Below are 226,261 nucleotides of genomic sequence, written 5' to 3' on the forward strand. Positions count from 1 at the left end.
ACCAGAGTAATGCTTCCGGGGGTCAAAAGCGAGAGCGGATCCGCATAGAAAATCAGCGCGCATCCGGGACCGGCCGGGTCCGGCAGTCCATAACGAGCATTCGGCGCATACCTGCCGCAAACCGCCGTTACGCAGCCGTGATACTCCCCGGTCGAGGCGACTCCGCACGCCTGTTCGGGTAAATTTGGACGGCTGGCCCACCCGTTCCACCCTCGCCCCGAGGAGTCCCGATCGCCCCATCAGACCGCCACCACCGGTTCCGCGTCGACCGCATCAGCGACCACGCCTACGGATTCCGGCTGGAGGCACCGCCGAACCCCGCGTCGCTCAACGCGTCGCTCCTCTCGCTCCAGATCGCCGCCCGCGCCTGCGCCATCCACGACGACGGCGCCGTCGTCACCCTGGTCGTCTCACACCCGCGGCAGCGCCCCGGCATCGCCTTCACCGGGGAGAGCGACTACGACGCGGAGGACTACGGCCGCGACGCCGCCCGCGATCCGGTCATGGTCGAGGCCGCCCGGCACTACCTCGAGCGCCTCGACGTCCCCTGGACCGACGGCCCGGGCCTCGCCGCGGCGCAGCCCCCGCGCCACGACGTCGACCCCGACGGCCAGGCCGCCGCGTACGTCCGCTCGCAGTGGGCCCGCATCGCCTTCCTCGCCCAGCAGCTGATCGACAACGACGGCGTCCTCGTCGACCCGCTCGTCATGCCCCCGTTCCCTTCTCAGGACGCCTGACCGAGGGGCCGGGGCCTCACATCCGCGCGGGCCGCTTCGTCGTAACGGTGAGGGATCGGGATTCCAAACCGAAGGGACGGGCAGCCATGTCCACGCAGCGCGAGAACGACGAGGCCGCGATCCGGGACCGGATCGACCGCATCGTCCAAGGCCTCCGGGCCAAGGACCTCGAGGGCCTGGGGCGCCTGTACGCGGCCGAGGTCGTGTCCTTCGACGTCGAGCCGCCGCTCCAGCACGTCGGGCGGGAGGCGAAGCTGCGGAACTGGGCGAACGTGTTCGCGGCCTTCCAGGACGTCGACTACGAGGTCCGCGACCTGCGGCTCGCAGTGGACGCGAACGTGGCGTTCGGCCACTGCTTCGGCCGGCTCGGCGGGACCCTGCGCGACGGCACGGCGACCGCCGGCATGTGGGTCCGGGCCACGTTCGGGTTCCGGAAGATCGACGGCGACTGGTCGATCGTGCACGACCAGGTCTCGGTGCCGTTCGACATCCGCAGCGGCAAAGGCGTCGCCGACCTCGAGCCCTGACCTGCGCCATGGCGGCCGTCCGGGCGAGGCGGCGTTTCGCGGAGTTCGGCTCGTGCGGGCGCGAATGCGGCGATGATCGAGGGCATGGAGCGGCTGCCGGAGATGCTCGGGCTGCGCGGGACCGCGGGTCTGGCGTGGCTCCGGGTGATCCCGCTGCTGCTGGTGGTCGTGCTGGCGCCGCTGGAGATCCTGGCCACCTCGGTGCACCTGTGGGCGGTCATCGCCGCGATGCCGCCCATGGCGGCGCTGGTCAACGGCCCGAGGACGACCGCGCTCGTCGCGGTCGCGGCGGTCGCCGCGTGCCTGCTGCTGAGCTACACGCGCGCGGGCGACGCGGACCCCACGGCCCACGGGGAGCTGGTCACGGTGATCCTCATCGGCGGCACGAGCGTCCTCATCGCCGTGCTGCGGGACCGGATGCTGGCGCGGCTGCTCAGCGTCAACTCGGTCGCCGAGGCCGCGCAGCGGGCGCTGCTGCCGGACCTGCCCGGACGCATCGCCCAGCTCGAGTGCGCGACGGCCCACCGCCCCTCGACCGCCGACAGCCGCCTGGGCGGCGACTTCTTCGACATGCTCAACACGCCGTGGGGCGTGCGCGCCGTGCTCGGGGACGTCTCGGGCCACGGCCTCGGGGCGGTCGCGACCATGGCCTCGCTGCTGGGGTCCTTCCGGGAGGGCGCACTCGACGACGTGGACCTCAACGCCCTCAGCGTCCGGCTGGAGCGGCGGATGGGGATGTGCAACGAGCGGCGCGGGGGCTGGACCGAGGAGTTCGCGACGGCGCTGCTCATGGTGTTCGACCCGGGCGGGACGGCCGTCGAGGTCCGCAGCTTCGGGCACCATCCGCCGCTGCTGATCCGCGGCCGGGAGGTGGCGGCGATCTGCGTCGCGCCCTCGCCCCCGCTCGGCCTGGTCGGCGAGTTCCAGGTCAAGGCGACGTCGGTGGGACTGGCGCTGCGCCCGGCGGACCTCGTCCTGGCCTATACCGACGGTCTCACCGAGGCGCGCGACCTGGCCGGCGGGATGTACCCCCTCGAGCAGCGGCTGCGCGAACGGCTCTCCGGCGGGGCGCTGTTCGCGCACCCCGCCGAAGTCGTCGATTTCCTCTTCGCCGACCTCAAGTCGCACGGCTTCCGCCTCACCGACGACGCCGCGGTCCTCGCGGTCGGCGTCCTGCCCGAGTGAGACGGGTCAGGACGGCGCGTTGAGCTCGCCCAGCACCACGGCGAGCGACCAGATCACGAAGATGTCGAGCGCGATGATGAGCAGCGCCCACCACGGGTAGTAGGGCAGGAAGAAGAACTGGTTGAGCGCCGAGACGATCGCCAGGCCGATGCCCGCGCCGTACGCCCACGACCGGCCCATGAGGACGAACACGCCTACCAGGGCGACCAGGGCGCCGAGCACCAGGTGGATCCAGCCCCAGCCGGTGGTGTCGATCGCGAACGTGTAGTCGGTGACGGAGACGAACAGGTCGTCCTTGGCGATCGCGGCGATGCCCTCGAAAACCTGGAACAGCCCCACGGTGATCAGGAGGCTGCCCGCGAGCACCGCCCCGGCGGTCGCCCAGGCGAGCCTTCCGTTGTCGGACATGCCAGACCCCTTTCTGCGCGTCGGCCGCCTTCCGGTCACACCGACTCGGGCGGCAGATGCCGTCCTATCGCTTAGGTGTAGACCTTCCGGCGGCGCGCAGGGGTCGAAACTCCGAAACCGCGTCCGGGCGGACGCGGCGGCGGGCTAGCCGGCGACCGTGCGGGCGGCCTGCTGGGCCCGGAGCGCCGCGAACATGGGCTTGCGCGACGGGGACTCCGCCAGGCCGCTGTGGAGGACGGCGGTGATCGCCTGCGACGCCGCGGCGTCGTTGGCGGCGGCCACGCCGGCCGCGACCATGTCGAGGATCTCGTCGGCCGCGGCCCTGACGAGTTCGGGATCGGCGGTCTTGGCCGCGCGCGAGAAGCCGAAGGCGAGGTCGTTGTCGCCGGTGACGCTCCAGGCGGCGCAGGTGTGCAGGCGGCGTCCGTAACCGGTGCCGTCGATCCAGGCGTCGACCACGTACACCATCGTCCGAGCCGACTCGTCCCACAGCAGGTCGCCGTCGAGCAGATCCGACAGGGCGTTGAGTCGCTGCGCCTGCGGGTAGGTGGACTGAACGACGGCGTCGGCGTCGTTCCCCGGGAGATAGCGGTAGTTCATCCTTGAACGGTAGCCCGCCCGGAGGCCGAACCTGCAACGCCCAGCCCCTGGGACCCTCGACACCTGGTCGTCCACGGGTGGGGCGCGGCGCGGCGAGGAACCGTTTACCAGGCCATACGGTCCGATCCGTCGCTCCTTCAGCCTTCCTGACTGAAATGTCGGCGTGCTCACCGTGGCGGCGGGGGCGTCAGTCCGTCGAGGGCTCCCAGGGCACCGGGGCGCTGAAGCTCGCGCCGAGGAGGCGCACGAGGTTCCAGATGTCGTCGTCGGCGCTCTCGCCGTCGTCCAGGAGCAGCCGCGCGGGCGGGAAGGGCCGGCCGGGGCGCAGCTGGGCGAGCTCGATGAGGTGGACGCGGCCGGCCTCGGGGTCGCCCTCGCCGTCCAGGCTCTCGAGTGCGGCGCGGAGCGCGGGCTGGAAGGTGCCCGGCTCCCACAGCCCTTCGATCTCGTCGAGTTCGACGGTCAGGTACGCGCCTGGGGAAGCGGCGACGGCCCGGCGCAGCATCGCGGCGTGCTCCTCCAGCGGGCCTTCGGCGGCGAAGAGCCGGCCGAGGACGGGGACGGCGGCGTCGAGCTGGGCGAGGGCGCGGTCCCTGGGGGCCAGGAGCGCGGTCGCCTCCACGTTCTGGTCCTCGGCTTCTTCAGGGGGCGTTTCGATCTCGACGAAGTCGCCGTCGGGGCCGAACGTGTAGTAGGTGGCGTCGGGGTCGGCTTCGACCGTGATGGTCTGGGTGAGGAGGTCGGCCGGGCGGAACATCGCGAGCCACAGCAGCGGCACGCAGCGCACGTCGAACGCGACGACGCCCTTCGACGGGTCGAAGCCCTTGTCGGTGGTCGAGGGGTACAGGGACCGCAGATCGGTGGCGCAGAGGTATGAGGAGTTCGGCATGGCCGCAACTTAACCACCGCGGTCCGACAAGGTCGGCGCGAGGCGACACTTGAGGCATGACGATCCGGATCTCGGCCGGCTCCGCTCCCGGCGGCGCGGGCCCCAACGAAGACCTGTTCCTCGCCGGCGACGCCTGGGCCCTGGTCCTCGACGGCATCACCCGCTACCCGGACGACGGCTGCGTCCACGACGTGCCCTGGTACGTCGAACGGCTCGGCGCGGCGATCGGCGCCCGCATCGAGGACCGGGCGCTCGACCTGCGATCCGTCCTCAAGGGTGCGATCAGAGCGGTCTCGGACGAGCACCGCGGCGGCTGCGACCTGGCGAACCCGGTCTCCCCGGGGGCGACCGCGGCCCTGGTCCGGTTCGTGAAGGCGCGCATGGAATGGCTGGTGCTCGGCGACAGCGCCGTCGCCTGGCGCGACGCGGACGGCGCGGTCGAGGCGGTGTCGGACGAGCGGCTGGCCCGGCTCACCGGGACGCCCGCGGTCGAGGACGTGGCGGGGATCCGCCGCTATCCGATCGGCTACATCGCGGCGGTCCGCAACCGGGCCGGCGGGTTCTGGGTGGCCTCGACCGACCCGGACGCGGCCGACGAGGCGCTCGCCGGCGCCGTCGACGCGGCGGCGCTGCGCGAGGTCATGCTGTGCACCGACGGGCTGACGCGGCTGACCGAGCGCTACGGGTTCGCGTGGGGCCGGCTCATGGACGTCGCGGCCGACGAGGGCGTGCGGGCGCTCGTCGACATGGTCCGCGAACACGAGCGGCGCGATCCGGTCGCCATGGCCGCGAGCAAGCCGCACGACGACGCCACCGGCGTGCTGGTCCGATGTGACATACACTAGTAATCCTATCGTTTTAGTTGACTTGCATGAGGGCCGGCGTTACCGTCTGGAGCGTGCATACTGGCACTTCCCCCGGAAAATTCGCGAAAGGGACTGCGATGCCCCAGACCCCTGAATTCAGACGCAGCGCCGCCACGACCTCCTTCGCCGCCATCGCGGCCGCCCTCACCCTGGCGGTCGGCGCGTGCGGCGGCGGCGAACCCGCCGACACCACCGTCGGCTTCGAGGACTGCGAGACCGACCCGACCACCTGCAACTCGGGTCCGCGCGCCGACGGCGGCGACCTCGTCTGGGCCGTGGACGGCAAGTGGGAGGCCTGGGGCCAGGCCGACATCTACGGCTCCAGCCTCGCCACCTCGGTCATCAACCAGCCCCTGCGGCCCTCGGTCTTCTCCTTCGACCAGAACGGCGAGATCCACTACAACGACGGGATCTACGCCGAGGCCCCGGAACTGCTCGCCGAAGCCCCGCTCACCGTCGCCTACCACCTCAAGGAGGAGGCGACCTGGGGCGAGGGCACCCCGATCGGCATCGACGACTTCATCTGGCACTGGCGCGCGACCTCCGGCGACGAGGCCCAGTGCGCCGGCTGCACCCCCGCGAGCAGCTACGGCTCGAACGTCGCGAGCATCGAGGAGGCCGAGGACGGCGCGATCGTCGTGACCTACGACGAGGGCTACCTGGACGCCGAGTGGTACGCCGCCGGCGTGATCACCCACCCCGCGCACCTCGCCGAGGCCCGCGGCCACCCCGACTGGCGCACCGACCCGGCCCAGATGGCCGCCTCCATCGCCGACTTCTCCGAGAACCCGCCGCTCGACTACAGCGCCGGCCCGTTCCGGATGGTCGAGGGCGAACTCGGCGTGTACGCCAAGTACGTGCCGAACGAGGAGTGGACCGGATCCCAGCAGTCCACGCTCGACTCCTTGACGCTCAAGTACATCGAGAGCGCCGACGCCATGGCGACCGAGCTGCGTCAGGGCACGATCGACGGCGCCGCGCCCTCCAGCTTCGACCCGGAGGTGCTCGACCAGATCGCGGGCGACGAGAACCTGAAGTACTCCGTCGCACCGCAGTCGGGCTGGTCCCACATCGACGCGAACCTGAACAACCCGTTCCTCGCCGAGGAGCCGCTGCGCCAGGCCCTCTTCACGGCCATCGACGCCGACGAGGTCAACGACCGCGCCTACGGCTCGGCCTACGAGGACATCGAGACGATGCAGAACGTGCTGTTCCGCCCCGACTCGGAGTACTGGACCGACCAGGTCGAGGACGGCGGCATCGGATCGGGCGACCTCGAGGCGGCCCGCGGCATCCTCGAAGCGGCCGGGTACACCTGGGAGGGCGAGCAGCTCCTCACCCCCGGGGGCGAGGCGGTGAGCCTGCGCTACCGCACCGGCCTGGAGGGCAACGCCTTCACGCCGATCATCCAGGACCTCGTCATCACCTACCTCGACGAGCTGGGCATCGAGGTCGAGGCCGACCCGATCCCCGCGGGCGAGCTGAACTCGGTGCTGGAGGCGAAGGACTGGGACCTCATCCAGTTCAGCTGGATCGAGACGCCGCTGTTCGCCGCCTCCGCGGCCGACTACTGGGGCGAGGGCAACCACACCGGGTTCCAGGACGACGAGGTCGACGCCATCGTGGACGAACTCGCGACCACCCTGGACCGCGACCGGGCCGCCGAGCTGAACAACCAGGCCGCGCAGATCTCCCTCGACCGGGCCGTGCAGCTGCCGCTCGCGTGGACGCCGGCGCTGGTCATGGTGAACAAGGACGTCGTGAACGTCCGCGACAACTGGGCGACCACGATGCGGGTGTTCTCGAACGTCGGCGAGTGGGGCTTCGTGGACGAGGGCGCCGAATGAGCCGGGAGGGCCGGGCCCGTCGGTGACCGGGCCCGGCCCTCCCCCTTCGACGTCGCGGCCGCCCGGGAGCGGGCGGCGGCGGCGCTTCGACCGGACCGCGCCCGCGGCAGGCCTTAAGCTCGGGGCGTGAGCGAAACGGCCGAAGCGCAGCAGGAGGAGACCGCGAATGCGGAGAGCGTCCTGACCGTGCTCATCGCGGGGCTGATGAACCTCGGCATCGCCGTCGCCAAACTCGTCGCGGGCGTCCTGTCCGGCTCGGCCGCGATGGTCTCCGAGGCCGCGCACTCCGCGGCCGACACCGTCACCGAGTTCATGCTGTACATCGCGCTGCGCAACAGCGTGAAGCCCGCCGACACGGCCCACCCGTTCGGCTACGGCTCCACGGCCTACATGTGGGCCGCGCTCGCCGCGGCCTTCACGTTCGTGGCCGGCGGCCTGTTCTCGATCACCCACGGCGTGCACTCGATGAGCGGCGAGGCCGAGTCGAACTTCCTCATCGCCTACATCGTCCTGGCGATCTCGTTCGTGCTGGAGAGCGTCTCGTTCGCGCGCACCATCGTGCAGCTGCGCGACGAGTCGCGGCGCTGGAAGGTGCGCCCGAGGCTGTTCCTGCGCCACACCCCGGACACGAGCCTCAAGGCGGTGTTCCTGGAGGACCTGGCCGCGCTCATCGGCCTGGTACTGGCCGCGACGGGCCTCCTGCTCACCGAGATCACGGGGAGCCCGTTCTACGACGGCGGCGCGTCGATCCTCATCGGCGTGCTGCTGCTCGTCGTCGCGGTGTTGCTCGGCCACGCGAACCTCTCGCTCCTGATCGGGCGGGGCCTGCCGCCGCGCTTTCGCCTGGCGGTGCTCACGGAGATCGAGGCGGGCGAGGACATCGCGGCCGTCCAGGAGCTGCTGACGCTCCAACTCGGACCGACGTCGGTGCTCGTGGCCGCGAAGATCGACTTCCGCGACAGCGCCAGCGGCGAGGCGATCGAGCACACGAGCCGGGCCGTCGAAGCGCGGCTGCGCGAGCGGTTCCCGATGATCCGGTACGTGTTCCTGAGCCCGTGGGGCGATCCCGCGTCCGGCGCGGACGCGGACCTCAGCCCCCGATGAGCTCCTGGGCCTTCGCGAGGTAGCCCCGCATCTCCTCCTGCCACGCGTACGTGTCGTCCTCGATGTCGAGGTAGTAGCGCAGCCGCGCCTGCTCCCAGGCGCGGTCGGCCGCTTCGCGGAAGCCGGACTCCTCGCCGCACTCGGTGATGTCGACGGCGAGGTCGCGTTCGAACTCGATCCAGCCCTCGACGTCGGCGAGGTCGGGCACGTCGTCGGGCACTTCGGGCCAGGGTCCGGTGACGGCGGTGTCCTCGGGGTTCGGGCTGTTGTCCTCGCCTGCGGCCATGAGGTACTCGACGACCGCGAGGTTCTCGTCCCTGAACTCCCATCCGGCCCGGCCGCGGTCCGCCAGGCAGTCGAGGAGGTCGCCTTCGGCCTCCGCGGTGCGCTCGGCGTACCGCTCGTCGAGCGCCTCCCAGTCGCCGTTCGGCGGCGCGGGCCGGGAGATCCAGTCGTTCCAGCCCTCCTCCTCGTTCGGCTCCGACCGGAGTTCGCCGTAGACGGCCTCGATCATGTCGAGGAGGCAGCCTTCCGGAGGCGGATTGGTGCTGACGTCCTCACCGCTGGCGTCGGTCTTGCGGCCGGGACCGCCGAGTTCGGGGTACTGGTAGGTCGCCCAGGTGTCGCCGCCGTAGGCGACGTACCAGGCGTACTGGTCCTCCTCGGGCAGGTAGTAGAACTCGTCGAGCGTCGTGTCGTCCGACTGGAACGCCGCCGCCTCCTCCTCGCCCATCATCTCCGCCATCATCGCGAACTGCCACGCCTGGTACTCGGCGTACAGCTCCTGGTCTTCGATGTCCTCGGCGCCGTCGAGGCCGCCCCAGTGCCAGTACCCGCCCCGCTCGGCCTGCTCCATCGGGACCATGAACCACTCGTAGGGCGCCTCGCCGAGGAAGCTCTCCTGGGCGGTCATCGGGGTCTGCGGGAACCTCGCCGGGTCGTGCACGGTGAAGCCCTGGGCCTCCATGCAGTCCTCGAGGAGGCGCGTCTCGGCCTCGTCGAGCTCGAGGTTCAGCCGGACGGTCTCGTTGTACATGTCGGTGAGGCGGCCCTCGTAGGCGCCGAAGTCGAGGTCCTCCTCCTCGCCTTCGAACCACGAGCAGCCCGCGGTCAGCACGAGCACGGAAAGAGCGGCGATGCCGATGCGCAGCACAGGGATCCTTGTCGTAGAAGGCTTTGACGTCTGTACGCCGCGGGCCCGCGGAGCGGTTGCCCCGGCGCCCGGAATTCCCCGGTGTTCACGGCCGGGGCTCAGCCCCCGATGAGCTCCTGGGTCTTCGCGAGGTGGCCCCGCATCTCCTCCTGCCACGCGTACGTGTCGTCCTCGATGTCGAGGTAGAAGTGCAGCTGCGCCTGCTCCCAGGCGTGCTCGGCGGTCTCGCGGAAACCCGATTCGTCGCCGCATTCGGCGAAGTCGACGGCCAGGTCCCTCTCGAAGGCCATCCAGCCCTCGAAGTCGTCGGCGTCGGGGGCGTCGTCCGGGGCGTCGGGCCAGACGGTTCCGGAGTCCTCATAGGAGTACAGGGAGTGGGTGCCCTCGCCGGACTCGGCGAGGTACTCGTGGACGAGCAGGTTGCCGTTGTAGAACTCCCAGCCGCCACGGCCGCGGTCGTCGAGGCAGTCGAGGAGGTCGCCCTCGGCGTCGGCGGTGCGGTCGGCGTACCGCCCGGTCATGTCCTCCCAGTCGCCCATCGGCTGCTCGGGGCGGAAGGTCCAGTCGGTGAAGCCCTCCTCCTCGTTCTCGGTCCCCACGAGTTCGCCGTAGACGGCCTCGATCATCTCCCGCTTGCAGCCCTCCGGCGGCGGGTTGGTGTAGACCTCGTCGCCGCTCGCGTCGGTCTTGCGGCCGGGGCCGCCGAGGTCGGGGTGCATCTCGGCGGCCCACGTCTCGCCCGCGTAGGCGACGTACCAGGCGTACTGGTCCTCCGCGTCGAGAAGGTAGAACTCCGGCGTCCCTGCGCCCTCCTCGGTCCACTCCGGCGCCGCCCGGCCGGCGGCCTCCTGGTGCGCCTCGTATTCGGCGTACAGGTCGGCGTGCTCGGGGTCCTCGGCCGCGTCCATCGCCGTCCACTGCCAGAATCCGCGGCGGGCCGCCTCCTCGGCGGTCGGCATGAACCACGCGTACGGGGCCTCGTCCAGGAAGCTCTCGCGTTCGGCCCCGGCCCAGCTGGTGAACTCCTCGGGCGGGTGCGCGTCGAAGCCCTGCTCCTCCAGGCACGCCTGGACGATCCGGGCCTCGGCCGCGTCGAGCTCCTCGATGAGGCGCACGCCCTCGTTGTACATGTCGGTGAGGCGGCCCTCGTAGGCGCCGAAGTCGAGGTCCTCCTCCTCGCCTTCGAACCACGAGCAGCCCGCGGTCAGCACGAGCACGGAAAGAGCGGCGATGCCGATGCGCAGCACGGGGGTCCCCTGTCGTAGGAGGCTTTGCGGTCTGGACGCCGCGGGAGGGCCGGTCGGTTGCACCGAAGCGGAAAGGGCCGCCGGGAACCCCTCGGCGGCCCTTCTTCGCAGTCTCTAGGCCTGGAGTTCGGCCAGGGCCTTCTGCCAGGCGCCCTGGTCGCGGGCCTCGCCGGGCAGGTTCATCTCGGCGAAGCGGACGACGCCGGACTTGTCGATGACGAAGGTGCCGCGGTTCGCCATGCCCTTGTCCTCGTTGAACACGCCGTAGGCCTGGGCGACCTCGCCGTGCGGCCAGAAGTCGCTCAGCAGCGGGAACTCGAAGCCCTGCTGCTTGGCCCACACCTTGTGCGCGAACGGGGAGTCGACGGAGACGCTGAGGACCTGGACCTCGTCGGTCTGGTAGGCGTCGAGGTTGTCGCGGATGCCGCACAGCTCGCCCTCGCACGTGCCGGTGAACGCGAACGGGTAGAAGACCAGGAGGACGTGCTTCTCGCCGAGGAAGTCGGCGAGGGAGACCTCTTGGTTGTTCTGGTCCTTCAGGGTGAAGCCGGGGGCCTTGGTTCCGGTTTCGATCGGCATTCGCGCTCCTTGGGTGCGGCCCTCGCCCGAGGGCCTCGGTGGTCTGACGCGCTGAACGTTAGCGCCGCGCGACGACCATCCGCGAGGCGACCCAGTCGGGGGAGGCGTTGAGCGTCTTGGTCGATTTGAGGCCCGCCAGCGCCGCCGACTCCTCGACGTCGGCCGGCTCGATGTGGCCGCGCCTTCCGGCCTTGGGGGTCAGGAGCCAGACCACGCCGTTGTCGGCGAGCGGGTCGCGGGCGTCCAGCAGGAGGTCGACGAGGTCGCCGTCCTCCTCTCGGCACCACAGCAGGACGGCGCCGACGATCTCGTCGGAGTCCTCGTCCAGCAGTTCGCCGACCGCCTCGATGACGGCGGTGCGCAGGGTCGCGTCGACGTCCGTGTCGAATCCGATTTCCATGACCGATTCGATACCGTCGAGCCCGAGTCGCTGTACGACGCTCGACACGTCCACCGGGCTGCTCGGAGCGTTCAATTCGTCCCTCCATAGGTCGATTGCCAGAGCCTACCGCCCTGCTCTGCACAGCATATGAACTACAGCATAGGAGGTGCGGCATATGCGGCGCCCGCGCGCCCGCGCGCGGCCGGGGCGGAGGGGCCGTTCGCAAGGGCCCGAGAGGCGGAGGTGAGCGGGTGTTCACGTGGCCGTCATCTCTTCTGATAGCGCTTGACGCGCGGGGGCGCAGGTGAACGGCCTTCGAGGTCGCGGGGAGTGTGGGCGCGGTCGCATCATGCCGGGTGGGTCGACGATGCTCGCGGTAGATTCAAGGGAGGATGGTAGAAAACGATGACACTCTGCTGCCAACCGAGAAACCCTGCAAAGCCGCAGTCTTAGAACGAGGGATCGCCCGTGACCACGGAACAGAACCGGCCGCCCATCAGTGACGGATTGCCGACCCAAGTACCGGACACTGACCCCGGGGAGACCAGCGAATGGCTGGAATCCCTTGACGGCCTCCTCGACGGCGGCGGGCGCACCCGTGCCCGCTACGTCATGCAGCGGCTGCTCGAGCACGCCCGCAAGCGCCAGATCGGCGTCCCGGCGTCCACGAGCACCGACTATGTGAACACCATTCCCGTCGAGGCCGAGCCGCACTACCCCGGTGACGAGGCCGTCGAGCACCGCATCCGCAGCTTCGTGCGCTGGAACGCGGCGATGACCGTGCACCGCGCGCAGCGTCCCGGCATCGGCGTGGGCGGACACATCTCCACCTACGCCTCCGCGGCGAACCTGTACGAGGTGGGCTACAACCACTTCTTCCGCGGCCGCGACCACGTCGGCGGCGGCGACCAGATCTTCTTCCAGGGCCACGCCTCCCCCGGCATGTACGCCCGATCCTTTGTGGAAGGCCGGCTGACCGAGGACGACCTCGACGGCTTCCGCCAGGAGGTCTCGCGCCCGCAGGGCGGCCTGCCCTCCTACCCCCACCCCCGCCTGATGCCGGACTACTGGCAGTTCCCCACCGTGTCGATGGGCCTGGGCCCGATCAACGCGATCTACCAGGCGCTGTTCAACCGCTACATGGACGACCGGGGCCTGCGCGACACCAAGCAGCAGCAGGTGTGGGCGTTCCTGGGCGACGGCGAGATGGACGAGGTGGAGTCGCGCGGCGCGCTCCAGTTCGCCGCGGGCGCCGAGCTGGACAACCTGACGTTCGTGGTCAACTGCAACCTCCAGCGCCTCGACGGGCCGGTGCGCGGCAACGGCAAGATCGTGCAGGAGCTGGAGTCGTACTTCCGCGGCGCGGGCTGGAACGTCATCAAGGTCATGTGGGGCCGCGAGTGGGACCCGCTGCTGGCGGCGGACGCCGACGGCGCCCTGGTGAACCTCATGAACACCACCCCCGACGGCGACTTCCAGACCTTCAAGGCCGAGTCGGGCGCGTTCATCCGCGAGCACTTCTTCGGGCGCGACACGCGCACCAAGGCGCTCGCGCAGGGCATGAGCGACGACCAGATCTGGGACCTGCGGCGCGGCGGCCACGACGACCGCAAGGTCTACGCCGCCTACAAGGCCGCGATGGACCACGCGGGCCAGCCGACGGTGATCCTCGCGCACACGGTCAAGGGCTACAAGCTCGGCTCCACGTTCGAGGGCCGCAACGCGACCCACCAGATGAAGAAGCTCTCGCTCGACGACCTCAAGGGCTTCCGCGACGCGCTCGACATGCCCGTCACGGACGCGCAGCTCGAGGAGAGCCCGTACCTGCCGCCGTACCTCAAGCCCGAGGCGGACTCGCCCGAGCACGAGTACCTCCAGGAGCGCCGCAGGGCCCTGGGCGGGTCGATTCCCTCGCGGCGCAACACGGTCGTCCCGCTGAACCTGCCCGGCGAGGACGCGTACAAGTCCGCCCGCCGCGGTTCGGGCAAGCAGAAGGCCGCCACCACCATGGCGCTGGTGCGCCTGCTCAAGGACCTCATGCGGGACAAGGAGACCGGCAAGCGCTGGGTCCCGATCATCCCCGACGAGGCGCGCACGTTCGGCATGGACGCGATGTTCCCGACGGCGAAGATCTGGTCGACGCACGGCCAGCAGTACCTGTCGGTCGACCGGGACCTGTTCCTCTCCTACAAGGAGTCCGAGCAGGGCCAGCTCATGCACGTGGGCATCAACGAGGCCGGCTCGGTGGCCGCGTTCACCGCCGCCGGCACCTCCGGGGACACCCTCGGCGAGCCGATGATCCCGTTCTACATCTTCTACTCGATGTTCGGGTTCCAGCGGACCGCCGACGCGATCTGGGCCGCCACGGACCAGCTCGCGAACGGCTTCCTCATCGGCGCGACCGCCGGGCGGACCACGCTCAACGGCGAGGGCCTCCAGCACGAGGACGGCCACTCGATCCTGCTGGCCCACACGAACCCCGCGGTCGTCTCCTACGACCCGGCGTTCGGCTACGAGATCGGGCACCTGGTCCAGGACGGCCTCAAGCGCATGTACGCGGACGGCGAGCACGTCTTCTACTACCTGACGGTCTACAACGAGCCGATGGTGCAGCCGGCCGAGCCGGAGGGCGTGGACGTCGAGGGCATCCTCAAGGGCATCCACAAGGTCTCGACCGCGCAGACGCAGGGCCCGCGAGTACAGCTGCTCGCCTCGGGCACGGGCATGCCGTGGGCGCAGAAGGCCGTGCAGCTGCTGGCCGACGACTGGGGCGTGGCCGCCGACGTGTGGTCGGTGACCTCCTGGTCCGAGCTCAACCGCGACGCCATCGCGGCCGAGAAGGAGAACCTGCACCACCCCGAGGCCGAGAAGCGCGTCCCGTACGTGACCGAGAAGCTCTCGGGCGCCGAGGGCCCGTTCATCGCCGTCAGCGACTACATGCGGTCCGTGCCGGACCTCATCAGCCGCTGGGTGCCGGGCGACTACACCTCGCTGGGCACGGACGGCTTCGGCCACTCCGACACGCGCGGGGCGCTGCGCCGCCACTTCAACGTCGACGCCGAGTCGATCGCGGTGGCCGCGCTCCTGCAGCTCGCCGCGCGCGGCGAGGTCAAGCCGGAGCTGGCGGCGCAGGCCGCTGCGAAATACCAGATCACCGACCCGACGGCCGCCGAGGCCGGCGAAGCGGGCGGCGACTCGTAAAGCGACGCAAAAGGAAAGGGGCCGCGAGCATCAGCTCGCGGCCCCTTTTCCCGGCTCCGGGCAGGGCGAAGGGCGGGTGCGCCGTGCGCCCCGCCCTTCGAAGTACCGTGCCCTGATCGGGCCTAGTGCTGGTGGTCGTGGTCGTGATCGTGGTCATGATCGTGGTCGTGACCGTCGGCCTCTTCGGCCTCGATCTGCTTGCGGACCTCGTCCATGTCGAGTTCCTTGACCTTGCCGATGATCTCCTCCAGCGCGGCCGGCGGGAGCGCACCGGGCTGGCTGTAGAGGAGGATGCCGTCCCGGAACGCCATGAGCGTCGGAATCGACTGGATGCCCGCTTCCGCCGAGAGCTCCTGCTGCGCCTCGGTGTCGATCTTGCCGAAGACGACATCGGCGTGCTGCTCGCTCGAGGCCTCGAAGGTCGGCGCGAACATCTTGCACGGGCCGCACCAGTCGGCCCACCAGTCGACCAGCACGATGTCGTTGCCGGTCACGGTCTCCTCGAAGTTGTCCTTGGTCAGTTCAACCGTGGCCATATGGCCGCCTCTCTGTCGTGGCTTCTCGGTGCTCTTCCGCGCAACAGTAGTGGCGCCGCCGCTATTCCGTCAGACGTCGATGCGCGGCGCGCGCCACGTCTGGCAGGCTATAGGGCATGGACCTGGCCACCACCATTCAGAACATCGAACGCTCCTCGTCGGCGCTGACGACCCAGTCGCTCACCCGGATGGACGAGCGCCTCACGTGGTTTCGCGACCTGCCCGCCGAGCAGCGCTCGATGGTCACGCTGGTGGCGCAGGCGGGCGTCCGCCAGTTCCTCGAATGGCTGCGCCACGGCGGCGAGGACCTCGGCTCCTCCGACATGGTGTTCGAGGCCGCCCCCGTCGAGCTGGCACGCGCCATCAGCCTCCAGCACACCGTGGCCCTCATCCAGGTCGTCATCGACGTCGTCGAGGAGCAGGTCCCCCAGCTCGCCGCCGACGGCGAGGAGGACCAGCTGCGCGAATCGGTGCTGCGCTTCAGCCGCGAGATCGCCTTCGCCTCCGCCCGCGTCTACGCCCGCGCCGCCGAGACCCGCGGCGCGTGGGACGCGCGCCTCCAGGCCATGCTCGTCGACTCGCTCCTGCGCGGGGACAACCCCGACGAGCTCATCAGCCGCGCCGCGGCCCTGGGCTGGTCCGAGACGCAGACGATCACCATCGTCTGCGGCGCGACCCCCGGCGGCGAGGCCACACTCGTCCTCCACTCCGTCCAGCGCGCCGCCAGGCGCCTGGGCCTGGACATCCTCGCGGGCGTCCACGGCGCCCGCCTCGTGCTCCTGCTCGGCGGCGTCAAGGAGCCGGTCGAGATCGTCGAGAAGCTCACCGGGCAGTTCGGCGACGGACCGATCGTCGTGGGCCCCACCGTGACCGGGCTCGCCGAGGCCTCCTCGTCGGCGCTGGCGGCCGTCGCGGGCCACCGGGCGGCCCCGGCCTGGACCGACGCGCCCCGGCCCGTGACCGCGACCCAGCTGCTGCCCGAGCGGGCCATCGCCGGGGACGAGGCGGCCCGCCAGGGCCTGCGCGAGGGCGTGTTCATGACGCTGCGCCGCGCGGGCGGCGAGCTGCTGGAGACCATGGACGCGTTCATCGCCTCCGGCGGCGTCCTCGAAGGCACGGCCCGCGAACTGTACGTGCACCCCAACACGGTCCGGTACCGCCTCCGCCGCATCCAAGAGGTGACCGGTTTCTCCCCGACCGACCCGCATGAGGCCTTCGTCCTTCGTGTGGGGTTGACCATAGGTCGCCTGGAGAACTCACCGAGTACCCGGCGTTCCCGCAGTTGACAACGAGTGTTGTAGATTCCCTACAAGAACCGAACGGGGTTTCAGTCCTCGGACCGTGCCCGTATTCCCAGCCGTCGATGCGAAAGTTCTAGTGTGCTTGCCATTCTCGCTCCCGGGCAGGGCTCGCAGAAGCCCGGGTTCCTCTCGCCGTGGATCCAATCAGACCCCGCCATGGAACGCCGACTCCGCGCGTGGTCGGAGTCGATCGACCTCGACCTCGTCCACCTCGGCACCGAGGCGGGCCAGGACGAGATCACCGACACCGCCAACACCCAGCCGCTGCTCGTGGCCGCCGGGCTGCTGGCCGCCGAACACCTCCCCGTCGACGCCGCCTCCGCGGTCGCCGGCCACTCGGTCGGCGAGCTCACCGCGCTCGCCCTCGCCGGAGTCCTGACCCCCGAGGCCGCCGTCGGCCTGGCCGCCGTGCGCGGCCGCGCGATGGCCGACGCGTGCCGCCTCGAGCCGACCACCATGGCCGCCGTCCTCGGCGGCGTCGAGGACGAGGTCCTCGCCGCGATCGAGGCCGCCGGGGCCTGGCCCGCCAACCGCAACGGCGCCGGCCAGATCGTCGCCGCCGGACCGGTCGCCGCCATCGAGAAGCTCGCCGCGAACCCGCCGGTCAAGGCGCGGATCATCCCGCTCAAGGTCGCCGGCGCCTTCCACACCCCGCACATGGCGCCCGCGCTGGAGACCCTGGAGGCCGCCGCCGCGTCGATCGAGGTCGCCGACCCGGTCCGCACCCTCCTGTCGAACAGGGACGGGAAGCCGGTGGCCAGCGGCGCCGTCGCCTTGCAGCAGGTTGTGGCTCAGGTCACCTCACCGGTTCGATGGGACGCCTGCATGAGTACGCTTGGAGAACTGGGCGTCACCGCGGTCATGGAACTGCCTCCTGCGGGGACCCTCACCGGGCTGGCCAAGCGGGCGCTCAAGGACGTGCAACGACTCAACGTGAACACGCCCGACGACCTCGCCTCCGCCGCCGAGCTCGGCACGCAGGCCGGAAAGAACGAAGGAGTCGAGTGAGCGTCAACGGATCGCGCGTCGTCAGCGTCGGCCACTACCAGCCCGAGAAGGTCCTCACCAACGACGACCTCGCCAAGATCGTCGACACCAACGACGAGTGGATCGTCTCGCGCGTCGGCATCAAGGAGCGCCGCATCGCCGCCGACGACGAGAAGGTCGCCGACATGGCGATCCACGCCGCCAGGCAGGCCCTCGCGAACTCCGGCTACGGCCCCGGCGACATCGACATGGTCATCGTCGCCACCGTCTCGGCCAAGGACGTGTGCCCCAACACCGCCTGCCGCGTCGCCGAGGCGCTCGAGATCGACACCCCGGCCGCCATGGACGTCAACACCGCCTGCTCCGGCTTCGAGTACGCGGTCGCCCAGGCCGACATGGCCATCCGCACCGGCAGCGCCAAGCGCGCCATCGTGATCGGCGCCGAGAAGCTCACCGCCGTGACCGACTGGGAGGACCGCACCTCCTGCGTCCTGTTCGGCGACGGCGCGGGCGCGGTCGTCATCGAGGGCACCGACGACGCGGCGCTGGCCATCAGCCCGGTCGTGTGGGGCTCGGAGCCCTCCATGGCCGACGTCATCCGCATCGAGGAGGACGTCCCCTACATCAAGCAGGCCGGACAGACCGTCTTCCGCTGGGCGACCACCCAGCTGGCCCCGCTCATCGAGAAGGTCGCCGACAAGGCCGACGTCAAGATCTCGGAACTGGCGGCATTCGTGCCGCACCAGGCGAACCTGCGGATCATCCAGGGCATCGCCAAGCGCCTCGATTTCAGCGACGAGTGCATCGTCGCCGAGGACATCGTGTACTCCGGCAACACCTCGGCGGCATCGGTGCCGCTGGCGCTGTCGAAGTTGGTACAAAGTGGCAAGGTGGCCTCCGGCGCCCCGATCCTCCTGTTCGGATTCGGCGGCGGGCTCACCTACGCCGGGCAGGTCATCCGCTGCCCGTAACTATCGAGAGGAAATATCTCATGGCTCTGTCTCGTGACGAGATCCGCGAAGGCCTGTCCGACATTCTCGAAGAGGTCGCGGGCGTCAACCCCGACGACGTCGCCGACGGCAAGTCCTTCACCGACGACCTTGACGTCGACTCGCTCGCCATGGTCGAGGTCGTCGTCGCAGCCGAAGAGAAGTTCGGCGTGAAGATCCCCGATGACGAGGTCGCCAACCTGAAGACCGTCGGCGACGCCGTCTCCTACATCGAAAAGGGCTAAATGTGACTGAGGTAGTCGTGACCGGGCTCGGCGCGACCACACCCCTCGGCGGGGACGTGGCGTCGACCTGGGAAGCACTCGTGGCCGGACGGTCGGGGGTTCACCTGCTCGAGCAAGAGTGGGCGCGGGAACTCCCCTGCCGTATCGCCGCCGAGCTGGCGGTGGAGCCCTCCGAGGTGTTGCCTCGGGTCCGGCTGCGCCGCCTCGACCGCTCCGAGCAGATCGCGCTGGTCGCGGCTCAGCAGGCGTGGGACGACGCGGGGCTGAACGACGACCTCGAGAAGGAGCGCCTCGGCGTGGTCTTCGGCTCCGGGATCGGCGGGGCGCTGACACTCCTCGCCCAGGACGACATCCTGGAGGAGAGCGGCCCGCGCAAGGTCTCCCCGTTCACCGTGCCCATGCTCATGCCCAACGGACCCGCGGCCGTGGTCGGCCTGGAGTTCCACGCCAAGGCAGGCGTGCACGCCCCCACCAGCGCGTGCGCCACCTCCGCGGAGGCGATCTCCTGGGCGGCCGACATGATCCGCGTCGGCCGCGCCGACGTGGTCATCGCCGGCGGTGCCGAAGCGGTCATCGGCGGCCTGCCGATGGCCGGTTTCTCCTCGATGAAGGCCATGTCCACCCGCAATGACGATCCGGCGCACGCCTCCCGGCCCTGGGACCGCGACCGCGACGGCTTCGTCATGGGCGAGGGCGCCGGCGCGCTGGTCCTGGAGCGCCGCGACCACGCCGAAGCGCGCGGGGCGAAGATCTACGCGGTCGTGGCGGGATCCGGCCTGACCTCCGACGGCTACGACATCGTCCAGCCCGACCCGGAGTGCAACGGCGGCGGCAGGGCGATGGCGGCGGCGATCAAGCAGGCCGGCATCGACCCGAAGGAGATCGGGCACGTCAACGCCCACGCGACCTCCACGCCGGTCGGCGACATGGCCGAGGTCAAGGGCATCAAGCGCGAGGTCGGCGACCACGTGGTGCTCACCGCGACCAAGTCCATGACCGGGCACCTGCTCGGCGGGGCGGGTGCGGTCGAGTCGATCGCGGCGATCCTGGCGATCGTCGAAGGGGTCATCCCTCCGACGATCAACCTGGAGAACCCCGACCCGGCCCTGGACCTGGACGTGGCGGCGAACGAGGCCCGCAAGGTCGAGCTGAACGCCGCGCTCAACACGGCCTTCGGCTTCGGCGGCCACAACGCGGCGCTCTTGTTCACGAAGGCGTAGCCTGAGCGGCCAGGAAGCGCAGCACGAAGGCGTAGCCGGTCGAACAAAACGGCATTGAAGACGTTCGAAGGGCCCCACCGCGATGCGGTGGGGCCCTTCGACGTTCTCATCGCGGACGTTGCTACCAAGGTATGACGTCGCCCGAACGGGGTCCTTCCCCGGGATGAGCCGGGACGGTACCGCAGACGGGAGCTTCCGACGGGGGCCAGCACTACCGTGTGAAGTGCGCATTTTCCTTAGACTGAGATCGGAAACCAGCGAACACCCGCCACGGCCACAAAGGAGCCCGTCGTGACCACCACCCCGCTCGCCACCACCGGACCACCGGGACCGCCCGCCTCGATCACCAAGACCGAACGCTCCCTCGCACCCGACATCGCGCGGGGCGGCATGCTGCTCTTCATCGCCCTCGCCAACGTCCCCATCCACCTGTGGGGCATGAGCCTCGACAAGTACAACCACAACACCGGCCAGTCGGGTGCCGACCACATCGCGTACTTCGTCGAACAGCTCCTCATCGCCGACCGGTCCCGCCCGATGTTCGCGATCCTCTACGGCTTCGGCATCGCCGTCATGGCCTCGCGCATGTTCGCGCGCGGCATGGAGGCCAAGGGCGTCCGCAAGATCCTGCGCCGCCGCTCCTGGTGGCTCATCGCCTTCGGCTTCCTGCACGCGACGCTGCTGTTCTTCGGCGACATCCTCGCCCCCTACGGCGCCATGGGCCTCATCGCCCTGTTCTTCGTCAACCTCTCGGACTCCGCGCTCAAGAAGTGGCTGTGGGGCTCGGTCGCCTATGTGGTGGTGATCGGCACCCCGATGATGGCGTACTTCTACACCGCCTCCGCCGAACCGCCGACCTCCGAGGACATCTCGCCGTACCTCGGCCAGCTGATCATGGGCGCCATCGCCTCACCCGTCGCCATGCTCGCCCTCGTGTTCACCGGAACGTTCTTCCCGCTCATCATCGCGGGCATGATGCTCCAGCGCTCAGGCCTGCTCAACCACCCCGAGCAGCACCTGCCGCGGCTGAAGACCCTCTTCCTGTCCGGCATGGCCGTGAACGTCCTCAGCTCACTGCCCGTGGCGCTCATCGCGCTCGGCGCCTGGGAACCCTCGCGCGGTCTCTGGGTCGGCGCGGTCTACCTGACGCTCCTCGGCGGCATGTACGCCGGCCTCGGCTACATCTGCGGGTTCGCGCTCCTGGCCCACAAGCTCCGGAACTTCGGCCGCCGCGGCATCCCCGGCGCCCTGGCCGCGGTCGGCGAACGCTCGCTGACTTCCTACCTGCTCCAGTCGATCATCATGGCCCCGCTGCTCACCATGTGGGGCTTCGGCCTCGGCGAGGACCTGGGCTACCTGGGCGCGTTCGGCTACGCGTTCGCGACCTGGCTGGCCACCGTCGCCATCGCGGTCATGCTCGACAAGGCCGGGAAGCGCGGGCCGTTCGAGGTCCTGCTGCGCCGGCTCACCTACGGCCGCCGCAAGGCGTGAGGAACCGGACGCCCCCGTGTCGGATGCCCGACGCGGGGGCGCTCCCGTGTTCGGCCGCGTGGCAGAATACGCGCGTGCAAGTGAGTCAGACTCCGTTCAGACTGCTGCGGGCCGCCGTGTTCGCCGCCGTCTCGGTGTCCGCCTCACTCCTGCTCCACCTCTGGAGCGGCGGCCACGCCCCCGGCCCGCTCCAGCTCTCGGGCGCGTTCGCGCTCGTCCTCGCCGCCGCCTATGCGATCGGCGGCCGCCAGCGCGGCTTCCTGCTGCTCGCACCGCTGTGCCTGGCGGCGCAGTGGGGGCTGCACGAGTGCTTCGAGCTGGGTGCGGTCGCGGCACCGTCGCACGCGCACGGCGCCGGGCTGTCGATGTGGCTGGTCCACCTCGCGGCGGCGCTCGCGCAGGCGTCGTGGCTGGCGCGCGGCGAGTCGGCGCTCGCGGCGATGCTGGAGCTGCTGACGCTGTTCTTCGCGCGCGCGGTGCGCGTGCTGGGCCTGGGTGCACCGGTCGCGGTGCGGCCGCTGCGCGTCGCGTTCCGGTCCGCGGTGCCGCGACTTCGCCCGGCGGAGCGCTCCGCCGTCTCGCGCCGCGGCCCACCGCGGTTCGCTTTCTGATTCATCTTGTCCCCCAGCGCCTTCGGCGCTACCCCCTGCCCTGAGCGCGGAGCCTGCGGCGCGCAAGCGCCCGCACGGCCGTCCTCCGGGCTGCTCAGAAAGCGAAGCATGTCTGCACAACCGAAGATTCCCGCTGCCCTGCGGCAGCTCCTGCTCCGGCTGCATTTCTACGCCGGGATACTCATCGCGCCGTTCCTGCTGGTCTCGGCGGTGACCGGGCTGGCGTACGCGCTGTCCTACCCGGTCGAGGACGTCATCTACGAGGATCTGACGACGGTCGCCGTCGGCGACGAGCGGTTGGGCCTGGCCGCGCAGGTCGGCGCGGTGACCGAGGCGCATCCGGACTGGCCGGTGACCGCGGTGCGGCCGGCGGCGGACGCCGACGACGCGACGGCGGTCCTGGTGGATGACGGCGTCGTCCGCGAATCGGGCGCGGTCGCGGTGGTCTACGTCGACCCCTACACCGGGGAGGTGCTCGGGGAGTCGACCTCGTACGGGTCCTCGCAGGCCGGTCCGGTGCGCGAGTGGTTCTCGACGCTGCACCGGAACCTGCACTTGGGCGAGCCGGGCCGCCTGTACTCCGAACTCGCGGCCAGCTGGCTGTGGGTGGTGGCGGCCGGCGGCCTGGTCCTGTGGATGAGCAGGCGGCGCAGTGCCGGCGGCCTGGCGTGGCCGCGGCCCCGCGGCGCTTCGGGCCGGGCCCGGACGCTGGCGTGGCACGGCCCCGTGGGGCTGTGGCTGGCCGCCGTCCTGCTGTTCCTGTCGGTGACGGGCGTGACGTGGTCGCGGTACGCGGGCGAGCACGTCGCGGACCTTCGGTCGGCGCTGTCGTGGACGACGCCGGCGCTGGAGGCCGACGCGGGTGCGGCGGCGGGCGACCATGCGGCGCACCACGGTTCGGGTTCGGAAGGAGCGTCGGTGTTCGCGGTGACGCTGCTCGACAGCGTCCATCAGGCGGCGCTGGACGCGGACATGAAGGGCCCGCTGCAGATCACGCTGCCGACCGGTGAAGGCACGCGGTACCTGGTGGCCGAGACGCAGCGGTCGCTGCCGTTGGAGCAGGACCAGTTGGTCGTGGACACAGCCTCGGGGGCGCCGCAGGTGGTCGAGGAGCTGCGGTTCGCGGACTGGCCGTTCATGGCGCAGGCGACGAACGTGCTCATCGCCGGTCACATGGGCCTGCTGTTCGGCCTGGCGAACCAGCTGATCCTGGCGGCGGCGATGCTGGCGCTGGTCGCGATGATCGTGTGGGGCTACCGGATGTGGTGGCAGCGCCGGCCGCAGCGCGCGGCACGGGGACGGCGCGCCGTGGTGGGCCGCCCGTATCCGCGCGGGTCGCTGCGGCGGCTGCCGTGGCCGCTCATCGCGGTGGTCGTCGCGGTCGCCGCGGGCGTCGGGTGGTTCTTCCCGCTGCTGGGCATCTCGTTGGCGGCGTTCGTGGTCGCGGATGCGCTGGTCGGGTTGCGGCAGCGGCGGCGCAGGCCGCCGGGCGGGGAGTCCGGCGAGCGAGTCGAGGGTGCGGTGTCGCGGCGGACGGCGCTGGCGACGGCGACGGTCTCGGCGGCCGTGGGCGCGGGCGTCGGCGTGGCGATCGCGTCCCGGGCGCGCGAGGAGGGCGGTGCGGCCGGGGACGAGGGTTCCGGGGTCGAGCCGTTCCACGGCGAGCGGCAGTCCGGGATCGAGACGCCCGCGCAGGGCCATGCGCTGTTCGCGGCGTTCGACCTGGCGGCCCAGGACTTCGCGAGCGGGCAGCCGCTGGACGCCGCGGGTGCGGCGGCGAATCTGGAAGCGCTGCTTGCGGACTGGTCGGCCGTGAGCGCGGCGCTGGCGGCCGGTGAAGTGCCGCCGAAGGCCGCGGTCGACGGCGCGGACCAGTTCGACGCCGAGGCGGTCGCGTCCGGTTTGCATCCGGCGCGGCTCACGGTGACGTTCGGGATCGGCCCGGCGGTGTTCGCCAAGACCGGGCTGGAGGCGGTGCGGCCGTCGAAGCTCGCGGAGCTGCCGGAGTTCGACGGGGACCGGTTGAACCCGGCCTGGTCGGGCGGCGACCTGCTGCTCCAGATCTGCGGCGACGACCAGCAGGTGGTCAGCGGCGCGTTCCTGGAGCTGCGCAAGCGGGCGGTCGGCCTGGGGGTGCTGCTGTGGATGCAGCAGGGCTTCTCGTCGGCCCCCGAGGGCGGGACGCCGCGGAACCTCATGGGCTTCAAGGACGGCAGTGCGAATCCGGAGGCCGGGTCCGAGGAGTTCGACGCGCGCGTGTGGGCCGTGGACGCGGAGCCGTCCTGGTTCGAGGGCGGCACGTACCTGGTGTTCCGCAAGATCCGGATGCGCCTGCCCGACTGGTCGATGCTCACCGCGCAGGACCAGAACCTCACGTTCGGGCGGGAGCGGGACTCCGGTGTGCCGTTGAGCGGCGGCGGCGAGTTCGACCACCCCGACTTCGAGGCGGTGGACGACTCGGGCCTGCCCGCGGTCCCGGCGGACTCGCACATCGCGGTCGTGCACGACGCGGCGATGGTCCGGCGCGGCTACAACTACGACTACGGGTTCCTGACGCAGGCCGAGGTCAGTTCGGACGCGGCGGCCGACGGGCACGTGGACGGCCACATGCACGCCGAGCACCCGTACGACGCGGGGCTGCTGTTCGTGTCGTTCCAGGCCGACCCGCAGGTGTTCATCGACGCGCAGGAGAAGATGGCGGCCTCGGACCGGCTCTCGGAGTTCATCACGGCCGAGGGCAGCGCGGTGTTCGCGCTGCCGCCGGGCGCGGCCGAGGGCGGCTTCGTGGGCGAGGGCCTGTTCGAGTCCTGACTCGGCGGGGGCGGGGGCCGGTCGGCTCCCGCCCCTTCGCGTTCGCAGGCGCGGCGGAGCGGAGTCCGGGCCGCTGCTCAGGCGGCGGCGAGGTCGTGCTCGCCGGACGACGCCTCGACCGGGACGGGCGCGGTCCGAGGCGGGCGCACCCGGCCGGCGCCGGGCGGCGGGCCCTCGAGCTGGGCGTACCAGAGACAGAAGACCATGACCGCCCAGACCTTGCGGGAGTTGTCGGCCTCCCCGGCCCGGTGGGCGCGCAGGAGCGTGCGCGCGTACTGGAGGTCGAGCAGGTGCCCGCAGCCGGCGGCGGCCATGACATGGTCGGCCCACTCGAACATGGGCCCGGCCAGCCACTGCCGGTGCGGGGTGGGGAAGCCGAGCTTGGGTCGCTCGACGACCGACGGCGGCACGATGCCCGCGACGGCCCGGCGCAGCGCCGTCTTCGTCTGCGCGCCCCGCAGCCGGTGCCCGACCGGGACGCGGGAGGCGACCTCCCACACCGCCCGGTCCAGGAACGGCACCCGCAGTTCCAGGCTGTGCGCCATGGACATGCGGTCGGCCTTGACGAGGATGTCGCCCTTCATCCAGGTGCTCAGGTCCAGGTACTGCATGCGCGAGGTCGGGTCCAGGTGCGCCGACTCGTCCCAGAACGGGTCGGTGACCTCCCGGAACGACGCGACCTCGCGGTGGAGCAGGCGCCGCTTGTCCTCGCCGGTGAAGATCTTCGCGTTGCCGACGAACCGCTCCTGGAGCTCGGCCGTCCCCCGCTCGAGGAAGCTCTTGCCCTTGACGCCGTCCGGCAGGGCCGCGGACGCCTTGCGCAGCAGGCCCTTCGCCGAGCCGGGGAGGGCCTCGATGCGGCGCAGCGAATGCGGTTCGCGGTAGATCCGGTAGCCGCCGAACAGCTCGTCGGCGCCCTCGCCCCCGAGGGCGACCGTGACGTGCTCGGCCGCCCGCTTCGCGGTGAAGTACAGCGGCACGAGCGCCGGGTCGGCCACCGGGTCGTCGAGGTGCCACACGATCCGGGGCAGCTCGGCCATGACGTCCTCGACCGAGACCGGCGCGGCGATGTTGCGCACGCCCAGCGCCGCCGCCGAGGCCGCGGCCCCCTCCAGCTCGTCGTACAGGCCCGGATCGGTGAACTGCGCGGTGAACGTCAGCAGGCGGGGGTTGACCTCGCGGGCCAGCGCGACGATCGCCGTGGAGTCGACGCCGCTGGACAGGAGCGCCCCGACCGGCACGTCCGACCGCATGTGGACGCGCACCGAGTCGCGCAGGGCCGCGAGGATCTCCGCGGCGAGGCGGTCGGCGTCCTCGACGGGGCGGGGGCGGAACATCGGCTGGAAGTAGCGCTGCTGGCGGGGCTTGTCGCCGGGCCTGAAGAGCGCGAAGTGGCCCGCTTCGAGGCGGTGGACGTGCCGGTGGAGGGTCGCCGGTTCGGGCACGTACTGGAAGGTCGCGTAGTGGGCGGCCTGGTCGGGGTCGATCAGGTCGGGGTGGGCCAGGCCCGGGAGGGCCTTCTTCTCGCTGGCGAGCCAGGTGCCGCCGTCCCACTGCGTCCAGTAGAGGGGCTTGATCCCGAAAGGGTCGCGGGCGGCGAAGAGCAGGTCGGCGACGCGGTCGTGGACGACGAACGCGAACATGCCGCGCAGGCGGTGGACGACGTCGGGGCCCCAGTGCCGGAAGGCGGCGAGCAGGACCTCGGTGTCGCCCTCGGTCGCGAAGACCTCGCCGTGGACGCGGACGAGCTCCTCGCGCAGCTCCAGGTAGTTGTAGATCTCGCCGTTGAAGACGATCGCGTAGCGCTCGGGGTCGGTGTCGTCGCCGCGGCGCATCGGCTGGTGGGAGCCGTCGGGGTCGAGGACGGCGAGTCGCTTGAAGCCCATGAGGACCCGCTCGCCCGAGGCGTGGACGGCGGTCTCGTCGGGGCCGCGGTGGGCCAGGAGCTCCAGGGCCGCGGCGAACCGCTCGGGGTCGGACTCGGCGCTCACTCCGGCGCGAACGGTGAAGCCGCACATGGTGCCTCCAGCGGGGCGGAATTCGGGTGGGACTCCAGATTCGTCCGGTCGGGCGGTCGAAACCTCCGGCGAAGTGCGGGAACCGGCCCGGTGAAGGTCCCTCTCCCATGGGGACCGTCGGACTCCCCCGGCTGCAACCGAAGGTCCCGAGTCGAGCGTCCTAGGACGGGGGCGCTCCCCCGCCGGACGGATGCCCGGGCACCGGACCTTCGTCAGGTGGCGGTGCCGATGCATGATGAGCGCTCATATAACGAATAGGCCACAGGGAGGTCCACGTGATCCGAGTGCTGATCGTCGACGACGAGGCCCTGATCCGCTCGGGATTCACCCACATCCTGAGCGCCGCCGAGGACATCGAGGTCGTGGACGCCGTCTCGGGGGCCGACGCGATGGACCGCGTCATGAACCTGCGGCCCGACGTCGTGCTCCTGGACATCCGGATGCCCGACGTCGACGGCCTGACCGTCCTCAAGCGGCTCCAGAACCTCTCGCACCCGCCGGTCACGGCGGCGCTGACCACGTTCGACACCGACGAGTACGTCCACGCCGCGCTCCGGTTGGGCGCGGCGGGCTTCCTGCTCAAGGACACCGAGCCCGAGCACCTGGTCTACCAGGTGCGGGCCCTGGTCACCGAGGGCGCGGTGCTGTCGGCGAAGGTCACGCAGGCCGTGGTCGCCGGGTACCTGGAGCGGGCCGCCGAGACCGCGCCGAACCCGCGGATCGAGCGGCTCACCGACCGGGAGCGGGAGATCCTGCTGCTCCTGGCGGAGGGGAAGTCGAACGGGGAGATCTCGGCCGAGCTGTTCCTGGGCCTGGGTACGGTCAAGGACCATGTCAGCTCGATCCTCACCAAGCTGCAGGTGTCGAACCGGGTGCAGGCTGCGCTGGCGGCGCATGACGCGGGGCTGCTCAGGAAGGACGGCGCATGAGGCGCCCCGCCCTGCCCGAGAAGATCCCGCAGTGGGCCTGGGACGCGGGGACGCTGCTCGTCGCGGTCGTCCACCTGGCGTTCGTGATCGACCTGGGCAACCAGCCGGTCGCGTCGTTCGCGATCGTGGGCGTGGCGGCGCTGGTGTTTCGCAGGCGGTGGCCGTTCCTGGTGTTCCTGGTGACGCTGCCGGCGGCGTTCATGGTGTTCGAGAAGGTCGCGTCGATGATCGCGCTGTACACGATCACGCGCCAGTCGCGGCGCCTGTGGATCCCGCTGGCGGCGACGGCGATGCTGGCGGTCTGCTTCGTCCTGCAGGGGACGTTCGTCTACCACTTGTTCCTGGGGCCGTGGCGGTCCCCGTTCGCCGAGGCCCTGGAGGTGCTGCCGCTGCAGATGTACCCGTACGACTCCTTCCTGCGGACGGTGCTCTACTTCACGGCGATGGCGACGGTCCCGGCGATCCTCGGCTACAGCCAGCGGGCCCGGCAGGGGATGGCCGACCGGCTCGCGGAGATCGTGGAGGCCCGCGAGCACGAGCAGCTGCTGCTCACCCAGCAGGCCCTGTCGGCCGAGCGCGCGCAGCTGGCGCGGGAGATGCACGACGTGGTCTCGCATCAGGTCAGCCTCATCGCGGTGCAGGCCGGGGCGCTCCAGGTCAAGTCGAAGGACGCCGAGGGCCGGACGATCGCCTCGACCATCAGGCGACTCTCGGTGAACACGTTGGACGAGTTGCGGCACATGGTGCAGGTGCTCCAGGCCTCGGGCATCCGCCCGACCGAGCTGACCCCGCAGCCGACGCTGGAGCAGTTGGACGCGCTCGTGTCGTGCAGCGGCATCGAGGCGCGGCTGCACGTGGAGCGGATCGTCGGGCTCGACCCGGCGGGCCAGAGGGCCGTCTACCGGACGGTGCAGGAGGCGCTCACCAACGCGCGCAAGCACGCCCCGGGCGCTTCGGTCACCGTCACGGTGGCGAATCGGGGCGAGGGGACGGAGGTCGGGGTCGCGAACACGCCCGGTTCGCGGCCGGTGCTGGAGCTGCCGGGCTCGCGGCACGGGCTGCTGGGCCTGCGCCAGCGGGCGGAGCTGCTCGGCGGATGGTTCGAGGCCGGTCCGTCGCCGGACGGCGGCTGGCTGGTGCGGATGTGGGTGCCGCGGATCTCCGCGGGGCGGTGAGCTAGGCCCAGGTGCGTCCGGTGAGCAGTTCGTAGGCCTCGATGTAGCGGGCGCGGGTGGCGGCGACGACCGGCTCGGGGATCTGGGGGGCCTCGCGGTCGTCGGGGCGCCAGCCGGTGGACTTGGCCCAGTCGCGCACGTACTGCTTGTCGAAGGACGGCTGGGTCTGGCCGGGCTTCCAGCCCTCGGCGTCCCAGAAGCGCGAGGAGTCCGAGGTGAGGACTTCGTCGGCGAGGCGGAGCACGCCGTCCGCGTCGATGCCGAACTCGAGCTTGGTGTCGGCGATGATGATGCCGCGTTCGAGCGCGATCTCGGCGCCGCGGCGGTAGACGGCCATGGTGAGGTCGCGGACCTGCTCGGCGAGGTCGCGGCCGATGGTTTCTGTCACTTGACCGAAGTCGATGGGCTCGTCGTGGTCGCCGACGGCGGCCTTCGTGGTCGGGGTGAAGATCGGCTCGGGCAGGCGCGAGCCGTCGACCAGGCCCTCGGGGAGGCCGATGCCGCACACGGCGCCGGTCTTCCGGTAGTCGGCGAGGCCGGAGCCGGTGAGGTAGCCGCGGACGACGGCCTCGACCGGGACCATCTCGAGGCGGCGGACGCGCACGGCGCGGCCGGCGAACTCAACCGGGACGTCCTCGGCGGAGACGACGTGGTTGGGGACGAGGTCGGCCAGCTTGTCGAACCACCACAGGCTGAGCGCGGTGAGCAGGGCGCCCTTGCCGGGGATCTCGGTGGGCAGCACGACGTCGAAGACGCTGACGCGGTTGGAGGCGACGAGCACCAGGTCGTCCCCGTCGGCGTAGACGTCGCGGACCTTGCCCTGGTGAATGAGTTCCACTGCTGCTCCCCTGCTCGTGCGCTGCGCCCATTAGAGCAGCGGGAGCGTCATCCTACGTTTGATCGGCGGCGCGGCTGTGCCGAGCGACACCTGCCGCCGGGCACGCTCGCGGCGTAGGCTGGGCCGGTGACTTCCGTACAGCCTGAAGGACGCCGGATGCTGCGCCTCGAAGTGCGCAACGCCCAGACCCCGATCGAGAAGAAACCCTCCTGGATCAAGGTCAAAGCCAAGACCGGCCCCGAGTACACCGAACTGCGGAGCCTGGTCAAGAGCGAGGGCCTGCACACGGTCTGCCAAGAAGCCGGGTGTCCCAACATCTACGAATGCTGGGAGGACCGCGAGGCGACGTTCCTCATCGGCGGCTCCCAGTGCACGCGACGGTGCGACTTCTGCCAGATCGACACCGGCAAGCCGTCCCCGCTCGACCGGGACGAGCCGCGCCGCGTGGCCGAGTCGGTCCAGACGATGGGCCTGAAGTACGCCACGATCACCGGCGTCGCCCGCGACGACCTCGACGACGGCGGGGCCTGGCTCTACGCCGAGACCGTCCGCCAGATCCACGAGACCGTCCCCGGCTGCGGCGTCGAGCTGCTCATCCCGGACTTCAACGCCGAGCCCGAGGCCCTCAAAGAGGTGTTCTCCTCCCGCCCCGAGGTGCTCGCGCACAACGTCGAGACGGTGCCGCGCATCTTCAAGCGCATCCGGCCCGCGTTCACGTACGAGCGCTCGCTGTCGGTCATCACCTCCGCCCGCGAGGACGGCCTGGTCACCAAGTCGAACCTGATCCTCGGCATGGGCGAGACCCGCGAGGAGATCTCCCAGGCCCTGAAGGACCTGCACGCGGCCGGGTGCGAGCTCATCACCATCACCCAGTACCTGCGCCCGACCAAGCGCCACCACCCGGTGGACCGGTGGGTCAAGCCCGAGGAGTTCGTGGAGCTGTCGGCCGAGGCCGAGGAGATCGGCTTCGCCGGGGTCATGAGCGGACCGCTCGTGCGCTCCTCGTACCGCGCCGGGCGCCTGTACCGCCAGGCGGTCGAAGCGCGGGCCGCGGCCGGCCTCGGGGAGTTCGCGAGCCGTCGTTAGCCCCGTCCTCGGCGGCGCGGAACGCACACTAGAATTGAGCTCATGGCAAAGCAGCAGGAGAAAGAGACGTTCGGGTCACGCTTGAAGACCATCGGCATGGCCATCAAGTTCACGAACCAGCGGGACAAGCTGTTCCTGCCTCTCGAGGCCGCCGCCATCCTGCTGCCGTTCGTGATCGTGACCGCGTTGGTGATCTTCGCCCGGTTCTCGCTGCTGTGGTACGTGAGCGCCGTGTTCGTGGCCCTGCTGGCCGGGTTGATCGTGCTCAACATGCGGACCAGCAAGGTGGTGAACCAGGAGGCCGTCGGCAAGCCGGGTGCGGCGTACGCGCTCATCGACGGCATCCGCGGCTGGCAGGTCACGCCGGGCGTGGCGGCCGTGTCGGAGACGCAGATGGTCCACCGCGCGGTCGGCAAGGCCGGCGTGGTGCTCCTGGGCGAGGGCGGCGGGCCCAAGGTCCGCAAGCTCCTCGGGCAGGAGAAGAAGCGGATCTCGCGGGTGGTCGGCTCGACCCCCGTGTACACGTTCCTGGTCGGCGAGGCCGAGAGCGACGACTTCTCGGTGACCGAGGTGCGCAAGCGCCTCATGAAGCTGCCGAAGAACATCGACTCGAAGGCCGCCAACCACATCGCCAAGCGCCTGGACGCGCTCGGGATCGGCATGGCCGTCCCGAAGGGCCCGATGCCGACGAGCGCGAACGCCGGCAAGGCCGCGCGCCGCGCCGCGCTCCGCGGCCGCTAGAACCAGACGACGACGAACGGCCCGGCGGGGGAAACCCCGCCGGGCCGTTCTCACGTCGATTCGGAGGATGTCGGTCAGAAGATGTCGCCGTTGTCGCGGCGGCGGCGCCAGCGCTCCTCCATGCGAGAGGTGAATCCGCCGGGCTTGGGGTGCTTCGACGAGCTCCCGGTGGTTCGCGTCGCCTTCCCGTCGACCGCCTTCAGCTTCACATTCGTGCTGCGGCGCTGCGCCCAGAGGCCCAGGATCAGACCGCCGAACATCAGCACGGCGCCGATCGGGGCGCCCCACTTCGCGGCATCGCCCCCGGCGATGACGGTGCCGATGACGGCGCCGATCCCGATGACCGTGACGATGCCGGCCAGGATCAGCCTGCGCCGGGTCACATGCGCCGGGTCATGGGCGCGCACAGCAGAGGCGAACTGCGGGTCTTCGGACAAGGACTGCTCGATCTGCTCGAACAGGCGTTGCTCGTGGTCGGAGAGCGGCACGACACTCCTCCTGCGTTAGGTCTACGAGGCCCCTGCCAGACGGCGGCCTCAGTACTTGCGTCCAAGTCTACGAGGCTTTCGCTCGAGGCGGAAGGCAGTTCGTCCTTGAATCAGTCCGTTCTGGCCCTGTCGACTCCACTGGCGGAAACTCCCGAGCGCCGACGCGCTCAATGATCGGAGTTACCCGATTCGCGGGTGTCTACACGCGAGTCCGGGCGCGCGAGTCGACCGGCCGAGCGCACCGCGCCCTTGCCGAACTTGGCGCTCGCCTGATCGATGGCGGTCTCGATGTCGCGCCACCCGTGCTCGGGCTCGCCGAGCGCGACCTGCCGGCCGACGGCCGCGGCCTCCACGAGGTGGTCGAGTCGCACGCCGATGAGCCGCACCGGGGCCGTCGCCGCCGTGTCCGCCAGATCCCTTGCTGCGGCGTAGATCTCATGTCCGACATCGGTCGGCGCGGTGAGCATCCTCGAACGCGTGATCGTGCGGAAGTCCCCGAACCTGATCTTGACGGTGACCCCGCGCCCGGCCCATCCCGCCGACCGGGCCCTCGAGGCGACCTTGCGCGACAGCTCCAGCAGCACCGGCCCCCACACCGCCCCGTCGGGTGCGTCGCGGTCGAAAGTGGTCTCGTTGCTGATCGACTTCTCGACCCGCTCGGGACGCACCGGCCGGGGGTCGATGTTGCGAGAAAGCGCGTACAGGTGCTCGGCGCTCGCGGTGCCCACCGAGGACGCGAGGCTGTCGACGTCGAGGCGGGCCAGATCCCCGACCGTGCGCATCCCCAGGCGGGTCAGTTTCTCGGCGGTCTTCTCGCCGATCCCCCACACCGCGCGGATCGGGAGGCGGTGGAGGAACTCCAGCTCGGTCGCGACGGGGACGACGCCGAGCCCGTCGGGCTTGGAGGCCTCGCTCGCGAGCTTAGCGAGGAACTTGGTCGAGGCGATGCCGACGGTGCAGGTGATGCCGTGCTCGGCGCGGACGCGAGCGCGGATCGCCGCCGCGATCTCGGTGGGCGAGCCGATGAGGCGGCGCGCGCCCGCGACGTCGAGGAACGCCTCGTCGACCGAGATCGGCTGGACGTGCGGGGTGAACTCCCGGAAGATCGCCATGACCGCCCGCGAGACCTCGCCGTAGGAGGTCGTGGGCGTCATGAAGACGCCGTGCGGGCAGCGGCGGCGCGCGACGGCGGTGGGCAGTGCCGAGTGGACGCCGTACTTGCGGGCCTCGTACGAGGCCGCCGCGACCACCCCGCGCGGGCCGAGCCCGGCCACGATCACCGCCTTGCCGCGCAGCGAGGGGTCCCGGGCGATCTCGACGGACGCGAAGAACGCGTCCATGTCGATGTGCATGATGTCGGTCCCCGAATCGGACAATTCCGGACCGATATACCGATCGAGCTCCCTGGCCACACCCGAAGCCTAGCGAGCGGGTCCGACAATCGGGCCCGCCGGCGGTAGGGCGAGCGCCGCCGGACTGGGATTCGGTCCCGGCTCCGGCTCCGGCTCCGGCTCCGGCTCCGGCTCCGGCTCCGGCTCCGGCCTGGATTGTCGGACCCGCCGGGCACCATGGAAATCGGGGGCCTTTCCCCGGCGGTCCCCGGGACCGTCGTGGTGCGCTCGAATCCCCGCCCTACCGGCGGTAGGACCAGAGCGGAATCGCCATCTCGGCGGCCGTCAGGCCACCGTGCTGGCCGATGAGCCGGGCCACGTGCGGCGGCTCGCCCTCGACCCCGACCACCGCGAACGTGTCCCTGCACACGACCAGCAGGTCCCCGATGCGCTCGCGGCTCGACTCGGTGACCTTCGGGCCGAACCAGCCCCGGTCGATCGCCTCGTCGCGGCCGATGAGCTCGGCCCGGCCGCCGACCGCCCCGGTCCACGCCTGCCGCACGTCCTCGATCGCGCCCGGCGCCGCGTACAGGTACCGCATCCGCCCGTCACCCGCGATCGCCTCGACCCCGTGCAGGAGATCGGGCCGCTGGTCCACGTGCAGGCGCTCGGTCACGTTCACCATGCCGTGGTCGGCGGTCAACAGCAGCGCCGCGTCCTTCGGCAGGCCCGACAGGATCCCGTCGATCGCCTCGGCGACCTCCGCGACCGCCTCCAGCCACTCCGGCGAGCCGATCCCGTGGAAGTGCCCGGCGGTGTCGACGTCGGGCAGGTACGCGTACACGAGGCTCCGGTCCCCGCGCGCCAGCGCCGCGACCGCGCCCTCGGCGACCTCTCGCGGGCTGATCGCCGGGAGCCAGTCGGCGCCCCGGTAGATCGCGCGGGTCAGTCCGGTGGCGCGGAAGACGCCGTTGGAGACGACCGTGCAGGCGACGCCGTCCGCAGAGGCCTGCTCGAACGCGGTGGGCTCGGGCTGCCAGGTCTCGGGGTCGGGGGCGCCGTCCCAGCGGATGTGGGTGACCAGGTCGCCGGTGTCGGGGACGCGGACGGTGAAGCCGATGATGCCGTGGACGCCCGGCGGCGTGCCGCACGCCAGGGAGGCCAGGCTGATCGGCGTCGAGGAGGGCACGGTGGCGGTGATGGGGGTGAGGGTGCCGATCTCGCCGTGGTGGATGGCGCCGACGGTGGCGCTGGCCTGCGCGGCCTGGCCCAGGAGGTGGTAGCCGAAGCCGTCGAGGAGGAGGACGGCGACGCGCCGGACGCCGTCGAGTTCGGCCCGGTGCAGCACGGCGCCGCCGTTGCGGGTCGGAACGCCTAGGGCTGCAAGGGCAGTGGGCATGACATCGGCGAGCGTGCCGGTGCCGTAGGCGGGCTGGAGCGCTGCCAGGTGCGGGCTCGAGGGCATGGCCCCGAGGCTAGCCGGTCCGGTGTCGTTTCGCCCACATCCGGTCAGACCTCAGGGATGTCCAGGCCCGAGCGGTAGGCGATGGCGACGAGGCCGGCGCGGTCGCGGGCGGCGAGCTTCGACAGGAGCTTGCCGACGTGGGTGCGCACCGTCGCGGGGCTGATGAACAGGCGCTCGCCGATGTCGTCGTTGGGCAGGCCCGTGGCGACCCAGCGGAGGATCTCCAGTTCGCGGTCGGTCAGGTCGGCGAGGTTCGGGTGCGGCCTGGCGCCGCCGGTGCCGCGTTCGGCGTACGCGCTGATGACCTTGCGCGTCACGTCGGGGCTCAGGAGCGAGTCGCCCGCAGCGGCGAGCCGCACGGCCCGCAGCAGGTCCTCGGGGGCGGCGTCCTTCATGACGAATCCCGCCGCACCGCTGGAGAGGGCGTCGAAGATGTACTCGTCGATCTCGAAGGTCGTGATCATGACGACGCGGGTGGCGGCGAGGTTCGCGTCGCGGCTGATGCGCCGCAGCACTTCGAGGCCGTCGATGCCGGGCATGCGGATGTCGAGCATGGCGACGTCGGGTTTGAGCCGCTGGACGAACTCCCAGGCCGCGGCGCCGTCCTCGGCCTCGGCGACCAGGCGGATGTCGTCCTCGTTCTTGAAGAGGTTGCGCAGGGCCATCCTGATGAGGCTCTGGTCGTCGGCGATGACGAGGTCGATCATGCGCGTTCCTTCTTGTAGCCGTAGGGAAGGTCGGCTTCGACGGCGAATCCGCCGCCGATCTTGGGGGCGGCGCTGAAGACCCCGCCCGCGGTGCGGACGCGTTCCATCATCCCGGTGATGCCCTGGCCGAGCCGGTCGGGGTCGACGGCCCCGCCGCGCCCGTCGTCCTCCACCGAGACGGTGAGACGCTCGGGGCCGCAGTCGATCCGGACGCGGGCGCCGGTCGCCTCGGCGTGGCGGATGACGTTCGTCAGGGACTCCTGGACGAGGCGGTAGGCCGTGGCGGCGATGTTGGCGGGGACCGCGTCGGGGTCGCCCGAGACGGTGCAGTCGACGGCGAGCCCGCCCTTGCGGACGCCATCTACAAGGGACGGTATGTCGGCGATGGCGCCGGTGGGGCGCAGTTCGAGCTGCTGCCCCTGGCGCAGCGGCGCGAGGGTGGCGCGCAGGTCCTGGAGGGCGCGGCCCGCGGCGTCGCGGATCGCCTGGAGGTTCTCGACGGCCTCGTCGGGAGTGCCGGGGTGCTTGCCGAGGACGTGCAGGGCGACGCCGGCGTTGAGGCTGACCACGGCGAGGCTGTGGCCGACCACGTCGTGGATCTCGCGGGCCATCTGGACGCGCTCGTCGGCGCGGTAGCGCTCGCGCTCGGCCTCGCGCTGGCGCATGCGGGAGTGGCGGGCCTCGCGGACGATGCGGCCGCCGGTGGCGGGGATGCCGAGCCAGAAGACGGTGACGCTCGCGTTGACCAGCAGGTCGGTGGGCCCGAACAGGGTCTGGACGGCGATGTGGAGGACGAACAGGGCCGCCAGGACGACCAGGACGGTCTTGAGGGGCCTGGCGAAGGCGTAGAAGAAGACCGCGACGGCCGGGAGCAGGAAGATCGGGCCCGCGGGCAGGTCGAGGCCGAGGTAGAGGTAGAGCGCGGCGGTCGTGCCGGCGAGGGCGACCTCGGGCCGGCGGCGGCGCACGGCCAGGAACGCGGCGGTGAGCCCGATGAGGGCGAACGCGAGCAGGCCGGGGTGGTGGTCGGGGTCGGCGCCGATGGTCGCGACGCAGGTGAGCACGCCGAGCAGGAGCGCGAGGCCGAGGTCGAAGGCGAGGGCCGGGAGCTTGGTGCGGGCGGCGGTTGGCGTGGTCACGGGTCCAGGCTACGGTCCGGCGCCGCAGGTCGGCGTCGACGCGGGGGCGTAATCGCGTCTACGCGTCTGGACGTAGGCGGGCCGGCGCGGCCGGTCAGCGCATGGGTTTGCGCGCGAGCAGGTGGATGCGGGTGGCCATGTCCCGGAAGGGGACGCGTGCGGCGGTGGCGAGTTCGAATTCGCGCAGGGCCTCGCCGGCGCCGGTGTCGGACTGGGCGGCGGAGGCGGGGATGAGGTCGCCGACCACGCCGACGCCGTGGACCTGCTCGGTGACCAGGCCCGAGCCGCCGACGAGGGCGGTCAGGGTGGCGGTCTCGAAGCGGCGCTTCATGGTGTCGCGGCCCTCGACGACCCCGTCGACGTGGACGAGGAGGTCCAGTGCGGTCCCGAACTGGCCCGAGAGGGCCTTGCCGAAGACGGCGGCGATGCGGTTGGCGACGAGGATGCTGACGGCGCCGCCGGGGGCGCAGACCTTCGCGAGGATGTCGAGGGCGGTGTCGGGGTAGTCGACCATTTCGAGCACGGAGTGGCACAGGACCAGGTCGGCGGTGCCGGGGTCGACGACGTCGAGGAGTTCGTCGAGGTCTGCCTGGTGGGCGACGACCCGGTCGGTGACGTCCGCGTCGGCCGCCCGCTGGCGCAGCGAGGCGAGGGCGTTGGCGCTGGGTTCGACCACGGTGACGTCGTGGCCGAGTTCGGCGAGGGGGACGGCGAACCCGCCGGAGCCGCCGCCGACGTCGAGGATGCGCAGGGTGGCGCCGGTGCCCGCGCCGAAGCGCTCGATCTCGGCCGACAGGACGGACCACACGACGGCGATTCGGGGGTGGCGAGTCGTTTCGGCGCTCTCTTTGGCGGCGCTCGCTCTGGGAAGGTCGACCATGCGCCACAGCCTAGCGCCGTTCGACGAAGCCGGTATGCAGGGCGAGGGGAACGGCGACGGGCGGGGGCGCGCCTAGTGGGCGGTGGTCGTTCCGGGGCGCCCGTTCACAGGCCCGTGCCGGCGCCTCGCAGTGCGGCGGCGGCTTCGGCGTCGCCGCCGAGCTGGACTCGGGCGCCGTCGCGTCGTCCGCTGAGGTACAGCAGCAGTTCGGTCGGTTCGCCTTGCAGCACAGCGCCTCCGGCCGGGCCGAAGTGTCGGGGTCCGCCTTCGGGCGGGCGCAGTTCGAGGCCGTGGGGGCGGATCCGCCGGGCGGCGCGCCGGCCGAGGAAGCCCGTCGCCCGCCAGGCGAGCGCTTCGAGGTCGGGGCGGTCCGTGCGCCGGTCCAGGCCGTTGGCGCGCCGGACGTCCTCGTGGTGGATGAAGTACTCGACGCCGTTCATGGCCGTTCGCAGTCCCGGCAGGCGCCACGGGACGAGCGGCGCGCCGCCGCGCAGGCGGTCGACGAGTGCCGGCAGGCCCTTGGACTTCTCGGCCGCCATCCGCTCATCGGTGCCCCGCGCGAAGTGCTCGCGCAGGACCAGGTGCGCGGCGAGGTCGATCGTGTTCCAGCCCTCGCACAGGGTCGGCGCGTCCGGGCCGAGTTCGGCCAGGAGGTCGCACAGGTCCTCGCGTTCGCGCATGTCGATCGGTGTGCCGCTCATCGCATCGCTCCCTCGGCCGGGCTCACGGGCGGGGCCGCGGCTGACACCGATGCTATGCCGCCGCCCCGTCGGGGGCGGCGCAGCGGCGTCTAGTCGCGCAGGAACGGGGGGCGTTTACGGATCTCGCGGAGGTAGGCCGGGTTGTTCACGAAGTAGCGGCGCCACAGGCGCCTGGGCTCCTTCGTGAGCCGGTAGAACCATTCGAGGCCGTTGCGCTGCATCCACGGCGGCGCCTGCGGCACGAGTCCGGCGTGGAAGTCGAACGCGGCGCCGACCCCGAACATCGCCGGGGCGTTCAGCTTCTCGCGGTGCGCGGCCATCCACCGCTCCTGCTTCGGCGTCGACAGGCCCACCCACACCAGCTGCGCGCCGGAGTCGTTGATGCGCTTAACGATCGCCTCATCCTCTTCCTCGGTGAGGGGCCGGAACGGCGGCGAGTAGGTTCCGGCGATCTTCAGGCCCGGGATGCGCTCGGCGAGCTTCTCGGCGAGCATTTCGGGCACGCCGTCCTTGCCGCCGTAGAGGAACGAGGACCAGCCGCGTTCGGCGGCGCGGCCGAGGACGTTGAGCATGAGGTCGGGCCCGTAGACCCGGTCCATCCACTCGGCCCCGGCCTTCTGCCCGGCCCACACCATCGGCATGCCGTCGGGCGTGGTCAGCCCCGAGGCGTTGTGGATGGCGAGGAGTTCGGGGTCGCGCTGCGACTCCATGACGCCGTGCACGCCGGTGACGCACACGTAGTGGCGCTCGCCCGCGTCGACCCAGCGGGTGACCTCGGCGAGCGCCATCGCCTGGTTGATCGTGGAGACGCCGACGCCGAGGACGTCGACGCGGCGGAGTCTGGGGTCGGCCATCAGAAGGTGCCCGCGCCCGTTACAGCGTGGCCTTGACCTGGTCGTAGACCCACGCGTAGGTCCGCGCCATGCCCTCGCGGAGGCTGATCGACGGCTCCCAGCCGTAGTACTTCTGGATGAGCGTGTTGTCCGAGTTGCGGCCGCGCACGCCCAGGGGCCCGTCGATGTGCTTGAGCTCGATGTCGATCCCGGCGATGTCGGCGACCAGGTAGTACAGGTTGTTGATGGTCGTCAGCTCGGAGGAGCCGAGGTTGAGCGGCTCGGTGACGTCGCCGCGCGTGAACATCTTCGTGCCGTGGACGCAGTCGTCGATGTAGGTGAACGAGCGGGTCTGCTCGCCGTCGCCCCAGATCTCGACTTCCTTCTGCCCGGTGAGGGCCGCGATCGCGATCTTGCGGCAGGTGGCGGCGGGGGCCTTCTCGCGGCCGCCGTCCCAGGTGCCCTCGGGCCCGTAGATGTTGTGGTAGCGGGCGATGCGGGTCTGGAGCCCGAAGTCCTCGCGGAAGTGACGGCACATGCGCTCGGAGAAGAGCTTCTCCCAGCCGTAGCCGTCCTCGGCGTCGGCGGGGTAGGCGTCCTCTTCCTTCAGCGGGGCGATGTCGGCCTCGGTCTGCTTGTAGCCGGCGTAGACGCACGCGGAGGAGGAGTAGAAGAAGCGCCCGACCTCGGCGTCCTTGGCGGCCATGAGCATGTGCGTCGAGGGCAGGACCGAGAGCATGCACAGGGCCTTGTTGTTCTCGATGAAGCCCATGCCGCCCATGTTGCAGGCGAGGTTGTAGACCTCGCCGGCGCCGTCGCCGACGGCCTCGCGGCACGCGGCCAGGTCGGCCAGGTCCTTCTGGTGGTTCTCGGTCCCGTCGTGGACCTGGTACCACTCGTCGAGGGGCTTCACGTCGACGGCGCGCACGGTCTTGCCCTCGGCGAGGAGGCTCGCCACCAGGTGCCCGCCGATGAAGCCACCGGCTCCCGCCACCACCGCGTCCACGCTTGCCGCCATCGTCTCTCCTCAGGATTTCGGGTACGGGAAAACAGGCCCTCAGCCTACCCGGCGGTTCCGGCCGCCCACCAGCCGGGAAATGGGGTGTAAGTCACCCTCGGGTGTGGATTCCGGCGCATTCCGCGCCTTGTCCGACAGCGTGTCAGGGGACGGTTCCGCAGCGGCGTCGGCCGCCGCCGCGGCGCCTTGCGGGGCCGGGTCGGGCGCCTCGCCGCGGCCGCGGCGCAGCAGCTGCGCGGGGGTGATGACGAACAGGCCGGGGTCGGGGTCCTCGGCAATGGCGGCGTCCACGCGGGAGGCCACGCAGTACAGGCGCGCGGGCGGGTCCCCCAGGAGCCGCTTGACGTAGCGCAGGCGCTTGAGCTGGCGTTCGACCATCTGGAAGCGCCAGCGGACGGTGCCGAGGGCGAGCAGTCCGCCCTTCTCGTCCCAGACGGCGAGCTCGAGGGAGCGCATCTGCCGGAAGCGCGGGTCGGGGACGGTGATGCGGGTCGTCTCGGCCGCCGCCGGGTCGTTCAGGGCCCATTCGCGGGCGAGGCGGTTGAACTCGGGGCGGCACACGTACCGGTCGAAGCGGGCCTTGGTGAGCCGCCACAGCTTCTCGGTGATGTAGCCGCGCCGCCAGCGCGGCAGGTGCTGGTGGAGCATCGCGTAGTGGAACCGCGCGAACCGGTCGTCCATCGTCCAGAAGGGATCGTCGGGTTCGAGGGGGTTGGGGTCGGGGCGCAGGAGCCCGGCGTCGGCGAGGACCGGGAGGATCGCGTCCAGGTCCGCTTCCGACAGGCCCGTCTGGGCGCGCAGGTCGTAGCGGGTGCGGGGGCGGACGGTGGCCGCGGCGAGGATCTTGTCGACGCTCTCGTCGGGTTCCTCGCCGAGTGCGGCGGCGACGCCGCCGGCGAACAGCTCGAGGAAGGGGCTGTCGGGGCGGAGGAAGCCGGCCTTGACCCAGTCGGGGACCTCGGCGCGCGTGCGCGGCAGGGTGCCGGCCCGGGCCAGCAGGGCCGGGTCGGAGCCGAGGAGGGCGTGGACGGAGACGGCCGCCTCGGGGTCGGCGGTGCCGACCGCGAGAATGGACTCGCGCAGTTCGTTCATAGCGATCCCGATGCTACACAGGTGGAGTGAAACTCACAGTTCACGGAACATGAGGTGCATGTCGACCAGGCCCTCGACGGGGTGGTCGAAGCCGCCGGGGATGAGCGCGAGCGTCCTCATGCCGAGGGAGTGCCAGAGCTTGACGGCGTGGGTGTTGGTGGCGACGACGGCGTTGAACTGCATGGCGCCGAAGCCGTCGGCGGCGGCGCGGGCGAGGGCGGCCTCGCCGAGGGCCCGGCCGACGCCGCGGCGCCCGAACGCCGGATCGACCATGAAGCCGGCGTTGGCGACGTGCGATCCCTGGCCGGGCAGGTTGGGGTGGATCTCGACGGTCCCGGCGACCGCGCCGTCGAGTTCGGCGACCAGTCGCGAGGCGGGCGCGGGGCGCTCCATCCAGTAGGCGCGGGTCCACGACTCGGTGGTGCCGGGCGGCCACGGGTAGGTCTCGGCGGCCTCGATGATGGGGCGCATGAAGGCCCACATGGCGGGCCAGTCGGCTTCGCGGGCGTCGCGGATCAGCATGGTCCGAAGGATATTCCGGCCGTCCCGGGGCCCGGGAACGGGCCTGTCGGCGGGCACCGCGGCAGTCCGCGGCGGCCTCGGGGTCGGGCCCCCGGTTCGCAATGGTGCCCGAGGGGTCCGACACCGCCGCCCGGGCGTGTTCGAAGGACCCTAGTTCGGGGGCTGCCAGTCGGCGAGGGACGCGGCCTGGTTCTGGACCCACGAGTCGGGGACGGCCCGCAGGAGGCTCTTGGTGACCCCTCGCCCGCCGGAGGCGATGGTGTGGACGCGCCGCGAGATGCGCGCGACGCGCTTGATGCGGGGAGCGCGGGCCCGGTCGTAGGAGGCGAGCGCGTCGGGGATCGACTCGGGCGAGCGCCGCAGCGCCCAGCCGAGGGTCACGGCGTCCTCGAGGGCGAGGCTCGCGCCCTGCGCGAGGATCGGCGCGACGCCGTGGGCGGCGTCGCCCATGAGCACCGTGCCGCCGTTGCCGACCGACTGGTGCAGGCGCGTCGGCAGCGGCCACACGTACCGGACGGGCTGCTGCGTCAGCTCGGAGGGCCGGGTGGCGGCGATGAACCTGCCGACGGGCGCGGGCCAGTCGGCGAACCACCGGTTGATGAGCTCGTGCTGGATCTGCGGGGACTCCGGTCGCATCCCGCCGGGGACGGTGGCCCACCAGCAGGCGCCGGCGTTGCCGAGGTCGCCGTAGCCGAAGCGGCGGCGGTCGGGGCCGTAGATCTCGACGGCGTCGGCGACGCGCTCGGGGGCCCGGTGGGCGGGGATGATGCCGCGGAAGACCACGACCCCGGCGTCCACGGTGGGCGCGCCGGGGGCGATGAGCGGCCGGGTCGGCGAGTCGATGCCGTCGGCGGCGATGACGAGGTCGGCGTCCCACCGGCGGGAGGCGTCCCCCGCGGCGAGGTCGACCAGGTCGATCCGGTCGACCTGGGTCGCGGGGTAGACCTCGACGCTGTCGCTCAGGCGCGACACGAGCGCCTCGTAGAGCATCGCGTTGTGGATCATCACGGACGGGGTGCTGTCGTCGGCGCCGAGGTGGGCGCCGGAGAACGAGCTCGACAGCCGCTCCTCGTTGCGGATCTCGAAGTGGTCCACGGGGGTCCCGGCGACGTCGAGGGTGGCGTCGATGCCGAGGGCGCGCAGCGCCCGCACGCCCGAGGCCCACAGGATCATGCCGAGGTCCTCGCCTTTGAGGCGCTCGCGCCGCTCCAGGAGCGCCACCCGCCAGCCGAGCTTCGACAGCACGATCGCGCTGGCGAGCCCGGCGACGCCGGCGCCCACGACTACGGCTCTACGGTTATGCATCTGCACCTGCCCGGGGGGAAGCGGTGGCGGTCAGCTGTCGCCGCGGGAGGTGCCCGCGTCGGCCTGGGGGTCGCCGGACGGCTCGTCGGCGACGGCGTCCTCCTCAGGTCGAGTGTCCTCGGTTTCGTCGGGTTCGGGGGTCGTGAGGTTGCCTTCGGCGTCGGTTCCCGGCAGGCCGGTGCCCTTGGGGAGGGCGCCGTCGACGTAGCCGGCCTCGCGGGCGGCCTCGGAGTCCCAGGCGACGGCGACGCGCGCGCCGCCTTCGACGACGAAGACCCGGCGGGTGCCGCGGACCAGGAGCAGGTAGGCGACGGCGAGGACGACGACGATGATGCTCGTCCACTGGTTGAGGCGCAGCCCCGCGAAGCCCTCGGCGGGGTCGATGCGCAGGCCTTCGATCCAGAACCGGCCGATGCCGTAGAGGGCGACGTAGAGGGCGACGGCGCGCCCGGCGCCGAACTTCCAGCGCCGGTCGGCGAGGAGGACGACGGCCGCGACGCCGAGGTTCCACAGGGCCTCGTAGAGGAACGTCGGGTGGAAGGTCGCGAAATCCTCGTAGCCGGTGAGGCGGTGCGAGGCGTCGATGGAGACGGCCCACCAGGCGTCGAGGGGCTTGCCGTACAGCTCCTGGTTGAACCAGTTGCCGAGGCGCCCGATCGCCTGGGCGACGGGGATGCCGGGGACGATCGCGTCGGCGACCATCCCGAACGGCAGCTTCAGCTGGCGGCAGCCGAGCCACACGCCGACGGCGCCGAGGGCGATCGCGCCGGGGATGCCGAGGCCGCCGTTCCAGATCTCCAGGATCTTCCAGGGGTCGCCGTCGGCGCCGAAGTAGGCGTCGGGGCTGGTGAAGATGTGGTAGAGGCGGGCGCCGACGATGCCGAAGGGCACCGCCCACACGGCGAGGTCGAGCACGGCCCACTTGGGGGCGCCCCGGGAGCGCATGCGCGCCTCGGCGATCCAGCAGGCGACGACGATGCCGGCGAGGATGCTGAGCGCGTACGCGCGGATCGGTACGGGGCCGAGATACCAGACGCTCTCGGAAGGGCTCGGGATATAAGCGAGGTCCACGACGCATAAACCTATCGGGTTCGAAAGCGGGACGGGGCAGTGGCCCGAGCGGGACTCGGAGTCCACCGCTCCGGCGGGGACGGCGCGGCCCCGCGGGTCGCGCCCGCGGGGCCGTGCCGGATGCGGTCAGCGCCGCACGCCCGCGGCGAGGTCGGCGGTGAGTTCGGCGAGCTTCTGGTGCCCTGAGGGGATGTCCTCGGCGTCGAGGTAGCAGTTGACGATCGCGGAGCCGACGATGACCGCGTCGCCGTAGGCGCCGATCTCGGCGGCCTGGTCGCCCGAGCGCACGCCGAGGCCGACCCCGATCGGCAGGTCGGTGTGGGCCCTGGTGCGGCGCACCAGTTCCGGGGCGACCGCGGAGGTCGCGGCGCGGGCGCCGGTGACGCCCATGACCGACTGCGCGTACACGAAGCCGCGGCAGGCCGCGACCGTGGAGGCGATCCGCTCCTCGGTGGAGGAGGGCGCGACCAGGAAGACCCGGTCGAGGTCGTGCGCGTCGGAGGCGGCAATCCAGTCGCCGGCCTCGTCGGGGATGAGGTCGGGCGTGATGAGCCCGGCCCCGCCGGCGGCGGCGAAGTCGCCCGCGAAGCGGTCGACCCCGTAGCGCTCCACCAGGTTCCAGTACGTCATGACGAGGATCGGGACGCGACCGGCGACCGCCTCGGTGACCTCGAAGACCTGCCGGGTGCGAAACCCGGCGGCGAGCGCCCGGTCGGCGGCCTTCTGGATGGCGGGGCCGTCCATGACCGGGTCGGAGTAGGGCAGGCCCAGCTCGATGATGTCGGCGCCGTGGTCGATCATGATGTCGACCGCCTTAATGGAGTCGGCGAGGGTCGGGAACCCGGCCGGGAGGTAGCCGACGAGGGCCGCGCGGCCCTCCGCCCTGGTCTTGGCGAACGCCTCTGCGCTGCGCATTTACTGGTCTCCACTCTCGTCGGGAGCGTCGGCGAAGCCGTAGTACTCCACGACGTTGCCCATGTCCTTGTCGCCGCGCCCGGACAGGTTCACCAGGACGCGCGAGCCGGGCTGGAGGGACTTGGCCAGGCGCAGCGCCCCGGCGAGGCCGTGCGCGGACTCGATGGCGCAGATGATGCCCTCGGTGCGGGCGAGCTTCTCCAAGGCCGCCATGGCCTCGGCGTCGTCGACCGGCTCGTACGCGGCGCGGCCGGTGGCCGCCAGGTGCGCGTGCTCGGGGCCGACGCCCGGGTAGTCCAGGCCGGCGGAGATCGAGTGCGACTCGATGGTCTGGCCGTCCTCGTCCTGGAGGACGAACGTGCGGGCGCCGTGCAGGACGCCGATCTGCCCGGCGGTGATGGTCGCGGCGTGGCGGCCGGTGTCGTACCCGTCGCCGCCGGCCTCGAAGCCGAAGAGCCGCACGTCCTCGTCGTCGAGGAACGCGGTGAAGATCCCCATCGCGTTCGAGCCGCCGCCGACGCACGCGGCCACGACGTCGGGGAGGACCCCGGTGCGGTCGAGGAACTGCGCGCGGGCCTCGTCGCCGATGCCGCGGCAGTAGTCGCGCACCAGCTGCGGGAACGGGTGCGGTCCGCCGACCGAGCCGATCAGGTAGTGCGTGGTGTCCACGGAGGCGACCCACTCGCGCAGGGCCTCGTTCATGGCGTCCTTGAGCGTGCGCGAACCGGTGGTCACCGGCACGACCTCGGCGCCGAGCAGGCGCATCCGGGCGACGTTGAGCGCCTGGCGGCGGGTGTCCTCCTCGCCCATGTAGACGGTGCACTCCATGCCGAAGTACGCCGCGGCCGTGGCGGCGGCGACCCCGTGCTGGCCCGCGCCGGTCTCGGCGATGATCCGGTTCTTGCCCATGCGCCGGGTCAGGAGCGCCTGGCCCAGGACGTTGCGGATCTTGTGCGCGCCGGTGTGGTTGAGGTCCTCGCGCTTGAGCCAGACCTCGACACCGGCCTCGGCGGAGAGCCGCTCGGCGAAGTACAGCGGCGAGGGCAGGTTCCCGTACTCGCGGCCCAGCTGGTCGAGCTCGGCGGTGAAGGCCGGGTCGGCCAGCGCCTCGGTGTGGGCCTTCTCGAGCTCGTCGAGCGCGGCGATCAGGGCCTCGGGGACGAACCGGCCCCCGAATTCGCCCCAGTGTCCGCTGGCATCTGGATTAGGCACGGTTGTCGCTCCCCTTCTCGACTCGTCCGGTCCGCTGACCGGTCCGCTACGGCCCGGCGGTCGGGTTTCGGTCGAGCGATCGAAACCTGTCTGCCGTCCGACAGAAAACCTGGTGCCGTGCCGATCCTTACATCGGGCGCGGCGTGGCCGGGTGGGACCCGGCGGTGACCAGCTCGGCGACGGCGTCGCGCGGGCTCTTCTGCTTGACGACGCCCTCGCCGACGAGTACGGCGTCGGCTCCGGCGCTGGCGTAGCGGATGAGGTCGCGGGTGCCCCGCACGCCGGATTCGGCGACTTTGACGACGTCGCGGGGCAGGCCCGGGGCGATGCGTTCGAACACCGAGCGGTCCACTTGGAGGGTAGCCAGGTCGCGGGCGTTGACGCCAATGACTTTCGCCCCGGCCCTCAGTGCGCGGTCGGCCTCGTACTCGGTGTGGACTTCGACGAGGGCGGTCATGCCCAGGCCCTCGATGCGCTCGTGGAGCGAGACGAGGGTGTCCTGGTCGAGGGCGGCGACGATGAGCAGGACGAGGTCGGCGCCGTGGGCGCGGGCCTCCAGGACCTGGTAGGGGGAGACGACGAAGTCCTTGCGCAGCACCGGGACCTGGACTTTGGCGCGGACGGCGTCGAGGTCGTCGAGGCTGCCTTTGAAGTAGTTGGCCTCGGTGAGGACGGAGATGACGCTGGCGCCGCCGGCGGCGTACTCGGCGGCGAGGACGGCCGGGTCGGGGATGTCGGCGAGCGCGCCCTTGGAGGGCGAGGCGCGCTTGACCTCGGCGATGACGCTGACGCCGCCGCCGGAGAGGGCCGCGTACCCGTCGAGTGCGGCCTTGGCGGCCTCGGCGCGTTCGCGGATCTTCTCGATGGGGGTCTCGGTCTGGCGCCGTTCGAGATCGGCGCGGACTTCGGTGATGATCTGTTCCAGCACGTTCACCTAAGATCGTCCCTTCTCCTGCGCCGATGCCGTGATAGTAGGCGACGAGGGGTCCTGCCCCGAGTCGAGGGCGTTCCAGAGGGACACGGGGTCCTCTGCTATGGGTGAGCCGTCCGCCGGGGCGGCGTCGTAGCGGGACGCGGAGGCGGGCCAGCGCCTGGCTCGGGCGCAGGTCGCGGCCCCGGCGGCGGCCAGGACGAGGCCCGCGGCGGCGAGCGTCCACGGCCATGCGCCGGCGCCGAGGTGGAGTGCTCCGGCGAGGGCCGCGGCGAGCCCGGCGAGGGCGGCGACGGCGCCGAGGAAGCGGCGGACGCGGTGGCCGGTGGCGAGCATCGCGAGGAATGCGGCGCCGCCGGCGAGCGCGCACGGCAGGCCCCAGGAGGCCAGGTCGGTGCCGGTCTGGGCGGTGGTGGCGGTGAGGCCGGCGTGGCCGGTCTCGGTGGCGGTGATCCACTCGCGGGAGGCGGCGAGGGCGGCGAGGGCGGCGGCGAGGACGCCGGCGAGGAGGACGCGAGTGCGTTCGGCGGCGTGCGCGTCGCCCGCCGGGGCGGCGGCGCCTGGTGCGTCGGCTGGTGCGGCTGTCATGCGATCTGCCTTCCGGTGAAGCAGGTGCGGGTGCCGGTGTGGCACGCGGGGCCGGTCTGCTCGACTTGGAGCAGGACGGTGTCGCCGTCGCAGTCGACCGCGACCGACACGACCGCCTGGTGGTGGCCGGAGGTCTCGCCTTTGACCCAGTATTCGCCGCGGCTGCGCGACCAGTAGGTGGCCTTGCGGGTGGCGAGGGTGCGGCGCAGCGCCTCGGCGTTCATCCACGCGAGCATGAGGACTTCGCCCGTGTCGTGCTGCTGGGCGATCACGGGGACGAGTCCGTCGGCGTTGAACACGAGGTTCGCGATGGCGTCGTCGCTGGTCTGTCGGCGTTCCACGTTTACTGATTGTGATCGCCCCCCGAACGGGGCCGCCACCCGGGCCCGATCCGGTGTGAATCGTGGGATTCTCGGGGGCATGGAGCGCCCTTATGTGATCGTTTCGGCCGCGATGAGTCTCGACGGCTTCCTCGACGATGTCTCACCGGAGCGGCTCGTCTTGTCGAACGAGGCCGACTTCGACCGGGTGGACGCGGTGCGCGCGGGCGTGGACGCCATCGCGGTGGGGGCGGGGACGGTGCGCGCCGACGACCCGCGGCTGCTGGTGCGGTCGCCGCGGCGGCGGGCCGAGCGGGCGGCCTCGGGCCTGAGGGAGTCGCCGCTGCGGGTGGTGTTCTCCCCTTCGGGCGAGCTGGACCCGCTCGCGCGCCTGTTCACGGGCGGGGACCGGGTGGTGGTGTACACGAGCGCGGTCGGGGTGCGGGCGTGCGTGCTGGGCCGGGACGCGGCCGAGCTGGTCGCGACCGGGGAGGCCGAGGTCGACCTGGCGGCGGCCCTCGCCGACCTGGCCGGGCGCGGGGTGGGGCGGCTGCTGGTGGAGGGCGGCGGGACGGTGCACACGGCGTTCCTGTCGGCCGATGCGGTGGACGAGGTGCATCTGGCGGTGGCGCCGTTCCTGCTCGGGGACCGGGGCGGGGCGCGGTTCGTGTACGAGGCGGTGTTCCCGCAGGGTCCGGAGCGTCCGCTGCGGCTGGTCGAGTCGCGGTCGATCGGGGAGATCGCGCTGCTGGTGTATCGGCGGGCCTGACCCGATTCGGCCGGGAGCGACCGTTTCGTCACTTATGGTGGGGGCGAGTGCCGCCGCCGAGGAACGGAGTCCACCCCATGGCAACGAACGATTCGCCCGCAGCGTCCGAGCCGGAGGAGGCCGAGGCCGAAGCGCCGGTGCCTCCGATCGAGGAGGAGGAGCGGCAGGCGACGCTGCCGGTGGACAAGCCGGTGTTCTGGATCAGCGCGGTCGTGACGCTCGCGGTGATCGTGTTCGGCGCGGTCTTCCCCGAGCAGTTCGAGGACGGCTCGACCGCGGCCCTGGACTGGGTCATCTCGAACTTCGGGTGGCTGTTCATCATCGCGGGCAACATCTTCTTGGTGCTGGCGATCTACATCGCGGCGAGCCGGTACGGCAACATCAAGCTGGCCGCGAACGCCGACGAGGAGCCCGAGTTCGGGACGCTGCCGTGGATCTCGATGATGTTCGCCGCGGGGATGGGCATCGGCCTGATGTTCTACGGCGTGGCAGAGCCGCTGTCGCACTACTTCGACGCGCCCCCGCCGCTGCAGCTCAACCCGCAGTCCCCGTTCTACGGCGACCAGCTCCAGGAGGGCTCGCTGGTCTACTCGTACTTCCACTGGGGACTGCACCCGTGGGCGATCTACGCCGTGGCCGGGCTGGCGCTGGGGTACTCGACGTTCCGCAAGCAGCGGGGCAACAACATGAGCGACGCGTTCGAGCCGCTGACGGCGGGGAAGCGCTGGGGTCCGGCGGTGGGCCGCACGATCGACCTGCTCGCGGTGTTCGCCACGGTCTTCGGGACGGCCGCGAGCCTGGGCCTGGGGGCGCTCCAGGTCGCGGTGGGGCTGAACATCGTCGTGGGCGTGCCGGACTCGAAGCTGCTGGAGGTCATCGTCATCGCGGCGCTGACGGCCGCGTTCGTGGCCTCGGCGTTCTCGGGCGTGCACCGGGGCGTGAAGTGGCTGTCGACGCTGAACGTGGTGCTCGCGGTGTTCCTGATCCTGTTCGTGTTCCTGGCGGGGCCGACGCTGTTCATCCTGGACGCCTGGCCGAACGCGGTCGGCGGGTACCTGTCGAGCCTGGTGAACCTCTCCAGCGTCACGGGCGCGTTCGGCGGCGAGGACTGGATGGCGGCCTGGACGATCTTCTACTGGGCGTGGTGGCTGTCGTGGGCGCCGTTCGTGGGGACGTTCATCGCCCGCATCTCGCGGGGCCGCACGATCCGCCAGTTCATCGTCGGGGTGCTGCTGATCCCTTCGGCCGCTTCGACGGTGTGGTTCGCGATCCTGGGCGGGACGGCGCTGTGGAAGCAGTCGAACGGGTCGGCGGACTACAGCGGCGCGCTGGGCCGGGGCGAGGAGTACGCGCTGTTCGCGCTGCTGGACTCGCTGCCGCTGTACGGCCTGCTGTCGGGGCTCTCGATGATCCTGGTGGCGATCTACTTCGTGACGGGCGCGGACTCGGCCTCGCTGGTGCTGGGGTCGCTGTCGAGCCACGGCTCGCTGGCGCCCAAGAAGCCCCTGGTGGTGTTCTGGGGGGCGACGATCGGGGCGGTCGCGGCGGTGCTGCTGCTCTCGGGCGGCCTCGAGGGGCTCAAGAACGCGACGATCATCGTGGCGCTGCCGTTCGTCGTGGTCATGCTCGCGCTGTGCGTGGCGCTGATGAAGGAGCTCACGGTCGACCCGGCCGCGAACCCGCTGCGGCACCACATGCGGCAGAAGGGCTTCCGGGACGCGATCCGCAAGCTGGTGGGCGACGAGTTCGACTCGCGCAGCACGCCTTCGAACCCGTGGGGGCGCGGGCGCCTGCGCTTCGGCGTCAAGAAGGGATCCCGGACCGGGACGGACGAGTAGCGGGCGGGGCCGCTAGATTGAGTGGACCTGCGGCGGAAGGAACTCTCATGAAGGCGATCGTGGTCGAGCAGACCGGCGGGCCGGGCGTGATGCGGCTGCTGGAGGGCGAGGACCCGGGCCCGAGGCCCGGTCAGATCGCGGTCAGGGTCGCCGCGGCGGGCGTCAACTTCATCGACGTCTACCACCGCACCGGCGCCTACGGGCTGCCGCTGCCGTTCACGCCGGGCCTCGAGGGCGGCGGCTATGTCGCGGCCGTCGGCGCGGGCGTCACCGAGTTCGCCGTCGGCGACGAGGTGGCCTGGAAGAGCGTGCCGGGCTCCTATGCGGACCTCGTGGTCGGCGACGCCGACCAGTTCGTGGCCGTCCCCGAGAAGGTCGCGGTCGAGACGGCCGCGGCCGTGATGCTCCAGGGCCTGACCGCGCACTACCTGTGCAACACCGTCTACGACGTGCAGGAGGGCGACACCGTCATCGTGCACGCCGCCGCCGGCGGCATGGGCCTGCTGCTCACCCAGATGGTGAAGGTGAAGGGCGGCAGGGTCATCGCCACGGTCTCGACGGACGCGAAGGCGGAGCTGGCGCGCCAGAACGGCGCCGACCACGTCATGCGCTACGAGGGGTTCGGGGCCAAGGCCCGCGAGCTCACCGGCGGCGAGGGCGTCGCCGCGGTCTACGACGGCGTCGGCAAGACCACCTTCGACGAGGGATTGTCGTCGCTGCGGCGCCGCGGGGTCATGGCCCTGTTCGGCCAGGCCAGCGGCCCCGTCCCTCCGGTCGACCCGCAGGTGCTCCACAAGGGTGGATCGCTGATCCTCACGCGCCCGACGCTCGCGGACTTCACCGCGACCCGCGAGGAGTACCTCCACCGCGCCGCCGAGGTCTTCCAGATGATCGAGGACGACAACCTCCTCGTCCGCGTCGGCGAGGCCTTCCGCCTCGAAGAGGCCCCCGAGGCGCACCAGGCCCTGGAGGACCGCAAGACCACCGGGAAGCTCCTGCTCATCCCGTAGGGCGCGGGGCTCGCGAACACACGTTTGCAATGTCCTTTTTGCAATGATCCTTGCCATATGATCCTGGGGTCCCGCAGTCATGCGCGAAACCAGGAGGACCACCGAACGTGAACGAAGCGACAGGCCGGCGCCTGCGGCTCATCGGCGCGGTCAGCGCCGTGCTGCTGGCGACCGCCTCCCCCGCACGGGCCCAGGACGACGAGGCCGGCTACGCGACCTGGACCTTCACGGGCGTCAGCCGCGCCTACACCGGGACGATGACCCTGCCGGGGAACTTTCCCGAGGCGACCTTCACCAGCGACGCCCGCGCCGACTCGGGCCTGCGCTCGGGCGCGAACACGTGGCTGGGCCCCGCCGCCGGCTTCGGCGCCGTCTTCGGCTCCAGCCAGGACCAGGGCTACCCGCTCATCAGACCCAGGACCGACACGCCCGGCAACGCCTCATCGACCACTTACACCTTCGAGGACCCGACGCCCTCCAGCGGCTGGGGCTTCGCCCTGGGCGACATCGACGCCGACACCGTCACGATCACGGCCACCGGCGCCGACGGGAGCGCACTGCCCGCGAGCGCCCTGGGATACCAGGGCTCGTTCAACTTCTGCGACACCTCGCCCAAGCCCAGCGCCTGTTCAGGGGTCACCAACTTCCACACGCCGACGTGGACCACCACCGAGCAGAACGGCGGCTCGGGCACGCTCTCGGGCGACGGCGTCGACGAGACCGGCGGCACCGGCTGGTTCCAGCCCACGGCCCCGATCAGCACGCTCACCTTCTCCTTCAGCGCCTTGAGCGGGTTCCCGGTCTACCAGACCTGGTTCGCGAAACTCGCGATCCCGGACCCGGACCCCAGCCCGAGCGACGACCCGTCCGACGGCCCTTCCGACGACCCGAGCGACGGGCCCGGCGGGGACCCGACCGCCGACCCGGCGATGCCGGTCGGCAACGAGGACCCGAGCGGCGACGGGCCTCTCGGCCTGCCGACGCTCCCGATCACGGGCGCGCCGCTGCTCACCGCAATCCTCGGCGGCCTCGCGGCCATCGGCGTCGGAGCGCTCATCATGGCCGCCATGCGAAGGCGCCGCGCAGAATCCTGACATGAGCCGGAGCGGTCGCCCGATCGCCGGGCCGCCACGGCGGCCGCGCCACCGCGCGAACCGCATGACCGGGACGACCCGCTTGACTGGACCGACCGGACGACCGACTTGAACGGCGAAGGGCCGCAACAGAACACCGTTGCGGCCCTTCCCCATGTCGTCAGATCGAGCGCACCCGCCCGGTTCGAGCGGCACGCCGGTCGAACGCTGCCGGTCAGCTCGAGCGGGTCTGCTCCACCCACGAGCCGTGCAGGCCCGCGTAGACCGAACCCTCCTCGGCCGCCAGGTCCCCGTGCGGGCCCTGCTGGACCAGGTTCCCCGCGTCGAACACCAGCACCTCGTCGGAGGTCTCGGCCGTCGAGAGGCGGTGCGCGATGATCACCGTCGTGCGCCCCCGCGTCACCGCGTCCAGCGCCGCCGAGAGCCGCAGCTCCGTCGCCGGGTCCACCGCGCTCGTCGCCTCGTCCAGGACCAGCAGGTCCGGGTCCGCGACGTACGCGCGCACCAGCGACACCAGCTGCCGCTCCCCCACCGACAGGTTCGCGCCGCCCTCGCCCAGCTCCGTCTCCAGGCCGTTCGACAGCGTCTCGACCCAGTCCTGCAGGCCCAGTTCCGCGAACGCCACGTAGATCTCCGCGTCCGTCAGCTCCGGGCGCGCGAAGCGCACGTTGTGGGCGAGGGTCCCGTTGAACAGGAAGCCCTCCTGCGGCACCATCGTCACCCGCCCGCGCAGCGACGCGAACACCACGTCCCGCAGCGGCGTGCCGCCCAGCAGCACGCGGCCCGAAGTCGGGTCCATCAATCGCGTCAGCAGCTTCGCGAACGTCGTCTTGCCCGAACCGGTCTCGCCGACCACGGCCACTTTGGAGTGCGGCCGGATCTCGACGTCGATGCCGTGCAGCACCTCCTCGCCGCCCGGATACGCGAACCGCACGCCCTCGAAGCGGACCCCCAAGGGCCCGTCGGGCAGGTCCACGCCGTCCACCGGGTCGGCCACGTCGGGGGGCGTGTCGATGATGTCGAGCACCCGGCGCCAGCCCGAGACCGCGTTCTGCGCCTCGTTCAGCGTCTCCGTGCCGATGACCACCGGCTGCGTGAACAGCACCACCAGGAACAGGAACGCCGTCAGGCCGCCCACCGTCATCGAGCCGCCGGCGACCAGGAACGCGCCCAGGACCACCACGACCGCGTTGACGCCCAGGTAGACCAGCTCCCCCGCGCCGAACGAGAACGCCGAGCGGCTGATCGCCCGCGTCTGGTCGCGCCGGTGCTCGTCGATCGAGGCGTCCAGGCGCTCGCTCGTGCGCGAGGCGACCCCGTACGCGCGCACCGTGCCCGCGCCGACCACCGACTCCGAGACCGCCGAGAGCATCTTCGAGACGCTCCGGCGCACGTCCGTGTAAGCCGCCGCCAGATGCTTCTGAAGCCACTTGATCAGCCACGTCACCGGGATGAACACGATCCACACCGCGATCGCCAGCTGCCACGAGTAGATCGCCATGACCACCGTCGCGACGATGATCTGCGCCGCCGAGGTCACCAGGACCATGCCGCCCTGCTGGAGGAACTGGCTCACCTGGTCGATATCGGTCGTCACGCGCGCCGTCAGCGCCCCGCGCCGCTCCGACTGCTGGTGCAGCATCGACAGGTCGTGGATGTGCCGGAACGTCTTGCGCCGCAGATTGGCGAGCGCGTGCTCGGAGACGACGAACAGGCGCCGGTTCATCACGTAGTTCGCCGCGGTCGTGACGATCAGGGCCGCGATGCCGAGCGCGGCCACGACCATGACGAAGCCGAGGTCGGGGCCCCCCTCGCCGAGCAGGCCGCGGTCGAGGATCTGCTGGGCGCCGATCGGCACGACCAGGCGGCCCAGGGCCGTCACGGCCGCGAGGAACACCGTGAAGGCCAGGCCGGTGCGCAGCTCCGGGGAGAGCTGGAGGCCGCGCTTGACGGTCTGCAGCGGGCCCGGCTGGGTGTCTTCTGACGCGCTCACGCCGCGTTCTCCTCATCGAATTCGCGCTCGGCCTCGGCCCGCTCGTAGGCGGTCACGAGCTGGGCGTAGGGCAGGTGGGTGCGCAGCAGCTCCGTGTGGGGACCGCGCGCGGTGATGCGGCCGCCCTCGAGGAAGACCACCTCGTCGGCGAGCGCGATGGTGGCCCGGCGGTAGGCGACGACCAGGACGCTCGCGGCCTCGGAGGAGTCCTTGAGGCCCGAGAGGATCTGGGACTCGACCTTCGGGTCGACCGCGCTGGTGGCGTCGTCGAGGACGAGGAGGCGCGGGCGCCCGGCGAGGGCGCGGGCGAGGGTGAGCCGCTGGCGCTGGCCGCCGGAGAGGGTGGTGCCCCGTTCGCCGACCTCGGTGTCGAGGCCGGCTTCGAGGGAGGCGGTGAACTTCTCGGCGCCGGCGGCGACGAGGGCGTCCCAGAGGCGGTCGTCGTCGACGCCGTCGCGGTCGAGGGCGAGGTTGGCGCGCACGGTGTCGTCGAAGACGAACGGGATCTGCTGGACGAGCGCGGTGGTGCGGGCGAGTTCGGCGTGGGTGAGGCCGCGCAGGTCCTCGCCGTCGAGGCGGACTTCGCCGCGGGTGGGGTCGACGAGGCGGGCGGCGAGGTGGGCGAGGGTGGACTTGCCGGAGCCGGTGGCGCCGACGAGGGCGACGGTGGTGCCGGGCTCGACGGTGAAGGAGACGTCGTGGAGCGACTCGTGGCCGTCGGGGTAGGCGTAGGCGACGGCGTCGAACTCGAGCCGGGCGGGGGCGCCGGTGTCGGGGAGCTCCTTGTCTCCGTAGGACATGTCGCCGGTGGCGGAGAGGACGTGGTCGACGCGGCGGCGTCCGACGACCGAGCCGGGGAGGTCGCCGAGGACCCAGCCGATGGCGCGGACGGGGAAGGCGAGCACCGAGAACATGAAGGAGACGGTGACGAGCTGCTCGAGGTTGATCGCGCCGGCTTCGAAGCGGGCGAGGCCGACGAGGAGGGCGAGGAGGACGCCGATCTCGGGGAGTCCGGCGATGGCCGGTTCGAACGCGGCGCGCAGGCGCCCGACGCCGATCATGGCGTCGCGCAGGTCGGTGGCGGTGGTGCTGAACCGCTCGGTCTCGGCGGCTTCGCGTCCCATGGCCTTGACGACCAGGGCGCCGTCGAAGGACTCGTGGCCGACGGCGGAGACCTCGGCGCGCAGTTCCTGGGCGCGCTTGGCGCGGGGGGCCATCTTGGTGGCGAAGAGGGCGTTGAGCGCGAACAGGGCCGGGAACATGCCGAGGGCGACGAGGGCGACGGCCCAGTCGATGGTGAAGAAGGCGACCATGGCGACGGCGACCATGAAGAGGGTGCCGCACGCGAAGGGGAGCGGGGCGAGGGGGCGGGTGGCGGCCTCGACGTCGGCGTTCGCGTTGGACAGGAGGGTCCCGGTGGGGTGCTTCTGGTGCCAGGAGACCGGAAGGGCGAGGTAGCGGCGGGTGATGCGGCGGCGCCAGTGGGCCTGGACGCCGAACTGCATGACGCCGGCGCCGATGCGGCGCGCGCACATGGAGGAGAAGCGGATGATCGAGGTGCCCAGGAGTGCGGCGACGCCGATGAGGACGGTGCCGAGGACGACCTCGCCGTCTTCGTAGGCGGGGACGGCGATGGAGGCGACGACCCAGCCGATGATGTAGGAGAGGAAGAGGGTCATCCCGGTGTTGACCATGGCTCCGGCGGCGCCGACGGCGAAGGGCTTGGGTGCGAGCCGGATCATGTCGCCGAGGTTGCGCAGCCCCGCGCGGAGGATGCGGTCGTCGGCGGGTTGGTCGTCGAGGGAGTCGCCGGTGGGCAGCGTCATTGGGTCTCCGGTGGGTGGGCGTGCTCGCCAGGCTCCTGGCGGCACTGGCTAGCCGGTCGGCAAGCGACCGCTAGCAATCATGCCTCGCACCCCCGACAGAAGCAAACGCGTAACAAGTCGTCTGCGCGACATCACCCGCGGGTCTGGTGTCGATGACTGCCGGTGTCGATGGCCGCGGGCCCGGGACGACCATCCCCAGCCCCCACCCACCCGGAGGGGAACAGTAGGTGCGATCCTCCCGCGCGGGTGCGACAAGTTCGGCCGCGCGCAGCGGCCCGGTCACCCGAACGAGTGGGATCGAGTGGGCTCGGCCTCAGCGGACCGGGTGGCCCGCGTGCCGCAGCTCCCGCTTGACCTCGCCGATCGCCACGTCGCCGAAGTGGAAGATCGAGGCCGCGAGCAGGGCGTCGGCGCCCGCGCCGACCGCCGGCGGGAAGTCGGCGGCCTTGCCCGCGCCGCCCGAGGCGATGAGCGGGATGGTCACCGCGGCGCGCACGGCCGCGATGAGCGGCAGGTCGAAGCCGGCCTTGGTGCCGTCCGCGTCGATCGAGTTGAGCAGGATCTCGCCCGCGCCGAGCTCGGCGGCCCTGGCGCACCACTCGACCGCGTCGATGCCGGTGCGGCGGCGCCCGCCATGGGTCGTGACCTCCCAGCCCGAATCGGTGGCGGCGCCGGAGGCCACGTCGGCGGAGAGCACGAGCACCTGGTTGCCGAACCGGTCGGCGATCTCGGCGATCACCTCGGGCCGACTGACGGCGGCGGTGTTCACGCCGACCTTGTCGGCCCCCGCGCGCAGCAGCCGGTCCACGTCCTCGGGGGTGCGGACCCCGCCGCCGACGGTGAGCGGGATGAAGACCTGCTCGGCGGTCCGCGCGACCACGTCCATCATGGTGCCGCGGTCGTCGGAGGAGGCCGTGACGTCGAGGAAGGTCAGCTCGTCGGCGCCGGCCGCGTCGTAGGCGGCCGCCAGTTCGACCGGGTCGCCCGCGTCGCGCAGGTTCTCGAAGTTGACGCCCTTGACGACCCGCCCGGCGTCCACGTCCAGGCAGGGGATCACACGCACCGCAACTGTCACGCGGCCAGCCTACCGTGCAGGCCCTTCCGTGGCGTCCGCCATATTTCGGCATCCGAACTTGAACGTGTTCAAGACGCGGAGTAGGTTGATCCCAAGAGTTGAACACGTTCAACTCACGAGTTCCCCCTGAGATCGGAGCACTGTCATGGACATGACGGTCGTCGCCTACATCGCCTACCTCCTCGTCGCCGTACCGCTCACCATCTGGGTCGCCCGCACCCTCGGCGCGAACGGCTACCACTTCATCAAGGACGTCTTCGCCGGGGACGAGCAGCTCGCCCAGGCCGTCAACAAGCTGCTCCAGGTCGGCTTCTACCTCCTCAACTTCGGGTTCGTGGCGCTGTGGCTGCGGACCGGCGACCCGATCGCCGACGCCCGCGGCGTCTTCGAGACCGTCGCCGTCAAGATCGGGGCGGTGCTCCTGGTCCTCGGGCTCCTGCACGTCGTCAACGTGGCCGTGCTCAACGGCTTCCGCAAGCGCGGCCACGTCGACGCCCGCGCGCTCGCCGCGCTGGAGCCGCCGCAGCCCAGGCCTCACGGGGCCTGACCCAAAGTAGGATCGCCTTCGTGAGCACCGAAGCCGAGTCTCCCGACGCGTCCGCCCGCCCTTCGACCAAGGGCGAGCGGACGCGCCAGCGCATCATCGACGTGGCGCTCGAGATGTTCGCCGAGCGCGGCTACGACAAGACCACGATGCGGGCGATCGCCGCCGAAGCCGGTGTGTCCGTGGGCAACGCGTACTACTACTTCAAGTCCAAGGAGCACCTGATCCAGGGCTTCTACGAGCAGGCGACCATGCGCCACGCCGAGCTGGCCCCGACCCTGTTCGAAGGCAAGGAGACCCTCGCCGAGCGCATCGAGGCGGCCCTGCTGGCCTGGCTCGACATCGCCGGGCCCTACCACGCGTTCGCGGGCCAGTTCTTCCGCAACGCGGCCGACCCCTCGAGCCCGCTGAGCCCCTTCTCCGAGGACTCCTCCGAGTCCCGCGACCGGGACATCGCGCTCTACCAGGAGGTCCTGGCGGGTTCGAAGACCAAGGTGCCCAAGGACATGGCCGACATCCTGCCCGAGATGCTGTGGCTGCACCAGATGGTCGTGGTCCTGTACTGGGTCTACGACAACTCCCCCGGCCAGGAGAAGTCCCGCGAGCTGGCCCGGCGCACCGCGCCCCTGGTCGCCCGGGTGGTCGCGCTCTCGCGCCTGAAGATCCTGCGGCCCCTGGTGGCGCAGGGCGAAGAGCTGGTCAGGGACTTCCTCATCACCCGCCGCCCGGCCTGAGACGCCGAAGGCCGGCGGGACGTCGTCCCGCCGGCCTCGCAGTCCGCCCGACGCACCGGGCTCAGCAGTCGCGCAGCTCCGGCGACTGGTTGAGCAGCTGCCCGCGCGGGGAGATGAACTTGCGGTAGGTGTCCGAGTCGACCTCCGCCGCCGGGAACGCCGCGATCCGGTGGCAGTTCTGGAAGGCGAGCTTCACGCCGTAGTGGCGCTCCAGCGCCCCGCGCATGGCGTCCGAGGCGAGGACCCGCAGCAGCTGGCCGCGCGCCTGCTCGTCCGGGGGCGGGGTGGTGTTGTCGGCGAACTGCGTCGAGCCGCTCGACGAGACGACCCCGTTCTTCAGGTCGTTCACGACCTTCGCGATGAGCTCCCACGCGAACGGCAGCGACTGCTTCACGCAGTCGATGAAGTCGGCGTCGCCGACCTCCCCTGCCTCGGCCTTGTGGAGCAGGTCTTCAGAGACGTCAAGGGACATGCGTTCTCCTCTCGGTTCGAATCGGTTCATTGTGCTCGGTCCGGTCACCGTCCGCTGTCGGGTAATCGACGCAGACGAGTCCCGTGGCCCGGGCCGTCCAGGCCGGCCGCACGGCGCTGTGCGGCCGGGCCGGTCGTTCAGACGGTCTACGCCCGGAGCAGGTGCTCCCCGAGGACGAAGCCGGGCACGATCTGGTCGGCCAGGTCGACGCCGGCGCGGTCGTTGCCCCAGGCGAGGGCGGCCTTGCGGTGGAAGTCGTGCGCCTGGCGGGTGAACTTGGCCCAGTCCTTGCCGCCGGCCACGGCCCGCTCGCGGGCGGCGTCGACCACGGCCAGGTTCTCGGGTTCGAGGGCGGCCACGGGCCCGACGCCGCCGCGCTCGGCGGCCTTGACGTACTTCGAGCGCGAGCACCAGCCGAGGAGGGCGTCGCCGACGTGCTCGCGCAGGAACGCGACGTCGTCCTCGTCGTCGGTCTTGTTGCCGATCACCGAGATCCGCACGTCGTAGTCCTCGGCGTAGCCGAGGTACTGCTTGTAGACGCCGACGCTGCGCAGGGTCGGCTCGCACACCAGGAACGTGTGGTCGAAGCGGGTGAACATGCCGGAGGCGAAGGCCTCGGCCCCGGCGACCATGTCCACGACGACGAACTCGTCGAGGCCGTCCACGAGGTGGTTGAGCAGGAGCTCGACCGCCCCGACCTTCGAGTGGTAGCAGGACACGCCGAGGTCGTCGTCCACGAAGCCGCCGGTGGCGGCGAAGCGGATGCCCTCGTGCTCGGTGAAGAGCGCGTCGAACACCGGGTTCGACTCCCCCACGGTCAGCAGGCGCGAGCCCGGACCGGGCGGGGTGGTCTTGAGCATCAGCTCGGGCGTCGGGATGAGCGGGTTGGTCCCGCGCAGGTGCTCCTTGATGTCGCCGAGGTGCTCGCCGAGGACCGGGCCCATCGCGGCGGCCTCGGCGTCGAGGCCGAGCGCGGCGGCCAGGTGCTGGTTGATGTCGGCGTCGATGGCCATGACCGGGTGGCCGAGCGCGGCCGCGCGGCGCGCGAACAGCGAGGCCATAGTGGTCTTGCCGGAGCCGCCCTTGCCGACGAAGGCGAGTTTCATCGCTTCGATCCCCTACCAATTGAAAATGGTTGTTGATTTCAACAAGAGGGTAGCAGGCCCCGAATACGACTGCGGCTCATATGGAAAGGGCCCCGTCGACCTGAGGTCGACGGGGCCCTTCGAGACGGACGGGGTCAGATGACGCCGACGCCGGCCTGACCGCCGGCGACCGTCGATTCGAGCTGCGCGGCGGCCTTGGGCGCCGCGGTCTTCTTTCTCATGCGGCGCTCGACCAGGACCACCAGCTTCGAGAGGGCGTACGCCATCACGAAGTAGATGAACGCGGCGATGAAGAGCGCCTGGAGGAACGAGTTGCCGTAGTCGCGGCCGATGATGTTGGCCGAGTGCAGCAGCTCGGGGTAGGTGATGACGTAGCCCAGCGAGGTGTCCTTGAGGAGGATCACCAGCTGCGCCAGGACCGCGGGAAGCATGTTCCGCAGCACCTGGGGCAGCACGACCAGCCGCTGGACCTGCCCGTGGCGCAGGCCGACCGCGTAGCCGGCCATGGCCTGGCCCGGCGGCAGGGCCGCCACGCCCGCGCGCAGGATCTCGGCGAGGACCGCGCCGTTGTAGACGCCCAGGCCCAGCACCAGGAACGTCAGGCGCCGCGCCTCGGTGCTCCACCCGAGCGTGTGCGTGGTGAAGCCGAAGTGCCCGTCGATGGTGAAGCTGATCCAGATCAGCAGGATCAGCGGCAGCGCCCGGAAGAACTGCACGTAGCCGGCGGACGCCCAGCGGGTCAGGCCGAATCGCGAGATGCGCCCGAACCCGAAGAGGACGCCGAGCACGAGCGCGAGGACCGAGCCGAGCGCGAAGGCCAGGAGGGTGTCGAGGATCGCCGGGACCCAGGTGTTCTGGACGACCAGCGCGTCGAGCGGGTTGACCCAGCGCGACGACTCGAAGAATCCCTCGCCGGCGAGCACGCTCGCGACGTACGCCAGGATGCCCAGGATGACCACCGCGGAGATGACGGAGGCGATGGCGGAACGCTGCCGGCCCTTGGGGCCGAGCGCGTCGAACAGGACCGTGCTCTCGTTCTGTCTGCTCATGAGTGGCCTGCTCTCATCGGACGAAGGCGGTGCGTTTTTCAACGAGCCGCACGAGATAGCTGAGGACGAGGGCGATCAGGAGGTAGCTGACCGTGACGCCGATGATGACGCCCCACAGGTCGAAGCGGCTCTCGTTGTCCTCGATGAGCCGCCGCGACTGGGCCGTCAGCTCGGTCACGCCGATCGCGAGCACGAGCGCCGAGTTCTTGACCAGTGCGATCAGGAGCGAGCCGAGCGGCGGGATCACGGCGCGGACGGCCTGCGGCAGGATGACGCCCTTGAGCGACTGGCCGAAGGTCAGCCCGATCGAGCGGGCGGCCTCGGCCTGGCCCAGCGGGATCGAGTTGATGCCCGAGCGCAGGGTCTCGCCGACGAACGCGCCGGTGTACATCCCGAGGCCGAGCAGCGCCCAGACCCAGTTGTCGGCCACGATCCCGACCTTGGGCAGGCCGAAGTACATGATGAACAGGACCGCCAGGAGCGGAATGTTGCGGAACAGCTGCGTGTAGGCGTTGGCGGCCCAGCGCGCCGGGACGGCTGGGCTCACGTGCATGACCACGAGGACCATGCCGATGGCGAGGGCGATCGTGTAGCTGGTGAGGGTGACCCACACCGTGGTCCACATGCCCGCACCGAGGGCGGCGACCATCAGATCGAAATTGTCGAACAAGCGGACTCCTCCATAAGGCGGACGGTGGCGCCCGAAGGCGCCACCGCCCTACCGAACGGTTGCGGGTCTAGTAGCGGTTCGGGGCCGGAAGTGCGGCGGGGACGGGCATGCCGGCGGCGCCGAAGGTCAGGTCGAACGCCTTCTGCCAGTCGCCGTTGGCCACGATCTCGTCGATCATGTCGTTGACGAACATGCGTGCCTCGGTCTCGCCCAGGGGCATCGCGATGCCGTAGGGCTCCTCGGTGAAGATGTTCGAGGAGTCGAGCACGCGGAAGACGTCCGGCTTGTCGACGGTGAAGCCGTACAGGATCGTCTCGTCGGTGCTGACGGCGTCGGTCTGGCCGTTCTCCAGGGCCTCGGCGCAGGCGGCGTAGTCGGCCAGCGGCGTGATGTTGGCCTCGGGGTTGGCGGTCTCGAGGTTCTGGATCGAGCCGGAGCCCTCGGCGATGCACACGTCCTTGCCGGCGAGGTCGGCCACCGAGTTGATGTCGGTGTTCGAGGCCTGGACCATGACGTTCTGGCCGGTCTCGAAGTACGGGCCGGCGAAGTCGAACGAGGTCAGGCGGTCGGGGTACATCGAGTAGGACGCGATGACCACGTCGACGGTGCCGTCGTTGACGTACGTCTCGCGGTTCTGGGAGGTCGTCTCGACGAACTTGAGGTTCGCGTCGTCGCCCTCCTCGTCGACGGACCCGAAGATGTACTGGGTGAGCAGTCGCGCCACTTCGGCGTCCATGCCCTCGACGGTGTTGGTGGCGGTGTTCATCTGGCCGATGAGCGGCTGGTCGAACTTGACGCCGACGTTGATGAAGCCCTTGTCCTGGATCGCCTGGATGTAGCCCGCGGGGATCTCCGCGGACTGCTCCAGGGCGTAGTCGCCCACGGACTCCTCGAGCTCGTCCTGCTCCTCCTGGTCCTGGCTCGCTTCGCCGGAACAGGCGGCCAGGGCCAGGGTCACGGAGGCGAGAGCCGCCACGGCGACCCTGCGGCTGGTCTTGAACGTACGCATAGGTGTTTCCTTCCTCAGGGGTCCAACGGTGTGGTGTCTCGGGTGGCTCTAGTGGGTCATGACCTTGGACAGGAAGTCCTGGGCGCGCTCGGTCTTCGGGTCGTCGAAGAACTCGTCGGGCGTCGCGGTCTCGACGATCTGGCCCTCGGCCATGAACACGACCCGGTTGGCCGCGCGGCGGGCGAAGCCCATCTCGTGGGTCACCACGACCATGGTCATGCCTTCGCGGGCGAGGTCTTGCATGACGTCCAGGACCTCGTTGATCATCTCGGGGTCGAGCGCGGAGGTCGGCTCGTCGAACATCATGAGCTTGGGGTCCATGGCCAGGCCGCGGGCGATGGCGACGCGCTGCTGCTGGCCGCCGGAGAGCTGCGAGGGGTAGACGTCGGCCTTCTCGCTGAGGCCGACCCGCTCCAGGAGCTGGCGGGCGCGCTCGTCGGCCTTCGCCTTGGGGGTGCGGCGGACCTTGACCGGGCCGAGCGTGATGTTCTGCTGGACCGTCAGGTGGGCGAAGAGGTTGAAGTGCTGGAAGACCATGCCGACGTCGGCCCGGAGGTTCGCGAGGGCGCGGCCCTCGGCGGGGAGGGGCTTGCCGTTGACGGTGACCGTGCCGGAGTCGACGGTCTCGAGGCGGTTGATGGTCCGGCAGAGGGTCGACTTGCCGGAACCGGAGGGTCCGATGAGGACCACCACCTCGCCGTCGTCCACGGTCAGGTCGATGTCCTTGAGCGCGTGGAGTTCCCCGAAGTGCTTGTTGACGCCGGAGATGGTGACCATCGGAGCCTTCGGCGTTGCTTCCATACGTATCCCTGTGGTCGTGTAACCCTCGACTGTCGCGGGGCGAGCGGATTGAGCCTTAAGTACCTTAGGAATAGTAGTGTGACAGCTCACGGGCGGTCACTGGGGCGGCGCAGGGCCGCAACTAGTCGGCAATTAAGTAACGGCCCCATAAAGAAGGACCGGGCGAAAACAGGAACGAAGCGCCCTCGGAACATAGGTGACGCTCGCGGCGTCCGGTGGCCGAAGGGGCCCCGGCGGGATTAGGGTCGATCCATGAGCGCACCCGTGGGAACCGCGAGCATCACCGTCGAGAAGCGTGGCCTGGTGGACTACCAGGAGGCCTGGGACTACCAGAAGGAGCTCCAGCAGCGCCGCATCGACGACGAGATCGGCGACACCGTCCTGCTCCTGGAGCATCCGAGCGTGTACACCGCCGGCCGTCGCACCGAGACGTGGGCGCTGCCGCAGGACGGCACGCCGGTGGTCACGGTCGACCGCGGCGGCCAGATCACCTGGCACGGGCCGGGCCAGATCGTGGGCTATCCGATCATGAAGATGCGCAAGAAGGTCGACGTGGTCGGCTACGTGCGCCGCGTCGAGGACATGATCACGGCCGTGTGCCACGAGTTCGGCGTGACCTCGGCGCGCGGGCGCATGCACGACCGCACGGGCGTGTGGCTGCCGGCCGACGACCGGGGCCCGGAGCGCAAGATCTGCGCGATCGGGGTGCGGGTGCGCTGGGCGACGACGATGCACGGCTTCGCGCTCAACTGCAATCCGGACATGAGCTACTGGGAGCGGATCGCGCCGTGCGCGATCACCGACGCGGACGTCACGAGCCTGTCGCAGGAGCTGGGCCGGGACGTCACCGTGGAGGAGGTCCTCCCTGTGGTGGAGAAGCACCTGGGCCTGCTGCTCGAGCGGGACTGAACGCCAACGCGGCGGGCGCGGCCTCGGCCGCGCCCGTTTTCGCGCGCTCAGCAGCCCTCGTAGGCTTCGGGCTGCTCGATGGCGAGGTCGGGCGCCTCGTTCAGCAGGACCTTGTAGATGTTGTTCCAGGCGTCGGACTCGGGGTAGAAGACCTCGGAGTGGGAGTGGACGCCCTCCACGGCCTTCCCGGAGAGTCCCTGGTCGGCGAGGTTCAGGCCGTAGTCGTCGACGGCGTCGGGCGAGTCGGAGAGTGAGCCGGTCTCGAGGTTCTGGACGCCGGGGAAGTCGTCGGGGTCGGCGCCGTGGCCGAGCAGCGGCACGTAGGGCATGCCCTGGACGTAGGAGATCGGGTCGCCCGGGGCGGTGATGGAGTAGCGGGGGCGGCACGGCTCGGTGTAGTCCTCGGGGCCGTAGACGTCGTTGCCCATGCCCGCGGAGGCGATGTGGAGGATCTGGTCGGCCTCGAGGTCGTAGGTCTCGGCGAAGCCGATGACCGCGCCGCCGTAGGAGTGGCCGGCGAGGGTGAGCGGGGTGTCCTCGCCGATCTGGTTGCGCAGGTCGAACGTGAAGGAGGCGAGGCTCTCGGCCGCGACCTGGGACCAGGAGGCCCAGGACTCCTCGACCCAGCCCGAGGGCCAGGAGGCGGCGGCCCAGACGACGACCGCGAGCTCGCCGTCGGCGGCGTCCACGAAGGACTTGGCTCGGTTGTAGTAGAGCTGGAAGTTCTCGCTGGAGAGCACGGCGGAGCCGCCGGGGACGAGGACGGCGACGTCGGTCGCGGTGTCGAGGTCGCCGACGACCTCGATCCAGGAGCCGTCGCCGTTGTTGTTGTAGGGGTCGAGGTACAGGAATTCGCGGCCGGTGCCGGCGAGGGCGGCGAGCTCTTCGCGGGCGGGGCGCTCGGCCTCGTCGGTCCAGGGGCGCTCGGGGCTGTCGTAGGCGGTGGAGGCCGCGGTGGTCGCTTCGAGGATGAGCTGGTTCGCGGTGATGCGGGCGTCGAAGGGGGCGCCGGGCATCTCGGCGACGACCGAGGGGTAGAGGACGGCGAGCCAGGCGGTCGCGTCCTCGCCGAGGCCGGTGAAGAACGCGTTGACCTCGACCGGGTCGAGGTCGCCGCCGGCGGCGTAGAGGGTGGCGAGGGCGTCGCCGAGTTCTCCCGAGTCGGCGGCGGGGAGGGTGTCGACGAGGGCTGCGGCGACGGCGGGGTCGGCCAGGGCCGCTTCGAGCGCTTCGGCGGGGTCGTCGCCGGGGACCGGGGCGGCGTCGCGGAGCGCGGCGAGCTCTTCGGCGGGGTCGGCGGCGAGCACGGGGACCGCTTGGAGCTGGTCGGCTTCGGCCTCGCCCAGGCGGGTCAGGCCGGCGAGGTAGACGAGCGCCAATGCGGCGACGGCCGTCAGGACCGTCGCACGCCACCACCGGAATCTCACCGAGCCAGCCTAACCGAGGCGAATGCCGCACGCCGAGCCCAGCGCGTGTGAGCGCAGCCTCGGGAGCGGGAGAACGCGGGCAGCGGCAGAGCCGCTGGAAGCCGTGTCGCGGGCCCCCGGTCGACAATCCTGCCGGAGGGGTGCGACATCGCGGCGCGGCGGCGTTCGAACGGCCGGGTTCGAGGCAGGGGTCGAGCCGAAGGGGCCCGTTCTCAGCGCCCCCGGTTCAAGAACCCTGACACGGGGGTACGACAGTCTCGCTCCGGTGGGGCGGAGCCGCCGGTCAGGCCGCTGTCGCGGTGAAGCGGTTGCCGTTGGCGGTGAGGGTCAGCGGGAGGCCGAAGGCCTTCGAGAGGGTGTCCGAGGTCAGCGCCTCGGCGATCGGGCCGGCCGCGATCACGCCGCCGCCCGAGAGAATCATCGCGTGGGTGAAGCCCGGCGGGATCTCCTCCACGTGGTGCGTGACCAGGACCATCGCCGGAGCGGTCTCGTCGCGGGCCAGCCCGGCCAGCGTCGCCACCAGCGCCTCGCGGGCGCCCAGGTCCAGCCCGGCCGCCGGCTCGTCGAGCAGCAGCAGCTCCGGGTCGGTCATCAGCGCGCGGGCGATGAGCACCCGCTTGCGCTCGCCCTCGGAGAGGGTCCCGAACAGCCGGTCCGCCAGCTGCGCGACGCCGAGCCAGCGCAGCAGCGACGCGGCGCGCTCGTCGTCCTGCGGGTCGTACTCCTCGCGCCAGCGGCCCATCATGCCCCAGGCGGCGGTACGGACGACGTCGAAGGCCTTCTCGTCGTTGGGGATCGCGTCGGCGACCTGCGTCGTGGTCAGTCCGATGCGCGGGCGCAGCTCGAAGACGTCGACCCGGCCGAGCCGCTCGCCGAGGATCTCCACCACGCCGGAAGTGGGGTGGTTGCGCGCGGCCGCTAGGTTGAGCAGCGTCGTCTTCCCCGCACCGTTGGGGCCGAGGACGACCCACCGCTGATCGGCGTCGACGCTCCAGTCGACTCCGTCGAGGAGCTGGTTGCCGCCGCGTCGGACGGTGACACCGGACAGGTCGAGGACGCGTTCAGACTGAGCCACGGGTCAATGAAACCACGCGGCCCCGACGAGCGCACGAGGGCGGCCCGCGCGGCGGTGCTGCGACACACGGACCGACCTGCCCGGCAGCGCCGTTGGACGGCGCGGGCGGGCGTGCAACGCCGGCGCCGCAAACGGCGTCTGTTCTTAGTACCGCCGCCCCGCCAGGGCGGGTTCCCCGGTCCATGACACTGCGAACTGGAAAGAGTCCATGCCCCCCATCATCGAGATTTCGGGGCTGCGGAAGACCTATTCGAGGGCCTTCCGGCAGCCGCACCACGCATTGGACGGCCTCGACCTCGAGGTCGCCGCGGGTCAGGTGCACGGTTTCCTGGGGCCCAACGGCTCCGGCAAGACCACGACGCTGCGGGCCCTGCTGGGCCTCATCCGCGTCGACGGCGGCACCATGAAGGTCTTCGGCGAGGAGGTGCCCCATCGCCTGCCGCAGGTCGTCTCCCGTATCGGCGCGGTGGTCGAGTCCCCGCAGTTCTTCAAGCACTTCTCCGGGCGCCTGACGCTCCAGCTGCTCGCCGAGAGCGCCGGGGTCTCCAAGTCCCGTGTCGAGGAGGTCCTGGAGCAGGTCGGCCTGATCGAGGCCGCGAAGGCCTCCGTGAAGGGCTACTCGCTGGGCATGCGCCAGCGCCTCGCGGTCGCGCAGGCGCTGCTGAAGCAGCCGCAGCTCCTGATCCTGGACGAGCCGGCGAACGGCCTGGACCCGGCCGGGATCCACCACATGCGGGAGCTGCTCCAGTGGCTCGCGCATTCGCAGGGTGTGACCGTGGTGGTCAGCTCGCACCTGCTCTCCGAGGTGCAGCAGCTGTGCGACTCGATGACGATCGTCTCGCGGGGCCGGCGGATCGTCGACGGCAAGGTCGCCGACATCATCGCGGGCCATTCGAGCGCGAGCCTGAGCGTCCGGTTCCCGGACGCGGCGTCGCTGCCGGAGGCCGTCGAGGCCCTCACGGGCGCCGAGTCGGGCCTGACGGCCGTGGTCGACCGCGGCCGGCTGGTGGTCGCGGGCGCGCCCGAGCCGGCATGGGTCACGAAGACGCTCGCCGACGCGGGGATCTACCTGTCGGAGCTGCGGACGGAGACCAAGAACCTGGAGTCGGTGTTCCTGGAGTTGACCGGGACCGCTCCGGTCCCGGGTCGGACCGTCCAGATCGGGCAGTCGGTCGAGGTGCCGCCGCCGGCGGCCCAGGGCGGCGTCGCGGTCGACGTCGAGGTGGAAGAGGGTGTGCAGCGGTGAACCTGTTCAAATCGGAGCTGCGGCGCATCCTGCGCCGCCGTCTGACGCTGATCTTCGGCATCGTCATGGTCGTCGGGGTGTTCGCGGTGGCCACGGTTTACGGGTTCAGCTCCAGCACGGGCCCCAGCGAGGACGACCTGGCCCAGGCGCAGGCCCAGGCCGACGAGATGAACGCCGAGTTCGACGAGTGCGTCGCCGACGAGGAGTTCTTCGACTCTCCCGAATGGGAGTGGGCCCAGGAGGACCCGTCCTTCGAGGGGATGTCGCAGGAAGACCGGTGCGATATGTTCATCGGCTCCTACGATTACACCGCCGAGGACTTCCTGTGGACCTACACCTTCGTCTTCGCCGAAGAGAGCCTGCTCGTGCTCGTCGGCATCGCGATCGTCGCGGGTCTGGTCCTGATGCTGCTGTCCTCTTCGGCGATCGGCGCCGAGTGGTCGAGCGGCGGCATGTCGAACCTGCTGGTGTGGCACCCGAATCGGATGCGGGTGTGGGGCGTGAAGCTCGGGGCCGCCTGCGTGGTGTGCGGAGCGGCGGTGCTGGCGCTGCTGGCGCTCGCCTTCGGGCTGCTGTATCTGGTAGCGGCGACTCGCGGGGAGATCGGGACGCTGGATTCGGTCTGGTGGGGCGACGCCTTGGAGACGTTGGGGCGCACCGTGGTGCTGACGGTGGGCATGACCGTGCTCGGCGCGTCCTTGGCGATGCTGGGGCGGCACACGGCGATCGCCGGGGGTGTGATCGCCGGTTACCTCGTCGTGGGCGACATGCTCGTGGGCATCGCGGGCATGGCGCTGAAGATGCCCTTCCCCGACCGGCTCTCGCTGTACACGTGGGTGATGGCGTGGATCGAGGGAAGGATGGAGCTGTACGACCAGACCAGTGAGAGCATCGATTCCATGCCGGACGTCATGGTCATCACCGCGACTGACGCGGGGCTGCTGCTGGGCGGGATCATCCTGGGCTTCGCGCTGCTGGCGACCTGGGCCTTCCAGCGGCGCGACGTGACGTAGTCGAACGCGCTGCGGCGCCATAGGTTCGAAGCGAGTCCGCCTCGCCGCGATGCGGCGAGGCGGCTTCGTGTTCGCCGGGGTTTCGCGGGTAGGGGCGGTGCCGCTGGGAGCCGCATCGCGGACCCCCGGTCGAGAACCCTGACACGGGGGTACGACGGTTTCGCTCCGGTGGGGCGGTTCGGCCGGGGTTTCTGCGGCGGCTAGTCGAAGAGGCTTTCGCGTACGGCGTCGAGGCCGTGGAGGATCGCTCCTCGCATGACCGGTTCGTCGATGACGGTGCCCGCGACGACGCTCGGGTTGACGGGGGCGAGCTGGGAGGTCTGGGCGGCGACGCGTCCGGCGAGGACGAGGCCCCCCGCGTAGCCGACCGGGCCGCCGAGGACGACGACGGTGGGGTCGAGGAGGACGCAGACGGCGACGATGCCCAGGGCGATGCCTCGCGCGATCTCGTCGAGGCAGGCCGCGCCGCCTTCACCGGCGGCGATGGCGGCGGTGAGGACGTCTTCGGGTTCGGCGGCTTCGAAGCCGTGCTTCGCGCCGATCTCGATGACGGCGTCGCCGCCGATGACGCGCTGGTAGGAGCCCTTGGACAGTCGCGTGACGACGCCGCCGGTGGGCAGTTCGCCGCCGGGCACGGGAAGGAACCCGATCTCGCCGGCCGCGCCGCTGGCGCCGCGGTAGAGCTGGCCGTTGAGGATGACGCCGAGGCCGAGGCCGCCGCCGAACCACGCGTACACGAAGTCGGAGGCGCCGCCGGCGCCGCCCGAGCGCTGCTCGGCGAGCGTGGCGAGGTTGACGTCGTTCTCGATGGCGACGGCCGGGGCGAACTCCTCGTTGAGGGCCGTGCGCAGGCCGCGGTGCCAGGCCGGGAGGTTCCAGGAGAAGCCGATCTCGCCGCTGGCGGGGTCGATGACGCCCGGGGTGCCCAGGACGATCCGCCGCACCTGGCCCATCTCGATCCCGGCGTCGGCGACGGCGTCGGTGACGACGCGGCGGACCACGGCGACCGGGTCGGTCGAGCCCTCGACGTCGATCTCGGCGCGGCCGACGATGCGGCCGGTGAAGTCGGCGCAGGCGCCCTTGGTGGTCACGGGCCCGACTTCGACGCCGACGACGTAGGTGAAGGTGGGCACGGCCGCGTACAGCGAGGCGTTGGGGCCCCGGCCGCCCGATTTGGAGCCGACGACCTCGACGAGGCCGCGGGTCTGCAGGCGCTCCATCATCTGCGAGGCGGTGACCTTGGACATCGAGGTGCGCTCGGCGAGCTGCGCTCGCGTCTGGGGGCCGTCCTCGAGCAGCAGCTTCAGCGCCGCCTGGTCGTTGAGGACGCGCAGCAGCTTGGGCACCCCGGGGGTGTGGCTCTTCGGCATTCGTACTTCCTTCTCCTCCGAGCCCACATTATCCACGTGGGGACAAGGGGACGCCCTCGCCACTGACGCGCGAAAGCCGTGCGGTTCGGCGAGGCGGCCCGATGACCGCCCCGCCGCATTGTCGTACCCGCCGGGCGGGGCAGTCGACCGGGGGCCCGCGATACGGCCCCGGCGGCGCCGCCCCTGCCCGCGAGACATCCTCACCGGCGCCGCGGCGGCACCGGACTGTCGTGCCCCGTGCCACGGTGTTCGAACGGGGGCACTGCGAACGGGTCCCTTCGGCGCCGCCCCTGCCCGCGCTTCGGCTCAGTCGCCCTCGGTCTCGACCAGGCTGCGGATCTGGCGCAGCGAGACCGACAGGACCGCGAGCTTCTCGTCGGAGCGCCCGGCCTCGGCCGTGGCCTCGTGGATGCGCTCGATCTGGGCGGCGTTGCGCTCGGCCCACGACTCGACCGCCTCGCGCGGGTCCGTGCCCGGCTTCGCCTGCAGCACACTGGCGGTCAGGCCGGCCATCGCCCCGTACAGGTCGTACCGCAGCGCCGACCGCGCGAGCGTCTGCCAGCGGTTGGTCCTGGGCAGCGCCGAGATCTGGTTGAGGATCTCGTCCAGGTGCACCCGCGCGGCGATCCCGTAGTACACCTCGGAGGTCGCGCCCAGCTCGGTCTCCAACAGCCGCGCGCATTCGACCACGTCGACCAGGCCGAACCCGAAGATCGGCGCGGACGCGTCCCGCGCGACCTCCGCCGGCATCCCCTGCTCCTCCAGCTGGTCGCAGAACTCCTCGAACCCGACCGCCTCCGAATCGGTCAGGAGCTCGGGCAGCTTCGGCTGGAGCACCGCCAGGCCCGGGCGCAGCCGCTCGATCTCGGCGGCCACGTCGAGGGTCGCCCTCCGGTGCTGCACGAGCCAGCGCACGCCGCGGTCGAGGAGCCGGCGGATCACGAGCATGCTCGCGACCTGGGCCTCCTGCGGCACCTGGTTGTCCAGGGCTTCGATGCGCCGCCACAGGCCCTGCAGTCCGAAGGCGTCGCGGATGATCACGAACGCGCGGATGACGTCCACGACGTCGGCGCCGGTCTCGTCGGCGATGCGGAACAGGAACGTCGTCCCGCAGCGGTTGACGGCCTCGCCGACCACCGCGGTCGAGATGATCTCGCGGCGCAGCGGGTGGTCGGCCATGAGGTCGGCGTACGTCTTGCGCAGCGGCGCCGGGAAGTACCCGCGCAGGACCGGCGCGGTCCACTCCTCGTCGGGCAGGGCGGAGTCGAGCACGGCCCGCTTGGCCCAGATCTTCACGTACGACAGGAGGACCGACAGTTCGGGCTCGGTGAGCGCGGCCCCGGCGGCGCTGCGCTCCTTGAGCTGCTTGTCGGTGGGCAGGCCCTCGATCTCGCGGTCGAGGCCGACGGTCTTCTCCAGGTGCTTCATGAGCCTGATGTGGACGGGCAGGAGTCGGACGTTGAGCCGGATCGCGTTGGCCAGGGCCATGTTCTGGCCGTAGTTGTCGGCCAGGACGGCGTCGGCGACCGCGTCGGACATGGCCATGAAGAGCCGGTCGCGGTCGACGGGGTCGACCCGTCCGCTCAAAGCGGCCGAGCGCAGCAGGATCTTGATGTTGACCTCGTGGTCGGAGGTGTCGACGCCCGCGGAGTTGTCGATGAAGTCGGTGTTGCAGCGCCCGCCGGCGCCCGCGGGCCCGCCCGACTGGGCGTACTCGATGCGGCCCAGCTGGGTCAGGCCGAGGTTGCCGCCCTCGCCGACGACGCGGCAGCGCAGGTCCTCGCCGTTGACGCGGACGGCGTCGTTGGCCTTGTCCCCCGCCGCGGCGTCGGTCTGCGCGGCCGACTTGACGTAGGTGCCGATGCCGCCGTTCCACAGGAGGTCGACCGGCGCGGTGAGGATCGCGCGGATGAGCTCGGGCGGGGTGAGGTCCTTGACGTCGGCGTCGATGCCGAGCGCGGTGCGGACCTCGTCGGAGACCGGGATGGACTTCGCCGAGCGTTCCCACACCCCGCCGCCGGCGGAGACGAGGGTCTGGTCGTAGTCGGCCCACGTCGAGCGGGGCAGGTCGAACAGGCGGCGCCGCTCCGCGAAGGAGGCGGCCGCGACCGGGTTCGGGTCGATGAAGATGTGCATGTGGTTGAACGCGGCCACGAGGCGGATGTGCTCGGACAGGAGCATGCCGTTGCCGAACACGTCGCCGGACATGTCGCCGATGCCGACGGCGGTGAAGTCCTGCGCCTGCGTGTCGAGTCCCTCGGCGCGGAAGTGGCGCTTGACCGACTCCCAGGCGCCGCGGGCGGTGATGCCCATCTTCTTGTGGTCGTAGCCGACCGAGCCGCCGGAGGCGAACGCGTCGCCGAGCCAGAACCCGTACTCGGCGGCGACGGCGTTGGCGATGTCGGAGAACGTCGCGGTGCCCTTGTCGGCGGCGACCACGAGGTAGGGGTCGTCGCCGTCGTGGCGGACCACGTTCGGGGGCGGCACGACCGTGTTGTCGGCGTCCCGGTTGTCGGTGATGTCCAGGAGCGCGGAGATGAACTCGCGGTAGCGGGCGACGCCTTCGGCGCCGAACGCGGCCCGGTCGGCGAAGTCGCTCTTCTTGAGGACGAACCCGCCCTTGGCGCCGACGGGCGTGATGACGGTGTTCTTGACCTCCTGGGCCTTGACGAGGCCGAGGATCTCGGTGCGGAAGTCCTCGCGCCGGTCCGACCAGCGCAGGCCCCCGCGCGCGACCTTGCCGTAGCGCATGTGGACGCCCTCGAAGTGCGGGGAGTACACGAACACCTCGAACATGGGGCGCGGCTTGGGCAGGAAGTCGATGGACCGGGCGTCGAACTTGAACGACACGTACTCCTTGGGGCGCCCGCCGGTGCCCCGCTGGAAGTAGGAGGTCCGCAGCGTGGAGCGGATGAGCGTGAGGAACGCGCGCAGGATGCGGTCGGCGTCGAGGTTCGGCACCTCGGCGAGCCCGGCCGCGAGCGACTCGTCGATGCGGGCGACCGCGGCGTCGCGGTCGGCGCCGACGCGCGGGTCGAAGCGGGCCTCGAACAGGCGCACCAGGTTCCCGGCGATCTCGGGGTAGGACCCGAGCGTGGCGGCGATGAAGTCCTGGGAGAACACGAACCCGCACTGGCGCAGGTACTTCGCGAGCGCCCGCAGGACCACGACCTGGCGCCAGGTGAGCCCGGCGGCGATCACCAGCTCGTTGAGCCGGTCGGATTCGGCCTCGCCGGCCCAGGCGGCGCGGAAGGCGTTCTCGAACCGCACGCGCAGCTGCGGCACCGACTCGGCGGCCTGGCCGGGCAGGACGATCCCGAAGTCGTGCAGGTGGATCGTGCCGTCGGCGCGCTTGATGTGGTACGGGCGCTCCTCGTCGACCCGCACACCCAGGTTCTTCAGGACCGGCAGGGCCTCGGAGAGGCCGACGGGCCGGTCGAACGAGTAGATCTTGAAGTGGACGTCGGCGTCGTCGCCGCCGCGGCGGAACAGCTGGAGCTCCATGTCGCCGGCTTCGCGCAGGATCTCCAGCCGCGCGATGTCCTTGGCGGCGTCCAGCGGCGAGTGCTCGGCCTTGTAGGCGGCCGGGTAGGCCAGCGCGTACGACTTGGCGAGGGTGCGGGCCTGGCCCTCGCCGATGTGGTGGTCGAGCTGGTAGACGAGGTCGGCGTCCCAGGAGCGGGTCGTCTCGGCGAGTTCGGCCTGGATGGAGTCGAGGTCGACGGGGCCGTGCTCGGCGTAGGGGTCGATGCGGACGACGAAGTGGAGGCGGGCGAGGACCGATTCGGTGACGCGGGCGTCGTAGCTGACGTCGACGCCGTGGAGACGGCGGCGCAGGATCTCCTCGATCTTCTCGCGGTTCTCGGTGTTGTACCGGTCCCGGGGGAGGTAGACGAGGCAGGAGTAGAAGCGGCCGTAGACGTCGCGGCGCGCGAACAGGCGCAGGCGCCGGCGGCCGGCGAGGCGCAGCACGCCCATCGCGGTGGCGTACAGGTCGTCGGTGCGGGCCTGGAAGAGCTCGTCGCGCGGGTAGGTCTCCAGGGCGGTGACGAGGTCCTTGCCGGAGTGGGAGGAGAGCGTGACGCCCGAGCGGGCGAGCACGTCCTCGACCTTGCGGCGGACGACGGGCAGTTCGGTGACGCTGGAGAGGTAGGCGGCCGAGGTGAACAGGCCGAGGAAGCGCAGCTCGCCGTCGGGTTCGCCGTTCGCGTCGAAGGTCTTCACGCCGATGTAGTCCATGAAGGACGTGCGGTGGACGGTGGAGCGGGCGTTCGACTTGGTGATGACCAGCAGGCGCTTGGTGCCGATCTGGGATCGGGCGTCGGTGTTGAACGAGGGGATGGGCCGGGGCACGGCGGGGGCCTTGCGCAGCAGGCCCAGGCCGGACTCGGCGACGGGCGCGAGGGCCTGGTCCTCGCCTGCGCCGGTGAGCTTGTACCGCCGGAAGCCCAGGAACGTGAACTTGTCGTCGGCGAGCCAGCGGAGCAGTTCGACGGTGTCGTCGATGTCCTTGGGCGGCACCGGGAGCGGCTGGCCGTCGAGGGCGTCGGCGATGTCGAGCGCCTTGGTGCGCATGGCCTGCCAGTCGGCGACGCACACGCCGACGTCGGAGAGGACTTCGAGGATCTCCTCCTGGAGGGTCGCCTGGAAGGCCTTGTCGGCGACCCGCTGGGTCTCGATGTGCATCCACGATTCGGCGCGGCCGCCTTCGGCGGGGGCCTCGAGGAGGGTGCCGTCCTCGTCGCGGCGGACCGGGACGATCGGGTGGACGAACACGGAGATGTCCATGTTGTAGCGGTTGAACAGGCCCGTGAGGGAGTCGACCAGGAACGGGGAGTCGTCGCAGACGAGGTCCACCCGGGTGGAGGAGGCCGCGTCGGGCCCCTCGGAGTCCTCGGGGCAGTCCAGTTCGAGGACGACTTCGCCCGGCCCGCGGGTCTCGGCCATGCGGCGGTGGTGGGCGGTGGTCTCCAGCAGCTGCTGGGCGCTGCGCCCGACCAGGTCGTCGTCGGACACCAGGCTCCAGTAGAGCTCGACCAGCCTCGCCAGTGATTCGTCGGATCCGGCCAGATCGGCCGCCTCGGTCAGCAGTTCCTCCCTGTCGGGGAGGGTTTCGCGGAACTCTTCGTCGCCGATGAACGCCAACACGTCTCGATCTCCAGTCCGGTGCACGTTCGGCTCACCTCGTCGTGAGCCGTCTCCAGGCTAGATCCTAGGGGCGGGAGGCGACGCCTGGGTTACACCACCGTTGCCGACGCGGCGGTACAGTGAGGCACGGAACCGAAACTGATCATCACCCACCCCCTGTAACGCGAAGGCACCCATATGGAGACCTTGGTCATCATCCTCCTGATCGCCGCCGCCGTCGCCGTCGGCTGGTGGCTGTGGCGCAGGAGCCAGGACCGCAAGGAAGAGCAGGTCCCCCGCCGCGGCCCGGTCGATCCGTTCGCCGACGCCGACACCGACGTGCTGCGCGGCGACCCGAAGCGCCTCAAGGCGGCCGACCTGGTCGAGCTGTACGGCAAGACCCTCGCTGTGCGCGGCACGCTGCGCCTGTCCGAGGGCGACTACCACTGGTCGGAGCATTTCCTGGACACCGGGACGGGCGTGCGGCGCTGGCTCTCGGTGGAGGCCGACCCGGACGTGGAGATCGTGCTGTGGGAAGAGGTCACGGACTTCGACCTCCAACCCGGTCCGCGTGAACTTAGTCACGAGGGCGTCTCCTACCGGTCGGACGAGAAGGGCCGGGCGGACTACGTCAGCGAGGCCACCACGGGCCTGGCGCCGACCGGGACGCTCCGCTACCACGACTACGCGGGCCCCGACGGGCAGAAGCTCTCCTTCGAGACGTTCGGCGAGGGCGGCAAGTGGGAGATGGCCAAGGGCCTGACCCTGGACCGCAACCAGGTCACGATCTACCACCAGAGCGACGACGCCTGAGCGCCTCGCACACCACACCGATCCCCCGGAGCACACCCTGCTAGCGCATATCGAGGTGCCGTACATCGACGTCTCGGCCGCCTCGCTCACGTTCCGGCCCGACGCGCCGTCGATGCCGGTCCTGGATCAGATGGACCGCGACGCCGGGCCGCTGCGCCTGTCGCTGCGCCTGCTCGGCGCGAGCCACCAGGCCGTGGTCGCCACGCCCGACGGGCTCATCTCCGAGACCCTCGCGTACCGGTCGGACCTGGGCCCGGACCTGCCCGAGGCGTTCACGCAGCGCGTCGGCGCCTGGCGGCACCGCTACGAGTGCACCGTCGAGACCCTCGCCGTTCCCGAGCTGCGCCGGCGGGTCCGGGCGCTGCGCGACCGCGCCGTGCTCCGCACCGGCGAGCCGGACCTGCTGGTCGGGGTGTTCGGGGCCGACCCGGACGCGCTGACGGCGCTGGAGATCACCGGGACCGCGCCGCTGTCGTGGCGGACGGTCCACACCTATCCGCAGTACGGCGAGGTCGTGACCACCACCAGTACGGTCGCGACCGTAAGCTGAACCGATCCCCCGAGACGACCGAGGACCACCATGAGCGATGAGCGCCAGCCCCCGCCGAGACCCGCCTCGCGCGGCCTGAACTGGAAGCACTGGACCGCGATCATCGTGGTCATCGCCTTGTGCTGCGGCGGCGTGTTCTTGATGAACTCCAACTTCTCGAACCCGACCGACACGATCCAGAGCCACTACCAGCGGGCGTCCAGCCTCGACGAGGGCGGCGGCCGGGCCTACACGTCGGACCAGTCGCCGGCGACGGTGGCCGACCAGATCGACGACGACGCCGAGGCCAGGGACGAGCGCTCCTCCGGCGGGGTCTACTACCTCCAGTACTCCAAGCACATCGTCGCCGTCTCGCCGTACCAGGGCGGCTCGAAGATCCTGCTGCACGACTACCGCAGCGGCTACAACCACTACTCGGGGATCTTCATCCTCGGCGGCTGGGGCTGGTCCTCCTCGCCCCCGTCGCCGTTCCGCGGCGGCGGTCCCGGCTCCGGCAAATAGCGCGTCAGTTCCGCGAATCCGAAAGGCACAAGCCCAATGATCGAAGACTTCTCCGGCGCCGTCGTCGGCGCCGCCGCCTACAGCGCCGTCGGCATCGTCCTGATGGTGCTCGGCTACCTGGTCACCGACTGGCTCACCCCCGGCAAGCTCGGCGAGCTCATCTGGACCGAGCGCAACAAGAACGCCGCGATCCTGCTGACCTCGAACGTGCTCGGCGTGGGCCTGATCGTGGTCGGCGCGATCTGGGCCTCCGAGGGCGGGCTCCTGCGGGGCCTCGCCTCGACGTTCGTGTTCGGCGTGATCGGCCTGGCCGCGATGGCGTTCGCGTTCCTCATCCTCGACTGGCTCACTCCCGGCAAGCTCGGCGACATCCTCACCTCCGAGGAGCACCAGCCGGCCGTGTGGGTCAATGCCGCGATGCACCTCGCCCTGGGCGGAGTCATCGCGATGGCACTGTCGTGAAAGGCACGGTCTTGAAGGGCGCCGGCTTGGAGGGCGCTGTCGTGAAGGGCACTGTTCCAGGAGGCCCCGCAGTGGCGAAGGCGCCGTCTTGACGGCTGCGGCCGCCCCTCAGAAGACGTTGACGGCGCGCCGGGTCCGCCTGGCACGCTTCGGCCTGCTCGCGACCGCGTTCGCGGTGTCGGCGTGCGGGCTCGTGTACGAGCTCGCGCTCATCACCTTGGGCGCGTACCTGGTCGGGAACACCGCCACGCAGGCGTCGATCGTCCTGTCGGTCATGGTGTTCGCGATGGGGCTGGGCGCGCTCGCCGCCAAGCCGCTGCGCCGCTGGCCGGCGCTGTCGTTCGCGGTGGTGGAGATCGCGCTCGCGCTGCTGGGCGGCTTCAGCGTGATGCTGCTGTACGCGGCGTTCGCGTGGACGAACCTGTACAGCCTGCCGCTGGTGCTCGTCGCGGCCGCGATCGGGCTCCTGATCGGCGCGGAGATCCCGCTGCTGATGGAGCTGCTGCAGCGCATCCGCGAGCAGGCGGCGGGGTCGGCGGTCGCGGACCTGAACGCGGCCGACTACCTGGGCGGGCTCATCGGCGGCCTGGCGTTCCCGTTCGTGCTCCTGCCGTTCTTCGGGCAGATCCGGGGCGCGCTGCTGGTCGGCGCGGTGAACGCGGTCGCCGGGGTGCTGCTGGTGTACCTCCTGTTCCGCTCGGACCTGTCGCGGACGGCGAAACAGCTCCTGACGCTGGTGGCCGCCGGGACGACGGTGCTCCTGGTCGCGGCGTTCGCGTACACGGACCGGTTCGAGACGCAGGCGCGGCAGGCGCTGTACGCGGCGCCGATCGTCTACACCGAGGACAGCGTGTACCAGCAGATCGTGATGACCGAGTCGGCGTCGCCGTTCGGCGAGCAGGACCTGCGCCTGTACCTCAACGGCGACCTCCAGTTCTCCTCAGTGGACGAATACCGGTACCACGAGGCGCTGGTGCACCCGGCGATGAACGGACCGCACGACGACGTCCTGGTCCTGGGCGGGGGCGACGGGCTCGCCGTGCGCGAGATCCTGCGCTACCCCGACGTGGCGTCGGTGACGCTCGTGGACCTCGACGGTGCGGTCACCGACCTGGCCCAGGGCTTCGACGACCTCGTGGCGCTCAACGAGGACGCGATGAACGACCCGAAGGTCGAGATCGTCAACGAGGACGCGTTCACGTGGCTGCGCCAGCAGACCGGCACGTGGGACACGATCATCGTCGACATGCCCGACCCGGACGCGACCGAGACCGCGAAGCTGTACTCGACGGAGTTCTACGCGCTCGCGGGCGACCACCTGAACGAGACCGGGCGGATGGTCGTCCAGAGCGGCTCGCCGTACTTCGCGCCGAAGACGTACTGGACCATCGCCGCCACCCTCGAGTCCGCCGGCTACGAGCCGTCGCCGTACTGGGTGTCGGTGCCGAGCTTCGGCGACTGGGGCTTCCACCTCGTCCAGGCGAACGGCGAACCGCCGGAACTGGGCCTCGACACCTCCGTGGGACCGTTCCGGTCCCTGACTCCGGAGCTGGTGGAGGCGGCCCAGGTGTTCCCGCCGGACCGGGCCGCGAGGGACATGGAGCCCTCGACCCTGATCCACCCGATCATCCTCGACCTGGTCCAATCGGAATGGAAGAACTACTGACGTTCTCCCGTCGCACCGGCACCGCGGCCTTCCCCGCGTTATTCGGCTCGCGAACGCCGCCGCCGGTAGCCGGTACCTCGCCGCTGGGATATCCTGGCGATTCTCTGCCCCCGATACTGAGGAACACAAGTGACCGCACAACAGAACCCCTATCTCGTCTCCGTCAAGGTCAGCACCGGGCTTTCGGTGCTGTACATGGTCGTCGGCGGCCTCTTCATCCTGCTCGCCCTGATCGCGCTGCTGGCCGGGGCCATCAGCTTCTACCTCATCCTGGGCCCGCTGTTCCTGGCCATGGGCATCCTGACCCTCATGAGGCCGTACTGCATCTACGACACCGCGACCGGTGCGCTGGGCCTGTTCTCGCCGCTGGGCTTCCAGGTCCGCTCCTTCGGCGCCCCCAAGGGCGAGCGGATCTACTACAACCCGGCGACGGCCAAGGTCATGCGTGCGCTGCCGAACGGCGCGCAGAAGAAGGTGAGCATGTTCGGCGTCAACAAGGACCAACTCGCCCGCCTCATCGCGACCCTCCCGCAGCACCAGGCCTAGCCGAAACGCCGAAGGGCCCGAACGCCGAGGCGTTCGGGCCCTTCACAGCACCAGTCGCCCGGTGCGGGCGGCGAGAGCCGCGGTCGCGTTGTCGAAGAGCGCCTTGACGTGTGCGGTGAACCGGTCCTCGGTGTAGGTTGCGATCCGGTCGGGCTCGGCCGTCCGGTTCGTCTCGGGTCCGGATCTGGTGTCCGTGCCGCTGCGGCGGGCGCCCGTGGCAGGGGCCGTGCGGATGCGATCGTGAACGACCGCCGTCGCGGTCCCGGGTGCCGGTGCACCCGAAGCGCATCGACGTGGCAGATTGCGGGGGACACCTTTGGAGGTTCCGATGCACGTCGACCGTCCTCAGATCATCGCGTTCGCCGGCCTGCCCGGCACCGGGAAGTCGACCATGGCGGAGGCGCTCGCACGTGCCTCGCGGACACCGGTGTTCGCCGGCGACTGGCTGATGGGGGCGCTCAAGCCGTACCGCGTGTTCGACGGCATGGACGAGCCCACCTACCTCGCGCTCTACAACGGCCTGGTCGAGTCGCTCGTCGCCAGGCAGCTGCTGCTGGGCCAGTCGGCGATCACCGACAGCGTCATCGACGACGCGACGGCCGAGCGCTGGGGCCGGCTCGCGGCCGAGCACGACGCCGAGCTGCGCGTCGTCGAATGCGTGTGCAGCGACGTCGAACTGCACCGGACGCGCGTCGAGGGCCGGAAGCGGAACATCCCCAACTGGCACGAGATCGACTGGGACCACGTGCAGCGCATGCGCGCCGAGTTCCCGCCGCTGACCGTCGACCGGCTGACCGTCGATGCCGTGGAGCCGATCGAAAGCAACCTCGGCAAGATCCACGGCTTCCTCGCGGGGGCGGGTCGGCCCGCCGGTACGTGACCCGCCGCGAGGCCGGTAGGCGCACGTCGATGAAGTCGTGGCACGCGCAGTCGCCACGGCTGCGTCGCGGCTGCCGATCGCCTCGACGCCGGCCGAGCCGCGGCCCGTGGGGATACCTTGGAATCCCCTTCCAGCGCAGTCGGAGCCGCCGTGGAACTCGCATTCGTCTACCAGCTGCTGGGCGCATTCGCCGTACTCGCCGTCTTCGGCACCCTCGGGGTCCTCGTCTGGCGCAGGGACAAGCGCGCCGATCGCGCTGCGGGACGGCCGAATGACTCCTATTTCGACCCGACCGGCCTCCAGACCATGGGCCAGACGGGAATGCAGCCCGGCGGACTCGACCCGGACCGCGACCCGGGCCTCCCCTCCGGCGGCGACACCGGAGGCGGCTCGCCCTGACCGGTCGAGCGACCGCCGCCGTGCGGAGTCCGCCGTGAACGCAGCGGGCCCGAACGCTACGCGCTCAGGTGCCTTAGCGCCTATCCGGCTCGGATCCGTCCATACAGGTCAGCTGCTCGACACCGCTTGCAAGCGATCGAGGATCGCGGGCAGGTACTCATCAGTCATCCAGGCGTACAAGTCGTCCGCGTCGATGAGACAACCGGATGCCACATCGGTGGTCTCGCAGTATTCGTGGTAGGTCAGCGGCTGATCGTAGTACTCCTGCTCGGCCGTGAATCGAAAGCTCACACCTACGGCGACATCCGAGTGCTCCCCCCAAGCTCCGACGATGTAAAGCTCCCTGTTTCGAAACAGGCCCTCCAGCTCGTACGTCTCTCCCTCATCCCAATCGGTTGCAATGGGGTCGACCTGGGGTGTGAGGATCTCATTGAGGTCCTCCTGGCCAGCCGGCCGGAATCCGTCCAATCGGTCGTAAGACGCGCCGGCGCCTTCGGGCGCCGGTTCATCCGCATCGAATACACGGACGGTGAAGTCGATGGTTCCGACCTCATCGTCGCCCTCGATGAGACTCAGTCGGCCGTCGCAGGCGAGGTGACGCTCGTCCGACTGCTCGGACCAGTCCACGGCGGGCCCGTCACCGAAGACGGTGTCCGAAGCGTCGGCGACGTCGAGCCATGCGCAAGGCCGATCATCGCCGAGCATCTCCGAGAGATCGCGGTCCTCATCAGCCGATCTGTCAGACGGGAGGCAGGCGCCCGCGGCGAGAAGGGCGGCCACCGCCAGAATCCTTCTGGCACGAGTCGGGGCGTCCTTCCGGACTTTCGCTGCACTGGGGAAGTCGGTGGCCATTCAGTAGGCCTCCCCCTGCGTCAAGCCGCTGTAGTCGGCGTTGATCTCCTCCGCGAGCGCGGTGATCTCAGACCGGCCGTCCGTCAGCATGCTCTCGACCGACTCGAGGCAGTCGTCGATACCCGAAGCGAGCGCCTCGAACGTATCCGAGTCCGTCCCGACCTCGTACTCGCCGATGAGGTACTTGTCCTTGAAGGCGCCGAACCATGACGTGTTCCACTCGCCGCTTCCATCGTCCAGGCCGAAGTTCTCGATGATGGACATGGCTCCGTCGGCGTATCCCAGCGGCGTGAACATGGAAGTGGTGATGTAGAGGTTCTCGATAATGAAACTTCGTGCCCTCTGCACCTCGATCAGCTTCTCCGCCAGCTTCGAAAGTCTCGCGCCCAGACTGTTCCGGGTCTCCGCTTGGATCGAGAATTCTGCGGTTGTCACCTGAATGATCTCTCGAAGCAATGATCGCTGCGTCCCCGCCGTCTCGCGCGTGTGGCCGAACGCCAAGAATGCTTCGGCATTGTCGGAACCCCCGGTCCATCCTTCGAAGAGGTCGGAGATCTGCTTGAAACTGTTCTCCTCGTTGGCCTCGATGAATTCATCGAAGGAGGCCTTGAACTCGACGAAGCGGTCGACCGTGTTCGCCGCGTCCTGGAGTGCGTCGGGGTATAGCAGGCTCGCAAGCTGCGTCGCCGACCTGTGGTGGCGATGGGAGGCCTCATCCTCTGCCTCTTCGCGGAGGGACTGCAAGTCGGAGTCGTCGGCATCGTAGGGTGCCGCGCAATTCGTGGCCCCGCTCCACTTCTCGGTCGGTGTGTACGGACTGGTGTCGTCATAGTTGAACGACTCCGTCTGTGCGACCCATTCCTCCCGCGTCGCGCACCAGACCCGGTCTCCGATGCCCGGGTACTTCTCGAACACCAGCTCACGGGTCCGAATCTCGATCATGGGCAGGCGGAACTGATGGTGGAGTTCCTCGATAGCCTCTGGTGTGATCTGAAGGCAGCTCGCTACTTCAGGGCCTAATGTTGACATGATGGCGCCGCATCCTTACTCAGCAGGTTTCAGTAGTCGCCGTCGAGTTCGCCCTGTATCTCCGACAGGTCGAACTCAGTGCCCTCTTCGGCCTCCCTCATCGATTGGGCAGTCAGTTTCATTGCACGGCTGAGGTGTTCCAAGTTCGCGCCCGACTCACTCAGCGCCTTCTCGAAGCGCATATAGAGCGTTCTCCAAGCAGCCGCGACCTCGGATGCCCCGGGCGGGGAGACGGGGGCTCCGCCTGACCCGGGTCCCGTGTTCGTGGTTGCCGAGGCCTCTTGGAACATCGAGTCCTGGGCCGCACCCGCGGCGCGAGCGGCGTGGGCCAAGTCCCAGTACGCATGGGAGAGATCGACCAGCACCTTGCTTCCCATCTCGTCGATCTCATCGATGTCGTAGGTCCGAGTCACCGAATTCCTCCAGTCGGGGGAGCCGATGCGCCTCGGCGCTCGCTTTTCACGCGGCCGCGGTCATGTCACGCTTCGGACGTGCCTGGGCCGGGACGCTGCGCCGGAGAATCCACTCCATTGAGAATCACGCGTCGGGGCATCTGCTTGCAGGGGTGTCGAAATGATGAGGTTACCGAAAGTGAGCAATCATGTGGGTACACATCTTATATTTTGAGAATTATGCTCGGAGACAGTGGATTTGGCATGATCCGCACTAGTTGGGTCCGGGCGCCGCGGCGAGCCGGAAAGCGGCCGGGCCCGAGCGCGATGCGCTCGGGCCCGGCCTTGGCGTGGGGTTACTTCGCTCCGAGCACGGTCTCCTCGCCGACGACGATCTCCTCCACGAGGTCGACCGTCTCCCGCAGTTTCACGGGGGTGAGGAACAGCGCCGCGATGAAACCGACCGCCGCGATGCAGGCCGAGATCAGGAACAGGTGCCCGGTCGCGTCGCCGTAGGAGGCGCGGACGACCTCGGCGACCGGCGCGGGCATCGCGTCCAGGTCCAGGCTGGACCCGCCCAGGCTGCCGCTCGTGTCGATGCCCAGGGCCGCCAGGCCCGAGGCGATCTTGTCGGCGACCTGGCTGGCCAGGACCGCGCCCAGGACCGAGACGCCGATCGTGCCGCCCAGGGACCGGAAGAACGCGATCGCGCCCGAGGCCGCCCCGAGTTCGCGCAGCGGCACCGAGTTCTGGACCACGAGCACGAGGTTCTGCATCGCCATGCCGACACCGGTGCCGACGAGGAACATGCCGACCCCCATGAACACCAGGGAGGTCGTGTGGTCGATCGTCGCGAGCATCGCGAAGCCGCCGGTCAGCACCAGCGCCCCGGTGACGATGTACGGCTTGACCTTCCCGGTCTGGGACACCAGCCGCCCCGCGACGGCGGAGGAGACCAGGACGCCGAACATCATCGGGATGGTCAGCAGGCCCGCCTCGGTCGGCGAGAAGCCGCGGGCGATCTGGAAGTACTGGCCGAGGAAGACCGCGCCGCCGAACATGGCCATGCCGACCGCGAGGCTGGCGACGACCGCGAGCGCGGGGTCGCGGCGCTTGATGACGTGCAGCGGCACGACCGGCTCCTTGACCCTGGTCTCGACGACGGTGGCCCCGCCGAGCAGGACGACCGATCCGGCGACCATCGCCGCGGTCTGCCAGGAGATCCAGTCGAAGTCGTTGCCGACGAACGTGACCCACAGCAGCAGCAGGCTGACGCCCGCGGCGATGAGGGTCGCGCCGAAGTAGTCGATCTTCGTGTCGGCCTTCTTCATCTCGGCCAGGTGCAGGGTCCGCTGGAGCATGAAGAACGCGACGACGGTGATCGGCACGGCGAGGAAGAAGCACCACTGCCAGCCGAGCCAGTCGGTGTCGGTGATGGCGCCGCCGAGCAGCGGGCCGCCCACGGTCGAGACGGCCATGACGCCGCCGAGGTAGCCGTTGTAGCGTCCGCGCTCCTTCGGGCTGACCATCGCGCCGATGATGACCTGGACGAGCACCTGGAGGGCGCCCATGCCGAGGCCCTGGACGGCGCGCAGGGCGATGAGCTGCCCGGTGTTCTCCACCAGACCGCACGCGAGCGAGGCGGCCGCGAAGATGACGATGGCGACCTGGAGCAGCCGCTTCTTGTCGAACAGGTCGGCGAGCTTGCCCCAGATGGGCGTGGAGGCGGTGCTCGCGAGGAGCGTCGCGGTCACCACCCAGGTGTACTGCGACTGCGTGCCGCCGAGGTCGCCCACGATCTGCGGAAGCGCGACGGAGACTACAGTGGACGAGACCATCGCCGCGAACAGGACCATGAGCAGCCCTGAGAGGGCGCGCAGGACTTCGCGGTGCGTCATTGGCGCCGGCGGGGCGTCGGTTACGGCGGTCAAGAGACTGCCTCCTCGGGTGTTGCAGAATGGAAGCCCCGCACACCCGGTGGTCAGGTCCGCAAGGCTGGGATGTGTCGTTCTCCGGAATGGGACCGGCCGGAAAAGGAACAGCCTGGAAAGGCGCGGACGGCCGTAGTGAACGGTCCGTCTCTTACTACACGCTACCATTTAGTGAACGCAACGTTCACTATCGAGAGGATGGCCGGTGACCGATTCCACAGCGAGCCGCCGACGCGGCGACGACCTCGAGCGCGCGATCTTCGAGGCCGCCCTGGAGGAGTTGGCCGAGGTCGGCTACGCGAACCTCCGTATGGAGGCCGTCGCGGCCCGCGCCAAGGCGGGCAAGGCGTCGCTCTACAAGCGCTGGCCCGACCGGGCCCACCTGATCCGGGCCGCGGCCCGCTACAAGGCCACCAACGTCGACACCGCGTTCGAGCCCAGCGGCGACGTCAGGGCCGACATGAAGCGCGTCATGCTCCGCATCGCCGAGAACCAGGCCGGGCCCTCCGGCGAGGCGATGCGCGGCTGGGTGGGCGAGCTGCGCGCCACCTCCGACGAGGAGGAGGCCGAGAAGATCCGCGAGGCGATCGAGCAGCCGCGCATCCGGGTCTTCGCCAAGATCCTGGAGACCGGGATCGCGAACGGCACGGTGCGGCCCGAGGCGCTCCACCCCCGCATCGTGAACCTGGCCCCGAACCTGATGACCCAGGCATTCCTCATGAAGGGCCGCCCGGCCTCGGAGGCGATCATCGACGAGATGCTCGACATGATCGTGCTGCCGCTGGTCAGCAGCGACTAGCCGGCCCGCTCCTCCAGGTCAGCCGATTCGGTCGGCGGCCGCGCGGAGCGCGGCGATCTCCTCGGGCGATGACTCGCGGGCGATGACGGCGATCTCGCAGATGAACTCCCGCCGCTCGGCGGGGAAGGCCGCGGCGATGGCGCCGGGGTCCTTCAGCAGGACCTCGTAGATCTCGCGGCCCTGCGCGTAGAAGAGGTCCACGAAGACCGGTTCGCCACAGGCGCGGCGCATGACGTTCCCGGGGTTGCGGTCGAGGCCGCCCCAGAACGGCACCGCGGCGGCGGCCGCGGCGTTCAGACGCTCGGCCTCGGCGCGCACCGAGGCGACCGGGTCGGCGGGCTCGGCGGCGTCCCACCGGGCGATCATGGCCGTCCGCAGCTCCGCGTCGGCGGGGAGCAGCGCCTCCATGACCGTCAGGCGCCCGCCGCCGGGAAGCGGTGCGTCGAAGTCGATCCGGGGCAGCAGCGAATGGCCGGCGAGACCGCGGCACAGCTCGACGAAGACCCCGTAGGCGGGCTCGAAGGCGCAGACCCGGGCGACCCGCGAACCGTCGGGGGACTTCCAGACGACAGCCCAGTCGCCGATCCCGCACACGTCCCATCCGGCGGCCGGCAGCCGCCCGGCGGCCGCGCGGTGGTTCAGTCCGCGCCATTCCTCGAAATCCAGCACAACCGGGAGCATAGGCACCGCGGCCGGGTCGGCGACAGCCGTTTTCGTGTCGCACGGGTGTCCTAGGCTGGCGCCACTGTCGACTCGACGAGGGAGAAGCGCATGGGAGCTTGGGATTACGGGCCGTTCGACAACGACGGCGCCTGGGACTGCGTCGGCGCGCTCGCGAAGGACGATCCGGCGAAGGTCGCCGAGCAGCTGACCGAGGCCATGGGCGAGGTCCTCGACAACGAGGACTACATCGAGAACCCCGAGGCCCAGGGGGCCGTGGCGGCGGCGGTGCTGATCGCCAACCGCCTCGGAGCCCCGGCCGCGAACGACCGCATCGCCGAGATCCTCGAAGCGCATCCGTTCACGGCCACCGACGAACTGCGGACGCAGGCCCTGCGCGTCCTCGACCGCCTGAGGGAGCCGGACACCAACGAATGGCACGACCTCTGGCTCGACTCGGGAGCCCTGGAAAAGGTCCTCGACCTCCTGGCCCCCTACAGGGAAGTCCTTGCAGGGACCGCGAACGCATGACTGCGGACCGCGAAGGGCCGGACGCGAAGCGCGTCCGGCCCGTTCGGTCGCTCAGCCCTTGACGCAGACGACCTGGCGCAGGCGGGCGGTGGCTTCGACTCGGAGGCCGCTGTCATTCTTGGGCGCACGGTCCAAAGCGTCGCGGTCGGGAAGTGGCGCCTTCGAAGTGACGGTCGAGATGGGGGAACGCCCACTGCCGCAGCGCGACCGACTACTGGAGCGCTTCGACCAGGAGGTCGGTGAGGGCCTTCGCGTATTCGCCGTCCGGGTCGTAGTCGGGGTCGAAGACCGTCAGGTCCATGCCGACGCAGCGGTCGTCGGCGGCGCAGGTCGTGATGATCTGGCTCAGCTCGCCGAGCGAGATGCCGCCCGGGGCCGGGCCGTCGACCGCGGGCATCACCGACGGGTCGAGGACGTCGACGTCCACGTGGAGCCAGAACGTCGCCACCTCCCCGACCCTGTCCAGCGCCCATTCGGCGCTGCGGCCCACGCCCCCGGCGCGCAGCGCCGGGACGGTCCGCATCGCGACCCCGGTGGCCTCCAGCTCGACCCGGTGCGGGTCGTCCGAGCGCAGCCCGAGCAACACGAGGTGGTCGGTGTCGATGTAAGGGCGCAGCCCGCCGATGTCGGTCAGGTCGGGCTGGCCGCGCCCGGTCGCCAGCGCGAGTTCCTCGGCGGCGGCGGCGCCGACGTACTGGGAGTTCCCGGGGTGGCGGAAGTCGGAGTGGGCGTCGATGAAGATCAGGCCGCGGGGTTTGCGGTCGCGTTCGGTGCGGCGCCGGGCGGCGAGGGCGGTGCCCAGGAGGATCGAGCAGTCGCCGCCCAGGACGAGGGGGAAGCGGCGTTCCTGCCAGAGCCGTTCGACCCGGTCGGCGAGGCGGCGGGTGTACTCGGCGATGGCCTTGGCCTGGCCGACGCCGTCGCCGGGCCGCCAGGTGGCGGCGTCGAAGCGCGGGGGTGTGAGGCAGCCGGCGTCGACGGCGTTGAGGCGTGAGATGAGGCGGTGGTCGCGGAGGGCGCCGGGGGCTTTGGCGCAGCCGGGGACGGTGGTGGCGGTGGGCGGGCGCAGACCGAGGTTGGAGGGTGCGTCGAGTACCGCTATGCGTCTCGATCGAGTCGCTGGCAACACTCACCTCCCCACCACAGAACCGGCCACGCTAGCTTGACACAGCGGACCGCCGCTGCACCAGGAGTCGAGCGCGCATCTCACTGCTCGAATGTACGGCTCCGCGAGCGCCGGTGCGACCTCCGAACGGACGAACCTCCGCGTCACCGGGTGACGCGGAGGTTCGATCGCCTTGCGGCGCTTGGTCAGAACAGGACGGAGCTGAGTTTGCGGCGGGCCTTGGCGACGGCGGGGTCGTCGACGCCGGCGACGGTGAACAGTTCGACCAGGCGCTTGCGGACGCGTTCGCGGTCGTCGCCGAAGTTCTTGGCCACGAGTGCGATGAGGCGCGCGTAGGCGGCCTCGGCCTGGCCGGACAGGAGCTGGAGGTCGGCGGCGGCGAGCGCGAGGTCGATGTTGTCGGGGTCGGCGTCCGCGATGGCGACGGCGTCGTCGGGGAGGGCGCCGACGCGGCGCAGCATCCGCACCTGGGCGATGCCGGCCTCGGCCTCGCCGGAGGCCGGGTGGTTCTTGAGGTACTTGTCGTAGGCGGCCTCGGCCGCGTCGAGGTCGCCGTCGACCATGAGGTTCTCGGCGGTGGCGAGCTCGGGGTCGGTCGGCTGCGGGACGTCGAGTCCGGCGGCCTGGGTGACGCGGCCGATCCACTGGCGCAGGCCCTGCTCGGTCTGCGGGCCCTGGAGGATGTCGAGCGGACGTCCCTGCGAGAGCGCGACGGCGGCGGGGAGGGCCTGGAGCTGGAGGGCGGCGGCGAGCTGCTGGTTCTGGAGGACGTCGGCCCTGGCGAGGACCCATGCGCCGTTGGCCTCGGCGGCGAGCCGCTGGAGGATGTCGCGGAGCTGGAGGCTCTCGGGGACCTGGTCGGCCCAGAAGGCGACGACGACGAGCGCGTCGAGGGAGCGTTCGAGGACCTCGCTCTGGACGGTCGCGTCGGTGACGTCGATGGCGAGGACGCCGGCGCTGGGCGCTCCGTGCTGGTGCGCCTCCGCGGCCTGCTGCTGTGCGGCGGCGGCGAGGGTGCTGAGGTCGACGCCTCCGGAGAATCGTGACGGTACCTGGTCGCTCATGGTGCTGATTGTTCCATTCTCATCGTGGTTCGGCGCTGGGGCCCGGGCCCGGTGTGGGCCGTCCGGCCCGGTCGGGGCTAGCGGCGTCCGGCGGCCTCGTCGCGGCCCTGGCAGGCGAGCTTGTCGGCGCGTTCGTTGCCGGGGTCGCCCGCGTGGCCCTTGACCCAGCGCCAGTCGACCTCGTGGCGGGCGGCGGCCTCGTCGAGGCGCCGCCACAGGTCGGCGTTCTTGACCGGTTCCTTCTTGGAGTTGATCCAGCCGTTGCGCTTCCAGCCGTGCATCCAGGTCATGATGCCGTTGCGGACGTAGGAGGAGTCGGTGTAGAGCGTGATCTTCATGGGGCGCTTGAGGGTCTCCAGGGCCTGGATGGCGGCCATGAGCTCCATGCGGTTGTTGGTGGTGGCCTTCTCGGCGCCGTAGAGCTCCTTCTCGTGGTCGCCCCATTTGAAGTAGACGCCCCATCCGCCGGGTCCGGGGTTGCCGGAGCAGGCCCCGTCGGTGTAGATGACGGCGGTGTCCTCGTTGTCGTCCGGTTTCGGCATGACCGCCAGCTTAGTCCGCGAGCGCGGTCATGGCCTCAATGCCCAGGAGGACGCCGATGACGAGGAAGAGTCCGGCGGAGACGTAGCGGACGACCTTCTCGGGGATGCGCTTGGCGACCCAGGCGCCGGCGAAGACGGCGAGGAGGTCGGCGGCGAGCATGCCGGCGGTGCCGCCGAGCCACACGCCCCAGGGGTTGTAGCTGGAGCCCATGCCCATGGCGATGAGCATGGTCTTGTCGCCGAACTCGGCGAGGAACATGGCGGGGACGATGGTGAGCAGGCCGTTGCGGCGCTCCTTGACGGCGTGGCCGTCGTCGTCCTCGTCGGCGCCGCCTCGCAGGCCCCAGAGGCCGAAGCCGATGAACATGACGGCGGCGGCGAGGCGGATCCAGTCGGTGGGCAGCAGGTTGCCGACGGCGGCGCCGACGCCGACGGACAGGCCGATGAGGGCGCCGATGGCGATGACGAGGCCGAGGACGACGGTGCGCAGGCGGTATCTGGTGGCGAACGTGAGGGCCATGAGCTGGCTCTTGTCGCCGAGCTCGCCCACGAAGATCGCGCCGAAGGCGATCGCCGCGGCGACGAAGAAGAGTTCCATTGAGGGTGATCCTCCCAGTGATGGGGCCGGGAGGAGGAGAGCAGCGAACCTCGACCCGGCCGTACGGCCTTGGTCGAAGGTCTCGCTCGCCTCGGAGTGCGAGGCCGTGCGGCCGGGTCTCAGGGAGACCAGTATGTCGACCGCAGCGTTGGGAGCTACTCCCCTTCTGCGCTGGCAACTATACGTGAGGGGCGGTGGCGGGCGCGACCGGCGCGGGCGTGACGCGTGCCGCCCGGGGCGGCGGGCGGTGCGGCCGCGGAGGGCGGTCCCTCCGCGGCCGGTGCGTCACTCGGCGAGTGCGGGGGCCTTCGGTTCGGCGGCGGCGGGCCGGTTGAGGAGGGACCGCATGGTGGCCGGGCCGAGGAAGGCCATGAACGCGGCGAGCACGGCGGGGACCATGAGGCCGATCGTCAGGCTCGTGCCTTCGGCGAGGTAGCCGATGGCGGCCGGGCCCAGCAGGAGCCCGGCGGAGCCGGACATGGACATGAGGGCGATGTTCGAGGGCGATCCGCCGGCTTCGCCGATGGCGCTGAAGACGACCGGGACCATGACGGCGATGCCGCTGCCCGCGAGGGCCCATCCGGTCCAGGCGAGGGCGAGGCCGCCGGCGGTGGCCGAGAAGAGGACCAGGATGTAGCCGGCGACGGCCGCCGCGCCGGCCCACAGGAGGGTGCGGTCGGGGCCGAGTTTGGCGCGGATGGGGTCGCCCAGGAGGCGGAAGACGGTCATGACGCAGGCGAACACGGTGAAGGAGAGGGGCGCGAGGGCGGCGTCGGCGTCGAGGACGTTGGCGGCGTGGAAGTTGGCCCAGTCCATCGCGCCGGACTCGACGAGGGTGCCGCCGAGGCCGAGAAGGAACAGCGCGCCCAGGAGGACCGTGCCGATCTTCGCGGCGCCGGCGGGGGTGCCGCTGCTGCCGCCGGAGGCGTCTTGACCCGGAGGCGGCAGCAGCGGACGTGTGAAGGCCGCCATGGCGACGGTGCTGAGGACGGCGGCGGTGATGAGGATGGCCTGGTCGCCGAATCCGAGGCCGAGACACAGGGAGGTGAAGACGCCGGCGGCGGCGCCGCCGAGGCTCCAGAGGCCGTGGAAGGCGGAGATGATCGGGCGTCCGTAGCGGCGTTCGAGTTCGACGGAGTGGGCGTTGATGCCGACCTCCACGAAGCCGACGCCGACGCCGTAGAGGGCGGCGCAGGCGAGGAGGGCCGGGTAGCCGGGGGCGATCGCGGGGGCGATGAGGACCAGCTGGGAGGCCGGGGCGGTCCAGATCAGGAGGCGCCGGGTGGTGATGCGGTCGGCGATGCGCCCGGCGACGGCCATGGTGGCGAGGCCGACGAGCTGGATGAGCAGGAGGGTGGTGCCGAGTCTGGCTTCGCCCAGGCCGAGGCGGTCGTCGACGCCGGGGAGCGACGCGGCCCAGGCGCCCATGACGAAGCCGGAGGTGGCGAACGCGCCGTGGAGGCCGATGCGGGCGCGGCGCAACGTGAGCGGGTCGGGGGTCATCGTGGTCCTCGTCAGTGCGTGGGGCGGGTGGGTCGCGAGTTCATGTTCTCACGAGCTTATGTTCTCACCTAGAACATAACAAGAGAGACGAGGACTCGTCAAGGATTATGTTCCCGGCATGTACAAAAATCTGGCGGCTGGCATAATCCGTTCATGCCGCAGACGATGACCAGCGCCGACCTCCGGATCCACAACCAGGCCCGGCTGCTGCGCGCCGTCCACGACGCGGCCGAGCCGTTCACCAGGGCCGAGGCCGCCCGGCTCCTGGGCATCGGCCGCAACACCGCCGCCGCGCTCGTCGGGGAGCTGGAGCAGGCCCGGCTGCTCCACGAGGTGCCCGCCGAATCGGGCGCGCGCGGGCGGCCGACGACCATGCTGGTCCCCCACCCCGAAGGGCCCCTGGCGTTCGCGGTCGACTTCCGGGAGGACACGTGGACACTCGCCTCCGTCGAGCTCGGCGGCGCGATCACCGAACTGGAGGACGGCGAGCACGACCGCACCCCGAAGGCCTTCGCCGACATCCGCGCCGCCGTCGCGCGGCACGAGACCGGGCGGCTGGCCGTGCTCGGCTTCGCCACGTCCGGGCCGATCCGCGACGGGCACCGCCTGCACATATCGCACCTGGGCTGGGACGAGGTCGAGGTGCGGGACCTCATCGGGGACGGATGGCCGGCGACGGTGATCGACAACGACGCGCGCCTGGCCGGGCTCGCCGAGGCGCGGCGGGGCGCGCTGCGCGGGCTGGGGACCGCGATGCACTTCCACATCGACTTCGACATCGGCGGGACGCTGCTGCTCGGCGGCGACGCCCAGCGGGGCGCGCACCACATCGCCGGGGAGTTCGGGCACATGCCGCTCACCGGGTCGGCGCTGGAGTGCATGTGCGGGGTGCGGGGGTGCTGGAGCCTCGATGTGGGCGCGAACGCGCTGGTGCGCCGGTTCGGCGGGGAGACCGGCTACGGCACGGGACGCGAACTGGCGCAGGAGGTCCTGCGACGGGCCGAGGCGGGCGACGCCGAAGCGGGCGAGGCGGTCGACGCGAACGCGGCGGCGCTGGGGCGGGGCCTGGGGGCGCTGGCGAACGCGCTGGACCCGGAGGCGATCAGCCTCTCGGGTCTGGGGGTGGACCTGATCCGCCTGCGGCGCGGGCTGATCGAGGAGAACTGCGCGGCGTCGCTGATGGCCTTCAGGAGGGACGAGCCGCCGCGGATCGCGGCCGGAACGATGGGCGAGGCGGGACCGCTGACGGGCGCCGCGGAGATCGCATGGGACGCGATCCTCACGCCGGTGTGGCTTCGCGAGCGGCTGTAGGCGGCGGCGCGTTCGCGCGGGGGAACCGCACGCGCGGAGGGGCCACGGCGAACCGTCCTCGAGACGCCGCGGGGCGGGCCCTTCCGGGCCCGCCCCGCGGCGTCTCGCTGTTCGTCTTCGCCTTGCGGCGCCGAGCGCTAGATGCCGCCCTCGAGGTGGTGGTAGACCTGGTTCCAGCGCAGCTCCTGCTTGAACTCGCGGGCGTTGGTGCCCTCGCCGATCACGACCAGCTCGATGCCGGCGATCTCGGCGAAGTCCTCCATCACCTCGCGGCCGAAGGCCTGCGTGAACGACGTGTGGTGCGGCCCGCCCGCGGTCAGCCAGGCCTCGGCCGAGGTCTGCAGGTCCGGACGCGGCTCCCACACGGCCCGCGCCACCGGCAGGTTCGGCAGGTCCTGCTCCGGCTCGACCGCGTCGACCTCGTTGGCCACCAGGCGAAGCCGGGTGCCCAGGTCGAGCATGCCGACCATGATCGCCGGGCCGGGCGGCGCGGTGAAGACCAGGCGCACCGGGTCCTCCTTGCCGCCGATCCCCAGCGGGTGGATCTCCGCGGTCGGCTTCTCGGCCGCGATCGTCGGGCACACCTCGAGCATGTGCGCGCCCAGGATCTGCGGGGTCTCGGCGCCCAGGTTGTAGGTGTAGTCCTCCATGAAGGACGTGCCGCCCTCGAGCCCGGTCGCCATGACCTTCATGAGGCGCACGAGCACGGCGGTCTTCCAGTCGCCCTCGCCGCCGAAGCCGTAGCCCTCGGCCATGAGCCGCTGCACCGCGATGCCCGGCAGCTGCTTGAGCGCGCCCAGGTCCTCGAAGGTGTCCGTGAACGCCTTCGCGCCGTGCTCCTCCAGGATCGACCGCAGGCCCAGCTCGATGCGGGCCGAGTCGCGCAGCGACTCGTGCCGAGCCCCGCCGGCCCGCAGCTCGGGCACCACGTCGTAGGCCGCCTCGTACTCGGCCGCCAGCTCGTCGACCGCCTTGTCCTCGACCTGGGCGACGCGCTCGGCCAGCTCGTTGACGCCGTAGGTGTTCACCTCGACGCCGAGGCGGATCTGCGCCTCGACCTTGTCGCCCTCGGTCACGCCGACGTAGCGCATGTTGTCGCCGAAGCGCACCAGCTTGAGGTTCTGGACCTCGTTCCAGCCCAGCGCGGCCCGCGCCCAGTTGCCGACGCGCTCCTGGACCTTCTCGTCGGCCCAGTGGCCCACCACGGTCTTGCGGCGGTGGCGCAGGCGCGTGAGCATGTACCCGAACTCGCGGTCGCCGTGGGCGGCCTGGTTCAGGTTCATGAAGTCCATGTCGATGTCGGCCCACGGCAGGTCGCGGTTGTGCTGGGTGTGCAGGTGCAGCAGGGGCTTCTGGAGCACCCCGAGTCCGGCGATCCACATCTTCGAGGGCGAGAACGTGTGCATCCAGGCGATCACGCCGATGCACTCGTCGGCGGCGTTGGCCTCCAGCAGGACCCGCTTGATCTCCTCGGGCGTGGTGAGCACCGGCTTGGCGACCACCTTGACGGGGACCGAAGCGGCCCCGTCCAGCCCGGCGACGATGTCGGCCGAGTTCTGGGCGACCTGCTCGATGGCCTCGGCCCCGTACAGGTGCTGGCTGCCGGTGACGAACCACAGTTCTCTTGTGGGCAAAGCCTTGGTTTCCATTGCTGTTACTGCTCCTTGGAGGACGGCTGCTGGCCGTAGACGTTCTGGTACCGGTCGTAGAGGCTGTCGATGTGCTCCTGGGCGATCGGGACCGGTTCGCCCAGCTGCCGCGCGAAGTGGACGGTGCGCGCCACGTCCTCGGCCATCACCGCGGCCTTCACGGCGGCCTTGGGGTCCTTGCCGATCGTGAACACGCCGTGGTTCTGCATGATGACCGCCGGGGAGCGGTGCCCGGAAAGCGTATCCACGATGCCCTTGCCGATCGCGTCGGAGCCGATGAGCGCGAAGGGGCCCAGCGGGATCTCCCCGCCGAACTCGTCGGCCATCGCCGTGAGCACGCACGGGATCGGCTCGGCGCGCGCGGCCCACGCGGTCGCGTACGGGCTGTGCGTGTGCACCACGCCGCCGACCTCGGGCATCCGCTGGTAGACCACGTTGTGGCTCTCGGCGTCCGAGGAGGGGGCCAGGTCGCCCGCGAGGACCTTGCCCTCCAGGTCGGTCACGACCATGAGGTCGGGCGTGAGGTCGTCGTAGGACACGCCCGAGGGCTTGATGACGATCAGGTCGGTCCCCGGCACGCGGCCCGAGACGTTGCCGCTGGTCCAGGTCACCAGGCCCCAGCGCAGCAGCTCGGTGTGGAGCGAGCAGACCCGCTCCTTCATCTCCTCGACGGCGGGAGTGGTCTTGAAAATCATGCGTCTACTCCTGTTCGGGGAGGCGGGCGGCGGGCGGTCCGGCGGTGCGGGGGCTCATTTGCTCGCCTCCGTGGCGATCCTGTGCAGCGTGTGGAGCGCGTTCGAGCCGCCGCGCCCGAAGTGGTCGTGCAGCTCCTCGTAGACGGCGTACAGCTCGTCGTACGCGTCCGCTCGGGTTCGGTCGGGCACGTACGCGTGGCGCTCGACCTTGCCCATCGCCTCCGAGGCCGCGTAGATGTCCGGGTACGCCCCGGCCGCGACCGCGGCGTGGATGGCCGAGCCGAGGGCCGGCCCCTGCTCGGAGGTGAGCACGGTGATCGGCATGCGCAGCACGTCCGAGTAGGTCTGCATGAGCCACTTGTTCTTCAGCAGGCCGCCCGCGGCGACGAACTCCTCGATCGGGACGCCGGACTTCTGGAGCGTCTCCACGATCATGCGGGTGCCGAACGCGGTGGCCTCGACCAGCGCCCGGTAGATCTCCTCGGGCTTGGTCTGGAGGCCCAGGCCCAGGATGACGCCGTGCAGGTCGTGGTCGACCAGGACCGAGCGGTTCCCCGAGTGCCAGTCGAGCGCGACCAGGCCGTGCTGGCCGACGGCCTGCTGCTCGGCGAGTTCGGTCAGGTACTGGTGGACGGAGATGCCGCGCTTCTCGGCCTCGTCGGTGTAGGAGCCGGGGACGCCGTTGGCGGTGAACCAGGCGAAGATGTCGCCCACGCCGGACTGCCCGGCCTCGTAGCCCCACAGGCCCTTGGTGATGCCGTCGCGGACCACGCCGCACATGCCCGGGGCCTCGGTCAGGTTCTCGCCGTTGACGACGTGGCAGGTGCTGGTGCCCATGATGGCGACCATCTTGGCGGGTCCGACGGCCTTCGCGGAGGCGGCGGTGACGTGCGCGTCCACATTGCCGGCCGCGACGACGGTGCCCGCGTTGAGGCCCGTCCACGCGGCGGCCTGCCCGGTGAGCTCCCCGGCCTTGTCGCCGAGCGGGGTGAGCGGGTGCTCCATCTTGGCGTTGAAGTCGGCGAACTCGGGGTTCAGGGCGGCCAGGTATTCGCGGGAGGGGCGCTTGCCGTCCTGCACGATGCCCTTGTATCCGGCGGTGCAGGAGTTGCGGTTCTCCTCGCCGCACAGCTGCCACACGATCCAGTCGGCGGCCTCGATCCAGCGCTCGGCGCGGGCGTAGATCTCGGGGTCCTCCTCGAGGAGCTGGAGGCCCTTGGCGTAGGCCCACTCCGAGGAGATCTTGCCGCCGTAGCGCGGGAGCCACTCCTCGCCGCGCTCGGCCGCGACCGCGTTGATGCGGTCGGCCTGGCCCTGGGCGGCGTGGTGCTTCCACAGCTTGGGCCACGCGTGGGGGCGGTCGCGGAACTCGTCGAGCTCGCACAGCGGGGTGCCGTCGGCGGTGGTCGGCAGGATCGTGCACGCGGTGAAGTCGGTGCTGACGCCGACGACCCGGTCGGGGCTCACTCCGGCCGCGGCCAGCGCGGCGGGCACGGCGTTGCGGAGCACGTCGACCCAGTCCTGGGGCGACTGGAGCGCCCAGCTGCGCGGCAGGCGGACGCCGGAGCCCGGGAGGGCGTCTTCGATGGCGCCGTGAGCGTAGACGTGCTCGGCGACGGCCAGCTCGCGCCCGTCTGCTACCGAGGCGACGACGACGCGGCCCGACAGGGTGCCGAAGTCGATCCCGATAGCAACGGCATCGTTGTCGCTGCCAGTCATTGCGGCCTCCTAGAGGATGCTCGTTGGTCAGAAGTGACCGTTCACATGCAGTGGGTCCACCGCGGGCTGCTCAAACCGCCCCGAGGCGGCGTATGGACACGGGTGGATCCCCCACAACCTAACGCATTCGCACGTTCGAGACCACCTGCGGTCAGGCGCTCCGCCGGGCGAACCGGACATGACGGATCGTTCCGGGGGCGGAGGAAGTGCGGGCGGGGCCCGCGGTGTGACGGACGTCCCGCCGACGAGCGGCGGCGAACCGCGGCCCGGGCCGTTCGGCGGCGGATTGTCGTACCCGTCGGTCAGGGTTTGAACCGGGGGCCCATCGATGTCCGATTTGCGCAGACCCTCCGTTCACCTTCGGATCCGCTGGCCATTCGCGTTCGGCGCCTCCACGACAGCAGAGAATCGGCGGGCCGCGGCCCGCCGATTCCGTCGTCGCGTCGCCCACGATTCGGCGCCGGGGTATGCAGTTCCCTACCGGTGCGTGAGGCGGCGCATGGCCTTCCTGCGCTTGCGGCCCATGGTCTTGGCCGCGGAGCCGAACACGTCCTTCGCCGCGTCGAGCCGCTTGCCGACGGCCTTGCGGCGGCGCCGGGTCGCCTTCGCCGCGGCCCTGCGGCGGCGCTGCGCGGCCTTGATCGCGTCGTCCACCGCGCTCTTGGCGGTGTCCGCGGCGCTCGCGCGCACGGCCTGCTTCTCGGCCTTGCGGTGGCCGCGCAGCACCGTCACGCCGATCACGGCGGCGGTCGCCGTCCCGACGGCCGCGACGGTGACGGTGAGCGGGTGGCGCCTGACGGGCCCGAACGGCCCGTGCGCGTGAGCGGCGTCGGGATCGAGGCCGAGCCGCTCGCGCAGCTCCAGCACCGAGTCGTTGACCCGCTCGCGGGTGCGCTCGGCGTCCCGCTGGAGTTCGTCGACCGTCCTGTGGCGGTCGTGCGTCTCGCCGTCGTCGCCGGTGTCCTGGAGGTACTGCTCGCGCTGCTGCACGAGCAGCTCCTCCTCCGTGGGCCGCCGGTCTTCCGGCAGGTACGGCATCGACACCGAAGGCGGCGGCGCGAGGCCGACCCCGGGCGGAATCCCCCCGGCGGAGGGCATGGTCATGCCGCTCATCGGTCCATCCTCCCTCGCAGTGCGTTCGCGTCCTCGTGGACGCGGTCCATGGTCTCGCCGGGAACCGGCGGCAGGGCGGCGCGCAGCTTGGCGCGGCCCGTCAGCGCGAAGATCCCGGCCACCGCCAGGAGCACGACGCCCATGACGAGCGCGGCCAGCCAGGCGGGCCAGACCAGCGCGAGCGCGATCCCGGCGGCCAGCGCGAACGCGGCCCCGCCGTACATCGCGAAGGCCCCGGCGACGGCGAACATGCCGCCGCCCACGGCGCCCTGCTTGGCCTTGTCGGCCATCTCGCGGGCGGCGAGCTGGGCCTCGATGCGGGCCAGGTGGGCCACCTCCGAGGTCAGGTCGCCGACGATGCGGCCGACGGAGCGGTCGCGCTCGTCCCAGTCGGCGCGGCGGCGGCGCCAGGCGCCGGTGTGCCGGTCGTCCGTGCGGTCGTTGTCGGTGTCGGCCCATTCGCCGCGGTGCTCGCGTTCGGCCTCGCGGACGGCCTGGGCCTCGGGGTCGCGTCGGACCTCCATGTCCTCACCTCTCTCCGCCGGGCTCACTTGCGCTCGAGGGCGCGTTCGAGTTCGGCTTTGTTCATCTTGGATCGGCCTTCGATGTTCTTGCGGCGGGCCTCTTGGTAGAGCTGCTCTTTGGTGCGGCCCTTGGGGCCCGAGTGCGAACGCCGACCGCCCCTCTTGGACGACGGTATGTCCTTGGTGGAGGTCCGGCTCGCGGTCTTGGTCCTGCCGGCGCGGGCGCGGTTCTTGTTGACGGTCCGCGCGGCGATCTCCTCGGCCCGCTCGGTCCCGGTGCCGCGTTCCTCGGCCCCCTCCTTGATGTGCTCGTACTGGCGTTCGTCCTTCTTGGTCCATTCCTTCGGCATGGTCCTTCACCTCCGCGGTGTCCGGTATCGGCCAGGTCCATGCGCTTCGGGTTCCCCGCCCGGCCTGGTGAAAACCTCGGCGCGATTCGTCGCGCGGGCGTGAATACTTCCGCGGGGGGCGGGTAGCCGCCGTTCGGGGGACACATCCCGTCGCCCGGTGCGGGTTGTAGAGGGCTCCGCACCGGGCCGGCGGGCCCCGCAGGACTTGGTTCAGGGGGAATGGGAACGGCGCCCCGGGAGATGCTCCCGGGGCGCCGTTCTCGCGGTCAGCGGGCCGCGCCGCGGCCGGTCTCGCCGAAGTCGCCTTCGCCCCTCGCCTCGCTCTCCCGGGGGAGCTTGGTGCTCAGGACGGCGGCGAGCACGATCATGAGGACGCCGAGGGCCAGGTGGAGGACGCCGGTCCACACGTTCGAGGGCAGGAACCCGCCGTCGCCGATGGCGTCGGCGAGGATGCCGTACAGGCCCAGGAGCGCGAAGAGGACGCCGCCGACGAGCAGGTACCGCCTCGATGCGGTGACCATCCACGACATCACGAGGCCGAGCACGCCGGCGGCCAGGTGGACGAGGTTGCCGAGGATCGAGACGGCGAAGACGCCGAAGAGCTCGGCGCCGGAGTCGGTCCCGGCGAAGGTGATCGAGGAGAACCCGGGCGTGAGGGCCGGGACGAAGCCCGCGACGCCGAGCAGGAGGAAGGTCCACCCGATCACCGTCGCGCCCACCTGCGCGGCGGTGGTGCGGCGCCGCTCCGCCTCGTACCAGTGGTGCCCGGTGGTGGACATCGGTCGGGAGTTCATGGCTCGTGCCTCCTTCTCGCTGAGGACGCCGCCTCGCCCGTCCGCTGGCTCGGTACCGGACGGGACGACGCACCGCGGGTCCTGCGGATCCGCGTTCTCGGGGTACCCCGCCGGGGCCCCGCGACACTCCGTTTCGCCCCTCTGGGCACGGGTAGCCCAGTGCTCTGAGAGGGAGGGTGTGGCAGCGTGAGCATCATCGAGGACCGGACTTCCGAGATCGCCGAACTGGGCCAGCAGCTGCGAGTGGACGTGGTGCGCGCGTCGGCTCGGGCCGGCTCGGGCCACCCGACCTCGTCCATGTCGGCCGCCGATCTGATGGCGGGCCTGCTGGCGGGGCACCTGCACTACGACTTCGACCATCCGCACCTGCCGGGCAACGACCGGCTGGTGTTCTCCAAGGGGCACGCCTCGCCGCTGCTGTACGCGATGCTGCGCGCGGCGGGCGCGATCGACGAGGAGCGGATGCTGACGTACCGGCGGCTGGGCTCGGACCTGGAGGGGCACCCGACGCCGCGCCTGCCGTGGGTGGACGTGGCGACCGGTTCGCTGGGGCAGGGCCTGCCGATCGGCGTCGGGATGGCGCTGGGGGCGCGCCTGTCGGGCTCGCCGGCGCGCGTGTGGGTGCTGTGCGGGGACGGCGAGATCGCGGAGGGCTCCATGTGGGAGGCCTTCGCGGCGGCCGCGGACTTCGGGCTGGGGAACCTGTGCGCGATCGTGGACGTCAACCGGCTGGGCCAGAACGGTCCGACCCGCCTGGGGTGGGACACCGCGGCGTACGCGGCGCGCATCGGCGGGTTCGGCTGGCACGCGGTCGAGATCGACGGGCACGACCCGGCCGCGATCGACCGGGCGTTCGCCGCGGCCGAGGCCGAGCACTCCCGGCCGACGGTGATCCTGGCGCGCACGAAGAAGGGCAAGGGCGTCGCGGCCGCCGAGGACCGGGAGGGCCTGCACGGCAAGCCGCTCGACGAGCCGGAGAAGGCCGTGGTCGAACTCGGCGGCGTGCGCTCGTCGCGGGTGGAGGTGAGCGGGCCGCGCTCGAAGGAGCCGCGCCGGACCCGGCCCGTGAAGCCGCTGGCGCTCCCGTCGTTCCCGGTGGGGACGACCGCGGCCACCAGGGACGGCTTCGGTGCGGCGCTGGAGGCGCTGGGCGAGGCCAACCCGGACGTGGTGGTCCTCGACGGCGAGGTCGCCGACTCGACCCGGACCGCGGGGTTCGCGAAGGCCTTCCCGAACCGCTTCTTCGAGTGCTACATCGCCGAGCAGCAGATGATCGGTGCGGCGGTCGGGCTCCAGACGCAGGGGTGGATCCCGTACGCGAGCACGTTCGCCGCGTTCCTGACCCGGGCCCACGACTTCCTGCGCATGGCCGCGATCGGCGGCGCCGACCTGCGGATCGTCGGCTCCCACGCGGGCGTGTCGATCGGCCCCGACGGCCCGAGCCAGATGGGCCTGGAGGACATGGCGATGATGCGGCCCATGTGGCGCAGCGTCGTGCTCTACCCGTGCGACGCGAACCAGTGCGCGCACCTGACCGCGACGATGGCGGACCTGCCGGGCATCAGCTACCTGCGCACCACCCGCGCCGCGACGCCGGTGATCTACCGCGCCGACGAGCTGTTCCCGGTGGGCGGCAGCCGGACCCTGGTGTCCTCGCCGCACGACGAGGTCGCGATCGTCGCCGCCGGGATCACGGTCTCGGAGAGCCTGTCGGCCGCCGAGCGCCTCGCCGGCGAGGGCGTGCCGGTGCGCGTCATCGACGCCTACTCGGTCAAGCCGCTGGACGCGGCCGTGATCAGGCAGGCGGCGGCCGAGACGGGCCGCGTCCTGACCGTGGAGGACCACTGGCCGGTCGGGGGGCTGGGCGACGCGGTCCTCGACGCGGTCGCGGGCCACGTCCCCGGGGTGCGCTTCCAGAAGCTCGCCGTGCGCCGCATGCCCGGTTCGGCCGGGCCCGCCGAGCAGCTGGCGGCCGCGGGGATCGATGCGGACGCGATCGTGCGGGCGGCGCAGCGCCTGGCGGCCTGAGTTGGCGCGTATCCCCGCGCGGGCCGGGAACGCGAACGATACTCAAGGGCGGGGTCGGGGGACCCCGCGACGCTCTCTGAAGGGAGCACCATGAAGGAGATGAGCAGTATGGCCACCGCACGCGACCTCATGCATACCGGCTGCACCTGCGTCCAGAGCGACGACACCGCGGCCAACGCGGCGCGGCTCATGGCGGAGATGGACGTCGGCGCCCTGCCGATCTGCGGCGCCGAGGACGGCAAGATCAAGGGCATGGTCACCGACAGGGACCTCGTTATCAGGGTCATGGCCGTCGGCCACGACCCCGCCGCGTACACGGTCGACCGGCTTCCGCAGGGGCACCTGATCCTCGCGGACGCGAACGAGGACGTCGACGTCACCATCGCGAAGATGAAGGAGCACCAGATCCACCGGCTCCCGGTCATCGACGAGGGCCGCCTGGTGGGCATCATCGCGCTCGCCGACATCTCGCACCGGATGCCCGAATCGGTCACCGGCGGACTGGTGGAGTCGATCCGGTCCTGACCAAAAGGCCCGCGGGGAAGCGGTCCTGCGAGGGGGGCGGCCCTCGGCGGGCGCGGCTCGTCGATGACCGAACCTCAAGGGGCCGAACGCAGACGCTTCTCGCGCAGCACCTCGGCGGCCTTGCGCAGGTCGGCGAGGAACTGCGCGAAGGCGTCGTCGCGTTCGGCCTCGCGCAGCCGCACCAGCGCCTCCGGGCGCACCGTCACCACGGCCGACGCGCTCCGGCGCAGGCCCGGCGTCTCGAGCTCGTGCAGGACGCCGCGCTGCACGCTCACCTGGAACTCCGGACCCAGCAGTGCGTGCGCGGCGGTGCCGCCGAGGCAGATCACCAGGTCGGGTCCGATCGCGTTGAGCTCGGCGAGGAGCCAGGGGCGGCACGCGGCCGCCTCGCCGCGGACGGGTTTGAGGCGGACCCGGCGGCCGGTCGGGCCCACGCGGGCGCTCTTGCGGTGCTTCACCGCGTAGGTGCGCCAGACCGAGACCGGATCGATCCCGACCTGTTCGAGCGCCCGGTCCAGCAGGGCCCCCGCGGCCCCGGTGAACGGCTCGCCGGCGCGGTCCTCGTCCTCGCCGGGCTGCTCCCCCACCACGACCACGCGGGCCGCCGCGTCCCCGGCGCCGAACACCGTCCGCTCCGCGTCCCGAAACAGCGGGCAGCCCTCGCAGGTCGCGGCGGCCTCCCGCAGCCGCTCCAGATCGTCCCCGGGCGGCACGAACCGCTCCGCCCCCGTCGTCCGCGGTTCCATCGCCGTCACCTCCGTCGTCCGATGAGGCGGCCGGGTACCCGGTTTCACCAGTGTGCACCGCGGGTACGCCCAGAGTCGACGAACGACCGGCGACCGGAAGGACCCCCATGACCCACGCCGAACAGGACACCGAGTTGATACGGGACACCGATCTGATCGCGGTCGTCCTGGAGGACCACCGCCGCTTCGAGGCCCGGTTCGCGGAGCTGGAGGAGAGCGCGGACGAGGCGGTCGGCCGCAAGGACCTGGTCGACCACGTCATCGCCGAGCTCGTCCGCCACGAGGTCGCCGTGGAGCAGTTCATGTACCCGGTGGCCCGCGCGAAGCTCCCCGACGGGGACGCGGTCGTCGACCGCGAGCTCGCGGCGCACGCCGAGGCCGAGCAGGTCATGAAGCGGCTCGAAGGGCTCGGGCCGGCCGACCCCGAGTTCGAGGGCCTCGTGGCCGAGATGGTCGAGGACGTCCGCCGCCACATGGTCGAGGAGGAGGCGAACCTCCTGCCGCGGCTGCGCGAGTGCTGCGACGCGGAGGAGCTCCAGCACTGGGGCTACAAGGTGCTGGCCGCCAAGGAGTTCGCCCCGACCCGGCCGCATCCCCACTCCCCCGACAAGCCGCCCGCGAACCTCATCCTCGGACCCGGGGTCGGCTTCGTCGACAAGATCCGCGACGCCCTGGGCGACCGCGACGTCTAGGGCTCCCGATGCCGGGGCCTCGGACACCGCGGCGGCACCGGGAAAGCCCGTGGAACGACCGGAGCGGCGGGCCTTTCGGCCCGCCGCTCCGGCGTGGTGCTCCGTTCTGGGAGGGCTCATGCCCGATGGACCGCCTGCTTCGTGTCCATGCCCTCGCGCAGGTCCTCCAGCGTTCGGCTGAGGAGCCGCGAGACGTGCATCTGCGAGATGCCCACCTCCTCGGCGATCTGCGTCTGCGTCATGTCGCCGTAGTACCGCAGCGCGAGGATCTTCCGTTCCCGTTGCGGCAGTTCCTGAATGAGCGGCACGAGCGATTCGTGGTTCTCCACCAGCTCCAGCGCCGCGTCGTCCTCGCCCACGGTCTCCGCGAGCGTGGTCCGCTGCTCCCCGTCCGTGAACGGCGGCTCGTCGAGCGAGATCGCCCGGTAGGCCTGGCGGGCCTCGTAGCCCTCCTGGACCTCGGCCTCGGTGATGCCCAGGTGCTGGGCCATCTCCTGGTCGGTCGGCGGCCGCCCGAGGCGCTGCGACAGCTCGCCGCCCGCCTGGTTGAGCGAGATCCGCAGCTCCTGGAGGCGTCGCGGCACGCGCATCGGCCAGCTGGTGTCGCGGAAGTGCCTGCGCACCTCGCCCATCACCGTCGGCACCGCGTAGGAGAGGAAGTCCGACCCGATCTCGGGGTCGAACCGGTCCACGGCGTGGATGAGGCCGACGGAGGCGACCTGCACGAGGTCGTCCTTGGCGATGCCCTTGCCCGAGAACCGTTGTGCGATGTGCTCTGCGAGGGGCAGATGGCCGGTGACCAGCCGGTCGCGTATGTCGGCGCGACGCGGGTCGTCCTCGGCGAGCGAGGCCATTTCCTTGAACAGGGGCGTCAGGTGGCCGTACTCGTCCGAACCCTGACGCTTGCGTTCTGATCGGTTGTCCGCCATGCGATCGCCCTCCTGTCGGTAAAGACATCGGTTTGAAGCATGTTGCCCGTTTCGGGGCCTCTGACGCTTCTGATGGTATAGCAGCTTGCGGGTCTAGGGCAAACCTCGAAAAATCATCTCCGGGAGTTTGTGGACGTTCATCACGTTATGGGAGGTAAAGCCCGTGACGTGAAGTTCTTGATCCGGCGGATACCCCTCCTCGCGTCGCCCTAAACCTACTGATCGGTCACTTGTCGCGGCGAACCGCTGAACTGCTGTGCCGCAACGGTTCAGATCGCGGTGTTCTCGCGGTACTCGCCCCACTCCACGCGCAGCGCCCCGCAGATCTCCCCGAGGGTCGCCTCGGCGCGGGCCGCCGCGAGGATCGGCTCGATCATGTTCGCCGTTCCCCTTGCCGCCGCGACGATCTCGGCGAGCGCGCGCTCCACGGCGGCGTTGTCGCGGCCGGAGCGGCGCTCGGCGAGCACGGCCCGCTGCCCCTGCTCGACGTCGCCGGAGATCCGCAGGATCTCCAGGTCGGGCGTGACGGTCTCGTTGAGCTTGGTGACGCCCACGATGTGCTTGGTGCCGTCCTCGAGCTGCTGCTGGTACGTGAAGGCCGCCTCGGCGATCTGGGCGTTGAACCACCCGTCCTCGATGCCGCGCAGGATGCCGGTGGTGACCGGCCCGATCTCGTGCCGTTCGCCGGCCTCGCGCGCGACGGCGGCCGGGTCCTCCCCCGTCTCGCCGCCCAGGGCGAGGATCTGGAGGAACAGGTCCTCGGCCTCGGCCTCGATCTTGTCGGTGAGGGCCTCGACGTACCAGGAGCCGCCGAGCGGGTCGGCCACGTTGGTCACGCCGGTCTCCTCGCGCAGCACCGCCTGGGTGCGCAGCGCGATCTCGGCGGACTGGTCGGTCGGGAGCGCGAGGGTCTCGTCGAGTGCGTTGGTGTGCAGGGAGTTCGTGCCGCCCATGATGGCCGCGAGGGCTTCGACGGCGGTGCGCACGACGTTGTTGTAGGGCTGCTGCGCGGTCAGCGAGACGCCCGCGGTCTGGGTGTGGAAGCGCAGCCACTGGGCGCGGTCGGTCTGGGCGCCGTAGACGTCGCGCAGCCACCTGGCCCAGATGCGGCGCGCGGCGCGGAACTTGGCGATCTCCTCGAAGAAGTCGATGTGGGCGTCGAAGAAGAACGAGAGCCCGGGTGCGAACACGTCGACGTCGAGGCCGCGCGAGAGTCCGAGCTCCACGTAGGAGAACCCGTCGGCGAGGGTGAAGGCGAGCTCCTGCGCGGCGGTGGAGCCGGCCTCGCGGATGTGGTAGCCGGAGACCGAGAGCGGCTTGTAGCGCGGGATCTTCTCGGCGCAGTAGGCCATGAGGTCGCCGATGAGGCGCAGGTGCGGCTCGGGCGGGAAGAGCCACTCCTTCTGCGCGATGTACTCCTTGTGGATGTCGGTCTGGAGCGTGCCGTCCAGGCGGGAGATGTCGACGCCCTGGCGTTCGGCCGCGGCCAGGTACATGCAGAAGATCGGGATCGCGGGCCCGGAGATGGTCATGGAGGTGGTGACGTCCCCGAGGTCGATGCCGGCGAAGAGCCGCTCCATGTCGGCGGTGGAGTCGACGGCGACGCCGCAGTGGCCGACCTCGCCGAGCGAGGCGGGCTCGTCGGAGTCGCGGCCCATGAGCGTGGGCATGTCGAACGCGACCGAGAGGCCGCCGCCGCCCGCGCCCAGGAGCATCTTGTAGCGGGCGTTGGTCTGCTCGGCGTTGCCGAAGCCGGAGAACTGGCGGATGGTCCAGGCGCGGCCGCGGTAGCCGGTCGGGTAGAGGCCGCGGGTGAAGGGGAATTCGCCCGGCCAGCCGATCCGCTCCATGCGCGGGTCGGCGGTTCCTTCGGGCGGGCCGTAGACCGGTTCGGTCTCCAGGCCCGAGAGGGTGGTGAAGTCGGCCTCGCGCTTGGCGGCCGACGCGTAGCGCTTGGCCCAGCGCTCCCGGCCTTCGGCTATCGACTCAGCATCCACGATGACACCTCATTCTCGGCGGGGCGAACTTGTGGCTCGCGTGCGTCCCGGGTCGGCTTTCGAGCCTTGGTCGGGCTCACGGCCCATACTACTGAACGATCGTTCAGCCGCACAGGTACCGGGCGGGCGCGGTGCGTCGTTTCCGGGGCAGGGGCGGGCGCCGTGGAAGGCCGTGCCGCGGGCCCCCGAATCACAAGGGTGCGCCGGGGGTCCGACATTCCGGCGCCGGTCAGTCGATGTCCCGCCAGGCGCGGAAGGCCTCCAGTTCCACGGCCACGAGCTGGCCGGGGTGGAACAGGCCGGTCACGATCACCACGGTGGCCGTGGGCTTGACGACGCCGAAGAACTCGCCGTGGACGCGGCCCACCGGGTCGGCGTGGGCCGGGTCGGTCACGTAGAGGCGGGAGCGGACGACGTCCGACACCCCCGCCCCGGCGTGGACCATCGCGTCCAGCGCGGTCCGGAAGGCCTCGCGGGCCTGCCCGGCGGCGTCGCCCGCGAGACGGGGCTTCGCCTCGACGTCGGCGGTGCAGGCGCTGGTGAGCACGAGCGGCCCCACCGCGACGGCGCGCGAGTAGCCGTAGAGCTGCGCCCACGGCCCGGTCTCCGGTACCCGTTCGACCAAAGCCATGCGCGCCTCCCCTGTGGTTACAGTCCCTGCAACAGGTTCAACGCTTCAGCGACGGTGAAGTTACGCTCGTACAGCGCGGTTCCCACGATCGCGCCCTCGACGCCGATCGCCGTCAGGCCCGCCAGAGCGCGCAGGTCCTCCAGAGAGGACACGCCGCCGGAGGCGATGACCGGCTTGTCGGTGGCCTCGCAGACCGACCGCAGCAGGTCGGTGTTCGGGCCCGAGAGCATCCCGTCGCTGTTGACGTCGGTCACGACGTAGCGCTCGCATCCGGCCCGCTCCAGGCGTTCGAGGGTCGCGAAGAGCTCGCCGCCCTCGCGGGTCCAGCCGCGCGCGGCCAGGCGGTCGCCCTTGACGTCGAGGCCGATGGCGACGCGGTCGCCGTATTCGCCGCAGATCCGGTCGCACCACTCGGGGTGCTCCAGGGCCGCGGTGCCGATGTTGACGCGGCGGGCCCCGGAGTCCAAGGCGCGCTTGAGGGTCTCGTCGTCGCGGATGCCGCCGGAGATCTCCACCTGCATGTCCACTTTCGACACGACCTCGGCGAGCAGCTCGTGGTTGGAGCCGCGCCCGAAGGCGGCGTCGAGGTCGACGAGGTGGAGCCACCCGGAGCCCTGGCGCTGCCATTCGAGGGCGGCCTCGAGCGGGTCGCCGTACTGCTTGCCGGAGCCGGCGACCCCCTGGACGAGCTGGACGGCCTTGCCGCCGGTCACGTCGACGGCCGGCAGTAGTTGGAGTTGGCTCATGTCAATCCCTTGATCCAGTTGGACAGCAGCGCGTATCCGGCGTCGCCGGACTTCTCGGGGTGGAACTGGGTGGCGGCCACGCAGCCGCGCTCGACCGCGGCGACGAACGGCTCGCCGTGCTCGCAGATCGCGGTGAGGGCGCCCGGGGGCGCGGTCTTGGCGGCGTAGGAGTGCACGAAGTAGAACCGCTCGGCGGGGTCGATCCCGGCGAACAGGCGCATGCCCTCGTCGGCGGCGACGGTGTTCCAGCCCATGTGCGGGACGCGCGGGGCGTCGATGAGCTCCACGCGGCCCTCGAAGACGCCGACGCCGCGGGTCTCGACCCCGTGCTCGATGCCCTCTTCGAAGAGGACCTGCTCGCCGACGCAGATGCCGAGCACCGGCGCCCCGGCGCCGGCCCGCTCGCGGATCACGGTGTCGAGGCCGCTCTTGAGGATGCCCTCCATGCAGGCGGCGTAGGCGCCGACGCCGGGCACGACGAGCCCGCGGGCGCGGCGCGCGGCGCCGAGGTCGCCGGTCAGCGTCACGTCGGCCCCGGCGCGCTCCAGGGCGCGGAAGGCCGAGCGGAGGTTGCCCGAGCCGTAGTCGAACAGGGCCACAGTGGGTTTGGCCATCAGGTCCCCCTAGCCGTAGATGAGGTAGACGCCGCCGAGGAAGGCCGCGACGGCGACGACGGCCAGCACGATCGAGGCGGCGTACTTCTCGCTCTTGCGCAGGCTCAGCGACCCGCCGAGGAGGATGCCGGCGAGGGCCATGAGCAGGATCGGCCCGGCGTAGCTCACAGCACGCCCTTGGTCGAGGGGATGTCGGTGCCGTCGATGCGCGTGGCGTACTTCAACGCCCGGGCGAGGGCCTTGAACTGGGCTTCGATGACGTGGTGCGCGTCGGGCTTCTGGCCGGGGTTGGCGGCGCGGAGCACGGTCACGTGGAGGCAGATCCGCGCGTGGTAGGCGAAGGACTCCAGGATGTGGCGGGTCATCGAGGTCGGGTAGTCGGCGCCGATCATCGGGGCGATGTCCATGGGCTCCTCGTGGACCATGTACGGGCGGCCCGAGAGGTCCACGACGGCGCGCGCGAGCACCTCGTCGAGGGGCACGGAGGCGTCGGCGAAGCGGACGACGCCGGCCTTGTCCCCCATGGCCTCGGCGAAGGCCTGCCCGAGGGCGATGGCGGTGTCCTCCATGGTGTGGTGGGCGTCGATGTGGAGGTCGCCCTTGACGGCGATCTTCAGGTCGAACCCGCCGTGCTTGCCGAGCTGGTGGAGCATGTGGTCGTAGAAGCCGACGCCGGTGGCGACGGCGACGGCCTTCTCGGTGCCGTCGAGGTCGACGTAGACGTCGACGCTGGTCTCGCCGGTGGTCCGGACGATGTGGGCGGTGCGGCTCACGGTTGTCGCTCCTGGGTGTCGAACAGTTCGGGTCGCAGTTCCAGGACGGTGTCGAACGCGTCCAGGAGCGCGGTGGTCTCCTCCTCGGTGCCGGCGGTGATCCGCAGGCGGCCGGGGAGGCCGACGTCGCGGATGAGGACGCCGCGGTCGAGGATCGCGCGCCACACGGCGGCGGCGTCGCGCAGGCCGCCGACGAGCACGAAGTTCGCGTCGGAGTCGGCGACGGGCAGTCCCTTGGCGCGCAGGTTCTTGACGATCCGGTCGCGCTGGTGCTTGAGCTGGTCGACCTCGGCCTGCAGCCGCGGGGCGCACGCCAGGGCGCCGCGCGCGGCGGCCTGGGTGATGCTCGAGAGGTGGTAGGGCAGGCGCACGAGCAGGAGCTTCTCGACCAGCTCGGGGTCGGCGGCGAGGTAGCCGACGCGGGCCCCGGCGAAGGCGAAGGCCTTGCTCATGGTGCGGGTGACCACGAGGCGCTTGCGGCCCGCGAGGAGGCCGAGGGCGGTCGCGGCACCGTCGCGGGCGAACTCGGCGTAGGCCTCGTCGACGACGACGATGCCGCGGGTGGTCTCGTAGGCGGCCTCGACGACGGCGGCGTCGAGTGCCGTCCCGGTCGGGTTGTTCGGCGAGACCAGGAAGACCAGGTCGGGGTCGTGCGCCTCGATCGCCCAGGACACGTGGCCGGGGGTGAGCGTGTAGTCGGACTCGCGTCCGGCGTCGACGAAGCCGGTGCTGGTGCCGCGGGCGAGCAGCGGGTGCATCGAGTACGAGGGCATGAAGCCGAGCACGGTGCGGCCCGGTCCGCCGAAGGCCTGGAGCAGCTGCTGGAGGATCTCGTTGGAGCCGTTGGCGGCCCACACGTGGTCGGCGGTGAGATCGGGGCCGCCGCCCTTCCGGGACAGGTACGCGGCGAGGTCGGTCCTGAGCGCGACGGCGTCGCGGTCGGGGTAGCGGTTGAGGCCGCGCAGTTCGCGCCCGATGTGCTCGGCGACGACGGCGGCGACGTCCTCGGGGATCGCGTAGGCGTTCTCGTTGGTGTTGAGCTGCACGGGGACGTCGAGTTGCGGTGCGCCGTAAGGCGACTGCCCGCGCAGGTCCTCGCGGAGCAGGTCTTCGATCTCGCTCACGGCAGTTCCTTTACGGGCGGGCCGGCCTTCACGGGCAGGTCGGCCTTCAAGGACGGGCCGGCCTTCACGGCCGGGTCCGCGAAGCGGGCCGACACGGCCTCGCCGTGCGAGGGCAGGTCCTCGGAGTTCGCGAAGGCCACCACGTCGTCGGCGACGGCTTCGAGGGCGTCGCGCGAGTAGTCGATGAGGTGGACCCCGCGCAGGAACGTGTGGACGCTGAGCCCGGCGGAGTGGCGGGCGCACCCGCCGGTGGGCAGCACGTGGTTGGAGCCGGCGCAGTAGTCGCCGAGGGAGACCGGCGAGTAGGCGCCGATGAAGATCGCCCCGGCGTTGCGGACGCGCAGCGCCACCTCGCGGGCGTCGGCGGTCTGGATCTCCAGGTGCTCGGCGGCGTAGGCGTCGGCCACGGCGACGGCCTCGTCGATGTCGTCGACGAGGATCGTGCCCGACTGCTCCCCCGCCAGGGCGGTCAGGATGCGCTGGGCGTGGCGCGCCTCGGGCGCGCGGCGCGCGAGTTCGGCGTCCACGGCGTCGGCCAGCTCCCGCGAGTCGGTGATGAGCACCGAGGCGGCGGCCGGGTCGTGCTCGGCCTGGCTGATGAGGTCGGCCGCGACGTGGACGGGGTCGGCGGTGGCGTCGGCGATGACGGCGATCTCGGTGGTCCCGGCCTCGGCGTCGATGCCGACCAGGCCGCGCACGGCCCGCTTCGCGGCGGTGACGTAGATGTTGCCCGGACCGGTGATCATGTCGACCGCCTCGCACTCGACGGCGCCGTCTTCGCGGCGCGCCCCGTAGGCGAACATGGCGATCGCGGCCGGGCCGCCGACGGCGTACACCTCGTCGAGGCCCAGGAGCCCGGCGACGGCGAGGATGCCCTGGTCGGGCAGGCCGCCGTTGGTCTTCTGGGCCGGGGAGGCCAACGCGATGGAGCCGACGCCGGCGATCTGGGCCGGGACGGCGTTCATGATGACGCTGGAGGCGAGCACGGCGAGGCCGCCGGGCGCGTACAGGCCGACGCGGCCGACCGGCAGGTACCGCTCGGTGATCGTGCCGCCGGGGGCGACCTCGGTGACGACCTCGGGGAGGCGCTGGGCCTCGTGCGCGGCCCGCACCCGGCGGATGGAGGTCTCGTAGGCGCGTCGCAGCTCGGGGTCGAGCTCCTCCACGGCGGTCTTGATCGCGGTGGCGGGGACGCGCAGGTGCTCCAGATGCACGCCGTCGAACCGCTCGACGATCTCGACCACGGCGGGCGTCCCGCGGCGGGCGATGTCGTCGATGAGCGGCTGCACCGAGCGCAGCGCCTCGTTCACGTCGAACGGGGCGCGCGGCATGAGCTCGCGCAGGGCGCGGGCCGGGTAATCGGCTACTTCTCCGGAAAGATCGATGCGTCTGAGCACGCCCCAAGCGTAGTTGCCCGGCTTTCCAGGTCAAAAGCCATACCGCTATTCGGGAGCGTCCGTTCGAAGGCTGGGCCGACGTGACCAGCCCGCGCAGACGGTGTAAGTGAAGGTGGCGGCGAGGGCCATGACCGCCAGGGCGCCCAGTTGGAGCGCGTCGAGGGCCGTTGTGAAGTTGCCGACCATCAGCGCGTCCCACGCCGCGGCGGGGTCGAGCTGGACGAACAGGACCGACGGCGGGCGCCACACGTGGGAGCCGACGGGCGCGCGCTCGATCGCATCCCAGAACCGCTGCCACTCCTGCGCGCCGATCTTCCAGGCCACGACCTGGCAGGCGATGGAGCCGACGACCAGGCCGAGCAGGAGCAGGGGTCCGCGCCGCTCGCGCATGGCGGTCCAGGCGCAGATCGCGGCGACCAGGCCCAGGACCAGGCCGATCCCGGCGAACACGAGGTCGCCCTGGACGTAGCCCTCGGGGTAGGACTCGACGGAGGCCCACCTGTCGTCGAGGACGACGAACTCGACGCGGGGGGTGATGATCTGCCAGAGCATCGCGAAGGGGAAGCCGAGCGCGGTGAGGACGACGGCGAGGGCGCCGGCGGCGAGCAGGTCGCGCCCGACGGTGCGCTCCGAGCGGGTGCTCCCGCGGCCGTAGACGTGCGGGTCGAAGCCGTGGTCGGCGCCCGGCTCGCGCCGCGGCCGGGCGGCGCCCGCGCCGGAGGCGCCCGAACTGTCGTCCTGACGGAGGTTCACGGTGCGGTCGACGTCGTCTGTCACGCCTGGAATCCTGCCACAGCGGACGGCGCGCCCGGCAGGGATGTGCGGGACGCACCTGTGGGTGCGCCCGTCCTTACAGGCCGTCGACGATGGTGGCGGCGGCCTCGAACCAGGCCGCGCGGGTCTCCGGCCGGAGCGCGGAGAACTGGATCTTCGCGCCCGGCTCGAGCGACGGGTCGTACGGGACGACCGCGCACGCGCGGGTGCGCTGCGAGAAGTGGCGCTGGAGGTCGTTCAGGAGCGGGCCGGGGTTGGGCGTGGGCATCGACAGGAGGGTGACGGCGTTCTTGACGAGGTTGCCGTAGCCGCCCTCTTCGAGGTGGTCGAGCATCCAGTCGGCCGAGAACGCGGCGTCCTCGCGCGGCACGGTGGTGACCACGAGCCGGTCGACCGAGGAGACGACGGTGCGCCAGTTCGGGGACTCGACGTTGTTGCCGGTGTCGATGCACACGATGCCGTGGGTGCGGGTGAGGATGTCGAGCACCCGCAGCACGGTCGTGGGGTCGAGGCGGCGCTGGAGCTTGGGGTCCTCGTCGCCGGCGAGCACGTCGAACGAGCCGTCCGAGGAGTGGCGCAGGAACTCGTCCAGGTGCTCGGGCAGGTGGACGCCGGCGGCCTCGACCTGGTCGAGGTGCTCGACGAGGTGCCGTATGGTGCGTCCGTGGCGCGCCGACCCGGCGCGCAGGCCCAGGGTTCCGCGCAGTTCGTTGTCGTCCCAGGCGATGACGCCGCCGCCCCGCGCGGTGCCCATGGCGGCCGCGGACAGGACGGTGGCGGTGGTCTTGTGGACGCCGCCCTTGGGGTTGATGAACGCGATGACGCGGCTGCGGCCGAGGTCGCGGCGCAGGCGCTGGAGCGCGACCGGGCTGGGCTCGGTGTGCTGCGGCGGCGGCGGGGCCTGTCGCGGCTGCGGAGGCAGACCCTGGGCGGGGCGCATCTGCGTCGGACTCGGCGGGGTCTGGGTGGCGACGGGGGGACGGCGGCCCGCGGTGGGCACCGAGTAGTGGGCCTGGCCGGGCGGCGGTCCGACCGGCGGCGAGGGCGGGTAGGCCTCTCGCGGCGGGGGCGTGGGGGTCTGCTGCGCGCCGCCGGGGCGGCCCCGGCGTCCGAGCAGCTTCTGCCACCTGGACCCGTCGGATCGGTCGTTGCCCCAAGCTTCGGGCGTGTTCACGCGCAACCTCCTCTCGGCCGGACTGAGTCATGGCTCGCGGGCCGCTTCGGCGAAGTCCGCGAACCATCGGTTCGCTTCGCCTTGACGGTCCGAGCAGCGCCTTCCCGACCGGACACCATTACCACCCGCGACTATTAGAACACAACGATTCCTCAAGGCCCGTCGTGAATCGCGGGCCGCCGGGCCCGGGGGGTGAGGCGTGCGTTACGTCCGCCTCCCCTTCGAGGCGGACACCTCGTACCAGTCTAGAGGCTGCCTAAGAGTCGGCTCGCAACCGCGCCAGCGCGGTCGCCAAGTCCTCGGGGTATTCACTCGTGAAGGTGACCGTGCGGCCCTGGGTGGGGTGGACGAACTCGAGCCGGTAGGCGTGCAGCCATTGCCTTGTCAGGCCCAGCTTCTCGGCCATGGTCGGGTCGGCGCCGTAGGTCAGGTCGCCCGCGAGCGGGTGGCCGAGGGCCGAGAAGTGCACGCGGATCTGGTGGGTCCGGCCGGTCTCCAGGCCGAGGTCCATCAGGGAGGCGCCGGGGAAGACCTCGATGGTGTCGTAGTGGGTGACGCTCGGTTTGCCGTCGGCGACGACCGCCCACTTGTAGTCGTGGCGGGGGTGGCGCCCGATCGGGGCGTCCACGGTGCCCGAGAGCGGGTCCGGATGCCCTTGGGCCACGGCCCGGTAGCGCTTGGAGACCCGGCGCTCCTTGAAGGCGCGCTTGAGTTCGGAGTACGCGGCCTCGCTCTTGGCGACGACCATGAGCCCCGAGGTGCCCACGTCGAGGCGGTGCACGATGCCCTGGCGCTCGTCGGGGCCGTGGCTGGAGAGCCGGTAGCCGGCCGCGGCGAGGCCGCCGGTCACGGTGGGGCCGCTCCAGCCCGGGCTGGAGTGGGCGGCGACGCCGACCGGCTTGGAGACCACGACGATGTCGTCGTCGTCGAACACGACGTCCAGGCCCTCGACGGGCTCGGCCTCGCGGATGCGCACGTCCTCGGGCGGCGGCGGGAGGACCACTTCGAGCCAGGAGCCGGCGCTGACCCGGTCGGACTTGCTCGCGCAGGCGGCGCCGTCGACCGTGACGTCGCCGGCGACGACCAGTTCGGCGGCCACGGTGCGGGACAGGCCCAGCAGGCGCGAGACCACCTGGTCGATCCGCTGGCCTTCGAGGCCTTCGGGGATCGGCAGGGCGCGGGTCTGGCGGGCGGCGGGACCGCTCATGCCGCCACTTCCTTCTCCGGGCTCTTGCGGGATTCGGGCGAGAAGCCGTGGCCGGTGAGTTCGAGCAGCACGATGAGCACGACGCCGCAGCACAGCGCCGAGTCGGCGAGGTTGAAGATGGGGAAGGCCTCGCCGAAGGGCTTGAACACGCTGATGAAGTCGACCACGTGGCCGTGCGCGAAACCGGGGTCGCGGAAGAGCCGGTCGACCAGGTTCCCGGCCGCGCCGCCCAGCACCAGGCCGATCGCGATCGACCACGCCGGGTAGCGGATGCGGGTGGACAGGAAGACCAGGAACACCGTCACCGCCGAGGCGGCGATGGTGAAGATCCAGGTGTAGCCGGTGCCGAGGCTGAAGGCCGCACCGGAGTTCCACGTCAGGCTCAGGTGCACGAGCCCGCCGAGGATGCGCACCGGCTCCCGCGGGTCCAGGTTCGCCTCGGCGAGGGCCTTCGTCCACTGGTCGAGCCCGATCGCCGTCGCGGCGATCAGGAGCGCGGCCAGTGCCAGGCCGGGCCTGGGTCTGGGGGGTGTCTCGTCGGTCCCCGGGACGCTCTCGGCGGTGCGCTCGTCGGTCTTCTCGACAGTGCTCTCGTCGACGGTCTCGGGCTGCTTGTCCTCGCTCAGCGTCGCTCCTCCAGCTGTTTGCAACTGACGCAGAGGGTAGCGGACGGGAACGCGGCGAGCCTCGCCGCCGGGATCGGTTTACCGCACTTCTCACAGAAGCCGTACTCGCCCTCGTCGAGGCGTTCGAGGGCGTGGCTGACCTGGCGGATGCGCTCGGAGATCGCTCCGGCGACGGCGACCTCGTGCTCGTGCTCGACGGTCTTGGAGCCGGAGTCGATCTGGTCGTCGCCGGCGGTGTCGCTGAGGCGCTCGCGCTGGGCGAGGGCGATCGAGTCGGTGTACCGCGTCTGCTCGGCGACCAGTTCGTCCAGGCGCTCCTTCAGCGCGGAGCGCAGTTCGGCCTGCTCCACCTCGGTGCGCAGCTGGTGGGCCTCGGCCTCCGGGGCGGCGGGCGGCTTCGGCGGGGCGGCCTTGGCCGTCTTCTTCGCGGTCTTCTTGACGGCCGCTTTCACCCCTGTCTCGGCGGCGGGCGTGGCCGCCGTCTTCTTCGCCGCGGTCTTCTTGACCGCGGCCTTCTTCACCGCAGCCGTCTTGACCGCCTTCTTCGCGGCCTGCTTCTGGGTCTTCTTAGCTGGACTCATGACGCGCCTCTGGAGGGGTATGTCGGCTCGGGTTCCGGTGGTGTCGGAGCACGGCGGAGCCGCAGTGGCGGCCCGTATCGGGCATTCGGCATCGCGGCTCCTGAGATCACGTACTCCGGACGACCTCGCCGAAACGAGGACAATTGCGCGCCAGGCCCCGCCGGAGCGGGGACCTGCCGCGCAATTAATCACACAGAATACGCAAGACCCGCAACGAGGTCAATTACTTCCAGAACTTGTGTCCGGACTGTGCGTCAGGATTCAGCGTCCCGCCACCGGGACCATGAGCAGCCGCGACGCCGGCTCGCACAGCGCGCAGGGCGTGAACCCCAGCTCGAGGGCCTCGGCGACCGGCAGCGGCTCGTGCTCGCGGCCGTGCAGGTGCATGCACGTCGAGTGGTGGAAGCGCGGGCGGCCGTCGACGACGGCGACCTCGGTGTCCAGGCGCATCAGGGCCGCGGCCTCGACGCTGGACAGGCGCTGCTCGGTGGGCTCGTCGGCCGTGGACTCGGGGGCCCGGTGGCTCGGCGGGACCTGCGTGCGGCCCTTGCGCTGCGGCGCCTCCTCGAAGCGGAGCTCCGGATCGCGGTCGACCGCGTAGTCGGTGGACTCGAAGGTCATGCCTTCGAGCAGCGGCAGTTCGGTGGTCGGCGTGTCGTCGATCCCGATCCGCCTGAACTGCTGCGTGTCATCGCCCGAGACGTCGCGGGGGATCACGCGCGGGCGCTTGGCGCTCCGCCCGCGTATCCCCGCGTACAGGGCGATGCCGGCCGCCAGACTCGCCGCGACGGACGAGACCAGCAGTTGGTTGTTTCCGGTGATCATGCCGGCGACCAGCAAGACCGCCGCGGTGACGAGGATCAGCAGGCTGCTGACGATCACGTCGTGTCCTCCCCTGCGCGAGGTGCGGGGCACTCGCGCGGTCCTTCGCGGCCCGTGCGGGCCGCGCCTTCGTTGAAAGCATGGTGCGGCGGTGAGGGCGGCCGTTCTCACGGCGCCCTCACCCGCTCACCCATGCATAACGAGGCGATCCCCGTTCAGGTTATGGCCCGGGGCGGACCGATGTCGGACGTCGCCTCGGGAACGGACGGCGTCCTGGCCGCCGGAGGAGGCGGCCGGGGAGGGACCTGGCACGACGGGGGCGCGCGGGGGCTAGCCTCGCCCGCCCTGCATCACGAAGGCGGACCGGGAGCCGGTGCGCTCGCTCGCGGGCTGCTGCTGGGTCTCTTCGAAGGCGTCCTCGTCGGTGCGGCCCTGCTGGCCGTTGAGGTCGCGCAGCTGGCTCTCGAGGTAGAGCTTGAGGCGGGTCCGGTACTCGCGCTCGAAGGTCTTGAGCTCTTCGATGTTGTGCAGCAGCGAAGTCCGGGACTCCTCCAGCTGGCCGATGACCTTCTGGCGCTCCTGCTCAGATTCCATCTCGAGGCGCTCGGCCTTGTCGCGGGCCTGTCCCACCAGGTCCTCGGCCTGCGCACGCGCCTCGGAGACCATCGTCTCGGCGTCGCGCTGGGCCTCGGTGACCATGGTCTTGGAGTCGCGCTGCGCCGACGACACCATCGTCTGCGATTCGCGCTGGGCCTCGGAGACCATCGACTGCGCCTCGCGCTGCGCCTCGGTGAGCAGCGTGTCGGCCTCCCGGCGGGAGTCCTCCAGGTGCTCGTCGGCGGTGCGCTGGGCGACCATGAGGAGGCGCAGGGCCTCCTGCTCGCCGCCGCCGGCGGCCGGTGCGGGCGCCTCCTGCTGCGGGGCGCGCTGGGCCAGCTCCTGCTGGAGCTGCTGCGACTGCTGCTGCGCGGCCACCATCTGCTGGTGCATCTCGTGCAGCTCGCCGTCGAGCTCCTGGAGCTGCTGCTCCATGGCGTGCTTTTCCCGCTGCACCCGATCGAGTGCGGCGGCCATCTCGGCGTGGTCGGCTGCCCCGGGGGGAGCACCGGCGCGGAGGCTGTCGAGCTGAGCACGAAGTTCGCCGTTCTCATCGCTGAGGCGGGCGAGTTCTCGCTCGACCTCATCGAGGAAGCCGTCGACCTCGTCCTCGTCGTATCCGCGCTTTCCGAGCATGGGTTTCTTGAACGTGACGTTGTGAACGTCTGCTGGGGTCAGCGGCATTCGAAACTCCTTCTCAGCTGTTCGCCTGGCGCACAAGGCCACCCGACACGATAACCGTGCCTTGCACCCCCGCCCGGAACCGCTCAGGAGATGAGTCCCCCGATGACGAAGTCCATCAGGATCCACACGGCCAAGAGCAGCGCCAGGAACGCCAGATCAATCGATACACTACCAAGCCTGAGAGGGGGTATCACCTTCCTCAACCCCTTCAGGGGAGGGTCGGTCACGCTGTACACCGTCTCCAGCACGGCCGCGGCCTTCGGGCCGGGCTCCCAGCGGCGGGAGAACTGGATCACCACGCTGCACACCAGACGGGCCAGCAGGAACAGGTAGAAGGCGAAGAGCGCCAGATAGATCAGCTGCAGTGCCAGGTTCACGGTCTGGAGTCTATCCCTCGTTCAGGTCTGGTTGAAGAACCCGCCCTCGGCGATCTTGGCCTTGTCCTCGGCGGTCACCTGGACGTGGGGCGGCGAGAGCAGGAACACACGGTTCGTCACCCGCTCGAAGGAGCCCCGCGTCCCGAAGATGAGCCCCGCGGCGAAGTCGACCAGGCGCTTGGCGTCGGCCTGCTCCATCTCCGAGAGGTTCATGATCACCGCGGTGCCGTCGCGGTAGCGCTCGCCGATGGTGCGGCATTCGTTGTACGTCGTCGGGTGCAGGGTGGTTATCCGGTAGTTCGCGTGCGCCTCGTCCTCGGCCGGGACCGCCCGGACGGGCGAGGGCTCGGCGAGTGCGAGGTTGTCCCGGGTGAGCGGGGTGACCGAACCCGATCCGCGGTTGAGCTGGCGGACGGGACTGCGGTCCTCGGTGCCCCGGCGGTCGTCGTTGGTGCGCCCGACCCGGCCGGTGGTGCGCTGCGCGCCCCGCGCCCGCGCGGGGGGCCGCTGCTGCTCTTCGGCGAACTCGTCGCTCTCCTCATAGCCGTTGTAGCCGCGATCGTCCTCGTCCTCGATGAGGCCGAGCCAGATGCCTGCCTTCCGCATCGCGCCCATCGATCGTGCTCCCTCCTCGGGCCGCGCCCCTGCTTGAGTCAGGTACGCGGTCTCATCCTAGCGCCGACTCCTTACACGGATGTGTTTTTGCCCGACTAATCAGCCGTCGCCCACGGCTCTGATATCACTGCCGACACATAACCTTACGTCATCGGTTCACGTTCGCCGAGCACGTTTCTGCCCAGTCTGACCATTGTGGCCCCCGCATCGACCGCGGCGGCGAAATCGTTGCTCATGCCCGCCGAGACCTCGGTGGCACCGGAGTCGACGCGGCGCACCACCTCGGAGCATTCGGCAAGCAGGGCAAAGGCTTTGGCGGGTTCCCACCCGAGCGGGGCGACGGCCATGACGCCCTTCGGGCGCAGCGACGCGGTGCCCGCGAGGTGCTCGGCGAGCGCTTCGAGACCGCCCACCGGCGTGCCGCCGCGCGACACGTCGCCGTCGAGGCTCACCTGGATGAGGGCGTTCACCGTGCGGCCGTGCGCGGTCGCGGCCCTGTCGAGCGCGTCCGCGAGCGGCGCGCGGTCGACCGAATGCACCCAATCGGCGTACCCGGCGACCGAGCGGGCCTTGTTGCGCTGGAGCTGGCCGACGAAGTGCCACACCGGTTCCAGGCCCAGGGCGGCCAGTTCGGCGGCTTTCGGCGCGGCCTCCTGGTCGCGGTTCTCCCCCAGGTCGGCCTGGCCCAGTTCGGCGAGCGCGGCGGCGTCGGAGGCGGGGAAGTGCTTGGTGACGACGACGAGGCGGACCGAGCCGGGGTCGCGTCCGGCGGCGGCGCAGGCGGACCCGATGGCCTGGCGCGTCCGGTTCAGGTTCTCCCGCAACTGGATTCGTCGCGCTTGCGTGGTCAAGAGTGCGGTCCTCGGCGGTCGCGGGGCGGTCGGGTGCGTCGGGGCGGTCGGCGTTCCGTCAGGCGTGTCGCGGGGCCCGACGGCACGCCGCCGCTAGAAGCCTTCTTTGAGGAAGGAGGGGACGTCCACATCGTCGAACAGGACCTTGCCGCCGCCGCTCGTCTCGCGCTCCGGCTCGGGATCGGGCCGGTGGACCGGCTCGGGCTTCTGCTCGGGCAGGGCCGTGATCCGGCTCGGCTGCGCCAGTTCGAACTCGGTGTCCTCCACGTCGAACCCGGCGGCGATCACGGTCACCCGCGCCTCCTCGCCGAGTGCGTCGTCGATGACCGCGCCGAAGATGATGTTCGCGTCGGTGTGGGCGCAGTCCGAGACGAGCTCGGCCGCGTCGTTGATCTCGAACAGGCCCAGATCCGAACCGCCGGCGATGGACAGGAGCACGCCGCGCGCGCCCTCCATGCTCTGCTCCAGCAGCGGCGACTCGATCGCGGCGCGCGCGGCCTCGACCGCGCGGTTCTCGCCGCGCGCCGAGCCGATGCCCATGAGGGCCGAGCCCGCGCCGGACATGACGCTCTTGACGTCGGCGAAGTCGAGGTTGATGAGGCCGGGCGTGGTGATCAGGTCGGTGATGCCCTGGACACCGGAGAGCAGCACCTGGTCGGCAAGGCGGAAGGCGTCCATCATGGAGATGGAGCGGTCGCCGAGGTGGAGCAGGCGGTCGTTCGGGATGACGATGAGCGTGTCGCACTCGTTGCGCAGATCGTCTATTCCCGACACGGCCTGGTTCTGGCGGCGCTTGCCCTCGAAGGCGAACGGCCGGGTGACCACGCCGATGGTGAGCGCGCCGAGCTTGCGGGAGATGTTCGCGATGACAGGGGCGCCGCCGGTGCCGGTGCCGCCGCCTTCACCGCAGGTCACGAAGACCATGTCGGCGCCCTTGAGGACTTCCTCGATCTCGTCGCGGTGGTCCTCGCAGGCCTTGGCCCCCACTTCGGGGTTGGCGCCCGCGCCGAGACCGCGGGTCAATTCGCGTCCGACGTCGAGCTTGACGTCGGCGTCGCTCATCAGGAGCGCCTGGGCGTCGGTGTTGATGGCGATGAACTCGACGCCTTTGAGACCCGCCTCGATCATCCGGTTGACAGCATTGACGCCGCCGCCTCCGACTCCAACGACTTTGATGACGGCGAGGTAGTTGTGCGGTGGTGTCATCGCTGCTGCCTTCCTTCCCTGACCGGCCCTGGGTGCGACAAACGGGATGTGTGTGACACCCGCTCCCCCTTAACGCTAACTCACAGTGGGGGCATCTGGTGCGCTGACATCGACATGTTCGTACCCGCTCGCCAACAATCGATCGGCCACCTCGGCTTTCTGCTCGCTTTCAGAGCCGTCGCCCCACTTGAGCGTCCGTCCATCCTCGAGATACAGCGTGACTCCCGCGGGCGAGGGGGACTCCACGTGTTCGACCTCGTCGGCGATGCCCGCCGGAAGCGCACGCAGGACGGTGAGGGTCTCGATCGTCGCCAGGTCGTCGGGTCCGGGGTCGTCGAGCTCGACCCTCCAAATTGATCCGGGAGCGGAATCGGACCGGTCGAATACCACACCTTCGGAATCGACCATGAGAAAAGTCTCGTCGGCCGACGGAACGGCGATAAAAGGCTCGCGTTCGGTGACCGCGACGCTCACGGCGTTCGGCCACGACCGGGTGACCTCGACGGACTTGACCGGCGCGAGCGCCGCGACCGCCTCGGCGATCCCTTCGATGTCGGCGCCCAGGACCGAGCGGCCCATGGCCGATGCGCCGAGCGCGGCGACCTCCTCGGGGTCGAGCACCGCGGTGCCCGAGACCTCGATGCGCTTGACCTCGAACAGCGGCGTGGTCCACACGATGACGAAGGCCGCCAGCGCGAACGCCAGCGTCCCGGCGGCGATCCACCGCAGGCGCCGGTTGGGGAGGCGGCCGCGCACCACGTGCACCAGCCGCCATGGCCCGGGTCCGTTCTCGTTGTCAGGGCCGCGCATGGGTCGATGATGGCACGCCGGGGCCGGCGGACGGTGGCGGCTCGCCAGGGCATTCGGATAAGGTTAGGCAAACCTTATTACCTAGGAGGAGTGCGCGTGGCGACGCAGACCGAGGCATCAACCGAGAGCGCGGTACGGCCGTTCGACCTGTTCCCCGCCGAGGTGAAAGCGCTGCAACGCCTCAGCCCCTCGTTCGTCCGGGTGACCTTCGCGGGCGAGTCGCTCGCGCACTTCGCCGACAACGGAGCCGACCAGCGCTTCAAACTGATCTTCCCGGCCTCCGCCTGCGGCTTCGACAAGATGCCCTCCGGCGAGCGCTGGTACTCCGAGCTGCGCGCCCTCCCCGAGGACGAGCAGTGCGCCGTGCGCACCTACACCGTCCGGGCCGTGCGGCCCGAGACCGCCGAGGTCGACGTCGACATGGTGGTCCACGAGGCCCACGACGAGGCCGAGTGCGGCCCTGCGCTGCGCTGGCTGCAGGACGCGGCAGTGGGCGACCCGCTGCTCCTGCTGGGCCCTGACGCGCGCTGGGAGGGCCCGCACGGCGGCGTGGACTTCCACGCCCCCGACGGCGCCGAGATCCTCATCGCCGGCGACGAGACCGCGCTCCCGGCGATCGCGGCGATCCTCGAGGACCTGCCGATCACCGCGCGCGGCAAGGCGTTCATCGAGGTTCCCGAGGCCGCCGACGCCCTGGCGCTCGACGCGCCCGCCGACGTCGAGGTCGTCTACCTCCCGCGCGGGGGCGCGCCCTGGGGCGGCCTGCTGGTCCCGGCGGTCACCGAGGCCGCCCGCGCGATGGACTTCGCCGCCAAGGGCGGGCAGTTCGAGGAGATCGACGACGAGATGATCTGGGAGGCGCCCCAGGAGGTCGCCGCGACCGACGCGTACGTGTGGATCGCGGCCGAGACCGGCGTGGTCAAGACGCTGCGCTTCACGATCCGCAAGGAGCTGGGCCTGCCGAAGGAGTCGGGGGCCTTCATGGGCTACTGGCGCAACGGCAAGGCCTGGGACTAGGGCTTGACGAACACAGGGCGGCCGGAGTTCCGGCCGCCCTTCTTCCTTGCGCCGGTGCAGCGCGCGAGGACCGCGCCGTTCGCGAAGCAGCGGGCTCGCGGTTCAGGCGAAGGAGGGCGTGCCGGGCTCGTACTCGCTGACGAAGTCGGGGTGGACCCACAGGAACTTGCCGCGGTCCTGGACCCGTTCCAGGCCGCCGAAGCCGGGGTCGGCGTCGTCGAGGAAGGCGTGGAGGCGGCGCAGCTGCGCGCCGGACTGGCCGTCCCCCACCCCCCAGGCGGGCTGGCGCTCGGCGCCCGCGATCGCCTTCTCGCCGATCTCGGTGACGATCTTGAACGACTCCTCGGCGAGTTCGAGGTGGTTCTCGATCACCGCGGGGTCGAAGGAGGGGACGAGGAGGTCCATGGCGACCGAGCCGCCCGGGAGCACGGTCGACCAGAGCACCTTGAGGGTGCGGCTGATCCACGGCGCGGAGCGGACCAGCCAGTCGCGCGGCACGTCGATCTCGAAGACCCCGCTGCGGGGGTCGTCGTCGAGGACGTACAGCGGCAGTCGCGAGTGCTCGCACCACAGGACGACGCGGACGCCGGTGTGGGTGAGGCGGCGGCTCCAGGACTCGCGGTCGCGCAGTTCCACCGTGTAGAACCGCGGCCCGTTCACCGCCTCGTCGGTGAAGAGGGTGATGAGCTTCTGGATCTCCTCCTCGATCCGCTCCAGCTGCTCGGCCTCGCCGCGCTCGGCCACGCCGAGTCCGAGTTCGCGGCGCCCGCGGGGCACCGGCGGACCCCCTGCGGGCTCCTCGTCCTCGCCGTCGGGCGGGCGGTGGATGAGCCGGTCGATCGGCATGTCCGCCCAGCAGCGGCGGCACTCGGCGGTCTTCTTGCCGAGGCTGCGGCGGGTGAGGAGGCGCTCCAGTCCGAACAGGCCGGTCCCCGAGCGCTCGGGGTCGAGGCACTCGCCGGCGCAGGGCACGAGCCGCTTGACCCGGAAGCCGGGCCAGTGCTCGCCGACGTAGTCCTCGAGGTCCTGGATGAACGTCTCGAGGAACAGCTCCGGGTAGGCGGCCTTGACCGTCACGCGGAGCCGCTGCTCCTCGAGGCGGACCATGACGCGCGTGTAGCGGCTGGGCTGGATCACGAAGCCGCTGTGCCAGTGGACGCTGTCCTCGAAGCGCTCCCGCCCGAGGGAGTGGCGGTGCCAGCGCACGATGAGCTGGTGCAGCAGGCCCTCCGGGATGCCCTTGGCGCCGCGGGTGTCGAGGAACTCGCACAGCTGGGAGTCCTCCTTCAGGTGCGGGCCGAACTCGTCCCAGGCCCGGTGCAGCGGCGGCGCGACCTCGTCGACGAGCTGCGCGATGAGGCTGCTGGGCGGGCGCCCCTCGGACTCGGCGATCCGGTAGGAGAGGTCGTACTTCTCCATGAGCTGGATGAGGGCCGGGTGGAACTTCGGGTCGTAGCGGAAGTCGGGCCCGTTGCCGGGGTCGTTCCAGAGCCGACTCAGGCGGCGGTGCTCGACCAGGCCGTGCCGGGAGGCGGTCTCGGCGTCGTCCACGACGAGGCTCACCGCCTTGCTGAGCCAGTCGCCCTTGAGGACGACGATCTCCTTGAGGCCGTTGATCCGCGGGTAGTGGATCCAGTAGCCGAGCTGGGTGGCGATCGTCGCGAGCGCCCGGGCCGCGTCCTCGTCCAGTCCGTGGGCCTCGGCGCGGCGCAGGTAGTCGTCGTATTCGAGGTAGGACTCGCCGCTCTGGATGAGCGAGCGGCGCAGGTTCCGCCAGCCCGCGGGGACCTCGCGGTTGATCTGGGGTATCGCCGCGGCGGAGTCCCACAGGGCGGCCCGCAGGTCGTCGATGCCGAGTCCGGTGCGGCTGTCGACGAAGTGGAAGCCGCCGATGACGTCGTCGTAGCGCTGCATCAGGCTCGCCTGGTCGATCTTGGGGTGCTGCCCGTCGACGTGCGTGGCGACGATGTGGATCCGGATGTGCTCGTCGCTGGTGCGGCGGCGGATCAGGTCGATCCAGTAGTCGACGAAGCCCTGCATGGAGCCCAGCCGGGCCTTCCACACGACGACGTACACCGCGGGGGCGGTGAAGAACAGCTGGTGCGAGGGGCGGTAGGCCTTCTGGCCGCCGAAGTCCCAGGCGTTCATGGTGATCGCCGACGAGGGCTCGCCGCCGGGTCCGGTGAGTTCGAGGGTCTTGACCTCGACGCCGTGGGTCGAGCCGCGGTGCGGGTCGAACGGCTCGCCGCGCATCGCGGCCAGCAGCGAGCTCTTGCCGACCTCCCCTTCGCCGACGAGCACGAGCTTGGCCTCGCGGAAGTCGGCGCTGCCGGTGTCGAGGCCCTCCATGAACTCGCGGAGCGCGGGCAGTCCCGATTCTGCCGCGGCCCGCTGCTCGGGCGGCAGGAGGTTGCCCTCGAGGTAGAGCTGTTCGAGCCGGCCGAGCTTGAGGATGGAGCGGGGGAGGCTGCGCAGGCCGTTGTTCTCCGCGTCGAGGCGGCTGAGCCCGGTGAGTCCGCTGATGTACTCGGGCAGCTCGTTGAACTTGTTGCCGTTGAGGTTGAGGCGGCTCAGGTTCGTGAGCGCGGTGATCGTCCGCGGGAGCCTGGTGAGCCGGTTGAAGTCGAGTCCGAGGTGGACCAGGTTGACGAGGCGGCCGATCGAGTCGGGGAGGTCGGTGAGCCGGGTCCGGGTCATCTCGAGGCGGGTCAGGCCGGTCAGCTCGGTGACGGGCTCGGGGAACGTCCCGAACCGGTTGTCGGCGGCGTCGAGCCACGTGAGGTCGCGCAGGCGCGCGATCGACGCGGGCAGGTCGGTGAGGTCGTTGTGGAAGATGGAGAGCTTGACGAGCCGCTCGAGCCGCCCGATGGAGCCGGGCAGGGCGGTGATGCGGTTGATGTCGAGGTCGAGCCGGATGAGGGAGGCGAGGTTCCCGATGGTGGCGGGGAGCGAGGTGAGCTGGTTGTGCCCGAGGTTGAGCTCGGTGAGGTGCCCGAGCTCCCCGATCGACTCGGGCAGCGAGGTGATCCGGTTCTGGAAGAGGTTGAGCCGCCGCAGTCCCCTGAGCTCGCCGATCCAGTCGGGCAGGCGCGAGAGGCTGTTGACCCCCACGTCGAGGTCGGTGAGGCGGTCGAGTTCGCGGATGCCGTCGGGCAGGGCGGTCAGGTTCATCCGGGAGAGGTTGAGGGTGGGGTGGCCGAAGCGTTTCGCCTCCGCGATCAGCTTCTTGACGGACGGCATGAAGCGGTCACCTGCCGGGTTCGGGACGTGATGGCGCGGTCACGCCTCATGCTACTGCCCGGATGCGACGGACCGGTGTCGCGCGAACGCCGTGCGCCCCAATGGGTGACGGGCCCGCCGAGGCGGGCCCGTCGACTCAGCGCAGCAGTTCCTCGGGCATGAGGGAGATGGGCGGCGCGCCCATGGTCACCACGACGTCGCCCCCGTTCGCGAGGGCCCGCACGGCGGCGGGGACCCCGGACCATTCGGGCGCGAAGACCTTGGCCTCGTCGGGCAGCGCGACGGCGTCCAGGAGCGCCTGGCCGCCTTCGCCTTCGGGGACCTCCTCGCCGGGGCCGAAGATCTCCATCACGACGACCTTGTCGGCCAGGGAGAGGGCGGCGGCGATGTCCTCGCGCATCTCGACGGTGCGGTAGACGCGGTAGGGCATGAAGACCACGACGAGCTCGCCGGGGGCGGCGACCTCCTTGAGGGTCTTGATGGCCTCGGTCATCGCGGTCGGGTGGTAGGCGTACTCGTCGAAGACGGCGTAGACGCCGTCCTCGGCGCGCTGCTCGCCGCGCTTCTCGAACCGGCGCTTGACGCCCCCGAACGCGGCGATGCCCTCGGCGACGGCCTCGGGCTCGAGTCCGATCTGGAGCCCCACGGCGATCGCGGCGCCCGAGTTGAGGGCGATGTGGCGCCCGGGCATCGGCAGGTGGAAGCGGCCGAGGACCTGGTTCTGGTGGAGGACGGTGTAGTCGACGCCGTCCTTGCCGGACTCCACGTCGCCCAGCTGGATGTCCGCGCCGTCCGAGAAGCCGTAGGTGGCGACGGCGCGGCCCTCGGCGCGGAGCATCGCCGCCAGGCCCCTGGTGCCCGGGTTGTCGGCGCACAGGACCAGGAGCCCGTCCTTGTCGGTGTTGCGGCAGAACCGCTCGAACGCCTCGGTGAGGGAGTCCATGTCGCCGTAGGTGTTCAGGTGGTCGACGTCGATGTTGGTGATGACGCCGATCTCGGGGCGGTAGCGCAGGAACGAGCGGTCGGACTCGTCGGCCTCGGCGACGAAGAACTCGCCGTCGCCGTGGGCGCCGGTGTGGGCGCCGATGATCTCGCCGCCGTTGACGTACGACGGCGCGGCGCCGGCGTGCTCGAGCATCTGGGTGATGATCGCGGTCGTGGTCGTCTTGCCGTGGGTGCCGGTGACGACGATCGAGCGGCGGCCGGTCATGGCCGCGGCGAGCGCCTCGGAGCGGTGCAGGACGGGGATGCCGCGCTCGCGGGCCTCGACGACCTCGACGTGCTGGTCGTTGTGGGCGGTCGAGCGGACCACCGTGTCGATGCCGTCCAGGTTGGACTTGGCGTGCTCGCGGTGGAGGACCACGCCGAGGCGTTCGAGCTCGGGCAGGCTCGGCCACTCCTTGGTCTCGGAGCCGGTGACCTCGAGGCCGCGCGTGGCGTAGAGGCGGGTGAGGCCGTTCATGCCGACGCCGCCGACGCCGATGAAGAGGGTGCGCCCCAGGTCCTCGGCGGTGGTGCCGTCGTCGATCGGGCTGGTCAGGTCGTTGGGATCGGTCATGCCTGCTGGACCACCTTCAGCGTGTAGTTGCGGAGGGCCTCGTCGCCGGTGCGGGAACCGAACGCGGCCGCGGCCTGGGACATGCGGGCGACCTGGCCGGGGTCGGTGATGACGGGGACGAGGTTGGCGTCGATCCAGCCGGGGCTGAGGTTCTCGTCGTCGCAGAACATGGCGCCGCCGGCGGCCACGACGGGCCCGGCGTTGCGGTACTGCTCCTTGTTGCCCCAGGGCATGGGGACGAACACGGTGGGGAGGCCCAGCGCCGAGACCTCGGCGACGGTCATCGAGCCGCCGCGGGCGAGGACCATGTCGGCGGCGGCGTAGCCGAGGTCCATGCGGTCGAGGTAGGGCAGGGTCCGGTACGGGACGGGCAGGCCCTCGGGGATGTGGATCGGCTCGTCGCGGCGGGCGCCGGTGATGTGCAGGACCTGGACGCCGCGGTGCGTGAGGATCTGGGCCGCGCCGGCGACGGCGTTGTTGATCGAGGCCGCGCCCTGGGAGCCGCCGTAGACGAACAGGACCGGGCGCCGCGGGTCGAGGCCGAAGTACTGGCAGGCCTGGGCGCGCATGGCGCCGCGGTCGAGGTGGGCGATCTCGGGGCGCAGCGGGACGCCGGTGACGGTGCCGTCGGCGAGCAGCGGCGAGGCCTGCGGCAGGTGGGGGAAGCCGAGGGCGAGGTTGTCGCTGAACTTGAGCGCCATCTTGTTGGCGACGCCGGGCGGGTCGTTGAACTCGAAGATGACCATGGCGGTCTTGCGGCGCCACGCGGCGAGGTAGGCGGGGACGGCCACGTAGCCGCCGAAGCCGACCACGACGTCGGCCTGGACCTCGTCGAGGATGTCGCGGGTGGCCTTCATGGCCTTGAGCATCCGGGGCGCGGTCAGCAGCAGGTCGAGGTTGATCTTGCGGGGCAGCTGGTGGGCCGGGACGTTGCGCAGGTCGTAGCCGGCCTTGGGGATGAGGTCGTTCTCCAGGCCCTTCTCGGTGCCGAGGCAGGTGACGCGGATGTGGGGATCGTGCCGCCGCAGGCAGTCGGCGTAGGCCAGGAGCGGGTAAATGTGGCCGCCGGTGCCGCCGCCGGCGAGGACGACCGATCGAAGCTGAGGCAACGTCATGTCTTTCTGGTCGAAGGGACGGATTCGGAGTCGGATTCCGATCGGGGCGCGGGCGGCAGGGGGGCCCACAGCAAGCGTACGAGACGTGAGGGGTTGCGGGCCCGCAGCGCCTGGGCGGCGTCGGGTTCGGCACGCGCGAACCCGGCGAGCATCCCGATGGCCGCGAGCACGACGACGAGCGCGGTGCCGCCGTCGGAGATGAACGGCAGCGGGACGCCGGTCATGGGGATGAGGCCCAGGACCCCGCCGATGTTGATGAACGCCTGGCCGGCGAGCCAGATGGTGACGCCCGCGGCGACCAGGGCGCGGAACGGGTCGTCGGAGCGGCGGGCGATGCGAAAGCCCGTGTAGACCAGGACGCCGAAGAGCGCCAGGATCACCAGGCAGCCGACGACGCCGAGCTCCTCGGCGATGAGCGCGAAGATGAAGTCGTTGTGGCCGTTGGGGAGCCATTCCCACTTCTGGCGGCTCTCGCCGAGGCCGACGCCGAACCAGCCGCCGTCGGCGATCGCGTAGTAGCCTTGGATGGCCTGGTAGCCCCAGGTGTCGGCGTAGTCCTCGGGGCGCGAGAACGAGAGGATGCGCTCCATCCGGTAGCCCTCGAAGACGATGAGCAGCCCCGACCCGACCAGGGCGGTGCCGAGCAGGACGCCGAGGATGCGCAGCGGCACGCCCGAGGCCCACAGCAGGCCGATGAACATCGCCACGATGATGAGCATCGTGCCCAGGTCGGCGTAGCCGATGATGATCATCAACAGTCCGGCGATGGGGAACATCGGGATCGCCAGGTCCCGCCAGGAGGCGATGCGCGGGCCCAGGCGCACGAGCGAGTCCGCGGCCCACAGCAGGAGCGCGAACTTGGCGATCTCGGCGGGCTGGAACTGCACCGGGCCCAGGTGGATCCACAGCTGGTCGGACGCGATGCCCGAGGAGCCGTCGCCGGACCCGCCCCGGGACTCCACGATCGACATGACGACCAGGACCAGGCCGAGCAGGATCGACACGACCAGGAGCGGGCGCGAGATGGCCCGGTAGGTGCGCGAGGGCAGGCGCTGGGCGACCCAGAAGCAGATCAGGCCGACGACGGCCCACAGGATCTGCTGGAGGATGACCGCGTACGGGTCGCCGGTGGCTTCGTAGGACTCGACCATGGTGGCGGAGAAGACCATCACCAGGCCGATGGTGAGCAGGAGTCCCGCGGAGGAGAGCAGCAGGTAGTACGAGGCGAGCGGCCGGTCGAGCAGGCCGCGCAGCAACTCGGTGAACCCGCTCCTCACTCGGCCTCCCCCACCAGTGCCCTCGCGGCGGCGGCGAACGCGTTCCCGCGGTGGGCGTAGGAGTCGAACATGTCGTACGAGGCCGCGGCCGGGGACAGGAGCACCGTGTCCCCCGGCCGGGCGAAGCCCGCGGCGCGGGCGGCGACGTCGGTCATCACCGCATCGTCGCCGCCGTCGAGCACGACCACCGGGAGGTCCGGGGCGTGTCGCGCCAGCGCGTCGGCGAGCTGGGCCCGGTCCTGTCCGATGAGGACCGCGGCGCGCATCTTGGTGGCGAACCGGGCGGCGAGCCCGTCGACGTCGACGCCTTTGAGCTGGCCGCCGGCGACCCACACGATGGAGTCGTAGGCGGCGAGCGCGGCGGCGGCGGCGTGCGGGTTGGTGGCCTTGGAGTCGTCGACCCAGGTGACCTCGCCCGCTCGGAGGATCGTGACGTTGCGGTGGGGCTCGGGCGTGTAGTCGCGGATGGCCTCGCCGATGTCGCGGTGCGCGACGCCGGCCTGGCGGGCGAGCGCGGCGGCCGCGAGGGCGTTGGCGACGTTGTGCCAGCCGGCGGGGCGCACGTCGCCGACCGAGCAGATCTGGACGGGCGCGTCGCCGGTGTAGTCGACGAGGAAGCCGAGGGCCACGCCGAACTGGCCGGGCTCGGGCTGGTTCAGGGTGAAGCCGATGACCTCGGCGTCGGTGCGCTTGGCGAGGGCGACCACGGCCGGGTCGTCGAGGTTGACCACGGCGCGGCCGCCGCGCCACACGGCGGCCTTGGCCTCGGCGTAGGCGTCGAAGCCGCCGTGCCAGTCGAGGTGGTCGGGGGCGAGGTTGAGCACGGCCCCCGCGGTGGGTGCGAGCGTCGAGGACCAGTGGAGCTGGTAGCTGGAGAGTTCGACGCTGATGACGTCGTAGGGCCCGTTGGCGGCGTGCACGAGCGGGACGCCGATGTTGCCGAGTGCGGCGGTGCGCAGTCCGGCGGTCTGGAGGATCTCGGCGAGCATCGTCGTGGTGGTGGTCTTGCCGTTGGTGCCGGTGACGGCGAGCCAGCGGGCCGCGCCGGGCTCGCGCAGGCGCCAGGCGAGTTCGGGTTCGGAGAACGCCTCGAGTCCGGCCTCGCGCGCCGCGACCGCGATCGGGTGGTGCGGCGGGAAGCCGGGCGACAGGACGACCTGGTCGACGCCTTCGAGGAGGGCGGGGTCGAACGCGTCGGCGACGACGCAGGTCGCGCCGCGCTCGGCGAGGGACCGGAGCCGCTCGGAGTCGGCGCGGTCGTAGACGGTGACGTGCGCGCCGCGATCGAGGAGGACCTCGGCGCAGGCGGTCCCGGCGACGCGGGCTCCGGCCACGAGGACGCGGTCGGCGATGCCCCGCCCCTCGCCTCCCGCGGCCGCGGTGGTGCCTGTGCTCATCGGCTACCCCGCGATCCGCAGGAAGTCGGCGAAGAAGAAGCCGAGCGCGATGGCGACGCCGATGCCGGCGATGATCCAGAAGCGGACCACGATGGTCACCTCGGACCAGCCCGCGAGTTCGAAGTGGTGCTGGATGGGCGACATGCGGAAGACCCGTCTGCCGGTGAGTTTGAACGAGGTCACCTGGATCATGACGCTGGCGGTGGTGATGACGAACAGGGCGCCGATGATCGGCAGCAGCAGGATCGTCTTGGAGGCGATGGCGAGTCCGGCGATGAGCGCGCCGAGGCTGAGCGATCCGGAGTCGCCCATGAAGATCTGCGCGGGCGAGGTGTTCCACCACAGGAAGCCGAACATGGCCCCGGCGGCGGCGCCGGCGATGAGCGCGATCTCGAGCGGGTCGCGGACGTCGTAGCAGAGGTTGTCGGCGGGCTGGGCGCCGCCGCACCAGTGGCGGTACTCCCAGAAGCCGATGATGATGAACGCCACGAAGCCCATCATGGCGGCGCCGGTGGCGAGGCCGTCGAGGCCGTCGGTGAGGTTGACGCCGTTGGCGGTCGCGTTGACCAGCAGGACGATGAGGACGACCATGCCGATGTTGGTGACGTTGAGCCACTCGATGTCGCGGGTGAAGGAGATGAAGGGGGTGGCGACGGTCTCGGAGATCTCGTCGGTGTCGATCGAGCCGGTGTAGTAGACGGCGACGATGCCGAACAGGGTCGCGGCGATGGTGAGGCCGAGGACCTTGGCGCGGCCGGAGATGCCTCCGGAGTGCTTGCGGCGGATCTTGAGCCAGTCGTCGATGAAGCCCACGAACCCGCACGTGACGAACAGTCCGATGAGGACGATGCCGGTGGCGGTGAAGCCGGTCGGGCGGTTGAGGACGAGCCCGTCCACCCTCTCGGGCAGGGCCATGAGGACCAGGTGGCCGCTGACGTACGCGAGCACGGTGGTGAAGATGAAGACGACGCCGCCCATGGTGGGGGTGCCGGCCTTGGCGAGGTGGGTCTGGGGCCCGTCGGAGCGGATGGGCTGTCCGGCCTTGAGGCGGCGGAACAGCTTGGCCGCGAGGGGCGTCAGCGCCATGGTGAGCGCGAACGCCACGAACGCGGCGACGATGACTGCTCTCACTGGTCGGTTTCCTCCTTGGCGCGCAGGTGGTCGGCGACGTCCCAGGTCCGGTATCGGGAGCCTTTCACCAGGACGGCGTCGCCGGGGCGCAGCCGGTTTTCGAGCAGCTCGATGGCCGCGGCTTGATCGGGGACATGGGTGGCGGTGACGCCGTCGGCACCGTCGAGGATGGGCTCGGTGCCGTCGCCGATGGCGATGACCTCGTCGATCCCGGCTTCGGCGGCCTGTTCGCCGACGCGGCGGTGGCAGGTCTCGCTCAGCTCTTCGAGGTCGGCCATGAGTCCGAGGACGGCGATGCGCCGGCCCCGGGTGGGCAGTAGTCCGAGGGCGCGGACGGCCGCGCCCGTCGAGGCGGGGTTGGCGTTGTAGGAGTCGTCGATGACGACGGTGCCGTCGGGACGGGTGAAGACGTCCATGCGGCGCATCGATTTGCGGTCGGCCGCCGAGAGTCCGGCGGCGATCGCGTCGGGGCCCGCGCCGAGCCGCCACATCACGGCGGCCGCGGCGAGCGCGTTGTTGACCTGGTGGGCGCCCCACAGGCCCAGCTCCACCCGGGCGTGCCCGTCGGGGGTGCGCAGGGTGAAGGCGTGGCGGCCGTCGCGCGCGTCGACGTCGGCCGCGGTGATGTCGGCGGGGTTCTGGACCCCGAAAGTGAGGACCTGGGCGCGGGTGCGCCCGGCCATGGCGGCGACGCGCGGGTCGTCGGCGTTGAGGACGGCCGTGCCCTCGGGGCCGAGGAAGCGCGGCAGTTCGGACTTGGCCTCGGCGGTGGTCTCGATGGAGCCGAAGCCGTCGAGGTGGGAGATGCCGACGTTGAGGACCGCGCCGATCGAGGGCGGCGCGATCGCGCACAGCTCGGTGATGTGGCCCAGCCCGCGGGCGGCGAGTTCGAGCACGAGGTACTTCGTGTCCGGCGCCACCCGGCACACCGTGTACGGGTGGCCGAGTTCGTTGTTGAAGTTGCCCTCCGTGGCGACCGTGGGGCCGAGGCCGGCGCACAGCTGGCCGATGAGGTCCTTCGTGGAGGTCTTGCCGTTGGAGCCGGTGACGCCGATGATCCTCGCGTCCGTGGCGGCGGCGATGTGCTTGGCGAGCTTGGTGAGCGCGGCCATCGCGTCGTCCACATAGATCGCCGGCGAGGCGATGGTCCGGGTCGCGATCGTCGCCAGCGCGCCCTGCGCGCGGGCCTGCGCCGCGAAGTCGTGGCCGTCGACCTTGTCGCCGGGGAGGGCGAGGAAGAGGCCGCCGGGCCCGGCCTTGCGGGAGTCGAACTCGACGTCGCCGGTGGCGACCGCTTCGGGGTCGGCGGTCTCGCTGAGCTTGCCGTCGACGGCGGACGCGATCTGGGCCAGGCTCATCGGGATCACGCGGCGGACTCCTCCTGTTGTGCGGTAAAGCGGGTTCGGGACTATCACGCTTCAAGGTCATGGACCGGTTTCACCCAGCCGGCGTCGCGGAGCGCATTCGCCAGGAGGACGCGGTCGTCGCTGGCGACGGGGCCCGCGGCGGTCTCGGTGACGGTCTCGTGGCCTTTGCCGAGGAGGGCGATGGCGTCACCCGGGGCGGCCAGGGCGGCGGCCTCCCGCACGGCGGGTTCCCGTCCCGGGATATTACGGCAGGGCACGCCCTGTACCGCGGCGGCCACCTCGTCCCTGATGCGCGCGGGGTCCTCGGTGCGCGGGTTGTCGTCGGTGACGATGACCAGGTCGGCGGCCCGTGCGGCCGCCGCGCCCATGAGGGCGCGCTTGGAGCGGTCGCGGTCGCCGCCGGCGCCGAGGACCGCGATGACCCTGCCGGGGGTGGACTCGCGGAGGGCTTCGAGGACGGCGGTGATCGCCTCGGGCTTGTGGGCGTAGTCGACGACGCCGAGCACGGGGGCGTCGCCGGAGACGAGTTCCATGCGGCCGGGCACGCCGGTGCAGGAGGCGACGCCGTCGAGGGCGGTCCGGGTGTCGAGGCCGACCGCTTCGAGGAGGGCGACGGCGAGCACGGCGTTGGCGACGTTGTGGCGCCCGGGCATGTTGACCCGGCCCTCGCCGCCGCCGTTGGGGCCGGTGAGGTGGAAGGCCTGGGTGAAGCCCTCCCCGCTGATGCCGTCGGCGTAGTAGTCGGCGGTGGGGTCGGCGAGGGAGAAGGAGCGGTTGACGCCGTCGGCGAGGACGGCGACGCGCGGGTCGTCGACGTTGAGGACCTCGGTCTTGGCGCGGCCGTCGAACAGGCGGGCCTTCGCGGCGAAGTAGTCGTCGAGGTCGGCGTGGAAGTCGAGGTGGTCGGTGCCGAACATGGTGAAGCCGGCGGCGCGGAAGCGGCAGCCCTCGACGCGGCCGAGGGCGAGCGCGTGGCTGGAGACCTCCATGACGACCTCGGTGACGCCGCGTTCGACCGCGAGGGCGAGCAGCGCCTGGAGCTCGGGGGCCTCGGGGGTGGTGCGCTCGGACTTGATCGCCTCGCCGGCGATGCGGGTCTCGACCGTGCCGATGATGCCGGTGGTGCGCCCGGCGTGGGCGAGGGCGGCCTCGACCAGGTAGGCCGTGGAGGTCTTGCCGTTGGTGCCGGTGATGCCGATGAGGTTGAGGTGCTCGGAGGGGCGGCCCCAGACGCGGGCGGCGATCTCGCCGGTGAGCGAGCGCGGGTCCTCGGCCACGAGGACGGGCAGGAGGTCGCCGGCGAGGGCCGCGCCGCGGGCGTCGGTGAGGAGGGCGACCGCGCCGCGTTCGGCGGCCTGGGCCGTGAATTCGGCGCCGTGCCGCTTGGCGCCGGGCAGGGCCGCGAAGAGGTCGCCGGGTTCGACGGCGCCGGCGGCGAGGCTCACCCCGGTGACGGTGAACGCCCTGCCCCTGGCCGCGGGGAGGAGGTCGGCGAGGCCGTCGACTCGGTAGGGGACGGTCGTCTCAGGACGCGGAAAGCTCGGCACGGCCTGACCCTACACCGGCACCGACGGTCCGCAGGCTGTACACCGGAGGGGCGCACCGAAAGCGTTTACGCGCCCGCTTCCCCGGGTCCGTCGCCGATCGGATGGCGGTCGTGCTCGTCGAGGTTGTCCGACCACGTGCCCAGGAGCTTGTCCAGCTCGGCGGCCTGGTCGCAGTTGATCGCGTCGAGGAACAGCTCGCGGACCAGGGACAGGATGCACGGCGCGGCCTGCTCCAGGCGTTCGAGCCCGGGATCGGTGAGCTTGACCCAGACGCCGCGGTTGTCCTTGTCGCACTTGAACCGTTCGACCAGGCCCAGTTCGGAGAGCTTGTTGACCTGGTAGGTGACGGCGCTCTTGGCGGTGACGATGCTGTCGGCGAGGTCGCTCATGCGCATCGACCGGTCCTCGGCGTCGGCCAGGCGCACCAGGATCTCGTACTGCGTGTGCGTGATGCCGTGCCGCTCCTGGAGCCGCCGGTCGATCTGGTGCTCCAGCCGGTGGGTGACCTGGAGGAAGCGGGTCCAGACGGCGTTCACGTCCGGAGCGAGCCAGCGGCTCTCGAAGTCGCCCGCGCCCATGCTCGCCCTCCTCTTCCTCTGCAATACCAGCATTCGCGGCTGGTTCGAATTCGAACAATCCTACCAGCCGGTACGCCTCCGCACGGGCCGCGAGTTAGCGACGCCATAGCACCGCGAGAGAACGCGTCACATGATGACTACCTGCGGTTATAACGAAAGGCCCGGCGTCGGTCGAAGAATCCTTCCGTTCTAGGCTGTACGCCGACCTCCCGTCCCCTCGGCTCCGAGCTACCGAAGGACTCTCAAGCCTTGAACGCCGGTACATCCGCACCTCGCCCCGCGCGGCACTTCGCCAGCGGCGCCAAGCGCGTGCTGACCCTGCCCGTCGTGGCGCTCGCGGCGGTGGTCCTCCTGGTCGCCCCCGCGTCGCAGTCCACCGCGCAGGAGGAGGGCGGCTCCGACTCCCTGAGCCAGGCGATCGAGGACTACCTGAACGCGCAGGACGAGCTGGCCTCGCTCGAGCAGCAGCAGGAGGACCTCGAGCAGGAGCTGGTCGACTCCGAGGCCGAGGTGGTCGAACTCCAGGCCGAGATCGAGGAGTACGCGTTCGTCGCGTCCACGACCTCCGACTACCAGTCGACGGCGGCGCTGCTGGCCTCGGGCGACCCCCAGGACGCCATCAGCGCGATGACGATGCTCCAGTTCCTCGGCGAGTCCCGGGTCGACCGGCTCAACACCCTCATCACCCGCCTCGCCGAGATCGAGGCGACCCGCGAGACCCTCGCCGACAACATCGAGGAGCAGGAGGACGTCGCCGCCGAGATGCAGGACGCCCGCGACGAGGCCGCCCGCGAGCTCGCGGCCTCCGGCGGCGACGCCGCCGACGGCCCGACCGCCTCCGACGCCCCCGCGGCCGAGCCGTACGAGGGCGGCGACGGCGGCTGCACCGAGGACGACCCGACCCCCGCCGACGGGTGCCTCACCCCGCGCACCCTCCACGCCCTGGAGCAGGCCCAGATCGCCGGGTTCACCCGGTTCGTCTCCTGCTACCGCCCGTCCGGCTCCGGCGAGCACCCCAAGGGCCGGGCCTGCGACTTCTCCTCCGAGCCCGGCGGCTTCGGCGGCGACGCCGGAGGCGAGGACTACGACTACGGGCAGAACCTCGCCGCCTGGTTCATCGAGAACTCCGACGCGCTGGGCGTGAAGTACGTCATCTGGTACCGCCAGATCTGGTTCCCCGGGAACGGATGGAGCTCCTATTCCGGCTCCTATGGCGACCCGTCCTCCGACCACACCAACCACGTGCACCTGAGCATGCGCTGACCTGCGGTCCTGCTGCAGGGCCGCGGAACTCACAGGTGCGAAGAGGACGGCCCCTCGACGGCCCTGTGTAACGTGGGTCCATGACCGTCGCACGATCCTCTCTCACCCGCCGCGGCGCCTTCGCGGCCGCGGGCTCAGCCGCCGTGGTCGGCTTCGCGGCCGCGTGCACGAAGGACTCCGGGACCATCTCGGAAGAAGAAGGCGGCGGCGAATCCGAAGCCCCCCAGAGCGCCGCGAAAGTGACCATAACGCCCGCCGACGGCGCGACCGACGCCACCGCGGCCGCCGAGATCGCCTGGACCGTCGAGGCCGGCGAGTTCACCGAGTTCGCGCTCACCGACGCCGCGGGCGCCGCGGTCGAGGGCGCCATGCACCCGGACGGGACCACCTGGGTCCCGTCGGCCCCGCTGGAGTGGGAGGGCACCTACACCGCGACGGTGAAGGCCGCCGACGAGGCGGGCATCGAGGCCGTGGCGACCTCGACGTTCACCACGATCGCCTCCCCGGGGAACCGGGTGGGCATCGAGAACTACCTGCCGGGGAACGACTCCACCGTGGGCCAGGGCGCGATCCTCGCGTTCCGCTTCAACGACTACGAGATCCCCGAGGACCTGCGCGCCTCGGTCGAGCGGCGCCTGTTCGTCACCGCCGAACCGGAGCAGGAAGGCTCCTGGCACTGGATCACCGGGCGCGCCCTGGAGTACCGGCCCAAGGAGTACTGGCAGCCGAACACGCAGGTCACGGTCCGGCTCGGCCTCGGCGGCCTCGACATCGGCGACGGCCGCTACGGCGAGTTCGACCAGGACGCGTCCTTCGCGATCGACGCCGAGGCGCGGTTGCTGGAGGCCGACAACGACACCAAGCAGATGCGGGCGTACCTGGACGGCTCGATCGTCCAGACCATCCCGATCTCCCTGGGCTCGGACGAGCCGATCGACGGCAACGACGCCCGCTCGTTCTCGGGCACGATGACCGTCATGAGCCGCGAGGAGGAGTCGACGTTCGTCTCCGACCTCTACGACTACGAGACCGACGTCAAGTGGGCGATGCGCCTGACGTTCTCGGGCCAGTTCATCCACGGCGCGCCGTGGGCGGCCGACCGGCTCGGGAACTCGAACGGGTCCCACGGCTGCATCAACGTCTCCGACGAGATGGGCGAGTGGCTCTACAACTTCGTGCGCTGGGGCGACCCGGTGGTCGTCGCGAACACCGGCATCGACGTGCCGCAGGGCGACGGCTTCACCGCCTGGAGCCTGGACTGGGACACGTTCAAATCCGGTTCGTACCTGAGCGCATAGGCGGACGGGAAAGGCCCGGCAGATCCTGCCGGGCCCTGCCGCATGTCAGGTCTCAGACCCGCTCGTCGTCGCGGACCTTCGGGTCGGCGGCCTGCGGGTGCTCCTCGAGGATGCGCCGGTGCGCCCAGCGCTCCACGAAGAACGAGGCGACCGGCACGGTCCCGCCGAGCATGAGGCCGACCGTCTGGGGCCAGAACCTCCAGCCGGCCTGCTGGGCGAGGTGGAAGGCGAGCACCAGGTAGACCATGTAGCACAGGCCGTGGATCGGGCTGATGACCGAGACCATGGTGTCGTTGCCGCCGAAGTACTTGAGCGGCATCGCGACGAACATGAGCAGGATCAGGAACGTGCCGACGATCCAGGCGACGATCCGGAAGCGTTTCAGAGCGGCGTTCAAGCGTGGCTCCCATGTGCGGGCCGGTCCAACGGCGTGCGGGTCTCGGCCTCGCGGGCCTGGAGAATGGCGGTTTCGAACGGCGAGGTCACCGGCGGCGGCGCGGGCCTGCCGCGGGGCTGCTCGCCCTCGGGGCGGTCCTTGGCCAGTTCGAGGCGCATCTGCCGGATCCACAGCACCAGCGTGAAGATCGCGAACACCGGCCATTCGAAGGCGTAGCCCCAGCTGATGGCGTTGCCGCCCTGGGCGCGCGAGAGCTGCCACCAACCGAGCAGCCCGAAGGCGACCGTCAGCACCACCGCGAAGCAGTGGAGGACGATCCAGGGGGGCGTCAGCAACCGTCGCACGGAACCCAGACTAGGGTGACCGACCCGATGTTGCCGCCGGGGGGCCGTCCGTGGTGACATAGGCCGGTGACTCAGGACCTTCCGCTTTCCGGCGCCGTCAAGCCGTACCCCGAACCCGACGCCGCCGACGTCCGCGAGCTGCTGCTCGACTGGTGCGGCGCCGAACCGGAGGACGCCGACGACGCCGTCAAGGGGCTCGCCGCGCTCGACCCCCTCTCGCGCGAGCTCGCCGACCGGCTCTACCAGTCGATCGCCGCGGACATGGGCGGGCGCAAGTGGCTGGCATGGCCCAAGGCCACCGAGCCGCACCCGCTGCTGGGCCTGTATCCGCTGCTCGCGAGCGTGCCGGACATGCTGGCGTTCCACCAGGGCCGGGGCGTCGAGGAGGACCTGTCGCGTCGCGTCCTGGCCGACGTCGGCGAGAAGCTGCGGCTCAACCGGCGCCTCTACGGCCGGGCCGGACTCGACGTCGCGAACTGGTTCACCGGGCACGTGCGCGGCGTGCTCTACCAGCTGGGGCGGCTCCAGTTCTGCGTCGAGGGCGCGGGACCGAAGCCGTTCGTGGGCATGCACATCCGCGGCGAAGGCGGGCCGCTCACCCTCGACGCCGTGCGCGACTCGGTCGAATGGGCGCTGGAGTTCTTCCCGGCGGTCTTCCCCGACCGCTATTCGGGGCCCGAGGACCTGGTGTTCAAGTGCGATTCCTGGCTGCTGGACCCGCAGCTGCGCGACTGGCTGCCGGAGCGCTCGAACATCCCCGGCTTCGGCGCCCTGTTCGACCTCGAGGGACCCGGCGACCCGAAGGGCGCCCGGAACAGCTTGTGGCGCTTCGTCTTCGCGCGCACCGATGACACTCCGGTCGAGAAGCTGCCGCGGGACAACACGCTCCAGCGCGCGGTCCTGGCCGGCATCGAGTCCGACGTGCCCTGGCGCAACCGGTCGGGGCGCCTGAACCTCGCGAGGCTCGGACTCTAGGCCGATGCGACGGCGGCCGCCCCGAACCGGGGCGGCCGCCGTCGTCGTTCACTCCCCCGCGCGCGCCCGCCGCCAGGCCTCGCTCGCGACGTAGTGGTTGTCGTACCTGCTTGCGGAGGCCGGGATCTCGGCCGGATCGGCCTCGCCTGCGGCCACGCGCTCGAGGAGGCGGTAGTAGTCGAAGCGGTCGGCGGCCGGGGCGAAGACCGCGAGGACGTCGGCGTCGGAGCCGGGCGCGGCGCCGAAGGCGTGCGGGAGCCCGGCGGGAATCGACACGAAGTCCCCGGCCTCCAGGACGACGACCTCGTCGCCGGTGAGGACTTGGAGCCGCCCGGAGATGACGAACAGCGATTCGCTGGCGCCGGTGTGGAAGTGCGAGGGGGCGCCGTCGCCGCCGTCCGGGAAGGTGGACCGGGTGACCGAGAGGGCCCCGCCGGTGGCGGAGGAGTCGGCCAGCAGCGTCATGACCGACCGCTGGGCGTGGGCGAGCTTCTCGGCGGTGGCGCCCCGGGTGACGACGGGTGCGGCGGCGGTGGTGCTCATGGCGTGTTCCTCCTGCTCGGCTCCGGCCCTCGCCGGAACTCATATCTAGATATTACATGTCTAGATAAGGAGGCGCAACACCGGTTCGACGTGTCGAATCCCATGCCAGGTCCGGTTTCGACACCGACGCCTCGAAGACGAACCAGGATGGATACCATCGAGATTATGAAGATCAGCGAAGGCGTCGAATGGGCCGCGCACTGCTGCCTGCTCCTGGACTGGATGGGCGAGGACGGGCCGGTCTCGACGGCCCGGCTCGCCGCCGGGTACGGGCTCCCGGCCGCCTATCTGAACAAGCAGCTCCAGCCGCTCGTCAAGGCCGGCATCCTCACCTCGACGGCGGGCAAGAAGGGCGGCTTCCGCCTGGCCCGGCCGCTCGGGGAGGTCACCTTGATGGACGTGCTCGCCGCGATCGAGGGTCCCGCGGAGGCGTTCCAGTGCGCCGAGATCAGGCAGAACGGCGTGTGGGCCGACCTGCCCGCGTCCGCCTTCCGGGCTCCGTGCGCGATCGACGCGGCGATGCGCGGCGCCGAGCTCGAGTGGCGCCGGGCCCTCGCGGCCCGGACCCTCGCGTCGATCCAGTCCGACGCCGAGCTCCAGGCGCCGGGACTGCGCACGCAAGTCCGGGAGTGGTACGCCCGCCCAAGGCAATAGGCTGTCCTCATGCGCATCGTCATCGCCGGTTCGAGCGGGTACCTCGGCGCCGCACTCATGGACGCCCTCGAGGGCCACGACATCGTGCGGCTGGTCAGGCACCGGCCCGATGAGGAGAACGAGATCCGCTGGGACCCTTACCAGGGCGAGCTCGACCCGCAGATCCTCGACGGCGTGGACGTGGTGGTGAACCTGTGCGGGGCCTCGATCGGCGGGCAGCGCTGGAACGAGGCGTACAAGCAGCGCCTGCGCACCTCGCGGGTCGTCCCGACGACCGTGCTCGCGACGGCGGTGGCGCGGGCGGGCGTGCCGACGCTGGTCAACGCGTCCGCCATGGGCTGGTACGGCGACCGCGCCGACGTCGAGGTGGACGAGTCGTTCCCGGCGGCCGCGGACTTCCTCGGGCAGCTGTGCCTGGCCTGGGAGAACGCGACCGCGCCGGCGGCGGAGGCCGGCGCGCGGGTCGTCAAGCTGCGCACGGGCCATGTGCTCGGCCCCGGAAGCGTGCTGCTGGCGCGGCTCGCGCCCGCGTGGCAGTGGTTCCTCGGCGGGCGGTTCGGGAACGGGCGGCAGTACCTGTCGTGGATCTCGTTGCGGGACTGGGTCGGTGCGGCCGTCGCGGTCATCGAGGGCGACGCGTCGGGCCCGGTGAACATGGTCGGCCCGAAGTCGGTGCGCAACAAGGACTTCGCGAAGGCGCTGGGTGCGGCGGTGCACCGTCCGGCGCCGTGGCCGATCCCGGGCTGGGCGGTGAAGATCGTCGCGGGCGAGGCCGCGGTGGAGATGCTGCGCGGCGCGAACATCCGCCCGAAGGCGTTGCAGGACATGGGCTATCAGTACCAGGACGAGACGGTCTTCGAAGCGATCCGCACCGCGATCCCCCCGCGCTGAACCGCGCGACGAGCGCTCACGAGGCCTCGATACGGGCCGAGGAGCGGTGCCGCTCCGGACCACCCGCCGCCGACGCCGGACCGGGGCGATAGCGGCGCGGCTTTACACTGGGTGGCCCCGCCCTCGGAGGACCGCCCATGCTGACACCGCCTTCCATCCCCCTGCCTCCCGACCTGCTCCATCACAAGCCGGGGACCGTCACCGCCGCCCAGGTGATGCTCTGGCTCCAGTTCTCGTTCCTCATCTGCTGCGGCACCGGCGGCGGCCTGACGGCGCTGTTCTGGTCCTCGGCCGTCGACTTCTCCGACTTCGAGTTCACGGAGGACTTCTCCCAGGGGGTCGAAGACCTCGCCGCGGTCGTCACCGTGGTCATCGCGGCCACGATCGCCACCGTGATCCTCTTCGGGATCCTCGCGGTGAAGATCGGCGCCGGGCGCCGCTGGGCGCAGGTGACCACGATCGCGGTCATGCTGCTGGCCTTCGTAGTCGGGTTCCTCGGGCTCTACACGGGTTTCGAGGCGAGCGGGGAGGCCGGGGCGCCGGTGGACGGCACGCGGCTGCTCTGGACGCTGCTCGGACTGGCGATGCCGCTGGTGACGCTCCTGTGCCTGTTCACCGGGTCGGCGAACCAGTGGTTCCGCCAGAAGGGCCGCGATCCCCTCAGGACGCTGCCGCCTCAGCCGCCGTACGCGGCGTACCGCTGAGCGCGGCCCCGAGCGCGGCGATGTTGTCCCCCACCGCGTCCGGGTCGCCGAGTCCTTCGACGAGGAGGAGCTGGCGTGCCACGCCGGTGCGCTCGGCGGAGGCGGCGAGCCGTTCGGCCACGTGGGCGGCGGTGCCGACGGCGTGGCGCCCGATCATCCAGTCCACATAGGCCGCGTGGTCGCGCTGGGTGCGGCCCGGCTTGAGGCTGACGTACTGGCCGACGCCGCGGGTGAGGAGCTCGGTGAGCGAGGCGCGCAGCCGGCCGACCGCGGCGGGCCCGTCGGCGATCTGCGCCAGGTGGGTCGAGACGTGTTCGGCCCCTTGGGGATCGTGGCCGCCCGCCTCCGCCTCCCGACGCCACGCGGTGAGGAGGGCGAGGTGGTCCTCGTCCTCGGCGTGCATGCCCAGCAGGAGCGGCAGGCCGAGGCGGCCGGCGAGCCGGGCGGTGTCCGGGCTGGTGGCGGCGACCCACACCGGGGCGCCGGCGCCGGGCGGCATGACGCGCACGGGCAGGATGTCGAAGAACTCGCCGGTGTGGGCGACTTCGGGCTCGCCCGACAGCCAGCGCGTCAGCAGTTCGAGGCCCTCCTCGAAGCCGCGTTCGTAGCGGTCGAGGCCGGAGCCGAAGACGTCGAGGTCGATCCAGGGCCCGCCGCGTCCGACGCCGAGGCGGAAGCGGCCGGGGGCGAGCGCGTCCAATGTGGCCGCCTCTTCGCCGAGGGCGACGGGGTGGCGGTTGGAGAGCACCGCGACGGCGGTGCCGATCTGGATGCGGGTCGTGGCGGCCAGGAGGTGGGCGGCCATGAGGGTCGCGGAGGGGTTGGCGCCGTAGTCGATGAAGTGGTGCTCGGCGACCCAGGCGCCGTCCAGGCCGGCGGCTTCGGCCCCGCGCGCGTAGGAGACGACTCGGCGGAGCGACTCCGCCGGTGCGGCACCGGGGAACACTCCGCCGAGCAGGAACACGTCGTGTGCACTCATGCACACACTCTATTGGTTCGCGCTAGTGGCGCAACATCTCCGCGACGAGGAACGCGAGCTCGAGCGACTGCTGCGTGTTCAGGCGCGGGTCGCAGGCGGTCTCGTAGCGGTCCGAGAGCTGGTCGTCGCGGATCTCCTGGGCGCCGCCGACGCATTCGGTGACGTCCTCGCCGGTGAGTTCGATGTGGATGCCGCCGGGGTGGGTCCCGGTCTGGCGGTGCACCTCGAAGAAGCCGAGGACCTCGTCGACGACCTGGTCGAACGCGCGGGTCTTGTATCCCGAGGCGGCCTCGTAGGTGTTGCCGTGCATGGGGTCGCACTGCCACACCACTTTGCATCCGGCGGCCTGGACCTTCTCGATGATGGGCGGCAGGACGGTGCGGACGTTCTTGTGGCCCATGCGGGTGATGATGACGAGCTTGCCGGGGATGTTCTCCGGGTTGAGCTTCTGGCACATCTCGACGACCCACTCGGGCGTGGCGGTCGGGCCGATCTTGCAGCCGACCGGGTTGGCCACGCGGGAGAGGAAGTCGATGTGGGCGCCGCCGAGCTGGCGGGTGCGCTCGCCGTTCCAGACCATGTGCCCCGACAGGGCGTAGGCCTTGCCGTCGAAGATGCGGGTGAGCGCCCGGTCGTATTCGATGGCGAGCATCTCGTGGGAGGCGAAGACCTCCGCCGTGTGCAGGTTCTCCGACTCGACGCCGCAGGCGGCCATGAAGCGGACGGCGCGGTCGATCTCGCGTCCGATCGCCTCGTACCGCTCCCCGGCCGGGGAGGTGCGGACGAAGTCCTTGTTCCAGTCGTGGACGGCCATGAGGTCGGCGAGGCCGCCGCGCAGGTAGGCGCGGAGCATGTTCATGGACGCGGCCGAGTTGGCGTAGGCGCGGATCATCCGCTGCGGGTCGCAGACCCGGGCCTCCTCGGTCGCTTCGAGGGAGTTGAACATGTCGCCGCGGTAGACGGGCAGGCCGAGCGAGTCGGTTGCGGCCGAGCGCGGCTTGGAGTACTGGCCGGCGACGCGGCCGACCTTGACGACCGGGAGCGAGGCGCCGTAGGTGAGCACGACCGCCATCTGGAGGAGCGTGCGCATGTTGGCGAGCACGTGGTGCTCGGTGTTGTCGATGAACGTCTCGGCGCAGTCGCCGCCCTGCATGAGGAAGGCGCGGCCTTCGCAGACCTCTGCGAGCCGCTCGCGCAGGTGGTCGACCTCGTAGGGGGCGACGATCGGCGGGACGGCGGCGAGCACGCCGGTGACGTCCTCGACCTCGGCGTAGTCGGGCCACGGGGGGACCTGCTCTCGGGGCAGGTCCCGCCAGGCGTCGAGCTGATAGCGCTCGGCTTCGTCCTCGTCGGCGACGACGGGGACGAGTCCAGGGTTTCGCAGATCATGCCATTGGCGGTTCACGCGCATATCGTACGCGGGCGTTTCGACCGGGCACCACGCTGATTTCGCCGTCTCAAGGGGTGAACCCTCCCACGTGGATCGACCGGTGCGCCGCGAGCGGCGGCGGAGGGTCACGTCCCGCTGTCGCGAGTGTCACGTCGCCCGCCTCGCACACGCGGCCGGGACCGGCGCGACACATCGGGACGATCGCAGACATCCCACCTTTGGGGCCGCGTCTAGTCTGGCCGGGTGCGCAAGACGACGATTGAAGACTGGCTGACCGACCTCGCCTCCGAGCTTCCCGCGCCCGGCGGCGGAGCGGCGGCGGGGGTCAACGCGGCGATGGGCGCGGCCCTGGTGTCGATGGTGTGCAACCTGACCATCGGGAAGCCGAAGTTCGCCGAACACGAGACCGTGATGCGGGAGGCGCTGGCCGAGGCCGAGAGGCTCCGGCTGGAGGCGCTCCAGCTCGCGGAGGACGACGCCGAGGCGTTCTCGGGGGTGGTGGCGGCCTACAAGCTGCCGAAGTCCTCGGACGAGGAGAAGGCGGCGCGGACCGCCGCGATCCAGGCGGGCCTGGTCGAGGCCGCGGCGGTGCCGCTGGCCGTGGCGAAGGTCGCGGCCCAGGTCATCCGGCTGTCGGGGCGAGTGCTGGAGGGGTCGAACCCGAACGTGCTCTCCGACGTGGCCGTGGCGGCGTCGGCGGCGAAGTCGGCCCTGGAGTCGGCGGCGCTGAACGTGGACATCAACCTCGTCTCGATCAAGGACCCGGCCGAGCGCGAGCGGCTCGCGAGCAGTTTGAACGAGGCGCTCCAGTCGAAGGTCCAGGCCGAGGCGATCATGCAGGCAGTGGCGAAGAGGATTCGGGCATGAGTGACATCGACGGGCGCGCGGTCGCGAAGGCGCTGCGCGCGGAGGTCGCCGCGGAGGCGGAGCGGCTGCGCGGCGAGGGCGTCGTGCCCCGGCTGGCGGTCGTGGTGCCGACCGACGACGAGGGCACGGCCTGGTACGTGCGCTCGATCAAGAAGGCCGCCGAGAAGGAAGGCGTCGACTGCCGGATCGAGCACCTGAAGGAGCCCGGCCGGGACGAGATCGTCGCGAAGCTCCAAGAGCTGTCGGCCGACGACTCGGTGCACGGGATCATCTGCCAGACGCCGCTGCCCGAGGGCGTGACGCTCGCCGAGCTGGGCTGGTACATCAGCCCGTACAAGGACATCGACGGGGCGAACCCGGAGAGCCTGGGGCGCCTCGCGCAGGGGCGGCGGACGTGGGCGCCGGCGACGGCGGCCGCTGTCCTGGAGCTGCTCAAGCGCGAGGATGTGGTGCTGGAGGGCGCGCGGGCCGTCGTGGTCGGGCGGTCCACGGTGGTGGGCAAGCCGGCGGCGCTGCTGCTGGTGAACGAGTCGGCGACGGTCACGGTGTGCCATTCGCGCACGAAGGACCTGGCGGCGGTGTGCCGCGAGGCGGACGTGCTGGTCGCGGCCGTGGGCCGCGCGGGCATGATCGGCGCGGACTTCGTGAAGCCGGGCGCGACGGTGATCGACGTGGGCACCAACCCGACCGAGGACGGCGGCCTGGTGGGCGACGTGGACTACGCGGCGGTGTCCGAGGTGGCCGGCAGGCTCACGCCGGTGCCGGGTGGCGTGGGCCCGGTGACGACGGCGCTCCTGCTGCGCCACACCGTGGAAGCGGCGGAATTGTCGAAGACCCACGGCTGAAGCCGAAGCGGCGCAAGAGTTCTCGAGAAGCCGACCGTCCGAAGGGGCGGTCGGCTTCTCCATGCCCGCGGCGGCCGCCGGGGCGCACGCCGAAAACCTCACGGAGCGCTGGGAAAGGACCCCCGGTCTGCCAAGGTACCGGGGGAACCTGAAGCGGAGCTGAAGCGGCAGGCGGTTCAGCGCACGGCGAACGGCCGATCCGGGTTCGGGCCCCCGGTTCTCGAAGGCGCCCGAAGGCCGGCCGCGGGCCCGGTACCCGCGTAAACATCGCTCGAGTGGCGGATTCCCGACAGACAGGAGCGACGCGGAGACGTAGCGTTAAGTCTTCCCTCGCAAAGGAGGTCACGAATGACACGTCGTCTCGCCTTCGTAGCGACCGTCGCCGCGATGATCGTCTCGGTCTCGAGTCCGGCGATGGCGTTCCAGCACGACCGGGTCCAGAATCCGCTGGTGCACTGGGCACTCGACATCGCAGTCCTCGCCATCGTGGTCGCGCCCATCTGGACGGCGCTGCTGTGGGGCCGGGCCAGCAGCAGATGGCTTCTCGTGGCGCTGATCTGCATCGTGCAGGTGCCGGTGGCGATCCTGGGGTTCTCGCCCGAGGCGTCGGCGCTGTTCGCGGGCAGCGGGCTGTTCTTCGGGCTCGCGGTCACGATCGCGGCGATCTGGCACACGCGCCGGGTGACCCGGTTGGAGCGCGTCCGCGAGCGGGCGGCCGTGCCCCGGTAGGGCGGGCGCCGCGGCGCCGAATGGCAGGGTCCTGTGCAGGAAGGATGCGGCCGAAAGGGTCTCACGGTATGAGGAACCGGCGGGCGAGGCTTCCGGAGCCGAGCTCGAATCCGAGGGCGCGGTCGCCGTCGAGCAGCAGCCGCAGTTCGGGGCAGCCCTGGAAGGGGCCGTCGTACGCACCGGTCGCGGGGTCGCGGTAGGCGTGCCATGAGCAGTGGGCTTCGCCGACCCAACCCCAGGCGCGGTGGGTCTCGGCCCCGCCGAAGCGGTACACGCCGACGCTGAGCAGCCGGTCGCCGACCGGCCGCCGGTAGAAGTCGGCGTCGAGCCCCATGACGGGGACGTCGTCGAAGTCGATGTCCGGCAGGGTCTTGTGAAACGCGAAGTCGGTGAGATGCGGGATCTCGCCGGTCTTCTCGGAAGGATCAGTCTCTGCGAAAGCCACGGGCACGCCAGGTCTAACGACCGGGCGTGCCCGTGGTTGCGCTCTGTCCGTGCTTTATGGCCGGTGCCGCTTCAGCTCCGCTTCAGGTTCCCCCGGCTGGCGTTGAAAACCGGGGGGCCTCCCCCGGGCTCCGGCCGTGCTTTCGGCGTGCGCTAGACGCCGAAGAAGACCTCGGCGTCGGCGTAGCGCTCGACCGGAACGGTCTTGAGCTCGTCGGTGCCCTCGTGGATCGGGATGCGCACGACGTCGGTGCCCTGGATCGCCATCATCTTGCCGAAGTCGCCCTCGTTGACGGCCTTGGCGGCCTCCAGGCCGAGGCGGGTGGCGAGCACCCGGTCGAACGCGGTCGGGGTGCCGCCGCGCTGGAGGTGGCCGAGGATGATCGCGCGCGTCTCGATCTCGGCGCGCTCCTTGATCTGCGCCGCGACCCAGTCGCCGACGCCGCCGAGCTTGACGTGACCGAACGCGTCGACCTCGCCGTCCTTGAGGACCATGCCCTCCTGGGCGTGCGCGCCCTCGGAGACGGCCACGATCGTGGCCTTGCCCGCGTCCTTGCGCTCCTTGACGAAGTTAGCGACCTTCTCGATGTCGAAGGCGACCTCGGGGATGAGGGTCACGTTCGCGCCGCCGGCGATGCCCGCGTGGAGGGTCATCCAGCCGGCGTGGCGGCCCATGATCTCCACGACGATGCAGCGGTCGTGCGAGTCGGCGGTCGTCCACAGCCGGTCGATCGCCTCGGTGGCGATGTTCACGGCGGTGTCGAAGCCGAACGTGTAGTCGGTGCCGGAGAGGTCGTTGTCGATCGTCTTCGGCACGCCGACGCAGTTGACGCCGTCGGCGGTCAGCTTCGTCGCGACGCCGAGGGTGTCCTCGCCGCCGATCGCGATGAGCGCGTCCACGCCCAGCGCGGCCATGTTCTTCTTGATGGCCTCGACGCCGCCCTCGATCTTGTAAGGGTTGGTCCGCGAGGAGTGGAGGATGGTGCCGCCCTGGTCGAGGATGTTCTCGACCGAGTCCCAGTCCAGGGGCTGGGTGATGCCCTCGATGGGGCCCCTCCAGCCGTAGCGGAAGCCCACGAACTCGTGGCCGTATTCCTTGCTGCCCTTGCGGACCGCGGCACGGATGACTGCGTTGAGACCGGGGCAGTCACCGCCGCCGGTGAGCACGCCAATGCGCATGCGTCTAACTCCCTAGAGTGAGGACTGTTAACTGGGCGGCCTCATTGCCGAAACACCGCCCAGCCTATATCGGGGCCCCGTGCCGCAGAGCTGGGGTTCGAGGGGGCGTCAGCGGTGGGATTCGGCCGCGGCGCCGGCGGCGCGGCCGCTGCGGACCGCCTCGAGGGCCTTCCAGCGGGCGAGGTTGAGCTTCGCGTCGGTGAGGGCGTCGTGCATGTCGGCGTCGGGGGTCACCGGCAGCTCGGGGCGGCCCAGGTCCTCCCAGCGCTGACGCAGGTCCTTGGTCATGCGGGGCAGCGCGCGCGGCAGCTCGGGCATGGTGCCCCACAGCTGCGCGAGGACCACGTGGTCGTAGGCGCCGATCCAGGCCCACAGCTCGATCCGCTCCCCCGGGTGCGATCCGGTCTTCCGGCGCACCGGCTCGACGAGGAACTCGTAGAGGTCGTCGCGGATCGTCGCGCGGTCCTTCCACAGGGAGCTGGCCGGGGCGGGGAGCTTGTCGAGGACGTTGCGCCGCACCCAGTCGATCGCCCGGGAGGGGTCGAACTCGGTCGACACGGCGTAGTACTCGCGGCCGCGTTCGTCCACGACGGCGATCGAGACCAGCTCGATCGTGCGCCCGTCCTCGATGAACTCGCAGTCGTAGAAGTATCGGTACGCCACGCATCGGCCTTTCGTATGATCACGGGCGGTCTGTTCGGCCCTTCTTGGCCGGCCCCCGTATGTCGCCGGACTGGAGTCGACGCTACGCCATACGATCAGGCGGCCAGAATCTGACCTCGCAATCTGCACATGAGAATCTCGATACCGGACAATCGACGCGAAAGCACGTAGACTCGATCGTACACTCGGCCGACCGACAAGTGCACCGTCTGGACATACGACCCAACGGAGCGTGAAGTTTCCGACACCGAGCCCTGTACAACGACGAAAAAGACAGCGATCATCGGAGGGAACCCGCGGACCCGGGACCCACCGAAGGGGGAGAACTATGGGTGTCAGCCCATCTGAAGACCCGCTTACAGGCGTCGCCATGTTCGCCGGCCTCGACCCGCAGGCACGGCGGCAGATCGCGGGGGTGGCGGTACAGCGCCACTACCGGCGTGGGCACCTCCTGTTCTTCGAGGGCGAGCCGGGCGAGTCGCTCATCATGATCCGCTCGGGCGCCGTCAGCGTCTTCAGGACCGCCGCCACCGGCGAGCGGGCCATGCTCCACGTCGCGCGCGCCCCCGAGGTCCTCGGCGAGGTCTCCCTCCTGGACGGATCGCCCCGGTCGGCCAGCGCGGAGGCCCTGGAGGACACGTCGGCGCTGGCGCTGGCGCGGTCGTCGTTCCTCGAACTGGTCCACGGGAATCCGAAGATGCTCGACGCGGTGCTGCGGTCGATGGGCATGATCGTGCGGCGGTTGACCGAGCAGTCCTCCGACCACGTGTTCCTGGACCTGCCGGGCCGGGTGGCGAAGACGCTCGTGCGCCTCGCCGAGCAGCACTCCTCCCCGATGACGACGATCGAGTTGAACCAGACGCAGCTGGCGGAGATGGCCGGGGGGTCGCGCCAGAGCGTGAACCAGGCGATAGGGATCTTCGCGAACCGGGGCTGGCTGCGCACGGAGGGCCGCAAGATCGTGGTGGTGGACCTGCCGGCGCTGCGGCGCCGGGCGGGCTTCGGCGGCCCCGAATGAGTAAGGTGCGCTAGCCTTCCGCGCCGCGCTCTTTGACCTTCGCGGCGTACTCGTCGACGTAGTCCTGGCCGGACAGCTCCCGGAGGGCGTCCATGACCTCGTCGGTGACGGCGCGTTCGATGAACCGGTCGCCGATGAGGGGCCGGTAGCGGTTGAAGTCCAGCGGGGGCCCGAACTTGATCTTGACGCGGCCGATGCGCGGGATGCGCTTGCCGATCGGCTGGAGCTCACCGGTGTTGAGCATCGCGACGGGCACGACCGGGGAGCCGGTCTGGAGCGCGAGGCGCGCGACGCCGGTCTTGCCGCGGTAGAGGCGGCCGTCGGGCGAGCGGGTGCCCTCGGGGTAGATGCCGAAGAGGCGCCCTTCGGAGAGGACGCGCTTGCCGGTGTCGAGGGAGGCGCTGGCGGCGTCGCCGCCGGCGCGGTCGACGGGGATGGCGCCGACGGCGTTCATGAACCTGCGCACGAACCAGCCTTTGAAGCCGGTGCCGGTGAAGTACTCCTCTTTCGCGATGAACGTGACCCGCCGCTTGACGACCAGGGGCATGAAGAAGGAGTCGGTCACGGCGAGGTGGTTGGAGGCCAGGATCGCCGGGCCGCCTTCGGGCACGTGTTCGAGCCCTTCGACCTGCGGACGCCATACGGCCCACAGCAGCGACCCCAATGTCGCCTTCAACACCCAGTAGAGCACGCGCTCAAGCGTATAGGCACCGGTCAATCCGGCCCACGGCGCGCCCGCCGGGGCGCCCTCGCGGTGGCGGAGGCCGTCCGCCGCGTGCGAGAATGGGCAAGCGGCGCGAAAGGGGACCGCCCCTGCCGATTCCGCGCCCCGTCAACCATCTATCCGGGAGGCGACGTGACGATCGATTCCGAGGAGTTCACGTTCGACCTCGGTTCCGACGCGAAGGCGACCATGGTGCTGTGCCACGGGTTCACTTCGGATCCGGCGAGCATGCGCCCGTGGGGCGAGCATCTGCGCGACGCGGGTTTCAACGTGATCGCGCCGCTGCTGCCCGGCCACGGCGACACCTGGCAGGTGCTGGCGAAAGCGAACTGGCAGCAGTGGTACGCGCGGCTGGAGGCGGCGCTGGACGAGGCGCTGGCGCTCGGGCGGCCGGTGTTCGCGGGCGGCCTGTCGATGGGCGGGTCGCTGTGCCTGCGGCTGGCGGAGCAGCGCGGCGGGGACCTGGCCGGGCTGGTGCTGGTGAATCCGGCGATCTTCGACTCGACGCCGCAGGGCTTCCTGGCGCCGGTGCTGCGGTACGTGATGCCGAGTGTGGCCGCGATCGGCTCCGACTTGAACAAGCCGGACGTGCGCGAGAAGACGACCGCGCGCACTCCGGTGGCCGCGTACGCGTCGCTGCGCCAGTTGTGGAAGGTGACGCGTCCGGAGCTGGCGCGGGTGACGGTGCCGCTGCGGATCTTCACGAGCGCGGAGGACCACGTGGTCAATCCGCGCAACTCCGCGGTGGTGCGGGCGGGCGTGCGGTCCAAGGACGTCGTGGCGACGGTGCTGCCGCGCAGCTTCCATGTGGCGACGCTCGACTACGACGCCGAGACGATCTTCTCCGGGAGCGCCGAGTTCATGGAGCGGCAGGTGGCCAAGACCCGAGGCGTTCATGACTGAGCGCAGCGACGAGCAGGAGAGCAGCGGCGAGCCGGAGAACATTCCGGGCGAGGGCGCGGGCGAGCTGCGTCCCGAGGATGTGGACCGGCGCTTCAACGAGCTGGTGCGGGGCCTGGACGATCCCGGTGCGGACCTGTCGAAGGGCGGTGACGCCGAGGAGTTCGCGGCCGATGCCGCGCCGGCGGCGCCCGCGGACCCCGACGAGGAGCCGACGCTCCTGGAGTTGTGGGACGCGGAGCTCCCCGATGACGACGAGGACGACTACGTGCCGCCCGAGCCGCCGCCGCTGCTGTGGCCGAGCCTGCAGGCGGTGGGCGGGATACTGCTCATCATCGGCGGGATCGCGCTGCTGGTGAACCCTTCGATCGCGCCGCTGGGGCAGAACCCGGGCCGCCTGGTCGGTTTCATCGGGTTCCTGCTGGGCGTGTGGCTGCTCATCAGCCGCCTGCGCCCGGACAAGGACGCGGACGACACCGACGACGGCGCCGTTGTCTGAGGCGGTGTCCCGATGCGGGCCCTGCGGCGTGCGCCGGGCCGGTCACTTCTTGGGCGCCAGCCAGGACAGGATCGCGTCGAGCAGGCCTTCGGCCGCGGCGCCCTTGAACACCTCGTCCGGGGAGCCCGCGAAGGTCAGCGGTGCGACACCGTAGGCGTCGGTGACCGCCTGGGCCTCTTTCGACTGCGCCTCCGACTCGCTCACCACGAGCAGCACCGGCGGGCCGCCGACCGGTTTCGGCGGCTGCTTCGGGAACTGGCGCGGCGACACGAGCACCAGGCCCGCCGCCGGGTAGCGCCCGGCGGCCAGCGCCGCCCAGGACGCGCCTTCGCGGTGTCCGATGAAGACGGCCTGGCGGGGCACGGTGACGGCCGCCTGGACCAGGTCGTGCGCGCGGGCCTCGACGCCGCCCTCGGCGGCGGGGGTGCCGCCCTGGCCGCGGACGCTCACCGCGCCGGCGTACCGGCCGGATGCGGCGATCCGCTTGAGCCACAAGGCGTTGAACGCCGCGGCCCCGGCGGGGTCGCCGGTGCAGCACAGGACCGGGCTCGCTTCGGGGTCGTCCTTGATCTCGAGGTCGAAGAGGTCGGCGGGTTCGAGGAACGCGAACTCGCGCGCGACGGGGGCCGGGGCGGGGGTGCGGGCGCGTCGGACCCAGGCGGAGAGGCTCATTTGGCGGGCTCCTGTTCGAGGGTGTCGATGATGCGGCCCAGGCTGGCGAGGTACGCCTCGGCGTCGACGGCGAGCTGGTGGCGCGGGGAGGCGCCGGAGGGCTCGATCTCGTACTGGCCGGATTCGGAGACGACCTGGCGGCGGAAGTTCGCGGCGCGCTCGGGGTCGCCCTTGCGGACGTGCAGCCAGTGGGCGATGGCGTGGGTCTGCCAGTGGACGATCGGCAGGACGCCCACGCCGGGTTCGACGAGCCCGGCGACGGCGAGGGTCTCCAGGCGCGGGGAGAACATGCGCGCCAGGAGCTTCGGGTAGGGCGAGTCGCCGTCGACGCCGAGGAGTCCGGGCGGGGCGCAGGTGATCTTGGGCCGGTAGCCGGTGGCGAGGACGACCAGGTCGGGGCGCATCTCGGTGCCGTCGGCGAAGGACACGTCGTAGCCGTCGAAGCGGGCGACCTCGCCGCGGCGCCGGATGGAGCCGTCGCCGACGTGTTCGAGGTAGCGGCCGTTGCGGACGGGCTCCTCGCCGGTGGGGCCGTGGTCGGGCACGTCGATGCCCATGCGCGCGGCGAGCCGGCCGGGTCCTTTGAGGATTCGGTCGGTGAGGAAGCGGCGCAGGAACTTCGGGCGGGAGCCCAGACGCGCGAGGGCGTAGTCGGCGGGTTCGCCGCCGAGGTACTTGGGCAGGTGCCAGGAGTCGCGGCGCACGGAGTGGACGCAGCCGGCGGCGTTGACGGCCGCCTCGCAGGCGATGTCGACCCCGGAGTTGCCGCCGCCGACGACCAGGACCTGCTTGCCGCGCAGGCGGGACGCGTCCTTGAGCTGCGAGGAGTGCAGCACGGTGCCGCGGTACTGGTCCTGCCCGGGGTAGGCGGGGAGGTTCGGGGCCCAGTGGTGGCCGGTGGCGATGATGACGGCGGCGTAGCGCAGCCGCCTGGCGGCGTTCCCGGCGGCGGGCTTGACGATCACCTCGAAGCGCGAGCCCTCGACCGGTTCGATGGTGGAGATCTCCGAGCCGTACCAGATGTGCTCGGAGAGCCCGAAGTGCTTGGCGTACGCGGTCAGATAGGTGAGCATCTGCGCCGCGGAGGGGTAGTCGGGCCAGTCGTCGGGCATGGGGAAGTCGGGGATCTCGGTCTGGGACCGGGAGGTGACGAGGTGGGTGTTGGGGTAGAGGGGGCTGTGCTGGTTCTGGGGGTTCCACAGGCCGCCGAGCACGGTGTCGCGCTCGTAGCAGTCCACTTCGAAGCCGTTCTCGCGGAGGTTCTTGACCGCGATGAGGCCGGATGCTCCGGCGCCGATGACGCAGACGGCCTCGCCGCGGTCGTAGGCGGCTTGGGAGGAGTACTCCTGCAAGGGACGGTCTCCTTCAGTGGGCGTTCGCTCTTGTGCCGGACGGCGCCTCCGCGGGGGACGGCGCGCGGGCGGGGATGGGCTCGCGTGCCGCGCGTCGGTCCGGAGGGCGCCGAAAGACTGAGAGCAGATTACCGTGAGCGGGCCTCGTACTTTCGGGGGAGGTAGGCTGCGCCCGTGCTCTTCGAGCTGTGGAAACATCCCCGCCCCGAGGCCCCGGTCTTCCGGCGGGAAGGCCAGGTGGTGGTCGCTTCGCACCATATCGCCCGGCGGGTGCTGGCCGACCGGGAGCGGTTCTCGGCCGCGAACGCCCTCGACGCGGTCGCCCCGATCCCCGCCGCGGCGCTGCGGGAGCTGACGCGGCACCGGTTCCGGCTCCCGGCGACGCTGGCCAACAACGACACCGCGACCCACGGGCACATGCGCGAGCGCTTCGGGGAGGTCTTCGCGCCCGCGAGAGTGGAGGCGCTGCGACCGTGGCTCCAGGGCCTCGCCCGCCGGACCGCGGCCGGCGTCGCGTGGCGGCTGCGCGCGGGCGAGACGGTGGACCTGGACGCGGCGGTCGCCTCCGAGATCCCCCTGGCGGCGCTGGCGCGCCTGCTGGAACTGGACGTCGCGGCGACCGGCGAGGTCAAGCGCTTCTCAAGGGCCGCACTGGAACTGTTCTGGGGCGACCCGTCGCCCGAACGCCAGCTGGAGCTGGCGCGGATCGTGGGCCCGTTCCATGCGCTGCTGCGGGACTGGTCGCGCGGGGCGACCGGAGTGCGGCGGGAGATCCTGGACGAGCACGGCGAGGACGCGGCCACGGCGGCGCTGTTCTTCCTGCTCGTGGCGGGCCAGGAGACGACCTCGCAGTTCCTGACGCTGCTGCTGCACCGCCTGGTCGAGGAGCCCGAACTCGTGCGGTCCGCCCCGGCCGCGGTGGTCGAGGAGGGCCTGCGGCTGCTGCCGCCGATCACCTCGTGGAGGCGGGTCGCCTTGCAGGACACCGAACTGGGCGGCGTCGCCGTCCGGGAGGGCGACTCGGTCCTGGTGTGGCTGGCCGCGGCGGGCACGGACGAGGACGTCGCCGCATGCCCGATGCGGATGGTCCCCGGACAGCGCGGATCGCGCCGGCACCTCGCCTTCGGCGCCGGGGCCCACCGCTGCCTGGGCAGCCAGCTGACGCGGATGGAGGCCGAGGTGGTCGTCGCCGAACTGGCGCCGCTCCTCCCCCGCTGCGAGACGGTGCGGGCCCCGGTGAGCGACCCGAACCTCTCCTTCAGGATGCCGAGCCCGCTCCTGGTCCGCCTGCGCTGAGGGCGTCAAAATGCGTTGCGGTGCGGCAGAAGCGCCTGCGAGGCTGCGGGGATGCGCGAAACCCTGCACTTCCGCCAGCGGGCCTCGGCCTACGTCCTGCGCCGGCGCCCGGACCGGCCCGATGCCGAGGTGCTGGTGATGCTGCACCGCGACGTGCCGGAGGCGGGGGTGCAGCTCCCGGGGGGCGGGGCGCACGCGGACGAGACCGTCGGCGAGGCCGCGGTCCGGGAGGCGGTGGAGGAGACCGGGGTGCGGGGGCTGGTCTTCGGAGAGGTACTGGGCAACAAGCTCATGCGCGGCGCCGCGTACGCCGAGGGGCACCAGGTGACGACCTACAGCTGGCTGCGGACCGACGAGGCCAGGGACGCCTGGGACCACATCGTGGTCAGCGCCGACGAGGACGACGGCCTGCGCGTGCGCTGCGAGTTCCGCCCGGTCGGACAGGCGGGGATCGACTGGGGCATGGACCTGTTCCTCCCGCAGGCGGCGGCCCGTTTCGCGGCGGCCTTCCGGGCTCCGGTCGGCTGAGGAGCGCAGCCCTCCATCGCCGGACGCGGGCCGGGCGGCGCGGCGGCTCGGACCGGACACCGCGTCGAGGATCGCGAGTGCGATGCGGGCGCCGGGGGTAGGGGCGCCCGCATCGCACTGATTTGGCCCTATTGGACCAGATCGATGCCAAATGTAGCGGAGCCCGTCAACACCCGGTCACGGGCGCGGCGCGGCCCTATGCGGGGTCTGCGATGCCGCCGTCGAGGTCGAACCACTCGGCGGACGCGAGGCGGAAGGCCTCGGGGGCGAGGGCGGCGGCCCCGTCGGGGATCCAGCCCAGTCGCGGACCGGGCAGGTCCTTGAGGTTCTCGAACTCGGCCAGGCCGGGCCGGTAGGGCCAGGCGCCGAGGACGACGGCGGCGTCCACGCCGCGCCGCGACAGCGCCTCGAGCGTCAGCGCGGTGTGGTTGAGGGTGCCGAGCCCGGCGCGGGTGACCACGACGGCGGGGCAGCCGAGTTCGGCGGCGAGATCGCGGGCGGTCCAGCCGCCTTCGCCCAGTTGGACGAGGAGCCCGCCGGCGCCCTCGAGGAGCACGACCTCGGACACGGCCGCGAGGACCGTCTCGGCGACGTCGGCGAGCTTCAGCAGCGGCAGGCCGCTGCGGCGCGCGGCGGTGAAGGGCGCCAACGGGTCCGGGTAGGCGGCGAGGGCTCTGGCCGGGGCTCCGGAGAGGCGGGTGACCTCGGCGGCGTCGTCGTCGTCCCCGGTCTGGGCGATCTTGAGGACCTCGACGCTGCGGCCCTGGCGCATGAGGTGGGCCGCCAGCGCGGCGGTGGCGACGGTCTTGCCGACGCCGGTGTCGGTGCCGGTCACCAGGACCGGGCCTTCGAAGGCGATCACGGTGTCAACCTCTCCGTCGTCGGCGGGGCGGCGCGGGGCGACCGCGCCGGAGGGTCGGTGCGGCGCGGTCCTCGCGGTGCGGCGTCGCTCATGAGGCGGCGATTCGGCGGGTCGCGGCGACGACGTCGACTGCCCGCGCGTAGTCCTCGGCCGGGACGCCGGTGTTGACGGTGAGGCGCAGGCGCGAGCGGTGGTCGGGTGTGGACGGGGGGCGGAAGCACCCGACCGCGATGCCCTGTTCGGTGCAGCGTTCGGCCCAGGCGGTGGCGGCGCGGGCGTCGCCGGCGGGCGGGGAGAGGACGCCGGCCGCGGGTGCGGGCATGTCGAGCGCGGCGGCGGCGAGTGCGGCGCGGCGGGCGAGTTCGGTTCGGGCGCTGTCGGATTCGCGGGCGATGGCGAGTGCGGTGCGGGCGCCGGCGATGACGGCGGGGGGCGGGGCGGTGTCGAAGATGAAGGTGCGGCCGGTGTCGTGGAGGTGGCGGCGCAGGACCGCGGGTCCGGCGATGGCGCCGCCGGCGGCGCCGAGGGCTTTGGAGAGCGTCGCGGTGATGACGATGCCGGGGTCGCCGGCGAGTCCGGCGGCGGCGACGCCTCCGGCGCCCTGCGGGCCGATGGTGCCGATCGCGTGGGCTTCGTCGACCAGGAGGAGCGCGCCGTGCGCGCTGGTGAGGGCGTGGAGGTCGCGCAGCGGGGCGGCGTCGCCGAGGACGGAGTAGACCGATTCGACGGCGACCAGTCCCGGTCTCAGGGTCTGGAGTTGCCGTTCGAGGTCGTCGAGGTCGTTGTGCGCGAAGGTGGCCGAGCGGCCTCCGGCGAGGCGGGCGGCGTCGTGGAGGGAGGCGTGCGCGTGGGCGTCGAGCAGGACCGGGCCGGGGAGGGCGGCGAGGGCGCCGAGGTTGGCGAGGTAGCCGGAGGAGTACAGGACGGCGGTCTCGGCGCCGGTGTGGGCGGCGAACTCGGTTTCGAAGGCCTCGTGGTGGCCGGTGGTGCCGCGCACGAGGCGCGAGCCCCCCGCGCCGAGGCCGTGTTCGGCGAGGGCCGCGGCGGCCGCGGCGAGCACGTCGGGGTGCCGGGACAGGCCGAGATAGTCGTTGCCGGCCAGGTCGACCGCGGTGGCGCGGGGCCGCGCGGTGCGGGTGAGCCCGGCCCTGCCACGCAGGTCGGCCTTGCGGGACAGGCGGTCCCAGAGGGCGTGGGACGGCGCGTCGAGGCGGGCCTTCGCGGCGTCGGCGCTCACCCGAGCACCTCGTCGACGGCGGCGTCGAGGGCGCTCACGAGGAGGTCGGTCTCGTCGTCGCCGAGGGTCAGCGGCGGCATGAGGACCACGGTGTCGCCGAGGGGCCGCAGCCATACGCCGCGTTCGCGTGCGGCCCGGCAGACCTCGAATCCGGTGCGTTCGCCGACCGCGGCGACCTCGACGCCGATCATGGTGCCGAGGCGGCGGACCTCGAGCACGCCCGGTTTGGCGGCGACCGGTTCGAGGAGCTTCCCGAGCCGCTCCCCCAGCCGGGCGGCCTGCCCGATGACGTTCTGCTCGCCCATGACGCGCAGGTTCGCCAGCGCGGCGGCGCAGCACAGCGGGTTCGCGGTGTAGGTGTGGCCGTGGAAGAACGTGCGCGGCGCGGTGTCGCCGGGCCGGGCCAGGAAGGCGTCGTAGACGTGTTCGGCCGCAAGCACCGCCGACAGGGGCAGGTAGCCGCCGGTGATGCCCTTCCCGCAGGTGAGGAGGTCGGGGACGATCCCGGCGTGCTCGGCGGCCCACATCTTCCCGGTGCGGCCGAAGCCGGTGGCGACCTCGTCGAAGATCAGGAGGGCGCCGTAGGCGTCGGCGAGTTCGCGGGCGGCGACGAGGTAGGCGGCGTCGTGGTCGAACATGCCGGCGGCGCCCTGCATCATGGGCTCGACGATGATCGCGCAGACCTGGTCGCCGTCGCGGCGCATGGCGGCCTGGAGTTCGGCGATGGCGACGGCGCCGCGGTGCCTGCCGTTGGCGCGGTCGCCGGGCGAGGCGACGCCGATGGTGTCGAGCAGCAGGGGCTTGTAGGCGTCGTGGAAGAGCCGGTGTCCGCCGACGGCGACGGCGCCGAGGGTGTCGCCGTGGTAGGCGTGCTCGAGGCGCACGAACTTGGGCCGGGAGCGGCCGGTCTGGGTGGAGTACTGGTAGGCGATCTTGAGCGCGGCCTCGACGGCGGAGGAGCCGTCGCCGGCGTAGAAGACCCTGGTGAGGTCGGGTCCGGTGCCCTTGGGGGCGAGGGCGATGAGCGCCTCGGAGAGTTCGATGCCGGGGGTGTGGGTGGTGCCGAGGAAGGTCGAGTGGTCGAGCCTGGCGAGCTGCGCGGTGATGGCGGCGTCGATGTCGGGGTGGCCGTGGCCGAGGGTGGTGGTCCACAGTGATGAGACGCCGTCGAGGTAGCGGCGGCCGTCGACGTCGATGAGCCAGGGGCCCTCGGCGCGGTCGACGACGACGGGGTCGTCGCCGGTCCAGGTGGCGTGCTGGGTGAAGGGGTGCCATACGGCGGCCGCGTCGCGGGCGATCCATTCGGCGCTGGTGGACATCGCACGGCTCCTTAGAGGTTTCCCATAAGAACTCTTGGAGGATATCGTCAGAGCGGTGCGGTCGGGAACCGGCCCGAGGATCGGCGCGGACGGGTCCGCCTCGACCACTGTTATCGTTCCGAGGCCGCCTCCGACCGGGCGAAACGGAAGGCATACGCTTTTCCCGGCCGCCCGCCGAACGGTTTGGCCGCCGAGTCCGGACCCATCGCCTCCGTCCGGGTTTTTGCACTTTGAACACAGTGGGACGCTTGACAACCTTCTGCGTCAGCGGCAGACTGGTGACACTTGCGGCAATCGCGGAGGATTGTCACTTACCGCCCCTTCAGGCATCGCTTCCCCAGCGGTGCATGCGGAATGCGGGCCGACGTGCACGGAGCCGGACCACGGCGACCGCCGCGGACGCCTGCGGGCCGAGCATTGGCGCCCACTTGGCAAGGAAGGCCCCGTGTCGAACCAGAACCCCCAGCCGGCGGCGGCCGGTGCCGCCGACGGCGCGGCGCAGGAGGAGGACCGCAAACCGAGATTCTCGGAGGTCTTCGGCGACCGCGAGGCCGCGGCGTTCCTCGGCGCGTACTGCCTCTCCAACATCGGTTCGATGCTCAACCGGGTCGCGGTCACCTACCTCGTCTGGAACCAGACCGGCTCCTCGGCCCTCGCCGCGGCCACCTTCGCGATCAGCTTCGCGCCCTATCTCGGCCTGGCCCAGGTCCTCGGCGCGATCGTGGACCGGTACGCCTACCGCAGCGTGATGATCGTGTGCGACCTGCTGCGCGCCGCGCTCGTCGCCCTGCTGCTGGTCCCGGGCCTGCCGGTCCCGGCGATGATGGTGATCGTCTTCGCCGTCGCCGCGGTCCAGCCCGCCTACAACGCCGCCCGCGTCGCCACCCTCGCCCAGATCCTCACCGGCGACCGCCTCTCGGTCGCGATCGCGCTGACCTTCAGCGCCGGCGCCACCGCCCAGATCATCGGCTACCTCTCCGGCGGCCTGCTCTCGGCCGTCGACCCGCACACGGCCCTCGCGGTCAACGCGGTCCTGTTCGTCGTCAGCGCCGTCGCCATCGTCGGACTGGTCAGGCACCGGCCCTCCGTCAACAAGCGCGAAGAGCGCCGCCACGTGCTCGCCGAGACCGCCGACGGCCTGCGGATGCTGCGCGACAACAAGGTCCTGCGCACGGTCTCGCTCGGCATCTGGGGCCTGTTCGCGCTCACCGCCGTCCCCGAGGGCGTCGCGGTCCTGTGGGCGGCGCACCTCGGCGGCGACGCCCGCACCCAGGGCGTCATCATGGCCGTGGACGCCGTCGGCGCGGTCACCGCCACGCTGCTGTTCACCCGGTTCGTGCGCCCCTCGGTGCGCGACAAGCTCATCCGGCCGCTCGCGTTCCTCGCCCCCGCGGTCCTGGCGGGCGGGCTGCTGGACCCGCCGCTGGCGGGCGTGCTCCTCATCGCCGCCGGCGCGGGCGTCGCGAACATGATCATGGCGCCCATGAACGCCACGCTCGCCCAGTGCATCCCCGACGGCTGGCGCGGGCGCGTCGTCGCCGCCGCGAACTCCGGACTCCAGCTGTCCCAGGGCATCGCGATCGCCGGGGTCGGGCTCGTCGTCGAGTTCGGCGTCCCCGTGCCGTACGTCGTCGGCGTCTGGGGCCTGATCGGATTCGGCTTCCAGTACCTGGTCACGCGCAACTGGCCGACCGCCGCGGAGATCGCGGCGGCCAAGACCGCCGCCGCCCCGGCCGCTCCCGCGACCCCCGCCTGAAGTCCCCCGCGAGGGCGCAGCGCGCCGGCACCTCCAGGGAGTTAGGCTCGCCCTGGCGACCGTCGAGCCCGGGAAGCAACAGGAGCACCAACGTGGAACACGCAAAGACCGTCGAGATGCGCGGACACCTCATCGACCAGGGCGTCTTCGCCCGCGTCATGGATGACGTCCTGGAGTACTCGGGGTCGTACACGATCGACCGCTTCGACGTCGGACGCCACCACACCGACGAGTCCTACGTCCAGCTCACCGTCTCGGCCGAGACCCCCGAGCTGGTCGAGCGGATCGTCATGCGCCTCCAGACCCACGGGGCCAACCCGCTCGAGCCCGGCATCGCCACCCTCAAGCCGGCCGTGCGCGACGGCGTCTTCCCCGAGGACTTCTACTCCACCACCAACTTCGACACCCGGGTCCGCCTCAACGGCGCCTGGATGGACGTCGAGAACTCCGAGATGGACTGCGGCATCATCGTCTCGGAGGACCGCACCCGCGCCTGGACCCTCCCGGTGTCCGACGTCAAGGAGGGCCAGCTGGTCGTCTGCGGCGGCGAGGGCGTCAAGGTCCTCCCGCTGCCCGAGCCCGTGCGCACCGACCCCGAGTCCTCGAACTTCGAGTTCATGAACTCCGGCGTCTCCTCCGAACGGCCGCAGGCGCTCCAGGTCCGCCAGATCGCCGAGAAGATGCGCGAGGTCAAGGCCCGCGGCGAGAAGATCCTGTGGGTCGGCGGCCCCGCCATCGTGCACACCGGCGCCGGCAAGGCCCTCGAAGCGCTCATCAACGACGGCTACGCCGACGTCATCTTCGCCGGGAACGCCCTCGCCGCCCACGACATCGAGTCGAACCTCTTCGGCACCTCCCTGGGCGTCGACCTCGACAAGGGCCACGGCGTGCCCCACGGCCACGAGCACCACATCCGGGCCATCAACAAGATCCGCACCTGCGGCTCCATCGCCGAGGCCGTCGAGCAGGGCGTCCTCAAGGGCGGCATCATGCACGCGATGGTCAAGAACGGCAAGCCGTTCGTGCTCGTCGGCTCCGTCCGCGACGACGGCCCCCTGCCCGACGTCTACACCGACGTCATCGAGGGCCAGCGGGCCATGCGCGCCGAGCTCCCGGGCGTGGGCTTCGCGATCATGGTCGCCACCATGCTCCACTCCATCGCCACCGGCAACCTCCTCCCCGCGACGGTCCCGCTGGTCAGCGTCGACATCAACCCCGCCACGGTCACCAAGCTCGCCGACCGCGGCTCGGCCCAGGCCACCGGCGTCATCACCGACATCGGCCTGTTCTGCGAGCAGCTCGCCGGGGAGCTCGTCGTCGGCTACAAGCGCGACTAGCGCACGGGCGCCAGGGGCGGCCGGGGCGACCCGGCCGCCCTCGCTTTGTCATGAAATAGGTCTGGGCAGCGCTTTCCAAAGCGGGCCGCGCCCGCTATGATCCCCTTACATCGATTCATATCGATATTTAGATTGAATCGTTTCACCGCAGCACACTCCGATAGGAGCACAGCCATGACCCTCACGCCAAGACGGGGACTCCGCCTCCTCGCGGCGACCGCCGGCGCCTTCCTCATGGGAGCCGTCGGCGCCGTCGCACTCCCGCAGATCGGGACCGACGACGCCGCGCACGCCCAGGCCTCTTGCGGCTCCGGCACGCCGCACGCGACCGTCACCGGATCCAGCGGCGCCTACGTCACCAGGGAAGGCAGCACCACCGTCTACTCCGGATCGGACTACCGCGCGGCGGTCCAGGCCGGCGTCGACACCATCTCCAGCGGCCAGCGCGTCGCCGTGATGGCCTCGGGCAACATCGGGGCCAGCACCATCACCATCCAGAGCGGCAAGACCTTCGAGGGCTGCGGCACGATCACCGTGGGCAACCGCTCCGGTCGCGGCGCGATCGAGGCGATCAACACCACCGACGTCAACATCGCGTTCCTCAAGATGAGCGGCAACCCGTACTTCGGGCTGCGGTTCTCGGGGACCAACGGCCTGAAGCTCGGCGACATCGACCTGACGCTCTCGGGCGGCATGGGCATCCGCTTCGACCGGGACGCGGCCTGGAACTACAACGTGACCATGAACGACATCTACGTGTCGGGCGCGGGCAGCCACGCGGTGGAGACCTGGAACATCGACGGGTTCAACATCACCAAGGTGACCGCCCGGAACGTGGGCGAGTCCGGTCTGCTGATCCAGAACTCCCGGAACGGGTGGGTCGGCACCGTCGACGGCAACAACGTCGGGGCCGGGACCGGTTACGCGACCTTCCGCATGGCCAACACCAACGGCCGGCTGTCGAACGGCTCGTACAGCACCAACATCTGGGTCGACAACGTGATCTCCCGAGGGGGCGGGCGCGGGATCTTCTGCGTGTCGCAGTCCGGCGGCGTGGTCATCAAGAACGTCGACCTGGCGAGCAACGGCAACAACTCGGTCTTGATCGAGAACTGCTACAACGTCTCGATCAGGGGCGGGACCGTCAACGGCGGCGGCGAGGTCCGCCTGGCGGCGCGCACGGAGTTCGCGAACAACAAGGACATCTGGATGATCATGACGGTGAACAACACCTCGGTGCGGGAGTCGCCGTGCGGTGAGAACACCAACTGGACGATCTCGGGCAACGCCTCGGTGAACGTGTGCTGACGGGGCGGCACTGAGCGTTGAAGGGCCGGAGCGTTCGCTTCGGCCCTTCGTTCGTCGCTGCCGGGGCCCTAGGGGACGATCTCGCGGTGGCGGGCGAGGTCGGCCGCGCCGATGACGCCGGCCTTGGAGCCGAGCTCGGCGGCGCGGACCTCGGCGACGGGCACCTTGGCCCGGTTGCCGAGGGCCTCTTGGTAGTGCCTGCGGATGGGGTCGAGGAGGAGGTCGCCCGCGTCCACGACGCCGCCGGCGATGAGGATGACGCCGGGGTCGATGAGGTTGACCATGTCGGCGGCGGAGTTGCCGAGGTAGTAGCCGATGGAGTCGAAGGCGGCGAGTGCGATCTCGTCGCCTTGGCGGGCGGCTTCGGTGACCTGGCGGCCGCTGATGGCCTCGGGGTCGCCGCCGGCGAGTTTGAGCAGGACGGCGGCCTTCGCGGGGTGCTCGGCGGCGCCGTCGCGTGCGGCGCGGGTCAGGGCCCGGCCGGAGGCGTACTGCTCGAGGCAGCCGGTGCGCCCGCAGCCGCACGTCCGCCCGTCGGGCATGACGGAGCGGATGTGGCCGATCTCGGCGGCGACGCCGTGGGTGCCGCGGAGGAGGTTGTCCTTGACGACGATGCCGCCGCCGACGCCGGTGCCGATCGTGTAGAGCACCGAGGAGCGGTGCTTCTTGGCTGCGCCGAAGCGGTGCTCGCCCCAGATGGCGACGTTGGCGTCGTTCTCGACCACGACGGGGAGGTCGATGACGGCGGCGACCTTGTCGCGGAGGGGCTCGTCCTTCCAGGACAGGTTGGGGGCCAGCATGACCGTGGACCGGTCCGAGGAGATCCAGCCGGCCGCGCCGATGCCCACGGCTTCGATCTCGCGGCCTTCGCGCAGCTCTTCGACGACTTCCTTGACCGCCTGGATGACGCCGGTGGTGTCGTCCGCCGGGGTGGGGCGCCGGGTCGTTGCGAGGACGTTGCCGTTCTCGTCGACGAGACCGCCGCCGACTTTGGTGCCCCCGATGTCGACTCCGATAGTCAGGCTCACTGCTGTCCCTCCAGCGGTTCACGGAATTGAGGCGTTGGCTGCCACGCGACGCTGCGGGCCACCGACAGACTTTACGGCACGATTAACTCCCGAGGAAATCGGCCGATCCATCCCTCTTGGCGAAGGTAGCACCGGGGCGGGGGTGCGATCGGGCTTAGTTGACAGTGGGCGGCGACGCCGATAGCCAACTTCGTGCCTGCTCGGCTAGGCTGCCGTTAACATCATGGTCCGCCTCACAGTCCCTCTTCCCATAGAAGTTGACCCGCCGGTAACATGAATGTGAGCCACTTTACAAAGCCGTGAACATGGCGTCATGAACGGAGCATTTCCATGCGCGAGTTCGCCGTCCCCCCCGTGGTGACTGTGCCCGACGAAGACAACACCCTCACCGCGCTGTGGGACGCGGCCGACAACCACCCCGCTTCCATTCTCTATATGCGCTCGTTCGACGACGGCGCGACGTGGCAGGACGTCACCGCGCCCGCGTTCCGCGACGAGGTGATCGCCGCCGCGAAGGGCCTGGCCGCCGCGGGCGTGCAGCCCGGCGACCGGGTGGCCCTCATGTCGTCCACGCGCTACGAGTGGACCCTGCTCGACTACGCGATCTGGGCGGCCGGGGCCGTCACGGTCACCATCTACGAGACCTCCTCGGCCGACCAGGCGCGATGGATCCTGGAGGACTCCGGGGCGGTGGCCGCCATCGCGGAGACGCCCGAGATGAAGGACCTCATCGAGGGCCTGGGCACCGCCGTCAAGGACGTGTGGTCGATCGACGGCGGCGGGGTGGACGCGCTGAACGCGCTCGGCGCCGACTCCGGGGTCGACATCGAGGAGCGGCGCACCGCTCGCCGGGCCGACGACCTGGCGACCATCGTCTACACGTCGGGGACCACCGGTCGGCCCAAGGGCTGCATGCTGACCCACCGGAACCTCCTGGCGGACATCCGCAACGTCATCCCCGAGGTGCCGGTCGTGCTCTTCGAGGGCGCGCGGATGCTCATGTTCCTCTCGCTCGCGCACGTCCTGGCGCGGATCCTCCAGATCGCCGGGGTCGAGTCGCGGACGACGATCGCCCACGCCGACCGCTCGAAGCTCACCGCGATCATGCCGGTGGTCAAGCCGACGACCCTGCTGGCGATCCCCCGCGTGTTCGAGAAGGTCTACGCCGGGGCGCACCAGAAGGCCGTGGACGGCGGCAAGGGCCACCTGTTCGAGAAGGCCGCGGTCTGCGCGAAGGAGTACAGCCGCGCGCTCGACAAGCCCGGCGGGCCCGGCCTGGGCCTCAAGCTGCGCCACAAGCTGTGGGACGTGCTCGTCTACGGGAAGATCCGGGCCGCGGTCGGCGGCGCGTGCACCAGCGCCGTCTCCGGCGGCGCGGCGCTCGGCCCCGAGCTGGGCCACTTCTTCCGCGGCGTCGGCATCACCATCTTCGAGGGCTACGGCCTGACCGAGACCTCGCCGGTGCTCTCGCTGAACCTGCCCACGGCCATCAAGGTCGGCTCGATCGGGCGCCCGATCCCGGGCACGGCGCTGCGCGTCGCCGACGACGGCGAGCTGGAGGCCAAGGGCCTCCAGGTCTTCGGCGGGTACTGGAACAACGACGCCGCGACCGCGGAGGTGCTCGACGCCGACGGCTGGTTCTCGACCGGGGACATCGCCGAGATCGACGACGACGGCTACGTGACCATCACCGGGCGCAAGAAGGACATCATCGTCACCGCCGGCGGCAAGAACGTCGCGCCGGGGCCGATGGAGAAGATCATGGACGCCCACCCGCTCATCGCCTACGCGATGGTCGTCGGCGAGGGCCGCCCCTATATCGGGGCGCTCATCTCGGTCGACGGGGACATGCTCCCGGACTGGCTCTCGCGCCGCGGCAAGGACCCGAAGACGGCCATCGCGGACCTCACCGAGGACCCCGAGCTCCTCGCCGAGCTCCAGGTGAAGGTCGACGAGGCGAATGCGACGGTCTCCAAAGCGGAGCAGATCAAGCGTTTCCGGGTCATTCCGGTCGAACTGTCCGAGGACGCCGGAGAAATCACTCCCTCAGTCAAGGTCAAACGGCACGTAGTCATGGAAAAATACTCAAGCGAGATCAACGCGCTTTACGAGAAGGCGCGGGAAGACACGAAGCGATAGCGAGGGTCCATGGGCGAGGAGGCGGTGCTCGAGCGCCAGTGGCGACTGCCCGCCGTCGCGCTGCGGGGCGTGCTGTTCGGGCTCGTCGCCGTCTTCGGATGGGTCGCGGTCGGGCTCGCCGACGCGGCGACCTGGTGCGGCATCCTCGCCCTGGCCGCGCTCCCCGGCGTGGTCCTCCCCCGCCACCGCCTCCTGGCCCCGGCCGGGCGGCTCGCGGAAGTGGCGGTCGTCGTGCTCGGGACGCTCGCCACCGGCGGGCTCCCGGCCTGGATGCTGCCCTACCTGATCGCGCCGTTCGCGACCGCCGCGTTCGACGCCGCGGGACAGCCCGCCGGCGAGGAGGGCCGCTACGCCCGCATGCGGACCTGGGGGCCGCCCGCGCTCGTCGCGGTCGCGGCCGTCGGCCTCATCGCGCAGGCCCCGCGGGTCTCCGGTTACGAGCGCGGCACCTACGTCACGACCGTGGCCGTCGCGCTCGCCTTCGGGCTCGCCTCGGCCGTCGGCGCCTGGTGGCTGCGCCGCTCGCGCACCTCCGACATGCACCACTCGCAGCTGCCGTACGCCGAGGCCGCGGCCCTGCTCACGCAGCTGCGCGTCGTCGCCAGGCAGCTCCCGGGCTCCACCCTCGACCCGGGCGGGATCGCGACCGAGATCGTCGACACCGCCTCGCGCATCCCCGGCGTCGCCCGCGCCGCCGTGCTCTCGGCGGCCTCCGGCAGGCGCCTGGTCGTCCTCGCCCAGCACGCCGACCAGCGCGTCGACTGGGAGACCTCCCCGCAGCTCAACTCGCTCCTGGCCGACGCCTGGGCCGGGCAGAAGCCGCAGGCCGGGCAGGTCCCGCTCTCGCGTTCCACGCAGGGCCCGGTCGCGTCCCTGGTCATCCCGCTCGTCGCCGAGGGCCGCACCGTCGGGCTCGTCGCGATCGAGGCCGACGACCCCGCCGCGTTCGGCCCCGAGACGATCTCCGCCGCCGAGGACCGCACCAAGGGCGCGGCCCTGCGCCTGGAGACCGCGCTCCTGTTCGAGGACGTGCGCTCCATGGCGACCACCGAGGAGCGCCAGCGCCTGGCCCGCGAGATCCACGACGGCATCGCCCAGGAGCTGGCGATGCTCGGCTACGGGATCGACAACGCGATGGCGATCCTGCCGCCCGAGGCCGGGGAGGCCAAGGGCGAGCTGGAGGACCTCAGGAGCGAGGTGACGCGCCTCGTCACCGAGCTGCGCTTCTCCCTGTTCGAGCTGCGCTCGAACGTCGACCGTCAGGGGGGCCTGGCCTCGGCGATCGCGGACTATGCTCGTACTGTGGGCGCTTCCGCCGGGCTCAGGGTGCACCTGTCGCTCGACGAGGGCGGCGCGCGGCTGCCCGCGAGCACCGAAGCCGAGCTCCTGCGGATCGCACAGGAGGCGATCACGAACGCCCGCAAGCACGCGCGGGCGGAGAACCTGTGGGTGACGTGCGAGGTGGACCCGCCGTACACGCGGATCGAGGTGACCGACGACGGTCAGGGGCTCTCCGGCGAAGCGGCCGAGGGGCGCTACGGGCTGGCGATCATGAGCGAGCGGGCCGAGCGGATCCGGGGCTCCCTGGAGATCCGCCCGCACCAGCCGCACGGGACGACCGTGGCGGTCGTACTCAACGCGGGTGCGCGGCCCACCCCACGGGCCGAGGCCCCCCGCCCGGGGTCCGCGGCCTGGGCGGCGGCCGACCGCACTGCGAGAACTGAACAGCCGGCCCGACGGCCCGACCACGGTGGTGGCCGTGGCAGCCAATGAGGAGAGACACGCATGAACGCTGACGCGCTGGAGACGAACGGTCAGACGACGGTCCTGATCGTCGACGACCACGACCTGATCCGCAAGGGCCTCCGGCATGCCTTCGACCGCGACCCCGAGTTCGAGGTGGTGGGCGAGGCCGACACCGCCGCCGACGCCCTGCGGATGGCCTCCTCCCTCATGCCCAGCGTCGTGATCATGGACCTGCGCCTGCCCGACGGGTCGGGTCTGGACGCGACCCGCAAGCTCCGCAAGGCGCACCCGAACATGGGGATCGTGGTGCTGACGATGTACGCCGGCGACGACCAGCTGTTCGGGGCGCTCGACGCGGGCGCCTCGGCGTTCGTGCCGAAGTCGGCCCCCGCGAACGACGTCGTGGCGGCCGCGCGGCACGCGGCGTCGAACCCGACGGCGTTCAGCGCCGCGGACCTGGCCGAGGCGATGCAGCGGCGCCTGACCCCGACGGGCCCGCAGCTGTCCCCCCGCGAGTCGCAGGTGCTCAAGCTCCTCGCCGACGGCCTGTCGGTCGCCGGGATCGCGAAGCAGCTGTACGTCTCGGAGTCGACGGCGAAGACCCATATCTCGAAGCTGTACGAGAAGCTCGGCGCGGGCAACCGCGCGCAGGCCCTCATGACCGCCCTGAAGCTCGGCCTCCTGGAAGCCCCCGACCAGCCCAAGTTCTAGGCCGAGGGTCTAGACCGTCTCCCCGTAGAGCATCCCCCCGAGGCGTCCGGCCTGGCGTTCCCAGGTCCATTCGCTCAGGGCCCATTCGCGACTCGCCGCCCCCAGCCTTCGGGCCAGCGGCGGGTCGGTGAGCACCTGCGCGAGCCGGTAGGTGATCTCGCCGAGGTCGCGGCCGTCGACGACCCAGCCGGACCGGTCGTGCAGGACCGTGTCCGGGGCGCCGCCGGAGTCGCCCGCGATGACCGGCAGTCCGGAGGCCGCGGCTTCGAGGAACACCGCGCCGAGCCCTTCGACGTCGAGTCCGCGCCGGCGGGTGCGGCAGGGCATCGCGAAGACGTCGCCGGCCGCGAAGTGCGCGGCCAGTTCGGACTCGGGCACGCCGCCGGTGAAGACGACCGCGTCGGCGACCCCGTGCTGGCGGGCGAGGGCCCGCAGGCGCTGCTCGTAGGGGCCCTGGCCGACGATGAGCAGCCGCACGTCCTCGCCGACCTGGGCGCGCACGTGCGGGAGCGCCGCGATGAGCGTGTCCTGGCCCTTGCGCGGCACCAGCCGCGAGACGCACACGATCACCGGCTTGTCGCCCAGGCCGTGGCGGGCGCGCACGGGCGTGCCGTCCACGCCGGGGTGGAAGGTCTCGGCGTCGATGCCGAACGTCAGCTGCTCCAGGCGGGTCAGGTGCCCGGCGACGGGGGCGATGCGCCGGTAGGTGTAGTCCCCCAGGTAGGTCATGACGTCGAGCGAGGCCGCGATGCGCCCGAGCATCCCGCGGGTGCCGGGCATGGCCGCCCATCCGACCTCGTGGCCGTGGGTCAGGGCGATCGCCCGCTCGATCCCGGTGTCGCGCTTGAGGCCCGCGGCCAGGAGGCCGAGCGGGGCGGCGGCGCCGAACCAGACCCGGTCGCAGCGGTGCTCGCGGGCGAGGTCGGTGACGGCGCGGGCGACCCTCGGGGTGGGCAGCAGCATCCCGGTCCGGTCGCGGACCACGGTGAAGGGCTGCGCGGCGTCGAATTCGGCCCAGCCCGGTGACGTCGAGGTGTACACCACCAGGTCGTCCGAGGGCAGCCGCAGGGCCATACCGTGCACAAAGGTCTGAATCCCGCCGCGGCGGGGCGGGAAGTCGTTGGTCACCAGCAACGTGCGGCTCATCATGCCCCCTCCATGATCGCACCAGTCTGACACGCCGCGGAGGCGCGTGAGGCGATCCGGGATGACCGGGAAATGAAGGGCAGCGGTCGGCACTCGCCCGCTGTGACGGCGATGGCACACTGGTGCCTATGTTGAGCGGCCAGGCGAGCGGCGACGAGGGCCCGGGAGCGGCGGGTGCCGACCCGTCGGCCGAGGGCGCCCGCGGCGACGGCCCGGGAGGCGCGGAGTCCGGCGAGGGGGACCCCGCCGAACCCGTTGCGGCCGACACGGGCACCGCGGTGTTCCTGACCGAACCGGTGCGGCGCAGGGCCGTCGAGATCGCCGCGGTCGCGATGCCGGGCCTGCCGCCGGGGAAGATCCCGGCCCGGTTGCGCCGCTTCCTCAAGTTCAGTCCGTCCAAGCGCGCCAAGCTCGCCAGGGGCGAGATCGCCGCCGCCCTGTCGTCGGACGCCGGGTTCCGCGAGGGCCTCGCCGGGGTGCTCGCCTCGACCGATTCGCCGCTCGTGGCGGCGATCAGCACCGGCGAGGAGGTCTCGCCGATGGCCGACGCCGCCGAGGTCGCGGCCCTGACGTACCTGCTGCGGCCCGACGGCTGGCGCGAGCTCATCGCCTCCGCCGCCTCGGCGGTCAAGGAGGCGCCGGAGCCGCCGGCCCCGGAGACGCCGGACGAGGCGGCCCTGAAGCGCTTGGCCGCGTTGGAGAAGGAGAACGGCAAGGTCCGCTCGGCGCTCGCCGACCAGCGCGCGGCCGCCGCGACCCTCCAGGAGGAGCTGCGCCGGGCCCGCCGCGATCTCAAGGACGCCGACGAGCGGGCGCAGAAGGCCGCCGGCGACCTGGCTGCCGAGCGCGGAAGGCTCAAGCACCTGGAGGCCGAGCGGCGCTCCGAGCGCCGCCGCCTCGAGTCCGAAGTGGAGTCGCTGCGGTCCTCGCTGGAGCGGGCCCGCAAGACCGAGCGCGAGCACGAGCGCCTGACCTCGGCGCGGCTGTGGCTGCTCTTGGACACCCTCTCGGGCACCGCGACGGGCCTGCGGCGCGAGCTGGGCCTCGAGCCGGCCGCCGAGCGCCCGGCCGACTACGTCGCCGAGGAGTACTGCGCCGAACCCGAGGAGCGGCTCGCCGAGGGCTCGCGGGGACTGGACCCGACCGACCCGCTGCGCCTGGACCACCTGCTGGCGCTGCCGAACCCGCACCTCATCGTCGACGGCTACAACGTGACCATCTCCGCCTGGGGCGAGACGCTGACGCTGGAGCAGCAGCGCAACCGGCTCGTGCAGGGCCTGGGCGCGGTCGCGGCGCAGACGAACGCGGAGATCACGGTGGTGTTCGACGGCGCCGACTCGATCTTCGGCGCCAAGCCCTCGGCCCGCGGCGTGCGGGTCCTGTTCAGCGCCAAGGGCCAGATCGCCGACGACGTGGTGGTCGAACTCGCCCGGGTCGAGCCCGAGGGCCGGCCGGTCGTGGTGGTGTCGTCCGACCAGGAGGTCGCGATGCGGGCGCGCCGCGAAGGGGCCTACCCGGTGCCCTCGCCGCTGCTGGTGCGCTGGCTGCAGCGCAGTTGAGGCGCCGGACGCGGCCGCGTCAGCGCTGCTCGCCGACGCGCAGCATCACCGAGTCGGCGGCGAGGTCGTGCAGGCCCCGGTGGTAGGGGTGGAACAGCGCGGTCAGCGCCGGGAGCACCAGCGACAGCAGCAGCGCCCGCAGGATCGAGCGCCACAGCACGAGGCGTCCGCCGTCGGTCGCCGAGACGCAGGTGATCCGCATGGCCGTCATGCCGAGGGTCTGGGTGCCGACGGCCAGGCTGAAGGAGTAGTAGAGCAGGAACAGGCCCGCGGGGGCCTGGTTGACGTCGGCGAACTCGATGCGCAGGCCGGTGGCCCAGCCGATGAGGTAGGCCAGTGCCAGGCACGCGATCCAGTCGATGAGCACCGCGACGAACCGGCCGATGAGCGGGGCCAGATCCTGTCCTGCGCCGGGGGTTTCGGGGGTCTTCGCGCCGCGTTCGGTCGTCATGGCGCGAGTCTACGACTCGACCCGAATCGCCCCGAGTGCACCGTCGTGAGCAGTGGTTTCTGTCAAACAGGACACGATCTGAATATTGCAAGTAACACGCACGAAACATTTGATTTACGGTGGGGCAATTGATCGCGGTTAGCGTTTCGCCTAATAAGCTTAGGCGTCGACAGCGAGGTCGGCACTTCCGGCGAAGCCCGCGAGCCGAGTTCGGCACCTCGGCGCCGCTCGCGAGCCGGTACGAGCTAGCCGCCTGGGGGCCGCGCCACGGTCCTCCCGGCACTCACCTACCGAGAGGAATACCTTCGTGTTCTCCAGCCCTGAAGAGCTCCTCGGCTACGTCCGCGACAACGACGTGAAGTTCATCGACGTCCGCTTCTGCGACCTGCCCGGCGTCATGCAGCACTTCAACATCCCGGCCGAGTCCTTCGACGACGACCTCCTCGAGGAGGGCCTCGCCTTCGACGGCTCCTCGATCCGCGGCTTCCAAGAGATCCACGAGTCGGACATGCTCCTGCTGCCCGACGTGGCGACCGCGTTCGTCGACCCCTTCCGCGAGCAGAAGACCCTCGCCCTGAACTTCTTCGTCCACGACCCCTTCACCCGCGAGGCCTACAGCCGCGACCCGCGCAACGTCGCGAAGAAGGCCGAGCAGTACCTGGCGGGCTCCGGCATCGCCGACACCGCGTACTTCGGGGCCGAGGCCGAGTTCTACATCTTCGACTCGATCCGCTTCGACCAGACCGCCAACCAGGCCTTCTACAAGATCGACTCGGTCGAGGGCGCATGGAACACCGGCGCCGAGGAGAACGGCTCGAACCTGGGCTACAAGCCCCGCCACAAGGGCGGGTACTTCCCGGTCGGCCCGGTCGACCACTTCGCGGACTTGCGCGACCGCATGGTCACCAACCTCATCGAGGGCGGCCTCACCATCGAGCGCGCCCACCACGAGGTCGGCACCGCGGGCCAGTCCGAGATCAACTACCGCTTCGACACGCTGCTGCACTCCGGCGACGACGTCCAGAAGTTCAAGTACATCATCAAGAACACCGCCACCCAGGCCGGCAAGACGGTCACGTTCATGCCCAAGCCCCTGTTCGGCGACAACGGCTCGGGCATGCACACCCACCAGTCGCTGTGGGCGAACGGCGACCCGCTGTTCTACGACGAGACCGGTTACGCCGGGCTGTCGGACACCGCCCGCCACTACATCGGCGGCCTGCTCCGGCACGCCCCGAGCCTGCTCGCGTTCACCAACCCGTCGGTGAACTCCTACCGCCGCCTGGTGCCGGGCTTCGAGGCGCCGGTCAACCTGGTCTACTCGCAGCGCAACCGCTCGGCGTGCACCCGCATCCCGGTCACCGGTTCGAACGCGAAGGCCAAGCGCGTCGAGTTCCGCGTGCCGGACCCGTCGAGCAACCCGTACCTGGCGTTCTCGGCCATGCTCATGGCGGGCCTCGACGGCATCAAGAACAAGATCGAGCCGCCGGCGCCGGTCGACAAGGACCTGTACGAGCTCGGCCCGGAGGAGTACGGCGACATCCAGCAGGTCCCCGGCTCGCTCGACAAGGTGCTCGACAACCTCGAGGCCGACCACGACTTCCTCACCGAGGGCGGCGTGTTCACCCCGGACCTGATCGAGACCTGGATCTCCTACAAGCGCGAGAACGAGATCGACCCGATCCGCCTGCGCCCGACCCCGCACGAGTTCGACCTGTACTACGAAGTCTGAGAACGACGCCTGACGAGGGGCGCGACCGGTGTGACGCACCGGTCGCGCCCCTTGAACGTTTGTTCACCCCGCCCGTCACGAGGGATACTCGCCCGGTGTCTCCCCGATTCCCCCCAGAACGCGATCGCGACCTGTACCGCGACGCCGGCGCCATGTCGATCGGCATCGGCATCGTGGGCGTCTCCTTCGGCGCCCTCGCCACCTCCGCGGGGCTCCCCTGGTGGATCCCGGTCGCCATGTCCTTCCTGACCTTCGCGGCCACCTCCCAGTTCGCGATGCTCGCCGTCGTGATGGCCGGCGGCGGCGTGCTCGCCGGCCTCGCCGCCGGCGTCCTCGTCCACCTGCGCCACATCCCGTACGGCATGGCCGTGGGCGACCTCTACTGGGACCGGTGGTGGATGCGCCTGGTCGGCACCTTCATGCTCATCGACCAGTCGACCGCGTTCGCGCTGTCCGCCGGGGACGACCGGCGCAGGGCCAGGGCCGCGTACTGGATCACCACCACGATCATGTTCGTCGCCTGGAACGTCGGGACCGTGGTCGGCGTCCTGGCGGGCGGATTCGTCCCCGACCCGGACGTGTTCGGCCTCGACGCCGCCTTCCCGGCGCTGCTGCTGGCACTGGTGATGCCCGCGCTGAAGGACCGCGACACGCTCGCGGCGGTCCTGGTGGGCGCCCTGATCGCCGTCGGCACCGCACCGTTCCTGCCCACCGGCATCCCGGTCCTGCTGGCGCTCGTGGGGCTCCTGGCGACCTGGCCCCGCCGCAGACCGAAAGGGGACGCGGCATGACCATGGCCGCAGTACTCGCCCTCGCAGTGGGCGTCTTCCTGGTCCGTCTGGCCGGACCGGTGATGCGCAGCCGCATCACCGTCTCGGCGCGGACCGAGACGATGATGAAGCGCGGCGCCATGGTGGTGCTCGCGGCCCTGGTGGTGACCGGCGCGCTCGTCGCCGACGGCGGCTTCGCGGGCTGGGCGCTCCCCGCGGGCGTCCTCGTCGGCGGACTCCTGGCGTGGCGCAGGGCCCCGATCCTCGTCGTCGTCGTCGCGGCGGCCGGAACGACGGCGCTGCTGCGCCTCGCGGGCGTCGCCTGAGACCCCGGGACATGGAAAGGGCCGCACCTTTCGGTGCGGCCCTTCCTTCATGCAGCTCTACCGGAGCCCGCGTCCCTCAGGGGATGCGGTCTACCAGTCCTGCGCGGCGCGGCGGCGGCGCATGACCATGAAGATGACACCGGCGGCCAGGATCAGCGCGGCGGCCGAGCTGATCATGATCGTCAGCGAGCTACCCGTGGTGGGCAGCTGGGGAGCGGCCGAGGGGGTCTCGCTCGGGGCCGGGGACTCCTCGTCACAGGGAACCCACGGCATCTCGCCCTCGTACTCGTCCTTGGGGGTCGTGATGGTGTAGTAGGCGGTGAAGCCCTCGTTGCCCTCGGGGGCGATGGTGACGGTCTCCGTGGTGCCCGGGGCGACGACCACGACGATCGGCTCATCGCTGTAGCTGGTCGTGAAGGTGAAGGTGGTCTCTTCGCCGTCGGCCGGGATCGTCAGCTCGAACTCGAGCCCGTCACAGGTGTCGTAGACGACGCCCCAGTCGCAGTTGCCGGTCTGCTCCCAGGTGTAGGTCTCCACGAGCTCGCCGTCGATGGCGATGTCGACGCTCAGGCCGGCCTCGGGGTCCTCGACCGCGAAGTAGCCGTAGTACTCCTCGCCGAAGGCGGGGGTGACGACGACCTCGTCGCCGGCGCTCGGGGTGATGGTGAACTCGGAGAGGAGCTCTTCGTTCAGGTTCTCAGCGACGACGTTCAGGCCGAAGCAGTCGCTCCAGACCGAGAAGTTGGGCTCGGGCTGGGGCTCTTCCTCAGGCTCGCACCCGCCCTCGGGCTGGTAGACGGTGACGAGCTTGCCCTGGTCCTTGTTGCCGTTCTCCCACTCGCCCGCGATCTGGAGCGAGGCCGAGGCGAAGTCGCTGCTCAGGGTCTCGGTCGCCACGAGGGGGGTGTCGCTGCCCAGGAGGGGCAGTTCGGCACCGACGACGATCTCGCCCTCCAGGTCACCGCTGTCGACGGCGGTGATCCAGCCACGGTTGTCCGGGTCGTCGGTCCAGTCCGTGGCCTCCCACGTGACGGTCCAGCTGCCGTCCTCGGCGCACACGGCGGTGCCCTCGAGTTCGACGTGGTGGGCCTGGGCGGCGGAGGCGAAGGTGACCGCTCCTGCGACGCCGAGCATGACGCTTCCGGTCAGACCCAGCACCCGCTTGAGGGTACGGTTCATGGTTCTCCTAAGTAGATGGCTGTAGGTATTGGGGGGATCGGGGGCCGCTCGGTCAGGGTGTGAGCAACTGACCGGCTTCGGCACCGTACCAAATGAGACACGCACCAACGCGACGAGAGGTCGCATAACAATCGAGTAACGGACGATGCGGGAACAGATGGGCCGCAAGGGATTCGAGTCGGGTCGAATGCCGCGAAACGGCCGGGCGAATGCGCCCGGCCGTCGTTGGCGTGAATGCGCGGTTACGCCTCGCCGGCGTCGATCTGCTCCTCGGTGAGGTAGCCGCTGTCGACCACGACCTCCACGTAGTTCTCGGCCGTGACGTCCACCGGCTCGAGCAGGAGCGAGGGCACGAACTTGAAGCCGTTGTCGTACGTCCCGAGGTCGTTGACCTCGGGAGAGCCGCCGTCCACGAGCGCCTTGACCATGTCCGTCACGGTGGAGGCGAGCAGGCGGGTGTCCTTGAAGACCGTCTCGGTCTGGCCGGTGCCCTCCTTGATCGCCTTCAGCGACTGCGCCTCGGCGTCCTGGCCCGTCACGACCGGGAAGTCGTCGCCCGGCTCGTAGTCGTTCTCGACGAGCGCCTCCACCACGCCGCGGCTGATGCCGTCGTAGGGCGAGAGCACCGCGTGGATCTCGTCGTCCTTGTAGAAGTCCTTGAGAAGCAGGTCCATGCGCTCCTTCGCGACCTCGCCGCTCCAGTCCACGGTCGCGGTCGGCTCCTGCTCGGTCTGGCCCGAGAGGATCCTGACCTTGCCCTCGTAGATGTAGCTCTCGAAGGTGTCGAGGCCGCCCATGAAGAAGTACTGCGAGTTGTTGTCGCCGGGGTCGCCCGAGAACAGCTCGATGTTGAACGGCCCCGGGTTGTCCTTGAGCGCCAGCCGCTCGACGATGTGCGTGGCCTGGAGGACGCCGACCTGGTAGTTGTCGAAGGAGGCGTAGTAGTCGACGTCGGGGGTCTCCAGGATGAGCCGGTCGTAGGAGATGACCGTGACGCCCTGGTTCTTCGCGTCGCCCAGGACCGCGCCGAGTGACTTGTTGTCGATCGCGCCGATGATGAGGAACTCGACCCCCCGGTCGACCATCGACTGGATCTGCGTGAGCTGCGCGTCGAGGTCGCCCTTGGCGTTCTCGTGGATGACCTCGTAGCCGAGCTGCTTGAGGTTCTCCTCGAGCGCCTCGCCCTCGATCACCCAGCGCTCGGAGGTGTCGGTGGGCATGGAGATGCCGGTGAAGCCGGTGAGCTGGGCCGCTTCCTCGCCCTCGCCGCATCCGGCCAGTGAGGCGGCTGCGAGGCCCGCCGATCCGTACAGCAGGCCGCGGCGACTGAGGTGCATGGGGCGGTACTCCTTCGTACACAAGAGGGGTTCACGACAACCCGAAACCTACACGAGTCCGGAAAAGCAACAAGTGGCTCATTCCGTAATACAACCGTGTCCCGACTGGGGGGCGAATCAGGATCATAGCCATATTACGTCTCGCCCGTCGGAGCGAACGGAGACCGCGCGGTCGAGGCGAGAACGATTCGAACCCGAAGGTAGAACGTGCGGGAACGGCTCCGCCGCGCGGCCCCTCCCGGAGCGACGGACCTCGCGCCCGGACCGTCACGCAGCGTCGCGGAAAACCGGACCGGGCGTCATCCGCATACCATTGCGGTCATGAGTGACCGCTGGATCGAAGTGGCCGACAAGGTGTGGGTGCGCCGCATGGAGGAGCTGGACCAATCCCTGGGACTGGTGATCGGCGAGGAGTGCTGCCTGGTGATCGACACCGGCGTCAGCGCCGACGCCGGGTACGCGTTCGCCACCGCGGTCCGCGAGCTGACCGACCTGCCCTGGCAGGTGGCCTACACCCACGACCACTTCGACCACTGGTTCGGCACCGCCGCGTTCGGCGAGTCGGCCGTCTGGGCCGCCGGCGACGGCGCGACCTATCTCAGCCGCGGCGACGAGCAGCGCAAGCGCTGGGCCGCGAAGTACCGCGGCCAGGGCCGCGAGGAGGAGGCGCGCCGCATCGCCCGGTCGCGCCTGGTGCCGCCGAACTGCCGCGTCAACGGGGCCGTGGGCCTGAACCTGGGCGGGCGCACCGTGGTCCTGCGCCAGGTGGGGCCCGCGCACAGCGACAACGACATGGTCGTGGAGGTGCCCGACGCGGGCGTCCTGTTCGCCGGCGACCTGCTGGAGGGCGGCGCGCCGCCCTCGTACGGCTCCGCGTTCCCCTACGAGTGGCCGCAGGCGGTCGAGTACCTGCTGAGCTGGAAGCCGCCGATCGTGGTCCCCGGCCACGGCGATCCGGCCGACTACTGGTGGGCCCGGACCCAGGCGAGGGACCTCGCCGAGGTGGCCCGGCTGTGCCGGGAGGTCGCGCAGGGCTTCGTCACGAAGGAGGAGGCGCTGGCGCACAGCCCGTTCGGCGCCGAGGCCATGACGGCGGCCCTCGAACGGTGCGAGGCCCTCACCCCTCCCCCGCCCGAGCCCGCGCCGCCGGCGCCCGCCGCGGCCCAGGGCCCGCCGCCTCCGGTCATCGTCTACGACCTCTTCGACTACAGCATCGACATGACGCGCTAGTCGAAGGGCTGGTCCTCGAAGCCCGCGTGGAGCTTGCGCAGGAGTCCGTCGAGCTGCCGCCGCTCCTGCGGGGTGAGGGGCGCCAGGGCCTCGTCCTGGGCCGCGATCCCGATGCGGACCGCGTCCTCGATGACCTCGCGGCCGAGGTCGGTCATGCGCACCTTCAGCCCGCGGCGGTCCCCCGGGTCGGGCAGGCGCTCGACGAAGCCGGCGGCTTCGAGCTTGTCGAGGCGCCCGGTGAGGCCGCCAGAGCTGAGCATCATGGCGGCGCTGATCTCCTTGGGCGAGAGCGTGTACGGCTCGCCTGAACGGCGGATGGTCGCGAGGACGTCGAACTCGTTGGGCCCCAGGCCCTGGCGCGCGCGCAGCTCGTGCAGGCGCGCGCCGAGCTTCCGGGAGATCCGGTGGATGCGCCCGAAGAGGGCCATGGAGTCGAGTTCGAGTTCGGGCATCTCGCGGCGCCACTGCGCGATGATGCGGTCCACGGCGTCCTCAGTCATGGTCGACATTCTCCCCTACCTGCATTGACGTCGCGGAAGTGCCTGGCGTCGATCTTACTTCAGTTCAAGTATCTTGACTCCAAGCTACTTTGATGTAAGCTAATCACATGCAAGCTACTTCTAGGAGCCCTCGATGAACCGCGGCACCAAAGACCTCCTCTTGACCGCCCTCGCCCCGGTCATGTGGGGCACCACCTACATCGTGACGACGGAGTTCCTGCCCGCCGACCGCCCGTTCCTGACCGCCATGCTCCGCGCCCTCCCCGCGGGCCTCCTCCTCGTACTCCTGTCACGAAGGCTCCCAAGGGGTTCGTGGTGGTGGAAGTCGGCCGTGATCGGCACGCTGAACATCGCCGCGTTCTTCGCCCTGCTGTTCATCGCGACCTACCGCCTCCCCGGCGGCGTCGCGGCCGTGGCCGCCGCGGTCGGCCCGCTGGCGACGGCCGGGGCGACGATGCTGATCCTGCACCAGCAGGTGCGCCTGCGCACCTGGCTCCTGGGCCTGGCCGGCGTCTCGGGCGTGGCGCTCGTGGTGCTGACGGCCCGGGCCGAACTCGACGCGATCGGCGCCCTCGCGGGCATCGGCGGCGCGGTGTCGATGGCGGTCGCGGTGACGCTGACGAAGCGCTGGGGCCTCCCCGAGAACGCGGGCCCGGCGGCGCTCGCCGGCTGGCAGCTGACCGCGGGCGGACTGCTGCTCATCCCCCTGGCGTTCGCGACCGAAGGCGCGATTCCGGCAATGACCTCGGGCAACGTGCTCGGCTACGTGTACCTCGGCCTGGTGAACACGACCTTGGGCTACTGGCTGTGGTTCCGCGGCATCGGGCGGCTCTCGGTGGTGCCGTTGAGCTTCCTGGGCCTGCTCTCGCCCCTGACGGCGGCGACCGTGGGCTGGCTCGTCCTGGGCGAGACCTTCACCGCCTGGCAGACCGCGGGCTTCGCGATCGCGCTGGCCGCGACGGTCGCGGCGCAGCTCCAGTACCGCAGGGCACCGGCCCAGACCCCCGAACCCAAGGCCCTCGTCCGAGTCTGAGTACAGGAACGCGACGTACGCGTCATCATCGGCCCGGATCGTCAAAATGGGGCGCGGTGCCGCAGACCCGATCGAAGCGCGATCGGCTCTGCGGCATCGGCGACGGGCTAGACCATCTTCCGCCGATAGGCGCGCATCGCGAGGGGCGCGGTCACCGCGAAGATGCCGACGGCCCAGGCGAAGGTCCACAGGAGCGGTTCGGCGATGGGGCCGGACGAGAGCAGCCCGCGCATGGCGTCGGCCAGGTGCGTCACCGGGTTGACCTTCGCCCAGGCCTGCATGAAGCCCGGCATCGTGTTGATGTCGACGAAGGCGCTGGAGGTGAACGTCAGCGGCATGATGATCACGAAGGCGTAGATCTGGACCTTCTCCTCGGAGTCGGCCACCACCCCCATGAGCACCGAGACCCACGAGATCGCCAGCGCGAACACGACGAGCGCGAGGGTCGCCAGGAGCGCCCCCGCCCAGCTGCGGAGCTCGAAGCCCATGAGCAGTCCCAGGCCGAGCATGATCGCGATCGACCAGACCTGCTTGAACAGGTCGGCGAAGATCTTCCCGGCCAGGGGCGCCGAGCGCGCGATCGGCAGGGACCTGAACCGGTCGTACACGCCCTTGCGCAGGTCGGCGTTGATGCCGGTGCCGGTGTACATCGTCAGGAAGATGGCGTTCTGGGCGATGAGGCCGCCGAGGACGTACTGGAGGTAGTCCGCGGTCGACCCGGCCATCTGGCCGCCGAAGACGTACACGAACAAGAGCAGGAACATGACCGGGCTCAGGGAGAGGTCGACCAGTTCGAACGGGTTGTGCTTGATGCGGACCATCTGGCGCCAGGCCATGGAGAGGGTCTGGCGGACGGTGTCGGTCAGGCCGGGGCGGCCCATGACCGGGGACTCGATCGTGGCGGCGGTCATTTCGCGGCCTCCTCGGGCTGGGTCTCGTCGTCGGCGTCGGCCTCGGTGCGGTGGCCGGTCAGGGTCAGGAAGACCTCGTCCAGACTGGAGAGTCCGAGGTGGAAGTCGGTCAGCGTGATCCCGCGGTCGCGCAGGTCGGCGGCGAGCGCCGGCATGACGCCGTCGTCGTTGACGCCGATGGTGATCGCGCCGGCCTCGACGATCGGCTCGATGTCGGGGAAGCGCTCGGCGACAAGGGCGCGCAGGCTGTCGAGCTGGCCGTGGTCCTCGGGCTGGATGCGCAGGGTCTGCCCGCCGATCTTCGACTTGAGCTGGGTCGGCGTGCCGGTGGCGATGACCTTGCCGTGGTCGATGACGACGATCTCGTGGGCGAGCTGGTCGGCTTCCTCGAGGTACTGGGTGGTGAGCAGGACGGTGGTGCCGTCGGCGACGAGGCCCCGCACGAGTTCCCAGAGCTCTCCGCGGGCCCTGGGGTCGAGGCCGGTGGTCGGCTCGTCGAGGAAGAGGATCTGCGGGCGCCCGACGAGGCTGGCGGCCAGGTCGAGGCGGCGTCGCATGCCGCCGGAGTAGGCCTTGGCGGCCTTGTCGGCGGCGTCGGAGAGGTCGAACTGGCCGAGGAGCTCGCGGGCCCGGGCCTTGGCGTCCTTGGTCGGCATGCCGAGGAGGCGGCCGATGAACCGCAGGTTCTCCTCGCCGGTGAGCAGCTCGTCGATGCCCGCGAACTGGCCGGTGAGTCCGATGAGGGACCGGACTTCGGGGGCGTTGCGCACGATGTCGTAGCCGCCGACGCGGCCGGTGCCGGCCGTGGGCTGGGAGAGGGTGGCGAGCATGCGCACCATGGTGGTCTTGCCGGCCCCGTTGGGGCCGAGGACACCGAGCACGGTGCCGGTGCGGGCGGTCAGGTCGACCTGGTCGACGGCGACCAGGTCGCCGAAGCGTTTGGTCAGGCCTTCGGTCTCGATGGCGTTGTCAGGCGACACGTCGTCCTCCTTCGGATGCGTTCGCACTGCCGGGTGCAATGACAGGGTTTCAGGTTTCCGCAGCACAAGTGTGCCGAACATCATGATGTCATATTGATGCCGCTTTGGCATCACACTGGCGGGGCCAGAATGGAGGGTCGGCTCCGGGCCCACGGATTCACCGCTTTTTCAAGGCGTGCTCCGCGGCCGCACCGACCCGAACTCGATCATGCACCCCGGGTCCGACATCCGCGATCGAATTGCGGAGCGCGGGCCGCTAGAGGGAGTGGAGGAGTTTTTTGATGCGCTTCTCGCTGACCTGGTAGCGGGTCCCGAGCTGCTGGGCGAAGAAGCTGACGCGCAGCTCCTCGATCATCCAGCGGACCTCGCGGCCCTCGCCGGAGCGCAGCGCGGCCGGGCGGGTGCGGGCGAGCGAGTCCCGTTCGGCCTCAAGGGAGTGGATGACGTCCATCTTGCCCTTGTCGCCCGAGACGTCGGCGACGACGCGCCTGGCCCGGAACGCGATGCCCTTGACGTAGCGGTGCAGGTCGTCCAGGCGCCACCAGCCGGTCGAGCCGACGAACCCGTCGGTGCCGACGAGCGCGTCGAGCTGGCGGCGCATGTCGCTCATGGCCGCGAGCATCGTGAAGTCGAACTTGCCCTCGAGGAGGCGGGCGGCCTCGCGGGTCTCGGTCAGGACCGCGGCCGCCTTGCGCGCCACGGCGGGCGACTCCCCCGCGACCTCGGGCCGGGCGCGTTTGAGCAGCGCCTCGAAGCCCTCGCGGTCCCACGCGGGACCGCCGCCCTCGATGAGGACCTTGTCGAGCACGGTCCGCACGCAGTCGGCCAGCAGGGCGTCGACGTTCGCGTAGGGCCCGGTCGCGAGCGCCAGCTGCTCGTTGCGGGTGAGCGCTTCCTTCAGGTGCGGGTCGGGGGTGTTGAGGCGCAGGAGCCTGCGGGTGCCGGCCCACATGTTCGCGGCCTGGGTGCCCGGGTCGGGGAAGGCCTTGATCCCGACGGAGCCGCCCTCGTCGACCAGGGCCGGGTAGGCCTTGGCGGTGTAGCCCTTGCGCGGTGTCTCGTGGAGCTTGGGGAGCGCGTCGAAGTCCCAGGTCTTGAGGCCGGTGCGTTCGAGGTCGAAGGCCTCGGCGGCGGCCTCCTGCGTCTTGGGGGCGAGCTGCTTCTGGAGCGCGCCGAGTTCCTTGCCCTCGGCGACGACCGAGCCGTCCTCGTCCGTCACACGGAACGTGATGAGGAGGTGGCCGGGGATCTTGGTGAGGTCGAAGGCGTCCGCGGGGACGTACACGCCGGTCATGGACTTGAGCGTGTCGGCGAGCGCGGCCATCATGGGCCGGCCGGGGGCGGGCTCCATGCGGGCGACGGCGGCCTTGGCGAAGTCGGGGGCGGGCACGAAGCTGCGGCGCAGGGTCTTGGGGAGGCTCTTGATGAGCGCTTCGGCGAAGTCGGCGCGCAGGCCCGGGACCTGCCAGGTGAAGGCGTCCTGGTCGAGCTGCTGGAGTGCGGGGAGGGGGACGGCGACGGTGACGCCGTCGCGGGCGGAGCCGGGTTCGAACTCGTAGTCGAGTTCGAGGTCGGCGCCCTCGGAGGTCCACACCTCGGGGTAGGAGTCGGCGGCGAGGCCGTCGGCGCGGTCGCCCAGGAGCAGGGCCTCGTCGAAGTCGAGGAGGGTCTTGTCGTTCTGCTTCTTCCACCAGGAGTCGAAGTGGCGGCCCGAGACGATGTCGGCGGGGAGGCGCTCGTCGTAGAAGTCGAAGAGGGTCTGCTCGTCGGCGAGCAGGCCCCGTTGGCGCACGCGGCTCTCGAGGTCCTCGACCTCGCCGATCTTCGCGAGGTTCTGCGCGAGGAACTTGTGGTGGGTCTCCCACTCGGCCTGGACGAGGGCGTGCCGGATGAACAGCTCGCGGCTGACGGGGATGTCGATGCGTCCGAAGTTGACGCTGCGGCGGGCGACGATCGGGACGCCGTAGAGCGTGACGCGCTCGAACGCGAGCACCGCACCGGCCTTTTTGGACCAGTGCGGTTCGGAGTAGGTGCGTTTGAGGAGGTGCTCGGCGAGCGGTTCGACCCATTCGGGTTCGATCTTGGCGCATACGCGGCCCCACAGGCGGCTGGTCTCGACCAGTTCGCCGGCGACGACCCAGCGCGGCTGCTTCTTGGCCAGGCCCGAGCCGGGGAAGATCGCGAACTTGGCGTTGCGCCCGCCCAGGTACTCGCGGGTGTCGGCCTCTTTGACGCCGATGTGGGAGAGGAGCCCGGCGAGCAGCGCGGTGTGGACGCGCTTGGGGTCGGCGGTGGCCTCGGGCGGCTCGACGGGGATCTTCAGGGTCTTGAGGACGCCGAGGATCTGGCGGACCAGGTCCTGCCACTCGCGGATGCGCAGGTAGTGCAGGTACTCCTGTTTGCACATGCGCCGGAACGCGCTGGAGGAGCGCGAGCGCCGCTCGTCCTCGAGGTACCGCCACAGGTTCAGGTACGCGGAGAAGTCGGAGTCGGGGTCGTTGAAGCGGGCGTGGGACTGGTCGGCCTGGGCCCGCTTGTCGGACGGGCGCTCCTTCGGGTCCTGGATGGACATCGCGGCGGTGATGACGGCGACCGCGCGGACGCAGCCCTCGTCGCGGGCCTGGAGGATCATCCGGGCCAGGCGCGGGTCGATCGGCAGCTTCGCGATGTCGCGCCCGGCGTTCGTCAGGCGCCGCTCGCCGCGGACGTCCTCGAGGGCGCCGAGCTCCACCAGGAGGTCCATGCCGTCCTTGATGTTGCGCGAGTCGGGGGCGTCGACGAACGGGAAGGTCTCGACGCGGCCGAGTTTCGCGGCGGTCATCTGGAGGATGACGCTGGCGAGGTTGGTCCGCAGGATCTCCGCGTCGGTGAACTCGGGCCGGGCGTTGAAGTCGTCCTCGGAGTACAGGCGGATGCAGATGCCCTCGGCGACGCGGCCGCAGCGCCCGGCGCGCTGGTTGGCGCTGGCCTGGCTGATCGCCTCGATGGGGAGGCGCTGGACCTTGGTGCGGGCCGAGTAGCGGGAGATGCGCGCGTACCCGGCGTCGACGACGTAGCGGATGCCCGGGACGGTCAGGGAGGTCTCGGCGACGTTGGTGGAGAGGATGATCCGCCGGCCGGTGTGGGAGGCGAAGACGCGGTGCTGCTCCTGCGCGGAGAGGCGCGCATACAGCGGGACGACCTCGGTGTGGCGGAGCTTGGCCTTCTCGAGGGCGTCGGCGGTGTCGCGGATCTCCTGCTCGCCGGAGAGGAACACGAGGATGTCGCCGTCGCCGTCGCGGGAGAGCTCGTTGACGGCGTCGAGGATGCCGTCGATCTGGTCGCGGTCCTGCTCGCCCTCCTCGTCGCGGAGCGGGCGGTAGCGGACCTCGACGGGGTAGGTGCGCCCGGAGACCTCGAGGATCGGCGCGGGCTGCTCCCCTGCTGCGCCCTGCTTGCCTTTTTCGCCTCCGGCGCCCTGCTTGGCCTTTTCGCCCGACGCGAAGTGCGCCGCGAAGCGCTCGGGGTCGATCGTGGCGGAGGTGACGATGACCTTGAGGTCGCGCCGCTGCGGGAGGATCTGGCGCAGGCACCCGAGGATGAAGTCGATGTTGAGGCTGCGCTCGTGCGCCTCGTCGATGATGATCGTGTCGTAGGCGCTCAGGAGCCGGTCGCGCTGGATCTCGGTGAGCAGGATGCCGTCGGTCATGACCTTGATGAGGCTGGAGTCCGAGACCTGGTCGTTGAAGCGGACCTTCCAGCCGACGGCCTCGCCGAGCGGGGAGCCCAGCTCCTCGGCGATGCGCTCGGCGACCGCGCGGGCGGCGATGCGCCGCGGCTGGGTGTGGCCGATCATGCCGCGCACGCCGCGGCCGAGTTCGAGGCAGATCTTGGGGATCTGCGTGGTCTTGCCCGAGCCGGTCTCGCCCGCGATGATCACGACCTGGTTGTCGCGGATCGCCTCGAGGATGTCGTCCTTGCGCTGCGAGACGGGCAGCTCTTCGGGGTAGACGATCTTCGGCACGCTCGCCGCGCGGGCCGCGAGCGCGGCCTCCTTGCGCTCGACCTCGGCTTCGAGCCTGGCGAACGCCTCGGTGCGGGCCTCGCCTTCGCGTTCGCGGGCCTCGCGGAGGCGCCGCCGGAGGGCACGCTGATCGGCCGTGCGCAGCGCGGAGACGCGCTCGTGCAGGCTGGTACGGGAGTTGGAGACGCTGCTGGGCATGACGATCGTCAAGGATACGCGGACGGCCCGGCCGCGCGCCAGGCATTAACGGGCGCTGTGACCGGGCCGCGAAGCGGTCCGCTCAGTCGTCCTCGAGGTCCCCGCACAGGACCCGGTCGGAGTCCAGGCCCTCGGTCTCGGTGAGCGCTTCGGGGGCGTGGACCACGACGGACTCGGCCCGGTCGTCGAGGACGACCGGGACCGAGACGGTGGTCTCGCCGGTGCCGGTCTCCGAGGTCGTGAAGGACAGCTCGACGATGTTCCCGGCCGCGTCGGCGCCCTCGGGGTCGGCGAGCCAGTGCCCGCCGCCCGGCGGGTCCTCGTCGCACTCCCCGTCGTGCACGTGGGCCGTGTAGTCGACGCTGTCGCCGAGGCCGCCCACGGACAGCTGCACGGAGGTCCCGTCGGAGGAGCTGATGTCGACGGTGCCGTGCCCGTCCACGTAGTCTCCGCTCCAGGGCCGGGTGACGTGCAGGGAGGCGGTCCAGGAGCCGCCGAGGTCCTCGGCGTCCTCGGCGTCGCTCCCGCAGCCGGCCAGGGCCGCGGTCAGGACGGCGGCCGCCGCGGCGGCTGTGGCTCGGATCGGCGTCATCGGCGCTCCTTCAACAGACGTGCTCATTCACGGGACGGCGTGCGGCGGCCCGGTCGGGCCGATTCAGTATCGGCCCGACCGGGCCCCGGGCCCGGGATCGCCGCGCCGCCCGGTCAGCGGCTCACGGCGACGTCGGCCGCGATCCCCTCCCCGCGCGTCAGCTCGACGCGGCGGGTCAGGCCCAGCCCGTCGAGGAACGCCTCGTCGTGGCTGACGACGACCAGCGCGCCCTCGAACGCCCCTAGCGCCTGCTGGAGCTGCCGGGTCGAGGACATGTCGAGGTTGTTCGTCGGCTCGTCGAGCAGGAGCAGCTGCGGTGCCGGCTGCGACGAGAGCACGGTGGCGAGGGCCGCCCGCAGGCGCTGGCCGCCCGAGAGCGTCCCGACCGCCTGGAAGACGGCGTCGCCGCGCATCCCGAAGCGGGCCAGGCGGGTCCGCAGGAGCGACACCGCGGCGTCGGGCGCCGAGGAGCGCACGTTGTCGAGCACGCTGGCGTCCTCGTCGAGCAGTTCGAGCCGCTGGGTGAGGAAGCCGTGCGGGACGCGGGACGCGCGGGCGATCTCGCGCAGCAGCGTGGTCTTGCCCGAGCCGTTGTCGCCGGTGACCGCGACCCGCTCGGGGCCGCGCAGGTGCAGGCCCAGGCCCTCCCCGTAGAGGCCGTTCACGTTGAAGCCCTTGAGGACGGCGATCTCGCGGTGCGTCGAGACGTTCGTCTCGGGCAGGTCCACGTTGATCGCGCCGTCGTCGCGCAGGGACTCCTCGGCGGCGTCGAGGCGCTCGCGCGCCTCGGACACGTCCTCCAGCTTCTCGCCCAGGATCTTCGCGGACGAGACCTCGCCGGCGTTCTTCTTGCCGTTGAGGAGGATCTTCGGCGTGCCGCCCCGGTCGCGCTCGCGCTTCCAGGAGGCCGCGCCCTTGTCGTTCTGGATGCGGGTGGCGACGAGCTCCTTCTTCTGCCGGGTGAGGTCCTGCTTGGCGTCGCGGACCGCGCGGGCGGCGGTCTCCTGCTCGGCGGCGAGGATCTTCTCGTAGGCGCTGTAGTTGCCCTCGAACATGCGGATGTCGCCCTTGTAGAGCTCGGCGACGGCGTCGACGTGCTCCAGGAGGGCCCGGTCGTGGCTGACGACCACGAGGGTGCCGTTGAACCGCCGGATCGCCTGGTAGAGGCGTTTGCGGGCGGAGGCGTCGAGGTTGTTCGACGGCTCGTCGAGCAGCAGCACGTCGGGGCGGCTCACGAGCCGCCCGGCGAGGCCGACGAGCATCGACTCGCCTCCCGAGAGCGTCCCGACGGTCCGGTCGAAGCCGATGTGGTCGAGGCCGAGCTCGTCCAGGGCCACCCGGGAGCGGTCGAGGAAGTCCCAGTCGTCGCCGATGGCCGCGAAGTGGGCCTCGTCGACGTCGCCGGACTCGATGGCCGCCAGCGCCCGCCGCTGCCCGGCGATGCCGAGCAGGTCGGCCACGGTGTCGCCCAGGCGGAGCGGGAGCTCCTGCGGCAGGTAGGCGATGAGGCCCGACGCGGTGATCGAGCCGGACTCGGGTTTGAGGAGTCCGGCGACGAGTCGCAGGAGTGTGGACTTCCCGGTGCCGTTGTCGCCGACGAAGGCGGTGCGGCCGTCGGAGAAGACGGCGTCGACGCCGTCGAAGACGCGGTCGCCGTCGGGCCATGCGAAGCGCAGTCGCTGGATGTTGATATAGGTGGTCATGTGACCTCTCTCAGGTTCGATGCGGTACGGAATCGAAATGAGAGACATCGCGCCGAAGCGGCGGAAGGAATGCTTTTCCCGACCGGATTCAGTCCGGGGACGGGCACCCTCTTGATCGAAGACACACCGGTCACGTACGCAGAGACGTGACGGCGCGATGTCTGCGACCTAGAGCTTCAAGTGAGTGCCTAACGTCGGGAACAAGGACGGGGACAACGGTAGCCGCGCCCCGGCGGGGGTGTCAAGGGAGTTGACGGCCGCGGGCCGCCCCGCGGGGGCGGGGCGGCCCGGCCGCGGCGCGATGGCGGCGCCACGGATCAATGCGGTCTAGCAGGTCGCGGTCTGCTTCCAGACGCCCCATTCGCCGGTGGTTCCCGGTTCCTCGCCCTGGGTCCACCAGGAGGCGCGGTACGCGGCGGAGCCGTGGACGACCTCGTCGCCGCCGTTGTAGGTCGAGCCGGAGGCCCAGGCGGGGGCGTCGCAGCCGTCGCCCGTTCCGGGGTCGGTCGTGGTCGGCGGGTCGGTGGGTTCGCCGGAGCCGCCGCCGCCGAAGTCCACGTCGATGCACGAGTAGAAGGCGTTGGTGGTGTCGGCGATGTTCCAGACCGCGAAGACCAGGTGCTGGCCGGTGCGGGCGGGGAGGTTCACGGTCTGGGTCATGGTGTGGTCGGGTTGGGCCCCGCCCATGTCGATCGACGCGATCGGGGTGAGTCCGAGGTCGTCGCGGGTGAGCGGCTGCGTCGGGTCGTAGTTCGCGTTGGTGATGTAGTAGTCGAATGTGGCGGTGGCGTGGTTGACGGTCATCGTCCAGGTGAAGGTGGTGGCGCCGGCGTCGACCGCGGTGGTGGGCCAGTTGCCGCCGCGGGGGTCGTCGAGTTCGGAGAAGCGGTCGTTGCCGCCGGCGCAGAGCTGGCCGTCGGCCGGGCCCGCGGCGGGGAAGCCCTTGGGGCCCTCCACGCTCTGGGGCTCGTAGGAGATCGCGCCGCAGTCGGTGACTTCGCCTTCGGCGCACAGCGCCGAGCGCGAGGGCGGGTCGGAGTTGTAGCCGTGGCCCCAGGCCAGGGCCGCCATGGACGCCGAGATCGCGAGGGTCGCGGCACCGGCGAGGGACAGGATGATCTTGCGCGACTTGCGCATGGCCGTCTCCCATCGTGGGTTGGGTTCAGCGATTCTCTTCGATGTCGCAACACTTCCTACCTGCGACGACACGAATTAAAAAGTAACCTAACAGTTTGTGTCCTGGCACACAAGGGGATCGGACGCGGTTTTTCGGGCTTTTCCGTAGAGTGTCATGGTTTGACACGGAACGGCAACGGCCGCACACGAATCGTGTGCGGCCGCGGCTCGTGGACGGTCAGTCGTCCTCGGGTTCGTCGGGATGGGTCATGAGCACCGTCGCCGAGACCAGCAGGCCCCCGCCGATGACGACGATCGCGATGATCATCATGGTGATCGCTGCCGCGCTCATCGGGCGGCCTCCTCTCGGATTTCCTCGTCCTCTTCGGACTCGATCGCGGGGACTTCCTTGCGCCGCAGGAGCAGCGCCATGATGACGCCGAACGCCAGAGCGCCGATCGCGATCGCCCAGCCGAACGCCTGGTGCTGGTTGTAGCCGTAGAGCGCGCTGTCCGCCTCGGCCGTCAGCAGATCGCGGATGTTGAAGTACAGGATGCCCGCGAGCATGATCGGCGTGACGACGCCGAGGCACACGAACCAGATCGGCCCGACCTTGAAGGTCGAGGTCGCGTTCGCGTCGTCGCGGAGCGCCTTCCACTTCCACAGCGCCCAGACGACCACCGCGATGCTCACCGGGGCGGCCACGGCGATGCCGTACTGGTTGATGAAGTAGTCGGTGACGTCGAGGAACATCAGGCCGCTGGCGGTCGGCAGCAGGATGAGCGAGACGACGGCCATCGCGCCGCCGACGACCACGGTCGCCTTGATGCGGCTCCAGCCGAAGCGGTCCTCCATGGCCGCGACCGGGACCTGGACGATGCTCACCATCGAGGTCCACCCGGCCACCACGAGCGAGGCGAAGAACAGGACGCCGAAGAGCCCGGCCAGGTAGGGCAGCGTGTTGATGATGGTCGGGAACGCGATGAACGCGAGTCCCACGCCCTCGTACGCCTGGTCGGCGATGGGCACGCCGCTCTCGAAGGCGATGAAGCCGAGCGCCGCGAACACGCCGATGCCGGCGAGGATCTCGAACGAGGAGTTCGCGAACCCGACCGTGAAGGCCGACGTGGTGATGTCGGACTTGCGCTTGAGGTAGGAGGCGTAGGTGACCATGATGCCGAAGCCCACCGACAGGGAGAAGAAGATCTGCCCGTAGGCGGCGAGCCAGACGCCCGGCTCGCGCACGGCCTCCCAGTCGGGGCTGAAGAACGAGTTCAGCCCGTCCGCCGCGCCGTCGAGGGTCAGCGCCTGCACGACCAGGACGGCGAACATGACCAGCAGCAGCGGGATGAAGACCTTGCTGGTGGTCTCGATGCCCTTCTTGACGCCCGCGCCGATGACCAGGAGCGTGAAGGCCCAGACCGCGATCATGGCGATGCCGATGCCCGGCAGCCAGGTGCCGAAGTCGCCGAAGCCGTCGCTCGCCTGGAGAAAGTCCCCCATGAGGAACGCGTTCGGGTCCTCGCCCCACTGCTGCGTGATCGAGAAGTAGCCGTACCAGCCCGCCCAGGCGATGATGGCGGCGTAGTAGACGGCGATGACGATCGAGATGGCGACCTGCCACCAGCCGATGACCTCGGCGTTCTTGTTCATCCGCCGGAAGGCGACCGGCGCCGAGCCCTTGTAGCGGCGCCCGATCGTGAACTCCATGATGAGCAGCGGGATGCCCGCGGTCGTCAGGGCCACGAGGTAGGGCACGAGGAAGGCGCCGCCGCCGTTCTCGTAGGCGACGCCGGGGAAGCGCCAGATGTTGCCGAGGCCGACCGCCGATCCGATGGCGGCGAGGATGAATCCGGCCCTCGACCCCCAGTTCTCTCTCACCATTGTTCGCTTTCTCCAGTCACGCCGTTACGGGGCACATTTCGGGCTAACCATAGTGTGACGTACAGACGCGGTCAAACGATCGTTATGGATGCGTGACGAAGACGCGTTCGCGGCTCGGAACGAGACGGAGCCCCCGGGCAGGCGCTAAGGTTGATCAGTTCCACTGCGATCGGCACCGCTCGGCGCATCAGCGAGCCGTCCATCGGCAGTGGCGGCGACCGCGCACCGTCCGCGCCTTCAATCCATCCGCTCCGCACGCGAGGAGAGCTGTGTCCGCTGCCATCAATCCGGCCCTCAAGGCAGTCCGGTTCGAACAGGCCCGCCTCGACGACCTGTACGCCCGGCTCGACCGCCTCCGCGAGGAGGCCGGCGAGCGGCTCGGCGAGTCCCGTCGCCGACACGTCGAGAACGACCAGGAGCGCTCGCAGCGCGACGCCGAGGCCCACCTGTACCGCCGCCGCATCGCCCAGCTCGACGCCGTCGAGGAGGGCCTGTGCTTCGGGCGCCTCGACTACATCGACGACGACGCACCGATGTACCTGGGTCGCATCGGCGTCCACGCCGAAGGCGGCGAGCAGCTGCTCGTGGACTGGCGCTCGGAGGCCGGGCGCCGGTTCTACCTGGCGACCGCCGCGTCCCCGTCCGGGGTGCGCCGCCGCCGCCACCTGCACACCAAGGGCCGGCGCCTGCGCGCGGTCAACGACGAGGTCCTCGACCTGGGCAGCGCGAGCGATTCGGGCTCCTCGATCGGCTCCGAGGGCGCCCTGATGGCCGCGCTGAACGCCGCGCGCACCGGCACGATGCAGGACATCGTCGCCACCATCCAGGCCGAGCAGGACCGCATCATCAGAGCGCCCCTGGAGGGCATCATGATCGTCGACGGCGCGCCGGGCACCGGCAAGACCGCCGTCGCCCTGCACCGCGCCGCCTACCTGCTGTACGAGCACCGCGAGCAGCTCAAGAGCCGCGGCGTGCTCATCATCGGCCCCGGCAAGCAGTTCCTGCGCTACATCTCCGAGGTCCTGCCGGGCCTGGCCGAGACCGACGTCCTGCTGCGCACGCCCGCGCAGCTGTTCCCCGGCGTGGTCGCCGACCGGCCCGAGACCGACGCGGTCGCCGCCGTCAAGGGCCGCGCCGTCATGGCCGGGGTCATCGCCAGCGCCGTCGCCGACCGCCAGGTCGTGCCGCGCCACCCGGTCCTGATCGACTACGAGGGCCACGAGCTGTGGCTGCGGCCCGAGAAGATCACCGCGGCGCGCGACGCCGCCCGCGAGACCGGACTGGCGCACAACGAGGCCCGCGAGACCTTCCACAAGCGGGTCATCGCGGACCTGGCGACGCAGTACGCGGACATCATCGGCGAGGACCCGCTCGGCGAGGAGAACCTGCTGGGCCTGGAGGACCGGGCGAAGCTCGCGGTCGAGATCGCGGGCGACCCGGTGATCCGCGGCGAGATCGAGTCGCTGTGGCCCGAGCTGACGGCGAGGGAGCTCCTGGAGGACCTGTTCGCGTCCCGCGAGCGCATCGCCTCGGCCGCGGCGGTGCTCAAGAAGGAGGACCGCGCGCTGCTGCACCGCGGGCCGGGCGGCTGGAGCGAGGCCGACGTGGCGCTGCTGGACGAGGCCGCGGAGCACCTGGGCGAGACCGAGGCGCCGCGGCGGGCCGGGGGGCTGACGGCCGAGCAGATCGCGTACGCGCAGGACGTCTTGACGATCGCGGCCGGCTCGGCCTCGTTCGACTTCGAGGACGAGGAGTCGGAGATCCTCCAGGCCACCGACGTCATCGACGAGTTCTGGCTCGGCGAGCGGCAGGTCGACGAGGCGTTCGTGTCGGTCGCCGAGCGCGCGGCCGCGGACCGGCGCTGGATCTTCGGGCACGTGATCGTCGACGAGGCCCAGGAGCTGTCCCCCATGGAGTGGCGGGCGCTGCTGCGGCGGTGCGTGACGCGGTCGTTCACCGTGGCCGGCGACCTCGCCCAGGCCGCCGGGCCGTCGGCCCCCGCGAACTGGGGCCAGGTGTTCGGCGCCTCCGACCTGGCGTGGCGGGCCGAGCAGCTGACGGTCTCGTACCGGACCCCGGCGGAGATCATGAACGTGGCGGCGCGGGTGCTCGACGCGATCGACGTCGAGGCGGCCCGGCCGCGCTCGGTGCGCGAGTCGGGGCACCAGCCGTGGCTGGAGATCGCCCAGGTGGACCTCGACGCGCGCGTCGAGGAGCTGGCCCGGGCCGAGAAGCGGGCCGTCGGCGAGGGCAGCGTGGCGGTCGTGACGACCGCCGAGCGCGCGGCCGGGCTCGCGGGGCTGGCCGACGCCGCGGTCCTGACGGTCAAGCAGGCCAAGGGCCTCGAGTTCGACAGCGTCATCGTCGTCGACCCCGACGCGATCGCGGCCTCGGGCCTGCGGAACCTCTACGTGGCGCTGACCCGCGCCACCAAGCGCCTCGGGGTCGTGGCGCCCGACAAACCCTGCTTCCCCGGCGCCGAGGTGCTGTAAGCGGGGACAACTCTCGGCGCAGCTGTCCTGCCGGGATTGGTTCGGGCTCCTACACTGATGTCCAGGTGTAGGAGGTGCGGGTTGACAACGACGACTGGGGACTTGACCGGCGCGATCGTCGAGGGTCGCTACCGGTTGCGGCGGCTGATCGCGCGGGGCGGCATGGCCGACGTGTACGAGGCCCACGACGAGCGGCTCGACCGCACCGTGGCGGTGAAGATGATCACCACCGAGGGCGTCGCGGGGTTCGACTTGAAGGCCTTCACCCACGAGGCCCGGACCATCGCGCGGCTCTCCCACCCGAACGTGGTGGCGGTCTTCGACCAGGGCGTCCACCAGGGACTGCCGTACGTGGTCATGGAGTACGTGCCCGGCACCACCCTGCGGGACCTGCTCAACCGGCGCCGGCGCCTGCGCATCGACGAGGCCGTGGAGCTGTTCGCGCAGCTGCTCGACGGGCTCCAGGCCGCCCACGACGCCGGGCTCGTGCACCGCGACATCAAGCCCGAGAACATCCTGCTCAAGAACGGCGGCCGGGGCGACCGGGTCAAGGTGGTCGACTTCGGCCTGGCCGAAGCGGTCCACGGCGACCGCGAGAGCGCCGGGCCGCTGGTGGCGACCGCCGCCTACGTGGCCCCTGAACTGGTGAACGGCAAGCCCGCGACGACCGCGAGCGACGTCTACTCCTCCGCGCTCGTCCTGTACGAGCTCCTGACCGGCGAGGTCCCCTTCGACGGGCCCGACCCGGGCGCGGTGGCGCGCCGCCACGTCGAGGAGGACGTCCCCTCCCCGCAGCTGAAGGCCCCCGACGTGCCCGAGAGCCTCGCGGAGCTGGTGAGCGCCGCGGCCGCCCGCAGACCGGGGACGCGGCCGGTGGACGCCGGGGCGTTCCTGCGCCGCCTCCAGGCCATCGACGTCAAGCCCGTGCCCGGCACCACCGGGCAGGTGCCCAGGCCGACCCGCGCGGTCCAGACGACCATGGTCGTCGGCACGCCGCACGCCAAGCGGTCCTGGAAGGCCCTCATCACCCTGGTGCTCATCGCGGCCGCGCTCATCTCGGTCGCGGCCGCGGGCTGGTGGATCGGCGTCGGCCGCTACACCTCCACGCCGTCGCTGCTCGACCAGTCCCGCGACACGGTCGCGGCGTTCGCCGAGGAGGAGGGCTTCGACGTCGACGTCCAGGACGGCTACAGCGAGAGCGTGCCGATCGGGGAGGTCGTGTCGCAGGACCCCGGCGTGGGCGACCGCATCAGGCAGGGCGCCACGATCACCGTCGTGATCTCGCTGGGCCCCGAGCGCTACCAGGTGCCGAACGTGGCCGGGATGAGCGAGGACGAGGCCCGGGAGGCGCTGGCGGCGTTCGACGCCGAGGTCACCGTCGAGCGCGAGTACAGCACGGAGTTCGAGGCGAACGAGGTCGTCGGCACCGACCCGGCCGCGGGCGAGGAGGTGAAGGCCGGGACGCCGGTGGCGATCATCGTCTCCGACGGGTTCCCGCCGCTCACCGTGCCCGACGTCGTCGGCATGGACGAGGACGCCGCGATCAGCGCGCTCCAGTCCGAGGGCCTGACGGTCGGCGAGGTGGCGCCGCGCCACAGCGACACCATCCCCGCCGGGTCGGTGATCGAGCAGACCCCCGCGGCCGACTCCCCCGCGGGCGCGGGCGACGTGGTCGACCTCGTGGTCAGCGACGGACCCGAGCCGATCGAAGTGCCCGACGTGGTCGGCATGGACCTCGACGAGGCGACCGAGACGCTCGAAGGCCTCGGCTTCACCGTGAAGACCGCGCAGATCTGGTTCTCCGGCACGGTGTTCGACCAGTCCCTGGACGCGGGCAGCGAGCACCCGAAGGGCTCCGAGATCTGGCTCTGGGCCAACTGACGGACAGCGGAAGGGGCCGGACGAATGCTCGTCCGGCCCCTTTTCGTGTAGCTGCTAGTTCGCTCCCGCGGCCTTCAGCTCGGTCATCGTGAACAGGGCCTCGAGTTCGATCCCGGCCTCGGCCAGGTTCTTCGAACCGCCCGACTCGCGGTCGATGACGCACACCGCCCGCTCCACGATCGCGCCGCGCTCCCTGAGCTCGGACACCGAGTCCAGGATCGCGCCGCCGGAGGTCACCACGTCCTCCACGATGAACAGGCGCCGGCCCTCGACCTCGCCGCCCTCGGCGAGGCGGCACGTGCCGTAGGTCTTGGCCTCCTTGCGCACGAACAGCGTCGGCAGGCCGGTCAGCTGCGACAGTATGGTCGCGATCGGGATGCCGCCGGTCTCCAGACCCGCCAGCGAGTCCACGCCGTGCGCGGGCACCAGCGGCGCGAGCGCCTCAGCGATGCGCCGCAGCAGGACCGGGTCGGACTCGAACAGGTACTTGTCGAAGTACTCGTGCGCGATCACGCCCGACCTGAGCCGGAACTCGCCGGTCAGGTGCGAGCGGTTGAAGATGTCGCGTGCGAGCTCGGAGTCGTTGCTCATGCCCTCAGCCTGCCACCTTCCCCCGCTACGGGCGCAGGGCCGGGTGGGCGGGGTCGAGGAGATCACGCTCGGCCAGCCAGTTGTACAGCGGCGTCTCCTGCGGATAGTGGCCCCAGCCGTGGTCGCCGGTGGGCATGTGGCCGCCGAGGATCTGCTGCTGGACCGGGTCCAGGTCCGCCCACCAGGGCTGGCGGGGCAGGTCCTCGACGAGGTCGCGGGCCCGGATCCAGCGCGGCGTGAACCCGAAGAACGCGACCTTGCGCGTCAGGTCCGAGTAGTTGTCGGAGCGGGCGTGCCAGATGCGGCGGTCGAAGAACATGACGTCGCCGGCCGCGCCGGTGACCTCGACGGCGCCTTCGGGGTCGGGCCACTCCATGTCCCGGCGCGGCGGGCCGTCGATCGCGTTCCGCTTGTGGGACCCGGGCACGATCTTGGTGTTGCCGCGGCCGGTCACGGACAGGTCGGAGAAGAAGTACGCGAGCTTGACCGACAGGCGCGGGCGCGGGTCGGTCTCGGTCTCGCGGTTCTGGCGCCCGCCGTCCTGGTGCCATTCGAAGCGGAAGGGGCGCCTGCCCCTGATCGGCGGATGCTTGTCCACATGAGAGTGGTAGACGTGGAAGTTCCAGCCCAGGATCGACCACACGTAGTGGAAGGTCCGGGGATGGTTGAGCAGGAAGGCGAGTTCGGGGCAGGAGGTGACGGCGTCGAGCCGGTGCATGGCGCCTTCGGGGCTGAGCCGCCCCGCCGCCCGCTCGATCTCGTACACGCGGTCCAGCGCGTCCGAGCAGCGCTGGACCTCTTCGGCGTCGAGCGCCCCTCGGATCATGAGGAATCCGTCGCGGTCGAAGGATTCGCGCTGCTCGGGAGTCAGTGCTGCGGTACCGATCGATGTCAATGCGGTCATCGCAAAGCCTTTCCGGTATCCAGGGGATCCGGCGTCACGAGGACGCGGCGTCCGCCCGACTTGGCTGCACCGCGGCTTCGTCGGAGCATCAGGCAAGCGGGCCGCGGTGATGGTTACCGGAGAGCGTAGATCCGATCACTCGGGAGCCGCTGGTGAAATTCTCGAAGTTGCGTGGGAAGAGGCGCAAATCCAATGGTCCACCGCGTCGCAAAGCCCGAATTACTGTCCGAACAGGTCGGTGATCCAGTCGAGCCAGCTGAAGTCGAGTTGCAGGAAGTCCCAATTGAGCTGATCGAGATAGCTCATCCCGACCATGAACAGGAACACCCCGGCGCCCAGGTGCGCGAGCCGGGACGACCGCCGCTTCGCGTGCAGCCAGCGCCCCCACAGGATGCCCCCGGCGACGCGCAGCAGGAAGAACACGCCGACGGCGACGCCGAGCACGACCAGGTAGCTGATGACCTGGGTCCCCAGTGTGCCGGTGCCGCTGGTGACCACCCACAGCAGCCACATGAGGAGCGAGAACAGGCCGCCGATCACCGACAGCTCGAAGCCCTTCGCGAGCGATCCGGGCGGGCCCAGCAGCGGGGGGCGGTCGGCCTTCTCCAGCTCGCGCTCGGAGGGCTCCTCGGGGTCGCTGGACAGGCGCAGGCGCGGCAGGTCGCGCCGATCCGGCGGGGACGCCGGGCCGCCCGAGCGGCCGGGCGTGAACGAGCCCTGGTCGGGGACGCGGACGCGGCCGGAGATCGGCTTGTCCTGCATGGCTTTCGTAGGAGGCGAGCCGGCCTCCATGACGCGGGTGCCGCCCACCGGGGGCATCGGCGGCGAGGCGGCCACGGTCGGCGGGGCGTCCAGGCGCCGGGTCGCGCCGACGGGCGGGACGGGCAGGTCGAGGCGGCGGGTCGCGTCGGTGGCGGCGGCGTGCGGCGCGCCGGCGTGCGTCCCGTGCCAGTCGACGCCGAGGTCGGGCAGCTTCGAGCGGGTCACGACGGCGCACAGCTCGTCGATCCACCGGTGCAGCTCCTCGGTGCGGGGGCGGTTGCGCGGCTCGTCGTCCAGCGTCGCGGTGAGCAGCTCGCGCAGGCGCGGGTTCGACTCCAGGACCGGGTGGCGGCGCAGCCGCGCCCACGGCACCGACTGCTCCTGCTCGGGGGAGTCGGTCCGGGCGCTCGCGCCGGTCACGAGGTAGAACGCGATCGAGCCGAAGCCGTGCACGTCGTAGGCCGGTCCGACCGTGCCCTGATGGGCCTCGGGGCCGGCCGTCTCGCGGGTGTAGGCGATCGTGGTCAGGTGCGCCGGGGTGTAGTAGCGGGCGCCCGTGAAGTCGATGACCTTCGCCGAGCCGTCGGGGCCGATGATCACGTTGGCGGGCTTGAGGTCCATGTGCAGCACCGGGTGCGCGCCCGTGGGCGGGTGGTGCATCGCCTCCATGACCTCGACGACCGAGCGGAGGGTCCGGGCGGCTTCCACGCGGGCCAGGCGCCGCTGGAGGATCTGGCGCAGGTCGTGCCCGGGCAGGTACTCCAGGACCTGGAAGGGGACCGGGTCGCCCTGCGCGGGCTGGCCGGGCGGGTGCGGGGCGCGCCCGTAGAACGCGTCGATGCGGCGGCAGATCGCCCCCACGTTGCGGCTGTGGAGGTCCATGAGGACCGCGTCGCCCTTGTCCCAGGACTGGAACTGGTGGTCGCGGGTGTCGTGCGGATTGAACCGGAAGACCTTCACGGTCAGCGGGGCCGAGGAGATCCCCGCCGACACGCGCACGGCCTGGAACACGTCGGCCTGCCCGCCCGAGCCGAGCAGACCGGTCAGCCGGTAGCTCTGCTCTGACCCCGGTAGGGGGTCGGCCGGTCCGCAGACGAGGTCAACGGTGGCGTTCGACATGAGGTGGTCCTTCGCGGTGAATAAGTCCGAGCCCGCCCTCGGCGACGCTTGCGAGCCGTAAATGCATATAGCGTAACGCCCGGAATCCACCTCGCACGGCCCCCAGAGGCGGCGCTGTTCGCAGCGTCTCAGCGGGAGGCCCGGCCGCGGCCCCGCCGCGGCGGCAGGTCAGCGACCCGAGCCCCAGGGGCTGCCGGCCTGCGGGGAGGACGTCGGGGTGATGCCGGGCGCGGACGGCTGGCCGTAGGAGCTGGCGGGCGGGGCCGGGGCCTGGGCCGCGCTCATCGGTTCGAACACGTTCCCGGGCTGGGACGGCTGCGAGGGCTGCTGCGGGACGCCGGGCGCGGGGGCCACGCGGTCGAAGCTGCCGGTGGACTGGCGCACCGCGGCCTGGCCGCCGGCGCGGGACAGGGACCACAGCGCGGGCGAGAAGCCCACGGCGAGCACGCCGAAGCCGACGGCCCACTGCTCGACCGGCACGCCTTCGTCGAGGCTCAGCAGGTCGATGTCGGCGATGTGCACCAGCACTGAGGAGGCCAGGAGCACGAGCGCCCCCAGCAGACAGATCACTTGCAGGATCTGGAGGAGAACGCGGAAACCCTTAGACATGTACTGACGCTACCAACGCCTGTCCAATAACTCCATACGGCGAGTTCCGAATTCTCCTGGTATTCGCCCAAGCGCGAAGGCCCGGGCCGGAGCCCGGGCCTCTCGTGATGTCCTTGCGGCCTAAGGGATTTCAGGCAGCTCGTGAGTGGACTCCCACGCGGTCAGCATGTCGATGCGCCGCTGGTGGCGCTCGGCCCCCGAGAAGTCCTCGTCGACGAACGCGTCGGCGAAGGAGGTGGCCTCCTCCAGCGAGTGCATGCGCCCGCCGATGGCGACCACGTTCGCGTCGTTGTGCTGGCGGCCCAGCTTGGCGGTCTCCACGCTCCAGGCCAGGGCCGCGCGGGCGCCGGGGACCTTGTTCGCGGCGATCTGCTCGCCGTTGCCCGAGCCGCCCACGACGATGCCCAGGCTCCCGGGGTCGGCGACGACGCGCGAGGCGGCGTGCAGGCAGAACGGCGGGTAGTCGTCCTCGGCGTCGTACTGGTGCGGGCCCACGTCCACGACCTCGAAGCCGCGGCCGGACAGGTGCTTCACCAGGTGGTCCTTGAGTTCGAGACCGGCGTGGTCGGAACCGAGATAAATGCGCACGATGTCAGACCCTAGCCCTTCGGGAGCTCGGCGATGGCGAGCCCGGCCCGCGCCTTGGGCACGAACCAGGTGGACTTGCGCGGCATCTTGAGCCGCTTGAGGTTCACGTCGATGAAGTCGGGCACCGTGACCGGGGCGATGAGGATCGCCAGGTCGGCCCTGCCCGCGTCGACCTGCCCGGCGAGCCAGGACGCCGGGTAGTCGCCGCCGACGTAGGTGATGCGCTTGTCCCCCGCGTCCCAGCCGAGGAGGCCGTCGAAGACCTCCTGCTCGACGCGGGTGTGGTCGAGGCGGTCCACCACGGAGCCCTCGGCAGTGCCGGATGTACGGCTTGCCAAGTCGTCGCCGAGCGGGCCGAACCGGATCTCCCAGGTGCGGCCGCGGCCGTACACGACCACGGTGCCGCCCTCGGAGGGCGTCTCGGGCGGGCCGTCGACCTCGATGACGCTCGCGCCGATCTGGCCGATCTGCTCCACCAGCTGCGTGGCCGCGCCGGGCAGGCCCTTGACGAGCCGGTGGTAGGGGCGGATCGACACCGACTGCGGGGTGGTGATGACCGCGAGGAAGCGGTCGAGCTCGCCGACCTGCGCCGCGAGCGAGCGGTGGTTGCCGTCGGCGACGATGAGGTCGCCGTCGCCGGCCAGCGCGGTCAGGGCCTCGCCCGCCTCGCCGCCGATCGCCCAGATCTCGTGCGCGCGCCCGGACTCGTCGGTGTCGGTCGACACCGGCTCGCCGGCCGCGCTGATGGCGGCCTCGATCGCGGCGTGCAGTTCGTCGCCGCGGGTCGACTGGAGCAGCAGCACGGGGCTCAGCAGGTGGCGCAGGCGCTGGTTGAGCTCGTTGCGCTGCTTGACCTTCTCGAGGAAGACGTCCTCGTTGCGGATGACCTTGCCGGGCTCCTCGGCCGAGGAGGAGATCTCGGCGGTGTCGACGAGGCAGTAGACGCCGTAGGCGACCGGCTCCTCGCCGCCGGAGATGCGGTAGGCCACGGCGACGTCGCCGAAGGAGGCGAAGCGCCCGGCCTCCTTGAGGGCCGCCAGGCGCTCGGCCGCGGCGGGCAGGGCCTGCTCGAACGTGAGGCCCGCGGCCACCGCCTCGGGGGTGTGCGCGGGCATCTCGACGCCCAGCATGCTCGCGGGATTGGCCTCGACGATCCGGGTGATCTCGGTTTCGTCGGGGAACTCGTCGTAGTTCTTCGCGCCAGTGTTCCCGGTGGAGAGCCAGGCCTGGTCGATCGGGTGTGCAGCAGTCACGCCCCGAGCGTAATCGACCGCGTTCGGCATCGACGTGGCCGCTCGGTGAACTCCCGAGATATGACACACTTCTTTCATAATCCGAACCCTGGAGACTGGAGGCACTGTGGCGGCAACCCACATTCTCACCCGCGACGAGGCACAGCGGCGCGCCGAGCTGCTTCATGTCGATTCCTACACCGTGGAACTCGACCTGACCGGGCACGAGCAGGGCGACACCTTCAGCTCGCGCACCGCCGTCAAGTTCTCGTGCGCCGAGCCCGGCGCGGAGACCTTCATCGAGATCGCCGCCGAGCGCATCGAGGACGCCTACCTCAACGGCGAGCCGGTCGACGTCAGGTTCTTCGACCCCAAGGCCGGGCTGCGGATCACGGGTCTCGCCGCCGACAACGAACTGGTCGTCAACGCGATCTGCTCGTACTCCTCCGACGGCCAGGGCCTGCACCGCATGACCGACCCGGTCGACAAGCAGACCTACCTGTACTCGCAGTTCGAGGTGGCCGACGCCCAGCGCGTGTACGCCTGCTTCGACCAGCCGGACCTCAAGGCCGCCTTCACCTTCCAGGTGCGCACGCCCGCGCACTGGACCGTGATCTCGAACATGCCGGCCGAGTCCGAGGTCGTCGTCGAGGCGATCGAAACCAAGGTCACCCTGTTCGAGCAGTCGGTGCGCATGAGCCCGTACATCACCGCGATCTGCGCGGGCCCGTACTTCGGCGTCCACGAGACCCACGACGGGATCGACCTGGGCCTGTACTGCCGTGAGTCCATGAAGGAGTACCTCGACCCCGAAGGGGTCTTCGAGGTCACCCGCCAGGGCTTCGACCACTTCCACTCCACGTTCGGGGTGCGCTACCCGCTGCCGAAGTACGACCAGGTCTTCGCGCCCGAGTACAACTTCGGCGCGATGGAGAACTTCGGCTGCATCACGATCGCCGAGGCCTCGTTCCTGTTCCGCAGCCAGGTCACCGACTTCGAGCTGGAGCAGCGCGCGAACGTCATCCTCCACGAGATGGCCCACATGTGGTTCGGCGACCTCGTGACCATGCGCTGGTGGGACGACCTGTGGCTCAACGAGTCCTTCGCCGAGTGGGCGAGCCACTGGGCGAACGTGGAGGCCACCCGCTTCGACGGGGCGTGGACGACGTTCCTGTCGGCGCGCAAGAACTGGGGCTACAGCGCCGACCAGCAGCCGACCACGCACCCGGTCTACACCGACGCGGGCGACACCGAGGAGATCCAGGCCAACTTCGACGGCATCACCTACTCCAAGGGCGCCTCGATCCTCAAGCAGCTGGTCGCCTACGTCGGGATCGACCCGTTCCTGGCGGGCCTGCGCTCCTACTTCCAGAAGCACCAGTTCGGCAACGCGGTCTTCTCCGACCTGCTCGGCGAGCTGGAGGCCGCGAGCGGCAAGGCGCTCAAGGACTTCGCCGACACGTGGCTGCGCACCGCCGGGGTCTCGACCCTGCGGCCCGACGTCGCGGTCGACGCAGGCGGGAACTACACGAGCGTCACGGTGCTCCAAGAGGTCCCGGCCCAGCACCCGACCCATCGCACGCACCGCATCGCGATCGGCCTGTACGACCTCGAGGGCGACCTGCTGGTCCGCCGCGACCGGTTGGAAGTCGACGTCACCGGCGCCGAGACCGCGATCGCGGAACTGACCGGCGTGAAGCAGCCGGACCTGCTGCTGCTCAACGACGACGACCTGACCTACGCGAAGCTGCGCCTGGACGAGCGCAGCCTCGCCACGGCCGTGGGGCACACCTCGGCGCTGGGCGACTCGCTCGCCCGCGCGCTCATCTGGGCCGCGGCCTGGGACATGCTGCGCGACGCCGAGCTGCCCGCGACCCAGTTCGTGGACCTGGGCGTCGCCAGCCTGACGAACGAGACCGACATCAACATCGTCACGGTCGCCCAGCGCCAGGTCGCCGGCTCCCTCGCCTACGCCGACCCGGCCCACCGGGCGGCGCTGCGCGAGCGTTGGGCGCAGGCCGCCAAGGCCGCCATGGAGGCCGCCCCGGTGGGCAGCGACATGCAGCGGTCCTGGGCCAAGGCCTACGCGTCCGCGTCCCGCTCGGAGTCCGACCTGGCCCGCATCGCGGGCTGGCTCGAAGGCGACGGGGTCCCCGACGGGCTGGCGGTCGACGCCGACCTGCGGTGGTCCCTGCTCACGGGCCTGGTCGGCAACGGCAAGGTCGGCGAGGACGCCATCGACGCCGAGCTCGACCGCGACTCGACCGCCGACGGCCGGCGCCTGTCGTTCGTCGCCCGCGCGGTGGTGCCGACGGCCGAGGCCAAGCAGCGCGCCTGGGAGCGGATCGTGGACCCGGCCTCGGAGAACTGGGTCCGCCGGTCCTCGATGCTGGGCTTCGCCCCGCTCGACCAGGCCGACCTGGTGCGCCCGTACCTGCGCCCGTACCTGGAGGCGGTGCCGGAGCTGTGGGAGAAGCTGGGCGCCCAGCAGGCCGTCGAGTTCTCGAAGCTCGCGTTCCCGTCGAACCTCATCGAGCCCGAGACGCTCGAGGTGCTCGACGTGTGGCTGGCCGAGGAGCGGCCCGCGCCGATCAAGCGCGGCGTCGCCGAGGGCCGGGCCGACCTGGCCCGGGCCTTGAAGGGCCAGGCGCTGGACGCGTCCGCGTAAGGAGCGCCGCCCTTCGGGGCGCTGCGCCGTTCGGGGCTCCGCGACCGCTTCGCGAGAGGTGGTCACGGAGCCCCGAGTCCTTTTCACCCCGTTGATAAGCTCGCCGTGTCCGCCGCGCGTCGCAATGGCGGCTCATGGTGAATGGAGAGAGCAGTCTTGTCCGCGCTTTTGCCGGTGGCAGTCCTCAGTGCCACCCTGGTCGCGCTGTTCGGCGTCGTCCTGCCCCTCCTGCTTCTCGGCCCCGTCCTCGCCTCGCGCACCCGCCCGCAGCCGCAGCAGCTGCTGTTCGCGGTGGTGCTCCTGATCCCGACCGTGGTGATCGGTTCGGTGTTCCTGGCCTGGTGGGCGGTCGAGTGGCTGGGCCGCTACGACGTGCCCTCGGCCGAGCTGGTCGGGATCGCGCTGGTGGTGGCCGCGGTGGTCGGGCTGATGGCGCCGCTGCGCCTGCCCGGCGGGTCGGGGCCGTTCTGGCTCAAGCCGCTGCTGGGCCTGTCCTCGGGCGTGCTGGTGCCCATGTCGATGATCCTGAGCATGGGCGCGGGACTGCACGAGCTGGCCGCGGCGGGGATCGGCCTGCTGGTCCTGGTCGCGCTGGTGGTGGTCTTCCGGGTCATCGCGAAGCCGATCGCGGACCGGCGCAAGGCGAAGCAGGTGCGGTCGTCGGTGCGGCGGTTCCAGGGGCAGCTGGTGGACGTGACGGACGAGGCCTGGAGCCTGTCGAGCGCCCGGGGCGACGCGAACCGGATCGTGCTGACGTACAGCGGCGAGTCGGACGGGAAGCAGATCGGCGCGGCGCTCATGCTCAAGCGCGACATGGAGTGGGTGCCGAAGGCCGAGGAGAACCAGTCGGCGGTGTTCGAGCTGTCGAAGGGCCTCAACGGCCAGCCGACCGAGGCGGTCCTGGCGCAGCAGCGGATCGGGTCCCCGGCGACGCTGACGATGCGCATCCCGGGCACGACGATCCTGTCGATCCGCGAGACGGTGGCCGATTCGCTGTCGTGGGTCGAGTTCATCGGGAAGCTGGAGCTCACCGACGCGGACGCCATGCTGAAGCGCCGCCAGCCGGGCGCCGACGAGGACTAGCGAGATACGCGAACGGCGGCCGGGGAGACCCGGCCGCCGTTCTCGCGTATGCGGCTCAGTGCGTGTTGCTCTGGGCGGTCTCGGCGAGCATGCGCAGGCCGGTGATGATGCCGCCGGCCAGCTGCCCGGCCCCGAAGGAGGCCTCCATGGAGAACACCACGAGGGCCGCGGAGCGGTCCGGGACCTTCTCCTGGGCGAGCTTGCCGGTCACGATCTCCAGCTGCCGCTGCTCGGGCGAGACGGCGACGAGGACCGAGCGGTCCGGGTCGGCGAGCTTGTCGTGCATCGACTCGGCGGCGCCGCGGACCGGGTCGTGCAGCGGGCCGACGTAGACGCTGTAGTGCAGGCCGCCTCCGTCGCGCTCGGCGACCGCGAGGGCCTCGTCGAGGTGGAGCAGCTCCTTCACGTCGAAGGGGCCTTCGAGGACGGCCGGCTTGACCTCTTCGGGGCTCTTGTCGACGCCCTCCACGATCGCTACCTGGCTACCACTTGCCATGCGAGCCTCCCTTGGGTCCACTGGCGATCGACTCGGCGTGCGCGGGCTCGAGGGCCGCGGCGCCGTGGGCATCATCGATGGTGGTCTCCGAAGCGGTGCCGCTCCCGGAAGTGTCTGCCACCGCGCCGTTGCGGGCGACGAACCACACGGGTTTGAAGTTGTAGGGCTCTCCCGCACGGTAGCGGGACTGCGGCCTCGGGTGCCGCAGGAAGACCACGGTGAAGACCGCGACCACAACCAGGATCGGGGCGCCGAACAGTATCAGCAAGTCCTGGAACGTCATGTTGCTCCCCTAAATACAGGTACAGGAGGACCCTGCGAATTTACGGCTGGCGAGCGGGCGCCGCTACCTCGCTCGTCTACGGCCGGCAAGCGGGCGCCGCGACCATGGCCCTCAGACTAATCCAATTACGCCCCTCACACCCCTGCAGGTGCTAACTCGGTGCGGTCGGTCGCACGGGGGCCCGATCCCGTTGGCGCGGGGGCCATCGGGCACGGAGAGGGCCCGCCGACCGAAAACGGTCGACGGGCCCGGTCCGTCCGATGGAGTCCTCTAGGAGAGCCGAGCGCGCTCCCTTCCGTGGCGCGGGAGCCATGCCTCCCAGGCCGGGTCGGGGCGCCGCTGCCCGCGGAAGCCGCGCAGCTGCCAGCCGGAGGGGGGCCGGGGCGCGCGGGGCAGGCGCCAGCCGAGTTCGGCGAGGGTCTTGTCGCTCTTGCGGTGGTTGCAGGGGGCGCACGCGGCCACGACGTTGTCCCACGTGTGGGTCCCGCCGCGGGAGCGGGGCATCACGTGGTCGATGGTCTCGGCGGAGGAGCCGCAGTAGACGCAACGCCAGTCGTCGCGCGTGAACACGCCGCGGCGCGAGGGGCTCGCGCCGACCTGCCTGGGGATCGCGACATAGCGGTTGAGGCGGACCACGGAGGGGACGGGGATGTGCATCGTTTCGGAGCGCAGAAAACCGTCACCAGGAGTGACGGTTTCGGCCTTGCGGGTGAGCAGCAGCACTGCTGCTCGCCGGACTGGTATCACGCACAGTGGCTCGTAGCTCTGATTCAGGACGAGGGCCGAGCCCAGGGTCGCCACGTTGTGGGTGAAGAGATTCGGGAGCACCCCTGGGGCGGGGTCATCGCCGGCGAGCGTGCTCCTATGTCGAGGACCTATCACGGTGTCGTACCTCCAAGCCATCGGTCCCGTCAAGTTTGACCTAAATCTCAGAAAATTGCACCCTGGTTCCGTGGGATCTTGAATGTCGAGCGAATATCGTCTGTGCGAACCACCGGTGACCCTCGGACCGTGCGGAACGGGGCGCTCGTCCCCGGTGTTGGAATCTGAGAAGAGACGAACGTGGAACTGCTTGCCGAGACCGCAGGGGCCTCTCCCTGCGATGCGGGGTTCAACTCCTGCACGCTCCTGTACAAGATGACCGGGAGCGAAGAGTTCTCCATCGACACGGGCGTGGTCCTCGACAAGATCGGCCAGGTGCTGATCATCGTGCTGGCGGCGATGCTGCTGAAGTGGATCGTCAACCGGTCCATAGCGAGGATCATCAAGCAGGTCACCACGATCAAGGGCCCGCAGTCGATCGCGGAACTGGCCGACAAGCTCGGCTCCTCGAACTCCCGGCGCGACGAGCTGCTGGGCGACCGTTCCGAGAAGCGGGCCGAGACGCTCACCGGGGTGCTCCAGCACGTCTCGGGCATCGTCATCTACGCCATCGCGTTCATGCTCGTGCTCAGCGCCTTCAACGTGAACCTGGCCCCGATCCTCGCCAGCGCGGGCATCGCCGGCATCGCGATCGGCTTCGGGGCGCAGAACCTGGTGCAGGACTACCTGGCCGGGATATTCATCCTCGTCGAGGACCAGTACGGGGTCGGCGACAACGTCGACGTGGGCGACGCGGTGGGCACCGTGGTCGACATGGGCCTGCGGGTCACGACGCTGCGGTCGCTGGACGGGACTCTGTGGTACGTGCGCAACGGCCAGATCCTGCGGGTCGGGAACTCGAGCCAGAGCTGGGCGTATGTGGTGGTCGACACACCGCTGCCGCCGACGGCCGACGTGGACGCGGTCGGCGAGAAGATCGTCGCGATCGCCGAGGCGTTCGTCGCCGAGGACGAGTGGCGCGAGCACATCCTCAAGGAGCCCGAGTACCTCGGGCCGATCGAGGTCACGATCGACGAGATCAAGGTGCGCCTGGGCGTGCGGACCACCTCCGACCAGCAGTGGGCGGCGGGCCGGGAGCTGCGGCGGCGCATCTCCGAGTCGCTGCGCGAGGCGGGGCTGGTCGACCTGGCCGGGGCGGGGCGGATCTACGTGCCGCGCGGGGTGGCGAACGGCGGGGCCGCAGGGGCCGCGGGGACCGCTCCGTAGGTGATATGCGGCCCAATCGGTGTGACGCGCGCCGGATCGGCTTCACAGAGGGGTTCCCGGGCGGCACGATTGAGAGATGCCTAGTGACAGCCCGCGCGCAGTTGTGCCTCTGACCCCCACCGGTCAGCCCGCGCCCACGCAGTCCTTCTATGACGCCGTGGGCGGCGAGGCGACCTTCCAGCGTCTCGTCGACGAGTTCTACGCCCAGGTGGCCGAGGACCCGATCATGCGGCCGATGTACCCGGAGGAGGATCTCGCTCCGGCGGCGCGGCGCTTCAAGATGTTCTTGGAGCAGTACTGGGGCGGTCCGCACGCCTACTCCGAGGAGCGGGGCCACCCGCGCCTGCGGATGCGCCACGCCCCCTTCACGATCGGCGATCGCGAACGCGACGCGTGGCTGCGCTGCATGCGTCACGCGATGGACGTGGTGGCGCTGGCGCCCGAATACGACAAGGCCATGTGGGAGTACATGGAGCGCGCGGCGGACTTCATGCGGAACGCATGAGGCATTGGCGCAGCATGCGGAACGCATGAAGCGAGTGCTCGGTAGGCGGAACGCATGAGGCGTCAGGCCGATATGCGGAACGCATAGCGATGATCGAAGACGGGACCGGCCCGACCGCTGAGCGGTCGGGCCGGTCCCGTTCTCGTTCCGTTCAGGGCGTCACGGCGAGCAGGCGACGATCACTTCCTGGTAGAGCCCGGCGAGCTCGCCCTGGTATTCGATGTACTCGTCGGTGAAGAGCTCCTCGAGGTTCTCGGCGTCCGGGTTGATCTCGCCCTCGTACTCCAGGCTGTTGTACGCGTCGAAGGCGGTCTGGCAGGCCTCGTAGTCGTCGGCGGTGAGCTGGAGCCCGGCCAGGTCGCTCACGAGGGCGCTGTTCTCGGCCTTGAGGTCCTCCTCCGCGGCGAGCAGGTCCTCGATCTCGGCGGCCTTCGCCTCGGCGTCGTCGGCGGCCTGGGTGTACAGGTACGCGAAGGTCCCGGCGACCAGGGCGACCACCGTCAGCGCGATCGCCAGGGTGATGACCCCGGCCTTGGACGGCCTGCGCGGCCCGGGCGGTGCCGGGATCGGGGCGGTCGCGCCGGGAGGGGCGAACTGCGGGCCGGAGGCGAACTGCGGTCCCGGGGCGTACTGCGGGCCGGAGCTGAACTGCGGTCCCGGGGCCGGCGGGGGCGTCATCGACGCCGCCGGGGGGTTCGCGGCGGCGGGCGCCATCACGGGCGGCAGCCGGCCCGCCTCGGGCGCGGGGGCCGGTGCGGCGTTCGCCGGCGCGACCGGAGCCGGGCCCGGGACCTCGGGGGCGGAGTAGGTCGCCGGCTCGGCGGTCTGCTCCTGCACCTGGGGTTCGGGGGCGGACGCTTCGGTGGCGGGCTCGGCGCTCGGCGGCGCGGCGGGAGCTTCGGCCGCCGGTGGCTCGGCGGGCCGCGGAGTCTCGGGGGTCGGGAGGGTCATGGGTGCTCCTGGTATTCACTTGAATGAGAAGGGAACCCGTATGTTACCTGCGGCGGCACGATCGCACAGTCCAGTTGTGCTGCAAGCATGTTCGTTTCCGCTGGTGGCGTTCGCCTTTCAAGTGGAAATCAGACGAAAAGCCACCGGACATTGGGGACGGTCGGATCGCATCGGAGCGAAAAGGGGGCCGGACCGCTTTCGCGGTCCGGCCCCCTTCTTCAGGCTGCGTCGCCGTCAGAGCAGTTCGCCTTCGAGCCATTCGACGAACGTGCCCGAGATCGCGGTGCCGCAGTCGATGAGCTCTTCGAGCAGGGCGGTGGTGATGCCGGGGCGGACGGGGACCTGGATCTCGCCGAAGACCGGGAGCGCGCCCGATTCGGTCGGCTCGCCCAGGTAGGCCTTGAGGAACCGGCGGGTGCGGTTCCACTCGTTCATGGCCGCGTAGCCGCGCTCGGCCCACTCGCGCGGGACGGTCTGGTACGCGCGGGCGCGCAGGACCAGGATGTCGGCGTCGGGGCCCTCGGCGCGCACCTGGACGATGTGGCGCTCCCAGAGGGCGACGATGCCGCCGTTCTCGTCGACCAGGTAGCGGATGTCGAGGTTCCGCAGCGAGGCGATGATGCGGTCGGAGTCCAGCGGCGCGGCCTCGTCGCGGGCGTCCGCGGCGATCTGCTCCAGGTCGGTGATGAAGTCCGGGTCGATCTCGGCGAGGTCCTGCTTGATGAGGTGCCACCGCTCGATCTCGGAGATCTGCTCTTCCTCGGGGCCGAGGAGGAGCTGTTCGGCGGTGAGCTCGTGGCGCAGCTCACGGGAGGCCAGTTCGACCTCGACCTCGTACTCGCCGCTGTCGGCCTCGGGGACGCCCTCGCGCCGTTCGGCGCGCGGGTTCGGGACCGCGCTCGGCTGGCTGCCTCGCGCCTGGGCGCGTTCGGCGGAGCCGCCGATCTCGCTGTCGGTCTCGGTGATCGAGTCTTGCTGTGCGTCGCGTTTTCTGCTGCGCCACCATGCCATGGTGTTGTCCGCCTTCCCACCCAAAATGCGAATCACTGGCAGTGCTTGGGTACTTCGTTGGCATTCCTGCTTGGCTGAACCATTGGTTGTGATTGGTAGTGCTTCGCCGGGCAGTGCCAAGTTACGTCGCGTTGCAGTGAGCAGACTAGGGCTCGACGCCGACTTGGCACAACCGTCAGCTAATCCTGTCCAAAAGTATGAACCGTCGCGCGTTTGTTCGCAGGCCCCTTCTGGGTACTGTCACCGGTTTCATATGTATCAGAACGGGAAGAGCCGTCCCATCCTCCGGACGTCGGCTTTCCGTCACCGAACGGCAGCGTTCCGTAATCGTCCGGTGACGCTCAGAGAAGGGGGAGGCCCCGGTCACGGTCCCAGACGGTGCCGTAGGTCGCGGCGAGCCCGACGCGGCGTCCGGCCCGGAGCACCCGGACGGGATCGTCGGCGAGGAAGCCCATGCGGCACAAGGCGGCCACGAGGCGGACCTCGACGGGCCAGGCCTCGTCGCCGTGCTCGACGAGCAGTGCGACGTGGTCGAGCATGGCGTCGCGCAGCCGCCGGTCGCCGATGCCCTGGCCGCGGCGCTCCCGCAGGGCCGCTGCGGCCTTCCGGTCGATGTCGGCTATGTCGGCCGCGGGAACGGTCTCGACGGTCTCCCAGGGCCGCTGGGGGAGGCGCCCGCGCCATGCGGCGGCGGGCCTGGCGGCGATCGCGCCGGCGGCGAGGTCGCCGGCGCGGTGGACGCCCTCGGGCGGCACCGGCTCGCCCGCGTCGCGGACGGCGAGGGCGCCGAAGGGCAGCGCGGCCCAGAGCCTGCCGTCGCGCACGAGCACGAGGGCCTCGGGGTCGAGCCGGGCGACCCGGGCCGCGAAGGCCGCGTCGTCGTCCGCGATCGCTCCGCTCATCGGGGGCACCGGCCGGTCATTCGGCCCACTGCTCGAGGAAGGCGCGCTCGGCGTCGGTGACGCGGCGGGGCCGCTGGGTCTCGACGTTGTACGGGACCATCACGCTCTTGGCGCGCAGGGCGAGCTTGTCGTTCGCGGTGAGCTCGTACGCGAACGTGAACGAGGAGTTCCCGATCCGCTCGATCCACAGCTCGACGCGGATCTCGGCCGGAACCGTCACGGGCAGCAGGTAGTCGACCTCGTGGCGGGCGACGACGACCCCGCGGCGGAAGCCGGGGAGCCCGGCCTCCTCCGCGGCGGTGAACATCATCGCCACGCGCGCCTCTTCGAGCAGCACCATGAACTTGTTGTTGTTCACGTGCCCGAAGGTGTCCATGTCGGACCATCGCAGGACGACGTCGACCTTGAAGCGCGCCACGGCTAGTCCCGGGTGAGCTTCCGGTGGGTGACGCGGTGCGGCTTGGCCGCGTCGGGCCCGAGCCGCTCGATCTTGTTCTTCTCGTAGGAGTCGAAGTTGCCCTCGAACCAGAACCACTTGGGCAGCCCGTTCTCGTCCTCGCCCTCCCAGGCGAGGATGTGCGTGGCGACCTTGTCGAGGAAGGCCCGGTCGTGGCTGATGACCACGGCGCAGCCGGGGAACTCCAGCAGGGCGTTCTCGAGGCTGGAGAGGGTCTCGACGTCGAGGTCGTTGGTGGGCTCGTCGAGCAGGAGCACGTTGCCGCCCTGCTTGAGGGTGAGCGCCAGGTTGAGCCGGTTGCGCTCGCCGCCCGAGAGGACCTTGGTGGGCTTCTGCTGGTCGGGGCCCTTGAAGCCGAACGCGGCGATGTAGGCGCGCGAGGGCATCTCGACCTTGCCGACCATGAGGTAGTCGAGGCCGTCGGAGACGGTCTCCCACACGGACTTGTCGCCCCCGAGGCCGGCCCGGTTCTGGTCGACGTACGAGATCTGGACGGTGCCGCCGACGTTGACCTCGCCCGAGTCGGGCTTCTCCAGGCCGACGATGGTCTTGAACAGCGTGGTCTTGCCGACGCCGTTGGGGCCGATGATGCCGATGATCCCGTTCCGCGGCAGGTTGAAGTCGAGGCCGTTGATGAGGACCTCGCCGTCGAAGCCCTTGTGCAGGTCCTTCGACTCGATGACCGTGGAGCCCAGGCGCGGGCCCGGCGGGATCTGGATCTCCTCGAAGTCGAGCTTGCGGGTCTTGTCGGCCTCGGCGGCCATCTCCTCGTACCGGCCCAGGCGCGCCTTGGACTTGGTCTGGCGGCCCTTCGCGTTCGAGCGGACCCATTCGAGCTCGTCCTTGAGGCGCTTCTGGAGCTTGGAGTCCTTGCGGCCCTCCACCTTCATGCGCTCGGCCTTCTTCTCCAGGTAGGTGGAGTAGTTGCCCTCGTACGGGTAGGTGCGGCCGCGGTCGAGCTCGAGGATCCACTCCGCGACGTTGTCGAGGAAGTACCGGTCGTGCGTGATGGCGACGACGGCGCCGGGGTAGTCGGCGAGGTGGCGCTCGAGCCAGAGCACCGACTCGGCGTCCAGGTGGTTGGTGGGCTCGTCGAGCAGCAGCAGGTCGGGCTGCTCCAGCAGCAGCTTGCACAGCGCGACGCGGCGGCGCTCGCCCCCGGAGAGGTTGGTGACGGGCCAGTCGCCGGGCGGGCAGCGCAGCGCGTCCATGGCCTGCTCGAGCTTCGAGTCGAGCTCCCAGGCGTTGGCGGCGTCCAGGTCCTCCTGGAGGCGGCCCATCTCGGCCATGAGCTCGTCGGTGTAGTCGGTGGCCATCTCCATGGCGATCTCGTTGAAGCGGTCGAGCTTCGCCTGGATCGGCGCGACGGCCTCCTGGACGTTCTCCATGACCGTCTTCGACTCGTTCAGCGGCGGCTCCTGGGCGAGCATGCCCACGGTGGCGCCGGCGGCGAGCTTGGCGTCGCCGTTCGAGACCTGGTCCTGCCCGGCCATGATCCGCAGCAGGCTGGACTTGCCGGCGCCGTTGGGACCGACCACGCCGATCTTCGCACCCGGGTTGAAGTACAGGGTGACGTCGTCGAGGACGACCTTGTCACCGTGCGCCTTGCGCGCCTTTTCCAAGGTGTAGATGAACTGCGCCACGCTGATCCTTCGCTTTTTGCGACGAGCTGTACTGAACTGACCGTTACCAATGATGTCAAGTCGCCGGGGTGATCCGCCAATCGGGCCGACACAGGACCGCCTACGTCACCGCAGCCCCCTACACCCCGCTCACCGGTAGTCTTGTGGAAAGGAGGAAAACCGAATTGAGCAACGCATCTTTCATTGTCGTAGCCAACCGCCTCCCCGTCGACGCCGTCGTCGACGACGAGGGAAATCGAACCTGGCGCCGATCCCCTGGCGGCCTCGTCACCGCCCTCGAACCCGTCCTCCAAGCCAACAAGGGCACGTGGATCGGCTGGGCCGGCATCGCCGGCACCGCTCCCGAGCCGTTCGAGTCCGACGGCATCACGCTGCTGCCGGTCGAACTCAGCGAGGACGAGGTCCTGCGCTACTACGAGGGGTTCTCGAACGCCTCGCTGTGGCCGCTCTACCACGACGCGGTCGAACCGCGCGTCTTCCGCCGGTCCTGGTGGAAGTCCTACTACGAGGTCAACGAGCGCTTCGCCGACATATGCGCCCGCGAGGCCGCACCCGGCGCCGTGGTCTGGATCCAGGACTACCAGCTCCAGCTGGTGCCCGGGATGCTCCGCGAGAGGCGGCCCGACCTGCGGATCGGGTTCTTCCTGCACATCCCGTTCCCGCCGGTGGAGCTGTTCATGCAGCTGCCGCACCGCATGGAGATCCTCAAGGGCCTCCTGGGCGCCGACCTGGTCGGGTTCCAGCGCCCGCTCGCGGCGCAGAACTTCCTGGCGCTCACCCGGCACCTCCTCGGCTACCGGCCGCGGGGCCACTACGTCACCGTCGACGACCGGCTCGTGCGCGCCGACGCGTTCCCCATCTCGATCGACACCGCCCACAACGAGGAGATCGCCGCGACCGAGCGGGTCCGCCAGCGGGCCAAAGAGATCCGGGCCGAGCTGGGCGAACCCGAGACGATCATCCTCGGCGTCGACCGGCTCGACTACACCAAGGGCATCACGCAGCGCCTCAAGGCGTTCCGCGAGCTCCTGGAGGACGGGCGCCTGCGCGTCCCCAACGCCGTGATGGTCCAGGTCGCGACCCCCAGTCGCGAACGCGTGGAGCAGTACCGGACCCTGCGGGACCGCGTCGAGCGGGAAGTGGGGCGCATCAACGGCGAGTACGGCCAGGTCGGCCTCCCGGCCGTGCACTACCTGCACCAGTCCTTCGACCGCTACGAGCTGGCCGCGCTGTACCAGGCGGCCGACGTCATGGCCGTCACACCGCTGCGCGACGGCATGAACCTCGTCGCCAAGGAGTACGTCGCGAGCCAGATCGACAACCGCGGCGCGCTCGTACTCAGCGAGTTCGCCGGTGCCGCAGGTGATCTGCGGCAGGCTTTCCTGGTGAATCCGCATGATTTGGCCGATTTGAAAGACGGATTTGTGACAGCGGCGAACGCGACGGCCGACGATAAGATGAAGAGAATGCGCGCGATGAGGCGGTACTTGCGAAAGCACGACGTGAGTCGCTGGGCTCGCAGCTTCCTCACCGCGCTAGGAGTTCCGGAGCGCAGCGCGGCGTACAATCCGGGCAGCCAGCCCGCCGCCGACTGAAATGCGGCAGAGGGTCGGCCAGGCACACAGAATCCACAACGACGGTGTTGGAGAGATACGCCACGATGACCGCACCACGCCCTGAGGGCCCCGCGTCCGGAGACTTCAGTTCCTCAGAGGAACTGCGCTCGGCCCTCACCCTGCTCGCACGCGTTCCGCAACTGCTGATCGCATGCGACTACGACGGCACGCTCGCCCCGATCGTCACCGACCCCTCGCAGGCCAAACCGGTTCCCGAATCGGTCTCGGCCCTGCGGACGCTGGCGAACCTGCCGCAGACGAAGGTCGCGGTCATTTCGGGTCGCGCACTGCGCGACCTGGCGGCACTGTCACGCCTGCCCTCTGAGATCCACCTGGTCGGATCCCACGGATCCGAGTTCGACGTCGGCTTCACCCGGGCGCTCTCCAGCGAGGACCAGCGACTGCGCGACAAGCTCGTAGCCGAGCTGTCGGCGATCGCCGAACGCTACGAGGGCGCCCGGGTGGAGCCCAAGCCCGCCGGATGCGCGCTCCACGTCCGGGAGGCCTCCGACGCGGACGCGCTCAAGGCCGTCGACGACGTCCGCGGCGGACCCTCCACTTGGGACGGCGTGCAGACCACCGAGGGCAAGGCCGTCATCGACCTGTCCGTGGTCGCCACCCACAAGGGCGACGCGCTCGACAAGCTCCGCCACCAGCTGGGCGCCTCCGCGGTCCTCTTCCTCGGCGACGACGTCACCGACGAGAACGCGTTCGCGCACCTCCACGGCCCCGACGTCGGCGTCCGCATCGGCGCCGGCCCCACCCGCGCCGCCTACCGCATCGGCGACCCCGAGGACGTCGCCAAGCTCCTCGCGCGCCTGGTCGACACCCGCCGCGCCTGGCTCCAGGGCGAGCAGGCCCAGCTCATCGAGCGCCACACCATGCTCGCCGACGGCGCCAACCACGCGCTGCTGACCCCCGACGGCCGCGTCACCTGGATGTGCCACCCCAAGCCCGACTCCGGCTCCGTCTTCGCCGACCTGCTCGGCGGCGACCACGCCGGCCACTTCACCATCCAGCCGGTCAACGCGGGCATCCCGCTCGGCCAGCGCTACGTCGCCGGCACCATGTCCGTCGAGACCCGCTGGTCGGGCCTGTCGGTCACCGACTGGCTCGACTCGACGCCGCGCCGGCGCGGCGACCTCAACGCCACCGTCCTCGTCCGCGAGATCACCGGCGAGATCCCCGTCAAGATCACCTTCGCGCCCCGGCCGGAGTTCGGGCAGCTGCCCGTCCAGCTCCAGCCCGTCGGCGGCGACGGCCTCAAGGTCCTCGGCGGCCGCGAGCCCATCAGCCTCCGCTCCCCCGGCGTGGAATGGCACATCGAATACGACGGCCAGCACTCCCTCGCCGTCGCCAACGTCGACCTGTCCCAGGCGGGCGGCTCGCTCGTCCTGGAGATGCGCGCCGGCATGGACGACCTCGCCGAATGGGTGCCGCCGGTCAAGGTCAGGCGCCGCACCACCGAGGCGGGCTGGCGCAACTGGTCCGACTCGCTCAAGCTGCCGCGCGTCGAGAGCGAGGCCGTCTCGCGCTCGGCCCTGACGCTCAAGGCCCTGTGCTACCAGCCCACGGGCGCGATCCTCGCGGCCGGCACCACCTCGCTCCCCGAAGAGCTCGGCGGCGTCCGCAACTGGGACTACCGCTTCTGCTGGATCCGCGACGCGGCCATGACCGCGAACGCCCTCGTCGACCTCGGATCGCTCCAGGAGGCCGAGTCCTACTTCGAGTGGGTCTCGGGCATCATCGAGCGCACCGCGGGCCACCCCGAGCGCCTCGCGCCGCTCTACGACATCGAGGGCCAGGCGCCCTCGCCCGAGGCGATCATCGACACGCTGCCCGGGTACGCCGGGGCGCGCCCGGTGCGCATCAACAACGCCGCCTCCAACCAGGTCCAGCTCGACGTGTTCGGCCCCGTCGCGATGCTCATCGAAGCGGTCGCCCAGCGCCGCGGGCACCTCTCGGAGTTCGAGCAGCAGATCATGGGCAGCATGGTCGAGGCCGTCGCCAAGCGCTGGCACGAGCCCGACCACGGCATCTGGGAGGCCCGCCAGGCCCCGCGCCACCACGTGTACTCCAAGGTCATGTGCTGGGTCACCGTGGACCGCGCGCTCAAGGTCGCCGAGCAGTTCGGCATGGAGTACGCGCCCGACTGGCCCGAACTGCGCGACCAGATCGCCCGGAACGTCCTCGAACTGGGCTGGAACGACGAGGTCGGCGCCTACACGGCCGCCTACGGCCACGACGACCTCGACGCCGCCTCGCTGTGGATCGGGCTGTCGGGCCTGCTGGCCGCCGACGACCCGCGCTACCTCAAGACGGTCCTGCGCATCGAGGCCGGCCTGCGCTCCGGCGCGGCCGTCTACCGCTACCACCGCGACGACGGCCTGCCCGGCACCGAGGGCGGGTTCATCATCTGCGCCGCCTGGCTCGCCGAGGCGTACCTCCAGGTGGGCCGCCGCACCGACGCCGAGGAGCTGTTCGAGCAGATCCTCGCGTGCGCGGGCCCGACCGGGCTGCTGCCCGAGCAGTGGGACCCGATGGCCGAGCGCGGACTGGGCAACCACCCGCAGGCGTACTCGCACCTGGGCCTCATCCGGGTCGCGAACCTGCTGAACGGCACGAGCGGACGCATCTGAGAGAAGCTCAGGGCGGGGGCTAATCTGTTCGGGAAGAAGTTCCGCACACGGCGACGCTCGCGAGCCGTGCGGGAACACCGCCTCCTGACAGGATGCCTCCGCCTTGAGCTCCCCTTCACCGGCCATCCCCGGCTACAGCGACCTCGAGATGGTCGCGCACGGGTCGACCGCGTTCGTCTACCGGGCCGTCCAGGACCGGCTCGACCGGACCGTGGCGGTCAAGGTCCTGCTCGTCGACGACGACATGACCACCGCGGACTCGGTCGAGAAGGAGCTCGAGGCCACCGTCGCCGTCTCGAACCACCCGCACATCGTCTCGATCATCGACACCGGCCACACCGAGACCGGCCAGCCGTACATCGTCATGGAGTACTGCGAGGGCGGGTCCTACTCGGCGATCCTGAAGGCGAACGGCCCGCTCCCGGTGCCCGACGTCATCGAGGTCGGCGTCAAGATCGGGCAGGCGCTCCAGGCCGCCCACAGCGCCGACATCCTCCACCGGGACGTCAAGCCGCAGAACATCCTCCGCGGCCAGTACGGGCCGGCGCTGGCGGACTTCGGCATCGCCCGCACCGCCGCGGCGCTGGCGGCGACGGCCGCGATCGACAAGCTGACGCCGCTGCACGCGTCCCCTGAGGCGCTGCTGCGCCAGGCGCAGACGCCCGCGAGCGACCTGTACAGCCTCGCCTCCACGATGTGGCACCTGCTCGCCGGGTTCGCGCCGTTCGCGAACCCCGCCGGCGGCACCGACCCGGACACGCACCGGCAGCGGGTGACCTCCGACGAGCCGCCGCCGCGGCTCCCGCGCACGGACGTCCCGGAGTGGCTGGAGACCCTGCTGGTGCGGTCGCTCTCGCGCGATCCGGCGCGGCGCTCGGCCTCGTGCCAGGAGTTCGCGGACGAGCTCCAGCGGGGCATGTACGGCGGCGGGGTCGGCAAGGCCCCGGCGCCCCAGGTCATCGGCGACGTCTCCAACGAGGAGACGGTCTACCGGCCCGAGGTCGCCTCGCGCGGCACGCGGGTGCCGCTGGACCCGTTCGCGCCCGTCCAGCAGGCACCGTACCCGGAGCGGGGCGGGACGCTCGGGTCGACCGTCGGCGGCGGTGTCACCGGCGGCGGCACCGGCGGGTTCGGCTCGCAGCTGGGCCACGCGGTCGACCCGCGGTACGAGCAGCTCAACGGCGCTCCCCAAGGCGCGCCGCCGGTCTCGGCCGCGCCGTTCTCCGGGGCGCCGATGTCGGCGGCCCCGTTCTCGGGGGCTCCCCACGGTGCTCTCCAAAACCCCGCAGCCCCGAGCATCACGCCGTTCTCGGGCGCGCCCCAGAGTGCGGCCCAGAACGTCGCACCGTATTCGGCGCCGCCGCAGGCGCCGGTGAGCATGCAGCCGCCGCCCGCGCCGTGGACGCCGCAGCAGGCCTCGCAGACGGGTGCGCCGCACTCGGCGCCGCCCGAGCAGCAGGTGTTCGCCCCGCCCGTGATCGGGCGCGACGGCTCCAAGCAGCGGAAGGCCAAGGCGTACAAGGCTCCCAAGCCGGTTCAGGTGCGGCAGAAGGACGAGCGGAGCCTCAAGTCCTACGTCGTGCTCGGCGTCGTGATCACGGTGGTGCTGGGCTCGGTCATGACCGTGTGGCTGTGGCTCCTGTCGCCGGACAAGAACGCCGGGGACCTCGACCAGGCGAACACCGAGGGGCAGGGCGCGCCCGTGGACGTGGCGATCGAGAGCTGGAGCGGCGGCGAGGTGACCCTGACCTGGACCGCGCCGCCCGACAGCGAGGAAGGTCTGCGGTACATCGTGTTCGCCCAGCGCGTCGGCGACGACAAGGGCGAGGCGCTCAACGAGCAGGGCACGACCGAGACGACTTACTCGACCGTGGGGCTCAGCCCCGACGCGGACTACTGCTTCAATGTCAGCGCACTGTGGAGCATCGACCGCGTGCCGATGTCCGAACCGGTGTGCACCGCCGATCTGGCGGATTAGCCGAGCGCCCTATCGGGGATCGTCCGATCGGGGGAACCGTTCGCCCCCAGTGGCGTTATTCGGCGGCGGTCCGCAGTTCCGCGAATAACGCTTTCGAACAAATGATCGATGCAATTCAGGGTGCGAAAGAAAAAGCGCCCCACGCCCTTCCGGACATGGAGCGCGTGCGTCGCGGGTGCGAAGACCTAGGCGGCGACGGCCTCGGCGGCGAACACGTCCGCCTCGACGAGGGCCTTGAGGGTGGTGTCCCAACCCTGCTCGGCCGGGAGCTTGGCCGCGAGGCCCTCGATCTCGGCCTTGATCTTCTCGCCGTGTCCGGCGGCGGCGAGGGCCTTGATGGCCTCGGTGAACGCCTCGGAGCCGGTGGCCAGGTGCAGGGTCTTGCCGTCGGTCAGGTTGCGCAGGTACACGTGCTTCCCGTTGTTGAGCGGGATCAGGTACTTGAACTCGCCGAGGACGTTGAGTCCACCCGCCGCGCCGCCCTTTTGCCCGGCCTTGACGGAAGCGCGTGCTGTCTTGGAAGTGTTGGCTGCCACGCCGGTCTCCTCACCATGTCGTGTAAGACGAATCTTCGGCCTGACACAGGCAGAGCAGCCCTATGGGCGGGCACTGCACCTGGGTTGGACCATAAAAGAAAACCGACAGTCCGCCGGTCATGCGCAAGTGTAGCTCAGGTGCGACCTGCGCCGACTAGCACATACAGCTGGTGTGACGCAACGAATGCTCGAAAAAGTGAGCGCCCGGAGCCGTTTAAGCCTAGCGCGATGCTTTCGAAGCTGTCAGTATGTAACTGAGCGGAATAGCGCGCCGGGTTCGAGTTCATGCCCCTCTCGACCCGGCCGATACCCGTTGCGCGACTTCATGTCGTAGCAAAATGACCACAAGGAGTGAGCCAGTACTCAGAAACGCCGATTCCCAAGGAGGTGCGCGATGCAGACACGCGGCGTGATCTACATCCACTCCAGCCCGCTGGCAGTCTGCCCGCACGTCGAGTGGGCGATCGGCCGTGTCCTGGATCGGTCGGCGGCGTCCGCCAAGACCAGCTCCGTGAAACTGGGTTGGACTCCGCAGGGAGCCGAGGGCGGCACCATGCGCGCCGAGCGCGCGTGGACCGGCTACGCCGGCATGGCCGCCGAGTTCGCGAAGGCGTTGGCGCAGTGGCCGATGCTGCGTTTCGAGGTCACCGAGGACCCGAGTGCGGGCGTCGACGGCGAGCGGATCATGCACGTCCCCGGGCGCGGTGTCTACCGCGCGGTGACGAGCGCCGGCGGCGACATCATGATCGCCGAGGACCGCATCCGGGCCCTGCTGGCGACCACGACCAGCGCCGAGGCGCTGCGCGGAGGGCTGGACCAGCTGCTGGGCCTCGAATGGGACCGCGAGCTGAAGCCCTACCGGCAGGCCACCGGCGGCACTGAGCAGTCCTGGCTCTCCCAGGTCGGCTGAGACCCTGTCGTACCCGCCGGACATGATTGATCCGGGGGCCCGCCGAACCGACACGCCCGGGCCCGGGGGCCGGCCGAACCGCCGCCGCCGGGAACGGGGAACGCCCGCAACGCGACTCGTGTTGCGGGCGTTCCGTTTCCTCCGCCTACAGGTCGAAGGTCAGGTTGTCGAAGTTCGGGCCGTCGGTGCGCGAGCGCTTGAGCTCGTAGAAGCCCGGCGTGGTGGTCACGGCGTAGACGCCGTCCCACAGTTTCGCGGCGGCCTCGCCCTGCGGCGCGGGCGTCACGACGGGGCCGAAGAGGCCGACCTGCACGCCCTCGTCGTTCTCGACGGCGACGACCGGGGTGCCGACGTCGGTGCCGACGAGGCCGATGCCCCGCTGGTGCGAGGCCCTGAGCGCCTCGTCCCACTTGTCGGTGGAAGCGGCCGCGGCGAGTTCGGCGGGGAGACCGACGGCTTCGAGCGCGGACGGGATGTAGACGTCCGCGTCCTTCTCGCCGCGGAGGTGGATGCGGTTCCCCAGGGCGGTGTAGATCCGCCCGAGGGTCTCGTTGTCGTACTGCTCGGCGACGGCGGTCGCCACGCGGACGGCCGGGAGCGTCTTCGGCATGAAGTCGCGGTACCACTCGTCGAGTTCGTCGAGTTTGGGTTCGTTGAGGACGAAGAGGCTCATGACGTTCCAGCGGACGTCCAGGTCGCGGTGCTTCGACGCCTCGATGATCCAGCGGGAGGTCATCCACGCCCACGGGCACGCGGGGTCGAACCAGAAGTCAACGGTCTTGCGTTCGGTCATGTCGACTAGGGTACGTCGCGTTCGTGACGATGATCCGCATCGCCGATCTCGATCCTCAAACCACCTGATAACGGATAAACTTGCTGCTGATGCTGGTGAATACGCGACAAGATGACATGACGGGCCGCTTGTTCGAGCCCGCCGCCG

The 226,261-nt window shown here is 70.9% G+C and carries 212 protein-coding genes and 1 pseudogene (1 of these 213 only partly in view); 80 read left to right on the forward strand and 133 right to left on the reverse strand.

Going from position 1 to position 226,261, the window contains the following annotated elements:
• Positions 1 to 503 precede the first annotated feature (503 nt).
• The 3 genes from BLQ63_RS04155 to BLQ63_RS04165 all read left to right on the forward strand — a co-directional run bounded on the left by BLQ63_RS04155 (position 504) and on the right by BLQ63_RS04165 (position 2,449).
• On the forward strand, positions 504 to 737 hold the full coding sequence (locus BLQ63_RS04155; protein ID WP_091028983.1) for a hypothetical protein: 234 nt from the start codon (positions 504 to 506) through the stop codon (positions 735 to 737).
• Positions 738 to 823: 86 nt separating this feature from the next.
• Positions 824 to 1,264 carry a YybH family protein gene (locus BLQ63_RS04160; RefSeq protein ID WP_091028985.1) on the forward strand — a complete coding sequence of 147 codons (441 nt, stop codon included), beginning with the start codon at positions 824 to 826 and terminating at the stop codon, positions 1,262 to 1,264.
• Positions 1,265 to 1,336: 72 nt separating this feature from the next.
• On the forward strand, positions 1,337 to 2,449 hold the full coding sequence (locus BLQ63_RS04165) for a PP2C family protein-serine/threonine phosphatase (RefSeq protein ID WP_091028987.1): 1,113 nt from the start codon (positions 1,337 to 1,339) through the stop codon (positions 2,447 to 2,449).
• 6 nt (positions 2,450 to 2,455) lie between these two features.
• On the opposite strand, the gene BLQ63_RS04170 is transcribed toward BLQ63_RS04165, so the two are convergent.
• From BLQ63_RS04170 to BLQ63_RS04180, 3 genes are all read right to left on the reverse strand, one after another.
• A complete protein-coding gene (locus BLQ63_RS04170; protein WP_091028989.1) occupies positions 2,456 to 2,857 on the reverse strand; it encodes a DUF7144 family membrane protein in 402 nt (133 codons plus the stop codon).
• Between the two features lie 144 nt (positions 2,858 to 3,001).
• A complete protein-coding gene (locus BLQ63_RS04175; RefSeq protein ID WP_091028992.1) occupies positions 3,002 to 3,457 on the reverse strand; it encodes a hypothetical protein in 456 nt (151 codons plus the stop codon).
• 187 nt (positions 3,458 to 3,644) lie between these two features.
• Positions 3,645 to 4,346: a hypothetical protein gene (locus BLQ63_RS04180; protein WP_091028994.1), complete on the reverse strand. Its 702-nt coding sequence runs from the start codon at positions 4,344 to 4,346 to the stop codon at positions 3,645 to 3,647.
• Positions 4,347 to 4,402: 56 nt separating this feature from the next.
• Here BLQ63_RS04180 and BLQ63_RS04185 point away from each other — a divergent pair, with 56 nt between their 5' ends.
• The 3 genes from BLQ63_RS04185 to BLQ63_RS04195 all read left to right on the forward strand — a co-directional run bounded on the left by BLQ63_RS04185 (position 4,403) and on the right by BLQ63_RS04195 (position 8,163).
• Entirely contained in the window at positions 4,403 to 5,191 is a 789-nt protein-coding gene (locus tag BLQ63_RS04185) for a protein phosphatase 2C domain-containing protein (RefSeq protein WP_091028996.1), read from the forward strand.
• Between the two features lie 98 nt (positions 5,192 to 5,289).
• The gene (locus BLQ63_RS04190; protein ID WP_177154788.1) at positions 5,290 to 7,059 is read left to right on the forward strand and encodes an ABC transporter substrate-binding protein; all 1,770 of its coding nucleotides are present in this window, start codon (positions 5,290 to 5,292) and stop codon (positions 7,057 to 7,059) included.
• A 126-nt stretch (positions 7,060 to 7,185) separates the two neighbouring features.
• A complete protein-coding gene (locus tag BLQ63_RS04195) occupies positions 7,186 to 8,163 on the forward strand; it encodes a cation diffusion facilitator family transporter (protein WP_245680839.1) in 978 nt (325 codons plus the stop codon).
• Here the strand turns inward: BLQ63_RS04195 and BLQ63_RS04200 are convergent.
• The 4 genes from BLQ63_RS04200 to BLQ63_RS04215 form a co-directional block, all read right to left on the reverse strand.
• A complete protein-coding gene (locus tag BLQ63_RS04200) occupies positions 8,150 to 9,316 on the reverse strand; it encodes a hypothetical protein (RefSeq protein WP_091029002.1) in 1,167 nt (388 codons plus the stop codon). The two genes, BLQ63_RS04195 and BLQ63_RS04200, sit on opposite strands and share 14 nt — an antisense overlap.
• A gap of 98 nt (positions 9,317 to 9,414) precedes the next feature.
• Positions 9,415 to 10,563 carry a hypothetical protein gene (locus BLQ63_RS04205; protein WP_091029005.1) on the reverse strand — a complete coding sequence of 383 codons (1,149 nt, stop codon included), beginning with the start codon at positions 10,561 to 10,563 and terminating at the stop codon, positions 9,415 to 9,417.
• A gap of 114 nt (positions 10,564 to 10,677) precedes the next feature.
• A complete protein-coding gene (locus BLQ63_RS04210; RefSeq protein WP_091029010.1) occupies positions 10,678 to 11,142 on the reverse strand; it encodes a peroxiredoxin in 465 nt (154 codons plus the stop codon).
• A gap of 58 nt (positions 11,143 to 11,200) precedes the next feature.
• Positions 11,201 to 11,617 (reverse strand): DUF3052 domain-containing protein, encoded by a 417-nt coding sequence (locus tag BLQ63_RS04215; RefSeq protein WP_091029013.1) that lies wholly within the window; start codon positions 11,615 to 11,617, stop codon positions 11,201 to 11,203.
• Between the two features lie 375 nt (positions 11,618 to 11,992).
• Between BLQ63_RS04215 and aceE the strand changes: the two genes are divergently transcribed.
• Complete coding sequence (gene aceE / locus BLQ63_RS04220; RefSeq protein ID WP_091029015.1) at positions 11,993 to 14,725, forward strand: pyruvate dehydrogenase (acetyl-transferring), homodimeric type; 2,733 nt, start codon at positions 11,993 to 11,995, stop codon at positions 14,723 to 14,725.
• A 122-nt stretch (positions 14,726 to 14,847) separates the two neighbouring features.
• Here aceE and trxA read toward each other — a convergent pair whose 3' ends face one another.
• Positions 14,848 to 15,261 carry a thioredoxin gene (trxA, locus tag BLQ63_RS04225; RefSeq protein ID WP_091029018.1) on the reverse strand — a complete coding sequence of 138 codons (414 nt, stop codon included), beginning with the start codon at positions 15,259 to 15,261 and terminating at the stop codon, positions 14,848 to 14,850.
• A 116-nt stretch (positions 15,262 to 15,377) separates the two neighbouring features.
• Here trxA and BLQ63_RS04230 point away from each other — a divergent pair, with 116 nt between their 5' ends.
• From BLQ63_RS04230 to BLQ63_RS27655, 8 genes are all read left to right on the forward strand, one after another.
• On the forward strand, positions 15,378 to 16,547 hold the full coding sequence (locus BLQ63_RS04230; RefSeq protein WP_091029020.1) for a PucR family transcriptional regulator: 1,170 nt from the start codon (positions 15,378 to 15,380) through the stop codon (positions 16,545 to 16,547).
• A 93-nt stretch (positions 16,548 to 16,640) separates the two neighbouring features.
• A complete protein-coding gene (locus BLQ63_RS04235) occupies positions 16,641 to 17,570 on the forward strand; it encodes an ACP S-malonyltransferase (RefSeq protein WP_091029023.1) in 930 nt (309 codons plus the stop codon).
• Entirely contained in the window at positions 17,567 to 18,520 is a 954-nt protein-coding gene (locus BLQ63_RS04240; protein WP_091029027.1) for a beta-ketoacyl-ACP synthase III, read from the forward strand. The genes BLQ63_RS04235 and BLQ63_RS04240 overlap by 4 nt, the downstream gene beginning before the upstream one ends.
• A 26-nt stretch (positions 18,521 to 18,546) precedes the next feature.
• Positions 18,547 to 18,783: an acyl carrier protein gene (locus BLQ63_RS04245; protein ID WP_030159099.1), complete on the forward strand. Its 237-nt coding sequence runs from the start codon at positions 18,547 to 18,549 to the stop codon at positions 18,781 to 18,783.
• Positions 18,784 to 18,785: 2 nt separating this feature from the next.
• Positions 18,786 to 20,003 (forward strand): beta-ketoacyl-ACP synthase II, encoded by a 1,218-nt coding sequence (gene fabF / locus BLQ63_RS04250; protein WP_091029029.1) that lies wholly within the window; start codon positions 18,786 to 18,788, stop codon positions 20,001 to 20,003.
• Between the two features lie 291 nt (positions 20,004 to 20,294).
• Positions 20,295 to 21,494: a DUF418 domain-containing protein gene (locus BLQ63_RS04255; protein ID WP_091029032.1), complete on the forward strand. Its 1,200-nt coding sequence runs from the start codon at positions 20,295 to 20,297 to the stop codon at positions 21,492 to 21,494.
• An 80-nt stretch (positions 21,495 to 21,574) separates the two neighbouring features.
• A complete protein-coding gene (locus BLQ63_RS04260; protein WP_143014761.1) occupies positions 21,575 to 22,105 on the forward strand; it encodes an MFS transporter in 531 nt (176 codons plus the stop codon).
• 108 nt (positions 22,106 to 22,213) lie between these two features.
• On the forward strand, positions 22,214 to 24,916 hold the full coding sequence (locus BLQ63_RS27655; protein ID WP_143014762.1) for a Dyp-type peroxidase: 2,703 nt from the start codon (positions 22,214 to 22,216) through the stop codon (positions 24,914 to 24,916).
• A gap of 77 nt (positions 24,917 to 24,993) precedes the next feature.
• Here BLQ63_RS27655 and asnB read toward each other — a convergent pair whose 3' ends face one another.
• Positions 24,994 to 26,934, reverse strand: a complete 1,941-nt coding sequence (asnB, locus tag BLQ63_RS04270) for an asparagine synthase (glutamine-hydrolyzing) (protein ID WP_177154789.1) — start codon at positions 26,932 to 26,934, stop codon at positions 24,994 to 24,996.
• Between the two features lie 275 nt (positions 26,935 to 27,209).
• Between asnB and BLQ63_RS04275 the strand changes: the two genes are divergently transcribed.
• Both BLQ63_RS04275 and BLQ63_RS04280 read left to right on the forward strand, forming a co-directional pair.
• Positions 27,210 to 27,863, forward strand: a complete 654-nt coding sequence (locus tag BLQ63_RS04275; RefSeq protein WP_091029041.1) for a response regulator — start codon at positions 27,210 to 27,212, stop codon at positions 27,861 to 27,863.
• Positions 27,860 to 29,038 (forward strand): sensor histidine kinase, encoded by a 1,179-nt coding sequence (locus BLQ63_RS04280; RefSeq protein WP_091029043.1) that lies wholly within the window; start codon positions 27,860 to 27,862, stop codon positions 29,036 to 29,038. Before BLQ63_RS04275 ends, BLQ63_RS04280 begins: the two co-directional genes overlap by 4 nt.
• Position 29,039: 1 nt before the next feature.
• Here BLQ63_RS04280 and BLQ63_RS04285 read toward each other — a convergent pair whose 3' ends face one another.
• On the reverse strand, positions 29,040 to 29,876 hold the full coding sequence (locus tag BLQ63_RS04285) for a phosphoribosylaminoimidazolesuccinocarboxamide synthase (protein ID WP_091029046.1): 837 nt from the start codon (positions 29,874 to 29,876) through the stop codon (positions 29,040 to 29,042).
• A gap of 156 nt (positions 29,877 to 30,032) precedes the next feature.
• Here BLQ63_RS04285 and lipA point away from each other — a divergent pair, with 156 nt between their 5' ends.
• Positions 30,033 to 30,962 carry a lipoyl synthase gene (lipA, locus tag BLQ63_RS04290; protein WP_290427711.1) on the forward strand — a complete coding sequence of 310 codons (930 nt, stop codon included), beginning with the start codon at positions 30,033 to 30,035 and terminating at the stop codon, positions 30,960 to 30,962.
• Between the two features lie 42 nt (positions 30,963 to 31,004).
• A complete protein-coding gene (locus tag BLQ63_RS04295) occupies positions 31,005 to 31,703 on the forward strand; it encodes a DUF4191 family protein (protein ID WP_091029051.1) in 699 nt (232 codons plus the stop codon).
• A gap of 74 nt (positions 31,704 to 31,777) precedes the next feature.
• Here BLQ63_RS04295 and BLQ63_RS04300 read toward each other — a convergent pair whose 3' ends face one another.
• The 18 genes from BLQ63_RS04300 to hisI form a co-directional block, all read right to left on the reverse strand.
• On the reverse strand, positions 31,778 to 32,191 hold the full coding sequence (locus BLQ63_RS04300) for a DUF3040 domain-containing protein (RefSeq protein ID WP_091029054.1): 414 nt from the start codon (positions 32,189 to 32,191) through the stop codon (positions 31,778 to 31,780).
• Between the two features lie 167 nt (positions 32,192 to 32,358).
• Positions 32,359 to 33,543 (reverse strand): DNA polymerase IV, encoded by a 1,185-nt coding sequence (gene dinB / locus BLQ63_RS04305; protein ID WP_091030138.1) that lies wholly within the window; start codon positions 33,541 to 33,543, stop codon positions 32,359 to 32,361.
• Between the two features lie 280 nt (positions 33,544 to 33,823).
• Positions 33,824 to 34,987 carry an alkaline phosphatase family protein gene (locus BLQ63_RS04310; RefSeq protein WP_091029057.1) on the reverse strand — a complete coding sequence of 388 codons (1,164 nt, stop codon included), beginning with the start codon at positions 34,985 to 34,987 and terminating at the stop codon, positions 33,824 to 33,826.
• A gap of 44 nt (positions 34,988 to 35,031) precedes the next feature.
• On the reverse strand, positions 35,032 to 35,694 hold the full coding sequence (locus BLQ63_RS04315; protein WP_091029059.1) for a response regulator: 663 nt from the start codon (positions 35,692 to 35,694) through the stop codon (positions 35,032 to 35,034).
• Positions 35,691 to 36,833: a sensor histidine kinase gene (locus BLQ63_RS04320; protein ID WP_091029061.1), complete on the reverse strand. Its 1,143-nt coding sequence runs from the start codon at positions 36,831 to 36,833 to the stop codon at positions 35,691 to 35,693. Before BLQ63_RS04320 ends, BLQ63_RS04315 begins: the two co-directional genes overlap by 4 nt.
• 94 nt (positions 36,834 to 36,927) lie before the next feature.
• A complete protein-coding gene (locus BLQ63_RS04325; protein ID WP_091029064.1) occupies positions 36,928 to 37,713 on the reverse strand; it encodes a methyltransferase domain-containing protein in 786 nt (261 codons plus the stop codon).
• 104 nt (positions 37,714 to 37,817) lie between these two features.
• Positions 37,818 to 38,414, reverse strand: a complete 597-nt coding sequence (locus BLQ63_RS04330; RefSeq protein WP_091029066.1) for a maleylpyruvate isomerase family mycothiol-dependent enzyme — start codon at positions 38,412 to 38,414, stop codon at positions 37,818 to 37,820.
• Positions 38,415 to 38,503: 89 nt separating this feature from the next.
• A complete protein-coding gene (locus BLQ63_RS04335) occupies positions 38,504 to 39,268 on the reverse strand; it encodes a WecB/TagA/CpsF family glycosyltransferase (RefSeq protein ID WP_091029070.1) in 765 nt (254 codons plus the stop codon).
• 19 nt (positions 39,269 to 39,287) lie between these two features.
• Positions 39,288 to 40,265, reverse strand: coding sequence for an NAD-dependent epimerase/dehydratase family protein (locus BLQ63_RS04340; protein WP_091029074.1), 978 nt, complete (start codon positions 40,263 to 40,265; stop codon positions 39,288 to 39,290).
• A 39-nt stretch (positions 40,266 to 40,304) separates the two neighbouring features.
• On the reverse strand, positions 40,305 to 41,357 hold the full coding sequence (locus tag BLQ63_RS04345; RefSeq protein WP_091029077.1) for a hypothetical protein: 1,053 nt from the start codon (positions 41,355 to 41,357) through the stop codon (positions 40,305 to 40,307).
• Positions 41,358 to 41,390: 33 nt separating this feature from the next.
• On the reverse strand, positions 41,391 to 41,879 hold the full coding sequence (locus BLQ63_RS04350) for a GNAT family N-acetyltransferase (protein ID WP_091029080.1): 489 nt from the start codon (positions 41,877 to 41,879) through the stop codon (positions 41,391 to 41,393).
• Positions 41,880 to 42,029: 150 nt separating this feature from the next.
• On the reverse strand, positions 42,030 to 43,184 hold the full coding sequence (locus BLQ63_RS04355; protein ID WP_091029084.1) for an FAD-dependent oxidoreductase: 1,155 nt from the start codon (positions 43,182 to 43,184) through the stop codon (positions 42,030 to 42,032).
• A 30-nt stretch (positions 43,185 to 43,214) separates the two neighbouring features.
• Complete coding sequence (lgt, locus tag BLQ63_RS04360) at positions 43,215 to 44,255, reverse strand: prolipoprotein diacylglyceryl transferase (RefSeq protein WP_091029087.1); 1,041 nt, start codon at positions 44,253 to 44,255, stop codon at positions 43,215 to 43,217.
• A 126-nt stretch (positions 44,256 to 44,381) separates the two neighbouring features.
• The gene (trpA, locus tag BLQ63_RS04365; RefSeq protein WP_091029091.1) at positions 44,382 to 45,170 is read right to left on the reverse strand and encodes a tryptophan synthase subunit alpha; all 789 of its coding nucleotides are present in this window, start codon (positions 45,168 to 45,170) and stop codon (positions 44,382 to 44,384) included.
• The gene (gene trpB, locus BLQ63_RS04370) at positions 45,171 to 46,382 is read right to left on the reverse strand and encodes a tryptophan synthase subunit beta (protein ID WP_177154790.1); all 1,212 of its coding nucleotides are present in this window, start codon (positions 46,380 to 46,382) and stop codon (positions 45,171 to 45,173) included. It abuts the gene before it with no gap.
• A gap of 127 nt (positions 46,383 to 46,509) precedes the next feature.
• On the reverse strand, positions 46,510 to 47,310 hold the full coding sequence (gene trpC / locus BLQ63_RS28250; RefSeq protein WP_177154805.1) for an indole-3-glycerol phosphate synthase TrpC: 801 nt from the start codon (positions 47,308 to 47,310) through the stop codon (positions 46,510 to 46,512).
• A 6-nt stretch (positions 47,311 to 47,316) separates the two neighbouring features.
• Positions 47,317 to 47,901, reverse strand: coding sequence for a Trp biosynthesis-associated membrane protein (locus BLQ63_RS04375; protein WP_091029099.1), 585 nt, complete (start codon positions 47,899 to 47,901; stop codon positions 47,317 to 47,319).
• Positions 47,898 to 48,323: a phosphoribosyl-AMP cyclohydrolase gene (gene hisI, locus BLQ63_RS04380; protein ID WP_091029102.1), complete on the reverse strand. Its 426-nt coding sequence runs from the start codon at positions 48,321 to 48,323 to the stop codon at positions 47,898 to 47,900. The genes BLQ63_RS04375 and hisI overlap by 4 nt, the downstream gene beginning before the upstream one ends.
• Between hisI and BLQ63_RS04385 the strand changes: the two genes are divergently transcribed.
• From BLQ63_RS04385 to BLQ63_RS04400, 4 genes are all read left to right on the forward strand, one after another.
• Positions 48,322 to 48,990 carry a RibD family protein gene (locus tag BLQ63_RS04385; RefSeq protein ID WP_091029105.1) on the forward strand — a complete coding sequence of 223 codons (669 nt, stop codon included), beginning with the start codon at positions 48,322 to 48,324 and terminating at the stop codon, positions 48,988 to 48,990. The genes hisI and BLQ63_RS04385 overlap by 2 nt on opposite strands.
• A gap of 77 nt (positions 48,991 to 49,067) precedes the next feature.
• On the forward strand, positions 49,068 to 50,828 hold the full coding sequence (locus BLQ63_RS04390) for a BCCT family transporter (protein ID WP_091029108.1): 1,761 nt from the start codon (positions 49,068 to 49,070) through the stop codon (positions 50,826 to 50,828).
• Between the two features lie 47 nt (positions 50,829 to 50,875).
• Complete coding sequence (locus BLQ63_RS04395) at positions 50,876 to 51,838, forward strand: quinone oxidoreductase family protein (RefSeq protein ID WP_091029111.1); 963 nt, start codon at positions 50,876 to 50,878, stop codon at positions 51,836 to 51,838.
• A gap of 107 nt (positions 51,839 to 51,945) precedes the next feature.
• Positions 51,946 to 52,932 (forward strand): hypothetical protein, encoded by a 987-nt coding sequence (locus BLQ63_RS04400; RefSeq protein WP_091029115.1) that lies wholly within the window; start codon positions 51,946 to 51,948, stop codon positions 52,930 to 52,932.
• Between the two features lie 214 nt (positions 52,933 to 53,146).
• On the opposite strand, the gene BLQ63_RS04405 is transcribed toward BLQ63_RS04400, so the two are convergent.
• The 3 genes from BLQ63_RS04405 to hisF form a co-directional block, all read right to left on the reverse strand.
• Positions 53,147 to 54,925 (reverse strand): ABC transporter ATP-binding protein, encoded by a 1,779-nt coding sequence (locus BLQ63_RS04405; protein WP_091029119.1) that lies wholly within the window; start codon positions 54,923 to 54,925, stop codon positions 53,147 to 53,149.
• Complete coding sequence (locus BLQ63_RS04410; protein ID WP_177154791.1) at positions 54,922 to 56,751, reverse strand: ABC transporter ATP-binding protein; 1,830 nt, start codon at positions 56,749 to 56,751, stop codon at positions 54,922 to 54,924. Before BLQ63_RS04410 ends, BLQ63_RS04405 begins: the two co-directional genes overlap by 4 nt.
• A 313-nt stretch (positions 56,752 to 57,064) precedes the next feature.
• Positions 57,065 to 57,826, reverse strand: coding sequence for an imidazole glycerol phosphate synthase subunit HisF (gene hisF, locus BLQ63_RS04415; RefSeq protein WP_091029122.1), 762 nt, complete (start codon positions 57,824 to 57,826; stop codon positions 57,065 to 57,067).
• A 145-nt stretch (positions 57,827 to 57,971) separates the two neighbouring features.
• Between hisF and BLQ63_RS04420 the strand changes: the two genes are divergently transcribed.
• A complete protein-coding gene (locus BLQ63_RS04420) occupies positions 57,972 to 58,373 on the forward strand; it encodes a hypothetical protein (protein WP_091029125.1) in 402 nt (133 codons plus the stop codon).
• A gap of 20 nt (positions 58,374 to 58,393) precedes the next feature.
• Complete coding sequence (locus BLQ63_RS04425) at positions 58,394 to 59,104, forward strand: TetR/AcrR family transcriptional regulator (RefSeq protein WP_218125055.1); 711 nt, start codon at positions 58,394 to 58,396, stop codon at positions 59,102 to 59,104.
• A gap of 61 nt (positions 59,105 to 59,165) precedes the next feature.
• Here BLQ63_RS04425 and BLQ63_RS04430 read toward each other — a convergent pair whose 3' ends face one another.
• The 6 genes from BLQ63_RS04430 to BLQ63_RS04455 form a co-directional block, all read right to left on the reverse strand.
• Positions 59,166 to 59,576, reverse strand: a complete 411-nt coding sequence (locus BLQ63_RS04430) for an SCO5389 family protein (RefSeq protein ID WP_091029130.1) — start codon at positions 59,574 to 59,576, stop codon at positions 59,166 to 59,168.
• A gap of 146 nt (positions 59,577 to 59,722) precedes the next feature.
• Positions 59,723 to 60,682 (reverse strand): ATP-binding protein, encoded by a 960-nt coding sequence (locus BLQ63_RS04435; protein WP_091029134.1) that lies wholly within the window; start codon positions 60,680 to 60,682, stop codon positions 59,723 to 59,725.
• 134 nt (positions 60,683 to 60,816) lie between these two features.
• Complete coding sequence (locus BLQ63_RS04440) at positions 60,817 to 61,731, reverse strand: amino acid ABC transporter permease (RefSeq protein WP_091029139.1); 915 nt, start codon at positions 61,729 to 61,731, stop codon at positions 60,817 to 60,819.
• Between the two features lie 13 nt (positions 61,732 to 61,744).
• Positions 61,745 to 62,401, reverse strand: a complete 657-nt coding sequence (locus BLQ63_RS04445; protein ID WP_091029142.1) for an amino acid ABC transporter permease — start codon at positions 62,399 to 62,401, stop codon at positions 61,745 to 61,747.
• Positions 62,402 to 62,468: 67 nt separating this feature from the next.
• Positions 62,469 to 63,410: a glutamate ABC transporter substrate-binding protein gene (locus BLQ63_RS04450; RefSeq protein WP_091029145.1), complete on the reverse strand. Its 942-nt coding sequence runs from the start codon at positions 63,408 to 63,410 to the stop codon at positions 62,469 to 62,471.
• Between the two features lie 48 nt (positions 63,411 to 63,458).
• A complete protein-coding gene (locus tag BLQ63_RS04455; RefSeq protein ID WP_091029149.1) occupies positions 63,459 to 64,211 on the reverse strand; it encodes an amino acid ABC transporter ATP-binding protein in 753 nt (250 codons plus the stop codon).
• A gap of 252 nt (positions 64,212 to 64,463) precedes the next feature.
• Here BLQ63_RS04455 and lipB point away from each other — a divergent pair, with 252 nt between their 5' ends.
• Positions 64,464 to 65,120 carry a lipoyl(octanoyl) transferase LipB gene (gene lipB / locus BLQ63_RS04460; protein ID WP_091029153.1) on the forward strand — a complete coding sequence of 219 codons (657 nt, stop codon included), beginning with the start codon at positions 64,464 to 64,466 and terminating at the stop codon, positions 65,118 to 65,120.
• 47 nt (positions 65,121 to 65,167) lie between these two features.
• Here the strand turns inward: lipB and BLQ63_RS04465 are convergent, their stop codons facing one another.
• Positions 65,168 to 66,547, reverse strand: coding sequence for an alpha/beta hydrolase (locus BLQ63_RS04465; RefSeq protein WP_143014763.1), 1,380 nt, complete (start codon positions 66,545 to 66,547; stop codon positions 65,168 to 65,170).
• Positions 66,548 to 66,830: 283 nt separating this feature from the next.
• A complete protein-coding gene (locus tag BLQ63_RS04470; protein WP_091029160.1) occupies positions 66,831 to 67,622 on the reverse strand; it encodes an ABC transporter ATP-binding protein in 792 nt (263 codons plus the stop codon).
• A 208-nt stretch (positions 67,623 to 67,830) separates the two neighbouring features.
• On the opposite strand from BLQ63_RS04470, the gene BLQ63_RS04475 reads away from it, so the two are divergent.
• Entirely contained in the window at positions 67,831 to 68,868 is a 1,038-nt protein-coding gene (locus BLQ63_RS04475; RefSeq protein ID WP_091029162.1) for an ABC transporter ATP-binding protein, read from the forward strand.
• Entirely contained in the window at positions 68,865 to 69,881 is a 1,017-nt protein-coding gene (locus tag BLQ63_RS04480) for an ABC transporter permease subunit (RefSeq protein WP_091029166.1), read from the forward strand. Before BLQ63_RS04475 ends, BLQ63_RS04480 begins: the two co-directional genes overlap by 4 nt.
• 200 nt (positions 69,882 to 70,081) lie before the next feature.
• Here BLQ63_RS04480 and BLQ63_RS04485 read toward each other — a convergent pair whose 3' ends face one another.
• Complete coding sequence (locus BLQ63_RS04485; protein ID WP_091029169.1) at positions 70,082 to 71,251, reverse strand: ROK family transcriptional regulator; 1,170 nt, start codon at positions 71,249 to 71,251, stop codon at positions 70,082 to 70,084.
• 306 nt (positions 71,252 to 71,557) lie between these two features.
• On the reverse strand, positions 71,558 to 76,399 hold the full coding sequence (locus tag BLQ63_RS04490) for an NAD-glutamate dehydrogenase (RefSeq protein WP_091029173.1): 4,842 nt from the start codon (positions 76,397 to 76,399) through the stop codon (positions 71,558 to 71,560).
• A gap of 177 nt (positions 76,400 to 76,576) precedes the next feature.
• Here BLQ63_RS04490 and BLQ63_RS04495 point away from each other — a divergent pair, with 177 nt between their 5' ends.
• The 8 genes from BLQ63_RS04495 (at position 76,577) to BLQ63_RS04530 (ending at position 82,195) form a co-directional block, all read left to right on the forward strand.
• Positions 76,577 to 77,191 (forward strand): DUF4178 domain-containing protein, encoded by a 615-nt coding sequence (locus BLQ63_RS04495; protein WP_091029176.1) that lies wholly within the window; start codon positions 76,577 to 76,579, stop codon positions 77,189 to 77,191.
• A gap of 55 nt (positions 77,192 to 77,246) precedes the next feature.
• Complete coding sequence (locus BLQ63_RS04500; RefSeq protein ID WP_177154792.1) at positions 77,247 to 77,741, forward strand: DUF2617 family protein; 495 nt, start codon at positions 77,247 to 77,249, stop codon at positions 77,739 to 77,741.
• A gap of 30 nt (positions 77,742 to 77,771) precedes the next feature.
• Positions 77,772 to 78,242, forward strand: a complete 471-nt coding sequence (locus tag BLQ63_RS04505) for a DUF4247 domain-containing protein (RefSeq protein ID WP_091029180.1) — start codon at positions 77,772 to 77,774, stop codon at positions 78,240 to 78,242.
• Between the two features lie 36 nt (positions 78,243 to 78,278).
• Complete coding sequence (locus tag BLQ63_RS04510) at positions 78,279 to 78,704, forward strand: DUF350 domain-containing protein (RefSeq protein ID WP_091029184.1); 426 nt, start codon at positions 78,279 to 78,281, stop codon at positions 78,702 to 78,704.
• 88 nt (positions 78,705 to 78,792) lie between these two features.
• Positions 78,793 to 80,370, forward strand: coding sequence for a polyamine aminopropyltransferase (locus BLQ63_RS04515; RefSeq protein WP_245680841.1), 1,578 nt, complete (start codon positions 78,793 to 78,795; stop codon positions 80,368 to 80,370).
• 129 nt (positions 80,371 to 80,499) lie between these two features.
• On the forward strand, positions 80,500 to 80,916 hold the full coding sequence (locus BLQ63_RS04520) for a hypothetical protein (RefSeq protein WP_091029191.1): 417 nt from the start codon (positions 80,500 to 80,502) through the stop codon (positions 80,914 to 80,916).
• A 328-nt stretch (positions 80,917 to 81,244) separates the two neighbouring features.
• Positions 81,245 to 81,796 (forward strand): P-loop nucleotide/nucleoside kinase family protein, encoded by a 552-nt coding sequence (locus BLQ63_RS04525; protein ID WP_091029194.1) that lies wholly within the window; start codon positions 81,245 to 81,247, stop codon positions 81,794 to 81,796.
• Positions 81,797 to 81,946: 150 nt separating this feature from the next.
• Positions 81,947 to 82,195, forward strand: a complete 249-nt coding sequence (locus BLQ63_RS04530; protein WP_091029197.1) for a hypothetical protein — start codon at positions 81,947 to 81,949, stop codon at positions 82,193 to 82,195.
• Positions 82,196 to 82,303: 108 nt separating this feature from the next.
• Here the strand turns inward: BLQ63_RS04530 and BLQ63_RS04535 are convergent, their stop codons facing one another.
• The 4 genes from BLQ63_RS04535 to BLQ63_RS04550 form a co-directional block, all read right to left on the reverse strand.
• Positions 82,304 to 83,047: a hypothetical protein gene (locus BLQ63_RS04535; protein WP_143014764.1), complete on the reverse strand. Its 744-nt coding sequence runs from the start codon at positions 83,045 to 83,047 to the stop codon at positions 82,304 to 82,306.
• Positions 83,048 to 84,076: a hypothetical protein gene (locus BLQ63_RS04540; protein WP_143014765.1), complete on the reverse strand. Its 1,029-nt coding sequence runs from the start codon at positions 84,074 to 84,076 to the stop codon at positions 83,048 to 83,050.
• A 29-nt stretch (positions 84,077 to 84,105) separates the two neighbouring features.
• The gene (locus BLQ63_RS04545; RefSeq protein ID WP_091029206.1) at positions 84,106 to 84,489 is read right to left on the reverse strand and encodes a hypothetical protein; all 384 of its coding nucleotides are present in this window, start codon (positions 84,487 to 84,489) and stop codon (positions 84,106 to 84,108) included.
• A gap of 335 nt (positions 84,490 to 84,824) precedes the next feature.
• The gene (locus BLQ63_RS04550; protein WP_091029209.1) at positions 84,825 to 86,366 is read right to left on the reverse strand and encodes an MFS transporter; all 1,542 of its coding nucleotides are present in this window, start codon (positions 86,364 to 86,366) and stop codon (positions 84,825 to 84,827) included.
• Positions 86,367 to 86,604: 238 nt separating this feature from the next.
• Between BLQ63_RS04550 and BLQ63_RS04555 the strand changes: the two genes are divergently transcribed.
• The gene (locus BLQ63_RS04555) at positions 86,605 to 87,198 is read left to right on the forward strand and encodes a TetR/AcrR family transcriptional regulator (protein WP_091029212.1); all 594 of its coding nucleotides are present in this window, start codon (positions 86,605 to 86,607) and stop codon (positions 87,196 to 87,198) included.
• Between the two features lie 18 nt (positions 87,199 to 87,216).
• On the opposite strand, the gene BLQ63_RS04560 is transcribed toward BLQ63_RS04555, so the two are convergent.
• Positions 87,217 to 87,867, reverse strand: coding sequence for a hypothetical protein (locus BLQ63_RS04560; RefSeq protein WP_143014766.1), 651 nt, complete (start codon positions 87,865 to 87,867; stop codon positions 87,217 to 87,219).
• A gap of 102 nt (positions 87,868 to 87,969) precedes the next feature.
• Between BLQ63_RS04560 and BLQ63_RS04565 the strand changes: the two genes are divergently transcribed.
• Positions 87,970 to 88,389 (forward strand): DUF4259 domain-containing protein, encoded by a 420-nt coding sequence (locus BLQ63_RS04565; RefSeq protein WP_091029217.1) that lies wholly within the window; start codon positions 87,970 to 87,972, stop codon positions 88,387 to 88,389.
• Positions 88,390 to 88,600: 211 nt separating this feature from the next.
• Here the strand turns inward: BLQ63_RS04565 and BLQ63_RS04570 are convergent, their stop codons facing one another.
• The 5 genes from BLQ63_RS04570 to BLQ63_RS04590 all read right to left on the reverse strand — a co-directional run bounded on the left by BLQ63_RS04570 (position 88,601) and on the right by BLQ63_RS04590 (position 93,222).
• Complete coding sequence (locus BLQ63_RS04570; protein WP_091029221.1) at positions 88,601 to 89,515, reverse strand: arginase family protein; 915 nt, start codon at positions 89,513 to 89,515, stop codon at positions 88,601 to 88,603.
• A 185-nt stretch (positions 89,516 to 89,700) separates the two neighbouring features.
• Positions 89,701 to 90,579 (reverse strand): co-chaperone YbbN, encoded by an 879-nt coding sequence (locus tag BLQ63_RS04575; RefSeq protein ID WP_091029224.1) that lies wholly within the window; start codon positions 90,577 to 90,579, stop codon positions 89,701 to 89,703.
• Positions 90,580 to 90,656: 77 nt separating this feature from the next.
• Complete coding sequence (gene rnhA / locus BLQ63_RS04580) at positions 90,657 to 91,121, reverse strand: ribonuclease HI (protein WP_091029227.1); 465 nt, start codon at positions 91,119 to 91,121, stop codon at positions 90,657 to 90,659.
• 10 nt (positions 91,122 to 91,131) lie between these two features.
• The gene (locus BLQ63_RS04585; protein WP_091029230.1) at positions 91,132 to 91,719 is read right to left on the reverse strand and encodes a TMEM165/GDT1 family protein; all 588 of its coding nucleotides are present in this window, start codon (positions 91,717 to 91,719) and stop codon (positions 91,132 to 91,134) included.
• Between the two features lie 285 nt (positions 91,720 to 92,004).
• Positions 92,005 to 93,222, reverse strand: coding sequence for an MFS transporter (locus BLQ63_RS04590; protein ID WP_091029233.1), 1,218 nt, complete (start codon positions 93,220 to 93,222; stop codon positions 92,005 to 92,007).
• 153 nt (positions 93,223 to 93,375) lie between these two features.
• Here BLQ63_RS04590 and BLQ63_RS04595 point away from each other — a divergent pair, with 153 nt between their 5' ends.
• The gene (locus BLQ63_RS04595) at positions 93,376 to 94,533 is read left to right on the forward strand and encodes an ROK family protein (RefSeq protein ID WP_091029236.1); all 1,158 of its coding nucleotides are present in this window, start codon (positions 93,376 to 93,378) and stop codon (positions 94,531 to 94,533) included.
• Positions 94,534 to 94,670: 137 nt separating this feature from the next.
• Here the strand turns inward: BLQ63_RS04595 and araA are convergent, their stop codons facing one another.
• From araA to BLQ63_RS04630, 7 genes are all read right to left on the reverse strand, one after another.
• The gene (araA, locus tag BLQ63_RS04600) at positions 94,671 to 96,182 is read right to left on the reverse strand and encodes an L-arabinose isomerase (protein ID WP_091029239.1); all 1,512 of its coding nucleotides are present in this window, start codon (positions 96,180 to 96,182) and stop codon (positions 94,671 to 94,673) included.
• Positions 96,183 to 96,187: 5 nt separating this feature from the next.
• The gene (locus BLQ63_RS04605) at positions 96,188 to 96,877 is read right to left on the reverse strand and encodes an L-ribulose-5-phosphate 4-epimerase (RefSeq protein WP_091029242.1); all 690 of its coding nucleotides are present in this window, start codon (positions 96,875 to 96,877) and stop codon (positions 96,188 to 96,190) included.
• A 54-nt stretch (positions 96,878 to 96,931) separates the two neighbouring features.
• Positions 96,932 to 98,596, reverse strand: a complete 1,665-nt coding sequence (gene araB / locus BLQ63_RS04610) for a ribulokinase (protein WP_091029246.1) — start codon at positions 98,594 to 98,596, stop codon at positions 96,932 to 96,934.
• 477 nt (positions 98,597 to 99,073) lie between these two features.
• Entirely contained in the window at positions 99,074 to 99,709 is a 636-nt protein-coding gene (locus tag BLQ63_RS04615) for a hypothetical protein (RefSeq protein WP_091029249.1), read from the reverse strand.
• On the reverse strand, positions 99,706 to 100,233 hold the full coding sequence (locus tag BLQ63_RS04620) for a phage holin family protein (protein WP_091029252.1): 528 nt from the start codon (positions 100,231 to 100,233) through the stop codon (positions 99,706 to 99,708). Before BLQ63_RS04620 ends, BLQ63_RS04615 begins: the two co-directional genes overlap by 4 nt.
• 23 nt (positions 100,234 to 100,256) lie before the next feature.
• The gene (locus BLQ63_RS04625) at positions 100,257 to 100,583 is read right to left on the reverse strand and encodes a plasmid stabilization protein (protein WP_091029255.1); all 327 of its coding nucleotides are present in this window, start codon (positions 100,581 to 100,583) and stop codon (positions 100,257 to 100,259) included.
• Positions 100,584 to 100,849: 266 nt separating this feature from the next.
• Positions 100,850 to 101,377 carry a DUF4383 domain-containing protein gene (locus tag BLQ63_RS04630; RefSeq protein ID WP_218125057.1) on the reverse strand — a complete coding sequence of 176 codons (528 nt, stop codon included), beginning with the start codon at positions 101,375 to 101,377 and terminating at the stop codon, positions 100,850 to 100,852.
• 186 nt (positions 101,378 to 101,563) lie between these two features.
• Between BLQ63_RS04630 and BLQ63_RS04635 the strand changes: the two genes are divergently transcribed.
• On the forward strand, positions 101,564 to 103,405 hold the full coding sequence (locus BLQ63_RS04635) for a transketolase (protein WP_177154793.1): 1,842 nt from the start codon (positions 101,564 to 101,566) through the stop codon (positions 103,403 to 103,405).
• A gap of 108 nt (positions 103,406 to 103,513) precedes the next feature.
• Complete coding sequence (locus tag BLQ63_RS04640; RefSeq protein ID WP_091029258.1) at positions 103,514 to 103,930, forward strand: CBS domain-containing protein; 417 nt, start codon at positions 103,514 to 103,516, stop codon at positions 103,928 to 103,930.
• A gap of 74 nt (positions 103,931 to 104,004) precedes the next feature.
• On the opposite strand, the gene BLQ63_RS04645 is transcribed toward BLQ63_RS04640, so the two are convergent.
• Positions 104,005 to 104,676, reverse strand: a complete 672-nt coding sequence (locus tag BLQ63_RS04645) for a uracil-DNA glycosylase (RefSeq protein WP_091029259.1) — start codon at positions 104,674 to 104,676, stop codon at positions 104,005 to 104,007.
• A gap of 107 nt (positions 104,677 to 104,783) precedes the next feature.
• Here BLQ63_RS04645 and BLQ63_RS04650 point away from each other — a divergent pair, with 107 nt between their 5' ends.
• A complete protein-coding gene (locus tag BLQ63_RS04650) occupies positions 104,784 to 105,368 on the forward strand; it encodes a hemerythrin domain-containing protein (protein WP_091029262.1) in 585 nt (194 codons plus the stop codon).
• Between the two features lie 116 nt (positions 105,369 to 105,484).
• Here the strand turns inward: BLQ63_RS04650 and BLQ63_RS04655 are convergent, their stop codons facing one another.
• The 21 genes and pseudogenes from BLQ63_RS04655 to BLQ63_RS04755 form a co-directional block, all read right to left on the reverse strand.
• Positions 105,485 to 106,297, reverse strand: coding sequence for a SigB/SigF/SigG family RNA polymerase sigma factor (locus BLQ63_RS04655; RefSeq protein WP_091029264.1), 813 nt, complete (start codon positions 106,295 to 106,297; stop codon positions 105,485 to 105,487).
• Between the two features lie 269 nt (positions 106,298 to 106,566).
• Positions 106,567 to 108,294, reverse strand: a complete 1,728-nt coding sequence (gene icmA / locus BLQ63_RS04660; RefSeq protein ID WP_091029268.1) for a coenzyme B12-dependent isobutyryl-CoA mutase large subunit — start codon at positions 108,292 to 108,294, stop codon at positions 106,567 to 106,569.
• A 229-nt stretch (positions 108,295 to 108,523) separates the two neighbouring features.
• Positions 108,524 to 108,925, reverse strand: coding sequence for a Rid family hydrolase (locus tag BLQ63_RS04665; RefSeq protein WP_091029272.1), 402 nt, complete (start codon positions 108,923 to 108,925; stop codon positions 108,524 to 108,526).
• Positions 108,926 to 108,942: 17 nt separating this feature from the next.
• Positions 108,943 to 109,671 (reverse strand): bifunctional 1-(5-phosphoribosyl)-5-((5-phosphoribosylamino)methylideneamino)imidazole-4-carboxamide isomerase/phosphoribosylanthranilate isomerase PriA, encoded by a 729-nt coding sequence (priA, locus tag BLQ63_RS04670; RefSeq protein WP_091029276.1) that lies wholly within the window; start codon positions 109,669 to 109,671, stop codon positions 108,943 to 108,945.
• On the reverse strand, positions 109,668 to 110,285 hold the full coding sequence (hisH, locus tag BLQ63_RS04675; RefSeq protein ID WP_091029282.1) for an imidazole glycerol phosphate synthase subunit HisH: 618 nt from the start codon (positions 110,283 to 110,285) through the stop codon (positions 109,668 to 109,670). Before hisH ends, priA begins: the two co-directional genes overlap by 4 nt.
• Positions 110,286 to 110,294: 9 nt before the next feature.
• Entirely contained in the window at positions 110,295 to 110,453 is a 159-nt protein-coding gene (locus tag BLQ63_RS28255) for a hypothetical protein (protein ID WP_177154794.1), read from the reverse strand.
• Complete coding sequence (hisB, locus tag BLQ63_RS04680) at positions 110,450 to 111,058, reverse strand: imidazoleglycerol-phosphate dehydratase HisB (protein ID WP_091029286.1); 609 nt, start codon at positions 111,056 to 111,058, stop codon at positions 110,450 to 110,452. Before hisB ends, BLQ63_RS28255 begins: the two co-directional genes overlap by 4 nt.
• Positions 111,055 to 112,182, reverse strand: coding sequence for a histidinol-phosphate transaminase (locus BLQ63_RS04685; RefSeq protein WP_091029290.1), 1,128 nt, complete (start codon positions 112,180 to 112,182; stop codon positions 111,055 to 111,057). The genes hisB and BLQ63_RS04685 overlap by 4 nt, the downstream gene beginning before the upstream one ends.
• Positions 112,179 to 113,579, reverse strand: coding sequence for a histidinol dehydrogenase (hisD, locus tag BLQ63_RS04690; protein ID WP_218125058.1), 1,401 nt, complete (start codon positions 113,577 to 113,579; stop codon positions 112,179 to 112,181). Before hisD ends, BLQ63_RS04685 begins: the two co-directional genes overlap by 4 nt.
• A 45-nt stretch (positions 113,580 to 113,624) precedes the next feature.
• Positions 113,625 to 114,356: a DUF2567 domain-containing protein gene (locus BLQ63_RS04695; protein ID WP_091029296.1), complete on the reverse strand. Its 732-nt coding sequence runs from the start codon at positions 114,354 to 114,356 to the stop codon at positions 113,625 to 113,627.
• A gap of 73 nt (positions 114,357 to 114,429) precedes the next feature.
• Positions 114,430 to 115,527 carry a MinD/ParA family ATP-binding protein gene (locus BLQ63_RS04700; protein ID WP_218125059.1) on the reverse strand — a complete coding sequence of 366 codons (1,098 nt, stop codon included), beginning with the start codon at positions 115,525 to 115,527 and terminating at the stop codon, positions 114,430 to 114,432.
• 256 nt (positions 115,528 to 115,783) lie between these two features.
• Positions 115,784 to 116,734, reverse strand: a complete 951-nt coding sequence (locus tag BLQ63_RS04705; protein WP_091029297.1) for an RluA family pseudouridine synthase — start codon at positions 116,732 to 116,734, stop codon at positions 115,784 to 115,786.
• Positions 116,731 to 117,384, reverse strand: coding sequence for a signal peptidase II (gene lspA / locus BLQ63_RS04710; RefSeq protein ID WP_218125060.1), 654 nt, complete (start codon positions 117,382 to 117,384; stop codon positions 116,731 to 116,733). The genes BLQ63_RS04705 and lspA overlap by 4 nt, the downstream gene beginning before the upstream one ends.
• On the reverse strand, positions 117,357 to 117,722 hold the full coding sequence (locus BLQ63_RS29745) for a TraR/DksA C4-type zinc finger protein (protein WP_091030165.1): 366 nt from the start codon (positions 117,720 to 117,722) through the stop codon (positions 117,357 to 117,359). The genes lspA and BLQ63_RS29745 overlap by 28 nt, the downstream gene beginning before the upstream one ends.
• A gap of 480 nt (positions 117,723 to 118,202) precedes the next feature.
• The gene (locus BLQ63_RS27665; RefSeq protein ID WP_143014767.1) at positions 118,203 to 118,823 is read right to left on the reverse strand and encodes a hypothetical protein; all 621 of its coding nucleotides are present in this window, start codon (positions 118,821 to 118,823) and stop codon (positions 118,203 to 118,205) included.
• Between the two features lie 270 nt (positions 118,824 to 119,093).
• Positions 119,094 to 120,044: a DivIVA domain-containing protein gene (locus BLQ63_RS04730; protein WP_091029309.1), complete on the reverse strand. Its 951-nt coding sequence runs from the start codon at positions 120,042 to 120,044 to the stop codon at positions 119,094 to 119,096.
• Between the two features lie 83 nt (positions 120,045 to 120,127).
• Positions 120,128 to 120,421 carry a YggT family protein gene (locus BLQ63_RS04735; RefSeq protein ID WP_091029312.1) on the reverse strand — a complete coding sequence of 98 codons (294 nt, stop codon included), beginning with the start codon at positions 120,419 to 120,421 and terminating at the stop codon, positions 120,128 to 120,130.
• A gap of 21 nt (positions 120,422 to 120,442) precedes the next feature.
• On the reverse strand, positions 120,443 to 121,036 hold the full coding sequence (locus BLQ63_RS29555; protein WP_091029315.1) for a cell division protein SepF: 594 nt from the start codon (positions 121,034 to 121,036) through the stop codon (positions 120,443 to 120,445).
• Positions 121,037 to 121,179: 143 nt separating this feature from the next.
• Entirely contained in the window at positions 121,180 to 121,887 is a 708-nt protein-coding gene (locus BLQ63_RS04745) for a YggS family pyridoxal phosphate-dependent enzyme (protein ID WP_091029318.1), read from the reverse strand.
• Positions 121,888 to 122,150: 263 nt separating this feature from the next.
• Positions 122,151 to 123,093 (reverse strand): annotated as a pseudogene (gene ftsZ / locus BLQ63_RS04750) (cell division protein FtsZ); the annotation flags it as partial.
• A gap of 75 nt (positions 123,094 to 123,168) precedes the next feature.
• Complete coding sequence (locus BLQ63_RS04755; protein ID WP_091029324.1) at positions 123,169 to 123,903, reverse strand: cell division protein FtsQ/DivIB; 735 nt, start codon at positions 123,901 to 123,903, stop codon at positions 123,169 to 123,171.
• Between the two features lie 96 nt (positions 123,904 to 123,999).
• Between BLQ63_RS04755 and BLQ63_RS04760 the strand changes: the two genes are divergently transcribed.
• Positions 124,000 to 124,920, forward strand: coding sequence for a siderophore-interacting protein (locus tag BLQ63_RS04760; RefSeq protein WP_245680842.1), 921 nt, complete (start codon positions 124,000 to 124,002; stop codon positions 124,918 to 124,920).
• Positions 124,921 to 125,022: 102 nt separating this feature from the next.
• Here BLQ63_RS04760 and BLQ63_RS04765 read toward each other — a convergent pair whose 3' ends face one another.
• The 9 genes from BLQ63_RS04765 to BLQ63_RS04805 all read right to left on the reverse strand — a co-directional run bounded on the left by BLQ63_RS04765 (position 125,023) and on the right by BLQ63_RS04805 (position 138,130).
• On the reverse strand, positions 125,023 to 128,160 hold the full coding sequence (locus tag BLQ63_RS04765; RefSeq protein WP_091029330.1) for a leucine-rich repeat domain-containing protein: 3,138 nt from the start codon (positions 128,158 to 128,160) through the stop codon (positions 125,023 to 125,025).
• A 136-nt stretch (positions 128,161 to 128,296) separates the two neighbouring features.
• Positions 128,297 to 129,718 carry a UDP-N-acetylmuramate--L-alanine ligase gene (murC, locus tag BLQ63_RS04770; protein ID WP_091029332.1) on the reverse strand — a complete coding sequence of 474 codons (1,422 nt, stop codon included), beginning with the start codon at positions 129,716 to 129,718 and terminating at the stop codon, positions 128,297 to 128,299.
• Positions 129,715 to 130,827 (reverse strand): glycosyltransferase, encoded by a 1,113-nt coding sequence (locus BLQ63_RS04775; protein WP_091030168.1) that lies wholly within the window; start codon positions 130,825 to 130,827, stop codon positions 129,715 to 129,717. Before BLQ63_RS04775 ends, murC begins: the two co-directional genes overlap by 4 nt.
• Before the next feature lie 2 nt (positions 130,828 to 130,829).
• Positions 130,830 to 132,110: a putative lipid II flippase FtsW gene (gene ftsW / locus BLQ63_RS04780; protein WP_091029337.1), complete on the reverse strand. Its 1,281-nt coding sequence runs from the start codon at positions 132,108 to 132,110 to the stop codon at positions 130,830 to 130,832.
• Positions 132,107 to 133,507 (reverse strand): UDP-N-acetylmuramoyl-L-alanine--D-glutamate ligase, encoded by a 1,401-nt coding sequence (gene murD, locus BLQ63_RS04785; protein WP_091029341.1) that lies wholly within the window; start codon positions 133,505 to 133,507, stop codon positions 132,107 to 132,109. The genes ftsW and murD overlap by 4 nt, the downstream gene beginning before the upstream one ends.
• Positions 133,508 to 133,510: 3 nt before the next feature.
• Positions 133,511 to 134,638 (reverse strand): phospho-N-acetylmuramoyl-pentapeptide-transferase, encoded by a 1,128-nt coding sequence (mraY, locus tag BLQ63_RS04790; protein WP_091029345.1) that lies wholly within the window; start codon positions 134,636 to 134,638, stop codon positions 133,511 to 133,513.
• Positions 134,635 to 136,005: a UDP-N-acetylmuramoyl-tripeptide--D-alanyl-D-alanine ligase gene (locus BLQ63_RS04795; RefSeq protein WP_091029348.1), complete on the reverse strand. Its 1,371-nt coding sequence runs from the start codon at positions 136,003 to 136,005 to the stop codon at positions 134,635 to 134,637. Before BLQ63_RS04795 ends, mraY begins: the two co-directional genes overlap by 4 nt.
• A gap of 44 nt (positions 136,006 to 136,049) precedes the next feature.
• A complete protein-coding gene (locus BLQ63_RS04800) occupies positions 136,050 to 137,552 on the reverse strand; it encodes a UDP-N-acetylmuramoyl-L-alanyl-D-glutamate--2,6-diaminopimelate ligase (protein ID WP_091029351.1) in 1,503 nt (500 codons plus the stop codon).
• Between the two features lie 65 nt (positions 137,553 to 137,617).
• The gene (locus BLQ63_RS04805; RefSeq protein WP_177154795.1) at positions 137,618 to 138,130 is read right to left on the reverse strand and encodes a MarR family winged helix-turn-helix transcriptional regulator; all 513 of its coding nucleotides are present in this window, start codon (positions 138,128 to 138,130) and stop codon (positions 137,618 to 137,620) included.
• 249 nt (positions 138,131 to 138,379) lie between these two features.
• Between BLQ63_RS04805 and BLQ63_RS04810 the strand changes: the two genes are divergently transcribed.
• Positions 138,380 to 139,393 carry a VldE C-terminal domain-containing protein gene (locus BLQ63_RS04810; RefSeq protein WP_091029358.1) on the forward strand — a complete coding sequence of 338 codons (1,014 nt, stop codon included), beginning with the start codon at positions 138,380 to 138,382 and terminating at the stop codon, positions 139,391 to 139,393.
• 80 nt (positions 139,394 to 139,473) lie between these two features.
• A complete protein-coding gene (locus tag BLQ63_RS04815; RefSeq protein WP_091029361.1) occupies positions 139,474 to 140,691 on the forward strand; it encodes a L,D-transpeptidase in 1,218 nt (405 codons plus the stop codon).
• 52 nt (positions 140,692 to 140,743) lie between these two features.
• On the opposite strand, the gene BLQ63_RS04820 is transcribed toward BLQ63_RS04815, so the two are convergent.
• The gene (locus BLQ63_RS04820; RefSeq protein WP_091029365.1) at positions 140,744 to 141,088 is read right to left on the reverse strand and encodes a DUF3817 domain-containing protein; all 345 of its coding nucleotides are present in this window, start codon (positions 141,086 to 141,088) and stop codon (positions 140,744 to 140,746) included.
• Positions 141,085 to 141,432, reverse strand: a complete 348-nt coding sequence (locus tag BLQ63_RS04825; RefSeq protein ID WP_143014768.1) for a hypothetical protein — start codon at positions 141,430 to 141,432, stop codon at positions 141,085 to 141,087. Before BLQ63_RS04825 ends, BLQ63_RS04820 begins: the two co-directional genes overlap by 4 nt.
• Positions 141,433 to 141,498: 66 nt before the next feature.
• Here BLQ63_RS04825 and BLQ63_RS04830 point away from each other — a divergent pair, with 66 nt between their 5' ends.
• The gene (locus BLQ63_RS04830) at positions 141,499 to 142,407 is read left to right on the forward strand and encodes an acyltransferase domain-containing protein (RefSeq protein ID WP_091029374.1); all 909 of its coding nucleotides are present in this window, start codon (positions 141,499 to 141,501) and stop codon (positions 142,405 to 142,407) included.
• A 48-nt stretch (positions 142,408 to 142,455) separates the two neighbouring features.
• Here the strand turns inward: BLQ63_RS04830 and BLQ63_RS04835 are convergent, their stop codons facing one another.
• Complete coding sequence (locus tag BLQ63_RS04835; protein WP_091029378.1) at positions 142,456 to 142,950, reverse strand: cupin domain-containing protein; 495 nt, start codon at positions 142,948 to 142,950, stop codon at positions 142,456 to 142,458.
• Positions 142,951 to 143,115: 165 nt separating this feature from the next.
• Between BLQ63_RS04835 and BLQ63_RS04840 the strand changes: the two genes are divergently transcribed.
• The 3 genes from BLQ63_RS04840 to BLQ63_RS04850 all read left to right on the forward strand — a co-directional run bounded on the left by BLQ63_RS04840 (position 143,116) and on the right by BLQ63_RS04850 (position 145,199).
• Entirely contained in the window at positions 143,116 to 143,604 is a 489-nt protein-coding gene (locus BLQ63_RS04840; protein ID WP_091029381.1) for an RrF2 family transcriptional regulator, read from the forward strand.
• Between the two features lie 9 nt (positions 143,605 to 143,613).
• Positions 143,614 to 144,495 (forward strand): TIGR01777 family oxidoreductase, encoded by an 882-nt coding sequence (locus tag BLQ63_RS04845; RefSeq protein ID WP_091029384.1) that lies wholly within the window; start codon positions 143,614 to 143,616, stop codon positions 144,493 to 144,495.
• Between the two features lie 137 nt (positions 144,496 to 144,632).
• Positions 144,633 to 145,199, forward strand: a complete 567-nt coding sequence (locus tag BLQ63_RS04850; RefSeq protein WP_091029387.1) for a hypothetical protein — start codon at positions 144,633 to 144,635, stop codon at positions 145,197 to 145,199.
• On the opposite strand, the gene BLQ63_RS04855 is transcribed toward BLQ63_RS04850, so the two are convergent.
• Together BLQ63_RS04855 and BLQ63_RS04860 are read right to left on the reverse strand one after the other, a co-directional pair.
• On the reverse strand, positions 145,156 to 146,178 hold the full coding sequence (locus BLQ63_RS04855; RefSeq protein ID WP_091029391.1) for an LLM class flavin-dependent oxidoreductase: 1,023 nt from the start codon (positions 146,176 to 146,178) through the stop codon (positions 145,156 to 145,158). The two genes, BLQ63_RS04850 and BLQ63_RS04855, sit on opposite strands and share 44 nt — an antisense overlap.
• A 22-nt stretch (positions 146,179 to 146,200) precedes the next feature.
• Positions 146,201 to 147,583, reverse strand: a complete 1,383-nt coding sequence (locus BLQ63_RS04860) for a class II 3-deoxy-7-phosphoheptulonate synthase (protein ID WP_218125062.1) — start codon at positions 147,581 to 147,583, stop codon at positions 146,201 to 146,203.
• 228 nt (positions 147,584 to 147,811) lie between these two features.
• Here BLQ63_RS04860 and BLQ63_RS04865 point away from each other — a divergent pair, with 228 nt between their 5' ends.
• The 3 genes from BLQ63_RS04865 (at position 147,812) to BLQ63_RS04875 (ending at position 150,009) form a co-directional block, all read left to right on the forward strand.
• Complete coding sequence (locus tag BLQ63_RS04865; protein ID WP_091029396.1) at positions 147,812 to 148,435, forward strand: cyclodeaminase/cyclohydrolase family protein; 624 nt, start codon at positions 147,812 to 147,814, stop codon at positions 148,433 to 148,435.
• The gene (locus BLQ63_RS04870; RefSeq protein WP_091029399.1) at positions 148,432 to 149,280 is read left to right on the forward strand and encodes a bifunctional 5,10-methylenetetrahydrofolate dehydrogenase/5,10-methenyltetrahydrofolate cyclohydrolase; all 849 of its coding nucleotides are present in this window, start codon (positions 148,432 to 148,434) and stop codon (positions 149,278 to 149,280) included. The genes BLQ63_RS04865 and BLQ63_RS04870 overlap by 4 nt, the downstream gene beginning before the upstream one ends.
• A gap of 348 nt (positions 149,281 to 149,628) precedes the next feature.
• Positions 149,629 to 150,009 (forward strand): hypothetical protein, encoded by a 381-nt coding sequence (locus BLQ63_RS04875; protein ID WP_091029403.1) that lies wholly within the window; start codon positions 149,629 to 149,631, stop codon positions 150,007 to 150,009.
• 61 nt (positions 150,010 to 150,070) lie between these two features.
• Here BLQ63_RS04875 and BLQ63_RS04880 read toward each other — a convergent pair whose 3' ends face one another.
• The 3 genes from BLQ63_RS04880 to BLQ63_RS04890 form a co-directional block, all read right to left on the reverse strand.
• A complete protein-coding gene (locus tag BLQ63_RS04880; protein ID WP_143014769.1) occupies positions 150,071 to 150,454 on the reverse strand; it encodes a hypothetical protein in 384 nt (127 codons plus the stop codon).
• A 152-nt stretch (positions 150,455 to 150,606) separates the two neighbouring features.
• On the reverse strand, positions 150,607 to 151,632 hold the full coding sequence (locus tag BLQ63_RS04885) for a 6-phosphofructokinase (protein ID WP_091029411.1): 1,026 nt from the start codon (positions 151,630 to 151,632) through the stop codon (positions 150,607 to 150,609).
• 108 nt (positions 151,633 to 151,740) lie between these two features.
• Entirely contained in the window at positions 151,741 to 152,295 is a 555-nt protein-coding gene (locus BLQ63_RS04890; RefSeq protein ID WP_091029416.1) for a polyadenylate-specific 3'-exoribonuclease AS, read from the reverse strand.
• A 328-nt stretch (positions 152,296 to 152,623) separates the two neighbouring features.
• On the opposite strand from BLQ63_RS04890, the gene BLQ63_RS04895 reads away from it, so the two are divergent.
• On the forward strand, positions 152,624 to 153,313 hold the full coding sequence (locus BLQ63_RS04895) for a Crp/Fnr family transcriptional regulator (RefSeq protein ID WP_091029420.1): 690 nt from the start codon (positions 152,624 to 152,626) through the stop codon (positions 153,311 to 153,313).
• A 10-nt stretch (positions 153,314 to 153,323) separates the two neighbouring features.
• Here the strand turns inward: BLQ63_RS04895 and BLQ63_RS04900 are convergent, their stop codons facing one another.
• Complete coding sequence (locus tag BLQ63_RS04900; RefSeq protein ID WP_091029423.1) at positions 153,324 to 154,004, reverse strand: lysophospholipid acyltransferase family protein; 681 nt, start codon at positions 154,002 to 154,004, stop codon at positions 153,324 to 153,326.
• 165 nt (positions 154,005 to 154,169) lie between these two features.
• Between BLQ63_RS04900 and BLQ63_RS04905 the strand changes: the two genes are divergently transcribed.
• Both BLQ63_RS04905 and BLQ63_RS04910 read left to right on the forward strand, forming a co-directional pair.
• Entirely contained in the window at positions 154,170 to 154,940 is a 771-nt protein-coding gene (locus BLQ63_RS04905) for an alpha/beta hydrolase (protein WP_218125063.1), read from the forward strand.
• Positions 154,933 to 155,436, forward strand: coding sequence for a hypothetical protein (locus BLQ63_RS04910; protein ID WP_091029426.1), 504 nt, complete (start codon positions 154,933 to 154,935; stop codon positions 155,434 to 155,436). The genes BLQ63_RS04905 and BLQ63_RS04910 overlap by 8 nt, the downstream gene beginning before the upstream one ends.
• 42 nt (positions 155,437 to 155,478) lie before the next feature.
• Here the strand turns inward: BLQ63_RS04910 and BLQ63_RS28260 are convergent, their stop codons facing one another.
• Both BLQ63_RS28260 and BLQ63_RS04920 read right to left on the reverse strand, forming a co-directional pair.
• Positions 155,479 to 156,108, reverse strand: coding sequence for an alpha/beta fold hydrolase (locus BLQ63_RS28260; RefSeq protein ID WP_091029428.1), 630 nt, complete (start codon positions 156,106 to 156,108; stop codon positions 155,479 to 155,481).
• Positions 156,105 to 157,460, reverse strand: coding sequence for a flavin-containing monooxygenase (locus BLQ63_RS04920; protein WP_245680844.1), 1,356 nt, complete (start codon positions 157,458 to 157,460; stop codon positions 156,105 to 156,107). The genes BLQ63_RS28260 and BLQ63_RS04920 overlap by 4 nt, the downstream gene beginning before the upstream one ends.
• A gap of 174 nt (positions 157,461 to 157,634) precedes the next feature.
• Between BLQ63_RS04920 and BLQ63_RS04925 the strand changes: the two genes are divergently transcribed.
• Together BLQ63_RS04925 and BLQ63_RS04930 are read left to right on the forward strand one after the other, a co-directional pair.
• Complete coding sequence (locus BLQ63_RS04925) at positions 157,635 to 158,756, forward strand: cytochrome P450 (protein ID WP_091030180.1); 1,122 nt, start codon at positions 157,635 to 157,637, stop codon at positions 158,754 to 158,756.
• A 51-nt stretch (positions 158,757 to 158,807) separates the two neighbouring features.
• Positions 158,808 to 159,284 (forward strand): NUDIX domain-containing protein, encoded by a 477-nt coding sequence (locus tag BLQ63_RS04930; RefSeq protein WP_091029433.1) that lies wholly within the window; start codon positions 158,808 to 158,810, stop codon positions 159,282 to 159,284.
• Between the two features lie 196 nt (positions 159,285 to 159,480).
• On the opposite strand, the gene bioD is transcribed toward BLQ63_RS04930, so the two are convergent.
• From bioD to bioA, 3 genes are all read right to left on the reverse strand, one after another.
• Positions 159,481 to 160,146, reverse strand: a complete 666-nt coding sequence (gene bioD / locus BLQ63_RS29560; protein ID WP_177154796.1) for a dethiobiotin synthase — start codon at positions 160,144 to 160,146, stop codon at positions 159,481 to 159,483.
• Positions 160,147 to 160,234: 88 nt separating this feature from the next.
• Positions 160,235 to 161,383, reverse strand: a complete 1,149-nt coding sequence (locus BLQ63_RS04940) for an aminotransferase class I/II-fold pyridoxal phosphate-dependent enzyme (RefSeq protein WP_245680845.1) — start codon at positions 161,381 to 161,383, stop codon at positions 160,235 to 160,237.
• Positions 161,380 to 162,702, reverse strand: a complete 1,323-nt coding sequence (gene bioA / locus BLQ63_RS04945; protein ID WP_091029436.1) for an adenosylmethionine--8-amino-7-oxononanoate transaminase — start codon at positions 162,700 to 162,702, stop codon at positions 161,380 to 161,382. Before bioA ends, BLQ63_RS04940 begins: the two co-directional genes overlap by 4 nt.
• Positions 162,703 to 163,147: 445 nt before the next feature.
• On the opposite strand from bioA, the gene BLQ63_RS04950 reads away from it, so the two are divergent.
• The 3 genes from BLQ63_RS04950 (at position 163,148) to BLQ63_RS28265 (ending at position 167,103) form a co-directional block, all read left to right on the forward strand.
• The gene (locus tag BLQ63_RS04950; protein WP_091029440.1) at positions 163,148 to 164,458 is read left to right on the forward strand and encodes an MFS transporter; all 1,311 of its coding nucleotides are present in this window, start codon (positions 163,148 to 163,150) and stop codon (positions 164,456 to 164,458) included.
• Between the two features lie 92 nt (positions 164,459 to 164,550).
• Positions 164,551 to 165,795 carry an ornithine cyclodeaminase, nickel-pincer nucleotide-dependent gene (locus BLQ63_RS04955; RefSeq protein WP_091029444.1) on the forward strand — a complete coding sequence of 415 codons (1,245 nt, stop codon included), beginning with the start codon at positions 164,551 to 164,553 and terminating at the stop codon, positions 165,793 to 165,795.
• A 174-nt stretch (positions 165,796 to 165,969) separates the two neighbouring features.
• Positions 165,970 to 167,103 carry a right-handed parallel beta-helix repeat-containing protein gene (locus BLQ63_RS28265; RefSeq protein WP_091029448.1) on the forward strand — a complete coding sequence of 378 codons (1,134 nt, stop codon included), beginning with the start codon at positions 165,970 to 165,972 and terminating at the stop codon, positions 167,101 to 167,103.
• A 68-nt stretch (positions 167,104 to 167,171) separates the two neighbouring features.
• On the opposite strand, the gene BLQ63_RS04965 is transcribed toward BLQ63_RS28265, so the two are convergent.
• Entirely contained in the window at positions 167,172 to 168,131 is a 960-nt protein-coding gene (locus tag BLQ63_RS04965; RefSeq protein WP_091029453.1) for an ROK family glucokinase, read from the reverse strand.
• A gap of 330 nt (positions 168,132 to 168,461) precedes the next feature.
• Between BLQ63_RS04965 and BLQ63_RS04970 the strand changes: the two genes are divergently transcribed.
• The 3 genes from BLQ63_RS04970 to BLQ63_RS04980 are packed head-to-tail and all read left to right on the forward strand — an operon-like array spanning position 168,462 to position 172,727.
• Positions 168,462 to 170,270 (forward strand): AMP-dependent synthetase/ligase, encoded by a 1,809-nt coding sequence (locus BLQ63_RS04970; protein WP_091029456.1) that lies wholly within the window; start codon positions 168,462 to 168,464, stop codon positions 170,268 to 170,270.
• 9 nt (positions 170,271 to 170,279) lie between these two features.
• Positions 170,280 to 172,043, forward strand: coding sequence for a sensor histidine kinase (locus tag BLQ63_RS04975; RefSeq protein WP_091029460.1), 1,764 nt, complete (start codon positions 170,280 to 170,282; stop codon positions 172,041 to 172,043).
• A gap of 12 nt (positions 172,044 to 172,055) precedes the next feature.
• On the forward strand, positions 172,056 to 172,727 hold the full coding sequence (locus BLQ63_RS04980) for a response regulator transcription factor (RefSeq protein ID WP_091029463.1): 672 nt from the start codon (positions 172,056 to 172,058) through the stop codon (positions 172,725 to 172,727).
• Positions 172,728 to 172,736: 9 nt separating this feature from the next.
• Here BLQ63_RS04980 and BLQ63_RS04985 read toward each other — a convergent pair whose 3' ends face one another.
• Positions 172,737 to 173,873, reverse strand: coding sequence for a glycosyltransferase family 4 protein (locus BLQ63_RS04985; RefSeq protein WP_091030192.1), 1,137 nt, complete (start codon positions 173,871 to 173,873; stop codon positions 172,737 to 172,739).
• A 128-nt stretch (positions 173,874 to 174,001) separates the two neighbouring features.
• Here BLQ63_RS04985 and BLQ63_RS04990 point away from each other — a divergent pair, with 128 nt between their 5' ends.
• The gene (locus BLQ63_RS04990; protein ID WP_091029466.1) at positions 174,002 to 175,432 is read left to right on the forward strand and encodes an NYN domain-containing protein; all 1,431 of its coding nucleotides are present in this window, start codon (positions 174,002 to 174,004) and stop codon (positions 175,430 to 175,432) included.
• A gap of 19 nt (positions 175,433 to 175,451) precedes the next feature.
• Here the strand turns inward: BLQ63_RS04990 and BLQ63_RS04995 are convergent, their stop codons facing one another.
• Positions 175,452 to 175,883 (reverse strand): RDD family protein, encoded by a 432-nt coding sequence (locus BLQ63_RS04995; RefSeq protein WP_091029468.1) that lies wholly within the window; start codon positions 175,881 to 175,883, stop codon positions 175,452 to 175,454.
• A gap of 307 nt (positions 175,884 to 176,190) precedes the next feature.
• Between BLQ63_RS04995 and glnA the strand changes: the two genes are divergently transcribed.
• From glnA to BLQ63_RS05010, 3 genes are all read left to right on the forward strand, one after another.
• Complete coding sequence (gene glnA / locus BLQ63_RS05000; protein ID WP_091029471.1) at positions 176,191 to 177,615, forward strand: type I glutamate--ammonia ligase; 1,425 nt, start codon at positions 176,191 to 176,193, stop codon at positions 177,613 to 177,615.
• 95 nt (positions 177,616 to 177,710) lie between these two features.
• The gene (locus tag BLQ63_RS05005; RefSeq protein ID WP_218125064.1) at positions 177,711 to 178,406 is read left to right on the forward strand and encodes an AzlC family ABC transporter permease; all 696 of its coding nucleotides are present in this window, start codon (positions 177,711 to 177,713) and stop codon (positions 178,404 to 178,406) included.
• Positions 178,403 to 178,711 (forward strand): AzlD domain-containing protein, encoded by a 309-nt coding sequence (locus BLQ63_RS05010; RefSeq protein ID WP_091029478.1) that lies wholly within the window; start codon positions 178,403 to 178,405, stop codon positions 178,709 to 178,711. Before BLQ63_RS05005 ends, BLQ63_RS05010 begins: the two co-directional genes overlap by 4 nt.
• A gap of 90 nt (positions 178,712 to 178,801) precedes the next feature.
• Here the strand turns inward: BLQ63_RS05010 and BLQ63_RS05015 are convergent, their stop codons facing one another.
• Together BLQ63_RS05015 and BLQ63_RS05020 are read right to left on the reverse strand one after the other, a co-directional pair.
• On the reverse strand, positions 178,802 to 179,890 hold the full coding sequence (locus BLQ63_RS05015) for an LPXTG cell wall anchor domain-containing protein (protein ID WP_091029481.1): 1,089 nt from the start codon (positions 179,888 to 179,890) through the stop codon (positions 178,802 to 178,804).
• Between the two features lie 242 nt (positions 179,891 to 180,132).
• Positions 180,133 to 181,227 (reverse strand): substrate-binding domain-containing protein, encoded by a 1,095-nt coding sequence (locus BLQ63_RS05020; RefSeq protein WP_091029486.1) that lies wholly within the window; start codon positions 181,225 to 181,227, stop codon positions 180,133 to 180,135.
• Positions 181,228 to 181,548: 321 nt separating this feature from the next.
• Between BLQ63_RS05020 and BLQ63_RS05025 the strand changes: the two genes are divergently transcribed.
• Positions 181,549 to 182,457, forward strand: coding sequence for an MBL fold metallo-hydrolase (locus tag BLQ63_RS05025; RefSeq protein ID WP_091029489.1), 909 nt, complete (start codon positions 181,549 to 181,551; stop codon positions 182,455 to 182,457).
• On the opposite strand, the gene BLQ63_RS05030 is transcribed toward BLQ63_RS05025, so the two are convergent.
• Entirely contained in the window at positions 182,454 to 182,957 is a 504-nt protein-coding gene (locus tag BLQ63_RS05030; RefSeq protein ID WP_245680846.1) for a MarR family winged helix-turn-helix transcriptional regulator, read from the reverse strand. The two genes, BLQ63_RS05025 and BLQ63_RS05030, sit on opposite strands and share 4 nt — an antisense overlap.
• A 133-nt stretch (positions 182,958 to 183,090) precedes the next feature.
• Between BLQ63_RS05030 and BLQ63_RS05035 the strand changes: the two genes are divergently transcribed.
• Positions 183,091 to 183,990: an EamA family transporter gene (locus tag BLQ63_RS05035; RefSeq protein ID WP_091029496.1), complete on the forward strand. Its 900-nt coding sequence runs from the start codon at positions 183,091 to 183,093 to the stop codon at positions 183,988 to 183,990.
• A gap of 107 nt (positions 183,991 to 184,097) precedes the next feature.
• Here the strand turns inward: BLQ63_RS05035 and BLQ63_RS05040 are convergent, their stop codons facing one another.
• The 8 genes from BLQ63_RS05040 to BLQ63_RS05075 all read right to left on the reverse strand — a co-directional run bounded on the left by BLQ63_RS05040 (position 184,098) and on the right by BLQ63_RS05075 (position 195,377).
• On the reverse strand, positions 184,098 to 184,901 hold the full coding sequence (locus tag BLQ63_RS05040; RefSeq protein ID WP_091029499.1) for an ABC transporter permease: 804 nt from the start codon (positions 184,899 to 184,901) through the stop codon (positions 184,098 to 184,100).
• Positions 184,898 to 185,881, reverse strand: coding sequence for an ATP-binding cassette domain-containing protein (locus tag BLQ63_RS05045; RefSeq protein WP_218125065.1), 984 nt, complete (start codon positions 185,879 to 185,881; stop codon positions 184,898 to 184,900). Before BLQ63_RS05045 ends, BLQ63_RS05040 begins: the two co-directional genes overlap by 4 nt.
• A gap of 256 nt (positions 185,882 to 186,137) precedes the next feature.
• Positions 186,138 to 190,082 (reverse strand): ATP-dependent RNA helicase HrpA, encoded by a 3,945-nt coding sequence (hrpA, locus tag BLQ63_RS05050; protein ID WP_091029503.1) that lies wholly within the window; start codon positions 190,080 to 190,082, stop codon positions 186,138 to 186,140.
• Between the two features lie 82 nt (positions 190,083 to 190,164).
• A complete protein-coding gene (locus BLQ63_RS05055) occupies positions 190,165 to 190,674 on the reverse strand; it encodes a hypothetical protein (protein ID WP_091029507.1) in 510 nt (169 codons plus the stop codon).
• Positions 190,675 to 190,787: 113 nt separating this feature from the next.
• Positions 190,788 to 192,377 (reverse strand): ABC-F family ATP-binding cassette domain-containing protein, encoded by a 1,590-nt coding sequence (locus BLQ63_RS05060; protein ID WP_091029510.1) that lies wholly within the window; start codon positions 192,375 to 192,377, stop codon positions 190,788 to 190,790.
• Between the two features lie 327 nt (positions 192,378 to 192,704).
• Complete coding sequence (locus BLQ63_RS05065; protein WP_091029514.1) at positions 192,705 to 193,514, reverse strand: lytic polysaccharide monooxygenase auxiliary activity family 9 protein; 810 nt, start codon at positions 193,512 to 193,514, stop codon at positions 192,705 to 192,707.
• Between the two features lie 217 nt (positions 193,515 to 193,731).
• Positions 193,732 to 193,845, reverse strand: a complete 114-nt coding sequence (locus BLQ63_RS05070) for a methionine/alanine import family NSS transporter small subunit (protein WP_091029518.1) — start codon at positions 193,843 to 193,845, stop codon at positions 193,732 to 193,734.
• The gene (locus tag BLQ63_RS05075; RefSeq protein WP_091029521.1) at positions 193,842 to 195,377 is read right to left on the reverse strand and encodes a sodium-dependent transporter; all 1,536 of its coding nucleotides are present in this window, start codon (positions 195,375 to 195,377) and stop codon (positions 193,842 to 193,844) included. Before BLQ63_RS05075 ends, BLQ63_RS05070 begins: the two co-directional genes overlap by 4 nt.
• Positions 195,378 to 195,646: 269 nt before the next feature.
• Between BLQ63_RS05075 and BLQ63_RS05080 the strand changes: the two genes are divergently transcribed.
• Together BLQ63_RS05080 and BLQ63_RS05085 are read left to right on the forward strand one after the other, a co-directional pair.
• Complete coding sequence (locus tag BLQ63_RS05080; protein WP_218125066.1) at positions 195,647 to 197,869, forward strand: HelD family protein; 2,223 nt, start codon at positions 195,647 to 195,649, stop codon at positions 197,867 to 197,869.
• An 81-nt stretch (positions 197,870 to 197,950) separates the two neighbouring features.
• The gene (locus BLQ63_RS05085; protein ID WP_177154797.1) at positions 197,951 to 199,750 is read left to right on the forward strand and encodes a Stk1 family PASTA domain-containing Ser/Thr kinase; all 1,800 of its coding nucleotides are present in this window, start codon (positions 197,951 to 197,953) and stop codon (positions 199,748 to 199,750) included.
• A 54-nt stretch (positions 199,751 to 199,804) separates the two neighbouring features.
• Here the strand turns inward: BLQ63_RS05085 and pyrE are convergent, their stop codons facing one another.
• The 6 genes from pyrE to BLQ63_RS05115 form a co-directional block, all read right to left on the reverse strand.
• The gene (gene pyrE, locus BLQ63_RS05090) at positions 199,805 to 200,341 is read right to left on the reverse strand and encodes an orotate phosphoribosyltransferase (RefSeq protein WP_091029527.1); all 537 of its coding nucleotides are present in this window, start codon (positions 200,339 to 200,341) and stop codon (positions 199,805 to 199,807) included.
• A 25-nt stretch (positions 200,342 to 200,366) separates the two neighbouring features.
• Positions 200,367 to 201,245 carry a phytanoyl-CoA dioxygenase family protein gene (locus BLQ63_RS05095; protein ID WP_091029531.1) on the reverse strand — a complete coding sequence of 293 codons (879 nt, stop codon included), beginning with the start codon at positions 201,243 to 201,245 and terminating at the stop codon, positions 200,367 to 200,369.
• A gap of 219 nt (positions 201,246 to 201,464) precedes the next feature.
• Positions 201,465 to 203,126, reverse strand: a complete 1,662-nt coding sequence (locus BLQ63_RS05100; RefSeq protein ID WP_091029534.1) for a serine/threonine protein kinase — start codon at positions 203,124 to 203,126, stop codon at positions 201,465 to 201,467.
• 168 nt (positions 203,127 to 203,294) lie between these two features.
• Complete coding sequence (locus tag BLQ63_RS05105) at positions 203,295 to 203,735, reverse strand: hypothetical protein (protein ID WP_091029538.1); 441 nt, start codon at positions 203,733 to 203,735, stop codon at positions 203,295 to 203,297.
• 120 nt (positions 203,736 to 203,855) lie between these two features.
• Complete coding sequence (locus BLQ63_RS05110; protein WP_091029541.1) at positions 203,856 to 204,323, reverse strand: ribose-5-phosphate isomerase; 468 nt, start codon at positions 204,321 to 204,323, stop codon at positions 203,856 to 203,858.
• Positions 204,324 to 204,334: 11 nt separating this feature from the next.
• Complete coding sequence (locus BLQ63_RS05115) at positions 204,335 to 205,576, reverse strand: DUF1015 family protein (RefSeq protein ID WP_091030201.1); 1,242 nt, start codon at positions 205,574 to 205,576, stop codon at positions 204,335 to 204,337.
• Positions 205,577 to 205,682: 106 nt separating this feature from the next.
• Between BLQ63_RS05115 and pepN the strand changes: the two genes are divergently transcribed.
• Together pepN and BLQ63_RS05125 are read left to right on the forward strand one after the other, a co-directional pair.
• Entirely contained in the window at positions 205,683 to 208,223 is a 2,541-nt protein-coding gene (pepN, locus tag BLQ63_RS05120; RefSeq protein ID WP_091029544.1) for an aminopeptidase N, read from the forward strand.
• Positions 208,224 to 208,397: 174 nt separating this feature from the next.
• A complete protein-coding gene (locus tag BLQ63_RS05125; RefSeq protein ID WP_091029547.1) occupies positions 208,398 to 209,306 on the forward strand; it encodes a hypothetical protein in 909 nt (302 codons plus the stop codon).
• Between the two features lie 55 nt (positions 209,307 to 209,361).
• Here BLQ63_RS05125 and BLQ63_RS05130 read toward each other — a convergent pair whose 3' ends face one another.
• The 3 genes from BLQ63_RS05130 to BLQ63_RS05140 all read right to left on the reverse strand — a co-directional run bounded on the left by BLQ63_RS05130 (position 209,362) and on the right by BLQ63_RS05140 (position 210,877).
• On the reverse strand, positions 209,362 to 209,802 hold the full coding sequence (locus BLQ63_RS05130) for a DUF5130 family protein (RefSeq protein WP_091029551.1): 441 nt from the start codon (positions 209,800 to 209,802) through the stop codon (positions 209,362 to 209,364).
• A complete protein-coding gene (locus BLQ63_RS05135) occupies positions 209,789 to 210,085 on the reverse strand; it encodes a hypothetical protein (RefSeq protein WP_091029555.1) in 297 nt (98 codons plus the stop codon). Before BLQ63_RS05135 ends, BLQ63_RS05130 begins: the two co-directional genes overlap by 14 nt.
• A 270-nt stretch (positions 210,086 to 210,355) precedes the next feature.
• Positions 210,356 to 210,877: an HNH endonuclease gene (locus BLQ63_RS05140; protein WP_290427740.1), complete on the reverse strand. Its 522-nt coding sequence runs from the start codon at positions 210,875 to 210,877 to the stop codon at positions 210,356 to 210,358.
• A gap of 270 nt (positions 210,878 to 211,147) precedes the next feature.
• On the opposite strand from BLQ63_RS05140, the gene BLQ63_RS05145 reads away from it, so the two are divergent.
• A complete protein-coding gene (locus tag BLQ63_RS05145; RefSeq protein ID WP_091029561.1) occupies positions 211,148 to 212,173 on the forward strand; it encodes a mechanosensitive ion channel family protein in 1,026 nt (341 codons plus the stop codon).
• A 76-nt stretch (positions 212,174 to 212,249) separates the two neighbouring features.
• Positions 212,250 to 212,678: a globin gene (locus BLQ63_RS05150; protein WP_091029565.1), complete on the forward strand. Its 429-nt coding sequence runs from the start codon at positions 212,250 to 212,252 to the stop codon at positions 212,676 to 212,678.
• Positions 212,679 to 212,837: 159 nt separating this feature from the next.
• Here BLQ63_RS05150 and BLQ63_RS05155 read toward each other — a convergent pair whose 3' ends face one another.
• The 5 genes from BLQ63_RS05155 to ettA form a co-directional block, all read right to left on the reverse strand.
• Positions 212,838 to 213,629 carry a hypothetical protein gene (locus BLQ63_RS05155; protein ID WP_091029569.1) on the reverse strand — a complete coding sequence of 264 codons (792 nt, stop codon included), beginning with the start codon at positions 213,627 to 213,629 and terminating at the stop codon, positions 212,838 to 212,840.
• A 234-nt stretch (positions 213,630 to 213,863) separates the two neighbouring features.
• A complete protein-coding gene (locus tag BLQ63_RS05160) occupies positions 213,864 to 214,640 on the reverse strand; it encodes a type III secretion system chaperone family protein (RefSeq protein WP_091030204.1) in 777 nt (258 codons plus the stop codon).
• A 341-nt stretch (positions 214,641 to 214,981) separates the two neighbouring features.
• Complete coding sequence (locus BLQ63_RS05165; RefSeq protein ID WP_091029573.1) at positions 214,982 to 215,542, reverse strand: DUF8185 domain-containing protein; 561 nt, start codon at positions 215,540 to 215,542, stop codon at positions 214,982 to 214,984.
• A 16-nt stretch (positions 215,543 to 215,558) separates the two neighbouring features.
• Positions 215,559 to 215,960, reverse strand: a complete 402-nt coding sequence (locus BLQ63_RS05170) for an acyl-CoA thioesterase (protein WP_245680848.1) — start codon at positions 215,958 to 215,960, stop codon at positions 215,559 to 215,561.
• A 2-nt stretch (positions 215,961 to 215,962) separates the two neighbouring features.
• Positions 215,963 to 217,642: an energy-dependent translational throttle protein EttA gene (gene ettA, locus BLQ63_RS05175; RefSeq protein ID WP_091029579.1), complete on the reverse strand. Its 1,680-nt coding sequence runs from the start codon at positions 217,640 to 217,642 to the stop codon at positions 215,963 to 215,965.
• Between the two features lie 164 nt (positions 217,643 to 217,806).
• Here ettA and BLQ63_RS05180 point away from each other — a divergent pair, with 164 nt between their 5' ends.
• The 3 genes from BLQ63_RS05180 to BLQ63_RS05190 all read left to right on the forward strand — a co-directional run bounded on the left by BLQ63_RS05180 (position 217,807) and on the right by BLQ63_RS05190 (position 223,875).
• Positions 217,807 to 219,237: an alpha,alpha-trehalose-phosphate synthase (UDP-forming) gene (locus BLQ63_RS05180; protein WP_245680849.1), complete on the forward strand. Its 1,431-nt coding sequence runs from the start codon at positions 217,807 to 217,809 to the stop codon at positions 219,235 to 219,237.
• A 65-nt stretch (positions 219,238 to 219,302) separates the two neighbouring features.
• Entirely contained in the window at positions 219,303 to 221,897 is a 2,595-nt protein-coding gene (gene otsB, locus BLQ63_RS05185) for a trehalose-phosphatase (RefSeq protein WP_091029588.1), read from the forward strand.
• A gap of 103 nt (positions 221,898 to 222,000) precedes the next feature.
• A complete protein-coding gene (locus tag BLQ63_RS05190; protein WP_091029592.1) occupies positions 222,001 to 223,875 on the forward strand; it encodes a protein kinase domain-containing protein in 1,875 nt (624 codons plus the stop codon).
• A gap of 185 nt (positions 223,876 to 224,060) precedes the next feature.
• Here the strand turns inward: BLQ63_RS05190 and BLQ63_RS05195 are convergent, their stop codons facing one another.
• On the reverse strand, positions 224,061 to 224,411 hold the full coding sequence (locus tag BLQ63_RS05195) for a hypothetical protein (RefSeq protein ID WP_091029595.1): 351 nt from the start codon (positions 224,409 to 224,411) through the stop codon (positions 224,061 to 224,063).
• A 394-nt stretch (positions 224,412 to 224,805) separates the two neighbouring features.
• Here BLQ63_RS05195 and BLQ63_RS05200 point away from each other — a divergent pair, with 394 nt between their 5' ends.
• Positions 224,806 to 225,321, forward strand: a complete 516-nt coding sequence (locus BLQ63_RS05200) for a DUF3145 domain-containing protein (protein WP_091029598.1) — start codon at positions 224,806 to 224,808, stop codon at positions 225,319 to 225,321.
• 145 nt (positions 225,322 to 225,466) lie between these two features.
• Here the strand turns inward: BLQ63_RS05200 and BLQ63_RS05205 are convergent, their stop codons facing one another.
• Positions 225,467 to 226,114 (reverse strand): mycothiol-dependent nitroreductase Rv2466c family protein, encoded by a 648-nt coding sequence (locus BLQ63_RS05205; RefSeq protein ID WP_091029601.1) that lies wholly within the window; start codon positions 226,112 to 226,114, stop codon positions 225,467 to 225,469.
• Between the two features lie 116 nt (positions 226,115 to 226,230).
• On the opposite strand from BLQ63_RS05205, the gene BLQ63_RS05210 reads away from it, so the two are divergent.
• Positions 226,231 to 226,261 carry the beginning of an AraC family transcriptional regulator gene (locus tag BLQ63_RS05210; protein WP_091029603.1) on the forward strand. The gene runs 845 nt beyond the window's last position, so only the first 31 of its 876 coding nucleotides appear in the window; it begins with the start codon at positions 226,231 to 226,233; its stop codon lies off the right edge, out of view.

Source organism: Glycomyces harbinensis (genome assembly GCF_900101745.1).
GTDB classification, from domain to species: domain Bacteria; phylum Actinomycetota; class Actinomycetes; order Mycobacteriales; family Micromonosporaceae; genus Glycomyces; species Glycomyces harbinensis.

Bases quoted from the DNA above. Each gene is read 5' to 3' on its own strand.
- BLQ63_RS04155 (WP_091028983.1), top strand. From the start codon at position 504: ATGGTCGAGGCCGCCCGGCACTACCTCGAGCGCCTCGACGTCCCCTGG.
- BLQ63_RS04160 (WP_091028985.1), top strand. From the start codon at position 824: ATGTCCACGCAGCGCGAGAACGACGAGGCCGCGATCCGGGACCGGATC.
- BLQ63_RS04165 (WP_091028987.1), top strand. From the start codon at position 1,337: ATGATCGAGGGCATGGAGCGGCTGCCGGAGATGCTCGGGCTGCGCGGG.
- BLQ63_RS04170 (WP_091028989.1), bottom strand. From the start codon at position 2,857: ATGTCCGACAACGGAAGGCTCGCCTGGGCGACCGCCGGGGCGGTGCTC.
- BLQ63_RS04175 (WP_091028992.1), bottom strand. From the start codon at position 3,457: ATGAACTACCGCTATCTCCCGGGGAACGACGCCGACGCCGTCGTTCAG.
- BLQ63_RS04180 (WP_091028994.1), bottom strand. From the start codon at position 4,346: ATGCCGAACTCCTCATACCTCTGCGCCACCGATCTGCGGTCCCTGTAC.
- BLQ63_RS04185 (WP_091028996.1), top strand. From the start codon at position 4,403: ATGACGATCCGGATCTCGGCCGGCTCCGCTCCCGGCGGCGCGGGCCCC.
- BLQ63_RS04190 (WP_177154788.1), top strand. From the start codon at position 5,290: ATGCCCCAGACCCCTGAATTCAGACGCAGCGCCGCCACGACCTCCTTC.
- BLQ63_RS04210 (WP_091029010.1), bottom strand. From the start codon at position 11,142: ATGCCGATCGAAACCGGAACCAAGGCCCCCGGCTTCACCCTGAAGGAC.
- trxA (WP_091029018.1), bottom strand. From the start codon at position 15,261: ATGGCCACGGTTGAACTGACCAAGGACAACTTCGAGGAGACCGTGACC.
- BLQ63_RS04230 (WP_091029020.1), top strand. From the start codon at position 15,378: ATGGACCTGGCCACCACCATTCAGAACATCGAACGCTCCTCGTCGGCG.
- BLQ63_RS27655 (WP_143014762.1), top strand. From the start codon at position 22,214: ATGTCTGCACAACCGAAGATTCCCGCTGCCCTGCGGCAGCTCCTGCTC.
- asnB (WP_177154789.1), bottom strand. From the start codon at position 26,934: ATGTGCGGCTTCACCGTTCGCGCCGGAGTGAGCGCCGAGTCCGACCCC.
- BLQ63_RS04280 (WP_091029043.1), top strand. From the start codon at position 27,860: ATGAGGCGCCCCGCCCTGCCCGAGAAGATCCCGCAGTGGGCCTGGGAC.
- lipA (WP_290427711.1), top strand. From the start codon at position 30,033: ATGCTGCGCCTCGAAGTGCGCAACGCCCAGACCCCGATCGAGAAGAAA.
- BLQ63_RS04295 (WP_091029051.1), top strand. From the start codon at position 31,005: ATGGCAAAGCAGCAGGAGAAAGAGACGTTCGGGTCACGCTTGAAGACC.
- dinB (WP_091030138.1), bottom strand. From the start codon at position 33,543: ATGCACATCGACATGGACGCGTTCTTCGCGTCCGTCGAGATCGCCCGG.
- BLQ63_RS04310 (WP_091029057.1), bottom strand. From the start codon at position 34,987: ATGCCCTCGAGCCCGCACCTGGCAGCGCTCCAGCCCGCCTACGGCACC.
- BLQ63_RS04315 (WP_091029059.1), bottom strand. From the start codon at position 35,694: ATGATCGACCTCGTCATCGCCGACGACCAGAGCCTCATCAGGATGGCC.
- BLQ63_RS04325 (WP_091029064.1), bottom strand. From the start codon at position 37,713: ATGGTCGACCTTCCCAGAGCGAGCGCCGCCAAAGAGAGCGCCGAAACG.
- BLQ63_RS04330 (WP_091029066.1), bottom strand. From the start codon at position 38,414: ATGAGCGGCACACCGATCGACATGCGCGAACGCGAGGACCTGTGCGAC.
- BLQ63_RS04335 (WP_091029070.1), bottom strand. From the start codon at position 39,268: ATGGCCGACCCCAGACTCCGCCGCGTCGACGTCCTCGGCGTCGGCGTC.
- BLQ63_RS04340 (WP_091029074.1), bottom strand. From the start codon at position 40,265: ATGGCGGCAAGCGTGGACGCGGTGGTGGCGGGAGCCGGTGGCTTCATC.
- BLQ63_RS04345 (WP_091029077.1), bottom strand. From the start codon at position 41,357: ATGAACGAACTGCGCGAGTCCATTCTCGCGGTCGGCACCGCCGACCCC.
- BLQ63_RS04350 (WP_091029080.1), bottom strand. From the start codon at position 41,879: ATGCTGATCCGCGACGCCCGCGAAGCCGACTGGCCCGCCATGTGGGCC.
- BLQ63_RS04355 (WP_091029084.1), bottom strand. From the start codon at position 43,184: ATGCATAACCGTAGAGCCGTAGTCGTGGGCGCCGGCGTCGCCGGGCTC.
- trpA (WP_091029091.1), bottom strand. From the start codon at position 45,170: ATGCGCAGCGCAGAGGCGTTCGCCAAGACCAGGGCGGAGGGCCGCGCG.
- BLQ63_RS04375 (WP_091029099.1), bottom strand. From the start codon at position 47,901: ATGACAGCCGCACCAGCCGACGCACCAGGCGCCGCCGCCCCGGCGGGC.
- BLQ63_RS04385 (WP_091029105.1), top strand. From the start codon at position 48,322: ATGGAGCGCCCTTATGTGATCGTTTCGGCCGCGATGAGTCTCGACGGC.
- hisI (WP_091029102.1), bottom strand. From the start codon at position 48,323: ATGCCCCCGAGAATCCCACGATTCACACCGGATCGGGCCCGGGTGGCG.
- BLQ63_RS04390 (WP_091029108.1), top strand. From the start codon at position 49,068: ATGGCAACGAACGATTCGCCCGCAGCGTCCGAGCCGGAGGAGGCCGAG.
- BLQ63_RS04395 (WP_091029111.1), top strand. From the start codon at position 50,876: ATGAAGGCGATCGTGGTCGAGCAGACCGGCGGGCCGGGCGTGATGCGG.
- BLQ63_RS04410 (WP_177154791.1), bottom strand. From the start codon at position 56,751: ATGACGCTGCCCACCGGCGACTCCCTCGACGACCAACCCGCCGACGAC.
- BLQ63_RS04420 (WP_091029125.1), top strand. From the start codon at position 57,972: ATGGACATGACGGTCGTCGCCTACATCGCCTACCTCCTCGTCGCCGTA.
- BLQ63_RS04430 (WP_091029130.1), bottom strand. From the start codon at position 59,576: ATGTCCCTTGACGTCTCTGAAGACCTGCTCCACAAGGCCGAGGCAGGG.
- BLQ63_RS04435 (WP_091029134.1), bottom strand. From the start codon at position 60,682: ATGAAACTCGCCTTCGTCGGCAAGGGCGGCTCCGGCAAGACCACTATG.
- BLQ63_RS04440 (WP_091029139.1), bottom strand. From the start codon at position 61,731: ATGAGCAGACAGAACGAGAGCACGGTCCTGTTCGACGCGCTCGGCCCC.
- BLQ63_RS04450 (WP_091029145.1), bottom strand. From the start codon at position 63,410: ATGCGTACGTTCAAGACCAGCCGCAGGGTCGCCGTGGCGGCTCTCGCC.
- BLQ63_RS04455 (WP_091029149.1), bottom strand. From the start codon at position 64,211: ATGGAAGCAACGCCGAAGGCTCCGATGGTCACCATCTCCGGCGTCAAC.
- lipB (WP_091029153.1), top strand. From the start codon at position 64,464: ATGAGCGCACCCGTGGGAACCGCGAGCATCACCGTCGAGAAGCGTGGC.
- BLQ63_RS04475 (WP_091029162.1), top strand. From the start codon at position 67,831: ATGCCCCCCATCATCGAGATTTCGGGGCTGCGGAAGACCTATTCGAGG.
- BLQ63_RS04485 (WP_091029169.1), bottom strand. From the start codon at position 71,251: ATGCCGAAGAGCCACACCCCCGGGGTGCCCAAGCTGCTGCGCGTCCTC.
- BLQ63_RS04495 (WP_091029176.1), top strand. From the start codon at position 76,577: ATGGAGACCTTGGTCATCATCCTCCTGATCGCCGCCGCCGTCGCCGTC.
- BLQ63_RS04505 (WP_091029180.1), top strand. From the start codon at position 77,772: ATGAGCGATGAGCGCCAGCCCCCGCCGAGACCCGCCTCGCGCGGCCTG.
- BLQ63_RS04510 (WP_091029184.1), top strand. From the start codon at position 78,279: ATGATCGAAGACTTCTCCGGCGCCGTCGTCGGCGCCGCCGCCTACAGC.
- BLQ63_RS04525 (WP_091029194.1), top strand. From the start codon at position 81,245: ATGCACGTCGACCGTCCTCAGATCATCGCGTTCGCCGGCCTGCCCGGC.
- BLQ63_RS04535 (WP_143014764.1), bottom strand. From the start codon at position 83,047: ATGGCCACCGACTTCCCCAGTGCAGCGAAAGTCCGGAAGGACGCCCCG.
- BLQ63_RS04540 (WP_143014765.1), bottom strand. From the start codon at position 84,076: ATGTCAACATTAGGCCCTGAAGTAGCGAGCTGCCTTCAGATCACACCA.
- BLQ63_RS04550 (WP_091029209.1), bottom strand. From the start codon at position 86,366: ATGACGCACCGCGAAGTCCTGCGCGCCCTCTCAGGGCTGCTCATGGTC.
- BLQ63_RS04565 (WP_091029217.1), top strand. From the start codon at position 87,970: ATGGGAGCTTGGGATTACGGGCCGTTCGACAACGACGGCGCCTGGGAC.
- BLQ63_RS04575 (WP_091029224.1), bottom strand. From the start codon at position 90,579: ATGAGCGACCAGGTACCGTCACGATTCTCCGGAGGCGTCGACCTCAGC.
- rnhA (WP_091029227.1), bottom strand. From the start codon at position 91,121: ATGCCGAAACCGGACGACAACGAGGACACCGCCGTCATCTACACCGAC.
- BLQ63_RS04585 (WP_091029230.1), bottom strand. From the start codon at position 91,719: ATGGAACTCTTCTTCGTCGCCGCGGCGATCGCCTTCGGCGCGATCTTC.
- BLQ63_RS04590 (WP_091029233.1), bottom strand. From the start codon at position 93,222: ATGACCCCCGACCCGCTCACGTTGCGCCGCGCCCGCATCGGCCTCCAC.
- BLQ63_RS04595 (WP_091029236.1), top strand. From the start codon at position 93,376: ATGCCGCAGACGATGACCAGCGCCGACCTCCGGATCCACAACCAGGCC.
- araA (WP_091029239.1), bottom strand. From the start codon at position 96,182: ATGGAAACCAAGGCTTTGCCCACAAGAGAACTGTGGTTCGTCACCGGC.
- BLQ63_RS04605 (WP_091029242.1), bottom strand. From the start codon at position 96,877: ATGATTTTCAAGACCACTCCCGCCGTCGAGGAGATGAAGGAGCGGGTC.
- araB (WP_091029246.1), bottom strand. From the start codon at position 98,596: ATGACTGGCAGCGACAACGATGCCGTTGCTATCGGGATCGACTTCGGC.
- BLQ63_RS04615 (WP_091029249.1), bottom strand. From the start codon at position 99,709: ATGAGCGGCATGACCATGCCCTCCGCCGGGGGGATTCCGCCCGGGGTC.
- BLQ63_RS04620 (WP_091029252.1), bottom strand. From the start codon at position 100,233: ATGGAGGTCCGACGCGACCCCGAGGCCCAGGCCGTCCGCGAGGCCGAA.
- BLQ63_RS04625 (WP_091029255.1), bottom strand. From the start codon at position 100,583: ATGCCGAAGGAATGGACCAAGAAGGACGAACGCCAGTACGAGCACATC.
- BLQ63_RS04630 (WP_218125057.1), bottom strand. From the start codon at position 101,377: ATGAACTCCCGACCGATGTCCACCACCGGGCACCACTGGTACGAGGCG.
- BLQ63_RS04640 (WP_091029258.1), top strand. From the start codon at position 103,514: ATGGCCACCGCACGCGACCTCATGCATACCGGCTGCACCTGCGTCCAG.
- BLQ63_RS04645 (WP_091029259.1), bottom strand. From the start codon at position 104,676: ATGGAACCGCGGACGACGGGGGCGGAGCGGTTCGTGCCGCCCGGGGAC.
- BLQ63_RS04650 (WP_091029262.1), top strand. From the start codon at position 104,784: ATGACCCACGCCGAACAGGACACCGAGTTGATACGGGACACCGATCTG.
- BLQ63_RS04655 (WP_091029264.1), bottom strand. From the start codon at position 106,297: ATGGCGGACAACCGATCAGAACGCAAGCGTCAGGGTTCGGACGAGTAC.
- BLQ63_RS04665 (WP_091029272.1), bottom strand. From the start codon at position 108,925: ATGGCTTTGGTCGAACGGGTACCGGAGACCGGGCCGTGGGCGCAGCTC.
- priA (WP_091029276.1), bottom strand. From the start codon at position 109,671: ATGAGCCAACTCCAACTACTGCCGGCCGTCGACGTGACCGGCGGCAAG.
- hisH (WP_091029282.1), bottom strand. From the start codon at position 110,285: ATGGCCAAACCCACTGTGGCCCTGTTCGACTACGGCTCGGGCAACCTC.
- BLQ63_RS04705 (WP_091029297.1), bottom strand. From the start codon at position 116,734: ATGAGCGGTCCCGCCGCCCGCCAGACCCGCGCCCTGCCGATCCCCGAA.
- BLQ63_RS04730 (WP_091029309.1), bottom strand. From the start codon at position 120,044: ATGCCGCTGACCCCAGCAGACGTTCACAACGTCACGTTCAAGAAACCC.
- BLQ63_RS29555 (WP_091029315.1), bottom strand. From the start codon at position 121,036: ATGGGCGCGATGCGGAAGGCAGGCATCTGGCTCGGCCTCATCGAGGAC.
- BLQ63_RS04755 (WP_091029324.1), bottom strand. From the start codon at position 123,903: ATGCGCGGCCCTGACAACGAGAACGGACCCGGGCCATGGCGGCTGGTG.
- BLQ63_RS04765 (WP_091029330.1), bottom strand. From the start codon at position 128,160: ATGCCGTCCGTCAAGAAGCTGATCGCGGAGGCGAAACGCTTCGGCCAC.
- murC (WP_091029332.1), bottom strand. From the start codon at position 129,718: ATGACCGATCCCAACGACCTGACCAGCCCGATCGACGACGGCACCACC.
- murD (WP_091029341.1), bottom strand. From the start codon at position 133,507: ATGAGCACAGGCACCACCGCGGCCGCGGGAGGCGAGGGGCGGGGCATC.
- BLQ63_RS04805 (WP_177154795.1), bottom strand. From the start codon at position 138,130: ATGGGCGCGGGCGACTTCGAGAGCCGCTGGCTCGCTCCGGACGTGAAC.
- BLQ63_RS04815 (WP_091029361.1), top strand. From the start codon at position 139,474: ATGACCGTCGCACGATCCTCTCTCACCCGCCGCGGCGCCTTCGCGGCC.
- BLQ63_RS04835 (WP_091029378.1), bottom strand. From the start codon at position 142,950: ATGAGCACCACCGCCGCCGCACCCGTCGTCACCCGGGGCGCCACCGCC.
- BLQ63_RS04840 (WP_091029381.1), top strand. From the start codon at position 143,116: ATGAAGATCAGCGAAGGCGTCGAATGGGCCGCGCACTGCTGCCTGCTC.
- BLQ63_RS04845 (WP_091029384.1), top strand. From the start codon at position 143,614: ATGCGCATCGTCATCGCCGGTTCGAGCGGGTACCTCGGCGCCGCACTC.
- BLQ63_RS04850 (WP_091029387.1), top strand. From the start codon at position 144,633: ATGCTGACACCGCCTTCCATCCCCCTGCCTCCCGACCTGCTCCATCAC.
- BLQ63_RS04855 (WP_091029391.1), bottom strand. From the start codon at position 146,178: ATGAGTGCACACGACGTGTTCCTGCTCGGCGGAGTGTTCCCCGGTGCC.
- BLQ63_RS04870 (WP_091029399.1), top strand. From the start codon at position 148,432: ATGAGTGACATCGACGGGCGCGCGGTCGCGAAGGCGCTGCGCGCGGAG.
- BLQ63_RS04875 (WP_091029403.1), top strand. From the start codon at position 149,629: ATGACACGTCGTCTCGCCTTCGTAGCGACCGTCGCCGCGATGATCGTC.
- BLQ63_RS04885 (WP_091029411.1), bottom strand. From the start codon at position 151,632: ATGCGCATTGGCGTGCTCACCGGCGGCGGTGACTGCCCCGGTCTCAAC.
- BLQ63_RS04895 (WP_091029420.1), top strand. From the start codon at position 152,624: ATGGGTGTCAGCCCATCTGAAGACCCGCTTACAGGCGTCGCCATGTTC.
- BLQ63_RS04910 (WP_091029426.1), top strand. From the start codon at position 154,933: ATGACTGAGCGCAGCGACGAGCAGGAGAGCAGCGGCGAGCCGGAGAAC.
- BLQ63_RS28260 (WP_091029428.1), bottom strand. From the start codon at position 156,108: ATGAGCCTCTCCGCCTGGGTCCGACGCGCCCGCACCCCCGCCCCGGCC.
- BLQ63_RS04930 (WP_091029433.1), top strand. From the start codon at position 158,808: ATGCGCGAAACCCTGCACTTCCGCCAGCGGGCCTCGGCCTACGTCCTG.
- bioA (WP_091029436.1), bottom strand. From the start codon at position 162,702: ATGTCCACCAGCGCCGAATGGATCGCCCGCGACGCGGCCGCCGTATGG.
- BLQ63_RS28265 (WP_091029448.1), top strand. From the start codon at position 165,970: ATGACCCTCACGCCAAGACGGGGACTCCGCCTCCTCGCGGCGACCGCC.
- BLQ63_RS04970 (WP_091029456.1), top strand. From the start codon at position 168,462: ATGCGCGAGTTCGCCGTCCCCCCCGTGGTGACTGTGCCCGACGAAGAC.
- BLQ63_RS04975 (WP_091029460.1), top strand. From the start codon at position 170,280: ATGGGCGAGGAGGCGGTGCTCGAGCGCCAGTGGCGACTGCCCGCCGTC.
- BLQ63_RS04980 (WP_091029463.1), top strand. From the start codon at position 172,056: ATGAACGCTGACGCGCTGGAGACGAACGGTCAGACGACGGTCCTGATC.
- BLQ63_RS04985 (WP_091030192.1), bottom strand. From the start codon at position 173,873: ATGAGCCGCACGTTGCTGGTGACCAACGACTTCCCGCCCCGCCGCGGC.
- BLQ63_RS04990 (WP_091029466.1), top strand. From the start codon at position 174,002: ATGTTGAGCGGCCAGGCGAGCGGCGACGAGGGCCCGGGAGCGGCGGGT.
- BLQ63_RS04995 (WP_091029468.1), bottom strand. From the start codon at position 175,883: ATGACGACCGAACGCGGCGCGAAGACCCCCGAAACCCCCGGCGCAGGA.
- BLQ63_RS05010 (WP_091029478.1), top strand. From the start codon at position 178,403: ATGACCATGGCCGCAGTACTCGCCCTCGCAGTGGGCGTCTTCCTGGTC.
- BLQ63_RS05015 (WP_091029481.1), bottom strand. From the start codon at position 179,890: ATGAACCGTACCCTCAAGCGGGTGCTGGGTCTGACCGGAAGCGTCATG.
- BLQ63_RS05020 (WP_091029486.1), bottom strand. From the start codon at position 181,227: ATGCACCTCAGTCGCCGCGGCCTGCTGTACGGATCGGCGGGCCTCGCA.
- BLQ63_RS05025 (WP_091029489.1), top strand. From the start codon at position 181,549: ATGAGTGACCGCTGGATCGAAGTGGCCGACAAGGTGTGGGTGCGCCGC.
- BLQ63_RS05030 (WP_245680846.1), bottom strand. From the start codon at position 182,957: ATGACTGAGGACGCCGTGGACCGCATCATCGCGCAGTGGCGCCGCGAG.
- BLQ63_RS05035 (WP_091029496.1), top strand. From the start codon at position 183,091: ATGAACCGCGGCACCAAAGACCTCCTCTTGACCGCCCTCGCCCCGGTC.
- BLQ63_RS05040 (WP_091029499.1), bottom strand. From the start codon at position 184,901: ATGACCGCCGCCACGATCGAGTCCCCGGTCATGGGCCGCCCCGGCCTG.
- hrpA (WP_091029503.1), bottom strand. From the start codon at position 190,082: ATGCCCAGCAGCGTCTCCAACTCCCGTACCAGCCTGCACGAGCGCGTC.
- BLQ63_RS05055 (WP_091029507.1), bottom strand. From the start codon at position 190,674: ATGACGCCGATCCGAGCCACAGCCGCCGCGGCGGCCGCCGTCCTGACC.
- BLQ63_RS05060 (WP_091029510.1), bottom strand. From the start codon at position 192,377: ATGACCACCTATATCAACATCCAGCGACTGCGCTTCGCATGGCCCGAC.
- BLQ63_RS05065 (WP_091029514.1), bottom strand. From the start codon at position 193,514: ATGCGCAAGTCGCGCAAGATCATCCTGTCCCTCGCCGGTGCCGCGACC.
- BLQ63_RS05070 (WP_091029518.1), bottom strand. From the start codon at position 193,845: ATGAGCGCGGCAGCGATCACCATGATGATCATCGCGATCGTCGTCATC.
- BLQ63_RS05075 (WP_091029521.1), bottom strand. From the start codon at position 195,377: ATGGTGAGAGAGAACTGGGGGTCGAGGGCCGGATTCATCCTCGCCGCC.
- pyrE (WP_091029527.1), bottom strand. From the start codon at position 200,341: ATGAGCAACGACTCCGAGCTCGCACGCGACATCTTCAACCGCTCGCAC.
- BLQ63_RS05095 (WP_091029531.1), bottom strand. From the start codon at position 201,245: ATGACCGCATTGACATCGATCGGTACCGCAGCACTGACTCCCGAGCAG.
- BLQ63_RS05100 (WP_091029534.1), bottom strand. From the start codon at position 203,126: ATGTCGAACGCCACCGTTGACCTCGTCTGCGGACCGGCCGACCCCCTA.
- BLQ63_RS05105 (WP_091029538.1), bottom strand. From the start codon at position 203,735: ATGTCTAAGGGTTTCCGCGTTCTCCTCCAGATCCTGCAAGTGATCTGT.
- BLQ63_RS05130 (WP_091029551.1), bottom strand. From the start codon at position 209,802: ATGGCAAGTGGTAGCCAGGTAGCGATCGTGGAGGGCGTCGACAAGAGC.
- BLQ63_RS05135 (WP_091029555.1), bottom strand. From the start codon at position 210,085: ATGACGTTCCAGGACTTGCTGATACTGTTCGGCGCCCCGATCCTGGTT.
- BLQ63_RS05150 (WP_091029565.1), top strand. From the start codon at position 212,250: ATGCCTAGTGACAGCCCGCGCGCAGTTGTGCCTCTGACCCCCACCGGT.
- BLQ63_RS05155 (WP_091029569.1), bottom strand. From the start codon at position 213,629: ATGACCCTCCCGACCCCCGAGACTCCGCGGCCCGCCGAGCCACCGGCG.
- BLQ63_RS05160 (WP_091030204.1), bottom strand. From the start codon at position 214,640: ATGGCATGGTGGCGCAGCAGAAAACGCGACGCACAGCAAGACTCGATC.
- BLQ63_RS05165 (WP_091029573.1), bottom strand. From the start codon at position 215,542: ATGAGCGGAGCGATCGCGGACGACGACGCGGCCTTCGCGGCCCGGGTC.
- otsB (WP_091029588.1), top strand. From the start codon at position 219,303: ATGACCGCACCACGCCCTGAGGGCCCCGCGTCCGGAGACTTCAGTTCC.
- BLQ63_RS05200 (WP_091029598.1), top strand. From the start codon at position 224,806: ATGCAGACACGCGGCGTGATCTACATCCACTCCAGCCCGCTGGCAGTC.
- BLQ63_RS05205 (WP_091029601.1), bottom strand. From the start codon at position 226,114: ATGACCGAACGCAAGACCGTTGACTTCTGGTTCGACCCCGCGTGCCCG.